The sequence below is a fragment of the Rhizobium sp. Root1203 genome (genome assembly GCF_001424945.1).
Lineage (GTDB): Bacteria > Pseudomonadota > Alphaproteobacteria > Rhizobiales > Rhizobiaceae > Rhizobium.
In genome coordinates this window covers 122,844-341,967 of record NZ_LMCW01000023.1, presented here as the reverse complement: position 1 = coordinate 341,967, position 219,124 = coordinate 122,844, and the positions used below count along the sequence as shown (strand labels likewise).

Genomic DNA, 219,124 nt, shown 5'->3' with positions numbered 1-219,124 from the left:
CTAGAGCGTTTCACCTTTTAACGGAACCATATCCAGCATTTTCCAGATAGTTTTGGCATTCGGCGGGCTGGATGGTTTCGACCAGCCTGCCGATATGACGCCATGTGTCGTCGATGGTGCGKTTTTGTGCGTTTCGCATCCAATGTTTGATCTTGGAGAAGGCCTGCTCGATCGGATTGAGATCCGGCGAATAGGGTGGCAGGAACCATAGCCGCGCACCGGCGGCTTTGATCAATTGACGGATGGTCGCCGACTTGTGGCTGCCGAGATTGTCCATGACGACGATGTCGCCTGGCTTGAGCGCCGGCACCAACTGCTGCTCGACATAGGCGCGGAAGCACTGGCCGTTGATCGGTCCGTCGAAGACACAGGGTGCTGTAAGCCGATCGTTCCTCAAGGCGCCCAGGAAGGTCAGCGTGCGCCAGTGGCCATGCGGTGCAAATGCCCGCAGTCGCTTGCCTTTTGCGCCCCAGCCCCTGATCGGCGACATGTTGGTCTTGATCCAGGTCTCATCAATGAAGACCAGCCGTTCGGGATCGAGATGATTTTGCAGGCTCTTCCACCGCTGTCTTTTGCGAGCGACATCGGCACGAGCCTGTTCAAGGGCGAACAGCGTTTTTTTTGAAGCGCAGCCCTTCGCTGCGAATGAATTCCCAGATCGTATTGTGCGAGACGGAAATACCCCGCTCGGACAACTCTGCCTTCAGGCCATGGAGTGTCAGGTGTGGGTTCTCGGCGAGCCGTTGCACAATGATATCACGATGCGGTTCGAGTATCCGCTTGCGGTGGCCGCCCATCTTGCCGGGATGAACCGATCCGGTCGCACGATGGCGCTGGGACCACTTCACGACTGAAGACGCGGCAATTTCAAACCTGACTGCCACTGAACGAACGCTTTCGCCACTCAGCACGGCGGCGACAACGCGCTCGCGAAGATCATTCGATATCGGTGCGGTCATCAGATGCTGGCCTCCATCCAGCCAACACCAAGGAATCAGAATAAAACTGATTTGGGAATCACATTCGATTCAGAAAAACACGGAAACGCTCTANTCATCAGATGCTGGCCTCCATCCAGCCAACACCAAGGAATCAGAATAAAACTGATTTGGGAATCACATTCGATTCAGAAAAACACGGAAACGCTCTAGGCTGTTCGTGATCGCTTACATATGGATCGGCTTGAAGAATGCGGCGAGCGCTGCTTCCTTGACCGCTTCCGACATGGTCGGGTGCGCGTGGCAGGTGCGGCCGAGGTCTTCGGCAGAGCCGCCGAATTCCATCAGCACGGCGATTTCGTGGATCATCTCGCCGGCCCCGAAGCCGACGATATGGCCGCCGAGGACGCGGTCAGTCGTCTTGTCGGACAGGATCTTCACGAAGCCGTCCGTGGCCAGCATCGCGCGCGCGCGGCCGTTTGCCGTGAACGGGAACTTGCCTACCTTGTAGGCGACGCCTGCGGCCTTCAGCTCTTCCTCGGTCTTGCCGACGGAAGCCACTTCCGGCTGCGTGTAGACGACGCTCGGGATGACGTCGTAGTTCACATGGCCGGCCTGGCCGGCGAGGATTTCGGCGAGCGCCACACCTTCGTCCTCGGCCTTGTGGGCCAGCATCGGACCCTTGACCACATCGCCGATTGCATAGATGCCGGCGACATTGGTCTTGAAGTAACCGTCGATCTCGACGCGGCCGCGATTGTCCAGCGTGACGCCGGCTTCTTCCAGGCCGAGGCCCGCCGTATAGGGCTTGCGGCCGGTGGCGATGAGCACGACCTCGGCTTCGAGCGTAACCTTGTCGCCGCCCTTGACCGGTTCGAACGTCACCCTGGCGCCCTTGCCTCCCTTTTCAACGCCGACGACCTTGGCGCCGAGGTTGAAGTCGATGCCCTGCTTGGCAAGCATGCGCTGGAACTGCTTGGCGACGTCGCCGTCCATGCCGCCGAGGATGGTGTCGAGGTATTCGACGACGGTCACCTTGGCGCCGAGACGCGACCAGACCGAGCCGAGCTCAAGTCCGATAACGCCGCCGCCGACGACGATCATCGTCTCTGGCACCTTCTCCAGCGCGATGCCGCCTGTCGACGAGATGATGATCTTCTCGTCGATGTCGACCTGCACGCCCGGAATGCCGGCGACATCCGAACCCGTGGCGATGACGATGTTCTTGCCCTCGATTTCCTGCACCTTTCCGTCGTCGCCGGTCACAGCAACCTTGCCCGCCGAAACGATCTTTCCGGTTCCCTGGAAGCTGTCGATCTTGTTCTTCTTGAAGAGGAAGGCAACGCCGTCGACGTTGGACTTCACCGTCGCATCCTTGTGTGCCAGCATCTTTTCAAGGTTGAGCTTAGGTGCCGCCACCTCGATGCCGAGCGCATCCATGCCGTGACCGGCCTGATGGAACATTTCGGAAGCATGCAGCAGTGCCTTGGACGGGATGCAGCCGACGTTGAGGCAGGTGCCTCCGAAGGTGGCACGCTTTTCGACGACGGCAACCTTGAGGCCGAGCTGGGCCGCCTTGATGGCAGCAACATAGCCGCCGGGGCCAGTTCCGATAACGATCACATCATAGGACATGGATTCTTTTCCTTTTCGTTATTGTTCAGTCAGCCGCACGCGCCAGCGCGAGGCGGAAGCCGAAGCCGACCAAGGCGGCGCCGGTAATGCGGTTGAACCATTTGCCGCTGGCAATGAAGCGGTCGCGGATGGGCTTGACGGTGAAGAAGACGGAGACGCCGGCAAACCAGGCGACGAGCGCCGTCGCCATGCCGATGCCATAGCTGAACTGGATGAGCGCCGGAGTATCGTGATGCACCAGCGTCGAAAACAGCGACAGGAAGAACAGCACCGGCTTCGGGTTCAGTGCATTGGTGATGAAGCCCATCCCCAGGCACTTGATCGCCGAAAGCGGCTTGCGGTCGTCTTCCGTGACTTCGATTTCCTGGACGTTGAAACCCGGATCCCGGAACGACTTGATGCCGAGATAAACGAGATAGGCAACACCGGCCCACTTGATCATCGCAAACAGCATCAGCGACTGCGACACGATGAGGCCGAGGCCGAGGATCGTGTAGCTGATGTGGAAGAGCAACGAGAAGCCCATGCCTAGCCCGGTCATCATGGCCGCGCGGCGTCCATGCACGATGCTCTGTCGCAGGATGACGGCGAAGTCGGCGCCCGGCACGACGATGAAGATCGAGAAGACGGCCATCAGGCCAAGAAATTCGAGAACGTACTGCATGCTCATACTGCCCCTGGGGTCACCGACCGCCGCTAACATTGAGGATCGCGCCCGTTATATACGAAGCGGACGGCGAAAGAAGATAGAGCACCGCGTCGGCGACTTCCTCGGCGGTTCCGGCGCGCTGCATCGGAATGCTCGACGCCATGTCTCGGGCGCGATCCGGCAGGCCGCCGGAAGCATGGATCTCGGTGTCGATGACGCCCGGCCGCACCGCGTTCACCCGCACGCCTTCGGTCGCGACCTCGCGTGCGAGCCCCACGGTGAATGTGTCGATTGCAGCCTTGGAGGCAGCGTAGTCGATATACTGCGAAGGCGAACCGATGATCGCCGCCATCGATGATATATTGACGATCGCACCGCCGTTGCCGCCATGCCTGCTCGACATCCGGCGGACCGCCTCGGCCGCGCAGAGAATGGAGCCGGTGACGTTGATGCGCATCATCCGCTCGATACGGGCGACGGACATCTCGTCCACGCGTGCCGGGGCATCGACGATGCCGGCATTGTTCGCGAGCCCATCCAGCCGCCCGAAATGCCGATCGACCGCCTCGAAGATCGAGGCGATATCTGCGGCATCGCCGACATCGCCCCTGATGGCGAGCGCCTCGCCGCCGCCAGCGACTATCTTGGAAACAACGGTATCGGCGGCTGCCTTGTTGGAGGCATAGTTGACCGCAACGCGCCAGCCCTTGCGGGCGGCAAGCAGGCTGATGGCCGCACCGATGCCGCGGCTACCGCCGGTCACGAGCAGAACGGGACCTTTAGTCATTTTGCGCACTCCTTGAAATCAAGCAGGTCCCAGGGCGCAACGGTTGCCTTCCCGGCACCCCAGACGGAAGAAGCACGAATTGCCGGCCCGAGACCCGGCAGGAGGACCTTGTCCGCAGCCGCCGCCGCTTCCGCCTGCAGATTGTCGATGTCGCCGTTGGCGTTCACGCCGTAGACTGCGCCTTGCCAGATGGTGCAGGCATTGAGATCCGCTGTCGTGACATCGCCGCCTGGGCAATTGAACATGACAAGCCCGTGGGCACGCTCGGGATCGTCGGAAGGCATGACGTATCCGTCGAACACAATGTCAGTCTTGAGCACGCTCAGCTTGAACTGATTGCTCGCCACCGCAGCTTCCGAGTTGATCGGCGTAAAGCGAAGCTCATAGGCGCCGTCGCGATCGGCATAGACCGCACTCGCCTGCTTGCAATCGGCGGCCGCGACAGGCTGACTGACGGCAGATGCCAGAACCGCGGCGGCCATAGCGGCAATCAACTTTTTCATCTTTCCCTCACCAAGCAATACCGGCAAAGATCATGATCAGCCCGATCGCCGAGACCGCCCAGATCCAGGACCGGTAAGGGCTGAGGCCGAGGAGATAAGCGGGCAGATAGGCGGCGCGCGACCAGAACCAGGCGATTGCGCCCCACTGCGTGAAGCTGTCCGACCGGCCGGAGGCGATCGTCACGACAGCCAGCGCGATGAAGATCGGGTAGGTTTCCTGAAAGTTCCTGAGGGCCCGCGTTGCCCGCCCGGTGAGGATATTCGGCTCCGGTTCCCGGTCCCTGGTCGAACTCGCATCCGCCACGCCCGCCTGCATACGGTAGGCTGCCGCCTGCGCCATCATATAGGCGAAAGCGAGCGCCGCACTCCAGAGCAGATAGGCAAGTTCCAGCGACATCAGGCGTTCCGAGGCTGAGGCGAAAAAGGGCCGCTCGCGCGGCCCTGCTGTTCCTTAGAGATCGAGAACCAGGCGTTCCGGATCTTCCAGGCTTTCCTTGACACGGACGAGGAAGGTAACGGCTTCCTTGCCGTCGACGATACGGTGATCGTAGGAGAGTGCCAGGTACATCATCGGACGGATGACGATCTGACCGCCGACGACGACCGGGCGTTCCTGGATCTTGTGCATGCCGAGGATACCCGACTGCGGTGCATTGAGGATCGGCGAGGACATCAGCGAACCATAGACGCCGCCGTTGGTGATCGTGAAAGTACCACCCTGCATGTCGGCCATGGAAAGCGTGCCGTCGCGGGCAGCTTTCGCAAGACGGCCGAGGTCCTTCTCGATTTCGGCGATGGACATCTGGTCGGCGTCGCGGATGATCGGAACGACGAGCCCCTTGTCCGTGCCGACGGCCATGCCGACGTGGCAGTAGTTCTTATAGATGATATCGGTGCCGTCGATCTCGGCGTTGACTGCCGGCAGTTCCTTCAGGGCATGCGTCACGGCCTTGGTGAAGAAGCCCATGAAGCCGAGCTTCACGCCATGCTTCTTTTCGAAGACGTCCTTGTACTTGGCGCGCAGGTCCATGACGGCTTTCATATCCACCTCGTTGTAGGTGGTCAGCATGGCAGCCGTGTTCTGCGCATCCTTGAGGCGCTTGGCAATCGTCTGGCGCAGGCGCGTCATCTTCACGCGCTCTTCGCGGCCCGCATCCTCGACGGTCGACGGACCCCGCGGTGCTGCGGGAGCAGCAGGTGTGGCAGCCGGAGCCGAAAGGCCCTTGGCAACGGCTGCAATGACATCGCCCTTCAGGACCTGGCCGCGCTTGCCGCTGCCGTCAACCTGATCGGCCGAGATGTTGTTTTCAGCCAGCATCTTCGATGCAGCCGGTGCCGGCGGCATGGAGGAAACGGATGCAGACGAAGATGAAGCAGCCGCGGCGACCGGTGCCGGCGCGGCAGCAACCGGCTCGACAGCCTTGGCCGGGGCAGCGGCAGGAGCAGCAGCGGCGCCAGCGCCGGCCGAGATCTGGCCGAGCAGCGCGTCGAGGCCGACCGTCTCGCCTGCCTGAGCGACGATTTCCGAAAGAACGCCGGAAGCCGGTGCAGGGACTTCGATGGTCACCTTGTCGGTTTCAAGCTCGACGAGCGGCTCGTCGGCCTTGATGACATCGCCGACCTTCTTGAACCAGGTGCCGACGGTTGCCTCGCTGACGGATTCACCGAGAGTTGGAACGCGGATTTCTGTGGCCATTGTTCAAATCCTGATTTGCTTGTGTTCGTTTTATTTGTTTCCGGCGGCGGACGGCCGGAGAATGAATCGAGGGCATCGGCAAAATATCGAAGCGGAAAGGGTTAGAGCGAGCTGCCGGATCAGCGTCGGCGATCGCGGCCATTTTTTCCCCAGTCGAGTCATACGGAAGGCGGCGGCGCAGGTCTGTCAAAGACATGTGCCGCCGCCGAATTCCTCAGCCGCCCAGCGCATCCTCAAGGAATGCAGCGAGCTGCGCCAGATGCTTGGACATCAGGCCTGTTGCCGGCGATGCGGCCGCCGGACGCCCGGTGTAGCGGACACGCTGGTACTTTGCATCGATATGGGCAAGTACCCATTCAAGATAGGGGTCGATAAACGACCAAGCACCCATGTTCTTCGGCTCTTCCTGGCACCAGACCATTTCCGCATTGCGGAAGCGGGAGAGCTCGTTGATGAGTGCCTTGGCCGGAAACGGATAGAGCTGTTCGACGCGCAGCAGATAAACGTCGTCCACGCCGCGCTTTTCGCGTTCTTCCAGGAGATCGAAATAGACCTTGCCAGAGCACATGACGACGCGACGGATCTTGTTGTCCTTCTGCAGCTTGATCGGGCCGTCCTTGATGACCTCCGCATCGTCCCAAAGGAGACGGTGGAAGGAGGATTCGCCCGCCATCTCGGCTAGACCGGATACAGCGCGCTTGTGCCGCAGCAGCGACTTCGGCGTCATCAGGACCAACGGCTTGCGGAAGTCGCGCTTCAGCTGGCGACGCAGGATGTGGAAGTAGTTCGCCGGCGTCGTGACGTTGGCGACCTGCATGTTGTCTTCCGCGCAAAGCTGCAGGAAGCGTTCGAGGCGAGCCGAGGAGTGCTCCGGACCCTGGCCCTCGTAGCCGTGAGGCAGAAGGCAGACGAGACCCGACATGCGCAGCCACTTGCGTTCACCCGAGGAGATGAACTGGTCGAAGACAACCTGCGCACCGTTGGCGAAGTCGCCGAACTGGGCTTCCCAGAGCGTCAACGCGTTCGGACGGGCCAGCGAATAGCCGTACTCGAAGCCGAGAACCGCTTCTTCCGAAAGCATCGAGTTGATGACTTCGTAGCGCGCCTGGGTCGGCGACAGGTTGGCGAGCGGGATGTAGCGCTCTTCGGTTTCCTGATCGTAGAGAACCGAGTGGCGTTGTGAGAACGTGCCCCGTTCGCAATCCTGGCCGGAGAGGCGGATCTTGTGGCCTTCGACGCAGAGCGCGCCGAAAGCGAGCGCCTCGGCCGTCGCCCAGTCGATGCCTTCGCCGGTCGCGATCATGTTGGCACGGTTTTCCATGAAGCGCTGGATGGTTCTGTGCGCGTGGAAGCCTTCCGGAATTTCCGAAAGCTTGCGGCCGATTTCCTTCAATTGCTTCATCGGAACGGCTGTCTTGCCGCGACGCTGCTCGTCGGCGTTGTCAGCCGTGCGCAGGCCCGACCACTCGCCGTCCAGCCAGTCGGCCTTGTTCGGCTTGTAGTGTTGCCCGGCCTCGAACTCCTGCTCGAGATGGGCACGCCAGTCAGCCTTCATCTTCTCGACTTCGCCATCGGTCAGCAGGCCTTCGGCAACGAGACGATCTGCATAGAGCTGCAGCACCGTCTTGTGGCCGCGGATGACCTTGTACATCTTCGGCTGCGTGAAGGACGGTTCGTCGCCCTCGTTGTGGCCGTAGCGGCGGTAACAGAACATGTCGAGAACCACAGGCTTGTGGAACTTCATGCGGAATTCCATGGCGATCTTGGCGCCGTAGACAACCGCTTCCGGATCGTCACCGTTTACATGCAGGATCGGCGCCTCAATCATCTTGGCCACGTCGGACGGGTAGGGCGACGAGCGTGAGAACGCCGGATTGGTGGTGAAGCCGATCTGGTTGTTGATGATCACGTGCATTGTGCCGGCAACGCGATGACCGCGCAGTCCGGAGAGGCCGAGGATCTCTGCGATTACGCCCTGGCCGGCAAATGCTGCGTCGCCGTGGATCAGCAGCGGCAGGACCTTGGAGCGTTCCGTGAGCGGAATGGTATCGCCGTCCCAGACGGTGGCGCCCATGTCCTGCTTGGCGCGCGCCTTGCCCATGACGACGGGGTCGACGATTTCGAGATGCGACGGGTTGGCCGTCAACGAAACATGGATCTTGTTGCCGTCGAATTCGCGGTCGGAGGAGGCGCCCAGGTGGTACTTGACGTCGCCCGAACCTTCGACTTCGTCCGGAGCGTAGGAGCCGCCCTTGAACTCGTGGAAAATGGCGCGATGCGGCTTGCCCATGACCTGGGAAAGCACGTTCAGGCGACCGCGGTGAGCCATACCGAACACCGCTTCCTTGAGGCCGAGGTGGCCGCCGCGCTTGAGGATCTGCTCCAGCGCCGGAATGAGCGATTCACCGCCGTCGAGGCCGAAGCGCTTGGTGCCCTTGAACTTGACGTCGAGGAACTGCTCGTAGCCTTCGGCTTCGATGATCTTTGCGAGGATGGCCTTCTTGCCTTCCGGCGTAAATGCAACGCCCTTGTCGGGACCTTCAATGCGCTCCTGGATCCAGGCTTTTTCTTCCGGATTGGAGATGTGCATGAACTCGACGCCGAGCGTCGAGCAGTACGTGCGCTCGAGGATCTCGATCATCTGCGGGATGGTCGCGTATTCGAGGCCAAGCACGTTGTCGATGAAGATCTTGCGGTCGTTGTCGGCGGCCGTGAAGCCATAGGCTTCCGGCGACAATTCCTTGTAGTCGTCCACAGGAGCGGCAATGCCGAGCGGGTCGAGCTTGGCGTGCAGGTGGCCGCGCATGCGATAGGCGCGGATCATCATGATGGCGCGCACCGAGTCGCGCGTCGCCTGAAGCACGTCAGCGCCGTCGGCAGGCTTTCCAGCTGCTTCGGCCTTTGCCTTGACCTTGGTTTCGATGACTTTCTCGATCACGCCCCAATCGCCGTCGAGCGCGGAAACGAGATCGCCGCTGGCCTGCAGCGGCCAGTTCTTCTTGCGCCAGGACGCACCCTTGGCCGCCCGCTTCACGTCGTCCGGATTGTCTTCCAGCGCCTTGAAGAACGCCCGCCACTCCTCGTTGACCGATGCCGGATCGTCTTCGTAGCGCGCGTGAAGCTGCTCGATATAAGCAGCGTTGGCGCCATCCAGGAACGAGGTGATCTGAAACTGCTCGTTGGCTTCTTGCCGTGCCATGGTTGCATGCGGACGCTATCGTCCGCCTCCTGACTCTTGTGATTCTGCCGATTTGTCGATCGGCTGCCGCATCTGTCTTCAGCCGCCTGTCCGCGGCTCAGTCCGTGTCTTGGTCGAGACCGGGCAACAAGGCGAAAACGCTTGCTGCCCGGGTATATAGATTGGCTTAGCCCTTCAGGACTTCAACCAGCGTCTTGCCGAGACGGGCAGGAGACGGCGACACGCGAATGCCAGCCGATTCCATTGCCGCGATCTTGTCTTCCGCGCCGCCCTTGCCGCCGGAGATGACTGCACCGGCATGGCCCATCGTGCGGCCTTCCGGGGCGGTACGGCCTGCGATGAAGCCGACCATCGGCTTCTTGCGGCCCTTCTTGGCTTCGTCCTTGAGGAACTGCGCCGCGTCTTCTTCAGCCGAGCCACCGATTTCGCCGATCATGATGATCGACTTGGTTTCTTCGTCAGCCAGGAACATTTCCAGGATGTCGATGAATTCGGTGCCCTTGACCGGGTCGCCGCCGATGCCGACAGCCGACGTCTGGCCGAGGCCTTCGTTGGTCGTCTGGAACACGGCTTCGTAGGTGAGCGTGCCGGAACGCGAGAGGACGCCGACGGAACCCTTCTTGAAGATGGAACCCGGCATGATGCCGATCTTGCATTCGTCAGGTGTCATGACGCCCGGGCAGTTCGGCCCGATCAGGCGCGACTTGGACTTGTCGAGCCTGGCCTTGACCTTGATCATGTCGGCAACCGGAATGCCTTCCGTGATGCAGACGATCAGGGGGATTTCAGCATCGATCGCTTCGAGGATCGCTTCCGCGGCACCAGCCGGCGGAACGTAGATAACCGAAGCGTCAGCGCCCGTGACCTTCTTGCCTTCGGCAACCGAAGCGAAGATCGGCAGGCTTTCGCCCTTCGAACCGGTCCAGGTCTCGCCACCCTTTTTGGGGTGGATGCCACCCACCATCTTCGTGCCGTGGTAGGCGAGCGCCTGTTCCGTGTGGAACGTGCCCGTCTTGCCGGTCAGACCCTGAACGAGGATCTTGGTGTTCTTGTTGATAAGGATCGACATAGGTCTCAGGCTCCCTTTACGGCTGCGACGATCTTTTGCGCAGCGTCGTCCAGGTCGTCGGCCGAAATGACGTTGAGACCGGATTCATTGATGATCTTCTTGCCGAGCTCGACATTGGTGCCTTCGAGGCGAACGACGAGCGGAACCTGGAGGCCAACTTCCTTGACGGCAGCGATCACGCCTTCGGCAATGACATCGCACTTCATAATGCCGCCGAAGATGTTGACCAGGATGCCCTTCACGGCCGGATCGGCAGTGATGATCTTGAAGGCAGCCGTGACTTTTTCCTTCGAAGCGCCGCCGCCGACGTCGAGGAAGTTCGCGGGCTCGGCCCCGTAAAGCTTGATGATGTCCATCGTTGCCATGGCAAGACCGGCACCGTTGACCATGCAGCCGATGTTGCCGTCGAGGGCGACGTAGGCCAGGTCATACTTCGAAGCTTCGATTTCCTTTTCGTCTTCCTCGGACTTGTCGCGCAGGGCGACGACGTCTTCGTGACGGAACAGCGCGTTGCCGTCGAAGGACACCTTGGCGTCCAGAACGCGCACGCGGCCATTCTTCATGACGATCAGCGGGTTGATCTCGAGCAACGCCATGTCCTTCTCGACAAACGCCCTGTAGAGGATCGGGAAGAGCTTTTCGGCATCGGCCTTGGCTTCGCCTTCGAGCTTCAGAGCCGAAGTCAGTGCGGCAAGGTTTGCAGCCGTGACGCCGGCGATCGGATCGATCGCGACGTTTATGATCTTCTCGGGCGTATCGTGAGCAACGGTTTCGATATCCATGCCGCCTTCCGTGGAAACCACGAAGGAAACCTGGCCGACCGCACGGTCGACGAGCAGCGAAAGATAAAGCTCGCGGTCGATGTCGGCGCCATCTTCGATATAGAGACGGTTGACCTGCTTGCCCGCGTCGCCGGTCTGCTTGGTGACCAGCGTGTTGCCGAGCATTTCCTTGGCGTGGGCCTTGGCTTCCTCGATCGAGAAGGCCAGGCGAACGCCGCCCTTTGCGTCAGGGCCGAGTTCCTTGAACTTGCCCTTGCCGCGACCACCTGCATGGATCTGGCTCTTCACGACGTAAAGCGGACCCGGAAGCGACTTTGCGGCCGCTTCTGCTTCGTCTGCGGAGAAGATCGCCACACCTTCTGCGACCGGCGCGCCATAGCCCTTCAGCAGAGCCTTGGCCTGATATTCATGAATATTCATGGGTCTATTCCTGTTTGGATTGCGTCAGCGCGCGGCTTGATTACTTCAGCGACGGCGCGATGTTGATGCAGGCTTCACACAGGCCGGCGACAGCTGCGACAGACTTGTCGAAAGCGTCCTTCTCGGCCTTGTTGAGGTCGATCTCGATGATGCGCTCGACGCCGCCCGCACCGATGACGGTAGGAACGCCGACATACATGTCCTTGACGCCGTACTGGCCGGTGAGCTGTGCTGCGCAAGGCAGAACGCGCTTCTTGTCCTTGAGGTAGGATTCGGCCATCTCGATAGCAGACGCCGCAGGCGCGTAGTAAGCCGAGCCCGTCTTCAGCAGGCCGACGATTTCGGCGCCGCCGTCACGTGTGCGCTGGATGATCTCTTCGAGGCGTTCCTTGGTGACCCAGCCCATGGTGACGAGGTCGGTCAGCGGAATGCCGCCAACGGTCGAATAGCGGGCGAGCGGGACCATCGTGTCGCCATGGCCGCCGAGAACGAATGCCGTGACGTCCTGAACGGATACGTTGAATTCCTTGGAGAGGAACAGGCGGAAGCGCGAGCTGTCGAGAACGCCGGCCATGCCGACGACCTTGTTGGCCGGAAGGCCGGAGAACTTCTGCAGCGCCCATACCATCGCATCGAGCGGGTTGGTGATGCAGATGACAAAGGCATTGGGCGCATACTTCTTGATGCCGGCGCCGACCTGTTCCATGACCTTGAGGTTGATGCCGAGGAGGTCGTCGCGGCTCATGCCCGGCTTGCGGGCGACGCCGGCGGTGACGATGCAGACGTCTGCACCTTCGATCGCGGAATAGTCGCTGGCGCCCGAGAGGTTCACGTCGAAACCTTCGACCGGCGAGGACTGTGCTATGTCGAGGCCCTTGCCCTGGGGAATACCGTCGGCGATATCGAAGAGAACGATGTCACCCAGTTCCTTCAGGCCGGCGAGGTGTGCCAGCGTGCCACCAATCATGCCAGAACCAATGAGTGCGATCTTGTTACGCGCCATTTCGCTGTTTCCTTTGCGATCAAAATTCGTCAGGCGACGCGCGGGGGGCATCGCCCAATGCCGAAACCGCATAGACCCAAAGCAAAAAAATGGCAAACGATTCTTTCTGGAGCAGCAATTTCAATCGTTTAGATCATAAAATTCTTACGTAAACGTAATATATCTATAAGTGGAACGCTACTCGGCAGCCCGTCTATCGTGGTGCAGGGCCAGATATTCCGCACTCCGCATTTCAAACAACCGCGAGACCGTCCGATCGAATTCGAAACCTTCGGTACCACGCACTTGTGTCAATAAGTTCTCCGGCATGGCCGCCGCCGACACATAAAGTCGAACCGCGTGATCGTAGAGAGTATCGACGAGAATGATGAACCGCTTGGTCTGGTTCCGCTTCTCCGGCCCCAGCAGAGGCACGTGATCGAGAAAGATGGCATCGAAACGCTCGCAGATCGCAAGAAAGTCCGCAGCTCCGAGCGGTTTGTCGCAGAGGTCCGCAAAGGAGAAGCGTGCGATGCGGTCGGCGGCGAGCGGAACATGGATGTGCCGTCCCTTCATCGGGATATCCAGCGGAAGCGGCTTGCGCCCGTGCAGCGCCTGCATCCACGAAGCATCCATCGCCATGTCGGCATGGTCGTTGAGGGGCGTCAGATAGACCGGCTGACTATCCAGCTTCTCCAGCCGGTAGTCCGTCGGCGAGTCCAGAGTCACCACATCGATATTCCGCTGCAAGAGATCGACGAAGGGCAGGAACAGGCTGCGGTTTAGCCCATCCCTGTAGAGGTTTTCAGGCTCGACATTCGACGTGGCGATAAGAATGCAGCCGCGCCGGAAAAGATCCGAAAACAGTCGCGACAGGATCATCGCGTCGGCAATATCTGTAACCGTGAATTCATCGAAGCAAAGCAGCTCGGCTTCGTCGTAGAGCGCTGCAGCCACCACGGGGATCGGGTCGGCCTGCTTCGTCTCTCCCTGCTTCAGCTTAAGGCGATGGGCAGCGATGCGGTTGTGCACATCGGCCATGAACTCGTGGAAATGCGCGCGCCGCTTCCTCGCGCAAGGCGCCATGCCGAAAAACATGTCCATCAACATGGTTTTGCCGCGGCCGACGCTGCCGTGGATGTAGAGGCCCTTGATCTTCTCGGACGGCTTCTTCTTGGCGGCGAACAGCCAGCCGAGTGCGCTCGCCTTGGCCGCCGGCCGCTTCCGCTTCAGCTCTGAAAGCACCCGGTCCAGGCACTTCGCGACATGCATCTGGGCTGAATCGATTTGCAGCGCGCCCGCAGCCGTCAGCGACTTCAATTGTTCGCTGACGCTCAAGCTGTAGTCCGGCATCGGTTGCATGAATGTCCGCCTGTGCATGATCGGCGGACATGCCGCCGTATCGCTTATCGGCTGAGGGTAATCGGCTGCCCGGTGTTCGTCTGGCCGCTGAACGCTTTGTCGGCGGTCTTGTAGACGCTGCCGATCTGATTGCCGCTGCGGTCTTTCAGCAGAACCTGCTTGCCGGAGACCTCCCAGGAGCCCATCGCCGTCAGCTCGCCGACACAGCCGCGCGTACCGCCGCGCGATCCGCTGCCGAGATTCGTAAGGGTCAGGAACATGTCGCAGGAACCGTTGACGCGCCAGCTGCCGACCATCGATTCCTTGGTAACGTCCATGGCGTTCGAAGCCATCGCGCCAGCTTGGCCACCGGCCACCGGTGCGGTCGTCGTTGGAGCGGCGGGAAATTGCGAGGAGCCGGACGGCGGCGGAAGCTGGCCGCCCTGAACAGAGGGAACCGGCTGAGCCGTCAGCGGCGCCGGGGCGGCACTGTAACTGGCATCATTATACGCGGTGCGCTGGCAGCCAGCTAACGACAGAATAACTACGAGACCTGTCGCCACATGTCTGAACTGCATCATGATACTCCTGATCTTTCCAGTATTGCCCTGAAGTTGCGGTGCCATCACGGCGGAATTATCTTGAAAGGCTGTGTTGAATCAAGCCGGAACAAGGAGAATTTGTGTCATCCTGGAAGGAAGCCTGCACCCGCGAAGCGAATTTGGCACAATTCGGCACAAATGAAGGCTTCAAGGCCGAATAAAACTGGGGCCGCAAATGCGACCCCGTCTTTTCCATATCCGTCAAACCCGACGCTCGACCATCATCTTCTTGATCTCGGCAATCGCCTTTGCCGGATTCAGTCCCTTGGGGCAGGTCTGCGCGCAGTTCATGATCGTATGGCAGCGGTAGAGGCGGAACGGATCCTCGAGATTGTCGAGGCGCTCGCCGGTTGCTTCGTCTCTGGAATCGATCAGCCAGCGATAGGCCTGGAGCAGAACAGCCGGGCCGAGATAGCGGTCGCCGTTCCACCAGTAGCTCGGACAGGAAGTCGAGCAGCAGGCGCACAGAATGCACTCGTAGAGACCGTCGAGCTTCTGGCGATCCTCGTGGCTCTGCTTCCACTCCTTGGCGGGCGCCGGCGATACGGTCTTCAGCCACGGCTCGATCGAACGGTGCTGGGCATAGAAGTTCGTGAGGTCCGGCACCAGGTCCTTGACGACAGGCAGATGCGGCAACGGATAGATCTTCACCGTGCCCTTGATGTCGTCGAGACCCTTCGTGCAGGCGAGCGTGTTCGTGCCGTCGATATTCATCGCGCACGAGCCGCAGATGCCCTCGCGACAGGAACGGCGCAGCGTCAGCGTCGGGTCGATGTTGTTCTTGATGTAGAGCAGGCCGTCGAGCACCATCGGACCGCAGCTATCGACATCGATGTAAAACGTGTCGATCGACGGGTTCTGGCCGTCATCCGGGCTCCATCGGTAGACGCGAAACTCGCGGGTGTTCGTCGCACCCGCCGGCTTCGGCCACACTTTGCCTTCGCGCATCTGAGAGTTCTTGGGGAGAGCGAGTTCAACCATGTCCAGTTCCTCTTAGTACACGCGAGCCTTGGGCGCGATCTTCTGGGGATCGATGCCCTCTGCAATGAGCTCGGTGTGAACCGGGCGGTAGTCGAGCTTGACGTCGCCGGCGTCGTTGACCCAGGCAAGCGTGTGCTTGCGCCAGTTGACGTCGTCGCGGCCGGCGAATGCGCCTTCCGTATAGTCCTCGCGGGCATGCGAGCCGCGGCTCTCCTTGCGGGCTTCGGCGCCATAGATCGTCGTGATGGCATTGGCCATCAGGTTCTGCAGCTCCAGCGTTTCCACGAGGTCGGAATTCCAGATCATCGAACGGTCGGTGACCTTGATGTCGCGCATTTCCTGCCAGATGGCAGAAATACGCTGGCAGCCGGATTCGAGCGATTCCTGCGTACGGAACACGGCCGCGTCTTCCTGCATGGCGCGCTGCATCTTCTCGCGCAGCACCGCCGTTGGCGTACCGCCGCTGGCGTGGCGCAGGCTGTCGAAGCGATCCATGATCTTGTCGCAGGCCGCAACGTTCAGGTGCGGAACCGGCGATGCCCGGTCGATGACCTCGCCGGCGCGGATGGCAGCGGCCCGACCGAAGACCACGAGGTCGATCAGCGAGTTGGAGCCGAGGCGGTTGGCGCCGTGCACCGAGGCGCAACCGGCTTCGCCCACAGCCATCAGGCCCGGAATGATCCGCTCCGGATTGCTGCTGTCGGCGTTCAGCACTTCACCCCAGTAGTTGGTCGGAATACCACCCATGTTGTAGTGGACGGTTGGCAGAACCGGGATCGGCTCGCGCGTCACATCGACGCCCGCAAAGATCTTGGCGCTCTCGGAAATACCAGGCAGGCGCTCGTGCAGAACGGCCGGATCGAGGTGGTCGAGATGCAGGAAGATGTGGTCCTTGGCCTTGCCGACGCCGCGGCCTTCACGGATCTCCAGCGTCATGCAGCGCGAAACGACATCGCGCGAGGCAAGATCCTTGGCCGAAGGAGCATAGCGTTCCATGAAGCGTTCGCCCTCGGAATTCACGAGGTAACCGCCTTCGCCGCGCGCGCCTTCGGTGATGAGACAGCCCGAACCGTAGATGCCGGTCGGATGGAACTGTACGAATTCCATATCCTGCAGCGGCAGGCCGGCACGTGCCACCATGCCGCCACCGTCGCCGGTGCAGGTATGGGCGGACGTTGCCGAGAAATAGGCGCGGCCATAGCCTCCGGTCGCCAGCACCACCATCTTCGCTGCGAAGCGATGGATCGTACCGTCGTCGAGGCACCAGGCGACGACGCCGGTGCAGCGGCTGCCGTCGTCCGACATGATCAGGTCTAGCGCGAAGTATTCGATGAAGAATTCTGCGTTGTTTCGCAGTGACTGGCCGTAGAGCGTGTGCAGGATGGCATGGCCGGTACGGTCGGCGACGGCGCAGGTGCGCTGTACCGGCGGGCCCTCGCCGAAGTTCTGCATATGACCGCCGAATGGCCGCTGGTAGATCTTGCCTTCCTCGTTGCGCGAGAACGGCACGCCGTAGTGCTCAAGCTCATAGACCGCCTTCGGCGCTTCCATGGTCAGATACTGCATGGCGTCGACGTCGCCGAGCCAGTCGGAACCCTTGACGGTATCGTAGAGGTGCCACTGCCAGCTGTCCGGCGTCATGTTCTGCAGCGAGGCGGCGATGCCGCCCTGTGCGGCGACCGTGTGCGAGCGGGTCGGGAATACCTTGGTGATGCAGGCCGTGCGGAAACCCTGTTCGGCCATGCCGAGCGTGGCGCGAAGCCCGGCGCCACCTGCGCCGACGACGATCACATCATACGAGTGATCGACGTATTTGTAGGCCTTCCCATTCTGAGCGGGTGAAGTCGGTGCCATGATACGGTTATCCTACGAATGCAATTTTCAGAATGGCGAAGAGACAGAACCCCGCCATCAGGATCGAAAAGAAGGTGTTCAGCATCAGCAGGCCAAGCTTGGCAAGCTCGCCGTGGACATAATCCTCGATGATGACCTGCATGCCGAGCTTCATGTGAATGATGCCGGAAACGATCATGAGGCCCATGACGACGGCGACGAACGGGTTCGACAGAGAGTGAACCACGTCCGCATAGGGCTGGCCGGCATGAACGATCATGAAGATGACGAAGAAAATGAAGAGCGGCACGTTGGCGACTGCCGTTACGCGCTGGCGCCAGAAATGATCGGTTCCTTCCTTGGCCGAGCCAAGGCCGCGAACCTTACCCAAAGGGGTACGCATATCCATGAGATCAACCTTCAGAAGCGAATGATAAAGCCGATCACCCAGACCAGCACGGTCAGACAGAGCGATCCGATGATGTTGGCCATGGCCAGTTTGGTCGAGAATTCCTTGTCGAAACCGTAGCCGAGATCCCACATGAAGTGGCGCAGACCGCCCAGCATGTGGTGCAGCAGCGCCCAGGTGTAACCAAGCAGCACGAGCTTGCCGACAATGCTGCCGAGGATCCAGTTGACCCAATCGTAATAGGCCTGGCCCGTCGCGGCCGCGATCAGCCACCAGGCGATCAGCAGCGTTCCGACATAGAGCGCGCCACCGGTGATACGGTGGACGATAGACATGACCATGGTGGGGATTGGTTTGTAAATTTGCAAATGCGGCGACAGGGGCCGATTGTTTGTCACGTTCGCCATCAGAACCTCGCGGCGTCTTTTCTGCGCTCCTGGATCCAGGAAGCATCCAAAGGCAACCACACGATTGACAAAAAGCTATGTGTGCGTTGCATCAATGGCGACGTTTAATCACGGAAACCCCTAACGACAAGTATAATTGCTGTGCCGTCGGAATTTAATCGATTTGCGCCTTGACGAGACCGCCACAGCAATCAAGTTCTCCTTACTCGACGGCATTCGTGCATGATTTTGCAACGTTTGGTGGACATCCCGCGGCTTTTGGCGCATTTTTGCGTTAACGTTTTGTTAAGCATCGGAATTCCGGGAGATCGACGCGATGTTGAAGACCTCTTCGAAACTTGTTTCGCTCGCCGTTGCGGCTCTCATCGCCTTGCCTGCTGCCGCCGGCGATTTCGGCGGCCGCTCGTTCCAGCGCCACCACGGCTTCGGCCACAACGGCCCCTCCGTCTTCGGACACAGTGGCGGGTGGGGCAACCGGACAGCTCACTTCACAGGCGGGTATTTCGCGGGAAGCTACGACCGCTTCGGCCGCGGCCACGACCGCAATCGCTTGCTCAAGCGCTTCTACTCGCCATCCACCAACTATGCCCGCAACAATGTCGTGATCGTTGTCCAGCCCGCGCAGGGGGATTTGTACGGAGGCACATATTCAGGGTCATCCTTCGCTTACGGGGCGAACGGCGGCACCTATGTCGGCGGCAGCGGCTACAGCTCCTACGGATCTGAACCGACGGTGAAGCTTGCACCGATGGCCAAGGTCATCGACGTCGCGGCCAAGAAAAACAGCTGCTCCTACGAGGCCGGCGTCTGCGTCATCAGGCCCTGAACATCCGCTATCGGAAGCGCCAGACGGTGGTCTTCTTGACCTCGCTGTCCTCAAGCGCGCGCGTCACGGGAACCTCATACACCGCGCAGGCATCAAGGCAATCCTTCGGGAGGTAGGCACGCCCGGGGTCGCCGACGAGAACAGTCACGCCATCGGCCGCAACCCGTTCGAGCCAGGGCACCAGAACTGCCGCGAAGTCGCGGTCGTAAAATACGTCGCCTGCCAGCAGCACATCCTGATCCACCGCACTGCCGATGAGGTTTGCGCCGGTGAAGCCGAGATCCACGCCATTGAGGCCGGCATTGAGCAGTACCGCGGTTTCGGTCCACGGATCGATATCGGCGGCCAGCACCTCGCTGGCCCCCGCCATCCTCGCTGCAATCGCCACCAGACCGGAACCGCTGGCGAAATCCACGACGCGCTTGCCGCTGACGATATCGGGGTGGTCGAGAATGTAGCGCGCCAGCCCCTGCCCGCCGGCCCACGCAAAGGCCCAGAATGGCGGCGGCAGGCCGATTTCGGCCAACTCGTCCTCGGTCTTCAGCCACAGCTCGTGTGCTTCGCTCGCCAGATGCAGCCGGATTTCCGGAACATGCGGCGGCGTCATCGGGCTCGTATTGCTGCGAATGAAGGTTTCCGGATCGGTCTTCAAAGGCTGGTCAGCGCGGCGGGTTGTCGAGCCCGCCCATCCGGCAGACTTCGAGCCATTCCTCGTCGGTCACCGGCTGAACCGAAAGCCGCATCGACGTCACCAGCGCCATCTTCGACAGTGCCTCGCTCGCCTTCACATCCTTCAGCGTGACGGGCTTCGGCATGTCGCGGACGGCGCGGATGTCCACACAGTCCCAGCGGGCATCGTCCTTGGCCGTCGAGTCGGGATGCGACAGCGCGCAGACCTCGACGATGCCGACGATTTCGAGCCCGTCGTTTGAGTGGTAGAAGAAGCCCTTGTCGCCGATCTGCATCGCTCGCATGTTGTTGCGCGCCAGATAGTTGCGAACGCCGGTCCACTCCGTGCCTTTTTCGCCGGCTGCCTTCTGCTGCTCCCAGGACCAGGCAGCGGGTTCGGATTTGTAAAGCCAGTGCGCCACGCTCATGCTCCCGGATTGTTGAAGACCCAGTTGAACGGCTTGATCTCGACGCTCTCGAAGAGGCCGGCCTTGGTGTAGGGATCGGCATCTGCAAGCGCCGTCGCCGCTTCGATCGTGTCTGCCTCGACGATTACCAGGCTGCCGCAGGGCTTGCCCTCCGGATCGAGAAACGGACCAGCCATCTTCAGAGCGCCTTCCGCATTGAGCTTGTTGAGATGCTCGACATGGGCGGGCCGCGCCTCCATGCGAACGTTCAGGTAACCCGGCTTGTCTTTGCAAACGAAGGCGAAAAGCATGTCAGTTCTCCTATTCGGTCGTGATCGGGCGCGTCATCAGCTGGTCGATCGCTGCGGCGATGCCGAGCTTACCCTCGATGATAGCGGAAACGGCATCGGTAACGGGCATGTCTATATCAAGCGATTTCGCCAGCCGCGAGACGACGGCTGCGGCAAATGCACCTTCGACAAGTTCACCATGCGAAGGATCACGCGTCTCGCCGCGGCCAAGCGCAATCCCGAAGCGCAGGTTGCGCGATTGATGGCTGGTGGCGGTCAGCACCAGATCGCCAAGCCCGGAGAGGCCGCTCACGGTATCCGCCTGTCCGCCCTTGGCGGCAACAAAGCGCGACATTTCTGCGAGCCCCCGCGCAATCAGGGCGGCACGTGCCGAGTCGCCGATGCCGGCACCTTCGACGATGCCGCAAGCAATGGCGAGCACGTTCTTCAACGCACCGCCAAGCTGCACGCCGATTCGATCCGACGAAGGATAAAGACGGAACGTCCTGCCGGAAATCGCTTGTGCCAGTCGCTCGGCGATCTCGGCGTTTTCGGCGGCAACCACCATGGCGGTTGGCAACCCCTTGGCGATGTCTGCCGCGAAGCCGGGGCCGGAAAGCACCGCAATCGCATGCCCCGGCAGAGCGTCCGCCAGCATGTCGGTCAAAAGGTTGCCCGACGTTTTCTCGATACCCTTGGCGCAGGTGACGACGACCGCATCCTTCGCGAGATAAGGCGAATAGTGTCGCGCCGCATCCGCCTGCGCCTGCGACGGCATGGCGAAGAGCACGATGCCCGCATCGCTGATGGCATCCGCCTCAGCGGAAAATTCCAATGCCTCGGGCAGCTCGATGCCAGGTAGAACCGCATCGTGCAGGTGCTCGGCCTTCAGGTCCGCCATCAGCACGGGATCGCGCCCGACCAAGGTCACAGCATGCCGGCCAGCCAGCGCAATGACAGCTGCCAGTGCCGTGCCGAAGGCGCCCGCGCCGACAACCGCAATCTTCTCACTCATGCCTTCGCTCCTCGTTTGCCGAAGCCAAGCAGAGTCTCCGCGCTGGAATCGAGCGGCCACCGCGAACGGGGCTGTACGTCGAGATCGTCGGGTTCGACGCCTGACGCCATGCGCTCCAGTCCAGCCCAGGCGATCATCACCGCATTGTCGGTGCAAAGCCTCAGGGGTGGCGCAACGAAACGGAAACCGTTCTTGTCGCAAAGCGTCTGCAAGGTTCCCCGCACCTCAAGATTGGCAGCAACGCCACCCGCGACGACCAGCGCCGCTCCGCCTTCGACATCAGGAAATTGAGCCTTGAAGCGCTCCAGCCCGCGGCCGATCCGATCCTTCAGCGTCCGCGAAACAGCCTTCTGGAACGAGGCGCAAATATCGGCCACATCCTGGTCGGTCAGCGGCGCAATATCGGTCGCCGCCTGCCGCACGGCCGTCTTCAGGCCGGAAAAGGAAAAATTGAGCTTTGCCTCGCCGACCAGCGGTCGCGGAAAGAGGAAGCGATCCGGGTTGCCGTCCTTCGCCGCGCGCTCCACCGCCGGACCGCCTGGATACGGCAGACTGAGCAGCTTGGCAGTCTTGTCGAACGCCTCGCCAAGTGCATCGTCGATCGTCGTGCCCCAGCGCTCGTAGTTGCCGACACCCCGGACCAGGATAAGCTGCGTGTGGCCGCCGGAAACCAGCAACATCAGATAGGGGAACGAGAGACGGTCCGTCAGCCGCGCCGTCAGCGCGTGACCCTCAAGGTGGTTGATCGCATAGAGCGGCTTGCCGGAGGCTTTGGCAATCGCCTTCCCCGTCATCAGGCCGACCAGCAACCCGCCGATCAGGCCGGGCCCGGAGGTGGCGGCGATCGCATCGATATCGGAGAGCGACACATTGGCGCGTTTCAATGCCTCGTCGATCAGCGTATCGAGCGCTTCGACGTGGGCGCGCGCTGCGATTTCGGGCACGACGCCGCCAAAGGCGCTGTGTTCTTCCAGCTGGCTCAATACCACGTCTGAGCGTACGGTTGGTGCCCCGTCTGCATCCCGCTCGACAACGGCCGCGGCGGTTTCGTCACAGCTTGTCTCGATGCCGAGGATGCGTAGAAAGGGAACCATGAAGCCTGATCGTTGATTGCGATGGGTCTTAAACCTGTTTACGAGGAACTCCGGTAACAACGGATCAATGCGGATGCAAACAAAACCTTTCCGGATCGGCACCAGAGGCAGCCCGCTAGCTCTTGCTCAGGCTCACGAAGCCCGCGACAGGCTGATGGCGGCCCATGGTTTGCCGGAGGAGATGTTCGAGGTCGTCGTGCTGACGACCAAGGGCGACCAGATCACCGATCGATCGCTGGCCGAGATCGGCGGCAAGGGCCTGTTCACCGAGGAGTTGGAGCAAAAGCTCGCGGCGGGCGACCTGGACATCGCCGTGCACTCCGCCAAGGACATGCCGACAAGACTGCCCGAGGGCCTGCACCTCTCGGCCTACCTCCCGCGCGAAGACATCCGCGATGCCGTCATAGGCCGCACGGCGCCGAAGTTGATCGACCTGCCGCACGGGGCAACCGTGGGCTCCTCGTCGCTGCGGCGCCAGGCGCTGATCCGCCGCATGCGCCCCGATATCAAGGTGATCACATTTCGCGGATTGGTCGATACCCGGCTGAGGAAACTGAAGGAGGGCCAGGTCGACGCGACACTGTTGGCGCTCGCTGGCCTGAAGCGCCTCGGCAAGGTCGATGTCATCACAGACATCCTCGACGCCGATACGTTCCCGCCCGCGCCGGCGCAGGGTGCGATCTGCATCGAAAGCCGCGTCGGCGACGCCCGCATCGACCCGCTGCTTGCGCCGATCAACGACACCAGGACCTCCGACGCTGCCTCGTGCGAGCGTGCGTTTCTGGCGGCTCTCGACGGCTCCTGTCGCACCCCGATCGGCGGCTACGCAGTCTGTGAAGGCGACCAGATCCGCTTTTCCGGCCTCATCATCACGCCGGACGGCCGCAACCAGCATGCAGTGACGATCGACGGCAATCGCCGCGACGCGATCGCCCTTGGAACGCGCGCCGGACACGAGATCCGCGCACGTGCCGGCAGTGCCTTCTTCGAAGACTGGAGCTGACGGCGCCATGCGCGTGCTCGTCACCCGTCCCCTGCATTCGGGCGAGCGCACCGCCGAACGCCTTCGCGAGATGGGACACGAACCGCTGTTGCTGCCTCTGTCACAAGCGGTTCATGACGCGGATACGGCCCTCCTCGGGCTGGCACGGACAGACGGCGCGATCGCCGTCACCAGCGCCGAGGCAATTCGCGCAATCGCTCCATTCAAGGACGAACTCGCACGGCATTTGCAGCGCCCGCTCTTTGCTGTCGGCGAAGCGACGGCCGAGGAAGCCAAGTCGGCGGGATTCCGGTCCGTCGTGGCGTCGTCGGGAAGCGGCACCGATCTTGCCGACGCGATCGCACACCTCGGTCACGATCCGGTCCTCTATCTGGCCGGTTTCCCCCGGGCCGAGACCTTCGAAGCTCGCGGCGGCGAACTCAGCCTGAACATCATGATCGCCGAGTGCTATCGTATGGTGCAGTTGCCGGTTGATCCGGCCCGGCTAAAAACAATTCTTGCCGAGCAAAGACCCGCCTCCATACTCTTCTACTCGCAGCGAACGGCGGAGAGCTTCTTTGACCTCGCCGGAATGCAGGCACATCCGGAAAAAATCGCCGGCATTCGCCTGCTCTGCCTGAGCGCAGCCGTCGCCGCGGTCATTCCCGCATCCTTGCGCGAAAATATCGCCATCGCAGAGATGCCGGAAGAACGCAGCCTACTGTCGCTCCTTTGAGGGCTTTTGTGCCCAAATTTTATCTAGGCTCTTTCCTTAAGCGGCATCACTGACTAGTTTCAAACCAATGCATGAATAAGAGGGTCTCATGGCACCAGGAAATCCGCCACGCCATTCGAAGAGCACCGAAGAACCGGTCACGATCGACCTGGATGCGCAGCAAATTGCCTCAGTCAACGACACCGAAAACGACGCTCAGCCCCCCGTTGCACCGGAGGCACCGCTCGCAGCCGAGGCTGACGCCCGAGAGACTTCAGACCAGCAGACCGCGGATCAGGACCCGCTCCCTCAGCATAGCAGCTCTACCGCCGACGAGCCGCCGGCGGACCAGCCTCGCCCCCACGACAGCACGGCGTCCGGCAACACATCCGGGTTGATTGCAGCCGGTATCGTGGGCGGGCTGATCGCGCTTGTCGGCGCCGGTGCCATCCAGTATGCGGGCTATCTGCCGGGTGCCTCGCGCACCCAGTCGCCATCGGCCGACGTGGCCAATCTCTCCGGCGAAATCGAGGGACTGAAGCGCTCGGTCTCAAACCTCGCAGCCACCCCTCCGGCCGGACCCGACGAAGCACTGGAGGTGCGCCTGGCAGCACTGGAATCGGCGGTCAAGACGCCCCCTCCAGCCGCGGCGACGGACACCGCCGCCATTGATGCGCTCAACCGGAAGATTGCCGATTTGACCGGCCAGATCGACCAGCTGCGCGGCGCCGTGTCGCAAGCCACCGAGCAAAGGGCATCAACCGGCGTCGACATCGAGACGCGCCTTGCCGAAGCTGAGAAGAAACTGAACGAACCGCGCCAGGATGTTGCTGTCGCACAGGCGATTGCCGCTGCGGCACTCAAGGCCGCGATCGATCGCGGCGGTCCATTTGTTTCCGAACTCGACACCTACGCCGGCGTTTCTCCCGACGATCCAGTCGTCGCCGACCTTCGTAATTTTGCCGAGACCGGCATTCCATCGCGCGCCGAACTCATCCGCCAGGTGCCTGATGTTGCCAGCGCGATCGTCGATTCCGTCAATCGGACCGATCCGAACCAGAGCTGGTCGGATCGCCTGATGACGAGCGCAAAATCGCTCGTGAAGGTTCGGCCGGTAGGCAACATCGAAGGAGACAGCGTCGAAGCCATTGCCGCACGTATGGAAGATAAGGTGAAGAACGGCGATCTTCCGGGTGCGGCTGCGCAATGGAACGACTTGCCCGCGTCTGCCAAGCAGGCATCGGCTGCGTTCAAGCAGGCACTCGAAGCGCGCATTCGCGTCGAGGATCTTGTCGGCAGTGCCCTGTCGAAAGCGATCTCCGGCACTGGCAAGGAGGGCTGAGGCGTGATCAGGCTCATCATATTCGCCCTGCTGATCCTTGTTCTCGGCTATGGCTTCTCCTGGCTGGCTGACCGCCCCGGCGATCTCTCGCTGATCTGGGAAGGCCAGCTTTATCAAACCAGGCTGATCGTTGCCGCCAGCGCGCTGATCGCGCTGATCGCGGCCGTCATGGTGCTTTGGTGGCTGGCGCGCGTCATCTGGACGTCGCCACATTCCGTCACGCGCTACTTCCGCGCCCGGAAGCGAGACCGCGGCTACCAGGCGCTGTCGACCGGCCTGATCGCGGCAGGCGCCGGCAACGCCCTGATGGCCCGCAAGATGGCGGCCCGTTCGCGCGGCCTGATTCGCGCCGACCAGGAACCGCTGATCGCCCTTCTTGAAGCGCAGGCCGCCTTGATCGAAGGCCGTCACGACGAGGCGCGTGCCAAGTTCGAGGCAATGGCCAACGATCCGGAAACGCGCGAGCTTGGGCTGCGCGGGCTTTACCTCGAAGCCAAGCGTCTCGGTGCCAACGAAGCGGCCCGGCAGTATGCCGAAAAGGCCGCCGACAACGCCCCCTATCTCCCTTGGGCCGCCCAGGCGACGCTCGAGTACCGCAGCCAGGCCGGTCGCTGGGATGATGCGATCCGCCTGCTGGAACAGCAAAAGGCAGCACGCGTCATCGAAAAGGCGGAGGCCGACCGCTTGCGCGCCGTGCTTTTGACCGCGCGGGCGACGGAGAAGCTGGAAAACGATCCGGCCGGCGCCCGTGACGACGCGATTCATGCACTCAAGCTCTCGGCAGATTTCGAGCCCGCAGCAATCGTGGCGGCCAAGGCGTTGTTTCGGGAAGACAAACTGCGCAAGGCCGCATCCATTCTCGAGCAGTCATGGAAAGCCGACCCGCATCCGGAGATCGGCCAGACATATGTTCGCGCCCGCAGCGGGGATTCGGCGGCCGACCGCCTGAAGCGTAGCGAACGCCTGGAAAACCTGAGACCCAACAACATCGAATCCCTTCTCCTCGTCGCCAAGGCCGCTCTCGACACGCAGGATTTTGCCAAGGCCCGCTCCAAGGCCGAAGCCGCGGCGCGAATAGAGCCACGTGAAGCGGCGTTTTTATTGTTGGCCGACATCGAAGAGGCCGAGACCGGCGATCAGGGCCGTGTCCGTCACTGGCTCGCACAGGCACTGAAGGCGCCGCGCGATCCGGCCTGGGTGGCCGACGGCTTTGTATCCGACAAGTGGCTGCCGCTATCGCCCATCACAGGGCAGCTTGACGCCTTTGTCTGGAAAGCTCCCTTTGGACAGGTCGAGGGTCCTGTCGAGGACGGTTCGGCCATATCGATCGACCGTGCGCTGAAGACGTTGCCTCCGGTGCGCGACACGCGCCCCGAAAGCCCCGCGAACGACCACCGCATCATCGAGCTTGAGCGAGCGGCAACTATCGCCGAGGCGGCGCGCCCGACCGCCGTGGCGCCCGCGACACCGACCAGACAGACTCAAGACGCCACCCCGGAAACACGCCCGTTTTTTGGCGGACGACCGGATGATCCAGGCGTCCGCAACCCGACGGCTGAGCCTGAACCCAAGACACGGCTTCGCCTCTTCTAATCAAAACAGGACCCGTATGTTCGAACGCTTCCAGGCATTCTTTCAAAATCTCACCGCCGACAATTCAAAAAAGGGCTTCGCGCCGGACGATCCGCGCATCGCCGTGGCCGCGCTCTGCATGCAAGTCATGGAGGCCGATGGACAGGTGAAGGACAGCGAGACGAAGCGCCTCCGCAAGCTGTTGAAAGACCAATACGGTCTCGATCGCAAGCAGCTCGACGCGCTGATCGCAGCCGGGCAGGTGGCGGAAAGTGATGCCGTCGACTACTACCGCTTCACATCGGACCTGAAGCGTCACCTCAACACCGAGCAGCGCCTCGAGCTGATCGGTGTGCTCTGGGACATCGTCTACGCCGATGGCGAACGCAGCGAGATGGAAGACGACGCGATCTGGCGCATCGCCGAGCTTCTTGGAGTGTCGGCGCGCGAAAGGATCCAGAAGCGTCAGGAGGCCGCAAGGCGCGTAACCGACGTCGAGGTGGTGCAGGACGATGCCGACTGATTGCTTTTCGACAAAGCGTAACCGCCCGATCCTGATCGTTCTGCATCAGGAGCGCTCCAGCCCCGGCCGGGTGGGTCAACTGCTGGTCGAAAAAGGCTATGGCCTGGATATCCGCCGCCCGGTGCTCGGCGACAGACTCCCGTCCACGCTCGCGGGCCATGCAGGTGCCGTCGTCTTCGGCGGCCCGATGAGCGCCAACGATCCCGATGATTTCGTCAAAGCGGAGATCGACTGGCTGGATGTGCCGCTGAAGGAGAAGCGGCCTTTCCTCGGCATCTGTCTCGGCGCGCAGATGCTGGTGCGCAATCTGGGCGGACGGGTAAAGCCGAACGACGACGGCTCGACCGAAATCGGATGGTATCCGCTGCACACCACCGAAAGAGGCCGCATGCTGATGCATTGGCCGAAGATGGTCTATCATTTCCATCGCGAGGGCTTCGACCTGCCGCGCGGCGCGGAGCTGCTGGCGGAAGGCGACACCTATCGGAACCAGGCGTTTCGCTACAACGACCATGCTTGGGGCTTGCAGTTTCACGCGGAGCTGACCCGGGCGATGATGCACCGCTGGGTCGTCCACGGTGCCCACCGTTTCATTCTCCCGAACGCCCAGCAAGGTCGCGAGCACCTCGAAGGCCGGATGCTCTTCGATGCACCGCTCAAGGCATGGCTCAATGAATTCCTCGATATAGTCTTCGAGGGCAAGTCGGCGAAGACCGCCCCGGCTGCAAGAGCAGTCCTTTCGGCATAGGTGCGCACGGCATCGCGCCGTGCTAAAATCAGATCTCGACGGCCTTTATATATCAATAGCAAGCGTTCCGATCCACGATCCGGCCGAACGGTTGCGCCCCTTGGCGCAGCAGTGACCGCAGCCATCACAGGGGAACATCATGCCGAACTACGAACAGAAGCTCGCCTCGATGGGCCTGGTCCTGCCCCAGCCGCTGAAACTTCCGTCCAATATGGTCCTCCCATTTCCCTGGGTGAACGTGCGGGGCAACCGGGCATTCATCTCAGGCCACGGCCCGCAAAATAGCGACGGCTCGCCGGCCGGGCCATTCGGCGCCGTCGGAGATACCGTTTCCGTAGAGGAGGCAAAGGCATCCGCGAGAAAGGTGGGTCTCGCCATGCTCGGCAGTCTGAAGCGGGAACTCGGCAGTCTCGATCGCATCACCGGCTGGTGCCGGGTTTTAGGCATGGTCAATTGTGCACCGCGCTTCGCCAATCCGCCAGCTGTGATCAACGGGTTTACCGAATTGATCCTTGAGGTGTTCGGCCCGGAGGTCGGGCATCACTCCCGCTCGGCGATCGGCGTCGCCGGCCTGCCGCTCAATTTTCCTGTCGAGATCGAAGCTGAAGTCCTGATCTCATCCTGACGGCAACGCAGTTGTCAGGCCTGCTCTTCGCGTTGTGGCGCGTCGAGCGTATCGATCTTGCGGAGTTGCGGAAAGCTTGTCGCCCAGATCGCGGCGACGGCCAGCGTTCCAATGCCCCCGATGATGACGGCCGGCACCGCGCCGAAGATCGAGGCCATGGTTCCAGCGCGGAACTCTCCAAGCTCGTTGGAGGCGCCGACGAAGACCATGTTGACGGCGTTCACGCGGCCGCGAAGCTGGTCCGGCGTCCAGAGAGCGATCAGGCTTTCGCGGACATAGACTGAAATCATGTCTGCCGCGCCCATCAGCGCGAGCGCTGCGATCGAAAGCTCCGTGCTCTTCGAAAACCCGAACACGATGGTGCCGAGACCGAACAACGCGACGCCGATGAACATGTAGATCCCGGCGCGATGCTTGAGCGGATACCAGGCGAGCAGAACGGCCATGACAATCGCGCCAAGTCCTGGCGCTGACCGCAGCAGGCCAAGCCCCCACGGGCCGAGCGTCAGGATGTCCCGCGCAAAAATTGGCATCAACGCCGTGGCACCGCCGAGAAGCACTGCAAAGAGATCGAGCGAGATGGCGCCGAGCACCACCTTTTCGGCGCGGATGAAGCGGAAGCCGCCGAGGATTATGTCCCAGCTCTTGGCCTCTCCGGTGGTCTTCTGCATCGGCTTCGGGATCGTGTAGAGCAGCGCCGCACCCAGACCGGCGAAGACGACCGCGACGACATAGGCGGTGTGGGCATTGACCCCGTACAGCAGGCCGCCGAGCACCGGGCCTGTTATCGCCGCGAGTTGCCACGAGGAAGAGTTCCAGGCAATCGCGTTCGACAGATGCTCTGGAGGCACCAGGTTCGGCGCCAGTGACTGCACCGCAGGCGACATGAAGGCGCGTTCGATGCCGAACACCAGAAGCACGGCAAAGACCGGGATCGGCGAGAACGTGCCGGTCATCGTCATGACCAGCAGCGCCAGCGTGCAGAGCGCGCTCACCAGAGAGCAGACGGCAGCGATGGCCCGGCGGTTGTGCCGGTCCGCCACCGAGCCCGTGACCAGGATCAAAAGCAGCGACGGCAGGAATTGCACAAGGCCGATCAGGCCGAGATAGATCGCGCTGCCTGTCTGGTCATACATCTGCCAGCCGACCGCGACGCTGACGATCTGCTGCGAGAAGGAGAGCAGAAACCGCGCGAAGAAGAAGCGCGTGTAGGACGAATGCCTGAACGCCGCAAAACGGTCTCCGCTGGCTGCAAATGACATGGAAGCTTTCCAAGGAACCGGCAGCGCATCACGACCGGGCGCGCCTGTTAAACATGATTTACGACGTGTTTACACACGGCACTTGCCCGTTTAGTCGCCAATGTCTACATGTCTGTCAACAACGAACTGGAGACTGCGATGATTGCCGTTTTTCAAACCATTGATTTGGCTTTGAATCTTTATACCTGGGTGCTGATTGCCAGTGCAATTTTCTCCTGGCTCTATGCGTTCAACGTTATCAATTCCAGCAATCAGTTCGTCAATTCGGTCGGCATGTTCCTCTACAACGTGACCGAACCGGCGCTGCGGCCGATCCGCCGCGTGCTGCCGAACCTTGGCGGCATCGACATTTCGCCGATCATCCTGCTGCTGATCATCTTCTTCCTTCGCTCGCTGATGTGGAACACGATCGTCCCGATGGTGGTTTGAGCCAACCCCGGACAGCGTTCGCCGATCACGACTTGACCGAGCCCCGTCAGGCTGACACCGAACGGCGGCCGTGACGCGATCTGGTGCGTGTGGCCCTTCCGAGAAGGCTCTCAGCCTGGAATCGGCGACATTTCGCGCAAAAAAATGCTCCGGATCGAGGGCGATCCGGAGCATTGATCAGAAAAGCAGAGTGCACTTTCGGGCCTAGATCAGGCCTTTTCGTTCTTGGCGCGTTCGATCGCCTCGAGGATCAGCGCGCCGGCTTCCTTGGAATCCCCCCAGCCGAAAATCTTGACCCACTTGCCGGGTTCCAGATCCTTGTAGTGCTCGAAGAAGTGCTCGATCTGCTTGACCGTGATCTCCGGAAGGTCGGTGTAGTCCTTGACCTTGTCGTAGCGCATCGTCAGCTTCGGCGACGGAACGGCGATGATCTTCTCGTCCTTGCCGGAATTGTCTTCCATCTTCAGAACGCCGATCGGGCGCACATTGATGACGCAGCCCGGAACCAGCGGACGGGTGCTGGCGATAAGAACGTCGATCGGATCGCCGTCTTCAGACAGCGTATGCGGAACGAAGCCGTAGTTGCCCGGATAGGTCATCGGCGTATAGAGGAAGCGGTCGACGACCAGCGTGCCGGCTTCCTTGTCCATCTCGTACTTGATCGGGTGACCACCAACCGGCACTTCAACGATGACGTTGACGTCTTCAGGTGGGTTCTTGCCAATGGAAACGGCGTCGATGCGCATGCGATACTCCCGCGACGTGATTGTTCGCAGCCAGATAATCCGTTTCATGCCGCGACGCAACACGGCAGGCCAGCAAAGGTGAATGATAGTTTTGCGCGACAGGCCGCAAAAGGCAGCGCGAATGCCTGTTTGCCAGCTTCAATTCCAGATGAAGCCGATCTTCTTCAACTGCTTGTGGTCGAAGGTTTCGATGCCCTCGCAATAGTCGGCGCCGCCATGGCTGCGATAGAATTCTGCACCGTTCTCATTTTCTTCGAGGCACCAGACCACCAGGCCGTTGCAGCCCAGCGACTTAAGAAGGCGTTGCGCTTCGCCGAAGAGCATGTGACCCAGGCCGATCCCTTGATACTCCGGACGAAGGTAGAGCTCGTAGATCTCGCCCTCCTGCGGAAGGGCACGCGCGCGGTTGAGGCCGAGGGTCGCGTAGCCGGCAACACTGCCGGCGACATCAAGAACGAGCAATGTCGCCGGCCCGCGAGTGGCCTTGCGCCACCAACTTTCGCCCCGGCGCTCGATCATCTGCGTCAGTGCCTTGTGCGGAATGATGCCCGCATAGGTGTGTTGCCACGCAAGCCGATGCACCTCCGAGATAGCTCGGGAATCCTGCGGCTCGGCCCGCCGAACATCGATCGACAACGTCTTCATAACGCTTACTCTGGTCCTCTTGCTGACAATTAACCATATGCGCCAGCGCATTCCGGCCAATTGCCCACAGACTTAACATGTGGACTACAGCCGAAAGTTAACGCTTTTTTAACTATTGCGACAAGCAGGATTCGGCGAAGCGCACAAATAAAAAACCCCGGCACGATGGCCGGGGTTGAAGGCTTTAGAACGAGGTAGCTTAGGCCATCTTCGCCTTGCTGAAGCGCTTGCGGTCGTTCGCATCGAGATACATCTTGCGCAGACGGATGGACTTCGGCGTCACTTCCATCAGTTCGTCGTCCTGGATCCACGAGAGAGCGCGGTCGAGCGTCATGCGGATAGGCGGCGTCAGCTTGACGGCTTCGTCCTTGCCGGCGGCACGGATGTTGGTGAGCTGCTTGCCCTTGAGAACGTTGACTTCAAGATCGTTGTCGCGGGTATGAATACCGATGATCATGCCGGCGTAGACCTTTTCGCCCGGATCAATCATCATCGGACCACGATCTTCCAGGTTGAACATGGCATAGGCGACGGCTTCGCCGGGCGCGTTCGCCAGCAGAACGCCATTGGTACGACCGCCGATTTCACCCTTGAAAGGCTGGTATTCCTTGAACAGACGGTTCATCACGGCCGTGCCGCGCGTATCGGTCAGAAGCTCCGACTGGTAGCCGATCAGGCCGCGCGTCGGTGCATTGAACACCAGACGAAGACGATTGCCGCCCGAAGGACGCAGCTCGGCCATTTCAGCCTTGCGTTCGGACATCTTCTGCACGACGACACCGGAATGCTCTTCATCGACGTCGATGACGACTTCTTCGATCGGCTCCATCAGCTGGTCGTTCTCGTCCTTGTGCATCACCACGCGCGGACGCGATACGGCAAGTTCGAAGCCTTCGCGGCGCATGGTTTCGATCAGAACGGCGAGCTGCAATTCGCCGCGACCGGAAACGTAGAAGGAGTCCTTGCCTTCTGCTTCTTCGATCTTCAGAGCGACGTTGCCTTCGGCTTCCTTGTAGAGACGGTCGCGAATAACGCGCGAGGTCACCTTGTCACCTTCGGTGCCAGCCAGCGGGCTGTCGTTGACGATGAAAGACATGGTGACGGTGGGCGGATCGATCGGCTGCGCGGTCAGAGGCTCGGTAATGGACGGATCGCAGAACGTGTCGGCAACCGTGCCCTTGGAAAGGCCGGCGATTGCAACGATGTCGCCTGCATGCGCTTCATCGATCGACGTGCGCTCGATACCGCGGAAAGCGAGGATTTTCGAGATACGGCCGTTTTCGATCAGCTTGCCGTCCTGGCCGATAACCTTGACGGCCTGGTTCGGCTTGATCGAGCCGGAATTGATGCGGCCGGTGATGATACGGCCGAGGAAGGGGTTGGCTTCCAGGATCGTGCCGATCATCGTGAACGGGCCCTCTGCAACCGTCGGCTCCGGAACATGCTCGAGCACGAGGTCGAGAAGCGGTGCGAGGCCCTTGTCCTTCGGGCCCTCGGGCGCAACGTTCATCCAGCCATCGCGGCCCGAACCGTAAAGGATCGGGAAATCGAGCTGTTCGTCAGTCGCATCGAGGCTTGCGAAAAGGTCGAAGACTTCGTTGATGACTTCTTCGTGGCGGCCGTCCGGGCGGTCGATCTTGTTGATCGCGACGATCGGGCGAAGACCGACCTTCAGCGCTTTGGAGACGACGAACTTCGTCTGCGGCATCGGGCCTTCGGAGGAGTCGACCAGAACGATCGCGCCGTCCACCATCGACAGGATACGCTCGACTTCACCACCGAAGTCGGCGTGGCCGGGGGTGTCGACGATGTTGATGCGTACGCCCTTCCACTCGACCGAGGTCGCCTTGGCAAGGATCGTGATGCCGCGCTCTTTTTCCAGGTCGTTGCTATCCATGACGCGTTCTGCAACGCGCTGGTTTTCGCGGAACGAGCCGGACTGTTTCAGAAGCTCGTCAACCAGGGTCGTTTTGCCATGGTCAACGTGCGCGATAATCGCGATGTTGCGAAGTGCCATATGTTTAGATCTCTGAGGCTGGGGCGCCGCGCTGGGAGAAGGCGCCAATTTCGTTTGGCGGGCTCATACAGTGTTTTTCACCTTTGCGAAAGGGGGGAGCCTGGAATGAGAGATATGCATGGCGTTAACTCGACAGATCTGGGTCGAGAACAGTGCGCCAAAGCTCGTTGTCGTTCCTGTCCATCAGCCGAACCGTCAGCTGCTCGGTCTGTCCGTCAATATCGACCAGCCCGAAAAACTGCATCCCGGCCGTTGGCGGAAGATTCTGTTCCGCCCCGCCGGGTGCCGCCTTGATGAACTTCACGTCCGGCCCGAAGGTCATGTCGAGTTGCTGTGGCCCGTAAGTCCCTGAGTGCAGCGGTCCAGCGACAAACTCCCAGAAAGGCAGGAAGTCGCGGAACTTCGCCTTGCCTGGATCGTAGTAGTGCGCTGCCGTATAATGCACGTCGGCGGTGAGCCAGATCATGTTGGTTATGCCGGCATCCCTGATGAAGCGCAGCAGATCGGCAAATTCCAGCTCGCGTCCGAGCGGCGCACCGCCGTCGCCGTTCGAAAAGGACTCCGCCCCCTGCCGCTTCCCGTAATCGTCCCAGATGACCAGCCCGATTGGCAGGTCGCAGGCGATCGCCTTCCAGGTCGCCACTGAGCGGGCCAGTTCACGCTTGAGCCAGGCAATCTGCCGCGCGCCAAGGAGGCGCGAACCGGTCGTCAGCTCCGCGTCGAGCCCGTGGCTGTTCGGTCCGCGATACGAGCGCAGATCGACGACGAACACATCGAGCAGCGGCCCGTAGGAAATCTTGCGGTAGAAGCGCCCGGGCTCTTCCGCCACATATCGGATCGGCGTCATTTCGTGAAATGCCCGGCTGGAGCGCCCCGCGAGAACCGGGACCGACTTTTCCGAATAGCGACCGTCGTCGCGGAGATCCGTCGAGGGCGACCAGTTGTTCAGCACCTCGTGGTCGTCCCACTAGTAAAAGACGGGGCAGACCGCGTTCAGTTCCTTCACATGCTCATCGAGCAGATTGTAGGCCCACTGCCCGCGGAATTGATCGAGCGTCTGGGCGATCTCGCGCTTCGCATCCGTGACAATCCTGTTCTTCCACACGCCGCCGTCCCGCAGCCCGATCTCGTCCGGCATCGGATTGTCGGCGTAGACGGTGTCGCCGGAATGGATCATGAAGTCCGGCCGGTGATAGGCGATCGTTGAATAGGTCCGCATGCCCTCGTCGTCGATCCCCCAGCCCTGTCCCGCCGTATCGCCGGACCATGCGAAGCGGACACTGCGCTTTTGCAGGGGTGCGGTGCGGAACTGACCGAAGATGGGCTCCGAAAGGCTGTTCACATCCTGCAGGTCCGCCGCCCGGAAGCGATAGAAAATGTCCTGGTCGGCCGGCAGCCCTTGCAACAAGAGCTTGCCGGCAAGATCGGTTTCGGGGGTGACGTCGATCGGCGCGATGTGCACCGCATTGGAAAATTTGTCCGTCGTCGAATACTCGACGTGCAGCCGCGAGGGCCTGTCCACCCGCGCCCAGATCACGCCCGAGCTGGAATCCACATCGCCGGACTGGACGCCGGAGGTGAAGAACGGGCGGCTGGAGGAGCCGCGGGCATAGTAGGGCGTCGCGAGCCCTGCCACCGCAAATCCGCCGACGGCTCCCATGGCGGAGAGAAAGCGTCGGCGGGTCGTTTCTGTCAGTTTCATGCCAAGGCGTATCCGACTTGCGAGAGCGGGAGCGAATCTCCTGCGGCAAGCCTATGGCGCCCCTCATGTCATCGTCTTGAAGCTGGCATGACGGTTTTCCAAAACTTCAAAGACAGTTTTGTTACGCCAGCCCTCGGAGAAACCTCAGGCGTCGCTGCCGGAGAGCTCCTCGAAAGTCGCAAGTCCCTTCTTGACGAGCATCGCATCCGGGCTCGGCAGCTTGCCGCGGAAAGCCTTGTAGGCATCTTCCGGATCGATCGAGCCGCCGACGGAATAGATGTTGTCCTTCAGCCTTTGCGCCATGTCGCCATTGAAGGCATCGCCGGTTTCCTCGAAGGCTGCAAATGCATCCGCATCGAGCACCTCGGACCACATGTACGAGTAGTACCCGGCCGAATAGCCGCCGGAGAAGATATGCTGGAAGTGGGGCGAAGCGTGGCGCATGGCGATGGACTTTGGCATGCCGAGATCGGACAGCACTTTTGCCTGAACCGCCATCGGATCGTCGACCGCCTTGCTTGTGTGGAAGGCCATATCGACGAGTGCCGAAGAGGTGAACTCGACCGTATTGAAACCGGAATTGAAGGTCCGCGCGGCCAGAACCTTGTCGAGCAACGCCTGCGGCATCGGCTCGCCGCTTTCAAAATGCACGGCATATTGCTTGAGGATCGCTGGAACGGTCAGCCAGTGTTCGTAGAGCTGCGAGGGCAATTCGACGAAATCGCGCGAGACGCCTGTGCCGGAGACGGAGGGATAGGTCACATCGGACAGCATGCCGTGCAGGGCGTGGCCAAATTCGTGGAACAGCGTGCGGGCGTCATCGAGTGACAGCAGCGCGGGCTTGCCCTCCGCGGGCTTTGCAAAGTTGCAGACGTTGTAGATGATCGGCAGCTCGCCGGTGCGGCCGTTCTTCAGAGGCAGTTTGTGCTGCGATTGCAACGAACTCATCCACGCTCCCGAGCGCTTCGAGCCGCGGGCAAAATAATCACCCAGGAACAGAGCGACGAGCTTGCCGCTGCGGTCGCGGATCTCGAATACCCGCACGTCCGGATGATAAGCCGCAACGCCCTTCTTCTCGACCGCGCGAATACCGAAAAGCCGGCCGGCGACGTCGAAGCAGGCGTCGATGATCTTTTCGAGCTGCAGATAGGGTTTGAGCTCGGCTTCGGAGAAATTGAACTTCTGAGCCCGGATCTTTTCCGCATAGTGCCGCCAGTCCCAGGGCATGACGTCGTGGTTCTTGCCCTCCTCCGCGATCAGCTTTGCGATGTCGGCTTCTTCTTCCTTGGCGCGCTCGACAGCCTTTGCCCAGACCTGCCTCAGCAAGTGGTTCACAGCCTCAGGCGTTTTCGCCATCGTGTTGTCGAGCTTAAGTTCGGCGAAGTTGCCATACCCCAGAAGCGTTGCGATCTCGCTACGCAACGCAAGCGTTTCCCGGATAACGCCGCGATTGTCCGTTGCGCCGTCGTTTGCGCCACGCGCGACCCAGGCCTTGAAAGACTGCTCACGCAGATCGCGGCGATCGGAGAACGTGAGGAAAGGCTCGATGATCGAGCGCGACAGCGTCACCGCGAACTTGCCGTCCTCGCCCCGCTCGTGCGCAGCCGCCGCCATCGCATCCTTGAGAAAGTCGGGCACGCCGGCCAGATCGGACTGCGCAAGCACGAGCGCCCAGCCCTTTTCGTCGGCAAGCACGTTCTGGCCGAATTGTGTGCCAAGTCCGGCAAGCTTTTCGTTGACGGCGGCAAGCTTTTCCTGCTCGTCTTTCGGAAGTTTCGCGCCCGACTTGACGAAGCCTTTCCAGTGGCGCTCGAGCACCCGGGTCTGCTCCAGCGTCAAGCCAAGACTGTCCCGCTGTTCCCAAAGTGCGTCGATGCGCGCAAACAGCGCCGCGTTCATGCCGATCTTGGAATAATGCCGCGACAGTTTCGGCGAGATGTCGCGCTCGAGCGCCTGTATCGCGTCGTTGGTATGCGCCCCCGCCCTGTTCCAGAACAGCGCCGATACCCGCGAAAGCGCGTCACCCGCGGTTTCGAGGGCAACGACAGTGTTCTCGAACGTCGGGCCGGCAGCATTTCCTGCAATCTCGTCTATCTCCCGTTCGTGCGTGGAAAGGGCGGCATCGAAGGCGGCGGCAAAATCGCCATCATGAAGCGCCTCGAAGCGCGGCAGGCCATGCAGGCCATTCCAGTTGACGAGTTCCGGGTTGAAATCTTGTGTGGAAGGCATGCTGACATCCTTTGTGGCAGGCGACTGTATTGGCAATATAGGGATGCTTTGGCGCGATTGGTATTCCGGGCCTCCGTCACTTTGACGGAAACTGCGAGTGACGCGGACTACAGAAAATGCACCCCAACAAATGATGCATATGAATTAACTATTCGTTAACGATTGACGGAACTTCGCAACGCAGGGTATTTTTACGCATCATTTTCACAAGTGGACATGCGCTATGGAAATCATTTCTATGCGGTCTTCGCCAAATTTTCTTTTCAGAAATAATTCCAATAATCAGAAGTCCTGTAATAAATTAGAAGATCATTTCGAGCCCGCCAAGCGCGTGTTGACGGCGTTTCAGGTCAATGCCATCAGCACCGAGGAGCCGGATTTCTCGGCTATCAGCCCAAGCGAACTGCGCAACTATGCGCGGCAGAGCTATGACACCGGTGCGATCGACCAGGACACCTTCGCGGCGATCTCGGAGCCGTTGCCGATGCGCACGATCGATCCAGCCGGCGATATCCTCGACCTCTCCGGCGTCACCGATGGCACAAGCTTCAACTTCCGCGATTACTACAAGGATCAGCTGCAGGTCGCCATGTCGATCGGAGATCCCGAGACGGTTGAGACGCTGAAATCGGTGGTCAGTTTCCTCGACGTCTGATCTCAGGCTTTGCGCCAACCAAGCAGGCCGGGAGTTGCGTGAAAAAGCGCCTGCGCCGCAAATCCCATGAACAGTACGCCGGAGCAGCGCACGATCAGCCGCTCGTGCGCACGATAGAATCGTCGGACGGCGCCTGTGCCTACGACGGTGATCAGGATCATGTCGGCGACGATGAAGCCAAGGAAAGAGACCGCAAGCAGGACTGGCAACGCCTGGAACTGCAGCGCGCTCGCTGAGCCCGCCACCAACGCAGTGAACGTCGCGAGCGCCACGGGATAGCCTTTCGGATTGGTAACCCCGAAAATCAGGCCGCGGCGAAACGGCCGCTCGACCGTCATCAGCGCCTGCCCGTCGCCCTTCGGCTTTGCACGAAAGGCATTCCAGCCGATCCAGGCCAGATAGAAGCCGCAGAGGAGCCCGAGCGCATCGAACACGAAGGTGCCGATCGTCTTTGCTCCGATGATGGCAACCAGCGCCAGCGAAGCCCAGAGCACGTCCCCGACCAGGTGCCCGCAGACAAACTGCGCGCCCGCGCGCCGGCCCTGTCCGGCACCGATGCCAAGCAGCGCAAGAAAAGCGGGGCCGGGAATGAGCACGTAGAGAAGAGCGGCCAGGAAGGCACCCGCCAGCAAAGATTGCGTCATCGATAAAACTCCGGAGGCGACGGTTGCAGACTATGCGTTCCCGCATTCCCGTCAAGGCGCAAGCACGACTCATCAGATTTTTGAATTGCCCTATTCGACAGCCGTCGACGAAAAGGCCCGCACGACGGCGGGCCTTGATAGCTTGAAGCGTCCCAGCACTTACGAAGTGAGCATGCGGCTCACTTCGTCAGATTGCGCTTGGCCAGCGTACGCAGGCGTAGCGCATTGAGCTTGATGAAGCCCGCAGCGTCCTTCTGGTCGTAGGCGCCCTGGTCGTCCTCGAACGTGACCAGCTTGTCGGAGTAGAGCGACTTTTCGCTTTCCCGGCCGGTGACCATGACATTGCCCTTGTAGAGCTTCAGCGTCACTTCGCCCTCGACATGCTCCTGGCTCTTGTCGATCAGCGCCTGCAGCATCTCGCGCTCCGGCGAGAACCAGAAGCCGTAATAGATCAGCTCGGCGTAGCGCGGCATGATCTCATCCTTCAGGTGCGCGGCACCGCGGTCGAGCGTGATCGACTCGATCGCGCGGTGCGCCGTCAGAAGGATCGTGCCGCCTGGCGTTTCGTAGACGCCGCGCGACTTCATGCCGACATAGCGGTTTTCGACGAGGTCAAGGCGGCCGATGCCGTTGTCGCGGCCGTAGTTGTTGAGCGTGGCCAGCAGCGTCGCCGGGCTCATCCGAACGCCATTGACCGAAACCGCGTCGCCTTTCTCGAAGCCGACCTTGATCACGGTCGCCTTGTCGGGAGCAGCTTCCGGGGAGATCGTGCGCATATGCACGTACTCGGGTGCTTCCTGCGCTGGATCTTCCAGAACCTTGCCCTCGGACGAGGAGTGCAGCAGGTTGGCGTCGACGGAGAACGGCGCTTCGCCCTTTTTGTCCTTGGCGACAGGGATCTGGTGCTGCTCGGCAAACGCGAGCAGATCGGTGCGGCTCTTGAAAGCCCAGTCGCGCCACGGCGCGATGATCTTGATGTCGGGGTTGAGCGCGTAAGCTGACAGCTCGAAGCGAACCTGGTCGTTGCCCTTGCCGGTCGCGCCGTGAGCGATCGCGTCGGCGCCGGTCTTCCTGGCGATATCGATGAGGTGCTTGGAGATCAGCGGTCGGGCGATCGAAGTGCCAAGGAGGTAGACGCCCTCATAGACGGCATTGGCGCGGAACATCGGGAAGACGAAGTCCTTCACGAACTCTTCGCGCACGTCCTCGACGTAGATTTCCTTGATGCCGAGCATCTCGGCCTTCTTGCGCGCCGGCTCCAGCTCTTCGCCCTGCCCCAGATCGGCCGTGAACGTCACGACTTCGGCGCCGAGTTCGGTCTGCAGCCACTTCAGGATGATCGAGGTATCGAGGCCGCCGGAATAGGCGAGCACGACTTTCTTCACGTCTTTTTTAGATGCCATGATGATGAGGTCCGTTGCATGAGGGCGAGCGGCAGACCCGCAAAGCCCGGTGTCGCGGGCACTTTTAGCGAGATTGGCGCGCGACGCAAGGGGAACGGATCCGTTGCCGCCATCGGATTGGGTTTGACAGCGCAAGATGGCAACCCATATCTGGCACCGTCCGAACAATGCTCGAGGAGGCTGGTCCCGTGACGAATATTCAAGACATCATCAAGGCATCCAACGTTGCGGTGATCACCGGCGGCGCCTCCGGTATCGGCTTTGCCGCGGCCAAGCATTTCGCGCAGGCCGGCATGAGTGTCGTCATTGCCGATCTCGGCGGCGACAGGCTGGCGAGCGCGGCCGACGCGTTGAAGGCGATATCGGGCGAAGAGCATGTGATGGCCATCGAAACCGACGTCGCCGACAAGGGTTCGCTGGAGGCGCTCGAACGCGCCGTCATCCAGCGCTTTGGCCGCGTCCACGTGCTGATGAACAATGCCGGCATTGGCCCTGAGACGTCGATCTTCGCCGCCCAGGCCGACTGGGACGCGATCCTCGGCGTCAATCTGCTTGGCGTGATCAACGGCACGCGCACCTTCGGCCCGCATATGCTGGCGCACGGGGAGCCCGGCCTCATCATCAACACCGGCTCCAAGCAGGGGATCACCACCCCGCCGGGCAACCCGGCCTACAATATCTCGAAGGCAGGCGTGAAGGTTTTCACCGAAGCGCTGCAGCACGAACTGCGCAACACCGACGGCGCAAACATCTCCGCGCACCTGTTGATCCCCGGCTTCGTCTTCACAGGCCTGACGAAAGGCGACAGGGCCGAGAAGCCGGCAGCCGCCTGGACCCCGGAACAGACGGTCGATTTCATGATCGATAGCCTTACCCGCGGCGATTTCTATATCCTGTGCCCCGACAACGACGTCGCGCGACCAACCGACGAGCGCCGCATGGCCTGGGCCGCCGGCGACATTATCGAGAACCGTCCTCCCCTGTCGCGTTGGCATCCCGACTATGCCGACAAGTTCAGGGCATTCCTCGACGCCAAGGATTGATTGGACATTTTGCCAAAGCCGGATATGAGACCATGCATTCATATCCGACCTTCAGAGTGTGACATGGATTTCCTGCCGACCTTTCCGACCCTTCTCGCTTTTGCAGCAGCAACGCTTCTGCTGGCTGCAACGCCCGGCCCCGACATGACGCTCTCGATCAGCCGCGCGCTCGCACAGGGCAAGAAGGCGGCACTCTTCGTCGTGCTCGGCACAAGCCTCGGCATCGTCGTCCATACGATGCTGGTTGCATTCGGTATCTCTGCGCTGATCACCGCCTCGCCGACCGCATTCCTCATCCTGAAGACAGGCGGGGCCGCCTATCTTCTCTGGCTCGCCGTTCAGGCGATCCGCTTCGGCTCGAAGCTGTCGATCAAGAAGGTCGAAGAGGTGAAGGGTACGCCGCTGTCAAACATTTCGTCCGGCTTTTGGGTCAATCTCTTGAACCCGAAGGTCATCATCTTCTTCATGACCTTCCTGCCGCAATTCGTCAGCGCCGGCGATCCCGCCGTCACCCACAAGCTGCTCTTCCTTGGTCTTTGCTTTATCCTGATCGGTATGCCCGTCAACGCCGCCGTCGTCTTCGCCGCCGATTGGCTGGCCGGCTGGCTGCAGAGCAACAAGAAGGTGCTGCGCGGTATGGACTATACCTTTGCCGGCGTCTTTTCCGTGTTCGCTGCGAAGATCCTGCTCACGCAGGCGCGCTGATCCGGGTTTCGGATCAGCCGATCAGCAACGCATCGTCGTCCAGGGTCTGCCCGCGCATCTTGCGGAACATTGCAATCAGATCCTCGACCTGAAGTGTCTTGCGGCTGTCACCGCTGACGTCGAGGACAATTTCGCCGCCGTGCAGCATCACGGTGCGGTGGCCGTAATCCAGCGCCTGCCGCATCGAATGCGTCACCATCAGTGTCGTCAGCTTGCGTTCCGACACGATCTTCTGCGTGAGCCCCATGACGAACTCTGCCATGCCGGGGTCGAGTGCGGCGGTGTGTTCGTCGAGCAGCAGCACCTCGGAGCCGGCGAGCGTCGCCATGACAAGCGAAACTGCCTGCCGCTGCCCGCCGGACAAAAGGTCCATCCGGTCCTTCATGCGCGTCTCTAGCCCTAGATTGAGCTCGGCGATCCGCTCGCGAAAATGCTCGCGACGTTTCGGGCCGAGCGCCGAAACAAGACCACGCCGTTCGCCACGCCGAGCGGCCAGCGCAAGATTCTCCTCGATCGACAGCGCCCCGCAGCTGCCGGTCAGCGGATCCTGAAAGACGCGGGCGACAAGCCCGGCGCGTGCAGCGGTCGGCTTGCGCGTTACGTCCGTATGGCCGATCAGCACCTGGCCTTCGCTCGCCAGCACGTCGCCGGCAAGCACGCCGAGCAAGGTGGATTTTCCGGCCCCGTTCGAGCCGATGACGGTGACGAAGGAGCCCTCCTCAATCGTCAGGTTGACGCCGTTCAGCGCCTGCTTCTGCAGCGGCGTTCCCTTGCCGAAAACGACTTTCACGTCCTTGAGGTTGATCACGATGCAACCCCTCCACGGCGAAGACGGGGAAGGACGAGCGCCACCGTGACCAGGACCGCGGTCACGAAATTGAGATCCGACGCCTGCAGCCCGATGACATCGGTCGAGAGTGCCAGCTGAATGGCGATGCGGTAGAAGATCGATCCGAGCACACAGCCGATCAGCGCGACCAGCAGACCGCGCCGCCCGAGCAGCGTCTCGCCAATAATGACCGCTGCCAGACCGACGACGATCGTGCCTACGCCCGATGTCACGTCGGCAAAGCCGTTCGTCTGCGCAAACAACGCGCCGCCGAGCGCCACAAGCGCATTGGAAATCGCCATGCCCAGATAGATCTGCCGGCTCGTATCGACGCCCTGGGCCCGCGCCATGCGGGCATTGGCGCCGGTCGCCCGCATCGCCAGACCGGTGTCGCTTTCAAGAAAGCGCCAGACCACGATAACGGCGATCAGAACGAGGATGCCAACGAACAGCGGCCGCACGTAGAAATCTCTGAGCCCATGCCCAAAAAACGGGCTGATCATCGTATCGGCATTGATCAGCGCGACATTCGGCTTGCCCATGACCCGCAGGTTCACCGAGAACAACGCGATCATCGTTAGGATCGACGCAAGCAGGTTGAGGATCTTGAAGCGAACGTTGAGAAGCGCTGTCACCATGCCTGCAGCGGCACCTGCCGCCATCGCGATCGCCGCCGCGGCCCAGGCATTGACGCCGGCGATGATGAGAACCGCCGTAACCGCGGCCCCCAGGGGAAACGAGCCGTCGACTGTCAGATCCGGAAAATCCAGGACACGGAAAGCGAGGTACACCCCAAGAGCGACAAAGGCATAAACCAGCCCCAGCTCCACGGCCCCCCAGAATGCGATCTGACTCAAGGCTCCTGCCCCTTCTTCTCTCATGTTTCGCACCTTGCGAAACCAGACTTTTAATACGATCAGCCGCCCCCGCGCAAACGGGAGGCGGCTGATTACTCTGCTCTGACGATAGGGCTTAGTCGATCGTCTTAGTAGCCCGGCTGAGAACGCTCTGCGGCAGGGTTACGCCCATTTTGGCAGCCGCCCCCTTATTGACCACGAGATCGCTACCGGCGGCGACCTTGACCGCGATATCGCCCGGGTTCTCGCCCTTGAGGATACGAACGACAATATCGCCCGTCTGCTTGCCGACATCGTAGTAATTGAAGCCGAGGGCCGCGATCGAGCCGCGCGAAACGGAATCCGTGTCGGCGGTGAAGAGCGGCAGCTTGCTTTCCTCGGCAACGGCGACAGCGCCTTCGAGTGCGGAGATGATCGTGTTGTCGGTCGGGACGTAGATCGCATCGGCACGTCCGACCAGCGCCCGCGTAGCGCCTTGAACTTCGGCAGACTTGGTCGCCGCAGACTCGACGACTTTCAATCCGGCTTTTTCGGCTTCGGCCTTCAGGACGGCCAGCAGCGATACGGAGTTGGCTTCGCCCGAGTTGTAGAGATAGCCGATCGTCTTCACATCGGGCAGGATTTCCTTGATCAGCGCGATATGCTCGGCAACCGGCGACATGTCGGAAAGACCGGTTACGTTGCCGCCCGGCTTGTCCATGCTTTTCACCAGCTGCGCGCCGACCGGATCGGAAACCGCGGTGAAGACGACAGGAATATCACGCGTCGAGGAAACGACGGCCTGCGCCGACGGCGTGGAGATCGGCACGATCACGTTGGGACCTTCGCCCGCGAACTGGCGAGCGATCTGAGCGGCCGTCGCCGGATTGCCCTGCGCCGACTCGAACATGAACTTCAGGTTCTCGCCTTCCTTGTAGCCGGCCGCAGTCAGCGTATCGAGAACACCCTTGCGCACGGCATCAAGTGCCGGATGCTCGACGATTGCCGTGACGGCAACGGTCACGTTATCGGCTTTTGCGGGCAGAGAAAGGGCCAAAGTGGCCGCAACGGCGAGCAGAATCGAACGCATAGGTATCCTCCAGATATGATTTTGGGCTGCTTTTAGGAAAAACAGCCCCCAAAATCAATCGTCAGAAGGTACTGTAAGGATCAAACTTGCTGATCAGTCGTCCGCGCCGTGATTGGCGATCATCATCGCCTCGAAGGCCAGGCGCTCGGTTTTGCGCATGCGTTCGGATTCCGATTTCAACTGGCCGCAGGCAGCCAGAATGTCACGCCCGCGCGGTGTGCGGATCGGCGAGGCGTAGCCGGCCGAGTTGATGAAATCAGCAAACTTCTCGATCTGCGCCCAATCGGAACACTGGTAGTTGGTACCCGGCCAGGGATTGAAGGGAATGAGGTTGATTTTTGCCGGCACGCCCTTCAGGAGCTGGATAAGCCCCTTCGCATCCTCAAGGCTGTCGTTGACGTCCTTCAGCATCACATACTCAAAGGTGATGCGGCGTGCGTTGGAGAGACCCGGATAGGCGCGGCAGGCGTCGATGAGGTCCTTCAGCGGATACTTCTTGTTGATCGGTACGAGGATGTCGCGCAGGTCGTCGCGCACGGCATGCAGCGAAATTGCCAGCATGACGCCGATCTCGTCGCCGGTACGGAAGATCTCAGGCACGACGCCTGACGTCGACAAAGTCACGCGGCGCTTCGACAGCGACAGGCCATCGCCGTCCGTGGCAATCAGCAGCGCCTGCTTCACCGCATCGAAATTGTAGAGTGGCTCGCCCATTCCCATCATCACGATGTTGCTGACCTTGCGGCCCTCGGCCGGCATGACCGTGCCCTGCGGCGCTTCGCGATCCGGAAAATCGCCGAGCCGGTCGCGAGCAAGCAGAAGCTGCGAAAGGATTTCCTCGGCCGTCAGATTGCGCACCAGGCGCTGCGTCCCGGTGTGACAGAAGGAACAGGTGAGCGTGCAGCCAACCTGGCTGGAAATGCAAAGCGTGCCGCGGCCTTCCTCTGGAATATAGACCGTCTCGATATCGACCGGGCGACCCGCCCCGCGAGCCGGGAAGCGCAGCAGCCACTTGCGGGTACCGTCGTTGGAGACCTGCTCCTCGACGATTTCAGGTCGCGCGATGGTGAAATGCTGCTTCAGCATTTCGCGCATATCCTTAGCGATATTCACCATGAGATCGAAATCGGAGACGCCGCGCACGTAGATCCAGTTCCAGAGCTGGCTGACGCGCATCTTGATTTGCTTGTCGGCGACGCCCTTTTCGCGCAGCGCAGCGCCCATGTCTTCGCGGCTGAGGCCGATCAGGGAGGGCTTGGGCAGAGCGTCGCCCCGCATCTGCGAGGCAGCAGGCTTGATTACGGTCATCGCATCCATGACGGACATAGGTCTAATCCCGAATTCAACATGCGATCCTCCCGGTAAGCCGGACGACTTGCGGGCACGAAGGGCATGATGGCAGAAATTGAGTGCGGAGTATGCCGGCAAAGCCGCGATCTGTCCGCTGTTGTGCGCGCCTTTAGCATCATTTTTGCCGCGCGTCACTATAGATGGAAACGGCAAAAGCCGGCGCAAGGCCGGCCTTCGAATTTCGTCGCTATGAAACCCAAAGCTTATTTGCAGGCTTCGATCTGCTTGAGCGAGGCGGAAATACCCGACAGCGAGTAGCTATAGGAGGTTGCCGTGCCCTTGCGCGACGTCGCGTTGACGGTCATCGAATGTCCGCCCTTCATGGCGGCGACAAGGGCCGGTTCCTGTGCTGCATTCTCGACCCAGCCGGCCTTGTCCTTGGTGAACATGACGAAGCTCTTGTTGTCGATCACGACCTCGATCTTCGATCCATCCTTGACGGTATAGCCCATCATCGCCTGAGGCTCGTAGGATATATTCTGGCCCGGCCGCTGCGAGACGATGAAGAAATTCTCGCCGTGGTCGATGCCCGCCGGCTTCTTTTCGGTCGGAACCGACAGCACGTAGCAGACAGTGCTCGCACCGGACTTGTACGAATAGGCGCCCCAGGCCTGGAACTGCTGGATACGCGTCGGCGCGGAGGAAGCCGGTGCGGCCTGCTGCGTTGCTGCCTGTGCCGCGGGCTTCTTGGACTGGGCGGATGCAATGCCGGCGCCGACGACGACGAGAGAAAGGGCGATTGCGAGACTTCTTACAAACATGGATATCCTGCCGGTTCTTGCGATTCGAGCCCGAAGCGAGCGGGCGGCGCATAATCACGATCTGCTTTATTTTGACTTAATTCAGGTTACCAAAGCGTCAACGCAGACCGCAAGAAGTGCCTGCCTGTGTCATTTCCGCCCGGGTGTCAATGTTGAGCGCTGGAACCTCGCCCGAGATGATGTGGTGTCGCTATGGTGCCGAACCATTGCTTGAGATGAATTTAAGACAGAAAGATTCAGGCAAGAGTTTGACCTTTCGAAAATCCGTTGTAGGTCATTGAGGCATGGAATTCCGTTAAGGATTTCGGAAAGCTAGGGGGTCTTTGAAAGGAAATGGATGCGGCGGAAAAACAGCGCTTCGCTGCCCTCGCGAGGGCTGTCGCGGAACGCCGCGACCAGCAGGCCTTTTCCGTCCTGTTCGACTACTTCGCTCCCCGCCTCAAATCTTGGTTACTACGCCAGAAAATGACCGCAAGCGAGGCCGAAGAGCTGGCCCAGGAAGTCATGATTGTGCTCTGGCACAAGGCTGGCCTCTACGATCCATCGCGCTCGTCGCTATCGACCTGGCTCTTCCGGATCGCCCGCAATCGCCGCATCGACCTTCAGCGACGTGCCCGCACTCGCATCTTGGACGAGGCGGACCCATCGCTGCAGCCTGTCGCGGAAATCGGCGCTGACGAGATGGTGGCAAACGACGACCGCGACGCGCATGTGCGCGCTGCGGTCAGCCGATTGCCGGAGGAACAACGCGAGATGCTGCGCGCGGCCTTCTTTCTGGGTCAGTCGCACTCTGAGATTGCCGAGGCGACCGGATTGCCGCTCGGAACGGTCAAGTCACGTATCAGGCTTGCCTTCGGCAAGCTCAAGAAGGTTCTGGACGCGGAAAACGCCTAGCGAACACCTCAGATCGTCTTCATGCCCTCGGGCTTGTCGGCGAGAGCGCTGTCGGCCGATTGGTAGTGCTTCGGCTTGATGTGGCGACTGACCATCGCGAAGGCAGCAGAGAGCACTGCGATGTCGTCGGAAAATCCGATGCCGACAAATACATCAGGGATCATGTCGATCGGCAGAACGAAATAGGCTAGTGCCGCAAGCAGCGTCCCGCGGACCTTGATCGGCGTCTGCGGATCGAGCGAACAGTAAAAGGCTGCGACGACATCGCGCGAAAACGGAATCTGGCGCACGGCCTTTCGGAAGGTCGGCCAGAATTTCTTCCGCACCGTGCGCTCCCGCCGGGTCTGCGTATCCTCGTCGCCCGGCAACAGAATCTCACCGTATTTGACGTCGTCCATTCCACTTCGTCCTTTCGTTCACGCGGAAATATGGGTGATCCTCGCGCCAGATTCAATCGGTCCGCCGCCCAGCCGCCTTGTCCATCGCGCTGGCGAGCTTAAAGTCGAGCTCAGTCAGCCCACCGGCATCATGCGTATTGAGCTTCACCTCGACGCGCGAATAGACGTTGAACCATTCGGGATGATGGTCGAGTTTTTCGGCAGTCAACGCCGCTTCGGCCATGAAGCCGAAGGCCTCGACGAAGTTTGCGAACTTGAACCGCTTCGAAATGGACGCAGCATTGTCGTCGAGCGACCAGCCCGTGAGTTTTGCAAGCTCCTGATCGATCGCCTGCCGTTCCAGTTTCTGCCTTTTCATGCGACGTTTTCTCCTCTTTCCACCAGGGTTTCCAATGAAACGCATCAGCATCCTGTTTGTTTGCATGGGCAATATATGCCGTTCGCCACTTGCCGACGGCATTTTTTCGCAACTGGTCGCTGAGGTGGGCATCGCCGACCGCTTCACCATCGATTCCGCCGGCACCGGCGGATGGCATCAGGGCGACCAGCCGGACCGCCGCTCGATCGCGACAGCGAGACATCATGGCATCGATATATCGCGGCATCGCGCGCGCCGCATCAGGACCGAGGATTTCATTGATTTCGATCTGATCCTCGCCATGGATCGCGCCAATATCGCGGAACTGCGCAATATCGCTCCCCAAGCCGACAACATTAGTCTCTTCGGCGAACTGGCGCTTGGGACCGGCGAGGACATCCCCGATCCCTATTATGGCGGCATTGACGGCTTCGAGCTGGTCTACGCCAAGCTTTTCACCGGCTGCAGGAAGCTGCTGGACGGGTTCGGTGCCGACAGTGCCTCATGGAGCGGGAAGACCTCTTCCGTCAGATAGGGACCACCCCCAACCGATTCCCGCGATGACAGGAGAACGAAGCGGGGGACCGTAAACGCCGAGGTCTGAAAGTTTCCACGTCCGGCAAGATAGTGAACCACATCGTCGACACGGGAAGATTTCAGCCGCGCCAGCGTAACGTGCGGGGTGAATTTACGGGGATCAGGCGGCAGCCCGATGCGCTGGCAAATCCGCTCGATTTCGGCCTGAAGAGCGTACATTTCGGGCGAAGGAGTAACGCCGGCCCAGATCGAGTGCGGCTTCTTGGAGCCAAAGGACCCGATGCCATCGAGACGCATTTGGAATTCGGGCCTGTCGATGCGGTCGAGTCGGTCAACGATTTCGTCTGCCGTGCGTCCGTCGACATCGCCGATGAACCGCAGTGTGATGTGGTAGTTCTCCACATCGATCCATCGGGCACCAGGGAGACCACCGCGCAGCAATGAAAGGCTCATTGCGGCATTGCGCGGAATTTCGAGGGCGGTAAAAAGTCTCGGCATAACGAGCACTCCCCGAATCTTTTGCAGGTGCTCACACGGAATCACGCATTCCCAACCTGCGCAAGTCCCTAATTCTTCACAGTAGAAATCGTTCCAATGAATTGCGTGATGGCCGGCTCCATCTTGCCGACCATCACCTCGACCCCCTTGGTGTTCGGATGCATGCCGTCGTCGAGCTTCAGCGCAGCGTCCAGCGCGACCCCGTCGAGGAAGAAGGGATAAAGTGCAACACCATGCTTTTGCGCGAGTTTCTCGTATATCGGATTGAAACGTGCCGCATAGTCCCCGCCCATGTTGGGCGGCGCAAGCATGCCGGCGAGAAGCACGGCAATACCGCGTTCCTTTAGCCGGACAATCATTTGCTCGAGGTTTTTTTCGCTCTCCTCAGGCGGGATACCGCGTAACGCGTCATTGGCGCCGAGTTCGAGAATGACACCGTCCGTCCCGTCGGGAACCGACCAGTCGATTCGCGCAAGGCCACCGGTCGTCGTATCGCCGGAAACGCCCGCATTCGATATCGACACGTCGAGACCCTTGGCCTTCAATGCTGCCTGCAGCTTCTCCGGAAAGCCGTCTCCGGGCGGAAGCTGGTAGCCCGCCATGAGGCTGTCGCCGAAGCCGACCAGCGTGATCGTTCTGGCATTCGCGGTCACCGAGAGCATCAGCGAGGCAACAATGACGGCGATGTGAAGGCCGGCAACTTTAAAACTCATTCCGCTTTCCCTAGATTGGCAACAGGATCGGCATTTATATAGGGCAATTACTGTTGGCAAAAACCATCATCGACTTGAAGCGCGCCGATTTGACGCTCGGCAGCGCCGCTGCGTCCGTCCATGTGTTGAAGGGCATCGACCTTAGCATCGCCGCCGGCGAATCGGTCGGCATCGTCGGCCCGTCCGGATCAGGGAAGTCGACCCTCCTAATGGTTCTGGCCGGGCTCGAGAAGCTCGACAGCGGCGAGATAAACATCAGCGACACGCCGCTGCATGCCTTGACCGAAGATCAGGTCGCCGATTTTCGCGGCCGCAATATCGGCATCGTCTTCCAGTCGTTCCATCTGATCGCCAACATGACTGCGCTCGAGAACGTCGCCGTGCCTCTGGAGCTTGCCAATGTTCCCAACCCCTTCGAGATCGCCCGCCGGGAGCTGAAATCGGTCGGTCTCGGCGATCGCCTGAGCCATTACCCGGGGCAACTCTCCGGCGGCGAACAGCAGCGGGTCGCCATTGCGCGCGCACTCGCCCCGTCCCCTGCCCTTCTGATTGCCGACGAACCTACCGGCAATCTCGACGCCGATACCGGCCGGCAGATCGCCGACCTGCTGTTTTCGAAACAAGCCGAACGCGGCATGACGCTTCTGCTCGTTACCCACGACACGGCGCTCGCAAAGCGCTGCTCGAGACAGATCCGCGTCCGTTCCGGCCGGATCGAGGACGACAGTGCGGCGGTGGAACCCGAAGCGGCCATGGCATGAGCCTCGTGCCCCCCCGCGTCTCGCTTGCTTTCCGTCTGGCGCTCCGCGAACTGCGCGGCGGCCTCAGGGGCTTCTACATCTTCCTCGCCTGCATCGCGCTCGGGACTGCCGCGATTGCGGCAGTCAATTCGGTCTCGCAGTCGATCACCGATACCATCGCAACCCGCGGCCAACAGATTCTTGCAGGCGACGTCCGCTTCGAACTCAACAATCGCGAGGCGAGCGAACAGGAAATGGGCTTCCTGCGCGGGTTGGGCAAAGTTTCCGTTTCGACCGGGCTGCGTTCCATGGCCCGCACGCCGGACGGATCGGATCAGGCGCTGGTCGAGGTCAAGGCGGTCGATGGCGCATATCCGCTCTACGGAACGTTCGAAGCGGAGCCGAACTACCCGCTGCATGCCCTCCTGGCAGACCAGAGCGGCACGTACGGCGCTGTCGCCGCCCCACTGCTTTTGGAGCGAATGGGCCTGAAGATCGGCGACGAGATCCTTCTCGGCAATGTCATCCTCAACATAACGGGCACGGTGAAGACCGAACCCGACGCCGTCTCCGAAGGCTTCGGGTTCGCCCCGCGCCTTCTCATCAGCGGGAAGGCACTCCGCGCCTCCGGCCTGATTCAGACCGGCAGCCTCGTCGAGCATGCCTACAAGATACAGCTGGACGATCAGGGCGACATGCCGACGGTCCGGGATCGAGCAGCAAAGGAATTTCCATCCGCAGGCTGGTCGATCCGCACAAGCGACCGAGCCGCGCCCTCGCTGACCGATAACATCGAGCGGTTCTCTCAGTTTTTGACGCTGGTCGGCCTCACAGCCCTCATCGTCGGCGGCGTCGGTGTCGCCAACGCCGTGCGCGCATTCCTCGATTCGAAGCGCACGACGATTGCAACCTTCAAATGCTTGGGTGCACCGGCGGCAACCGTCGTTCTGATCTATCTCTTCCAGATCGGCATTATCGCGCTTGCCGGAATAGCGATCGGACTTGTGATCGGTGCGCTGGCACCGATGCTGGCGGCACAGTTCCTTGCACAATTCCTGCCTATGTCTACTGCGCCGACGCTCTATCCGGTAGCGCTGTCGCTTGCCGTCCTGTTTGGCGTTCTGACAACGCTCGCGTTCGCGATCATGCCGCTCGGCCATGCCCGCGAGGTCCCGGCTACCGCGCTCTTCCGCGAACAGGGCTTCGAAGCCCGCAGCCTGCCGTCATGGCCTTACATTTTGCTGGCGGCGGTGTTTCTGATTGCACTCGCCGGCCTTGCCATCGTGACAGCCCATGACCGTTTCATCGCTGTCGTGTTCATCGGCGCGATCGCGTTTGCGTTTGTGATCCTGCGGCTCGTTGCGGCCGGCATCGCGTGGCTCGCCCGGCGTAGCCCGCGGGTCAGTTCGCCGGCCTTGCGTCTGGCGATCGGCAACATCCATCGCCCCGGCGCGCTTACACCCTCTGTCGTCCTGTCGCTCGGTCTCGGGCTCGCGCTGCTGGTGACCCTCACCCTGATCGATGGTAACATGCGTCAGCAATTGACCGGGCGTATGGCCGCGGGCGCACCGAATTTCTTCTTTGTCGACATCCAGGGATCGGAGGTCGAGAATTTCCGCAATCTCGTCAAGGCACAGGCACCGGATGGCAAGCTCGTCGAAGTCCCGATGCTGCGCGGCCGTATCCTGTCGCTGAATGGTCAGGACGTGACCAAGATAAAGGTTTCGCCCGGTGGTCAATGGGTACTGCGCGGCGACCGCGGCATCACCTATTCGGAGACGCAGCCGGAAAATGCCTCGTTGGCAGATGGGTCATGGTGGCCGAAGGACTATAGCGGCGAACCGCTGGTTTCCTTTTCGGCAGATGAAGCCAAAGACCTCGGCCTGAAGGTAAGCGACACGGTCACCGTGAACGTCCTCGGTCGCAACATCACAGCCAGGATCGCCAATCTGCGCAAGGTCGAGTGGGAGACGCTCTCGATCAATTTCGTCATGGTCTTTTCGCCAAACACATTCCGGGGCGCCCCGCACGCGTGGCTGGCGACGCTGAGCGATCCATCGGCGACGTCGAGCCAGGAAGCGGCGATCCTCAAATCGGTGACCAACAGCTATCCGACGATCACTAGCGTTCGGGTCAAGGACGCGATCGATATCGTCAACGCGCTGGTTGCCCAGCTCGCGACTGCCATCCGCGCCGCGGCCTCGGTCGCGCTCATCGCGTCGGTTCTTGTGCTTGCCGGAGCGCTTGCAGCTGGAAATCGCGCACGCACGCACGACGCGGTGGTTCTGAAGACGCTCGGCGCTACCAGGCGCATGCTGATGCGCGCCTTCTGCTACGAGTACCTCATCCTCGGCGTCGCGACGGCAATCTTCGCGCTCCTCGCCGGCGGAATCTCCGCCTGGTTCATCGTCGCGCGTATCATGCGCATACCCTCGCACTTCCTGCCTGATGTCGCCGGCATGACGCTGATCACCGCGCTGGTGCTGACGGTCGGCATTGGCCTGATCGGCACATGGCGCATCCTCGGACAGAAGGCAGCACCCGTTCTGCGCGAACTCTGATTGAAGCCGCTGAGAAATTCCCTTCACCTTACGGCGATTTAACCCGATCTCGGGTTGCAGGGCTCTTGTTTGCAAACCGCGAAAGGCTCATATTGTGTGCAGGCATGCTGGAGCTCCGCAGCGGCGCCCGGGAAGAAAACCCGACACCGTGTTCACATCGGAGCTGTCAAGAGGAAACTATGGCTGACCTACGCAACTACCAAGGCCGCGTGCAAACGCAAACCGGCGAACTGATCGATCAGGGCCTCCGCTCTTATATGCTCAAGGTTTACAACCTGATGGCATTGGGCCTGGTGATCACCGGCTTGGCCGCCTACTTCGCCTTCACATTCGCCGTCTCCGACGGCCAACTGACCGCCTTTGGCGCCGCCATCTATACCAGCCCGCTCAAGTGGGTGGTAATTCTTGCTCCGCTCGCAATGGTTTTCTTCCTGAGCTTCCGGATCAATAGCATGAGCGTGTCGGCCGCGCAGATGACCTTCTGGGTCTACGCCGCGCTTGTCGGTCTATCGCTGTCGTCGCTATTTCTGATCTACACCGGTCAGAGCGTCGTGCAGACCTTCTTTGTAACGGCAGCAGCCTTCGGCGGTCTGTCACTGTATGGCTACACGACCAAGCGGGATCTCTCAGCGATGGGCTCCTTCCTGATCATGGGTCTGTTCGGCCTGATCATCGCTTCGATCGTCAATATCTTCCTGGCCTCGTCGGCCATGCAGTTTGCGATCTCGGCGATTGGCGTGCTGATCTTCGCGGGTCTCACCGCCTACGATACGCAGCGCATCAAGGAGATGTACTACGTCGCTGATGACGCTACCGTGGCCGGCCGCAAGGCGATCATGGGTGCGTTGACACTCTATCTCGACTTCATCAACCTCTTCATGTTCCTCCTGCAGTTCATGGGCGACCGCAAGTAAGATGGAACGGGTTACAGGAAAAGGCGGCTTCGGCCGCCTTTTTTGTTGCGCAGATTTTCAGGGGATGATTTCTGAAGTATCGAACGTTCCTCTTATTGCCGGCCTGTCCGAATGCTCGTTTCCCTCCGCGACGCTTCCTTCTCCGATCTCGATGCCATCACCGAAATCTACCGCGAATCCGTTCTGAACGGAGTAGCGAGCTACGAGATCGTTCCGCCCGACTCCACTGAAGTGGCGCGGCGGTATTCCGCGGTGATCGAGCAGGGCTATCCCTACATCACCGCCCTGGACCATGATGGCACCCTGCTCGGCTATGCCTATGCCTCGGCCTTCCGCACACGTCCTGCCTACCGCTGGATGGTCGAAGACTCGATCCACATGGCGCCGGAGGCGCGTGGAAAAGGCGTCGGCAAGCTGTTGCTGGCAGAACTCATAGCGCGCTGCACGGCGCTCGGTTTCCGCCAGATGGTGGCAGTCGTGGGTGGAGCCCATCCGGCGTCGATCGCGCTGCACGCCGTATTGGGTTTCGAGGAAACGGGACGGCTGAGAGGCACCGGTTACAAGCACGGCCGCTGGCTGGATACGATGATAATGCAGCGCGCGCTCGGGGAAGGGGCGACGACGGATCCGGACCTATCGGCCTATCCGGGCACCCTGTTCAGGGGTTGATCATTTCTCGACCAGCTTCAGCGACTTGTTGAAAATCTTGAGAACCTGCTGCAGGTCATGTCCGCGCTTTAGAATGACGCCGTGGGTGTTGATGACAGAATAGGCGCCTTGCTTGGCGGCAAGCTTGGGGTTTTTCTCGATCCGGAACAGCGGCATTTCGCCGGAACGCTTGAAAACTGAGAAGACGGCTCGGTCCTTCAGATGATCGATCGCATAGTCGCGCCACTCGCCTTCGCCGACCATGCGACCATATATCCAGAGGACGGCGTCGAGCTCCCGCCTGTGAAAGGTAACCGGAAGCGGATCTTTGTTTTGCTTGTATTCCGTAAGATCCACGACAATGGACGAACTGCTATCGGCGGTTCGGCTTTCGCCACGCCGCAAATCCGGCTGATCTGTCATCAGTCTCCCAGCGCCTCCATTCGTGATAGGAGAGTGACAGTTTGCCCTAGCGTTTACAAATTGCAAGCGGGGGATCACTCACATTAATCATAGTCTGTGCAATCTCCCGCGCGCCGCATTTCAGTCAAAACAGCGCCTCATTTGCAAGGGAAATTCCCCCTCGATCGCGCCGCGGACCGAATCGCGACCCGCCGATCGACTGATATTGCGTGTGATCCTCCCGGATTGGAGGTGTATGCGAAAGTTTGGCGCTAGCGCGCCAAAGGGCCCGGCTGGACGTATCGACCTTAACCCCAGCCCCGAATACGATCAGCCGGGCCGCCCCGTTTTCCACCTGCCGTAGCAGATGAAAATCATCAGATATTCTTCCCCGCCATGACGACCGTCGCACCGAGTATGGCCGACGGCGTACCATCCTCGGTGGAGGATTGGAGTAGAATCGCACAACCTTCGAGATCCGGCTTCTGCAGGACATTGGCAGGCAGCGTCAAGCTCGTTTCCTTGCCGTCCCACATGCCGACCGTCTCGATGTCGGCAACGCTGTTGAGATAAGCGATCTTTTTCCCGCTGTTTTCGCCCTTCTCGACGTCGATGGTCTTTTCCCTGTTGAAGTACACCATGACGACATTGGCTTTGCCTGGTCCCGCACCAATCTTGACCTCAAGTTCATCGCCGTTGACCTTTGCATCGACCGGCACCGTCAGCCCTTTTCCTTCCGTAAGATACCCATCGATCCTGCCGGTGATGCCGCCAAGGTCCGCACCCGCTACATGATCGCGCCCGTTGACGACCACCTGTGGCGTGTAGACGTTGCCGCGCCCCATCGTCCGCGCATAGCCATATTGGCGCTCGGTGTTTTCCTTGGAGCTCAGCGTGTCGGCCCAACCGAGATAGTTCCAGTAGTCGACATGATAGGCCAGAGCAATGACGTCCCCGCGCTCGACAAGCTTGCGAAAAGCCGCATCGGCCGGCGGACAGGAGGAACAGCCCTGCGACGTGAAGAGTWCGACGACACCCTTCGGCGCCTCCTGGGCAAGCAGCGGGCCTGCAAGGACCATACCTGCAACCAGTGAAATCAAAAACCGCGGGAACATGCACCTTCACCTTTTTCTTCAGTGCCGGCGGCCAACCGGACGGCCGCAGGTTCTGATCAATGAACGTAGAGATAGTCTTTCCCCGTTCAAACGAAAAATCACGAACGGGTGAGACGGGGCGTCTGAAAGCAACGCCGCAACACATCGTCGTGAGCCGCGCGATCGACCACTGCCGGCAAAGCAAAAACCGCCGGAGATTTCTCTCCGGCGGTCGCTATCGGTGCAGTCAGTTATCGATCAGGCTGCGAGGTCGCGCAGGACCGTCTGCAGGATGCCGCCGTTGTTGAGGTAAATCACCTCGTCGAGCGTATCGACACGCGACAGCAGCGGTACGTTCTTAACGGTGCCGTCGCCGTAGGTGATCTTGGCGATCTTCTTCTCGCGCGGCTTGATGTCTTCCAGGCCTTCGATGGTGACGAGTTCGTCGCCCTTGAGGCCAAGCGTTGCCCAGGTCGTCCCCTCTTCGAAGACGAAGGGAATGATACCCATGCCGACCAGGTTCGAACGGTGAATACGCTCGAAGGACTGCGCGATCACCGCTTTGACGCCGAGAAGGTTGGTGCCCTTCGCAGCCCAGTCGCGGGAAGAACCGTTTCCGTACTCGACACCCGCGAAGATGACGAGCGGAACGCCTTCGGCCTTGTACTGCATGGCCGCGTCGTAGATCGATTCCTCCTCCTTGGACGGGTAATGGATGGTGTAGCCACCTTCCTTACCGTTCGGACCGAGCATGTGGTTGCGGATGCGGATGTTGGCGAATGTGCCGCGCATCATGACCTCATGGTTGCCGCGGCGCGTGCCGTACTGGTTGAAGTCAGCAACGCCGACATTATGCTCCAATAGGTATGCACCTGCAGGCGACGCCGCTTTGATCGAACCGGCCGGGGAAATGTGGTCGGTAGTGATCTTGTCGCCGAACAGGCCGAGCACGCGGGCACCCTTGATGTCTGAGATGCCCGATCCCGTCTTGCCCATGCCGACGAAGTACGGCGGATTCTGGACGTAGGTCGAATTGTCGTCCCAGGCATAGGTCTGGCCCGGAGGGATCTGAACTGCCTGCCAGTTCTCGTCGCCCTTGAACACGTCGGCGTACTTCGATTCGTAAAGTTCTCGGGTGACATACTTCAGGATGAATTCCTGAACTTCCTTCGAGGTCGGCCAGATATCCTTCAGGAACACCGGGTTGCCGTTCTGATCTTCGCCGATCGGCTCCTTGGTCAGGTCCTTCTGGACCGAACCGGCAAGCGCGTAGGCGACGACGAGCGGCGGGGAAGCCAGGTAGTTCGCCTGAACGTCCGGAGAGATACGGCCTTCGAAGTTGCGGTTACCGGAGAGAACGCCGGCAGCGATCAGGCCCTTGTCGTTGATCGTCTTCGAGATCGGCGCAGGCAACGGGCCGGAATTGCCGATGCAGGTGGTGCAGCCGAAGCCGACGAGATTGAAACCGAGCTTGTCGAGATCGGTCTGCAAGCCGGACTTGGCAAGATATTCGCCGACGACCTGCGATCCCGGTGCGAGCGAGGTCTTGACCCACGGCTTGGTCTTCAGGCCCTTGGCGACTGCGTTGCGGGCGAGCAGGCCGGCAGCGATCAGCACCGACGGGTTGGACGTGTTGGTGCAGGACGTGATGGCGGCAATCGCGACGTCGCCATGGCCGATGTCGTAGTCGGTGCCTTCGACCGCATAGCGGTTGGAAAGCTGACCCGGCTTCTTGTATTCGGTGTCCAGCGAGGTTGCGAAGCCGGAGGCGATGTTTTCCAGCGAGATGCGGCCTTCCGGACGCTTCGGGCCGGCCATCGACGGGACGACGTCGCCAAGGTCGAGTTCCAGCGTATCGGTGAACACCAGTTCCGAGCCGTCGCCTTCGCGCCACATGCCTTGGGCCTTGGAATAGGCTTCGACGAGGGCGATCCGGTCGTGGGTACGGCCGGACATGGTCAGGTAGTTGATGGTTTCGCCATCGACCGGGAAAAAGCCACAGGTTGCGCCATACTCCGGACCCATGTTGCCGATCGTCGCGCGGTCGGCGAGCGGCATGTTGTCCATGCCGGGGCCGAAGAATTCGACGAACTTCGAGACCACGCCCTTCTTGCGCAGCATCTGGACGACGGTGAGGACGAGGTCGGTCGCCGTGACGCCTTCCTTGAGCTTGCCTGTGAGCTTGAATCCGATGACCTCAGGCAGCAGCATGGAGACCGGCTGGCCGAGCATCGCGGCTTCCGCTTCGATACCGCCGACGCCCCAGCCGAGAACGCCAAGGCCGTTGATCATCGTCGTATGCGAATCGGTGCCGACGCAGGTGTCGGGATAGGCGATCGTCTCGCCGTCTTCTTCCTTCGTCCAGACAGTCTGGCCGAGGTATTCGAGATTGACCTGATGACAGATGCCGGTGCCGGGAGGAACGACGCGGAAATTCTTGAATGCCTGCTGGCCCCACTTCAGGAATCGGTAGCGCTCTCCATTGCGCTGGTATTCCAGCTCGACGTTCTTGGCGAATGCCTGCGGCGTGCCGAACTCGTCGACGATGACGGAGTGGTCGATGACGAGGTCGACGGGAACGAGCGGGTTGATCTTTTCCGGATCGCCGCCAAGCGACACCATCGCGTCACGCATTGCGGCCAGATCGACGACGGCGGGAACGCCGGTGAAATCCTGCATCAGCACGCGCGCCGGGCGATAGGCGATTTCGTTTTCGACAGCGCCCTTGTTTTCAAGCCATTCCGCAACAGCCAGGATATGATCCTTGGTGACCGACTGACCGTCTTCGAAGCGCAGCAGGTTCTCGAGCAGAACCTTCATCGAATAGGGAAGCTTCGAAACACCCGCAAGGCCATTCGCCTCAGCCTTTGGAAGGCTGTAATAGACGTAGTCCTTACCGTTCACAGTAAGCGTGGAACGACAATTGAAGCTGTCAAGAGATTTAGACACGAGAGACCCCGTTTCTGATAGCGAACACAGTCGTGCGGACGCCTATGCACTAATGCACATCAGGATGCGGGTACGGCCATTTCCGCTGTCCGCCCGTGGAGTAAATGCTCCATGTTCGGCGCAAGGATGAAATTCACGCCGACCGCTGGCGTGGTTGCGGGTCTTATAGATAATTTCTATGAAAGGTGCCAGAGAGGCTGTAGCCCATTTCTGACATTTTTTGCATTGCGATGACTGAAAACTTAAACGACGGATATGCCATGCATCTCGACGCCGCCAATCTCGCTGCACGCCGGGGCGAGGACCTTATTTTCGAGGACTTGTCGTTTCGTCTGGAATCCGGCGAAGCACTGGTTCTGACAGGGAAAAATGGATCGGGAAAGTCAACTTTGCTACGCGTCGTGGCCGGTCTTCTGCGCCCGGAAAGAGGCTTGGTGACGTTCACTGATTCGCAAGGCCGCACGGATGGCACCGTGAGCGAAGTCAGCCATTATTTCGGCCACCGCAACGCGATGAAGAGCGAGCTGACGGTCGACGAGAATTTGACCTTCTGGCGCGACTTCCTTGGCAACGGCAACGGCGGCTCTCGCGTCTCTGTCGAGGACGCAGCCGACGCGGTGGGCCTCGCCGGCATCGCCCATCTGCCATTCGGCTACCTCTCGGCCGGCCAGCAACGCCGCTTCGCCTTCGCCAAGCTGCTCGTCGCCTACCGTCCGGTCTGGATCCTGGACGAGCCGACGGCAGCGCTGGATGCAAGCGCCGACCGCCTGTTTGCCGATCTCATCGAGACACATCGCAAGCATGGCGGCATTGTGCTTGCAGCGACCCATCAGTCCTTGGGCCTGGAGGAGGCAAAGGAATTGCGGATGACGGGGTTTGCCGGGGTGGACGGCGGGGTGTGGGGATGATGAGGCGAATGCATCCCAGGTCGAAGAAGACCCCTCCCCAACCTCTTCCCCCAGGGGGGCGGGGCTTCCGCGCCGTAGCCGCACTGCGCAATCAAAACCTCTCAACACCCTCAGCGATCACTTTTCTGCAGCAATCAGTAGCCCGACTTAGCCCCTCCCCCCTGGGGGAAGGGGTTGGGGAGGGGTCTTCAAGCGCAGGCTTTGGGGAGGGTTCCTCCAGCATAGCCGGCAACCTGTCCGTCGAACACCCCGCTACCCAGGAGCCAGCAACCCGCCCATGACCGCACTCCTCCTGCGTGACCTCAAGCTTTCCATCCGCGCCGGCGGAGGCGCCCTCGTCGGCGTCCTGTTCTTCCTCACCGTCGTCGCCGTCATTCCCTTCGGCGTCGGGCCCGATCTCAAGCTGCTCTCGCGCATCGGCCCCGCCATCGTCTGGATCGGCGCGCTGCTGGCCGCCCTCCTCGGTCTTGATCGTCTCTTCCAGGCCGAGCGCGACGACGGATCGCTCGATTTGATGCTGATGCAGGAAACGCCGCTGGTCGTCACCGTGCTCGTGAAATGCCTGGCACACTGGGCCGCCACCAGCCTGCCTCTCGTCATCGCCTCTCCGCTCCTCGGGCTCTTCATGAACATGAGCGAAACGGCGATCGGCGCGACCATGCTGACGCTGCTGGTCGGCTCGCCCGCCATCACCTTTATCGGCGCCGTCGGCGCGGCCGTCGCAGTTGCACTTCCGCGCGGCGGCCTGCTGGTCTCGATCCTAGTCCTGCCGCTGACCATTCCAGTGCTGATTTTCGGTGTCAGCGCCACCTATGCCGCGGTAGAAGGATCGACGCCTTTTCTCCCGCCATTCCTGATCCTGATCGCGCTGAGCCTGTTCTTCGCCGTCATCGGACCCGCGGCGGCAGCGTTGGCACTGCGCAACACAGCGGATTGATGGAGCGCTCGATTGCGGCGGATCACAGATCGCGGTAAGGAAACGACATGAGCGAAACCAGCCTAGCCATCAGCAAGTTCAGCGACCTCGCCAACCCGACGCGGTTCCTGGCGCTGGCCGCACGCGCAATCCCCTGGATGGCCGGCGTTACGGTCCTCTGTTTCGCCGTGGGGCTGTATCTCAGCTTCACGACAGAGGGCGACTACCAGCAGGGCGAAACGGTCCGCATCATGTACATCCACGTGCCCGCCGCTTGGCTGGCGATGATGGGTTACACGATCATGAGCATTTCTGCGATCGGGACGCTGGTCTGGCGCCATCCGCTGGCCGACGTGTCGGCCAAGGCAGCTGCACCGCTCGGCGCCGCTTTTACCCTGATCGCCCTGGTCACCGGCTCGCTCTGGGGTAAGCCGATGTGGGGCACGTGGTGGGTCTGGGATGCACGGCTGACTTCCGTCTTCATTCTATTTCTGATGTATCTCGGCCTGATTGCGCTGAACCGCGCCATGGACGACCCGTCGAAAGCAGCCCGCGTCAGCGCCGTCCTCATCCTCGTCGGTTTCGTCAACATTCCGATCATCAAGTTCTCGGTCGAATGGTGGAATACGCTGCACCAATCCGCCAGCGTCCTGCGCCTCGATGGGCCTGCGATCGACCCGGAATTCCTGCGCCCGCTGCTGGTGATGGCGATTGCCTACACGGCCCTTTTCTTCACGCTGCACGTCATGGCCATGCGCAACGAAATCTGGCGTCGCCGCATCGCCGCCCAGCGCCGGATGGCTGCGCGTCTCGCGAGCCGCGAGGGATAACCGTGACACACGCTTTCTACGTCTATAGTTCCTACGTCTTCGCCGCCCTCGTCACCATCGGGGTGACGCTCTGGACATGGGCCGACGGCCGGGCCCGACGGAAGGAAATGGCAATGCTTGAGGCATCCGGCATCCGCCGCCGCTCGGCAAGCGCGAAGGACGGTCGATGAGCAGCACGGCACCTGAATCCGGCAGGCCGAAACGCGGCCTTGGGCGCTATGTCTTCGCCCTGATACCTCTCGTCGTCTTTGGCGGTATCGCCGCCACGGCTGCGAAGATGCTGTACGACCAGCAGGTCCACGGCAAGGATATCTCCGAAATCCCCTCCGCGCTGATCGGCACCAGGGCGCCGGCGCTGAACCTCCCCCCACTCGAGGGCGCCAATCTGCCAGCGCTGACGGACAGTGTCGTGAACGGCAAGCTGACACTCGTCAACGTCTTCGCCTCGTGGTGCATTCCCTGCCGCGACGAGCATCCGATCCTGAAGGAACTGGCCAAGGACAGTCGCCTCAACATCGTTGGGATCAACTACAAGGACAAGAACGACAACGCACTGCGCTTCCTTGGCGAACTCGGCAACCCCTACGCTGCGATCGGCATCGATCCCAAGGGCCAGGCGGCGATCGACTGGGGTGTCTATGGAATTCCCGAAAGCTATCTGGTCGGCCCGGATGGTACCATTCTCTACAAGCGCGTCGGGCCGTTCGATGACATCAGCCTGAAAGAGGGCCTGTTTCCGGCCATGGAAAAGGCGTTGGGCAAGCCTGTTTCGTAGGCGGCTGATTGGTCTCGAGCACCGTGCAGAGTGGCCCCCTCATCGCCGCGATAAGCTCGCACCCCAATACCCTAACCGCCACCCTGCCAGGTTTTCACGGCGTCCAACGGCCAGACCAGCATCAGCACATTCAGCGTCAGATTGTCGCGGATCATGTACCCGGTGAAGATTTCGAAGAAGATCGCGATCGCGACCGTCAGCGCAACAGGGGCCCTCGAGGCGAAGAAGAAGCCGAGGACCATGAACACCGTATCCATCGCCGAATTGAGGATGCTGTCGCCATAGTAGTCGAGCGATATCGTCGCGGTGCGGTAACGGTCGATGATCAGGGGCGAATTCTCCAGCAGTTCCCAGCCGGACTCAATGACCAGCGCCAACAGCAACCGCATGGCGATCGGTTTGCCGCGTAGGAGAAGGTGCGCAAGGCCATAGAAAATGAACCCATGGATGATGTGCGACGGCGTGTACCAATCGGACAGGTGCTGCGAATTCCCGCTGGAATTGACCGTGCCTTCCCACAGCTTGACATAGCCACAGGTGCAGATCGGGGTACGCCCCATCATGTATTCGGCAACGATCTGGATCAGCAGAACCGCCACACATGCGGCGAACCAGAAGGTTTGGTGCTTGGTTCTCTCTGCCGTCTCCAGTGTGGTCAATTCTCGGTCTCTCCCGCGGGCGTCACCGTATGCTTCATGATCAGCGGCATCTGCGCAAGCGTGAAGATGATGGTCACCGGCATTGTCCCCCAGACCTTGAATGCCACCCAGAAATCGTCGGAGAAATTGCGCCAAACGACCTCGTTGAGCACGGCGAGGAAGAGGAAGAAGATGCCCCAGCGGAGAGTAAGCTTGCGCCAGCCCTCCGCATCGAGCTGGAACGCCGCGTTGAAGACATATCCGAGCAGCGATTTGCCGAAGGCGAGGCCACCGAGCAGGGCGACGCCGAACAGCGCATTGACGATCGTCGGCTTCATCTTGATGAAGGTTTCGTTCTGCAGGTAGATCGACAGCGATCCGAAGATCAGCACGACGATGCCGGACACGAACGGCATGATCGGCAAATGGCCGAGCACGATCTTCGACACCAGCAGGGAAATGACCGTCGCCGCCATGAACAGCGCGGTTGCTACGAACAGCGGACCGCCGAGAGCCGTCAGCGCCGGAAACTTTTCGACCAGCCAGGGACCGCGCAGATTGGCAAAGAAGAAGATCATCAACGGGCCGAGCTCCAGCGCCAGCTTCAGCATCGGATGGTGCCGGTCGGCCGCCGTTGGGGTGGTATCGCTCTCGGTGGTCATTCTATCTCTCGTCCGTTCTTTGTCGCATCACGCTTGCCCGCGCTTGGCGGCATATCTGTGTCATCATTGGTTGAGACCGGCAATGGCATGGGCGAAATCCTCGGCCTCGAACGGCTCCAGGTCATCGACGCCCTCACCGACGCCGATGAAATAGACGGGCAGCTTGTGCTTGGCCGAGATGGCGACAAGGATGCCGCCGCGCGCCGTGCCGTCGAGCTTGGTCATGATCAATCCGTTGACGCCGGCGACGTTGCGGAAAATCTCGACCTGGTTCAGCGCATTCTGCCCGGTCGTGGCGTCGAGCGTCTGCAGCACCGTATGGGGCGCATCCGGATCGAGCTTGCCGAGCACGCGAACGATCTTTTCGAGCTCCGCCATCAGCTCCGCCTTGTTCTGCAGGCGCCCGGCGGTATCGATGATCAGCACGTCGCATTTCTTCGCCTTCGCCTGCTCGAAGGCGTCGTAGGCAAGGCCGGCCGCATCGGCGCCGAGCTTGGTACCGATGAATTCCGACTTTGTGCGATCGGCCCAGATCTTCAGCTGCTCGATGGCAGCGGCACGGAAGGTATCGCCGGCCGCAACCATCACCTTGAGACCGGCGCCCGAGAGCTTCGCCGCCAGCTTGCCGATGGTCGTGGTTTTGCCCGTTCCATTGACGCCGACGACCAGGATCACGTGCGGCTTGTGGCTGAGATCGAGCTGCAGCGGCTTTGCAACCGGCTTCAGGACCTTCGCGATTTCGCTCGCCATGATGCGGCTGACGTCTTCGCCCGTCACATCCTTGCCATAGCGTTCGGAAGCAAGCGTATCGGTGACGCGCATGGCCGTTTCGACGCCGAGATCGGCTTGGATCAGCAGATCCTCCAGATCCTGCAACGTCTCGTCATCCAGCTTGCGCTTGGTGAAGAGCGCCGAAATCTGACCGGTGAGCTGCGACGACGTGCGGGCAAGGCCGGCACGAAGACGCTGGAACCAGGAAAGCCTGGCTGCCGGCACGATGACGGCCGGTTCTGAAACGGCCGGTCCGGTTGCAAAACCCTTGGGCAGAGTGGGTTCGGACGAGGGCTCCGTGGTCTCGCCGCTGCGCTGACCTGACATTTCATCGGTCAGGTCCGAGGGTACAACTGCTTCTCCTGCACTATCGAGTGCGGCGCTGTCATCACCGGCATGGAAAGGGCTATCCCCTTCCGTTGCATCCTCGGCGACCTCAACTGATTGGCCGAGGTCGGGCTGCGGGTCCGTTCCTCCAACCGCGGGGACCGGCATGCCTGCAAGGGCATCCGCAGTGTCGATCGTCTCCGCCGCAGCCTCAGCCTCGAGCAGCGACAGCGGCACAAACCCCATATCGCCCGTGACGACGTCGGCAGGCAGGACTTCGGACACATCCTCTGCCTCTACATCCGCCTCCGGCACAAGCTCTACGGCTTCGGCAGCGTCCGCCGTCAGCGTCGATCCGTCGTCATCGACATCCCCGGCGGGTCCACCGGCCGTATCCATCTCTTCCGGCAACACCGGATCTGCCGAAGCCGGCAGGTCCTCGACCCGGGAATGCGGCTCCAGTTCAGGCGCGAGCGCTTGCGTGTCGACAGTGTCAGGTGCCTTCTCTTCGGCCGGTTTGTCGGGGCCGAAGGTGAAGACCTTTTTGATAAAACTGAACGCCATGGGGATTCCGTATACTCAGGCCGCGTCGGCGGCCGTCAATTGCATGTCGAGATGCTTGCCGTTGTGGCCGGTGATATCGACCGGCACCAGCGCGCGGGGGCTAAGGCCCGGCGCTGCAACAAGCGTGAAGTCTTCCGTATGCGCCAGTCCATTGTTTTCCACCAGCAGCCATTGCCGCGTTCCGACCATGCCGTCGAGATGGGACTGATGCAGCCGATGTCCAGTGGCACGCAATCTTGCGGCCCGCTCCTTGACGAGTGCCCGGTCGAGCTGCGGCATGCGGGCTGCCGGCGTACCGGGCCGCGGGCTGTAGGGAAAGACGTGCAGGCGCGCGATCCCGGCCTCTTCGGCCAGCCGCACAGCATTGCCGAACATCTCTTCCGTCTCGGTCGGAAAGCCAGCGATCATGTCCGCGCCGATACTGATATTTGGGCGCAACCGCCTGACCTCGTTGACAAAGGCAAGCGCATCGGCACTCGAATGCCGGCGCTTCATCCGCTTCAGTATCATGTCGTCACCATGCTGCAGCGACAGATGCAGGTGCGGCATGAACCGCGCCTCGTCGGCAATGAGGTCGAAAAGATGCCTGTCAGCCTCGATGCTGTCGATCGACGAAAGCCTCAGCCGCCTGATATCGGGGATCTGCTTCAGCAGCGTCTTGGCAAGCAAGCCGAGCGTCGGTTCACCCGGCAGGTCTGCGCCATAGCTGGTGGCGTCGACGCCCGTCAGGACGATTTCGCGGTAGCCGCTCTCGACCAGCCGGCGCGCCTGATCGACGACGGCGCCCATCGGCACCGAGCGCGAATTGCCGCGGCCATAGGGAATGACGCAGAAGGTGCAGCGATGATCGCAGCCGTTCTGTACCTGTATGAAGGCGCGCACGTGTCCGTCGATGTGCTTGACCATCTGCGGCGCCGTCTGGCGCACGCTCATGATATCGTTGACGCGCAGCTTCTCTTCGGCGGAAACGCCGAAATCCGGCAGCGCCCGGTAGGAAGCGCTTTTCAGCTTCTCCTCGTTGCCGAGCACGGCATCGACCTCGGCCATCTCGGCAAAGATCTCCTTCTCGGTCTGCGCGGCACAGCCGGTGACGATGATGCGGGCGTGCGGATTATCGCGCCGCGCCCGACGGATCGCCTGGCGTGCCTGCCGCACGGCCTCGCCCGTGACGGCGCAGGTATTCACCAGAATGGCATTGTTGAGCCCGGCCTTTTCGGCCTCCGCCCGCATCACCTCGGACTCGTAGGTGTTGAGACGACAGCCGAAGGTGATGACCTCGACGCCGCTCACCGCGCTTCCGCCCCCTGTGCTTCGTTGCGGGACCAGAGCCCGGTCGATGGATCGACGGTGCCGGACCACTCCCACTCTGCGGGGCCGGTCATGACGACGTGATCGTCGCTTTCGCGCCAGTCGATGATGAGCGACCCGCCCTGCGGGCTGCTGGCAACCTTGATCGCCACCTTGCGCCCGGTGCGCCCGGTGCGCGCTGCCGAAACCGCCGTTGCGCAGGCAGCCGACCCGCAGGCAAGCGTCAGCCCCGCGCCGCGCTCCCACGTGCGCGTGGTGACGGATGTCGGAGAAGTCACCTCGGCGAGCGTGATATTGGCGCGCTCGGGAAACATTGGATGGTTTTCAAGCAACGGCCCGAAGCGGGCGAGATCGAACGACATAACATCGCGGTTGACCCAGAAGATCGCATGCGGATTGCCCATCGACGCGACTGAGGGCGAATGCAGCACGGGATTGTCGATCGGCCCGATCTGCAGCTCGATTCGGCTTGTATCGAAAAATTCTTCGGCAAGCGGAATCTTGTCCCACTCGAACACCGGCTTGCCCATGTCGACCGAAATCGTCCCGTCCTCGAGTTCGACGGCATTGAGGATGCCGGCGACGGTCTGGAACGTGAAGGCCTTTTTGCCGGTTTCGGCAGCCAGCGCCTGCACCACGCAGCGTGTACCGTTGCCGCAGGCCTGCGCCTTGGTACCGTCGCAATTCAAGATATCGATCCAGGCATCGGTGCCCACAGCCTTCGGATCATGGATCGCCATGATCTGATCGAACTGCGTATCGGCGCTCGCATTCAGAGCAATTGCCGCCTGCGGCGTCACCTTGTCGGTACGACCGCGCATGTCGACGACCAGGATCTTGTTTCCAAGCCCATTCATCTTCGCGAATTCGACCGGTGCGCTCATCATCTCATGTCCATGTCTGTTTGCGCTGTATATGGCGGAAATGCGCGAGAATTACCAGTGGGTGCGGCAATGGCCAGACGGATGAGCGGCGGGCCTGGCGCGCTCTGCAGGGCATTCCGATCCCGGAGGCAACCGCTCGTCGCGGCCTGCCGCAGCACTGCAACAAGGATCTCGCAAGCTCGACCATCGCCCCCTGTATTCAAGAAACGTCGCAACTATCTAGCGCTTTGTCTCAGTTGCAGGCATTCTTTGCTTTCGGATGCGTGCTCTTGGCTATGGGAGGATTGCCGATGCGCTGCTTCACGGTACTTGGACCTTCGCAGACGGGGAAATCGACGCTCGTGGCAAAGCTGGCCGCGCTGGAAGGCACCCCGAGAAAATCTGTCTCTCCGTACGGATCGAGCCTCACGGAATTCGACTTCGGAGGCGAAACATGGTGCGCGCTGGATACGCCAGGCACGAACGAATCCCTGGCGCTTGCCCAGGATGCGCTCCTGGCAAGCGACGCCTGTATTCTCTGCGTCTCGCCCGCCCCTGACGAGGCCGTTTTGGCCGCACCTTACCTGCGGGCTGTCGAAGCCTCGGGAACACCCTGCATTCTGTTCGTCAATCGTATCGACGAGCCACAGGGACGCCTTCGCGATGTCATCGCCTCGCTACAGGCCTATTCAAGCCACCCGCTCATCCTCAGGCAGGTGCCGATCCGCGAGGGCGATACGATCGTCGGCAGCTGCGACCTGATTTCGGAGCGCGCCTGGCGTTACCGCGAGGGCCAGCCATCCGCACTCGTTGAACTTCCCGACAGCTCGGCGGAACGAGAGCACGAAGCGCGCGCCGAGTTGTTGGAACAGCTTTCCGAATTCGACGATTGGCTTCTGGAAGAACTCATCGAAGATCGTGAGCCCGCGAGCGACGCGCTCTTCGCCATCGCCTCGCGCACGCTGAAGGAAAACAGGATCATTCCCGTCCTCTTCGGCGCCGCCTCGCACAGCAACGGCATCAAGCGGCTGATGAAGGCACTGCGTCACGAGGCACCGCCGGTTGTGGCACTTCGTGGCCGCCTTGCCGTGGCCGGCAGCCTCGATGAAAGCGCATTGCTCGCCGTCAGCTTTCACGCACACCACCGCGCCAACATCGGCAAGACAGTGCTGGTGCGCGCGCTGGGCGATGGATTGAAGCAAGGCGCGACGCTCGGCGGCGCTGGGCTGGGAGCCATACAGGAAGCGGGCACCGGGCGCCCGCTGGCGGGAAGCATTCCGGCCGGCCAGGTCTTCGGCGCCATCAAATCGGACCATCTGCCGGTACCCGCCCTACTGACCACCGCAGCGGCAGCAGCACCGCCGGAATGGACCGAGCCGCCGACACCGATGCTGGAGCGCATCCTCGTGCCCGGCAGCGAACGCGACGAGACCAAGCTTTCGGCAACGCTCGCAAAGCTTGCCGAGACGGATCGCGGGCTGAAGGTGATGCAGGAGGAGGGAACGGGCGCACAGCTGATCTGCGCGCAAGGCCCCGTCCATCTTCGCGATCTTCGCAAGACGTTGTCGGATGTCTTCCGGGTGGAGGTAACAGACCGGTCGCCGAACCCGGTCTATCGTGAAACCATATCGAAACCCTCGAACATCCACTACCGCCATCGCAAGCAGACAGGCGGCGCCGGACAATTCGCGGACGTGCAGCTGAGCGTCCGCCCGAACGAGCGTGGCCAGGGGTTCACGTTTGGAGAGACGGTGAAGGGCGGCACAGTTCCCCGAAATTACATACCGGCGGTGGAGGCGGGAGCCCGCGAGGCGATGGAGAAAGGCCCGCTCGGCTTTCAGGTGATCGACGTCGAGGTGACACTCACCGACGGTCAATACCATTCCGTCGACAGTTCCGAGTTTGCTTTTCGCGCTGCCGCGAAGATGGGCGTCAAGCAGGCCTTGTCACAGGCGGCAGCCGTGCTGATGCAGCCGGTGGCACGGGTCGAGATCCATATCCCATCGGTCTTCTCCGGGGGCGTCGTAGCGATCGTATCCTCGTTGCGAGGACAAGTGCTGGGATTCGATCGCGATGAAAACGCCAAGGGATGGGATGTCTTTCGCGCGCTCGTACCCGGCGGGACACTCGAGGAACTGGCGCGAACCCTGCGCTCTGCCACGCAGGGGATCGGATATTTCTCCAAGACCTTCGACCATTTCGAGGAACTATACGGCAAGGAGGCCGAGGCCATCATCCACGCGCACGGTGCGGGAACACACCCGGGCTGACGAAGGGCGACATGTTACGCCACGGGCACATCGAATACCTCGCCGGCCCTCAGCGGACGGAATCGCCCCGGCGCGATGCCCTGCTCGCGGAGCGCTGCCTCAAGCGCAGCGACCGGTGCGTCGATCGCTTCGTCGGTCAGCTGGAATGTTGCAAAGTGATGCCCCGCCACGTGGGCTGCATTGCTCAAAAGCATCCCGGCAACCGCTTCCTCCGGGTTCTGGTGTTGGCCCTTCATGAACCAGCGAGGCTCGTAAGCTCCGAAAGGCAGGATCGCGAGGCGGAAACCGCCATGTTTCTCACGGGCAACCTTGTAGTTGGCGCCCTTGTGAAAGCCGGTGTCGCCAACGTGGTAGATCTTGCCCACCGGCGTCGAAAGGACAAAGGCTGCCCAAAGGGCCATGCGGCGGTCTCCCGCACCGCGCGCCGACCAGTGATGCACGGGCTCTGCATCAATCGTGATGCCCGCCGAAATAGTGGTACGTTCGCCCCAGTCCATGGCACTCATGCGTGCGTCCGGCAAAGCACGGCGAATAATCGTGTCGTTGCCGAGCGGCGTGATGATATGCGGACGATGCGTCGCGTGAAGCCGCTTGAGCGTTGCGACGTCGAGATGGTCGTAGTGATTGTGTGAAACCAGGACGAGATCGATCGGCGGCAGATCCTCGAAACGGATGCCCGGCGAGACGACGCGTTTCGGACCGGCCCGGCGGAAGGGACTGGCGCGCTCCGACCATAGAGGATCGGTCAATATATTAAGGCCGTCCACCTGGATCAGCATCGAGGCATGCCCAACCATGGTGACGCGCAACCCCTCGCCGAAAATGCGGGCTTCCGGCCTTGCCGTTGGAAACGGGCTGACGACCTGCTTCGGCCAGCGATTGCGACCACCTCCGAACTGCCATTTCAGGAGATCGCGAAATCCCAGCGGCTCGATGCCGCCGGGATTGAAGAAATAGGTACCGTCGAAGTGGTCCGAGACCGGACCTTGGTAGTAGGGATTTTTCGGTTTGGCACTTAGCATAAGGCAGTGGCCTCAAAATGGGCGGGAGCTGAATTTGGGTTGCATCGATCGGTTTTGAAAGGCCGCAAGGCGGTAATTCGACCGCTTCGCCTTGACTCTCAGGCAGATTTCCTGTTTACCGCCGATCAAATCTGCGACGAGCTTCAAGACTCGAGCCACCGACCGGGACCCTGACAGGTATAAAGAGTTCCCGGAGGTCCACACCCGACAGCGCGATGCGCCCTCGGGTGCTTTTTGGCTATGCGTCTTGTTTTCGTCACGGAAAAGCACGAGGTTTCCGCCATACCGGAAACTGTAAGGAAGAGCCGATGTTTGAAAACCTCCAGGACCGTCTTGGATCCATTCTGAATGGACTGACAGGCCGTGGCGCGCTTTCGGAAGCCGACGTTTCGGCAGCGCTGCGTGAGGTTCGCCGTGCCTTGCTGGAAGCCGACGTCGCGCTCGACGTCGTACGTGGCTTCACCGAGCGTGTGCGCGAAAAGGCCGTCGGCGCCGAAATCCTGAAGTCGATTAAGCCCGGCCAGATGGTCGTCAAGATTGTTCATGACGAGTTGATCGAGATGCTCGGCGGCGAAGGCGTCGGTGTCGATCTGCACGCCGCAGCGCCCGTCGTGATCATGATGGTCGGTCTGCAGGGCTCCGGCAAGACGACGACGACGGCAAAGATCGCGCACCGCCTGACGACGCGCGAGAAGAAAAAGGTGCTGATGGCATCGCTCGACACGCGCCGTCCGGCAGCGCAGGAGCAGCTTCGCCAGCTCGGCGCCCAGGCCAGCATCGACACCCTGCCGGTGATATCGGGCCAATCCCCCACGGATATCGCAGCCCGCGCGGTCCAGGCCGCCAAGCTCGGCGGCCATGACGTCGTTATCCTCGATACCGCCGGCCGCACACATATCGACGAGCCCTTGATGGCCGAGATGGCCGACATCAAGAAGAAGTCGAACCCGCATGAAATCCTGCTGGTCGCGGATTCGCTGACCGGGCAGGACGCCGTCAATCTCGCCCGCAGTTTCGACGAACGCGTCGGCATCACTGGCCTGGTCCTGACCCGCATGGACGGCGACGGCCGAGGCGGCGCAGCGCTTTCGATGCGCGCCGTCACCGGCAAGCCGATCAAGCTGATCGGTGTCGGCGAACGGATGGGCGAGCTGGAAGAATTCCATCCCCGCCGTATCGCCGACCGCATCCTCGGCATGGGCGACATCGTTTCGCTGGTCGAACGTGCCGCCGAAAATATCGACGCCGAAAAGGCGGCTGCCATGGCCGCCAAGATGGCCAAGGGCAAGTTCGACCTCAACGACCTCGCCGACCAGCTGCGTCAGATGCAGAAAATGGGCGGCATGGGCGGTATCATGAGCATGATGCCCGGCATGTCGGGCATGAAGGACAAGATGGCCTCTGCCGGCCTCAACGACAGCCTGTTCGGCCGCCAGATCGCTATCATCGGCTCTATGACAAAGGCTGAGCGTGCCAATCCCGACATGCTCAAGCATTCCCGCAAGAAGCGCATCGCCGCCGGCTCCGGCACCGACGCCTCCGACATCAACAAGCTTCTCAAAATGCACCGCCAGATGGCGGACATGATGAAGATGATGGGCGGCAAGGGCAAAGGCGGCATGATGAAGCAGATGATGGGCGGCCTTGCCGGCAAGATGGGCCTGGGTGGCCTTGGGGGCGGCATGCCCGACCTGTCGAACATCGACCCGAAGCAGCTCGAGGCGCTCCAGAAGCAGGCCGAAGCCGCCGGTCTCGGAAAGCCTGGCGGTATGCCGGGTCTCGGTGGCATGCCGGGTGGTATGCCCGGTCTCGGCGGCGCGAAGCTGCCGGGCCTCGGCGGTGGTTTCCCGGGCCTTCCCGGATTGCCCAAGAAGAAGTGAAGGGGTCGCGTAAACGATGAATGATCCTGAAATCAAAGCCCAGCTTGCGAGCTACCGCCAGTCGATCGACAACATCGACGCGGCACTCGTCCATATCCTGGCCGAACGATTCCGCTGCACCAAAGAGGTCGGCGTTCTCAAGGCCAAATACAAATTGCCGCCGGCCGATCCGGCGCGCGAGGAATACCAGATTGAACGCCTACGCCACCTGGCGAAGGATGCCAATCTGGACCCGGATTTCGCCGAGAAGTTCCTGAACTTCGTCATCAAGGAAGTCATCCGGCACCATGAGCAGATCGCAGCGGATCACGCCGGAAACGGCACCGCCGCAAAATGAACCATACCGCCAAACAAGGCGGTCCAGAAAAGTCCAAGGAGTATAGAAAATGGCACTGAAAATTCGTCTCGCCCGCGGTGGTTCCAAGAAGCGCCCGTACTACCACATCGTTCTCGCCGACGCCCGTTCGCCGCGCGACGGCCGCTTCCTCGAAAACCTCGGCTCGTGGAACCCGATGCTCGCCAAGGACAACGACGCCCGCGTCAAGCTGGACGGCGACCGCATCAAGCATTGGCTCGAACAGGGCGCACAGCCGACCGACCGCGTTCTGCGCTTCCTCAATGAGGCTGGCCTTGCAAAGCGCGAAGTCAAGAACAACCCGGAGAAGGCAAAGCCAGGCAAGCGCGCCCAGGAGCGTGCTGCTGAAAAGGCTCAGAAGGTTGCTGACGCTGCCGAAGCTGCTGCTTCCGCAGAATAATTCGGGTCGTTTCTGATCGAACGGGCGGCATGGCGACATGCCGCCCGTTTTCGTTTCCATTCCGTCCGACTTCGTTTATGAGAAAATCAGATTTCCGGCTTCACATGAAGGACGCCATGACAAAGCTTGAAAACCCTGTGCTGATGGCAACCATCGGCGGCGCGCAAGGCCTTCGTGGCGAAGTGCGCGCCAAGGCCTACACCGCCGACCCGACGGCCCTTGGCGACTACGGCCATTTGCACAGCCTCGACGGCCGCAGCTTCGAGATCCTCGAAATCCGCGAGGCGAAGACCGTCGTCGTCGTTCGCTTCCGCGGCATCAACGACCGCAATGCAGCCGAAGCCCTGAACGGGCTGGAGCTGTACGTCGAGCGCGACAACCTGCCGGACGAGGAACTGGAGGAGGACGAATTTTTCTATGCCGACCTCGAGGGGCTGGAAGCGCTGGACGATCAAGGCATCAGCTACGGCACGGTAACCGGCGTCTTCGACTTCGGCGCAGGCGACCTTCTCGAGCTCAAGGGTCCCGGCAAGCGCCCGGTGCTCATCCCCTTCTCCGAGGCGTCTGTTTTGGAGATCGATCTCGACGGCGGCAAGATCACCATCGATCCGCTGGCGGCCGGCCTCGTAGAGGATCCGGACGAAGAGCCGGGCATTGTGCCGGACAAGCCGAAAAAGAAGAAGTGAGACAGCCATGGGTTTCCGGGCGACCGTGCTGACACTCTACCCGGAAATGTTTCCGGGCCATCTCGGCGTCTCGCTCGCAGGCAAGGCGATGGAGCGTGGTCAATGGTCGCTGGACGCCGTTCAGATCCGCGATTTCGCCACCGACAAACACCGCACCGTCGATGATACGCCAGCCGGCGGGGGCGCCGGCATGGTTTTGAAGCCGGACGTCCTGGCCCGCGCCATCGACACCGTGTCCGGCAACGATACCCGTCCTCGCCTGTTGATGAGCCCTCGCGGAAGGCCGCTGACGCAGGAGCGCGTGCGCGAACTCGCCTCCGGCGAGGGAGTGATTGTTGTCTGCGGCCGGTTCGAAGGCGTCGACCAGCGCCTCATCGACGCCCGCGAACTGGAAGAGATTTCGATCGGAGACTATGTGCTGTCCGGTGGCGAGCCGGCGGCCCTGACCATGCTCGACGCCATCGTCCGCATCCTGCCCGGCGTCATGGGCAACGATCTCTCGGGTCTCCACGAAAGCTTCGAAGGTGGCCTGCTGGAGCATCCGCACTATACCCGGCCGCAGGAGTGGGAAGGCCGCGAAATCCCGGCGATCCTGACCTCCGGCAACCACGGCGCGATCGACAAATGGCGGCACGAGCAGGCGGTGCAACTGACCAGGCAGCGGCGGCCGGACCTGCTGAACAAGTAGCAGGAAGAAACCGCCAGGCCGATGCCGCCTCCCTGAAACGGGGACCTAGCATGCAAACTGCTATTTTGCGACCTTGTTTTCTATCACCAGGCTGGCCAGTATTTTCTCCAGTGTCGAACGCGTTGTCTTGAGATCATCCGGTCCGACAAGCTGAAGCCATTCCTCCTCAATGCGCTTGCCTGATGTCATGGCTAGCGGGCGGATTTTCGTTCCCCGGTCTGTGAGAACCACCAGGCGCGCGCGTTTGTCGGTCGGATGGGGGAGCCGCGCAACATAACCAAGCGTTTCAAGTTCCTCCACAGTCTGCGCCATCGACTGTTTGCGCACCCGAGCCTTTTCAGCCAGTTCAGATACCGGCACGCCCTCATCGGACACGTACGTGAACACACTCGCGTGATGCGGACGTATGTCGTCGAAGCCCGCCTCGGCCAGAGCTTCGTCGACCCCTGACGAAAACTGTTGGTGCGCCAGGCGCAAAAGGACACCGAGGGACGGGGTGTTTTTGAAAGGTGCCTCAGCCATATTGACAGGTGCCTGTCTAGATTGATAGATAGACAGGCACCTTACCACATAATCACACAGGGAATAAAGCCATGCCGGTCATATCTATTCTCGATTCCGAAATTCATTACCGCGACGCGGGTGTCGGCGTCCCCTTTGTATTCATTCACGGCAACCCTACCTCCTCCCATGTTTGGCGCAACATCATGCCGAATATCGGCGATCCCGCCCGCACCCTGGCTCCCGACCTCATCGGCATGGGAGAGTCCGGCAAACCGGCCATTCCGTATCGGTTTGCCGATCATGCTCGTTACCTCGACGCATGGTTTGACGCTCTCGAACTGGACGGCGTTGTGCTTGTCGGTCACGATTGGGGCGGCGCGCTGGCAATGGACTGGGCCGCCCGTCATCCCGACCGTATTCGCGGGATCGTACTGATGGAGACAATCCTGCGGCCGCTGGGATGGGATGATTTCCCGCCATCTCACCGTATCCGTTACGAAACTCTGCGCGCACCGGGCACCGGCGAGGCAAAGGTGCTGGACGAGAACTTCTTCATCAAGCAGGCATTGAAACTCACCGTGCGTTCGGGATTGAGCCCGGAGGATCACGATGTTTACCGCCAGCCTTATCCGACTCCGGAAAGCCGCAAACCGTTGCTGGCCTGGCCGAGAGAAATGCCGATTGAAGGCGCTCCGGAAGACACGATCAAGCGCATCGAAACCTATGACGAATGGATGGCGGCCACCCCAGCCATTCCCAAATTGCTTCTTACCTTCGATGGTGACGACGGTACGCTCATGATCGGCCCGAGACTGATCGATTGGGCGCTCCAGAACATGACAGCGCTCGAGATCGAGGGATGCGGGCCCGCCGCCCATGTCTGTCCCGAGGACCAGCCGCAGGCGATTGCCGGAGCGATACGATCATGGGCCGATCGCCACCTGCTCCGCTAGATGCAATTTCGGTCGCAAATGTCGACGCTACGCGACAGACGCTTGCGACCGAGCAGTCCACTCTCGCCTGGGCCGAAGCCGGACGTTTCCGATGTCAGGTGGCAGCACCGACGACGGATCGCCGCGCGCCAATGCGCAACAGATAGTAGACCCCGCCGCCAATACCCACGCCGAAGAACCAACCGTAGGTGCCCCACCAGTCAGGCAGGAACGACGTGAACGTCGGAAGGATGGAGGAGAAAAGCGAGCCGATAGCGAATGCAATGAAGGCATTCACATGCCAGCCACCCTGGAAACGGAACTCGCCGTTTTCCTGATAAAGCGCCGCGACGTTCAACTCGCCCTTCCGGATCAGATAGTAGTCGACCATCATCACCCCAAATATCGGCCCCATGGTCGAGCCGATGAAGTTGACGAAGTGCGCAGCCCCGGTCTCCCATGGCGCGAACGGATAGAGCACCAGCGCGATCAGAGCCGCAATATAGCCGCCGCGCTTGAAACTGATCTGCCGCGGGAATACGTTCGAGAAGTCGAAGGCCGGCGAGACGAAATTCGCCACCACGTTGATACCGAGCGTTGCGACGGCAAAGGTAAGTGCGGCCAGCAGCGCCAGGAACCAGCTGTCGAACTTCGCAGAGATCGCTTCGGGATGCAGCAACACCTCGCCATAGACCGTGAACGCCGCTGTCGTCGTGACGCCAGCCACGAGGCAGAAAGCGATCAGATTGATCGGCAGGCCCCACAGATTTCCCTTGCGCAGCGTCTTGACGTCCTTGGCGTAGCGCGAGAAGTCGCAGAAGTTCAGGTAGAGCGCTGCAAAGTAAGTGATCCAGGTCGCGGCAACAGCGGCAAGCGCCGGAAACGAACCCGGCTCGCCCGGAATGCCCGCGTCCTTCGTCTTCTCGAGCAGCACCTCGCGCGGGATCTCGCTGCCGAAGAAGGAGAAGGTCCCCGCCTTGATCACGAGATAAACGGCGAGCACAAGCATCATGATCCAGACGGCAGGACCGGCCAGATCCTGAAACTTGCGCACGGTCTCCATGCCGCGCTGGATGATCAGCAGCTGCAGCGACCAGACGACCACGTAGCAGATGACCTCGAGCGTTGAATGCCCGAGGAGATGATTGTTCTGATGGAAGGCGAGAAGGCTCTCGTTGCGGATCAGAAGCGCGACGATCGCACCGGATGCCGCGGCCGTTTGTGCACCATACCAGAAGCAGGCGACGACGGCACGCACGAGCGCGGGCGCATTGGCGCCGAACGTCCCGAACGAAGCCCGCGCAAGCACCGGGAACGGAACGCCGGTCTTGACGCCGGCATTGCCGACGAGGCTCATCAGGAAAAAGATCACCAGCGACCCGATGCCGATGGCAAGCACGAAATTGATGAAACTGCCGCAGAGCAGGAAGAGGCTCGCGGCGAGATAGTAACCCCACAGGCTGTGGACGTCGGACGTCCAAACATTGAAGATGCTGAACGCACCCCACTTCCTCTCCTTGGCGGGCGCCAAGTCCTCGTTATGCAACGAGGGCGATGGATTGCTGATTGTCATGATTCCCCTCTCGATCTCCCGGGACCACAAAATGGCCACAATCCAGTCTGCTGCTATGTTGTGCATTTGACAAATATTTAATCAAATAATGCACAGCCTTGATGGCGCGTCGGCGTTGTGGCGACATCAGTTCGTCGACTTCGAGCGATGAAATTTCAGCGGTAAGGGGTGACAAAGCCCGCGCAATAGGGTATGCGCACGCCCGGAATGGGAAATTTCCCATCAACCAAGCAAAGAAAGACAGACGAATTCGCTCCTGCCCTTACCGGCAAGTATCTGCGGCTTGACCAACGATGTTTCGATATGAGCGCTCTGGCTGTTGAACCAACAAAGAGGTTGAGTCATGAACATCATTCAGCAGCTTGAGGCCGAACAGGTCGCCAAGATCGAAGCCAAGCGCACGCTTCCGGAATTTTCCCCGGGCGACACCGTCCGTGTCAACGTGAAGGTCACGGAAGGCACCCGTACCCGCGTTCAGGCCTATGAAGGCGTCTGCATCGCTCGCTCCGGCGGCGGCCTGCAGGAAAACTTCACGGTCCGCAAGATTTCCTATGGCGAAGGCGTTGAGCGCGTATTCCCGGTTTACTCGCCGATGATCGAGAGCGTCGACGTCGTTCGCCGCGGTAAGGTCCGTCGCGCGAAGCTTTACTACCTGCGCGACCGTCGCGGTAAGTCAGCTCGTATCGTCGAAGACACCGGCGTTCGCGCCCGCAAGCTCAACGACGCCGAGCGCGCCGCTATCGCCGAGGAAAAGGCACGCCTGGAAGCCGAAAAGGTTGCAGCAGCTCAGGCGCTCGCAGCCGAAAAGGCAGCACAGGAAGCCGCAGAAGCCAAGGCAGCTGCAGAAGCAGCAGCCGCTGCCGCTGCGGAACCGGCAGCAGAATAAGTTCTGCGCTGACGCAAAATTCTTGCACGAAAAGGCGGTCTTCGGGCCGCCTTTTCTGTTCTTGGATCTTTCGGCCTAGGCAATTGCCCTTGCCATCCGCTTTGCAACTATGACAGTTTTCCGCCAGCCACAATTCGGGGAGACTTTTTCAAAATGCCGTTCCGTCGCACCGTCCTCGCAGGACTGACCGCTCTTGTACTTTCGCCGCTGGCGACGTTTGCCGCCGACCTACCTGATCTCAAGGGCAAGGCCGTTGTCGTCGTCACCGAGAACGCCTACCCGCCACTGCAGTTCGTCGACCCGAAGTCCGGCAAGGCAATCGGCTGGGAATATGACGCGATGAACGAAATCGCCAAGCGACTGAACTTCAAGGTCGAGTATCAGAACACCAGCTGGGACGCGATGATCCAGGCTGTCTCCGACAACCAGTACAACATCGGCATGACTGGCATCACCATCAAGGACGACCGCAAGGCCAAGGTGGATTTCTCCGACCCCTACTTGCGCTCGCAGCAATTCATGCTGGTGCGTGGCGATGAAAACCGCTTTGCCGATGCAAAGACCTTCGGCGTTTTCAACGACGGCCTCGTCGGCGCGCAGCCGGGCACCTCGCCCTTCTACACCGCCGTCTACGAGATCCTCGACGGCAACGAGCAGAACCCGCGCATCAAGCTCTTCGAGACCTTCGGCGCCACGGTACAGGCTTTGAAGGCCGGCGACGTCGACGTCGTACTGACCGACAGCGTTGCCGCCAAAGGCTATGTCGATGCCTCGAACGGCGGCTTGAAGGTCATCGGCGGCCCGCTCGGCACCGAAGACTTCGGCTTCATCTTCCCGAAGGGTTCCGATCTGGTCGCCCCGGTCAACGCGGCGATAGCGAGCCTGAAAGCAGACGGCACCTTCGACGCGCTGAACAAGAAGTGGTTCCTCGACTACAAGATGGGCGAGTGATCCTGAATTCGATTCCCATATGCTAGCGCCTCAGCCTCCCCCCGGCGGCCGTAGCAAGGGCGACTATCCCTGGTGGTTGGTCGCCCTCGTCGTGATCGGCATCATCCTTGCCGCCGTCATCGTCACCAACGACATCTACGCGCAGGTCTTCCGCACCGTCTTCAACGGCGTCGGCGTCACGGTCTTTGTGACATTGGTTGGCTTTGCGCTGGCCATCGCGCTCGGCCTCGGCGTTGCCCTTCTCGGCCTTTCCGACAGCATTGTGTTGCGCCAGATCTCGCGCTTCTACATCGAGGTGATCCGCGGCGTGCCGATGCTGGTGCTTTTGTTTTACGTCGCGTTCGTCGGCGCGCCGGCCATCGTCGCTGCCTACAATTTCCTGACCGAACCGCTGGTTCGCGCCGGCCTCGTCGAACCTGTCTTGGTACGCGAGTTTTCGCTGATGTGGCGGGCGATCATCGCACTGACGATCGGCTACTCCTCCTTCATCGCGGAGGTCTTTCGCGCCGGCATTCAATCCGTCGATCACGGGCAGATCGAGGCAGCCAAGGCCCTCGGTCTATCGCGCTACCAACGCTTCCGCCTGGTCGTCTTTCCGCAGGCGATCAAGGTCATATTCCCGCCGCTCTCGAACGACTTCGTGGCAATGGTCAAGGACTCATCGCTCGTTTCCGTGCTCGGCGTTTCCGATATCACCCAGATGGGCAAGATCTACGCCTCCGGCTCCTTCCGCTTCTTTGAAACCTATTCGATCGTCACCTATATCTACCTCATCCTGACGATCGGATTGTCGCTTGCGCTAAGGCAGGTGGAGAAGCGGATGCGTGGGAAAGACCGACGGTAGCGGCATCATGATTCGAATTGCCGCCGTCGCCAAAAATTGATATGTGACGGCTCATGGAATCCAAGTTCAAGTGCATTGGGGCGCATATTTTCGTGCTGCAGGATCATTACCGCCTGCCGGCACGCTTCTTTGCGACCGTTTCCGGTGCTCTCCACAGCCGACTTCGTTGATCGAATGACGGCCGGCGGACCTATCCGCCAAACTCCATTTTCAATACGCATCCAAAAACGGACCTACTGCCATGAGCGCACCGCGTACTCTCTACGACAAGATCTGGGACGACCACCTGGTCGACGAACAGCCGGACGGCACCTGTCTTCTCTACATCGATCGCCATCTGGTCCACGAGGTCACCTCGCCTCAGGCCTTCGAAGGTCTGCGCATGACCGGCCGCAAGGTTCGCGCGCCTGAGAAGACCCTCGCCGTCGTCGATCACAACGTCCCGACCTCGCCCGATCGCCACCTCGGCATCAAGAACGAGGAAAGCCGCATCCAGGTCGAGCAGCTTGCCATCAACGCCGCCGAGTTCAACGTCGAGTACTACTCGGAGAACGACAAGCGCCAGGGCATCGTGCATATCATCGGGCCGGAACAGGGCTTCACCCTGCCCGGCATGACGATCGTCTGCGGCGACAGCCATACCTCGACCCACGGCGCGTTCGGCTCCCTCGCCCACGGCATCGGCACCTCCGAGGTCGAGCACGTTCTCGCCACGCAGACGCTGATCCAGAAGAAGGCGAAGAACATGCTGGTTCAGGTCGACGGCAAGCTGCCGGACGGCGTCACAGCCAAGGACATCGTTCTCGCGATCATCGGCGAAATCGGCACGGCCGGAGGCACCGGCTACGTCATCGAATATGCGGGCGAAGCCATCCGCGCGCTGTCGATGGAAGGTCGCATGACCATCTGCAACATGTCGATCGAAGGCGGCGCCCGCGCCGGCCTCATCGCGCCTGACGACATCACCTTCGAATACATCAAGGGCAAGCCTCGCGCGCCGAAGGGCGAAACGCTGGAACAGGCGATTGCCTACTGGCGGACGCTGACATCGGACGAAGGCGCGCATTATGACCGCGTCGTCACGCTGAATGCCGCCGAACTGCCGCCGATCGTCTCGTGGGGATCCTCGCCGGAAGACGTCATCTCCGTTCAGGGCATCGTTCCGAACCCGGACGAGATTAACGACGAGACCAAGCGCACCTCGAAGTGGCGCGCTCTGGACTATATGGGCCTGAAGCCGGGCACGAAGATCACCGACATCGCCGTGGATCGCGTCTTCATCGGCTCGTGCACCAACGGCCGCATCGAGGATCTTCGCGCAGCCGCCAAGGTCGTCGAAGGCAAGACTGTTGCGTCGACTGTCAGCGCCATGGTCGTTCCGGGCTCCGGCCTCGTGAAGGAACAGGCGGAAGCAGAAGGTCTCGACAAGATCTTCAAGGCCGCGGGCTTCGACTGGCGCGAACCGGGCTGCTCAATGTGCCTGGCCATGAACGATGACCGCCTGAAGCCGGGCGAGCGTTGCGCGTCGACCTCCAACCGCAACTTCGAAGGCCGCCAGGGCTTCAAGGGCCGCACGCACCTTGTCTCCCCCGCGATGGCCGCCGCAGCCGCCATCGCCGGCCACTTCGTCGATATCCGCGAGTGGAACTAAGGCAATATGCTTCCCTCGCCTATCGGCGAGGGAAGCAATCCATTTCGCAAGACATGATCCGCATTCGGTGCCACACTGCGTGATGCGACTGGTTGCCTGTTGTTGTCCGGGTGAGCGACATGGATGCGTCAAGCGATAGCGGCGCGCCGCAACGGCGACGCCTCATTCTTCTGCGGCACGCAAAATCCGCCTGGCCGCCGGATGTCGACGATCACGACCGTCCTCTGGCGGAGCGCGGTCGGAAAGCGGCGCCGCTGATCGGGGCCTATATCGCCCACGAAATGCTGCTCCCCGACCTCGTCCTCGTCTCGACCGCGCGGCGCGCACAGGAAACATGGCGGCTGGTGGCGAAATCGCTGTCTGCTCCGCCTCCGCGGCGCGACGTGCCCGAGCTATATGCAGCCTCGGCTGCCCGCATGGCCGACATCATCGCCAACGCCGATCCCGCGATCCGCACAATCCTGCTCGTCGGGCACAACCCCGGTTTGGAAGACTTTGCGCAGGGGCTCGTCGGCATGGGCAATTCCGATGCGCGCAGACGCATGTCGGAAAAGTTCTCGACCGGTGGCCTGGCGGTGATCGCCTTCGAGGCCGACAGCTGGAAAGACATCTCGCGGGGGCACGGGATGCTGGAGCGTTTCGTCACGCCCCGCATGCTCGCCTGAACAAAAGGGCGGCTTGTCGCCGCCCATTCTGTATTCAGCCGTTTCCTTTCAGAAAGTCGCTGTCTTCGGGTCTGGCCCGATACGGGCGCCGTGATTGTCGAGTTTCGCAATCGACGCCCTGTCGTCATCGTCGAGCTTGAAGTCGAAGACCTTGAAATTCTCCTCGATGCGCGACGGCGTTATCGACTTCGGAATGACGACGAGACCGCTGTCCATGTGCCAGCGGATGATCACCTGCGCGGGCGTCTTTCCATGCTTCCTTGCGATTTCGCCGAACACAGGAAGATCGATGAGCTTGCCCTGGCCAAGTGGGCTCCAGGATTGCGTCGCGATGCTCAGCTTCCTGTGGGCCTCCTGCGCGACCTTCTGCTGAAAGTCCGGATGCAGCTCGATCTGGTTGATGACGGGAACGACGCCGGTTTCGGAAACCAGGCGATCGATGTGCTCGGGATAAAAGTTAGATACGCCGATCGACCGGGCGCGGCCTTCTTCCTTGAGCTTGATGAAGGCCTTCCAGGTGTCGACGAAGCGATTGCGCGTCGGTGCCGGCCAGTGAATGAGGTAGAGATCGATATAGTCGGTACCAAGCCGCCTCAGGCTCTTCTCGAAGGCCCTCAGGGTGGAATCGTAGCCTTGGCTGTCGTTCCAGAGCTTGGTCGTCAGGAAGATGTCCTTGCGGTCGATGCCGGACGTGCGGATGCCCTCGCCTACCCCGTCCTCGTTTTCATAAACGGCCGCCGTATCGACATGGCGATATCCGGCCTCGATTGCAGTGCGCACCGTGGGCGCAGCGATGTCGTCGGGCGTCCGCCATACGCCGAGGCCGACCTGAGGAATGGAATGGCCGTCATGGAAGGTGATAATGGATTGCTGTGCCACAATATGTCTCCGAAAGTTCAATGACCTGAACTGGGCGCGCTTGACCGGCAGGCGCCCGCTGATGTCCCCGCGCGCATCTCAGCCCGAGCGCCGGTCGAAACGCATATAGGTCATGGCATCCCGTTTATCATCCCTGCCGTCACAGAATGCGGACCACAGTCCCCTTGCGCAGGAAAGGCAGCAGACGGTCCATGTCGCGCGGATGAATTGCGACGCAACCCGCGGTCGGCTCGTAGCCGGGCTTGATCAGGTGAAAGAAAATTGCGGAGCCACGGTTGCGCGCACGCGACGTTACGTTCCAGTCCATCACGAGACAAACGTCATAAAGTCCGTCGCTGCGGTTCATCTCTTCATGGCTCGGTCGAAACGGTGCTTTGACGAGGCGGTTATAGTTGGGATCGTCAGGCTGGTCGCACCAGAGCATGTCCTTGCGGATACGGCGAATCGGAAGCTGCGTTTGGACGTGCGACGACCGCCCGCCGCGTCGGAACCCGTAGAGCAGCTTCATCGACCCGATCGGCGTTGCGCCATCGCCCTCGCGTTTCAACACGGTTCGGCCCGAGCGACCGATGGCGGCAGGCACCACGATTGCACCGAATTGGACCAGCGCTCGACTTTTCTGACCCGGCACGCGTCGAACAGTAATGATCGTTGACTGTATACATCGCGGCTGCCTTGTTTTTTCCATGTTTGTCACGTGTTTTCGCAATTGCTTGGGCGATGATTGAAATCATATAGCACCATATACGACAACAGCTTGGTCTCCTGATCTTTGCCAACGATCGAAAGTGGCGTAGGACTATGGAACCAGATGGCGAGGACAGAGCCGCATGACCGCACGCACCATTCTGTTGGTGGACGATGACGACGACCTTCGCGAAACCCTCACGGAGCAGCTTTCACTGTATGACGAGTTTGCCGTTTTGCAGGAAACAACTGCCGCCAAGGGCGTGGAACGCGCACGCGCGACGCCGATCGACCTGCTGATCATGGACGTCGGCCTTCCCGATATGGATGGCCGCGAAGCCGTGAAGCTTCTGCGCAAGGGCGGCCTGAAGGCACCCATTATCATGCTGACGGGGCACGACACGGATTCGGATACGATCCTTGGCCTCGAAGCCGGCGCCAACGATTACGTCACGAAGCCCTTCCGGTTTGCCGTTCTTCTTGCCCGCATTCGCGTGCAGCTTCGCCAGCACGAGCAGAGCGAAGACGCCACCTTCAACGTTGGGCCCTATGTCTTCAAGCCGAGCCAGAAACTGCTGACGACGGACAACGGTCAGAAGATCCGCCTGACGGAAAAAGAGGCTGCGATTATCCGCTATCTCTATCGGGCCGAGCAGAAAGTCGTCACCCGCGATGTCCTTCTCGAAGAAGTCTGGGGTTACAATTCCGGCGTCACGACGCATACGCTCGAAACGCACGTGTACCGCTTGCGGCAGAAGATCGAGCGTGATCCATCCAACGCCGAAATTCTGGTAACGGAAAACGGCGGCTACAAGATCGTACCGTAAGATGGCACTCAACGACGATATCCGCCTGCTTTCGCAGCTGCCGCTTTTCAACGAAATGTCGGAGGATCAGCTGCGGCTGATCGCCTTCGGTGCGGATCGACGGGTAGTATCGGGCGGGCAGCTGCTGTTTCGCGAAGGTTCCCCTGCCGAAGGCGCCTATGTCATCTTGACCGGCAGCGTCGAGCTCAGCCGCACCGGTCGCAACGGACAGCAGGTGGTAGAGGCCGTCGTCGGCGCCGGGACGATGCTTTCGGAACTTGCACTCATCACCCTGGTCGAGCGAAAGTTCACCGCTGTCGCCCGGGAGGATACGAGCATCATCCGCATCACCCGGGCGCTGTTCCACCGGCTGATGGAGGAATTTCCGGACGCCGCGCTGCTGATCGAGAACCGCATCCGGGATAATATCGCCGCGCTGGCGGAAAAAGCCGCCGCGGAGCTTCATCGCTTCGCCTGACGGCCCCATAAGACCGAAGCCGGACCCTAGAGATTGAAGTGAGCGGTCACCGGTACGTGATCGGACGGCCGCTCCCAACCACGGGCTTCCTTGAGAATTTCTATGCGCTGAAGGTGCGGCCCGAGATCCTGTGACGACCAGATGTGGTCCAGGCGCCGGCCCCGATCGGCGGCTTGCCAATCCTTTGCCCTGTAGCTCCACCACGTATAGAGCTTTTCGTTCGCCGGAACGTACTGGCGCATGAGATCCAGCCAGGCGCCACGCTTCATGACATCGAGCAGGCCCTCGGTTTCGACAGGCGTGTGGCTGACGATCTTGAGAAGCTGCTTGTGCGACCAGACGTCGTGTTCGAGGGGGGCGATGTTCAGGTCGCCCACAAGGATGGAGGAGGTATTCGCCTCTCCATTTGCCTTGAGCTGCTTCATCTCCTCGACGAAATCGAGTTTATGTCCGAATTTCGGATTGATCGAACGGTCTGGTTCATCGCCCCCCGCCGGCACATAGAAGTTGTGAATGCGGATGCGGCGGCCTCCACGCTCAAAGAGCGCGGAGATGTGGCGGGCATCGCCCACGCGGCAATAATCCTGCCTGTGGTCTTCCGTCAGCGGGAAGCGTGAAGCGATGGCGACGCCATGGTACCCTTTCTGGCCGTGGATGATGATGTGATCGTAGCCCATGGCGCGCAACGGCGCGGCGGGAAACAATTCGTTCGGTACCTTGGTTTCCTGCAGGCAAAGGATATCGGGTCGATGCTTGAGAACGAGTTGCTCGACGATCGGCATGCGCAGCCGCACCGAATTGATGTTCCAGGTGGTAATCGAGAAGCTCATTCCGCTGCCTTTCAAATCCGTATAGCGACGATGGCTTTAGAGCAAAGCCATGCGGGATGGAACGGAACGGCGCAAAGAAAAACGCCCCGCTATAGCAGGGCGTCGTTCGACATTCGTGAGTGCAGTCAATCGCGGTAAGCGGCAGTCCCCGGAATAACCTCGTAAGGCACCCTGAAAACCTTGTTGTCGAACTGCATGCCGGTCTTCACGTTGAACACCATGACCGACGTGTCCTTGCCTTGGTTGTCCGTGATCGTCCATTGCCGGAGATCGTAGGTCTTCGGATCGAACATCATCGTGATCGTCGAATTGCCGAAGACCGTGTTGTTGCCGAGAGCGATAGTGGTGAGGTCCGACTCTTCCTTCACGCTCTTTACCGAGCCTGCCGAAAGATCGATGCGTTGTGCCAGAAGCAGGCTGAGCGGCGTTTTAGACAAGGGATAGAGGTCCCAGGTCTTGAGCTTCATGTTGCCGATCGCAACATTCTTGCCGTCGGCGATGACGCGGATAGGCGACGGGTCGTCATAGTTGAAGCGCAGCCTGCCCGGCCGCTGGATGAAGAATTTGCCGCCGGTCTGTTCGCCACGCGGGCCGAACTGTACGAACTCGCCCTGCATGGTGCCAACGCTCGAAAAATGGTCGGCGATGGCTTGGGCAGTCCTGTTGTTGGACGCTGCGGCCGCCGCTTGCGCGAAGACGCTGAGCGGGATCGCGGTCGACGCCGCAGCGACAGCCATGGCGCCCAACATGTGGCGCCGGGTCAGCGAAATGCGGTCCAGGAAGGTATCGGAGTTGGTCATCTAAGTCTCCTTTATGCAATCTGAATGCTGCTGAAACACGGCGTCTTGATGGCGCATTTGTACGCCTGCGGAAAGGTAACGGTTTCAGAGCGATCAGGTTTCCGTGAAATCCGGTTTCATAAAGTATTCCAGACTTCAGCGGTCGAGAACGTCACCCTCGGTCGGAACGAGAATCTCACGCTTGCCGGCATGGTTGGCCGGCCCGATGATGCCTTCCTGCTCCATGCGCTCGATCAGTGACGCGGCCCTGTTGTAGCCGATACCCAGCCTGCGCTGAATATACGACGTTGAGGCCTTGCCGTCACGCAGAACAATTGCGACCGCCTGATCGTAGGGATCCTCGGAATCCGCAAGGTTGGACGTCCCCGACGGTCCCCCGCCATAGTCGCCGTCGTCATCGTCGTCGGCGGTGATGGCATCGAGATACTGCGGCGATCCCTGCGTCTTGAGATAGGAAACGATTTCCTCGACTTCCATATCGGCAACGAACGGGCCATGCACGCGCTGGATACGCCCGCCGCCTGCCATATAGAGCATGTCGCCCATGCCGAGCAGCTGTTCGGCACCCTGTTCGCCAAGGATCGTGCGGCTGTCGATCTTCGAGGTGACCTGGAAGGAGATGCGGGTCGGGAAGTTCGCCTTGATCGTGCCGGTGATGACGTCGACGGAGGGACGCTGCGTCGCCATGATAACGTGGATGCCGGCCGCACGCGCCATCTGCGCAAGACGCTGCACTGCGCCTTCGATGTCCTTGCCCGCGACCATCATCAGGTCGGCCATCTCGTCGATGATCACGACGATGTAGGGCATCGGCTGCAGGTCGAACTCTTCTGTCTCGTACATCGCCTCGCCGGTATGGCGATCGAAGCCGGTCTGGACGGTGCGCGAGATCACCTCGCCCTTGGAGAGCGCCTGCTCGACGCGGCTGTTGAAACCGTCGATATTGCGCACGCCGATCTTCGACATCTTCTTGTAGCGCTCTTCCATCTCGCGGACGGTCCACTTGAGCGCCACCACTGCCTTCTTCGGATCGGTGACGACAGGCGAGAGCAGGTGCGGGATGCCGTCGTAGACAGAGAGTTCCAGCATCTTGGGGTCGATCATGATCAGGCGGCACTGCTCGGGCGTCAGCCGATAGAGCAGCGAGAGGATCATGGTGTTGATAGCGACGGATTTGCCCGAACCTGTTGTGCCGGCCACCAGCAGATGCGGCATCTTGGCGAGATCCGCAATGACGGCTTCGCCGCCGATCGTCTTGCCCAGCGCCATGGCGAGCTTCGCTTTTGAGCCTTCGAAATCGCGGGAGGCGATCAGTTCGCGCAGATAGACGGTCTCGCGCGTCGAGTTCGGCAGTTCGATGCCGATCGCATTGCGGCCGGGAACCACGGCGACGCGAGCGGCAATCGCGCTCATCGAGCGGGCGATATCGTCGGCGAGGCCGATGACGCGGGATGACTTGATGCCGGGGGCAGGCTCCAGCTCGTAGAGCGTGACGACAGGGCCGGGGCGGACATGGATGATCTCGCCCTTGACGCCGAAATCCTCGAGCACCCCCTCGAGCATGCGGGCGTTCTGCTCCAGCGCTTCGGCAGACAGGGTTGAGTCGCGGACGACGTTCTTCGGTTCCGCAAGGAGATGCATCGACGGAAGCTGGAAGCCCTCGGGGCGAATGAAGGAACCCTGCTGCTCGCGTTCGACGCGGGCGCCGGGCCTGGGACGCGAGGACGATTGCACGACGCGGGGTTCGGCTCTCCCGCCGGCCGATTTCGCCGGCGCGCGCATCATCCAGTCTTCATCGTCATCTGGCAGGATATCGGCCGGCCGCGGCGGCATGTCGTTGTCGAACGGCTGACCGTCATCGTCATCGTCATTCAGCGAGATCGACGGTGCGGAAACGATGCGGCGCTGCGAGGCAGCGCGCGGTTCCAACGAAGGCTCCATCCGTTCGCCGCGCGCCACCGGCGCCTTGGCGCGAACGGGCTCGTTCAGCTTGCCGAACTCGTCATCGTTGAAATCGTAGGGTGACTCGAAATCTTCCTGGCGGCGCTTGCGCGGGCCCATGCCGAGCAGGCGGCGCAAGCGGGCCTGGCTCATGTACCACGCATGCGTCAGAGCGCCGAAGGCGAGCCATCCACCGTCCTCGTCATCTTCGTCCTCGTCGCCCACCGAACGCAGTTTGGAGCGGCTGGCGGCATAGTTTTCCGCTTCCTCTTCCGCTTCTTCCTCGTCGGTGCGGCCGACGATACCCGCGGCAAACAGCATCATCCAGACGGTCGGAACCGCAAGGACGCAACCGATTACGGTCGCGAAGACACCTGTCGGATAGGCACCGACGAACAGGGCCGGGAAACGCAGGATCATATCGCCGACGACGCCGCCGATTCCGTTGGGGATCGGCCAGGTGAGCGGCGGCGGAAAGCAACCGAGTACGGCGGACGACAGTATCGAGCCCAGGCCCCAGGCAGCGGCGCGCGCCGGAATACGGCTGAGGCGGCGGCCGGAAATCAGCGCCAGCGCCCAAGCGACCACCGGCAGCAGCGCCACGACGCTGCCCAGGCCGAAGAACTGCATGAGAATATCGGCGAAAGCTGCGCCGCCGTAGCCAAGGATGTTGGTCGGTTCGTTGCCGGTCGCATAGGAATAGCTCGGATCGGCGACGTTCCATGTTGCAAGCGCCGCAACCGCCAGTGCGAGCAGGAGAAAGATGGCAAAGCCTAAAAGGGTCTGCGCCTGCCGGAACATGAACCCCGATAGGGAGAAACGGTCCGGCCGGCCATCCATTGCTGGCGATGTGCTTCTTGCCATGTACATACCCGTCCAATGCCTGAAAGCGTGCGAATCGCTAATGCGCCTCGCGCCCAATGCGTCCGCTCCACCTAATCAAACGACGGTTAAAGCCGTATTAACCATGCACGCCCCACATCTTGATTGGCAAACAAAAATGCCCGGACCTTGCTGAGGACCGGGCGAAAGCGGCGTTGACGCTTCGAATAGGCCGCAACGGGCCGTTTGGCGGCGCCCGTGAACGGACGCCGCAAGCCTTCATTACGAATGATAGGCGGCTTCGCCGTGCGTGGCGAGGTCGAGGCCTTCGCGTTCCGCTTCGACAGTGACACGCAGGCCGACGACCACGTCGACGAGCTTGTAGAGGATCGCAGACCCGACGCCGCACCATACGATTGTTGTGGCGACGGCAGTCAGCTGGGTGACGAGCTGGCCGCTCATGGTGACACCTTCGACGTAGCCGACTCCGCCCAGCGACGCGGAAGCGAAGATGCCGGTGGCAATTGCGCCGAACATCCCGCCGATGCCATGGACGCCGAAGACGTCAGCGGTGTCGTCGTATCCGAACTTGTTCTTGACGACGGAGACGAAGAAGTAGCACAGCGGCGAAACGAGAAGGCCCATGATGATGGCGCCCATCGGACCGACGATGCCCGCTGCCGGCGTGATCGCAACGAGACCCGCGACCATACCCGAAGCACCACCGAGCATGGAAGCCTTGCCACGGGTAAGCGTTTCGACAACCGCCCATGAAACGATGGCTGCAGCAGTGGCGATGAAGGTGTTGACCGTTGCGAGCATGGCGCCGCCCGAAGCTTCCAGGTTGGAGCCGGCGTTGAAGCCGAACCAGCCGAACCAGAGCATCGATGCACCGACCATGGTCAGCGTCATCGAGTGCGGAGCCATCATGTCCTTGCCGAAGCCGGTACGCTTGCCGACCATGATCGCACCGATCAGACCGGCGACGCCGGCGTTGATGTGAACAACCGTGCCGCCAGCGAAGTCGAGCGCGCCCATCTTGAAGAGCAAGCCGTTGGCATCCCAGACCATGTGAGCGATCGGGAAGTAGACGAAGGTCGCCCACAAGGCGCAGAACAGAACCACAGCCGAGAACTTGATGCGTTCCGCGAATGCTCCAACGATCAGGGCAGGCGTGATCGCGGCAAATGTCATCTGGAACATTGCGAAGATGAACTCAGGAATGACGACACCCTGCGAGAAGGTCGCAGCCGTCGAATCCTTCGTGACACCAGCGAGGAACATCTTCGCCGTGCCGCCCCAATATGGGCTGTCGGAGCCGCCGAAGGCGAAGGAGTAGCCGTAGATGACCCAGATCAGTATCAGAACCGCAGCGACCATCGTGCACTGCATCAGCACGGAAAGCATGTTCTTTGCGCGAACGAGGCCGCCGTAGAACAGCGCAAGACCCGGCAAGATCATGAAGAGAACGAGCAGGGTAGAGATGAACATGAATGCGGTATCGCCCTTGTCAGGGACAGGAGCGGCGGCGGCAGCAGGGGCGGCCGTTGCGGCAGCGTCCTGCGCGAAGGCAGCGACCGGCGCCAGAAGCGCGGCGGACGCGGCGGCAAGGCGCGTATAGGTGGAAGTAAACTTCGAAATGGACATTGAAAAAAGCTCCTTGCTCGGCCTTACAGCGCTTCTGAGTCGGTTTCGCCGGTACGGATGCGCACGGCATGGTCGATCGAATAGACAAAGATCTTGCCGTCGCCGATCTGGCCGGTCTTGGCCGACGACGCGATGGCTTCGACTGCCTTTTCTACGATTTCGCTGGCGACTGCGATTTCGATCTTGAGCTTCGGCAGGAAGCTGACCGCATATTCGGTGCCGCGATAGATTTCGGTATGTCCCTTCTGGCGCCCGTAGCCCTTTACTTCGGTCACGGTCAGGCCCTGAATGCCGATCGCCGTGAGAGCTTCACGCACCTCATCGAGCTTGAACGGCTTGATAATGGCCATCACAATTTTCATCTGGTTTCCCATCCTTCGTTACCCTCGGCACGGAGCCGACTCTCCTTGCCGCTGCCGAACAGCGACTGGCGGTATACATTCAAGGGGCGTGCCAGATTCGAAATGAGAATTAAGTTATTGAAAAATAAAGATTATAATCACCGCTGCCAATAATGAGGCAGTTGACTGCCCAATTATCGCTCAAAAAACACCCAAACAAATAAATGTGATTATTTTTTACGCATTTGCTCTTTTGCGAATCAGCCCCTCTTGAGCGACCGACGCAATCAGGACACCATTTCGCGTAAAGAGGCTACCGCGTGTCAGGCCTCGCGCACCGGATGCAGAGGGACTGTCCTGCGTGTAGAGGAGCCAGTCGTCGAAGAGCGCGGGACGGTGGAACCACATCGAATGATCGAGACTGGCGACTTGCAGCGTATGATCGAAGATCGACGTTCCGTGCGGATAAAGCGACGTGTCAAGCAAGGTCATGTCGGAAAGATAGGCAAGGATGGACGCCTGGCATAACCTGTCGTCCGGAACCGGACCCGTCGCCCGCACCCATATGTGCTGGAACGGCTCGAGCTTTTTGCCGGAGACGTAATGCGTAAGCGACACCGGCCGGATCTCGATGGGCCGCTCGCGCTCCCAGTACTTGCGGATCGGCGCTGGGGCATTGACCAGATACTGTGCGGCAATCTGCTGCTCATCCAAAAGTGTCTCAGGCATCGGAACGTCCGGCATCCCGATCTGATGATCGAAGCCCGGCTCTTCGATCTGGAACGAGGCCGATAGCGCAAAGATCGCATGTCCATGCTGGATAGCGACGACGCGGCGCGTGTTGAAGCTTGAGCCGTCGCGAATCCGCTCGACCTGATAGACGATCGGAACCGACGGATCGCCCGGCCGCATGAAATAGGCGTGCAGCGAATGCACGAGGCGTTCGCGCTCGACCGTACGCTGCGCCGCCATCAGCGCCTGCGCGATCACCTGGCCACCAAAAACGCGCTGCCAGCCGACCTGAGGGCTGACTCCCCGGAAAATATCGACTTCGATCGGCTCAAGATCGAGCGTCGACAAAAGCGTTTCCATCGCAGTCGGCTTTTCGGTGTCGCGCGTCATTTTGTATGGCTCCGGGCGGTAGGAAGTACAGTGGCGATGATCTATATAGATCAATACGATATTCACAGGAAACGGGACTTGACGCTATGCGGGACATGCTGGTTGTTGGAGCGGGTTATATCGGTCTTTCCGCTGCCGTGGCGGTCAAGCAGGCCGCTCCTCATCTCGACGTCGCCGTTGTCGAGGCGGCGCCTGAAGGCATCTGGCAAAGGGACACGCGCGCCTCCGCCGTCATCGCTGCTGCAACGAAGATGCTCGAGGTCTTCGGTATCTGGCACGAGATTGAACCCGACGCGCAGCCGATCAACAAGATGATCGTCACCGATTCGAAAACCGCCGACCCCGTGCGCCCGGTCTTCCTGACCTTCGATGGCGAGGTGACCGAGGGCAGGCCTTTCGCGCATATGGTTCCCAATGTCGCCCTGGTCAGGGCGCTGCGTGGCGCATGCGAGCGCCTTGGCATCGAGATCCACCACGGCCTCAGCGCCACGGGCCTGAAAACCGGCGATACAAACGCCGACGTGACCCTTTCCGACGGCACGACGATGCAAACCCGCCTCGTGGTCGCCTGCGACGGCGTCCGCTCGCATGTCCGAGATCTGGCCGGAATCAAGACCGTGTCCTGGGATTACGGCCAATCGGGGATCGTTGCCACGGTCGAGCACGAGCGCCCGCACAACGGCTGCGCCGAGGAACATTTCCTGCCCGCCGGACCCTTCGCCATCCTGCCGTTGAAGGACAGCCGCTCGTCGCTGGTCTGGACGGAGCCTACGGCTGAGGCAACCCGCCTGGTCAAATCCGATGATCTGATCTTCGAGGAGGAACTGGAACGCCGCTTCGGCCACAAGCTCGGGGCACTGAGGGTCGTAGGAGACAAGCGCGCCTTTCCCCTCGGCCTCACGCTCGCGCGCGCCTTCGTGGCTCCACGTCTTGCCCTCGCCGGCGATGCGGCACACGGCATCCATCCGATTTCCGGCCAGGGACTGAACCTTGGCTTCAAGGACGTCGCAGCCCTTGCCGAGACGATCGTCGAGGCCGATCGGCTCGGTCTCGACATAGGCTCGATCAATATCCTGGAGCGCTATCAGGCTTGGCGCCGCTTTGACACGTTCCGCATGGGGGTAACGACCGACATCCTCAACAGGCTGTTTTCCAACGATCTTGCGCCGATCCGCATTGCCCGCGACTTCGGTCTCGGCATCGTCGACCGGTTGCCAGGCCTGAAATCCTTCTTCATCGGACAGGCCGCGGGCACGACGGCAAAAGACAATCCACGTCTGCTTGCCGGCCAGACGATCTAGTCCTCGAGTTCCCGTGCCTCTGACACCAGCATGATCGGGATGCCATCGCGGATCGGATAGGCCAGACGCGCCTTTTCCGACACCAGTTCGCCATGGTCGCGATCATACGTGAGTCGGCCCTTGGTCAGGGGACAGACCAGAAGCTCCAGGAGCTTGGGATCGACGCGGCTGAGATTCTCGTCCATGCGTCCGCCTTACTGCAGAACAGTGTCGGAGTCACCAAAGACCCGCGCCAGCACGATCTCGGTGATTGCGATCAGCGTTTCGGCTCGCGTCTTGAGATCTGGCGCTTCCAGCAGAGCCTGCTTCTCGGCAGGCCCGAAGGGCGACATCATGGCAAGCGAGTTGACCAGCGTCAGATTGCTGGCACGCTCCACGCTCTCCCAGTCGGCCTCGAGCTTGTTGGCATCGAGATAGGCTTTGAACGCGGCAAGAAGCGCGACCCGGTCGACGGCGTCTTCCTCGTCACGTGCCGACAAATCGGCGATGAAAGGCGCGATGCGGAACGTGCGGAACGGCTGATGCGTTTCCTTCGGCTCCAGCAGGCGAAAACGGCAGATGCCGGTGAGCGATACGATGTACCGGCCGTCTCCAGTTTCAGAAAACGACGTTATGCGGCCAAGACAACCGACGGAGGCCAGATTGGGATCGCCGTGCTTGTCCTCCGTATCTCCGAGCGCAGGCTGCACCATGCCGATCAGCCGGTTGCCCGTCAGCGCGGCGTCGAACATCGCCAGGTAGCGCGGCTCGAATATATTGAGCGGCAACTGTCCCGTGGGCAGGAGAAGGGCGCCCGCCAAAGGGAAAACGGCGATCGAATCAGGCAGATCGCCGGGTTTCAGATATCGTGCATTCCCCACTTGCATAGAGGCTGGTCCCGCATCGTCGGCAAGGCGCGACGTCATGCGCCCGCACACTAACGGAATGTGGGGTACGCCCTCGAAAACGCAAGGGCCATTCTCGCAAACTTAGGAGAAGAGCATGGCTGAAAGCTTGCGCCGCGCCGTAACGGTCGCAGGGTCCTTGAACCCCCATACGTCGAAGAACTGCAGGAGCTGGCGACGTGCGCCGTCGTCATCGAATGTGCGGTCCTTGCGCATGATGTACAGGAGATGCTCGGCCGCTTCATCGCGCTTGCCTTCGACATTGCGGATCTTCGCCAGCTTGACGCGCGCTTCGTGGTCGTCGGGGTTGCGCGCCAGCTCATGCTCGAGTGCCACGGGATCCCCGAGCTTGCGGGCCTCCTCGATCTGCGCGAGCTTCTTCAGGACAGCCTGGATGGCAGCATCCTTCGCCATCTCTTCCGGAAGATCGTTGAGTGCCTCGCGCGCCCTTTCGTGCTGATTGGCCGCGATCATGCATTCGGCCATGCCGGCGAGAGCTTTGGCGTTTTCCGGATCGGCCTGCATGACCGCGCCGTAGAGCTGCGCTGCGCCGTTGACGTCGCCACCGGCAAGAAGGCCGTCGGCCTCCGTCAGGGCAGCTTCGATTTCGGCGGCCTGGTCGGCACCCGCGGGGCCGGCGACGCGATCGATGAACTCGCGGATCTGACTTTCCGGAACCGCGCCCATGAAGCCATCGGCCGGCCGGCCGCCGACGAAGGCGATGACCGCAGGGATCGATTGGATACCGAGCTGGCCGGCAATCGACGGATGATCGTCGATGTTCATCTTGACGAGTTTGACGCGGCCCTGGCTCTCGTTGACCACCTTCTCGATGACAGGCGTCAGTTGCTTGCAGGGACCGCACCAGGGCGCCCAGAAATCGACAAGGACCGGCTGGTTGCGGGATTCCTCGATGACATCCTTCGTAAAGGTGGCGGTCGTTGTGTCCTTGATGTAGCCGCCCGCGGATGCCGCCGTTGCATCGCCGTAGCTTGCCGTTGCAGACATCTGGCCAAAGGAATTGCTGTAAGGATTGTCGTTACCGCTCATAGGTCTCTCCCGCCGCGCCGGCTAACGCCGGCCTCTCTAGCGCTAAAATCGTATGTCAGGACGTCACTTTCAAGACAAGCGGCTTGTGCCCCGTTGCTTCCATGAAACGAACAAGATCACCGCTTGCGATCGACGTCGTTGCGTCGTTGGAAAGCGGGTGGCAATTGATGAACTCTTCCTTCATCAGGTCCGCATCGAGCACGAAGGTGACGTTGCCGCTCGGGTCGTTGATCGCGCCGAAGGCCGTCACCGAACCCGGTACCACGCCGAGATACTCCATAAGCTTTTCCGGCTTGCCGAACGATACCTTGCTTGCTGCACCGATCAGCGTATGCACCGTCTTCAGATCGACGGTGGCGTTCTCTTCGACCGTCAGAAGGAAGAACTGATCTTTCTTGTCCTTGACGAAAAGATTCTTCGTATGTCCGCCCGGAATTTCGTCCCGCAGCGAAACCGATTCAGCGACCGTGAAAACCGGCGCATGCGTCTTGGTGCTATGCTTGACGCCCAACCCATCGAGAAAGGCGAATAAGTCGTCAGCTGTTTTCGGCATCTTTTCAGTCATGTCAGAATCCGTCGGCATCATGGAAAGCGGCAGCTCTCCTGATTACGTCCGCCATCCCTCTTTTGCAACGCCCACATTTTGACGCTTCCGCCCTGCGTTTGCGGCGTTCCTGGCGCGGCGACCGAAGCCATACGAATTTTTCTTCGGGTTTCCGTCATTTCCCTGTTGCATTTGAAAATCGTTTGGGCGATATAGCGCCCGTCGCCGCAAGGTGGCGCCCACGGTCCTCACAACTACCCCGGACCGATGTGGATTGAGCGGGTGTAGCTCAGGGGTAGAGCACAACCTTGCCAAGGTTGGGGTCGAGGGTTCGAATCCCTTCGCCCGCTCCAGTTTTCTTCTTGTCCGACCCGGATACATAGGTAACAGTTCGTTCCTAAGACACGGGTGACAACCTCGTGCCGAACGGGTTGTCGATCGTTTGCAAGGTCCTCTGTTCCAGCTCGATGTATCCCAGATCATAGTGCGTGAAGCTGATAAGCCAGATGCCGTGGCCGACGTCCCGACGAGCGGCCGTTTGCAATGGCCTTCATTTCAGCAAACCCAATCAGCATTTTGATGCTCGGACTCATGAATCCGATTCAACCATATGAAGAGAAATGGCGGACTGCGAGCACTTCGTCGGTTGCGAAAACCTATCTATTTCAGCAATATGGGTTGTTCGAGTGACTTGAACGCGAGCAAGTGATTGGTGTTTTGCAATCTTTCATTGCGGTACTCCCAGGGAGGATAGTTGGCTCCCCAACTTGGTCGCACTGCACCGTTGCCTCCGCGGGCAGTGCGACCTTATTTTTCTGATCGACCGCAGTTTATGCAGCATCGGACAGCGCTGTCACATGGGCAATTTTGTGTTTGACGCTCGGCAATCCAGCATCATCGAGGGGTCAAGTTTCATTCTGGCGACAACCATGAAACGCATTCCACGACGCTGCGATATCTCGCATTTTCATCGATACTCAGTTGATTTTACTATGCTTGGCGTAATCGAGTTTCTCTCGGTACATCCACTTGGAAAGACTCTCGATATTCTTGCTGTGACGCTTGGAGGATTTGACGCAGAAATTATAAGTTCGCCCCGAGGGAACCGCCAAGTCTCGCCATTTGACAATCGTGCCGGCTTCAAGATCGGCCTCGGCCATAAATGTCGGAATGAGCGCTATTCCCAAACCACGCTTTACGGCCTCCAAGGCAAAGACCTCATGACTGCACTGGATGGTTTGCGCGAGTTCGATTTTCAGGTCCATATCGGCGCGTGAAAGATAAGATCGCCAGTCGGGGGCAAAATCATCACGATCAAAGCTTGTCGTGATGAACGTGGCGTCATCGAGGCGTTGCGAACGGTCGAAATTCGCCGCCGTTACGGCAACCACGTGCTCATCGAAAAGGTTCAGGCACCAGAACCCGTCGCGGGGCGGCATGATTGTAATAAAGGCGTCGGCGGCGGCTTCGACCCGAATTGGGTCATCGCCATACATCATCAACTGCACCGATACGGTTGGATTCTTTTCTCGAAATCTGCCTAGTCTGTTGATCAGCCAGCCCGTTCCGAATGTGCTGCACATCGCCAGCCGAAGCGTCACACCCTCTCTGCCTATGCAGTTAGCAACAGACTCATCGATCTGATTGAATGCAAGGGTGAGAGATTCCGCCAGCTTTTTTCCATGTGACGTCAGGGTTGCATTTCTGCCGCTCCTCTCAACCAGCCTCTCGCCAACTTGATCGCCCAGTTTGCGCAACTGGTGGCTGATCGCACTTGGGCTAATGCTTAGTTCAAGTGCTGCGGCTGAGATTGAGCCATTTCTCGAAACAGATTCAAAGACCTGAAGCGCCCTCAAATTGTAGATCATCCCCAGTTGACTTCCACGGCTCCAACTTTCTGGTTCTGCAATACAACCAATCCGATTGTTGCAGCGATCTAAACTCTGCTACGAAAATTCATGTTTATAAATTGAATTATCCTCATGTTATTTAGATAATCTCACCTATGGGATGAGCTGTATTGGTACCGCGATGCTCTGATCCCTACGAACTGCATTGTTTTTGATTGGCTTTTCCCCGCAGGGCTGCCCGGCTGAGATTTGCCGCAAGGCAGGTCAGCCGGGCTGTCGCCCTTCGACAGCCGTCGGACCAATCGACGGGACTTCCAATTTCCGGCGGTCTTGGATTCGGTCCGCGCGGTCGAAACCCCGGGAGCGCTCACCATCTTCAATCGGGCCGCGTCCGCGATGAGTGTCGTGACCCGCCCGGCGCTGCAAGCCGGTGGCTTGACAGCCTCTCCCCACACGCTCTAACGTTTCCTCATTCACCAGGGGGGTCCCGGCAAGGGGCTGAGATACTGCTATCGCGCGCAGTGACCCGTTGAACCTGATCCAGTTCATACTGGCGTAGGGACGGTGCAAGCGCTCGAAAGGCTTCGGATTCACGCGTGGAATCCGTACCGGCGTCTTTTCATCTTTCCGGCTGAGGACTGGGTCTCCAATCGCAAACTTGGAGCCTCAACCATGAATATTGCCGCAAAAAACCTCACTCCCACCGTGACCACCGGGCCGCTTCCGGCCTCCCGGAAGATATACATTCCAGGAGACATCCACCCCGATATCCGCGTCCCGATGCGCGAGATCAGCGTCCACCCGACATCCGGCGAGCCGCCCGTCATCGTCTACGATTCCTCCGGCGCCTACACGATCGATGGCACCGACATCCGCATCGAACAGGGTTTGCCGGCGCTCCGGCGCGACTGGGTGCTCGCCCGTGGCGACGTCGAGGCCTACCAGGGCCGCCATGTCCGCCCTGAGGATAACGGGTTTGCCAGCGGCGAGCGTCTGACGCCCGAATTTCCGGCCAAACGCCAGCCCCTGCGGGCGAAGGACGGCAAGGCTGTCACCCAGCTCGCCTATGCGCGGGCCGGCATTGTCACGCCGGAGATGGAGTTCATCGCCATCCGCGAGAACCTCGGCCGCAAGGCGAAGACAGAGGCCATGATGCGCGACGGCGAAAGCTTCGGCGCCCATATTCCCGATCACGTCACACCCGAATTCGTCCGGCAGGAGGTGGCGGCAGGCCGGGCGATCATCCCCGCCAACATCAACCATCCCGAAGCCGAACCGATGATCATCGGCCGGAACTTCCTGGTGAAGATCAACGCCAATATCGGCAACTCGGCCGTCACCTCGTCGATGGCCGAAGAGGTCGAGAAGATGGTCTGGGCCGCCCGCTGGGGCGCCGATACCGTCATGGACCTCTCGACCGGCCGCAACATCCACAACATCCGCGAGTGGATCATCCGCAATTCGCCGCTGCCGATTGGAACCGTGCCGCTCTACCAGGCGCTGGAGAAGGTCGAGGGCATTGCCGAAAACCTGACCTGGGAAGTCTACCGCGACACGCTGATCGAGCAGGCCGAACAGGGGGTCGACTACTTCACCATTCACGCCGGCGTCCGGCTTCACTACATCCCGCTCACCGTCAACCGCGTCACCGGCATCGTCTCGCGCGGCGGCTCGATCATGGCCAAGTGGTGTCTCCATCATCATCGCGAGAGCTTTCTCTACGAGCACTTTGACGAAATCTGCGACATCTGCCGTGCCTTTGATGTCTCGTTCTCGCTCGGCGACGGCCTGCGCCCCGGCTCGATCGCGGACGCCAATGACGCGGCTCAGTTTGCCGAGTTGGAAACGCTGGGCGAACTGACGAAGATCGCCTGGGCGAAAGACTGCCAGGTGATGATCGAGGGCCCGGGCCATGTGCCGATGCACAAGATCAAGGAAAACATGGACAAGCAGCTCGCCGTCTGCGGCGAAGCGCCCTTCTACACGCTCGGGCCGCTGACGACGGATATCGCACCTGGCTACGACCACATCACCTCGGGCATCGGTGCTGCCATGATCGGTTGGTTCGGTACTGCCATGCTCTGCTACGTGACGCCGAAGGAACATCTCGGCCTTCCGGATCGCAACGACGTCAAGACCGGTGTCATCACCTACAAGATCGCCGCCCACGCGGCCGATCTCGCAAAAGGCCATCCGGCTGCCCAGCTGCGCGATGACGCCCTTTCTCGCGCCCGCTTCGAATTCCGCTGGGAGGACCAGTTCAACCTCTCGCTGGATCCGGAGACGGCCCGCAGCTTCCATGACGAGACGCTGCCGAAGGAAGCCCACAAGGTCGCTCATTTCTGCTCCATGTGCGGCCCGAAATTCTGCTCCATGCGGATCTCCCATGACATCCGCGCCGAGGCGCAGAAGGAGGGGCTGGATGCGATGGCGGCAAAATACCGGGAAGGCGGCGATCTCTATATGGCGGTCGATGCAGCCAAGCCTGCGGCCGACTGACATGCGTGTCCTTGTCAAGGGGGCCGGCGTTGCCGGCCTCGCGGTCGCCCATGAACTCCGCGCGCGCGGTGCCGACGTAGCCGTGGCTGACCCTCGGCCGGGATTCCGCCACGCCGCGTCCTGGCTCGCGGGCGGTATGCTGGCACCTTGGTGCGAGCGCGAAAGTGCCGGCGAGGCCGTGCTTGCGCGTGGTATCGACGCCGCCGAGCGATGGGATGCGATCCTGCCGGGAGAGGTCCGTCGCAATGGGACGCTGGTGGTCGCGCCTGCACGCGAATACGGCGAGCTGAAACGCTTTGCCGGGCGAACCAGCGGGTATGAATGGCTTGACGAAGAGCGCATCGCCTTGCTCGAACCGGCGCTTGCCGGGCGCTTCAGGCATGCCCTGTTCTTTCCACGGGAAGCCCATCTCGACCCGCGGCGAGTGCTGGCGTCGTTGCGGACAAAGCTTGCGGCGGAGGGCGTCGCTTTCACCGGCGAACCTGCCGACGAACGCAGTTTCGATGAGGTCGTTGACTGCACGGGCATCGCGCGGATGAGACAGACGGGCGGCTTGCGCGGCGTACGCGGAGAGATGCTCTACCTCGAGACCGCGGAGATCGAACTTGCCCGACCCGTTCGGCTGCTGCATCCGCGTATTCCGGTTTACGTCGTTCCTCGCCGGGACGGCCGGTTCATGGTGGGCGCCACGATGATCGAAACGGAATTCGAAGGACCGATCGCGGTTCGCTCGTTGATGGAACTGCTGAACGCCGCCTATGCGCTGCATCCAGCCTTTGCCGATGCCGTCGTCATCGAAACCGGTGCAGGCATCCGCCCCGCCTTCCCCGACAACTTTCCCCGCGCGACCCGCGATGGAAATGTGGTCTCGCTCAACGGCTTCTACCGCCACGGCTTCCTGCTGGCACCGGCACTGGCTGCCGAAGCGGCGGATCTTGTCTTTTCGTCAAATTCGACAGCCCTAAACTCCATAGGAAGGGATGCCAGATGAAACTGATCGTCAACGGCGAGCCCCGGAACGTCGCGGCAACGACGCTGTCCGAATTGCTCGTGCTGATGGAATACGAAGGCGGATGGCTGGCGACAGCCGTCAATGGCGAGATCGTTCACCGCGACGACCGCCTCGACCACGTCCTCAACGACGATGACAGGATCGAAATCCTGTCGCCGATGCAGGGAGGCTGACCGATGCTGAAGCTCTATGAAACCGAAGTTGCCTCCCGCCTCCTGCTCGGCACTGCGCGCTACCCTTCGCCATCCGTTCTCGCCGAGGCCGTCAGTCACTCGGCAACGGAAATCGTCACCGTCTCGCTGCGCCGCGAGGCCGCCGGCGGCCGCAGCGGCGGCGCGTTCTTCGAGATGATCCGGGCGCTCGGCGTTCGCGTCCTGCCGAACACCGCCGGCTGCCACGGTGTCTCCGAGGCGGTGCTGACGGCGAAGATGGCGCGCGAGGTGTTTGCCACCAACTGGATAAAGCTCGAGGTCATCGGCAACCACGATACGCTGCAGCCCGACGTCTTCGGCCTGGTCGAGGCCGCGCGCATTCTTGCAGGCGAAGGCTTCGAGGTCTTTCCCTATACGACCGACGACCTCGTGGTGGCCGAGCGGCTGCAGGAAGCGGGCTGCAAGGTCCTGATGCCCTGGTGTGCGACGATCGGCAGTGCCGCCGGACCGCTTAATCTTCCTGCCCTTCGCGCCATGCGCGCGCATTTCCCCGAAATGCCGCTGATCGTCGACGCCGGTATCGGCCGGCCGTCGCATGCGACCGTCGTCATGGAACTCGGATTCGACGCAGTGCTCCTCAACACCGCCGTCGCCGGCGCTGGCGATCCCGTGGCGATGGCAGGCGCGTTCGCGGGCGCCATCCAGGCAGGCAGGCAGGCATTCGGCGCCGGCATGCTCGAGCCGCGTGATATGGCGGTGCCCTCGACTCCAGTCATCGGAAGGGCGGTCTTTTCATGAAGCTCGACCCCTTCTACGTTATCGTCGACAGCGCCGGCTGGATTGACCGGCTGGTGCCGCTCGGCGTCAAGCTGGTTCAACTCCGCATCAAGGACAGCACGCCGGCAGAACTGCGCGCCGAAATTCGTACGGCGAAGGCGATCTGTGCGGCGCATCAATGCCAGCTGATCATCAACGACTACTGGCAGCTCGCCATCGAGGAGGGGTGCGACTTCCTCCATCTTGGCCAGGAAGATCTGGCCGTAGCCGATCTCCCGGCCATTCGTTCCGCCGGACTGAAGCTTGGGCTCTCGACCCATGACGATGCCGAACTGGCAACTGCGCTGGCCGCGAAACCGGATTATATCGCTCTCGGTCCGGTCTATCCAACCAAGCTCAAGCAAATGAAATGGGCTCCGCAAGGACTGGAACGCCTTCGTGAATGGAAGGCTCGCATTGGCGATTTGCCACTCGTTGCTATCGGCGGCCTGAACACTGGCCGAATCGAGGGCGTCTTTGCGCATGGCGCAGATGCCGCCGCGGTGGTGACCGACATTACCTTGAACGCCGATCCCGAGACGAGAACGAGGCAATGGCTTTCGGCTACCGCGGCTCGGAGAAGCGCGCAGGCGGGATGCTAGAACGGAAGACCGAATGGGCAGCCTCACTGCCGGGATCCTTCAAAAAGGATTGATTTGTGCTTGGCGCTTCCGCATGGTGAACCGGGCGGGACAACAAATTGGACTTGGAGCACATGCTGCAACGGACCGAGGAAACAGACGCTGCGCTGATCGACAGGCTGCAGCGGGGCGCGTTCAATTATTTCCCAAAGCACTACAACCCCGACAACGGCCTCGTTGCCGATACCTCCGTGGCGGGCGTTCCTTGCAGTATCGCGGCGGTAGGCTTTGCTCTGGCGTCGTATACAGTTGCAGTCGAACGCGGCTGGGTGGAGCGGGTGGACGCTGTGCAGCGCACGATCAAAACGCTGTGCTTCTTTGCCAACGGCCATCAGGGCCGTGAACGCCACTCGATCGGATTCCGGGGCTTCTTTTATCACTTCCTGCATATGGACACCGGCCACCGCGCCTGGAACAGCGAGCTTTCGACCATCGATACCACGCTGCTCGTCGCCGGTATCCTGACCTCGGCCGCTTACTTTGACCGTGACGACGAGTCAGAAACCGAAATCCGCCGGCTGGCGACCCTTATCTACGAACGGATCGACTGGCACTGGGCGTTGAACAAAGGCCACACCGTTTGCATGGGATGGAAGCCGGGAAGCGGGTTTCTGCGTTGGCGCTGGCAGGGTTATGACGAAGCCGTCCTGCTCTATACGCTGGCGCTTGCCTCGCCGACGCATCCGATCCCGCGATCGTGCTACGACGCGTTCACGTCCAGCTATTCATGGATGCTTTTCGGCGACCAGACCTATCTTTATGCCGGGCCGCTGTTCATCCACCTGTTTTCTCATGCCTGGATCGATTTCCGCGGCATCCAGGACAAACCCATGGCCCAGCGAAACTGGGACTATTTCCGCAATACGCAAACCTGTATCGCCGTTCAACGGGATTACGCCGAGCGAAACCCCGGCCATTTTGTCGGCTATAACAAGGATGTCTGGGGGCTTTCCGCCTCCGACGGCCCACCGCCGACGCGCAACATGCGTGGCGGTCGTCGCCCACGCGTCCTGGGCTATGCCGCCCGAGGAGCCCCTCTCGGGCCTGACGACGGGACGCTTGCGCCCTGGGCAGCGCTCGCCTGCCTTCCGTATGATCGGGGGGCTTCGCTCGACGGCGTTCGCGCGCTGCTCTCAACCTATCCCGGTTTGCTCTATGAAGACCGTTTTCCCGGCGGCTTCAATCCGACCGTCAAGACCGCGCGGCCGGAAGGCTGGGTCGACGACCGCTGTGTCGGCATAGACCAGGGCCTGTTGGTGATGTCGATCGAAAACGCGCGCTCGGACTTCATCTGGAGCCTGATGCGGCAATCCCCGGTGATTCGCGCGGGCCTTCAGCGCGCGGGCTTTGCCGGTGGCTGGCTCGACGAGAGCATCGATGACGCGGAGCGCAGGACGGCGTGATCAGCGGCCGAACACATGCGCCTTGCCGGCGATGTCGAGGCGAACGCGATCGCCCCGCTCGGGAAGCGCCACGCTCGAGGTCTTGATCAGGATCGGCGGCAGTGCGACGCCTTCGAGCGACACCGCGACGGTGCATGTCGCGCCGCCAAACTCCACCTCGACGACGCGCCCGCCATACTTCGGTTCGCTATCGTCGGTAACGACACGGATCTGCTCGGGGCGCAGCATGATCTCGACCTTGCCCTGATGGCCGCTATCGACGGCGACACGGCCGAGCGCACAATCGGCAAAGCCGTTCTTGATGATCGCCGGCAGCATCACGGCATCTCCGAGGAAGAGCGCCGTTTCCCGGTCCTGCGGGTGTAGATAGAGCGACTGCGGGGACCCGGCTTGAATGAGGCGACCCTCACGAAGCACGGCAACCTGGTCGGCGAAGGACAGTGCTTCGGCCTGATCGTGGGTAACGAGGATCGTGGTGATGCCAGCCGCCTGCAGGACGCGGGCAACGGCCTTGCGCATGTTTTCCCTCAGTCCGGTGTCGAGCGCGGAGAACGGCTCGTCAAGCAGCATCAGTCGAGGCTTGCGGCCAAGTGCGCGCGCCAGCGCGACGCGCTGCTGCTGGCCGCCGGAGAGCTGGTGGGGCCGACGGGTCAGCATGTTACGATCCAGCTCGACCATGTCGAGCAGCTCGGCGATGCGTTTGTTGCGATCGGGCGTTCCACGCTGAAAACCGAAGCCGATATTGTCGGCGACATCGAGGTGCGGAAAGAGCGCGCCCTCCTGCGAGACTATGCCGATACCCCGCTTATGCGCCGGTACGGCTGCGGGTCCGTCGGCCAGGAGTTCGTCGTCCAGGGTCACCCGTCCGACGTCCGGCTGCTCGAATCCGGCGATGATGCGAAGGAGCGTCGTCTTGCCCGAACCCGAAGGCCCGACGACGGCCGTGCGGCTGCCGGCGGCAACATCGAGCGAGATGCTTTCCAGCGCCTGGACATGGCCGTAGCGCTTGCCGATACCGGCGATCGTGAGCAGCGTCATTGTCCGGCAGTCCGTTTCGATTGAGCATGGAGAAGAAGGGTCAGCGGCAGTGACAGGACCACCATCATGAAGGCATACGGTGCGGCCGCCACGTAATCGATCTCGCTGGTCAGCGACCAGAATTTAGTCGCCAGCGTTTCGACGCCGTTGGGCGCGAGCATCAAGGTGGCCGTCAGCTCGTTGGTAATGCCAAGCGCCACAAGCGCAATACTGGCAGCCGCTCCGGGTGCAGCAAGCCGCATGGTGACTTGCCGCACAGCCTGCGCCGGCGTTCGCCCAAGACCCATGGCAGCGCGCTCCAGCTCGACCGGAGCTTGCGCGATGCTGGCGCGAAGACCGACCATCGCGCGCGGCAGGAAGAGGAGAATGTAGGCAACAACCAGAGTGGCGAACGTCTGATACAGTGGCAGAACCAGGCGGACGGTGATCGTGACCAGTGCCAGCGCCACCACGACGCCCGGCAGAGAGCCGACATAGTAGTGGCAAGCTTCGAGAATGCGCTGGAACCGTCCCGGAGCACGCACCGAAAGCCAAGCCATCGGGGCGGCTGCCATTGTCGCCAGTATCCCGCCGGCGACGGCAAGGATGACGGTCTGCGCGAACGCGTTGCCCACGGTATCCAGTCGCCAGACATCGAGGCCGCCGAGATAGAGCCAGCGCACGAGCGTCACGAATGGAACGCCCAGCGTAAGACAACCCAGCACGACCGGCAGGAGCACGGCAGGCACGACGAACCAGCCGAGACGCCGGCGGTCTGCGGGACGGGCAGACCCCGATCCGATTCGCGCATACCGCTCGTTGCCCCGCAGCAGAACCTCAAGGGTGAGAAGCAGAAGACAGCAGCCGACCAGAACGCCACCCAGCATGTTCGCTGCCGGACTGTTGTAGGCGGACTGGAACTGATCGACGATCGCCGTAGCAAACGTATCGAAACGGATCATCACGTAAAGGCCGTACTCCGACAGAAGATGCAGCGCGATCAGCAGGGAGCCGCCGCAGACTGCAAGCCGAAGCTGCGGCAGGACCGCGCGGAAGAATACCGCCCAGGGGCCGAGGCCAAGCGAAGCTGCAGCATCCTCGATCGCCGGATCCAGCCGCCGGAGCGCGGCCGCGACAGGCAGGTAGAGGAACGGATAGTAGGCAAGCACGGAAACGAAGACGCCGCTCTGCAGTCCGCGCATGCCAGGGACCAGACTGACCCAGGCATAGCTGTGCACGAAAGCGGGAACAGCAAGCGGGGCGACGGCGAGCCATGCCCAAAGCCGGCCAAAGGGAATATCCGTACGCTCGGTCAGCCATGCAAGTGTCACCGCCAGCACGATAGAGACAGGAACGGTGATCGCTTCCAGAAGCACGGTGTTGACGAGCAATTCGCCGACACGCGGCCGAAACACCAACTCCTTGACCGTCTGCCAACCCACGTCGACCGTGATCCAGCCGATGAAACCCAGGGGCACCAGGCTGAACAGGGCGACCACGGACGCAATGAGAACGACGGAGACATGCGGCATGCGGGCACGCAGCCGGTTCAGTCCGACCAGCGGCTGGACCGTCGGCATCTGTTGGCCAGGAGCGAGCAATCTGTTGTCCTGCAGCAAGGCCGCCGCCTTCACACCCTGAAAAAGGAAGGCAACCGCTCTTGACCAAGCGGTTGCCGGATTTCGTCATGCCCTAAGGTTTTCTTGAGCCAAAAGCAATAGTTTTAACCCGCAGGCATCTGCGACACGAGGCCCTAGATGAGACCTGCAGCGGTCATCAACTCGGTGACCTTTTTGCTGTTCAGCTTCGCAGCATCGACCTTCGGTGCCTGCAGATCGGACAGCGGAACCAGCTTGTCGTTGGACGCGGCGTCCTTGCCGACAGCATATTCGTACGAGGTGCCGTTCTTCAGGATGTCCTGCCCGGCCTTGCTTGTGATGAACTTCAGGAGCGCCTGAGCTTCCTTCTGGTGCTGGCTGGACTTCAGGATACCACCGCCGGAAATGCTGACGAACGCGCCAGGATCTTCGTTCTTGAAGTAGTGGGTCGCGACGTTCTTGCTGTTCTCGCCGGTCTTTGCCTGATCGCCGAACCAATAGTAGTGGTAGATAACAGCGCCTTCGACTTCACCGGCGTTGACCGCCTTCATGGCAACGCTATTGCCCTTGTAGGGCGTTGCGTTCTCCTTGAGCGCCTTCAGCCACGCGGCTGTCGCTTCCTCGCCCTTGAGTTCAAGCAGGGCGCTGACGATCGCCTGGAAGTCGGCTCCAGCCGGCGCTGCACCCCAACGGCCCTTCCAGGCCGGATCGGCGAGATCGAGCAGCGACTTCGGCAGCTTGTCCTCGGTCAGTTTCGTCTTGTCGTAGACAAACACGGTCGAACGCGCCGCAATACCGGTCCACATGCCATCGGACGGGCGATACTGATCCGGCACCTGCGCCAGCGTATCCTTGTCGACCGGAGCAAAGAGGCCGGCGGAATCGACGAGGGTCATGGCGGGCGAGTTTTCGGTCAGGAACACGTCGGCCGGCGAAGCATCGCCCTCCTGAACGATCTGGTTGGCGAACTGCATGTCGCTGCCCTGACGCATCGTCACCTTGATGCCGGTTTCCTTGGTAAAGGCATCGATCCACTCACGGCCCAGGCTTTCGTGCTGGGCGTTGTAGACCACGATGCCCTCGGATTGATCGGCGCGCGCGACGCCTGATGCCAGCGATGTCGCAGCAAGAAGCGACGCAGCCAGTGCGAACGCTCCCGAGAAACTGCTAAGGGAAATTTTCATGATGCCCTCCATGGCGTTTCACCCGAGTTCCCCAGGGTGATAAATGCCCGTATATTTTTCTTGAACTGGGATTTCAAGTTTTCAGCAATCCCGACAGATCACAAATACTTGAATTAATTAGTCAACTCTAAAAACTCTCAGAGGGCGTTGATCGTCGCGATGCGAGCCGCCAGCGAGACCCTGATCTCTGGCAATTTGAACAAGTATGCAGACGGCGAGATTGAACGCAGGGTAGGCATAACCGTGGCATGCATGGAACAAGGCACTCACAGAAAAGAGACGATGACGCTGTTACGCCATCGTCCCGCGTGTCGCGATGCAGCGACTACTCGACGTCGAACTTGACACCCTGTGCCAGCGGCAGGGTCTTGCCGTAGTTGATGGTGTTCGTCGTGCGGCGCATGTAGGCCCTCCAGGCATCGGAGCCCGACTCGCGACCGCCGCCGGTTTCCTTTTCGCCGCCGAATGCGCCGCCGATCTCTGCACCCGAAGGGCCGAGGTTGACGTTGGCGATGCCGCAATCGGAGCCGCGGGCAGAGACGAATGTTTCGGCTTCACGCATGTCGTTGGTGAAGATCGACGACGACAACCCTTGCGGCACGGCATTATGCAGCGCGAGCGCCTCGTCGAAATCGCGGTACTTCATCACGTAGAGGATGGGCGCGAAGGTCTCGTTTTCGACGGGACCGGACTGCGAGGGCATTTCGACCAGAGCCGGACGGACGTAGAAGGCTTCCGCGGAGCCGCTTTCGACGCGCTCGCCGCCTGTAACCTTCCCGCCGGCGGCTTTCGCCTGCTCAAGAGCGGATTGCATGTTGCTGAATGCCTGCTTGTCGATCAGCGGTCCGACCAGCGTACCGGCTTCGAGCGGGTTGCCGATGGTAACCGAGCCGTAGGCCTTCTGTAGGCGCGGAACGAGCGTGTCGTAGACGCTCTCGTGGACGAACAGGCGACGAAGCGTCGTGCAACGCTGGCCGGCGGTACCCATCGCCGAGAAGGCGACTCCGCGCAATGTCAGGTCGAGATCGGCACTCGGGCAGATGATTGCGGCATTGTTGCCGCCGAGTTCGAGAATGGCACGGGCAAAGCGTTGCGACAGGCGCGGACCGACCGCACGGCCCATGGCTGTCGAACCGGTAGCCGAAACCAGCGGCACCTTCGGATGATCGACCAGCACTTCTCCCACCTCGCGGCCGCCGATCAGCAGCGTCGAGAGATTGGCCGGCGCAGCACCGCCTTCGGCAACGAAGCGCTTCAATGCCTTTTCGAACAGGGCCTGCGTCGCCAACGCCGTCAGCGGTGTCTTTTCCGACGGCTTCCACACTGTCGAATTGCCGCAGACGAGTGCCAGCGCCGCATTCCACGACCAGACCGCCACTGGGAAGTTGAAGGCCGAGATGATGCCGACGACGCCCAGCGGATGCCAGCTCTCCATCATGCGGTGCTCCGAACGCTCGGTCGCGATCGTGAGACCGTAGAGCTGACGCGACAGGCCGACCGCAAAGTCGCAAATGTCGATCATCTCCTGAACCTCGCCGAGACCCTCGGAGGTGATCTTGCCGACTTCGATCGAAACCAGACGGCCGAGAGCGCCCTTGGCGGCGCGCAGCTCCTCTCCAAGCAGACGGACGAGCTCGCCGCGCTTCGGGGCAGGAACGGCGCGCCATTCCAGAAATGCCTTGTGTGCCTCTGCGATCGCAGTCTTCGCCTCTGCGACGGAGTGTTCCGTCAACACACCGATTTCCTTGCCGGATACCGGCGAAGCGACGCGCAGTGTGCCGCCGGTGAAGCGGTCCGCGGAAACGCCCAGTTCGGCGAGCAGCATCTTCGTTTCCGATGCGAGGTCGAGTGTTGCAATGGTCATTGTCGTGGTTCCAACCTTGTTGTTCTCAAAAGCGGGCGTCGGCGAAGTGAGCGACCTGGGCGCCGGCTTCGTACCATATTTCCTTGACTGCACGGAAGCGCGGCTCGGCCGGCGCCGTCAGCGGCAGCGGCAGATCTGCTTCGCTCAGCTGGCCCAGGATATGGCGGGCCAGCGTGCGGCCGAATACCGTGCCGGGGGCAATTCCGCGGCCATTATAGCCTGAGAACCCGACGACGTTAGGCGCAAATTTGTGAAAGCGTGGCAGCGCGTTGTCGGTCATGCCGATATTGCCGTACCATTCGCATTCGAATTCCACGTCGCCGATGTGGGGAAACAGCTTCCTCAGGGATCGCTTTGCCCACGCTTTGTGGACAGAAAGCCCGGTATTGCGCAGGGCGCCCACACTGCCGAAGACCAGCCGGCCGGCCCTGTCCATCCGGTAGGACGAGAGAATTTCCTTGGTATCCCAGACGCCCTCGCGGCCGGTAAGGATTGATTTGCGCAGGTTGTCGCTGAGTGGCGTAGTCGCCAGATTAAAATAGGGCAAATGCACCTGTTCGGCACGCACCTTCTCCCATGGGCCCGTGCTATAGGCATCGGTGGCGACAACGATCCAGTCGGCAGTCACTTGACCCGTTGCCGTTTTGACCGTCCAGCGATTGCCGCTTCGCTCGGTCGCCACGACAGGACTCGACGTGTGAACGGCAACGCCAGCTTTGACAGCTGCATCGGCAAGTCCCCGGGCATAAGCAAGCGGTTGCAGAGTCCCGGCGCGCATGTCGAGCAGCGACCCGGTATAGGCGCTGCTGCCGACGCGCCTTTCGGTTTCCGCAGCATCGAGCAGGATCACCGGTGCTCCAAGCGCCGCCCATTGCTTAGTCCGGTCTTCGATTTCCTTGAGACCATCGGCGCCTACGGCGACATGGAGCGTCCCGTTGCGCTCAAGCTCACAGGCGATGCCGTGCTTGTCGATCAGTTCCATCACCAGCTTCGGCGCATTGCCCAACATGTCGAGAAGGCGTTCGCCGTGGACCGGGCCTAGGACACCCGGCAAATCGTTTGGCATGACCCACATGCCGGCATTGATCAGCCCGACATTGCGCCCTGCTCCCCCGAACCCGATCTCCTTTGCCTCGAGCAATACGACCCGCGATCCGGCCTCCGCCAGATGAAGGCTTGACGAAAGCCCCGTATAACCGCCGCCCACCACCACCACATCGGCACTGACGTCCCCTTCCAGAGAAGAGGTCGCCGGCGGCGGCGGAGCGGTTTTTTCCCAAAGCCCGTGCGAGCGCGGATCGTTCAGCATCGATCAAATCCATCCGTTTAAGGTTGCAGCATTCTACCGCTGCCCGATCATTCGCGAAACCAGTCAGGCAACCGGCCTCAGCTGCAGGCATGCTCGACCGTGGCACCAAGGGCAAACGAAGCCTACTGGCATGGGAGAACTCCCCATTCATTCCGATTTCGATTAATGAAGTTCTTTACAAGGCCATAAAAGCCATAAATATCGACTTTTCGGAAATAGCTCATTCTCCCATGGAATGATCATGCTGCGATCACGGCGATTTTTACCTTCGACTTCATTGCTGGCAGCGTTCGAGGCCGTCGCTCGCACGGGGACCGTCACCGCGGCTGCGCGCGAACTCGATCTGACTCAAAGTGCCGTCAGCCGGCAAATCAAGGCGCTGGAAGAGCAGGTCGGCGTGGAGCTTTTCATCCGTGAACGCCAGACGGTGCGCCTGACCGTTGCAGGTGACAGCTATGCGCGCGAGATCCGCGAGGCGCTGCGGCGAATTTCGAACGCATCGCTCAATCTCCGTGCCAACCCGCATGGCGGCACCCTCAATCTTGCGATCCTGCCGACATTCGGTACACGCTGGCTCGCGCCGCGTCTCGGACGGTTTCTTGCCGCAAACCCCGGCGTCACCATCAATCTGGCCACGCGTTTGTCGTCGTTCGACTTTCGCCTCGATTCGATCGATGCCGCGATCCACTTCGGTCACCCCCACTGGCCGGGTGCGGAGCTGGCATTCCTGATGTCCGAAAAAACGGTGCCGGCTTGCAGTCCGGAGTTTCGCGATTGCTATGCGATCAAGGAGGCGCCCGATCTGCTCGGCGTTCCCCTCCTGCACCTCAACACACGGGCGGACGCCTGGGAGCAGTGGTTTGCCGGCAACGACGTGGCGTTTCAGAACGTGCACGGCATGCTCTTCGACCAGTTTGCAACGGCGGCACAAGCGGCGACGGCTGGCCTGGGCGTCGCATTGCTCCCGACGTTCCTCATCCAGGACGAACTGAAGCGAGGCGACCTCGTCGCAGCTGTCGGTCGCGAAATGGAGAGCAGCGGACGCTACTACCTCGCCTATCCGCCCGAGCGCGCGGATTACGCACCCCTGATGGCGTTTCGCGATTGGATCGTTCGAGAAGCCTCTCGGGATGGCGGAACGGCTTGCGCCGGCACAGTGCTTTCGAGCATTATGCAAACCAAGTAGAATTCAATGCAGGAAACTTCCATGAAGCCGATTTTCGTCCAGCTCCAATGCGCCCCCGGCAAGACTTACGAGGTCGCCGACGCGATCTACCAGACGGAACGCGTCTCGGAACTCTATTCGACGAGCGGCGACTACGACCTCCTCCTCAAGGTGTATATAGAAGAAGGTCAGGACATAGGAAAATTCGTCAACGATAACATTGCCAATATTCCGGGCATTGTCCGTTCGCTGACTACCTTGACGTTCAAGGCGTTCTGACCGTCGGTCACCGTCGGTTAACTCTCCCGATAGACAAAAGTCCAGCCGCTACGGCATTTAAACGCGGCCTTAACGCTGGCGGCGGTCTTGTTGCTGCAATCGTAGCTCCGGCCGCCGAGGCGCGGCTCACAGGTGAATCATGTCCGCTGCCGAAACCTACGCCCACGACGCAGAACCGTCGGCAGGTACTCCGCCGCTGATCGTTCATGTCATACGCCAGTTTCTACCTAACCGCGGCGGCCTCGAAGATGTCGCAGCCAATCTTGCGCGCCAGACGATCGACCGAGGGTATCGCGTTCGCGTGGTCACGCTTGATTCGCTGTTCACATCGCGCGGCAAAAAGCTGCCCCATCGCGAATACGTCGGTGGCATCGAAGTCGTCCGTATTCCCTGGTCGGGCAGCACGCGCTATCCGATCGCCCCGCAGGTTTTCCGGCATCTGGGCGATGCCGACCTCATCCACGTTCATGCCATCGATTTCTTTTACGATGCACTCGCCTGGGGCCGCTTTCTGCACCGAAAGCCGATGGTGGTGACGACGCACGGCGGCTTCTTCCACACGGAGAAGCACGCGGCGTTGAAGAGGGTTTGGTTTCAGACCATGACCCGCTTCTCGGCAATGGCTTACGACAAGGTGATCGGATGCAGCGTGTCCGACCTTCGGCAATTTTCGCAGATCGCTCCGAGCCGCAGCATGGTCATCGAGAACGGCGCAGATATCGGCAAATTTGCCGACAGCGCATCGCGGATAGCCAAACGCCGGATCGTCACCATTGGCCGGTTTTCGGTCAACAAGCGTCTCGACAATCTGATCGAGACACTTGCTGCGCTAAATGCACGCGACCCCGACTGGCATCTCGACCTCGTTGGTGTCGAGTCCGATCTCAGTCGCCAGGACCTTGCCGATCACGTCGCCAGGCTGAACATCGCTGACGCCGTCACGATCCATGTCTCGCCGGACAACGACAAAATCCGCAGTATCATCGAGCAGGCATCGATATTCGCCTCCGCTTCGGCCTACGAGGGCTTCGGGCTCGTTGCATTGGAAGCGATGAGCGCAGGGCTGCTCCCTGTTTTGAACGGCAACGAGGCTTTCGGGACGCTGGGCGCGCGCCATGAGGCGCTTCTTCTTGCCGATTTCTCGGATAAGGCTGCAGCCGCCCAGGCGATCGAGACCGCCTTCGACCGCCTCCAGTCGCGAGGTCCCGACATCAGGGCGCAGCTTCTCGCCGACGCCCGCGCCTATTCCTGGGATGTCGTCGCCGAGCGCTATATTACGGTCTACAAGCAGCTGATCGGCGCCTGATCAGGCCTTGGCGAGGCGGACAATCTCCGCAAATACCGTCTTTCGCGATTCAGGCGGCGTCAGATTGTGATCGGCATTCGGCAACATCACCAGCCGCACGTTCGGATAGCGCGAAAACTTGCGCCCGCCGGGGCCAAAGTGGAAATACATGTGTTCCAGCCCGACGTCGCCCTCGCTATAAATGAGTGTCACCGGCACATTCCGCTTGCCGACGGTGAGAAAGGATTTCTTGACCTCGAGAGCGGTATGGCGCCGGCTCGGCAGGTATTCCAGCAATGGCGCGATCCGGACCGACATACGTCGGGCAAAGGCGATCGAGACGTTCCTCACGGCGGCCTTGACGTCCACTTCGCCGCGTAGCAGTCGCTTGAACGTATCGGCGCTTGCGATGCGCTGACCGTAATCTTCAAAGCTGCGCGGAACGGATACGACGTGCTTCTTTTCGACCGCTTGGTTCGGATCCCAGTAGTAGACGAAAGGATTGATCGACACCGCGGCTTTCAGGCGCTCATCGGCAACAGCCGCGCGAATTGCGAGGTAGCCACCACTGCAGCGCCCCGCGACCATGAGTGGCCCGGCCGCCAGGCCATCCAGAAGATCGGTGGCGGAGCGTACATCCTCGCTCTGCGTCGGCGAATAGAGGATCTGTGCCGGCGCATCCGGGCGCGGCGGGCTGTCCCCCACGTTGGCAGAATCGAAACGAAGCGAGACGACCCCGTGACGCGCCAGATCGCGCGCCATATCGACGACCGTCCGTCCCCAGCCGGAATGACGGTCATAAGCCGTCGACAGAAAGAGAACGGCGTTACCGGTAGGCGTGCCCAGTGGCCGGCTGACCACGCCGACCAGATGGTTGAACTCGCCGAAACGCACAGGGACATCTTCAAACCCGTCGCCGGCGATGGATTGCGGCTCGAGATCCTTGACCGAGGGCGCGGCGAGATGATCCACGGACGTATTCGCTTCCAGCCAGTCGGCCAGATAATTCACAGTCGCCATGGGCGTCCTGGCGAACAACGGATCGATCACAAGCTCGTCGTAGCCCTCGAAGGCGCGCTGCTCCACATCGGCACCAAGCGTCCGCAGGCCGTCAGCAAATGTCGTATCGTCTACGCGGACCGGCCGTTCAAGAATGAGGTAGCGCGGTGCGGCGATGCTTTCCGGCGCGGTGATGTTCAGCTTCGAGAGCTCCGTCGCGATACCGTCCGGCATGACGAGACCCGCAATCACATGCTGGCCCTTTGGAAGCTCGTCCGCGCCCAATCCGAGATGAAGGTTGATGAACTTGGACCACGCGCTCAGTTCGCGCAGATAGGCGCGACCACTGAGGACAGGCCCAAGCATGACAATGGTGTCCACGCCTTCGATCGTTGCGCCTGCACGCTGAACCAGCGTCGCACCGAGCCCCTGGGCGACAAGCACCACCCGGCTGCATCCGCTCAGCTTCTTGAGCTTCTCCGCCGCGTTGCGGATTGAATTCTCCCAGATCGCAAGGGTCGCAGGCACGCCACCGAGATCCAACGCGTCGCCTGTGCCGGGATAGTCGAACCGAAGGCTCGGCACGCCGACGTCGGCGAAATGCTCAGCCGCGACGCGGAAGAACTTCCGGCCGCACATTTCCTCAAAGCCCCACGGATTGACGAAAAGGACGGCCGTAGACCGCTTGGGTACATCTTCGCTCTCAGGCTTGAAGAGGCCGATTGTTCCATCGAACGCAAGAGGCAATGCCGCATCCCGTCCGGCGCCATCCGCCGGATCCGCCGACGGTGCATTCTCATCCGCCTTTTCAGGACGCGACGGTGCTACAAATTCAACTGCCTTTTTGGCAGGTCCCCGCAAAGCTGCTGGCATTTTCCCAACGATAGACAACATAACCTCGGCATCCTCACGCGGAATCGCGTTGAGGATTTTAAGTGCAATGACATAGCCGGCCCCCCCGGCCGCAATAGCGAGCAAAAGTCCAATAGAACCATTTATAAAATGTAAAGTTGCAATCGCGATACACGCACAAAACGCAGCCGCGGCTGACGTTTTCGAAATATTGACGTACAATCCCGACAACTGCTTGCCGAAACCGGTCTGCCTCACCATGATCACGCACATCAGGACAAACACGCCGATGCGAACAAGAGCGGCTCCCTCGGCCGCAAAGAACGGGACGACCGCCAGGCAGCCGACCGTCATCGCAAGTCCCGCCACCACGCTGACACGCAGGCGATCGCGTGCCCGGTCCATGGACAAGAGGTACAGGCTCAGCGTCTGCATGAAGGTGTAGGCCGGTGCCGCAAGCGCCAGCAGTGCCACGACTGTGCCGCTTCGGCTGAACGCTTCGCCGAAAACCGCGCGCACCAGTTCGCCGGAAATCGCCGCAAGCCCAAGGCTCATCGGCAGGATGATATAGGCCATGCTGCGCGTCACGGCCGAGAACACTTCGACAGGCAGCGTTCGGTCGTCGCTGTTGTGGCGCCGCTCGGAGTAATAGGGCAGCAGGCTGCCTGTCATCTGGATCGGCAGTTGCAGGGCGATGTTGGCGATGGAAAGGCCAACCGCATAGTAGCCGACCATTTCCACGGACCAGAACTGCTGGAGAAAGAGGATTTCTAGCCTGTTCAGAAATATCGAATCGATAACGAACTGCGCCGAAAGGACCGCCGACGACGCTGCAAGATGCTTCAAAGGTATCCCGCATCGATCCCGACGCGTGAAAAGAATGGGCAGGGTCGCGACGAAGAACACCAACTGTCCGAGTAGATATCCGACGAGAACGCCTTCGACGCCGTATAAGACCGCGCCGCCGGCAACGCCGACAAGCTGCAGGACACAGACCGCTGTCGCCAGTTTGAAAAAGTCGCCGAGGCGGCGCTCGCCGATCAGATAGAATTTGACGAACGAGCCGATCGCCTGAATGAAGAACAATGCGGCGGTCACATACGCAACGGTCGGCGCGGTCTCCGCCCAATGCAACTCCTCCGACGTCAGAAAGAAGAGCGCATAGAGGCCGAGCAGCACAAGCGTGGAGCAAAGCATGACCGTCACGAGCAGCGACGCAAAGCCCCGCCGCCGCTTCGCATCGAAGCCCTCCGCCTGCAACTGCGGCAACGTCTTGGAGAGCGTGATGCTGGATCCGAGTTCCGCAATGGATGCACCGGTGACAACAAGCCAGAGCGAAAAAGCGACGATGCCGTTTGCTTCGGGCCCGAGGAGGCGAGCCGTGATGATGGACGAAATGAATCCAGTCAGAAGCAGCAGCATTCCGGCCGCTCCGTTCATAACTGAATTCGCAATAATTCCCTTCGACATGTCGTATCCGCTCAAGGCCGTTCGGAGCCGGCCACGCTACAGTGGCGCCCATGCTACGGTGAAAGTCTTTCGAAATTGATCGCGTCGGCGCTTCGGATCGCGAGACCGTCGTCGTCAGAAAGCAAACGATCGTAACCCGCCGAGACTGGTGATTTCACCAGATGGGACATCGTCGTCGTCTCTGTCCGTCAGCCGATGTAGCCGCACGCGTTTGGGAGCACCCGGGGCGAGATGAAACCAGTCGTCGTCCGGCCGGAAGCCGTCGAGGCTGAAGTGCACGGATTGCGCTAGCCGGTCGGTTGCAAGCTCGGCAAACCATACCGATTCTTCGCGCTGCAGAGAAATCCGGATCTCGGCATCGTGGAAGGCCTTCGACCGACCGAGCGGGAAATGGAATGCGTCGGCAACCACCGCGCCTCCGTCCGGCAAGCGCAGGCGAGCCACGACGATGTCATGCGAAGGCGGGCCGAACCGGAATGCATAGGTCGTGTCGAAGAACGCGCCGAACAGGTCGGTACTCGCAAATCTTTCCTTGGCCCTGGGCGCCAGCGTCAGGATACGCCCTCCGCTGACCACGTGTTGCTTGCCGTTTTTGAAGCAGACGATTTCGAGATCGAGATGCAGACTGTGCGCGGTCTCGTTGATGACATGGACGTCGAGGCCGTTCGTTCCCTCGTCCGTCACAAGCACCTGAACCGGGCGAAAGGCACGCCGCATGGCGTACCAGACCGGCTTGGGCTCGCCTGTCGAATCGATCACGCCCCAGCCCGGACCGGGAAGGAGATCCTGAAGCGTCCACACCAGCGCACCGTTGCAGCTCGATCCGGTTCGGCGCCATTCTGCAAAAGTCTCTTCCAGAACCTCGCCGGTAACCGCACGAGAAATGTCGAGGTAGAGCTCGCGATTCTCGAACCGCAACCGACCGGGATCGAGATCATAAAGCTCCCTGAGATAAAAATCTCGAACGTCCTCGAAATCCCAGGAAGCGCCGCGGTCACGGGGCACACGCGCCTTCCATAGCGGGCTATGCACTGGCGACACATCGAGATGGCGGTGCAGGGTTTTCTGCTGCGGAACCTGTGCGAACGCCAGGCTCTCGGCAGCGAAACGCACATTGGCCCGACGCGCGTCCGCGAGCGGTCGCATGTAGGCGCCTACGCCGTAGTAGTGCGTCACACCGGCATTCGGAGAAAAGGGCATGGCCCCGCCCGAGGGTGAATTCGGCACGTAGGGCACGTCCGGCCTCATGCGACCCGCAATGGCCGGAATAATCTCCTCGGTGATCGGCCCGGTCCAGAATTCACCGGGCAAGCCGAGCATGGCGGCCTGCTGATAGATCTCGCTGCCGCCACACAGTACTGCAAGCGAAGGAGAGCCCTGGACGCCGTGCAGAAACTCTTCGACCTCCGCATGGACGTGCGCCGTAAACGTCTTGTCGTTCTTCGGGTAGTCGAAATTGGCGAACATGAAGTCCTGCCAGACAAGCAGTCCCAGCTCGTCGCAGAGCTCGAAGAATTCAGGCGTCTCGTAAGCCATGGTTCCGCCGATACGGACCATGTTGAATCCGGCCTCGGCAGCAAGTCGCAGGAACGGTTCATAGTCTGCGCGCCGCCCCGGCAGGCGCACGATATCCGCCGTCGTCCAGACCGCGCCGCGGCAGAATATGGGCTCGCCGTTGACCTGCAGCGCAAAGTCGTTTCCGTCCGCGCCGCGTACAAGCTCGATCCGGCGGAATCCGGTCTGCCCGACGCGATGCTCGACACCGTCCACAAGGATCGAATAATCGTATAGGCGCGGCGTTCCGTGCGTGTGCGGCCACCAGACTTCGACGTCTTTCAACCTGAGAATGGCGGAATAAAGCTTGTCGCCTACCTTCTCGAAAGGTTGCACGATCTCGCCGCAGCGAAGCGACAGCTCCGGACTATCGACATCAGTATGGAGCGACACGCTGAGCCTGCCCGTACCGTCCGGCTCGAGCACAGTCCTTACCGACACGTTGTCGATCGAGACGACATCGCGACGGACGACTGTTATGGGACGCCAGGGACCGACCGCGTGGATCTCCGGGCACCAGCCGGGCATACGCCCGAGCAGCGTCGTGCGGACATTCTTCAACCCTTGCGGCGTTATCATTTGGGGTCGCCACCGAGCCCGCGGGCCGCCTTCGGCAAGACGCGGCGCAAGAGCGCGAAAGCACATGGCGAGTTCGTCGCCCCCGGAAAGCGTGACGGGGACCTCGTGCATGGTGAACATGCTTTCCGAGAACAGAATTTCCTGGCCATTCAGGAAGACGTGGCAAAGCGTCGCGAGACCTTCGAACCGCAGGATCACCTCACCTGGCTGGGCGTCGAAAAGCCGGCAGACATACCAAGCATCCTTGGTGTCCAGCGGCTGCGGATTTTCACGATCGAACAATCCGATTTTTTCCAGCGCAGCCGCCACAGTACCAGGAACCTCGGCGGCGATGACCTGCGCCGACATCGGCAGGTCGTGCGGGTTGGCGCAGGCATCGGGTTCGGTCAGCACCAGATTCCAGCCTTCGCAAAGCAGAGTTTCCTCCGCTCCAATGCTCGCCATTCTCCCCCGCATGATCAGGCTCCCGGCTTCACAAACGCCCCGCGAGCGAAGCCATCATGGAATCCCACGCATCGGCAGCTGGATCAAGCGCCGTCTGCAGGGGATCGAACTTCTTGCGCGTTACGGCCCGGGCAAGTTGGAACTGGACGGACTTCGCCACTTCCGAAATGCGACCTGCCTGTTCTGCCGCAGATGAAAATTCGCCTTCAGACAGCCACCGCAAATGATCGGCGGCAAGCTCGAAATTCGCGCCGAACTGGCGCAACGTGTTGAAGGCATACTTATGGAAGAATCCGAAAGGCCGCTCGGCAACGGCTTCCACCTGCAACGGGAAGACATTGGCGAATGCGCGGATCGGGTTAGCGGCGGGGCGACGGCGAAAATGCACATCGAGAAGGCGACGGGATGTTTCGCGGACCTGCCCGGCATCCCTCGGCGTCGCAGGGAACTTTGCAAATTCAGTGTAGGGAAGGAATGGCGGAAGTTCTTCCGTCACGTGAAGCTGAAACAACCCGTCGAAGTCTTCGCCCTGAAGTTCGAAATACCCGCCGTTGTGAAAGTACTCGATTCGCCTGCCGGCAAAATCCAGGCGATTGATTGCAACGGTAGTCTTGCCGTGCTCCGTCCGATAAGCGGTGCCCTGCGTGTCGGGCATGTAGAATGAGTCCATCTCGATCAGGCACAGGCGCCCCCGGCCTATTTGTGTTTCGATATGCCGCTCGACACGATCGAAAATGGCCAGTTCAGTGACGCGGATATCGTAGAGCGTCTCGAGATCTTCGAGCGGCACCTTGAAAAAGGTGAACTGGTCGCCTTCGAAATCCTGTGTAAGCGTAAAGCCGAGCATCGCCTCAGGCGCAACGCCCAAGGCACTCAGAACCTCAATCCACAGATCGACATAGCAATTGGTTTCCGGCCACATGCGCTCGCTCGAATGCAACGCATGCGGCGCGTAGGCCTCCGGCCGGATCCCGGGGAACACCGACGACATGGATACGCTCAGCCCCATAGCGCCTGACGTACTCTTGCCGGCCACGCCTTCACGTCGAGACCGTGGTGATGGAAGAGTGCGAGCGCGATGCGTTCAAGCCCAAAGCCGACACATGCCGTGTGCGCGACGCTGCCGTCCTCGAGATGCAGGCCCCACTTGGAGCCGAAAGCATCCTGATGATAGTTGAAGCTCATGCATGCCGTCGGATTGGCAACGGAGGTGATCGGGATCAGCAGCTCGAATTTCAGATTCTGGTCGCGCTGGTTGTTGGCGAGCATCTTGCCGGCTCGGCCGAAGAATGGATCGTTGGCAACATCGATGGTGACGTCGAGGCCAACGGCCTTCATCATGTCGACGCCGCGATCCATCCAGCGCTGGCGGAAATCCGTCACATGCTGTTCCGTGCCCATGCAGATATACTCGCGCATGCGGAAAAGCTGCTGCCGGGCAGGATCCTGCGAGGGCTCGTGACGGAAGCAATAGGACTGCAGATCGAACAGACCGCCCTCTGCCGGAAGCCTGCCGCGCTTGGCGATCGTCGGGTAAAGGGGGTAGCAGGCTGCGGGCGTCAGCACGATGTCGGTCGCCTTCTGCTCCTGCGTCCAGTCGTCGCCGACTTCCATGCACTGAAGCAGGTTGACGTGGTCAAGCTCGCTGCCGCAGAAACTGTGCACAGTGCCGGCGAGTTGCGGAAAGCTCTTCATGTAGCCGCTTTTTTCGAAGAAGGCGCGGTTCATGCCCGGCGGGAAGCGCATGGCTTCAGCGCCATCGGCACCGCCGAACCTGTCGATCAGGCGCTCGAAAGCGGCGATGACATCTTCGAACTGGCCGCTGCGTCCGTAAAGGCCGTCGACACCGGTATCAATCAGAAGGCCCGATTCGAAAAGTCGGTCCAGAAACGTCACCTGTATATCCATGTCGTCACCCCAATAGGCTGGTGTCCTGCTTGTGGACAAGAAGCATGCTCGACGTATTGCCGAGAATGCGGTCATTCGAGATCATGAGCTGTGCGGAATGTGCGTCGCGCAGATGGCGACCGACACTGAAGGGCGTACCGTTCTTGTAGCCCATGATGCCGCAGATCAGCATGACGTGATTGATGATTTCGAGGATCGTCTCTGACGAAGCAATCTTCACATTGTTCATCGCAACGGCAAAACCCATCGACATCAGCCGGTCGGGATCGGACTTGGCGTCGTCATAGGCCTTCAGTCCGGCAACCACATTGGAGCGCACCATCTGCAGAAGATTCGAAACCTCGGCCAGACGCAGCGCGCCTGGTGGTGGCGCACCGGGTGATTTGCGCGCAGCTGCTCGCACGAAAGCCTGGGCGCGGGCGACGGCATCGACGGCAATGCCGTACCAGACGCCGCTCCACAACAGGTGCGACGACGCCAGCATCGACTGGGCGGCTATCTCGGCGAACGGTTTCGGTAGAATTTGCGCGGCCGGCGCCTCGCCCTTGAAGAGGAAGCCATCGGAGCAGGTGCCACGCATGCCGAGCGTGTTCCACACATGCGTCTTTTCCAGAGTGTACTGACCGCTCAGGAAAACCGTAAGCACCTGATCGGAGGAGGCGGCATCGGCATGAGCCCGCGAGGTGATCATGATCGCGTCGGCATGCGAGCCGTATGAGATTACCGTGGCATCTTTCTCCAGCCGGCAGACCGGGCCATCGACCTCAATCGCGCAAATGCTGTTTCTGAGGTTGCCGCCAATGCCGCCTTCGGTGGTTGCCGATGCGATAAGCAGCTGCTCGGCCGCCACACGATGCATGAAAGTGCGGTGCCACTCGCTGGCGTCGCCATGTTCAACCAGGCTGCAAAGCTTGATATGGTGCATGGCGAAGACCATCGCCGCGGCAGAGCAGGCCTGCCCGAGCACCGAACATAGTTCGGCAATCCGACCGATCGTCGCCCCTTCGCCACCGAAATGAGCCGCAATCTGAATACCGAACAAACGCTCGGTTTTCATCGCCTCTACCGCTTCGTATGGAAATCTACCTTCAAAATCAACGGCATCCGCATGCTTTGCCGCGATAGCGGCGACACGGGCGACCCTGATGCTCAGATCTTCTTCCGTGATTTTGACCGAGAAATTCATTTAAGCGACCTTTCGGCTATCCCTGATGAGGTCGACCGTCTTGGCAATCGCCGAAATGCTCGCAAAGGACTTGCGATTGAGGAGATTGTCCGGAAACTCGATATCGAACGCTTCCTCGATGCCAAGCATCAGCTGCACCGAAGCGAAGGAGGTGAGGCCGGCAGCGTAGAGATCGGCATCGTCAGCCACTTGATCGACTGAAACGGGCAGTTTTCCGAATTTCGCCAAGAGTTCGCGGATTGTCGTATTCATTCGTTTGTCTCCAAGATGATCATATCCCGAGGGGGCCAACGCCTCTTAATAGGACCAGCTCTAATCAGGAAAACCCAAAATTCCCCTAAATGACGTAGTTAAAACGAACTTATACTGGTAATTAAATTACAACCGAAAGGGGTGCTGATTACTCCGAAAACTTAATTGATACAGCGCTTTACGCTGCATGGTCATTCGTGACCCCTGTGTCGTCGGCTTCCAGAGAAGCGTCCTTAAACAATACGTTTTCGTGCGCACCTTGCCTTACGCGCCCGGAGGATAGCGGTGCTCCTGTCCCCGATAATCGGAAACGGAATAGCATCCGTTGTCCAATTCGCGGATCGTCTGCTCGGCGATAGCCGCCTTGCCGTGGCCACCCGGTATGTCGAGGATGTAAGCTGGCTGGCAGAGCCCTGAAATTCGACCTCTCAATGCTGCGACGATCTTTTGTCCCTCTTCGATCGTCAGCCTGAAATGGCTGGTACCCGGAGCAAGATCCGGATGATGCAGATAGTAAGGCTTCACGCGCGTCTCGACGAATGCCTTCATCAAGTCCGCAAGCACACCGGGATCATCGTTGACGCCCTTGAGAAGGACTGATTGGCTGACCATCACGATCCCTGCATCCACCAGACGGGCACAGGCGGCGCGCGCCTCGGCTGTCAGTTCGCGTGGATGGTTGGCATGCAGGGCCACGTATACCGTCTTGCCCGTCGCCTTCAGCGCATCAATTAACGGTTCATCGACCGCCTGCGGATCGACGACCGGTACGCGGGTGTGGAACCGGACGATCTTGACATGGTCGATGATCGCGAGTTCAGCGAGTATCTCGGTCAGACGACGTGGCGACAAAACCAGCGGATCGCCCCCCGTCAGAATGACCTCCCATATTTCGTCATGCTCCCTGATATAGTCGAACGCCGCTTTCATGGCGTCCGCATCCAGCGTCCCAAGCCCCTTTGGGCCGACCATCTCGCGCCGGAAACAGAAACGGCAATAGACGGGACAGACGTGGACCGCCTTCAGCAGCACGCGATCGGGGTAGCGATGGACGATCCCTTCGACCGGACTATGGGCCTGGTCGCCGATCGGATCGGCACGTTCTTCCGGCGTAGCTACCAGCTCGGCCACGTCGGGCACGAACTGACGCGCTATCGGATCCGCGGGGTCGGCGCGATCGATAAGCTTCGAAACAGAAGGCGTAAGAGCAATGGCATAGCGCGCAGCAACCTCTTCCAGGCTCGCGCGATCGCCATCGGTAAGCAGTCCGGCATCCTTCAAGCCAGCCAGCGTCTTGATGGGCTTGACGATGTTCATCGTCCGTACTCCGCAACCGGCGCCCAAAGCACCTGGTCGATCCGCGACGCCCCGGTCGCGAGCATCGCCAGCCGGTCGAAACCCAACGCGATGCCGCTCGCCTCGGGCATGATCGCGAGAGCATCGAGGAAATCCTCGTCAATCGGATAGGTCTCACCATAGACCCGCTGCTTTTCCGCCATCTCGATCTCGAAACGACGTCGCTGCTCGTCAGGATTGGTCAATTCGCCGAAGCCGTTCGCCAGTTCCACGCCGCATGCGTAAACCTCGAAACGTTCCGCGACTCGTGGATCATGCGCTGAAGGCCTTGCCAGGGCGGCTTCCGAGACCGGATATTCGTCCAGGATCGTGACGCGGCCGAAGCCGAGATGCGGCTCCACCTTCTCGACGAGAACGCGACTGAAAAGATCGGCCCAGCCATCGTCCTCCGATACGCGCATTCCCTCGCGCCTCACTTCCGCTGCCAGGTGGCCGCGATCCGTGGAACCGTCGGGTGACACGGACGCCAAGAGGTCGATCCCCGCATGACGCGCGAAGGCCTCTGCCACACCGATACGTTCAGGGCCCGCGAACGGGTCGCATTCCCTGCCTCGGTAACTGAACACGGCGCTCTTTGTCGTCTCAGCGGCGAGCGCCAGGATGCGGACGCAATCCATCATCAGGCTCTCATAGACTTCCGCTGCACGATACCATTCCAGCATGGTGAATTCCGGATGATGCAGCGGCCCGCGTTCGCGGTTGCGATAGACATGCGAGAAACAGGCGATACGCTGCTCGCCGGCGGCAAGCAGCTTCTTGCAGGCGAACTCCGGCGACGTATGCAGGTAGAACGCCGTCTTCTGGCCATCGGTCGTCAACGCCTCGGTCGCAAACGCATGAAGATGCGCCTCGTTGCCTGGCGAGACCTGCAGCGTTGCCGTATCGACCTCGATGAAATCCTCGCGCGCGAAGTAGCCGCGCAAAGCCGCCTGGACAGCGTTCCGGCCGATCAGGAAAGGACGGCGATCTGCATGAACGTTCGGCGTCCACCATGGAGATGCTTTGGTGATCGAGGGTTTCATTCGACGTTGTCCTCGCCGCATCGGCCAACGCGAGGGCTGGCTATTTGCCGGATTTTAGGTTAGTTGCGCCCCCAAAGAACAATTAATTGCGTCTCAGGGGCTATTTCGACTGTCCTCTACGACGCCAAAAGCCGAGTTACAAGGAAGTCTTATGGTCAAGGTCATCGCCTCTTCCATCCGCAAGGGCAACGTTATCGACGTGGATGGTAAGCTCTACGTCGTTCTTACCGCACAGAACTTTCACCCGGGCAAGGGCACCCCGGTCACCCAGGTCGACATGCGTCGCATCGTCGATGGCGTCAAGGTCTCCGAGCGTTGGCGTACGACCGAGCAGGTCGAGCGCGCGTTCGTTGAGGACGTCAACCACCAGTTCCTCTATGAAGACGGCGAAGGCTTCCACTTCATGAACCCGGTCAGCTACGATCAGGTCGTGGTCGATGTGGAGACGATGGGCGATCAGAAGGCCTATCTTCAGGAAGGCATGACCTGCGTTCTCTCGATGCACGAAGGGATCGCGCTGGCACTCGAACTGCCGCGCCACGTGACGCTCGAGATTTCTGAGACCGAGCCGGTCGTGAAGGGTCAGACAGCCTCCTCCTCCTACAAGCCTGCAATGCTCTCCAACGGCGTACGCACCCTGGTGCCGCCGCACATCAACGCCGGCACGCGCGTCGTCATCGCCACGGAAGACAATTCCTATGTCGAACGTGCAAAAGACTGATTTTTAGAAAACGACCACCATCTGGAAGGCCGCGTTTTCGACGCGGCCTTTTTTGTTTGCGACCGGGTACGCAAGCTCGCCATAGGAAAAGGCGCCGGATAACCGACGCCTTTGATTCTGACATATGAAGACAGTAGCCGGCGAAAACTGCGGGCTGCCTATGAAATCTTAGTTCGGGCAACGTGCTTCATAGCGGCGACCGTACCGGTCACGATACACGCAATAACCGCGGCGTTCGACCGACTGCCCGATAAGAGCACCAGCGAGACCACCGGCTACGGCGCCAATCGCCGCACCACCCCAGCTGTGGCTGACTGCCCCGCCAATGATCGCGCCGCTGCCTGCGCCGATCGCGGTGCCCTGTTCTGTCGCCGTGCAGGATGCCAGTGCACCGACCAGCGCACCAATGAGAACAATCTTCTTCATCATGACATTTCTCCCAGGTTTTTCGGGCGCTTAGATCCGCCCCATCAGTACAAGAATAATAATAATGACGAGAACTAGCCCCAAACCGCCGGAAGGTCCATAGCCCCACCCACGACTATAACCCCAATTCGGTAGGGCCCCGAGCAAAAGCAGAATAAGGATAATAAGCAGTATCGTTCCAAGCATATCCGGTGACCTCAGCGCATTTCGAGTTGCAATGAGCAAGAAACACGCACGTCAGATATTTGTTCCGCCAATATTTTCCATTGGACGTCCAACCACAGACCAGTGCGCGGCTGCGGTCGGGGCTCGGCACAAATTGGACAACCACACGCTGAGCGAGAATCTTCGGATTCAGCATCTAGTGCGAAAAAGTGATTCAAAATCAATAGTTAGCCGTGAACAAACACTGAATCATCCGGAGTCAGCGATTCGTCTCTGATTCGTTCTCGCACTGTTCTGAATCGCAAAACGGGTAGTCTGCAAGCTATTCGCGCAGCAGAAATCCGCACATCAGCCCTTGCGTTTGGCCGCGCGGCTGTCCATGTGTTGTCTGCTTCAGTGAGGAGCTGAGTTTATCCCGAGGTCTCCGCCTCATCTGCAGGACAATGACACTGACATCGCAGCCCATGATACTGAGCGGGCGCGGCGTGACCGCGGTGCTCGGTCCAACCAATACCGGTAAGACGCATTATGCCATTGAACGCATGGTCGCCCATGGCACCGGCGTGATCGGTCTGCCGTTGCGGCTGCTCGCGCGCGAGGTCTACACGCGTGTCATCGAAAGAGTAGGCGTACACAACGTGGCTCTCGTGACCGGTGAGGAGAAGATATCGCCGCCAAATGCGCGGTTTTCGGTTTGTACCGTCGAAGCGATGCCCCGCGAGACGAAGGCCGCCTTCGTCGCCATCGACGAGGTGCAGCTGGCTGGCGATCTGGAGCGCGGCCACATTTTCACTGACCGCATCCTCCACCTGCGAGGTCGCGACGAAACGCTTCTGCTGGGCGCCGGCACCATGCGCCCCATCCTCCAGCACCTCCTGCCGGGCGTGACCGTCGTCGAACGGCCCCGGCTTTCCCATCTGTTTTATGCCGGCCAGAAAAAGATTACCCGCCTGCCTCAGCGCACTGCCATCGTGGCGTTTTCCGCCGACGAGGTCTATGCGGTCGCCGAGCTGATCCGCCGGCAGCGCGGCGGCGCAGCCGTCGTGCTGGGCGCGCTGAGCCCTCGCACCCGCAACGCTCAGGTCGCTCTCTATCAGGCCGGCGACGTCGAATACCTGGTGGCGACCGATGCCATAGGCATGGGCCTCAATCTCGATGTCGACCACGTCGCCTTTGCACAGGATCGAAAGTTCGACGGCTATCAATTCCGCAATCTCAATCCCGCCGAGCTGGGACAGATCGCCGGCCGCGCCGGGCGTCACCTCCGCGATGGCACTTTCGGCGTGACCGGCCAGGTCGAACCTTTTGACGAAGAGCTCGTCCAGCGCATCGAGGGTCACCAGTTCGACAACGTCAAAGTACTGCAGTGGCGGACCAAGGACCTCGACTTCAAGTCCATCCAGACTTTGCGGGCGAGCCTTGAGACCAGCCCGCGCGTTTCCGGACTAACGCGCGCTTTGCCGGCTGTCGATCAACAGGCGCTGGAGCAGCTGTCGCGCTATGCGGAAATCATCGATCTTGCCGACACCCCGGCGCGGGTCGAAAAACTGTGGGAAGCCTGCGCGCTGCCGGACTACCGACGCATTACACCGGCACAACATGCGGATCTTATCTCAACCCTCTTTTCCGATCTCGTTCGCTATGGCACGGTAAATGAGGACTTCCTTGCTGAGCAGGTACGCCGCGCGGATCGGACGGACGGTGAAATTGACACGCTTTCGGCGCGAATCGCGCAGATAAGGACGTGGACCTATGTTTCGAATCGGCCCAATTGGCTTGCCGATCCGACACACTGGCAGGAAAAGACGCGGGAAATCGAGGATCGATTGTCCGATGCGTTACATGAAAGGTTGACGAAACGCTTTGTTGATCGCAGGACATCTGTGCTCATGAAGCGCCTGAGAGAGAATGCGATGCTGGAAGCTGAAATCAGTGTAAATGGCGATGTCTTCGTTGAAGGACATCATGTAGGGCAGTTATCCGGATTCCGGTTCACGCCTGTATCGGGAGCGGACGGGCCGGACGCCAAGGCGGTTCAAACTGCTTCGCAGAAGGCGCTTGCGCTTGAATTCGAGGCGCGCGCAGCGCGTCTTCACGCCGCCGGCAATGCCGATCTGGCGATCAGCGCGGACGGTTTGATCCGTTGGCTGGGCGATCCTGTTGCACGCCTGACGGGTAGCGATCACATTATGCGTCCGCGCGTTATCCTGCTCGCAGACGAACAGTTGACGGGCAATGCGCGCGACCATGTGTCGGCGCGCGTCGAGCGCTTTGTGAATCACCACATCAGTACGGTCCTGAAGCCGCTGGACGATCTGTCTCGCGCCGAAGACCTGCAGGGCCTTGCAAAGGGCCTCGCGTTCCAACTGGTGGAGAATTTGGGCGTTCTCTTCCGTCGCGACGTGACGGAAGAGGTCAAGTCGCTCGATCAGGATGCCCGTGCATCGATGCGCCGCTACGGCGTTCGTTTCGGCGCCTATCACATCTTCGTACCGGCCCTTCTGAAGCCGGCTCCGGCTGAACTCATAACCCTGCTCTGGGCTCTGAAAAACGACGGCCTCGAAAAGACCGGCTACGGGGACCTCATTCCGGTGTTGGCCGCCGGGCGGACCTCAGTCGTCACAGATCCCGGCTTCGAACGAATGTTCTACAAGCTTGCAGGGTTCCGGTTCCTCGGGAAACGGGCCGTTCGCATCGACATTCTGGAGCGTCTCGCCGACATCATCCGGCCGCTCCTGCAGTGGAAGCCCGGTCAGCCCAATCGTCCGGAAGGCGCCTATGACGGCCGCCGTTTCACGACGACGACTGCCATGCTTTCGATTCTCGGCGCTACGCTCGAGGACATGGAAGAAATCCTTAAGGGCCTCGGCTATCGCGCCGACGCCGTGAAGGCCGAGGAGGCAGCGGCGTATCTCTCCACGCAGGACGCGTCCGCTACGCCGGCAGTCGCCGAGCCAACCGCCACGGATGAAAGTGCCGAGAAGGCCGACCACGACGACGCCGACAGCGCATCGGAAGAGACAACTGCAGAAGCGCCTGCACCGGTCGCCGAAGCCGTTGCCGCTGAAGAAGTCGCTGTCGAAGGTGTCGAGACCGAAGAGCCGAAGCCGGTTCTGCTTTGGCGCCTCGGGGGCCGTAGCGACAACCAGCGCCAACCTCGCGGTCAAGGTGATCGCCGTGGCGGGCAGGCCCAGGGACAGGAACGTCAGGGCCAGGAGCGTCATGACCGTGGCCAGGGACATCGTCGCCAGGGCGGCGGCGAAGGCGGAGAAAACCGCGACGCCAATCGCCAGCACCGCGGCAAGGATGGCGGAAAGCCCAATCAGGGACGCGGTGATCGCAATGAACAGCGTGGTGACCGTCAGGACCGCGGCGATCGCAAGGACCGTAACGACCGCAACAACAATCGCGGCGGTTCACAGCCGCTGCGCTTCGAGGCAAAGCCCCCGCGCAAGGAAAAGCCGATCGATCCGGATTCTCCGTTCGCCAAGCTCGCTGCCTTGAAGGAGCAGATGAAGAAGTAACCAATGAGCGGGGAGACACAGCCATCGACCGGTTCGCGCCAGCGCATCGACAAATGGCTGTTCTTCACGCGCATGGTCAAATCGCGCTCGCTGGCACAAAGCCGCATTCAATCCGGCCATGTGCGCATCAACGGCGAGCGGGTGGCTCAGCCCAGCCACATGGTCAAGACCGGCGACAAGGTCGAGCTTTCGCTCGACCGGCGCGATGTCGTCCTGATCGTCAAATCGGGTGGAGAGCGACGCGGACCTTTCGAGGAGGCGCGGCTTCTCTATGACGATCTGACACCCCCGCCGGATGAGACGAAACGCCTTTCGGCATTCGAACAGGCAACCCGCGCAGCAGGCACTGGCCGACCGACCAAAAAGCAACGGCGCGCAATCGACAAACTGATGTCGGAAGAAGATTAGAAAATCTCTCTCCAATCCGAGTGTTTTTGCAATCGGATTATTCTTGAAATCCGCCACCAAAGCCGATACTTCACACACAACTTGCCGGATTGTGCGACGGTCTCCCAAGCCTCTCAACGCGACCCTCCGGCTAGGGAAAGGCGCGACGTTCCAGGTTGCCCGGCCCCGCCTGCGTGAAATACCTGGAGTTCTTCATGACCTATGTCGTGACCGACAACTGCATTCGCTGCAAATATACCGACTGCGTGGAAGTGTGCCCTGTGGACTGCTTCTATGAAGGCGAGAATTTCCTCGTCATTCATCCCGATGAATGCATCGATTGCGGCGTTTGCGAGCCGGAATGTCCGGCCGAGGCAATCAAGCCGGATACCGAGCCGGGCCTGGACAAATGGCTGAAGATAAACGCTGAATATGCGAGTGTCTGGCCAAACATCACCGTCAAGAAGGACGCGATGACCGAGGCCAAGGAAATGGACGGCGAGACCGGAAAGTTCGAAAAATACTTTTCCGAAAAGCCTGGCGCTGGCGATTGATCGTAACCGCGAACCTTTGGGCCTGGGGCCGGGTTTGAGTTTCGATTGCCGGACGTAGAACCGCCTGAGTCAAATGGGTGACATGTGTTGCCCGCATGACTCATGCGCAGTAAATTATTGATTTCCTCATATTTTTGTGGTAGATTTTCTAACACTGATCCATTGGCGGCATGTTGCATGCCCCAAAACCACCACGAAAGCAAACAAATCCACACGCGGTTTCCGTGACATATCAACGCCTTGAGCTGTCAGGTCCCAAGATCGCGTGCCTGAGTCTGTTTGCTTCTGCCCGGTGGGACCAGAAGTAAAGTCACCCGACGGATCCGACCGTCTCATCCGGGCCTGACTGACCCGGCTCCGGCTTCTGCCGGAAGCGTAACAGGGAGTTTTTGACAAGAATGACGACCCAGCAGAAAAAGCCTTCCGCAGCACGCCATGGTTTCAAAACCGGTGAATCGATCGTGTACCCCGCTCATGGCGTCGGTACCATCAGCGCCATTGAAGAGCAAGAAGTCGCCGGCATGAAGCTCGAACTTTTCGTTATCGATTTCGAAAAGGACAAGATGCGGCTGAAGGTGCCGGTTGCGAAGGCCATGAGCATTGGCATGCGCAAGCTTTCTGAAACCGATTTCGTAGAGCGTGCATTGAAGGTCGTGCAAGGCAAGGCGCGCGTCAAGCGCACCATGTGGTCCCGCCGTGCGCAGGAATACGATGCCAAAATTAACTCCGGTGATCTGATTTCAATCGCGGAAGTGGTTCGCGATCTTTATCGGGCCGAGAACCAGCCGGAACAGTCCTATTCCGAACGCCAGCTTTATGAAGCTGCGCTCGATCGCATGGCACGCGAAATCGCCGCTGTGAACAAGATGTCGGAAACCGAAGCCGTGCGCCTCGTCGAGACGAACCTGAACAAGGGCCCGAAGCGCGGCAAAGCCATCGAAGAAGACGAAACACAGGATGAAGCTGCCTGATTGCAGCATCCTTCTCAACGAAAAAACCCGGCTTCGAGCCGGGTTTTTTATTGGAACTTTTTCCGGGCTCGTACGTTTATGCCTTGTCAGTGCGGACTTCTTTGGGAAAGCGATCCCGCAGACGTTTGCTTTCAAGTCAATATTCGATGAGGAGCGGATCATGCCCTGTACGTCTTGCCTGGTTGGCAAAGTGACGAAACCGATCCGGCCTGCCTGTATGACGAACTCTTAGCTTTAACTAGGGCCTCGTCCGGAAACGTCCAGAGTTCGAGGCCTTCATATCACCAAGCCATGCATTTGATCCGGACAGCGATGCCCGGAAGCAAACATTGTTTGCCCTTTTCGGGGCTTAAAGCCTGAATTCAGGAGACCGATATGAAAAACATGTCTGCAGACCGGCGCATGATCAAAATTGCCATGGCGGCTCCCTATCTTGCTCGCGAAGAAGAGCACGACCTGGCGGTGCGTTGGAAACACAACGAAGACCGCGGCGCCCGCAACCAAATTGCCATGGCGCACATGCGCCTTGTTATCTCGATGGCAGCAAAGTTCCGCAATTTCGGCCTGCCGATGAGCGATCTGGTGCAGGAAGGCTATGTCGGACTGCTGGAAGCAGCCGCCCGCTTCGAGCCTGAGAGGGACGTGCGATTCTCGACCTATGCAAGCTGGTGGATCCGCGCGTCCATACAGGACTACATACTACGGAACTGGTCAATCGTCCGCGGCGGTACCAGTTCGGCGCAGAAGGCGCTTTTCTTCAATCTCCGCCGGCTCCGTGCCAAGCTTGCCAAGGGAGATACGCAACTGACGCTGCAGTCAATACACCAGGAAATCGCCGCCGCCCTTGGCGTCAGCTTGTCGGACGTGCAGACGATGGACGCAAGACTGTCGAGCAATGACGCGTCGCTCCAGGCGCCCTCGGTCTCAGGCGATGCCGACAGCGCCGAGAAGATGGATTTCCTCGTCAGTGACGAGCCCCTGCCGGATGAACAGGTAACAAACATGATCGACGGAGAGCGTCGCCGTGTCTGGCTTGCGTCGGCGCTCAAGCACCTGAACGAACGCGAGATGAAAATCATCAGCGCACGCCGCTTGGCTGAGGATGGCGCAACGCTCGAGGAACTCGGCGCCGACCTCGGCATCTCCAAGGAACGCGTCCGGCAGATCGAAAGCCGGGCCATGGAGAAGCTTCGCAGTGCGCTGGTCAGCGCCGACCCCTACATGGCCGCCTCGGCCTAGGACAGATTACTCCCCCAGTGATGCGACTGGCTCGGCGCAAGCCGGGCCTCTTTTCATTCAGCGATGATCTTGACGCGCTCGCCCGGTGAAACGGATGCGCCGGTCGGCAGGGCATTGATCAGCTTGAAGAGATCGAGCTTGCGATCAGTGCCCATCATCCGGGCTGCAAGCGTGGTGATGTTCTCACCCGCACGCACCGTGACGACCCTTACCCGCAGCGGCTTCAGCGATGCAGCCTCTTCCGGCGTCATGCGCCGGAAGCTCGCCCGCAGGACGTCGGCCGTTTGCTGCAAGGTCTGGCTTCCCTTCGGGACCGCTGTCAGGAAACGGAAGATTTGAGCATTGTTGCGCACGACGGTCACATCGAAGTCCCAACGGTCGGCACTCGCGCGCGCCGTGACGGCCTCCATGCCGTTCACTGTGATTTGTCGAATGGTCGAAGGATCTAGGCCGGTGACCCAGCCGCTGGAGATGTAGTTTGTCAGCGACTGATTTTGATTGTCGGCAACACCGTCGAAACGGATCGCGACGTCGTCCGGCCCGGTCGCCATCACGGCTTCGACCTTGTTGTCGATCTTGAAGTCGGGCGGCACGTCAAAACGAATGCCGAGACCGCCATGCAGGAAGGTCTGGCCACGAACATAGCCTTCCTCCGGGCTGTCGCCATAGAGAAGGCCATCGATGCCGTCGAGGTAGTAGTCCCGACCCGTGTCGCCGACTTTGCCCTCCTGCCCGAATGCCCGTGCGTGATCACGCGCGAGCTCGATACGCTGCGCGGAGTTCGGGTGGCTCGATAGGAAGTCGAGGCTCTGGTCGGCATCCGGATCGACCGACATGAAGCGGCTGTAGCCGGCCATGGAATCCAGGAAGCGGCCGGCTGCGTATGGATCGTAGCCAGCCTCGCCGAGCATCCGAACGCCGATCACATCCGCCTGGAGTTCCTGCTGCCGGGAGAAGGCCGCCAGACGCAGCTTGCCCCGCGCCAGCGCCTGCTTGCCGGCAATATCGCTCGACAGCACTTCGGCAACGACGCGGCTGGCGATAACTTCCGCCTCTTCACGTTTCTGCCGCTCGATGCCGTGATTGGCGGTGACGTGTCCCATTTCATGGGACAGCACCGCCGCCACTTCCGACGCGTCGTTGGCAAGCGCGAGCAACCCCCTGGTGACATAGAGATAGCCGCCCGGCAGGGCGAAGGCGTTGATCGCCGGAGAATTCAGGATGGTAATGCGGTAGGATTGGCTCGGGTTTTCCGACACCGCCGTCAGCGCACCCGCAATACGTGCAACCAGCCGCTCCGTCTTTGCGTCCTTGTACTCGCCACCGTAGCTCGCGACGATGCGCGGATGCTCGCGCGCACCCATTGCGGCACGCGGATCGTTCTTTTGAACCTCGTCGACGATCTGCGGGTTGGACGAAGGACCGACGCTAGGCTGGTAGGATTGTTCCAGGGCCGACTGACAGCCGTAAAGCGCAACACTCGCAATGGAGACGAGCGACGTCCTGCGGACCCAACGGCACGCTGCGAAGAACACATCACTGGAAGGCGCGGTCACTTTCCACGTCGTCATGCTGTCCAGTCTGGCTCTCCAAGTCATCGTGCGTTTAAACCGGCTCGCTACTTTCCCGATCCGATTGTCTTTTTTAGGGTTCAACAGGCGTCCGCTCACGTTCTTGCAGTGCACAATACGGGGCGCAAGTCTTTGCTGTAACTGATTTCCGCATCGGTTGCATAGCGAGACTCTGCTTAAATGTGGCGCCGTTGTATTTTAGCAAGCGGAACGTGGTTATGGAGTCCTTGGGTCGACTCAAATTATGGCGAAAGTGCCGTTAGTCCGCCTATATTCGTCAACTGCGGAGAAATTGACGCAAACCCGGATGTTCGGTCTCAGCCAGAAAGCCTGCAATCGGAGCGCTAACGGCGACCCGGCCATGCTCGATGAAAATAGCATGGTCCGCAATTCGACGAACCTCCTCCGGATCGTGCGAAACCATGACGACGGTGTTTACGCTCTCTCGGTGCATTTCCAGAAGCAACGCCGCCATGTCGTTCCGCAGGCTGGGATCCAGCGCGGCAAAAGGCTCATCGAGCAACAGTACCGGCCGACGGCGAACAAGCGCGCGGGCAAAGGCGACACGCTGGCGCTCCCCGCCGGAAAGCGTCGCTGGCATCCGCTTATCGAAACCGCCGAGGCCGACTTTATCCAATGCCGAAAAGATCGAGGACCGATCGGTCGGCAAGAGCTTCATGGCCGGATCGATGCCGAGCCCGACATTGGTGAAAACATCGAGATGCGCGAACAGGTTGTTGTCCTGAAAGACAAGCGAAACCGGGCGTGCGGCTGGATGCACGGCGCCGACATCCTGCCCCGCGATCAGGATTCGTCCTTGTGCCGGCACGTCGAAACCGGCCAGAAGATTGAGAAATGTCGACTTTCCGGCACCGGATGCGCCCGTCACCGCAATAACGGCTGCCGCCGGCAGCTCGCAGTCGAAGAAGAACGCCCGCCCGCCCAGACGTAGACCCACAGCTCGCATTTCGATGCCGTTAGTCATGTGACGCGGCCTTCGTCGATTGCCGCATGGTGCCCGCGATGGTCAGTAGGAGGCAGATGACACCGAGGATAAGCGCCAACCCGTCCGCATCGTTCGTTCGGTAGCTGCCCATGCGGCTATAGACCAACCAGGGTAGTGTAACGAAACTGTCGGAACCGAACAGTGCGACAGCCCCGAGATCGCCCAGCGACAACGCCATGGCGAATGAGAGCGCCGTCAGCACCGGCTTCCGCAAAGCCGGCCAATCGATCAGACGAAGGCGGGCAAGGCCGACGATACCAAGGCTGGCACGCAACCGTTGCGTTCGCCGTTGATGAATTGCATAGGCCGGTTCGAGCACGCGCATCACAAATGGCAAGGACATCAGCGCGTTGATGATCGCGATAAGCACCGGGGCATGGCTGCTGGCGTCGCCGATGCTCCTCAACGCCATGAACCAACCCGTCGCAAGAACGATCGGAGGAACGAGCAACACCAGTGAGGACGCGCCCCCCATTGCCGCGAAGAACGCGCGGGCGCAGTGGCCCCTTTTCCCCTCCTGGGAGAGTGCATGGCGCGCCTGCACGAGGGCAGCCGAAATAACCAGAGACAGAACGGCAGCAGACAGTGAAATCGCCGCACTGGTGGCAGTCGCCTGCCAGAAGATGGGTTCCGCGACCAGCTTCACGAGGTCGGCCCGAAGACCTGCTGCCACAACGGACATCAAAGGCAATCCTAGAAAGAGCGCGGTGAGGACCAGCATACCGCAATCGACGAGGCGCGCGCCGGGCAGCGCTCCATCCGGCCTTCGGATGGCTTTGCCCGATGTCGGTCCCTCATCGCCCGCAACTGGAAAAAGAGCGAGTACGCCGAGCACGGCGGCGGTGAGTGCGATCTGGAGCAACGACAGCGCGACCGCCCGGCCAGGGTCGAAGTCGAAACGCAGCGACTGGTAGATCGCGACCTCGATGGTCGTCGCTGCAGGCCCGCCGCCCAGGGTAAGCACCAGCGTGAAGCTCGTAGCACAGAGTATGAAGATCAGGCCGGCGACACCCGGAATGATCGAACGCAGCACGGGCCATTCGATGAAGCGGAAGACAGAGCCGTGCCGCATGCCAAGACCGCTCGCCATCAGCCAGTATTCACCCGGGACACGCTCCAGGGCCGCGAGCATCAGCCGGCAGGCCAAGGGCAAATTGAAGAAGACATGCGCAAGCAGGATACCGGTAAGTCCATAGATGCTGATCGGTTCGGTCATGCCGGTGGTGGTCAGCAGCGAATTCACGATTCCCTGCCTGCCCCAGATGCCGATCAGGCCCAACGCGCCGACCAGCACCGGCAACCCCATCGGCACGGCCATGAGGCGGATAAGCCAGATCCGACCGGGAAAGTGCGGTTGGCGCGCCAGCGCCTGCGCGATCGGAATGGCAAAAACGACAGACAGAACGGTCGATAGAAGCGCCTGCAACAAGGTAAAGCGTACGATTCTCAGGATGTAGGCGTCGAAAACGGCCTCCGAGATCGACACCTCACCGCTCGAGACCAGCAGCGCAAATGTCGCCATGCTGACGAATAAGACAATGCCGGCGAGGCTGATCGCCCCGCCGGTTATCGCGTATCGCTTTTCAGCCGCCGTCAGCAGCATCAGTTCATGCTCATGGCGGCCAGCCATTCGTCGATCCACGCCTTGCGGTTCTTGGCAACCTCATCCGAGTTCATGAGAAAGGTCTTCGAAGGATTGACGAGCTTTCCGAAGGCGTCGGGAAGCGGCTTCGATGTTGCGGCGACCGGCATCATCCAGTTGTTGGTCGGGATAGTGTCCTGGAAATCGGGCGTTACCATGAACTTCAGGAAGTCACGCGCAAGCTCCTTGTCCGGCGCGTTCTTCAGCAGCCCGGCCACTTCGATCTGGATATAGTGTCCCTCGGAGAAGGCAGCCGCCTGATAGCGATCCGTATTCTCCGCAACCATATGATAGGCCGGCGAGGTCGTGTAGGAGAGCACCATCGGTGCCTCCCCCTTGGTGAACAGGCCGTAGGCTTCCGACCAGCCGGGCGTCACCGTCAGGACCCGGCCCTTGAGCTTGGCCCACGCTTCCGGAGCCTTGTCGCCGTACACGGATTTCACCCAAAGCAGTAGGCCAAGACCGGGCGTGGAGGTGCGCGGGTCTTCGATGACGATCTTCTGCGACGGGTCGCCCTCGACCAGGTCCTTCATGCTCTTGGGCGGGTTCTTGATCGTCTGCGTGTCGTAGATAACGGCGAAATGGCCGTAGTCGTAGGGCACGAAGACGTCGTCCTTGTAGTCGCCCGGAACCTTCAAGGCATCGATGTCGATCCCGTTGGCATCGAACAGGCCAGTCGCCTTGGCTTCGGTGATGAGATTGGTATCGAGGCCGAGCACGACGTCGGCCTTGGTGCCTGCACCTTCCAGCTTGAGGCGCGAAAGCAGGGCCACGCCGTCAGCGACGCTGACGAAATTGACGGTGCAGTTGCATGTCTTCTCGAACGCCGTCTTCACCTTGGGGCCTGGCCCCCATTCCGACGTGAAGCTTTCGTAGGTATAGACAGTCAGTGTCTTGTCCGCAGCGACAGCCGGCGTCATCGACAGGCCAGCAAACGCAGCAATGGCGGACGCGACCAACGCGCTGTTTTTCGAAATTGGCATGGCACCTCTCCTCTAGGTTTTCTTGAAGGGGAAAAGGGCGGGCCTGATGTCACGCGTCTAATCCCTCCGCCGGTGTTAGCCGGATCAGGTTCCGCGGGTTGGCTTTTGGAAAGCCTCTCAGCCCCATGTCCGATGAACACAAGGCACCCCGTTAGAGCGGGGAAAGGTGTATCGTCGCGATCGGCGTCTGGCAAGAGGCGAAGCCGCCCGCCTCCTGCCGTTTATTCAGCTGCTTCTGCAGCCGTTGCAGGCTGCTTGATTTCGACTGTTCGCGGCAGCTGCACCGACTTCAACATCAGGGCCGCCACGAGACCGAGGAGGGCGATGGCGCAGGAGGTCATGAACAGTGGCGTGAACGCACTGGAATAGGCATCCGCCACGGCCTGGCGTGTCGCTTCCGGTAAAGCCGCCATCATCTTCGGCGTCAGCTGTTCGATGTCGGTCACACCGGGAATGGAGAGACCCGTCCTGCCCGAGCTGCGAACCGACGATCGCGCCGTACATGGAAATCGCAATCGATGCCCCGCCCATGCGCGACAGCGTCACCGATCCGGTCGCCGCGCCGACATCGCGGGCGGGTGCGGCATTCTGCACGCCGATGATTGGAACCTGTTGCGCCAGGCCGACACCGACACCGTGAAATGCCATTACGGCCCCGATCAGAAAGATCGGCGTTCCCGCGTGAACCTGAGAGAGCAGCGCAAACGCTGCCGCGCTGCAGGACAGGCTTGCGATTGCCAAGGGCTTGTATCGTCCCGTGGCCGAGATGATGCGCCCCGCCGACAGCGAACCGCACACGATTCCGCCGGTGAGAAGCACGAAGAGGCCGCCGGCCGCCGACGGCGAAAGGCCGGTGGTCGTCTGCAGGAAAAGCGCGAAATAGTTCACCATGCCGATACCGATTGCGCCGCTCATGATCGACATGCCGAGCAACAGGCCGAAGGTGGAGTTGCGAAACAGCGACAGGGGAATGATCGGTTCGGCCGCGCGGCGCTCGATGAGGACCCATGCGATGGCACAGATCAAGCCGAAGGCGACGATCCCCAGGTTTTGCGGGGAGATCAACGAGCCGAAGAGCTGGCTGCCATCGGCCGCAAGCACCACGCAGGTCGTCGTCAGGGCAAGCAGGAGCGCGCCCGCATAGTCGATCTTCGGGCGGCGGTTCGGCTTGCGGTAGGGCAGCATGAACGCAAGCCCTGCCAGCACGACAAGGCCGATCGGCACGTTGACCAGGAAGATCGAGCGCCAGCCGAAGAGGTCGCTCATTGTACCGCCGAGAACCGGCCCGATGGCGCCGGAAGCCATCAGCACGAGGCTCGAATAACTCTGGTAGCGCGCGCGTTCGCGCGGCTCGAACAGGTCCGCATTGACGGCGAAGATCGACACCATGATGCCACCGCCGCCAAGGCCCTGCAGCACGCGGGCGGCAATCAGTGTGTTCATCGAGACCGCCAGACCGCACACCGCCGAACCGACGGTGAAGATCGTGATCGCGGCCATCATTACATACTTGCGGCCGAAGAGATCCCCGAGCTTGCCATAGAGTGGCATGACAGCGCTCACCGCGAGAAGATAGGCCGAACCGATCCAGCTGAACCGCTCGAGATGACCGAACTCGCCGACGATTGTCGGCAGAGCGGTCGCGACGATCTGGTTGTCGAGAGTGGCCATGAACATGGCGGTCATCAGAAAAAGGAAGAGAATGAGCCGGCGGCGGTGATCCGTCACGAGGGGCGCCGGTGCAGTTTGCATATCCATGGGCTTCATTTCTGAACTATATCGATCGGCCGATTTTATGTGCCATTGGCATATATTTGTCAATGTCACATTCATGACATTTGCATATTCTCATTGCCGATGCTTTCTGCTATATTTTTTCGATGAACGAGACCGCGTCCAGATCCGCCGATACCGAGCCCGCCGAGACCAGGGAAGAGGGCGTAGCCTATATCGGCCAAAGTATGACCCGGATGCGGCTGATGACCGGCCGCAGGCTGATCGGTCGGCTTGCCATACAGAGCATCGCGCCCGGCCTCGAACTTTCGCATCTCGACGTCCTTGATGCGGTTCGGCGCGCCCAGGATGCCGGCGAAGTCACGGTCGGCACCATTGCCGAAATGATCCGCATCGATCCATCGCGCGCAAGCCGCGTCGTCTCCGACATGGTCGGCCGCAACGTTCTGCGGCGAAAAGCATCCCAGAGCGATGCCCGCCGGATCGTCGTCGTCATGACGCCGCTCGGCCAGAAACTGCTGTCGGAATTAAAGGCGCAGAAACTCGAGATTGTCTCCGAAATCGTCGAGGATTGGCCGAAAGAGGATATTGATACCTTTGCGAGGCTTTTCGACCGGTACATATCCGGCTTCGAGGCCGTTTTTCAGACACGCATAAAGGATGTGACCGACGAAGGCTGAGCTGCGCCCCTTTCCCTTCACCCCCGCTTTGCGCTATGGGCAATGCCCATGAGCCAATCGACCTTCACCATTCTGCTCGGCGGCGAGTTGCGCCTGACCGATCGGCTGCGCCACGCAGTCTCGGGAACGCGCTTCATTGCAGCCGACGGAGGCATGCGGCATGCCGCTGCCCTGGACGTGGTGCCCGAGCTTTGGGTCGGCGACTTCGATTCCACGCCTGCGGATCTCGAGAGCGCGTTTGCGCATGTGCCGAAGCAGCCCTACCCGGCCGCCAAGGCCTCGACCGATGGCGAGATCGCCGTGTCGGAAGCCATCAAGCGCGGCGCAAGCCGGCTTATCCTTGCCGGCGCACTTGCCGGCGAACGTTCCGATCATGCTCTCCAGCATCTGCTCTATGCGGTCAGCCTCGCCGAACAGGGTCTGGACGTACTGCTGACGTCCGGCAGCGAAGAGGCTGTGCCGCTCATTGCAGGAACGATCAGCCTGGATCTTCCGCAAGGAAGTCTCTTCTCGGTCCCCGGCTTCAGCGAGCTGCGCGGGCTGTTCATCGAAAATGCACGCTACCCGCTGACGGATTTCCATTTGCCCTTCGGTTCGTCGCGCACCATTTCCAATGTCGCGGAAGGCACTGTGCGCTTCTCGCTTCAAACCGGCCGCGCCATCGTGCTCGCCCGCCCCTACGACCTTTCCGGAGTCTGATTTTTGGCGCCTCCCATTCTTAAACTCGACGATATTTTCCTGAGCTTTGGCGGTGCGCCGCTTCTGGCGGGTGCTGCGCTGCAAGTGGAGCCCGGAGACAAGATCTGCCTCGTCGGCCGCAATGGCTCGGGAAAGTCGACGCTTCTGAAGATCGCAGCCGGCATGGTCGAAGCCCAGTCCGGCGAGGTCTTTCGCCACCCTTCCTCGACGGTCCGCTATCTCGAGCAAGCTCCCGACTTCGCAACCTACAAGACCGTGCAGGCCTACGCTGAGGCGGGGCTTGGGCCGGGCGACGATCCCTATCGCGTCACCTATCTGCTCTCCCATCTCGGTCTGACCGGCGAGGAAGATCCGCAAAACCTCTCCGGCGGCGAGGCCCGCCGCGCTGCACTTGCGCGCGTTCTCGCCCCCGAGCCCGATATTCTCCTGCTCGACGAGCCGACCAATCATCTTGACCTGCCGACCATCGAATGGCTGGAAGGCGAACTGCAGAAAACCCGCAGCGCGCTCGTTTTGATCTCGCATGACCGTCGCTTCCTCGAAAAGGTCTCGACCGCGACGGTCTGGCTCGATCGCGGCACCTCACGCCGTCTCGACAGGGGCTTCGCCCATTTCGAAGCCTGGCGCGACCAGGTGCTGGAGGCCGAGGAGTTGGAACAGCACAAGCTCGGCAAGGCGATCGAACGCGAGGAGCACTGGCTGCGCTACGGCGTCACGGCACGACGCAAGCGCAATATGCGCCGCCTTGGCGAGCTGCAGACCATGCGCTCGAACTATCGTGGACACAAAGGTCCGCAGGGCACGGTGCAGGCAACGGTTTCAGATGCACAGGAATCCGGCAAGCTCGTCATCGAAGCCGACAAGATCACGAAGGCATTCGGCGACCGGCCGATCGTCACGCCGTTTTCGATCCGCGTGCATCGCGGCGACTGCATCGGCCTCGTCGGGCCGAATGGCGCGGGAAAGACGACGCTTCTGAAAATGCTGACGGGGCAGCTTTCGCCCGACAGCGGAACGATCAAGCTCGGCACCAACCTGGAGATCGCGACCCTTGACCAGAAGCGCGAGGACCTCAACCCCGACGAGACGCTGGCACACTATCTGACCGACGGCCGCGGCGACAACCTGCTCGTCAATGGCGAGCAACGCCATGTTACCGGCTATATGAAGGAATTCCTGTTTCAGCCCGAACAGGCGCGCACGCCGATCAAAAATCTGTCCGGCGGCGAGCGCGCACGCCTCATGCTGGCGCGCATCATGTCCCGACCGGCAAACCTGCTGATCCTCGACGAGCCGACAAACGACCTCGACATCGAAACGCTGGACCTGCTGCAGGAGATTGTCGCCGGCTTTCCCGGCACCGTCATTCTCGTCAGCCACGACCGCGATTTCCTCGACCGGACGGTGACGTCGACAATCGCCCCCGCCGCTCCGGATGCGCCCGATGGGCGCTGGATCGAATATGCGGGCGGCTATTCCGATATGCTGCTACAGCGCAAGGGCGCTGCCGACGAGCGCAAAAGAGCGGAGAAGGCGGAAAGGTCCAAGACGCAGGACGCAGGACCCGTCGCCGAGGCGCCAAAGGCAAAAGGCAAGCTGTCGTTCAAGCAGAAGTTCGCGCTGGAGAACCTGCCGAAAGAGATGGCGAAGGCGGAAGCCGAAATCGCCAGGCGCGAAGAAAAGATGGCCGACCCTGCCCTTTTCAGCAAGGATCCCGCCATGTTCAGCCGTCTGGCCGCGGAGATGGAGAAATTCCGGAGCAGCCTGACGAAAATGGAAGAGGAATGGCTGGAACTCGAAATGCTGCGGGAAGAATTGGAGGGCTGAATCAGCCTTTCTCAGAGACACGCTCGACCCAATGCAGTGTGAACTGCTCCTCACTTTTCATTGATTCGTCAGCATTCCAACGTCGGGACTAAGCTGCACCGAACAGTCAAAGCCGCCGGCTGAGCGACTGCAAGGAGAAAGACCATGTCCCGTGATTTCAACACGTCAACGGCCGCCATTCTGGCCGTGGGCTTCTTCATGATAGCATCGCAAACCGGATTCGCCGCGGACGCCCAACGGGTGCGGGTGCGCGGCGCGATCGAAAGCCTCAGCGGCAATACGCTTGTCGTCAAGACCAGGGAAGGCACCGAGCAGATGGTGTCGTTGAAACCTGACTGGAAAGTAGGGGGCATCAAGAAGGCATCGGTTGAAGATATCAAGCCGGGAGATTTCGTCGGGGTTGCGTCTGTGCCGAAGGCCGACGGCGGCGACGGAGCCCTCGAAGTTCTGATCTTTCCTGCGGCGATGAAAGGAACCGGCGAAGGCAGCCGTCCCTGGGATTTGAAGCCGAACAGCACCATGACCAATGCGACCGTTGCGAAGGCCGTCAAGGCGGTCGACGGGCACTCCATTACGCTGACCTACCAAGGAACGGAAAAAACCATATCGATCGCCGACGATACCCCGATCGTCACCTTCACGCCCGCCGGCAAGGCCGATCTGACGCCGGGTGCGAGGGTGATAGTGATGGGCGAAAAAGCGACCGACGGCACGATCTCGGCTGCGCAGGTGACCGTCGGCACGAACGGCGTTGTCCCGCCGATGTGAACGGTCAGAGCGCCGGCGCCCGTACGTTCGGTACCTTTGCCACGACCTTTGCTTCCGGCTTTGCAGCCAGCGCCTCGAGATGCAGCACCCGCGGCTGAAACGCGTCCACGTAAGCTTCGGAGCGGCCGATATAGATCATCGTGCTCTCGGGCATCGAGGTAAGCACTTTCATCATCGTGGCTTGCCATTCCGGTTCCATGCCTTCCAACACCTCGTCGAAGACCATCCAGCGCGGCCGAACAAGAAGCAGCCGGGCAAAGCCGATAGCGCGCTGCTCATCAGAATCCAGCAGCTTGTCCCAACGCGCCCGTGTGTCGAGCCGGGCAATCAGGTTGTGCAGCCCGGCCTTCTCAAGGGCTGCCTCGACATCCTCGTTGCTGTAGGTCTCTGCAGGCTCGGGGAATGCCAGGGCTTCGCGAAGCGTCCCGCCGGGGATATAGGCGGACTGCGGAACGAAAAGCATGTCGTCGGCGGGCGGCAGGCCGATCTTGCCGCCACCGCACGGCCAAAGTTCGGAGAGCGCGAGAAAGAGGAGCTTGCGATTGACGTTGTGGTCGCCATTGATCATGACCTTCTCACCGGCCTTGATCGTCACGCTGGTCTCACGCACCCGGAAGCCACCGCACTGGTCGATCTGTTCATCAATCTTGGCCGCGATCCTGACGTTATCGAGCGTGAGCGTGCCGGGAGCGCTCCTCTCATAGGCAATCATCTCCTTGAGATCGACGTCATCGCCCATGGTTGTCAGCGCCTGACGAAAATCGGTCACTCGCATCAGCGTAGCCCGCCATTCGGCGATCGGGCCGAAGTTCGAGACATACCAGCGCAAAGCCGTATTCACCTGATTGAACGCACCAACGGACATCATCAGCTGGCCGAAGGTCAGACCGCCGGAAAAATATGCGGGCGCGGCGACGATGATCGGGATGACGACGACGAGCCAGCCATAGCCGGCCGAAACCCAGGTGAGATTGACGTTCGCCATCGCCACCCGTTTGATAACGGTGAGAACTGCGCTGATATCCGAGTTGATCCGACCCCGCTCGTTTTCCTCGCCGCGCGCGGCGGTGATGGCGGGTATATTTTCATTGGCGTGCATGAGCGCAAAGCGCAGCTCCGCCTCTTTGGAGAAGCGATCGGCATTCAACTTCACGAGTTTGCGACCGACGAGCTGGCTGAGCACGGAGGCGGACGCGGCATAAAAGATCGCCGCCCAGACCATATAGCCAGGAATGGAAAAACTATGCGTGCCGAAGTGAAAGACGAAGCCGCTGGAGAGCTCCCACAGCACGCCGATGAAGCTGACCAACAGGATGGTCGATTGCACAAGGCCGATGACCAGGCCTGTCGTGCTTTCCGCAAGATTGCGCGCGTCCTCATGCAGGCGCTGGTCCGGGTTGACGCCGATCAGGCCGCTTGACGCCAGGCGAAGTGCGCGCTTGCGCTGCAGCCACTGATCGACCAAGTCGCGCGTCAGACCCTCACGCATATAAAGCGCCGTCATCTGGTTGAGCCAGGCCTGTATGACGTTCAGCAGCAACAGCATGCCGGCAATCGCTGCAAAGATTTTGAGCTGGTGAAAGAAACCCGGCAGGTCACGTCGCGAAATGCTGTCGTAGAAAGGCGCATTCCACTGATTGAGAATGACCGTGGCATATGCGGTGGCCAGGATGATGGCGATCAGCGCAGTCGACAGGACAAGGACCCGTCCCCGCACCCTGGAATTCCAAAACGCCGAGAACATGACCTTAAGCCGGTAGATCAGGCTGAGGTCGTAGCCTACCCTGTCCTGTCCTTGAATGCTCGGCCTGCCTTTGACGTCATCTGCCATTATGCTTCCCTAGTGGTCTATCCCACCTGAATAACATGGTGAGTCAGCCTGTCCAGCAACAGATTCTAGCACGCATTAATGCGTGAGTTACCGTTAGCCCGGAGGACTGTCTTTTTCAGTGATTGATTCGCGAGCCGACTGGCGCTATTTAAGGCACTCCGTGGTGATTTGGCCGGCCGGCTTGCAGCCACGTTAAAGAAGTTGCTAAAGGGCCGCGTGCGGACCGATAGCGATATTTTCGTTTTTTCATCGAGTGACCGCAATGCCCATCAAGATTCCCGATACTCTGCCCGCCTTTGAAACCCTGGTTCAGGAAGGTGTGCGCGTGATGACCGAGACGGAAGCGATCCGTCAGGACATCCGTCCCCTGCAGATCGGGCTTCTCAATCTCATGCCCAACAAGATCAAGACCGAGCTGCAGATGGCACGCCTTGTCGGCGCCTCGCCGCTGCAGGTCGAGCTGTCGCTCGTGCGGGTCGGAAACCACAAGGCCAAGAACACTGCGGAGGAACATCTTCTTTCCTTCTACCAAACATGGGAGGAAGTGAAGCATCGGAAGTTCGACGGCTTCATTATCACAGGCGCGCCGATTGAAACGCTGCCCTATGAAGACGTTACTTATTGGGGCGAAATGCAGCAGATTTTCGACTGGACGCGAACCAACGTCCATTCGACGATGAACGTATGCTGGGGCGCAATGGCCGCCATCTATCACTTCCATGGCGTCCCAAAGCACGAACTCAAGGAGAAGGCGTTCGGCGTCTACCGTCACAAGAACCTTTCGCCGTCATCGGTTTATCTCAACGGTTTTTCTGACAATTTCGAAGTCCCGGTATCGCGCTGGACCGAAGTGCGTCGCCCGGACATCGAGAAATCGCCAGACCTCGAGATCCTCATGGAATCGAGCGAGATGGGCGTTTGCCTCGTGCACGAGGAAAGGGGCAAGCGGCTCTACATATTCAACCACGTCGAATATGACTCTACCTCGCTTGCCGACGAGTATTTCCGCGATGTGAACGCCGGTGTGCCGATCAAGATGCCGCAGAACTATTTTCCCCACAACGATCCATCGCTCGCTCCGCAGAACCGCTGGCGAAGCCATGCACATCTGCTGTTCGGCAACTGGATCAACGAGATCTACCAGACGACATCCTACGACCTTGCCGACATCGGCGAGGACGGCTGAGCATCTCGCTGACGGCGCTTGTTTTTTGTCTCGTGGCGGTTGCGGTTTGAGGCAAATGGAGGCAGGTTCCGGGCCTCATAAAAGATACATTAGGACGGTCGTGATGGCGGACACATTGAAGCGGGAAGTTTTCGGGCAAACCACGACGGGCGAAGCCGTCTATCGCGTCGAGATCAAGGGCGGCGGCCTGACGGCCAAGGTGATGACGTGGGGCGCCGTGATCCAGGATCTGCGTCTCGAAGGGCATGACGCGCCGCTTACCCTCGGGTTTGACAGCTTCGACAGCTACCCCGTTCACTCCTCCTATTTCGGCGCGACTCCGGGTCGCTGTGCCAATCGTATCGGCAGCGGCAAGTTCACGCTGGACGGCAAGGATCATCAGCTGGACCTGAACGAGAATGGCATTACGCATCTTCATGGCGGTACCGACAATATCGCCAAGCGCAACTGGACGATCGTCGAGCACGACGTCGATCGCGTCGTTTTGAAGATTGTCGACGCTGACGGCCGCGGCGGATATCCCGGCAACAGCACGATCCTGGCTACCTACCGGGTGCACGGCGAGGGTGAGTTATCGGTCACCTACGAGACGACGACTGACCAGCCGACGCTCGCGAACGTCTGCCAGCATGCCTATTTCAATCTCGACGGCCGCGAAGACACTCTCGGTCACGACATCATGATCGCCGCAGACGGCTATCTGGTGACCGATGAAAGACAGATTCCGACCGGAGAAGTGCGTCCGGTGGAAGGCACGGTCTTCGACTTCCGTGAGATGTCCTCGATGAAACGCTTCGATGGCGACCAGCAGGCGCTTTACGATCACAATTTCTGCCTCTCGAACGAACGCACCGCCAAGCGTTCCGTGGCGCTTGCCCGCAGCCTGCACTCCGGCGTTTCGATGGAAGTGCGAACGACGGAGCCGGGTGTGCAGTTCTACGCTGCCTTCAAACTCAGCGTACCGGTGCCGGGGATCGGCGGCCGCACGTACGGTCCCTTCGCCGGCTTCTGCCTCGAAACGCAGATCTGGCCAGACGCGATCAACCACGAAGGCTTCCCGAGCGCGGTTGTTCGCCCAGGAGAAGTGCTGCGACAGGAAACCGATTACATTTTCTCGAAGAACTGACCGCAGCCTCCGGCGACGTATGCGGTCGCCGCGCTCGACGACATCCATAACCGCTCATCGGACCCTCGCAGGCAGCTGCGGGGGTTTTTGTCTTAATCTATTTTTGGCTTGCAATTGGTTCCAAATAGGTTCTATTTACACGCCATGGATAGAACCAGTCTGATAGCAGAGATCGATAGCCGCGGCCTGCGCGATGGAACCCGCACCGGGCCGCTCTACAGGCGTCTTGCGCAGGCTCTCACCGGATTGGTGCAGGAGGGGCTCCTGAAACCGGGCGCGGCTCTGCCCAGCGAACGCGATCTGGCCGAAGCCTTGCAGGTCGGGCGCGTTACCGTGCGTACCGCTTATCGCGACCTCCTGAACACCGGCACCCTCGAATCGCGCCACGGCAGCGGCACTTTCGTGTCCAGCAAGGTGGAGCGCATGGAGCAGTCGCTGTGGCGACTTTCCTCCTTCTCCGCCGACATGCGTTCTCGCGGCCGCGTACCCGCTGCAAAAATCATGGCCCGCACCATCAACACGCCCTCGCCCGAAGAGGCTTTCCTGCTCGGTCTCGGCATCGACGAGCGGGTCCTTCGCCTTGACCGCCTGCGCCTCGCCGACGGCCTGCCGCTTGCAATCGACCGCTCGGTGGTCCCAATCAAATTCCTCGGTGAAAACGGTGGCGGTGAGGACTCGCTCTATGAAGCGCTCGCTGCAAGCGGTCACCGGCCCGTGCGCGCCCTGCAGAGGCTGACGGCCGTTACCCTCGATCCGTCATCGGCCGCCGCCCTCGATGTCAAACCGGGAGCGCCTGCGCTTCTGATCGAGCGCATTTCGCGGCTGGATGACCAGCGCGTCGTTGAATACACCCGCTCGCACTATCGCGGCGATGCATATGATTTCGTAGCAGAATTGAGAATTGGAGACGACCTATGAGTGAAACACAGTCGCTGATGTTGCAAGAGGCCGGCCAGTCGCCGGATGTCGTGGCAACGCTCCTGCAGAAAGAAAAGCCGGTTTTCGATGAGATCGCCAAGCTCTTTTCCTCAAACGCCCCGAGCGTGGTCACGACAGCTGCGCGCGGCTCTTCCGATCATGCTGCAACCTTCTTCAAATATCTGTTCGAGATCACCTGCGGTGTGCCGGTTGCCTCGGTCGGCCCCTCGATCGCCTCCGTCTATGGTGCGCCACTGCATCTGAAGAACGGCGTCCACTTCACCGTGTCCCAGTCAGGCGCGAGTCCCGACATCGTCGCGCTGCAGGAAGCGGCAAAACGCGGTGGCGCAACGACCATCGCCGTCGTCAACGTTACAGACAGTCCGCTGGCCAAGCAGGCAGACATCGTGCTCGGCCTCAATGCGGGTGCCGAAAAGAGCGTCGCCGCGACAAAGTCCTTCATCGCCTCCGTTGCGGCCCTCTCCGGCGTGACGGCGGCAATCGGCGGCAAGCGTGATCTGCATTCGGCGCTGGACAAGCTTCCCGAGGCGCTGCTGGCAACGGCAGGAATAGACACGGCAGCAGCCGAGGATGTCCTCTTCAACGCCACGTCGCTCTACACAGGCGGTCGCGGTCCCGCTTTCGCAATTGCTCTCGAGGCTGCGCTCAAGGCCAAGGAAACCGCTGGCCTGCACGCGGAAGCCTTCTCGCTGGCAGAATTGATGCATGGCCCGATGCGGCTCGTGCAGCCCGGTTTCCCGATCGTTGCCTTTACACCGGACGACGCGGCCTATGGCAATAACGCACAGGCACTCGAACGCCTGCAGAAGCTCGGCGCGACCACCGTTCCCTTCTCGTCGCAGCCGCTGGCCGGGATCAATCTGCGTGTGCCGACCACCGGCAACGGCCTTCTGGATCCGCTCGTTTCGCTGCTTGTGTACTACCGCCTGATCGAATCGGTGACGCGTCGCAAGGGTTTCGATCCCGACAAGCCGGCAAACCTCCTCAAGGTCACGGAGACGGTCTGATGCTCCGCAAGATCATCGCCGGTGCACGCATCTTTGATGGCGAGCGCTTCCACGACGACAGGGCGCTCGTCATCTCCGATGGGCGCATCGACACAATTGCCGCCGCCAATGACCTTCCGGATGGTGAGATAATCCGGCTGGACGGCGGCGTGCTTTCGGCCGGCTTCATCGACGCCCAGGTAAACGGCGGCGGCGGTCGGATGCTCAACGATGAGCCGTCCGCAAGCTCGATGTACATGATCGCGGATGGTCACCGGCCATACGGCACCACCGCGCTGTTGCCGACGCTGATCACAGACACGGCAGATTCAACCCTGATGGCCCTCGAAGCCGCCAAGGAGGCTGTGGAAGCAAACCGCGGTGTGGCCGGTCTGCATCTCGAGGGTCCTCATCTTGCTCCGGCACGCAAAGGCGCGCATCTCGCCGAGCTGATGCGCCCGGTCGAGGATAAGGACGTCCGAACCCTTATCGCGGCCAAACAAGCGATCGGCACGCTCATGGTAACGATGGCCGCAGAACAGGTCACATCGAAGCAGGTACACGAGCTGAGTGAAGCAGGCATCGTCGTCAGCATCGGCCATTCCGATTGCTCCAGCGAAGCAGCAGAGAACCGCTTCGACGCAGGCGCGCGCGGTGTGACCCATCTGTTCAACGCCATGAGCCAAATGGGACATCGCGCTCCAGGATTGGTCGGCGCCGCAATCGATCACCCTGCGGTCTGGTGCGGCATCATTGCCGACGGTCATCATGTGAATCCGAAAGCCCTCCGAACTGCACTGCGTGCAAAACGCGGCGAAGGAAAGCTCTTTTTCGTCACCGATGCCATGTCGCTCGTCGGCTCGGAGCGCGACGAGTTTGTGTTGAACGGCCGTACCGTTCGGCGCGAGAAGGGTGGTTTCTGCTCAAAGCTGGTGCTTTCGGACGGTACGCTCGCCGGCTCGGATGTCGATATGGCGTCGACCATCCGCTATGGGGTCACCTATCTGGACCTGACGCTTGCCGAGGCCCTGCGCATGGCCACGCTCTACCCCGCGCGTTTCCTTCGTCTGGAAGACCGTGGCCGCCTGACGCCTGGTGCGCGCGCCGATCTCGTCCATATAACGGACGACATCCAAGTCACGCGAACCTGGATCAGCGGCAAGGCAGCTTAGTCGCATTGTCAATGCTGCGCTGACAGTCGGTCGCCAAAGGACAATCTATCGAACCATGGGTCTCAGGCGCATATTTCTCTCGTGAACAGCGTCGGCGCAATCAGTCGCCGGCGTGCTCGAAAGGAATAGGCTCATGACTCACATCCTCTTGAACTCGGCGCTGGCCATCCTCGTCTCGACCGCTTTTATTCTGACGGCGGCTGCCGCATGGCGCAGCGAAGCCCGGGCGATGCAGAAGATTCCGGTAAAGGCCAGGGACCGTCAACGACCAAACGGTTGAGCGACCGAACAATTCCTCAAATCGGCCCCAATATCGACACTACCCTGCAGCACGAATGCTCTCACCGGAATCGGGAGTTATCAGCATGACCAGAATCATCGGCGCGGCGGCATTCCTGACGATCGCGCTCGCAGCCTATGCCGCCTCGCTCAATCCATATGAAGCCCGCAACACAGCATACGGCTATTCGCAGCAAAGCGACAACCGCGACAGTGATCACACGGCCTCGATCCGCTAAACGAAAAGCTGTCCGCCGTTGGCGCTCAACGTTGACCCGGTGATGAAGCCGGCATCGTCCGAGACGAGAAAAACGACGCAGCGTGCGACTTCCTCAGGCTCTCCGAGCCGCCCCACCGGAATCTGCGGAATAATCCGCTCGTTCAGTACCTTCTCCGGAACAGCAAGCACCATCTCCGTACCGATGTAGCCAGGGCAGATCGCGTTGACGGTAATGTTCTTGGCCGCCCCTTCCTGGGCCAGCGCCTTGGTAAATCCAAGGTCGCCCGCCTTTGCAGCGGAATAATTCGCCTGCCCCATTTGGCCCTTCTGACCGTTGATCGAAGAGATGTTGACGATACGCCCGAAGCTGCGTTCACGCATGCCGCCCCATACTTGGTGCGTCATGTTGAAGAGGCCCGTCAGATTGGTGTTGACGACCTCGTGCCACTGCTGCGGCGTCATCTTGTGGAACATCGCGTCCCGGGTGATGCCAGCATTGTTGACGAGCACTTCCACGGGACCGAGTTCCGCCTCCACCTTGGCAATGCCTTCGCCGCAACCCATGTAGTCGGACACGTCCCACTTGAACACCGGAATGCCTGTCACGTCGTGGAAGGCCTTCGCCTTCTCATCGTTGCCGGCATAATTGGCGGCAACCCTATAGCCGGCATTCTTCAGCGCCATCGAAATTGCGGCGCCGATCCCTCGCGTACCGCCGGTGACAACAGCTATTCTGCTCATGTTCCGCTCCCCCTGTTTAAGGCTCCACTATGCTGTGGAGCTCGATCAAGACATGAAATGCAGGCTATTCAAAGCGTTTCAAAGCACATCGCGACGCCCATGCCGCCGCCGATGCAGAGCGTTGCCAGTCCCTTCTTGGCGCCGCGGCGCTTCATCTCGAACAGCAGCGTATTGAGAACCCGGGCACCGGATGCGCCGATCGGATGCCCGATCGCAATGGCACCGCCATTGACGTTGACGATCGCGGTATCCCATCCGAGATCCTTGTTGACGGCGCAGGCCTGGGCTGCAAACGCCTCGTTCGCCTCGATCAGATCGAGATCGCCGACCGACCAGCCAGCCTTCTCCAGCGCCTTGCGCGAGGCCGGGATGGGCCCGGTTCCCATGACCTGCGGATCGACGCCGGCGGTGGCCCACGAGACGATGCGGGCAAGCGGTTGAATGCCGCGCCTGGACGCTTCCGCCTCCGTCATCAGAACGGCCGCAGCAGCACCGTCGTTCAGGCCCGACGCATTGGCTGCCGTAACGGTACCGTCCTTGTCGAACGCCGGTCGGAGCTTCCCCATCGCCTCCATCGTCGCGCCATGACGGATGTATTCGTCGGCGTCCACCGTCACATCGCCCTTCCGGGTCTGGATGAGGTACGGAATGATCTCGTCCTTGAACCGCCCGGCCTTCTGCGCGGCTTCGGCCTTGTTCTGCGAGGACACGGCAAACTGGTCCTGATCGTCTCGCGAGAGCTGCCACTGACGGGCGATGTTCTCGGCGGTCACGCCCATGTGATAGCCATAAAAGGCGTCGGTAAGACCGTCCTTGATCATGGTATCGATCATCTTCATGTCGCCCATCTTGACGCCGCCGCGCAGATGCGCCGCATGCGGCGCCATCGACATGGATTCCTGGCCGCCTGCCACGATGATCTTTGCGTCCCCAAGGGCGATCTGCTGCATGCCGAGCGCCACCGCGCGAAGACCGGAACCGCAGAGCTGGTTGACGCCCCAGGCCGTCGCCTCCTTCGGAACGCCGGCCTTTATTGCGGCCTGACGCGCGGGATTCTGTCCTTCGCCCGCTGGCAGAACCTGGCCGAGAATAACCTCATCCACCTCCCCGGCGTCGACGCCCGCTCTTTCGAGTACTCCCTTGACGACAGCCGCTCCCAACTCATGGGCCGGAACAGTTGCAAAAGCACCGTTGAACGAACCAACGGCGGTACGGCCGGCACTGGCAATGACGATGGACGGACTGGTCATGACGGTCTCCTCGTTAACTCCACCACATATAGGTTGAAACTGACAAAGCTTCATCTCCAAGTCAAACGGCAAGAGTCTATCTGCATATTTTCGCAGCAACTTACATTCGGGCAAAATATGCCTGCCGCAAAAGGGGTTGCCGCATCGCACAAAGAGATTGTCACCGGGCTTCTTTTGCGTCTACATTCTCAAGTGGAGGAAATTTCATGACAATCAGACGGGTTTTGGGAGACTGATATGGCGAAGAACGAGGGTCAGATCGTAATCAAGAAATACGCCAATCGCCGCCTCTACAACACAGGCACCAGCACGTATGTGACGTTGGAAGACCTGGCGGAGATGGTCAAGAAGGGGGAGGATTTTACGGTCCAGGACGCCAAGAGCGGCGATGACATCACTCACTCTGTACTAACACAGATTATTTTCGAGCAGGAATCGAAGACGGGCAACACGCTCCTGCCGATTTCATTCCTTCGCCAGCTGATTACCTACTACGGCGACCAGATGCAGATGGTCGTTCCGAGCTTCCTTGAGCATTCGATGCGCGCCTTCACGGAGCAGCAATCGCAGATGCGGGAGCAGGTAACGCGCGCCTTCGGCGAAACGCCGCTGACGAAGAACCTGCAGTTGCCGTTGCAGATGGTGGAAGAGCAGGTGCGTCGCAACACCGAAATGTTCCAGCAGGCCATGCAAATGTTTTCGCCGTTCATGACGCCGCCCGCTAAGGAAAGCCGCAAAGCGGAAGCGAAGGACATCGACGAGCTGAAGGAACAGCTCCGCGCACTTCAGAGCAAGCTCGACAGCCTCTGACCGCTGGTGCTTCGTACGCGTCTCTTCAAGTTCACTGGCTTGAAGAGACGGCCCTCACAGCCCGATCGAAACATCCCGCCCCGCGCTGCTGATCGACACGGCAAAGCCGCCGACGACGTCGATCAACGCGATTGTCAGCAGAATGAAGAAGACCTGCGTCGCAGCATCCTGGACGAGAAGAAACTCGACCAGAAATGCGATGAAGACCAACATCGACAGCATGTGGTTGGCAAGGCTGCCGCGAGAGTTGAGGGTCGCCCTCAGGATCTCGAAGAATAGCACGACCAGCGCAACGACGATAAAAAGATCGCCGAGCGACATGCTCCAAATCGCACCCGAGATCATCGAGAGAACAAACAGATCGTTGTGCAGTGACGGCAAACCACCGCCACCCATCAAGCCTAACATTGCCAGATTGTAGAGAATAAAAGGAACGATCATCAGCGGAACAGCATTGAGCATATGGCAGATTCTCCCTCGACAGAAGAATAGTGCCGCAAACCGCCATGTCACTTCAAGACATCAATGAGTATGTTTTACTTAAAAAGCAAAAGGCCGGCGCATGGCCGACCCCGCATATCCTGCTGAAACAGAACGCATAGAAGTATTATGCGCTTTCCTTCGGCGTCAGAACCTGACGGCCACGGTACATACCGGTCTTCAGATCGATATGGTGCGGACGACGCAGTTCGCCGGAGTTCTTGTCTTCAACGTAGGTCGGAGCCTTCAGTGCGTCTGCAGAGCGGCGCATACCGCGCTTGGACGGGCTCGTTTTTCTCTTCGGTACAGCCATTTCTCTTACTCCACTTCACAGGCGAACACATCCAACGGCCAGACTGGCGGCCGAAACGACGTATCGCGATTTCGGAAATTTTGCGCGCTTATACATGCCTTGGAGGGGCTTGACCAGTCCCCAGCTTTATTTTTTGAGAATCTGACGATTCCGCGATCACACCTCGTCTTCCTCGACGACCCAGGGTTCGGCGCGCGCCGCCGCTTCCCAGGCCTTCCAGGCAGGATGCGCCTTTACCGCAGTCATATAGCTCAATGTGTCCCCCGCTGTCACCAGATCATAGACGTCGAGCCGGCTGACGACAGGCGCAAACATTGCGTCGGCCCCGGAGAAGGCACCGAAGAGGAATGGCCCTCCCGAATGTGCCCGCAGATCCCGCCATATCGTTTCGATGCGAGCAACATCGGCCATCACACCGTCCGCCAGCGTGATCTTTCCCTTCGCCCGCCGGACGTTCATCGGGCAGGCGCTGCGCAGAGCCCTGAAGCTGGACAGCATCTCCATCGAAACCGCCCGCGCCACGGCACGTTTCTCGCGCTCCTTGGGCCAAATCCCCGCTTCCGGGAAGAGCTCGGCAACATACTCGATGATCGCCAACGACTGCCAGACGCGAAGATCGCCGTGCTGAAGCACCGGAACCTGCCCGGTCGGCGAAAACGCCTTGAGCCGCGGGTTGCCGGCAGCAAAGTCAAAGGGCACGACGACTTCCTCGAACGGAATACCTGCCGCCATCATGGCGATCCATGGCCGGAAGGACCAGGAGGAATAGTTCTTGTTGCCGATATAGAGCGTCAGGCGATCCAACGGGCTCTCTCCTATTACATGGCTCCATCGATACGAAGCCGCTCTTCGAAATGGTTCATATACTGTGAGTGCAGGTGCGGTCCTGCGCAACCTGTCCAGCGCGGGCATCGAGCGTCGCCTGCTTCATATCAATCGTAAATGCACCTGATGTATTCGCCGGAGCCGCGGGCCCGTCGTTCGATGACGGCGGCCAGCCTACGCAGCCCCCTGCCCGGCTTGCCGGCGTTGCGATCGATGGGATTGGGCAGCGACACCGCCAGGAGAGCCGCCTGACGGCTGGTAAGCTTCGACGCCGGCACCTTGAAGTGATAGCGCGCTGCGGCCTCGATTCCGTAGATCCCGGGGCCCCACTCAGCAATATTGAGATAGATCTCCATCAGGCGACGCTTCGACCAGACGAAGTCAGCCGTGACGGCCAGCGGCAGCTCCATGGCCTTGCGCACGAAGGAGCGGCTGTTCCACAAAAACAGGTTCTTCGCAGTCTGCATGGGAATCGTACTGCCGCCGCGCGTCGACTTGCCTCCGAGCGTGTCGGTGACCAGCATCCGCATCTCGCCCCAATCGACGCCGCCGTGAAAGCAATACTGCCCATCCTCGGACATCATCACCGACTGCACCAGGACCGGCGAAATCTTGTCGATCGACACCCACTGGCGATCATAGCCACGCAGCAGCACCAGATCACGCAGCATCAGTGTGGAGACCGGGTGAATGAAGGGCAACAGGTAGAGGAAGATCAAGACGTAGGGAAGAACGAGAAGAGCGGCGATCGCAAGAACAATGCGCGTCATAATCGAGCGACCCTTCAGCCAAAGCAGCACCTGCCTATAAGGCGGCACGGCCATGCTGTCCTCTCTATCCGGCGCTATGTCCAATTCCCCGACCCAGTCACGTTCCCTCATTCTCCATACCGTTTGCAAACTGCCATTGCCAGAGACAAAGGAAATCTTGCCCGCTCCATCGACAATTCCGTTGCAAGCCGAAGGCCGCCCATGCCAAACAACGCGCCATGAACGCAAATTTCAAAGCATTCGAAACGAGATTGGCTGCCAACGCGCGCGACATCGAGACCCTGTTGGATGCGCTGCTGTCGTCAGACGTTCTCGATGACGAAATCGCCCGTCCTGAGCGCCTGCGTTCCGCCATGCACTATGCGGTCCTGAACGGCGGCAAGCGCCTGCGGCCGTTTCTGGTCGTCGAGGCGGCAGCATTGCTCGGCGGCAACCGTCAATGTGCGCTGAGAGTAGGCGCTGCTCTCGAATGCGTGCACTGCTATTCGCTGGTCCACGACGACTTGCCGTCCATGGACGACGACGATCTGCGCCGCGGCAAGCCGACGGCGCATATCGCCTTCGATGAAGCCACGGCCATCCTGGCAGGCGATAGCCTCCTCACCTACGCCTTCGACATCATTGCCTCGGCGCAGACAGCTTTGCCTGACGCAAGCAAGCTTGCGCTCATCCTGGCGCTGGCGCGCGCGGCCGGCATTGGCGGCATGGCGGGTGGTCAGGCCCTCGATCTGGCGGCAGAGAAGCAATCCCCGGACGAGCACGGCATCGTCACGCTGCAGGCGATGAAGACAGGTGCACTTATCCGCTTCGCTTGCGAGGCGGGCGCGATTGTCGCCGGCTCGACGGCAGAGGACCGCGCGAGACTGCGCAGCTTTGGAGAAAGGATTGGCCTCGCCTTCCAGCTGGCCGACGACATTCTGGATCTGACCGCCGATACATCCACGATGGGCAAGGCAACCGGCAAGGACGCCGGCCGCGGCAAGGGAACACTGGTCAGCCTGCATGGCCTGGCATGGGCGGAGGCTATGCTTGAGGAACACGTAGGCGAGGCCGAAGCGATGCTGTCGCCTTATGCCGAGCGGGGCGCAATTCTGGCCGAAACGGCCCGCTTCATAGCCAAACGAAAGAACTGAAAAGCGTCACGGAGACAATATTCCAGGCTAGGCGAGGGGCGATGTCTATTGTCGGCGGCCGGGAAACGGGCCTAGAAACGGACAAGAACGCGGGCATTCAACCAACCTGCCCTCCGCCCACCACGAGACCCGAGATGCACGAGACCCTGAGCTACCTGCCGCAGATCCTGCCCGCCTACGTCGCCTACCTGATTGCGGTCATCAGCCCCGGACCGGCAATCATGGCGATTGTATCCACCTCTATGACACATGGCCGGAAGGCCGGCATGACGATCTCGCTGGGCATATTCGCAGGCTCTTTCACCTGGGCATGCGCCGCCGCTTTCGGCCTGGCCACCATCCTTCAGACCTACGCGATCGCGCTGGAGATCCTGAAGATCTTCGGTGGCCTCTATCTGCTCTACCTCGCCTACAAGGCATTCAGGGCCGTCCGTTCAAACGACGATCTGCCGCGAACGGTCATGCAGAAGCGCTTATCGACGCGGGCATTGCTGATGCGGGGCTACGGCATTCACGTCACCAATCCGAAAGCCATCTTCGCGTGGCTCGCGATCATTGCGCTCGGCATGCCGCAGGGTGCACCGGCTTCCGTCGCGGGCCTGATTATCGGCGTGTGCATGGCGACGGGCTTTACCGTCTTCATGGGCTATGCGCTGCTCTTTTCGACACCGCATGCCTTGAAGATCTACCGCGGCCTGCGGCGTTGGATAGAGGGCACAATGGCCGCTTTCTACTGCTTCGCGGGACTGAAGCTGCTGACCAGCCGCATCTGAACGGCAGGCTGCGACTACTCCGCGGCCGTTTTCTGCCCGAAACGCTTTTCGATGTAATCGGCCACCAGCGCCTCGAAATCCGAGGCAATGTTTGGGCCGCGCAATGTCAAGGCCTTGCTGCCGTCAATGAACACCGGGGCGGCCGGCGTTTCGCCGGTGCCCGGCAGCGAGATACCGATGTCGGCATGCTTGCTCTCGCCCGGTCCGTTGACGATGCAGCCCATGACCGCAACATTCAGCGCCTCGACGCCCGGATATTTCTCACGCCAGACCGGCATGTTCTTGCGCAGATCGTTCTGAATGTTCTGCGCCAGCTCCTGGAAGACCGTCGAGGTGGTGCGGCCGCAGCCGGGACAAGCGGCGACCACGGGCACGAACTGACGAAAGCCCATGACCTGCAGCAATTCCTGCGCGACCTGCACTTCGCGTGTCCGGTCGCCATTCGGCTCAGGCGTCAGCGAAACGCGGATTGTGTCTCCGATACCGTGCTGCAACACGTACCCCATGGCGGCGGACGAAGCGACAATGCCCTTCGTTCCCATCCCGGCCTCGGTCAGGCCGAGATGTAGCGCATGGTCCGAGCGCTCGGACAGCATCGAATAGACGGCAATCAGGTCCTGCACCTGGCTGACCTTGGCAGAGAGAATGATGCGGTTGCGCGGCAAGCCGATCTCTTCGGCCAGATTTGCCGAAATCAGCGCCGACTGCACGATTGCCTCACGCGTCACCTGGCGCGCCGACAGCGGGGAGCCCGCGTCCGCGTTCTTGTCCATCAGGGCTGTCAGAAGATCTTGATCGAGCGACCCCCAGTTGACACCGATGCGGACCGGCTTGTCGTAGCGGATCGCCATCTCGATGATTTCGGCGAACTGCTTGTCCTTCTTGTCCTTGAACCCGACGTTGCCGGGATTGATCCGGTACTTCGCCAACGCTTCGGCGCAAGCCGGATGATCGGCAAGCAGCTTGTGACCGATATAGTGGAAATCGCCGACCAGCGGCACGTCCATGCCCAAGCGCAACAGCCGCTCGCGTATCTTCGGCACGGCCGCGGCGCTTTCGTCGCGATCGACAGTGATACGAACCAGCTCCGACCCCGCCTTGAACAGCGCGGCAACCTGGGCGACGGTCGAATCGATGTCGGCGGTATCGGTATTGGTCATCGATTGCACGACGACAGGCGCACCGCCGCCCACGATAACACCGCCGACATCGACGGCGACCGATGCCCGGCGCACTTTCGGATCAAAATCTGCAGCAGAAGACATATAGAGTTCTTAAACCCCTAAAATTCGTCTCTTTCAGGTGGCTCATGCCCGCTTTGTTGTCAACCGCCCGGCGCATCACTTTTGCTTCGGGGCGGTCTCAGTGACCGCCGCCGGAAATGCCGTCGGCGTAGCGTGCCAGGTTCGAAAACAAGAGGACGACGACGAGCAGGACGGGAAGTGCCATGAAGATGACACTGAAGCCCACATGCTCCGCGGCGAAACCGATGGCGGAAGGCGCAACCAGCATGCCGGAGTACCCCATCGTCGTTACCACCGACAGACCGATGCCGTTCCTCAGGCCGGGAATATTGCCGGCAGCCGAGAAGGCAATCGGAACCATGTTCGAAATCCCGACGCCGCATAGCGCAAAGCCGATGATCGCGATTTCCGCACTCGGCGCAAGCGCCGCGAACAGCATCCCGGCAATAGCGAAGAGGGTGCAGATTCTCAGCGTTTTGACACCGCCGAACCGGTCGCGGACAAGATCGCCGGCAAATCGCATGATAGCCATGGTCAGCGAGAAGGCAGCAAAACCGAAGCCGGAAAGAGCGACCGACGCGCCGAGTTCCTGGCGCAGATAGAGCGCACCCCAATCCAGCACCGCGCCTTCTGGGACCATGGAAAACAGCGCCATGAGACCGAGGAGCCAGGGCAAAGGCACCATCGGCAACCGTGTCTTTTCCTTTTTCTCATCCGGATGTGGCGGATCGGCATGGATCATGGTCCAGGCGATGCCAAGGACGATCGTGGCAAGGAGCGTTGCAAGTCCCGCATGCCAGAGTACGCCGAGCTTGGCGATCAGGAGACCGCCCAGGGCCGCGCCGATCAGGCCGCCAAGGCTCCAGAAGGCATGGCAGGACGACATGATCGCCCGCCGCATGGATTTCTCCACCGCCACCGCGTTCGCGTTCATGGCAACGTCCATCGCGCCCATGAACCCGCCGAACAGGAAGATCGAGATTGCTCCCGTGACGACATTTGGCGAAACCGTCAGTGCGAGGAGAAACGGCAAGAGACAGACGGCAGTGACTTGAACGACAAGCCGTGAACCGTGGCGGGCAATCTGCCCGCCGGCAATCGGCATAAGCGTGAGCGAGCCGACGCCGAAGACGAGGATCATCAGTCCGAGCTGGAACTTGCTGAGCTCCAGCCTTTCGGCGAACTCCGGGATTTTCGGGGCCCAGCTGCCGACGACGAACCCGTTTATGAGAAACAGCAGCGATACTGCCGCCCTGCTTTTCGTCACGACGCCGCTTCTGGCGACCGGAGCTGTATTCACTTGATGGTCCATGTTTCTTCTCGATATGCCTGCGCGGCGGGTATCCTGCCCGACAGCTGATTGAACTAGAATTATAGCGCCTCGCCGGCCACAACCGTCCTGCATCCATGATCCCGGTAGCGCGCCAGCATGTCCGGATCGGCGTCGTGCTCGACCACCAGGCAGTCGCAATGCGCCACAGACAGGACGCAGTGCGGTGCCGCGGTAGCAAACTTCTCCGAGGTGACGGCAACGAGGACCGTCTTGCTCCTCGACGCCGCGAAGCGTTTGAACTCCGCGTCCTCGAAGCCGATCGCCGTGACCCCGGCCGCAAGGTCGATACCGCATGCGCCGAGGAGACAAAGATCGGGCGACAGCGATTCCATGTCGCGCATGGCCTTTGCACCGAGCGCACCGCCAACCTGTCGGTCGACGAGACCGCCGATCAGAATGACGTTGACCAGAGGCTTGTCGATCAGCGCCGCAGCGATCGCCGGCGCATTCGTGACCGCCGTCAACGCCATGTCGTCAGGCAGTGCCGCGGCGATGGCGAGATTTGTACTTCCGGCGTCGAAAAAGACTGTCGTTCCGGGCGAAATCTGCGATACGGCGGCGACCGCCAATGCCTGTTTGCGATCCCGCGCCACGCCCATGCGCTGGTTCAGGCTCGTGCCAGCCAGCGAAACCGGCAGCGCGCCTCCGTAGACGCGCTCGCAAAGCCCTGCTGCAGCCATCTCGCGCAGGTCCCGGCGAACGGTGTCTTCGGACACGCCGAATTCCAGAGCAAGCTCTCCAGCCAGAACCCGGCCATGCGTATTCAACTTGCCCAAGATGGCGCTTTGCCGCTCCTGTAGAAGAAGTTCGCTCATGTTCATGTCGGCTTCACCTGCGCCCGAGCTAAAATCGATATGAACATGCATAAATCGATACAAACGTGCACGCAAGTCAAAGCCGCACACGTTTTTTCACCGCATGAAACAAGCAGCGCCGAATTCGTGAAAAATGAGAAAAATATTCGCACCTGCCGTTTCTATTTGCAGTTTTCTACGCATCTTCGCATATGTTTTTCTGCGATTTTTCCTGCATCGACCACATCTGGTGAATTGGATAGAAAAATGAACCTCCTGAAGACCATCGCCACAGCTGCACTGATCCAGGCTGCCGCGTTCATGCCCGCCCTTGCCGGCGAAAATCTTGCCGCGATCAAATCGGCCGGCGTCTTCAAGGTCGGTACCGAGGGAACCTATGCGCCCTTCACCTATCACGACGAAAGCGGCAAGCTCGTTGGTTTCGACGTCGAGATCGGTGAAGCCGTGGCAGCTAAGCTCGGCGTCAAGGCCGAGTTCGTCGAAGGCAAGTGGGACGGGCTTATCGCCGGCCTCGACGCCAAGCGCTACGACACCGTCATCAACCAGGTGGGCATAACCGAGGCACGCAAGCAGAAGTACGATTTCTCCGAGCCCTACATCGCGTCGAAGGCCGTTCTGATCGTTCGCGAAGGCGACGACAGCATCAAATCCTTCGCCGACCTCAACGGTAAGAAGTCCGCACAATCGTTGACCAGCAACTTCGGCAAGCTCGCCGAGCAGGCCGGCGCCGAGCTGGTGGGCACCGACGGATTCGATCAGTCGATCCAGCTCGTGCTGACCAAGCGCGCCGACGCGACGATCAACGACAGCCTCTCCTTCCTCGACTTCAAGAAGCACAAGCCGGAAGCCCCGGTGAAGATCGTCGCTCAGCAGGAAAATGCCGACTACTCAGGCATCATCATCCGCAAGAGCGAGCCTGAACTGCTGGAAGCGATCAACAAGGCGCTCGCCGACATCAAGGCGGACGGCACCTACAAGAAGATCGCCGACAAGTATTTCGGCCAGGACGTCTCCAAGTAATCAGCCTTCGACGGCAGTTCCCCGCCGCCGCAACATCCTTTATATGTGCCATTGAAAGCGTTCAGCGAGATCTCGCTGAACGCCTCTTTCTTTGAGGGATATGCCCGTGCCGCCATGGCTTCAATTGATGGCCGATTCGCTCGCGCCGCTTCTCTGGGCCGGGCTGGTCTTCACCATTCCGCTCACACTTCTGTCCTTCGTGCTCGGCCTTGCCCTCGGCCTGGTCACCGCAATCGGGCGCCTCTTCGGGGCGGCGCCTGTTGTCGCGGTTACCCGCTTCTATGTATGGGTCATTCGCGGCACGCCGTTGCTGGTCCAGCTCTTCGTCATCTTCTACGGTCTGCCGAGCATCGGCATCCTGCTCGATGCCTTCCCGGCAGCGCTCATCGGCTTCACGCTGAACATCGGCGCATACAGCTCCGAAATCATCCGCGCCGTCATTTCGTCCGTGCCGAAAGGTCAGTGGGAAGCCGCTTACTCGATCGGCATGAGCTGGCGCCAGGCCATGACACGAACCATTTTGCCCCAGGCAGCCCGCGTCGCGGTACCGCCGCTTTCCAATACCTTCATCTCGCTCGTAAAGGACACCTCCCTCGCCGCGGCGATTACAGTGCCCGAGCTTTTTCAGGCAGCGCAGCGTATCGTGGCAACCACCTACGAGCCGTTGATCCTCTATATCGAGGCGGCCCTGATCTATCTTGCGCTAAGCTCCGTTCTGTCCGCGCTACAGGTCAGGCTCGAGCGTCGTTTCGCACGCTATGGCGGCATGCTGGAGGCCAACGCATGATCGAACTGTCCAACATCGAGAAACGTTTCGGCGATGCCGTTATCCTGAAGGACATCAGCATCCGCATTCCGGAAGGCAGCGTCACGGCTCTCGTCGGCCCGTCAGGCGGCGGCAAGAGCACGTTGCTTCGCTGCATCAACCTGCTGGAGATCCCGACAGCAGGCGAAATCCGTATCGGCGAGGAGAAGCTGACTTTCGCGCCGGGTCAGAAAACCAAGTGGCAGGCCATTCAGAAGATCCGACGGCAGACCGGAATGGTGTTTCAGAATTTCCAGCTCTTCCCGCATCAGTCGGCCATCGACAACGTGATGGAGGGCTTGGTTACTGTCCTGAGGTGGCCGAAGGAGAAAGCCCGCAGCCGCGCCATGGAACTCCTGACCAAAGTCGGCATGGCTCACAAGGCCGATGCGTGGCCGGCAACGCTTTCGGGCGGACAACAGCAGCGCGTCGCGATTGCACGCGCCCTTGCCCCGTCTCCGCGCGTCCTCCTGTGCGACGAGCCGACATCGGCACTCGACCCGGAACTCTCTGCCGAGGTCGTTGATGTCCTGGGCCGTCTCGCCAATGAGGGCACAACCATGGTGATGGCCACCCACGATCTGCGGCTGGCCTCCAAGATCGCCAACGACGTGGTTTTTCTGGAGGCTGGAAGTGTGGTCGAAACCGGCAGCGCGAAAAACATCTTCACCGCGCCGGAGCGCGAACGCACCAAGCGCTTCATCTCGACCATCAACGCTGCCCACACCTACGACATATAGGAGGACGAAGGCGGCCGGCTCAAGCCGAGCGCGCAGCCTTCAGCGCATTGCCCCACCAGACAAGCTGGTCGATCTGGTTCTTGGCGGCCTCGCCGAGATGCGGATAGTCGCCGAGGCTTTTCCCGTGCTTCGCTACGCCAATGTATTCCGGAAGCGAGATGTGTACGCCCGTCTTGACCGAGGCAGCGCTCATCTCGACGAAAATCAGGCGAAGATGCTCCACCGCACGTGCACCGCCGACCCCTCCGTAACCCACGAAGGCGACCGGCTTCTGGATGAATTCGCCAAGGTCGATCGCATTCTTCAAAACGGCGGTCGGTGCATGGTTATATTCGGCAACGGTAAAGATATAGCCGTCGAACTCACGCAGCTTCTTCTTCCAGCGCTCTGCCGTCTCGCTTTCGGCTTCCGTAGCCCGTGCCTCACCAAACAAGGCCATCGGATAGTCCAGTAGATCGAGGGTCTCGACCTCCAATTCAGATCGCTTCCCGGCGATATCCGCGATCCACTTTGCAGGATGATCGGCAAACCGACCAATACGCGTGCTTCCGACAACAACGGCAATCCTAAGCTTGGTCATAACGATCTCCTCAATGAAAAACAGCAAAAGGCGGCCCGAAAGCCGCCCCACCATCTTCGAACCGGTGGCTCAGCCCGCGTAGGTGACCAGAAGATCCTTGGCGTCGATCTGGTCGCCCGCCTTGACCAGCACCTCTGCGATTGTGCCATCTTTCTCCGCATGGATCGCCGTCTCCATCTTCATGGCTTCGATCGAGACCAGCACGTCGCCGGCATTGATTGCCTGACCCGGAGAGACGAAGACGCGGGAGATGACGCCCGGCATCGGCGCGCCGACGTGGACGGCATTGCCGGGTTCGGCCTTGCGGCGAGCGGCAGCGCCGGTAGCGCCATGGGCGCGATCCGGAACCTTGATGCGGCGCGGCTGACCGTTGAGTTCGAAGAACACCGTCACCATGCCCTGGCTGTCGGTGCCGCTCATCGCCTGGTTGACGATAACCAGCGTCTTGCCTTTTTCGATATCGGCAAACAGCTCTTCGCCGTCGGCAAGACCGTAGAAGTAGGAAGGCGTCGGCAGGACCGAAACCGGGCCGTAGGTATCGGAGGCCAACGCAAAGTCGGTGAAGACCTTCGGATACATCAGGTAGGAGGCGAATTCGAAATCGCTGACCTCGCGCTCGAGCTTGGTCTCGATCGTCTTGCGTTCGACTTCGAGGTCGGCATCCTCAAGCAAGGAGCCGGGGCGCACGGTGTAGGGTTGCTCGCCCTTTAGCGCCTTCTTCTGCAGCGTCTCCGGCCATCCGGAAGGCGGCTGGCCGAGATCGCCCTTCAGCATCGAGACCACCGATTCCGGGAAGGACACTTCCTTGTCAGGGTTGACGACGTCAGCAACGCTCAGATCCTGAGACACCATCATCAAGGCCATATCGCCGACGACCTTGGAAGATGGCGTCACCTTGACGATATCGCCGAACATCTGGTTGGCATCGGCATAGGCCTGCGCCACCTGATGCCAGCGGGTTTCGAGTCCAAGCGAGCGGGCCTGCTCCTTGAGGTTGGTGAACTGGCCGCCGGGCATTTCGTGCAGGTAAACCTCGGAGGCCGGTCCTTTGAGGTCGCTTTCGAAGGCGGCGTACTGGTTGCGCACTGCTTCCCAATAGAAGGAAATGCGGCGGATCCACTCTGGATCGAGGCCCGGATCGCGCTCAGAACCGCGTAGCGCCTCGACGATCGAGCCGAGGCAAGGCTGTGACGTGTTCCCGGAAAGTGCATCCATCGCCGCATCGACTGCATCGACGCCGGCGTCGACAGCAGCGAGCACGGTCGCAGCGGCGATGCCCGAGGTGTCGTGGGTGTGAAAATGGATCGGCAGGCTCGTTTCTTCCCGAAGTGCTTTGAAAAGCACCTTTGCGGCTGCCGGCTTCAACAGGCCTGCCATATCCTTCAGTGCGATGATATGGGCTCCAGCCTTTTCAAGCTGGACGGCGAGATCGGTATAATACTTGAGATCGTACTTCGGGCGCGCCGAATTCAGGATATCGCCGGTATAGCAGATCGCCGCTTCGCAGAGCTTGTTCTCTTCGGCCACGGCATCCATCGAGACGCGCATATTCTCGACCCAGTTCAGGCAGTCGAACACACGGAACAGATCGATGCCGCCCTGCGCCGCCTGGCGGACGAAATATTTGACGACATTGTCCGGATAGTTCTTGTAGCCGACGCCGTTGGCGCCGCGCAGCAGCATCTGCAACAGAAGGTTCGGGGCTGCTTCACGTACCAGCGCCAGGCGCTCCCACGGATCTTCCGTCAGAAAGCGCATCGACACGTCAAAGGTCGCTCCCCCCCAACATTCGAGCGACAGCAGGTTCGGCAGGGCATGCGCATAGGTGCCGGCGATGCGGGCGATGTCGTGCGTGCGCACGCGCGTGGCGAGCAACGACTGATGGCCGTCGCGCATGGTCGTGTCCGTCATCAGGACGCGCTTCTCGTTGCGCATCCATTCCCCGAATTTCTTCGGGCCGAGGGTATCGAGCAATTGCTTGGTGCCGTCGGCAATGCCGTTTCCGTTGGTGTACGGCACGACCGGTACCGCAGCGTCGGCGGGCGGACGCGGCCGGTCCTTGGCTTCCGGATGGCCGTTGACCGTCACATCGGCGAGATAGGTGAGAAGCTTGGTCGCACGGTCCTGACGCTTCACCTGCTGGAACAGCTCCGGTGTCGTGTCGATGAAACGCGTGGTGTAGCTGTTGTCCTTGAACTTCGGATGCGTGATGATCGCTTCGAGGAAGGTCAGGTTCGTCGCAACGCCCCGGATACGGAATTCGCGCAATGCACGGTCCATGCGGGCAATCGCTTCCGACGGGTTTGGCGCCCAGGCGGTGACCTTGACCAGCAGCGGGTCGTAGTAGCGGGTAATGATCGCACCCGAATAGGACGTGCCGCCATCGAGACGGATCCCGAATCCCGAGGCCGAGCGGTAGGCTGTGATCCGGCCGTAATCCGGAATGAAGTTATGTTCCGGATCCTCCGTCGTGATGCGGCATTGCAGTGCATGACCGTTGAGCCGGATGTCTTGCTGCTTGGGAACACCGGATTCCGGCGTACCGATTGCAAAGCCGTCGAGGATATGGATCTGCGCCTTGACGATATCGATGCCGGTCACGACTTCGGTGACGGTATGCTCGACCTGAATGCGCGGATTGACCTCGATGAAGTAGAATTTGCCGGTATCGGCATCCATCAGATATTCGACGGTGCCGGCGCCGATATAGTTCGTTGCCTTGGCGATTTTCAGTGAGTAGGCCGCCAGTTCCTGGCGCTGCGCCTCGCTCAGATAGGGGGCCGGAGCGCGTTCGACGACTTTCTGGTTGCGGCGCTGGATCGAGCAGTCGCGCTCGAAAAGATGCACGACATTGCCGTGCGTATCGCCAAGGATCTGGCTTTCGACGTGGCGCGCGCGCTCGACCAGTTTTTCGAGATATACCTCATCCTTGCCGAAAGCGGCCATCGCCTCGCGCTTGGCTTCGGTCACTTCGCGGGCGAGATCCTTCGGGTCGCGGATGGCGCGCATACCGCGTCCGCCGCCGCCCCAGGATGCCTTCAACATCACAGGATAGCCGATTTCCTCGGCCATGCGGGCGACTTCCTTCATGTCGTCAGGCAATGGCTCGGTGGCGGGCACGACGGGAACGCCGACCGAAATCGCCAGATTGCGCGCTGCAACCTTGTTGCCGAGCTGACGCATCGTATCGCCCTTCGGGCCGATGAAGATGATGCCGGCGTTCTTGCAGGCGTCGACGAATTCCGGGCTCTCCGACAACAGCCCGTAGCCCGGATGGATTGCGTCAGCACCGGACAGTTTGGCGATACGGATGACTTCGTCGATCGACAGGTAGCTTTCGATCGGGCCCAGATCGCGCGCAAGATGCGGGCCGCGGCCGACCTGATAGCTCTCATCCGCCTTGAAACGGTGCAGTGCGAGTTTGTCTTCCTCTGCCCATATCGCGACCGTTTTTATTCCAAGCTCGTTGGCCGCGCGAAAGACGCGGATTGCAATTTCAGAACGGTTGGCAACTAGGATCTTCGATATAGGCAATGCAGTCTCCTCACGGCATCGAAACGGGCAATGCTGCACCCGCGAAGAAGAGTCTTAACCTGCTGTCACGGAAAGTTCAATTTCCCCGATGACTCCCAAATCGAATTTCTCGGAACTACGCAATCAGCCCATGGCGGAAGGCAACTGCCACAGCATGTTGCCTGTTCTTGGACTTCAACTTGTCCTGCAGTCCGTTCATATACCAGTCGACGGTATGGTTTGAAATCTTGAGATGCCTGCCGATCTCGATCGAGGTCATGCCTGCCGCCAGATACTGCAATATTTCCAGTTCGCGGCGGGTCAGGCGTGTGTCTGCGCCGGACACTCCCAGAAGCGCCGGCGCCTCTCCCTTGAATTCCAGAAGGCGCCAGAACGCCTTTCGCGCGATTGCATCGAATAGCGAAATTTCGACGGGGGAAAGATCCACGGGCCTACCACCGACTGTCATATAACCGAGAATGCCGCTTCGTCCGTATATAGGAAAGGTATACCCGTCCTTGAGGCCGTGACTGCCGGCGTCGGCCATCATCTGCTCCATCCGGCGGTAATGCGCATCCTTGCGGAACGCGGCGAGGCTATCCTTCCAGCGAAATGGCTTTTGTGCATGTGCGAGATATCGCACGGTGGGATCACTCAGCAGGTACTTCTTGGAAAGGTAAATCTGTGGCCACATGTCCGGCCACTGGCCGGCCAGCATGAGGCCTGCCGGATCCTCGGTCTGCCTCGGATACCGAAGAACGCCGTAATAGGAGAACCCATAGGAAGCGAGGACATGCCCAAGCTCATCGATTACCGCCTCGGGTTTCCGGCATTCTTCCACCAATACAAGCAATTGAATTAAATAATGAATATTCACCAAAATGCCCCTGTTCCGGTTTAGGAGCTGTGAGTGCAGCCCCCGCCCGGGACCTGCCTCGGCTATCGAAGCAGTGATCGATACAATCGAAAACAACGTTTATAATATAGTTTATGGTGTGCCAATCAGGTGTCAAAACGCAAGTGAAAATTGCAATTTTTCAGTATTTCATTGAAGATTTCAACATTATACATCGCGTATTTACTATACGATACCGCCGCGAAAATGCGCTTGGAACGTCGGAATGAATGCGCCGTTAATCGCCGGTTCAGATAGCTTTTTGTAGCTTCGCAACATCTAATATTTCGCAGATGCACAAGAGGTATCGCCGTGTCGCTATTCAAGGTCTATGCAAGAGCTTTGCGCTATCTAGGCGCCTACAAGCTCCGCGTATCCCTGGTCGTTATCGCGAACATCGTGCTCGCAGCGATCACAATCGCCGAGCCTATCCTGTTCGGCCGCATTATCGATGCAATTTCTGGCAAGGGTGAGGTCAAGCCCATCCTTTTCATGTGGGCCGGTTTTGCCGTTTTCAACACCATAGCCTTTGTCCTGGTCGCCCGCGAGGCGGACAGGTTGGCACACGGCCGCCGCGCCACGCTTTTGACGGAGGCCTTCGGTCGTATCATTTCGATGCCGCTGTCCTGGCACCACCAGCGCGGAACGTCGAATGCCCTGCATACGCTGCTGCGCGCATGCGAAACGTTGTTCGGCCTTTGGCTTGAGTTCATGCGCAACCATCTGGCAACGGCCGTCGCGATCGTCATCCTGATCCCGACTGCAATGTCGATGGACATGCGCCTGTCCGGCGTGCTGGTCGTGCTCGGTATCGCCTACTGGCTGATCGGTCGCCTCGTCATGAGCCGGACCAAGGACGGCCAGGCTTCGGTCGAAAACCACTATCATACCGTTTTCTCGCATGTCAGCGATTCGATCAGCAACGTTTCGGTTCTACATAGCTACAACCGCATCGAAGCGGAAACCAAGGCGCTGAGATCTTTTGCCGACCGCCTGCTGCAGGCCCAGTATCCGGTTCTCGACTGGTGGGCGATTGCAGGTGCGATGAACCGAATGGCATCGACCATCGCAATGATGATCATTCTCGTCATTGGCACGCTGATGGTGCAGTCCGGCCAACTCCGGATCGGCGACGTCATCGCCTTCATAGGCTTTGCAAACCTGCTGATCTCGCGCCTTGACCAGATGCGCCAGTTTGCGACGCAGATTTTCGAAGCTCGTTCGAAGCTCGAGGACTTCTACAACCTCGAAGACTCCGTGCGTGATCGCGAAGAGCCCGCTGGCAATGCCGACATTTCCGACGTGAAGGGTGAAGTCGAATTCCGTGATGTCTCCTTCGGCTTCGGCAACTCGTCGCAGGGCCTGCACAATGTCTCCTTCACGGTCAAAGCCGGCCAGACGGTTGCGATCGTCGGCCCGACGGGTGCCGGCAAGACGACGCTCGTCAACCTGCTGCAGCGTGTCTACGATCCCGACAGCGGCAAGATCCTTGTGGATGGCCACGACATCACGAAGGTCACCCGCAAGTCGCTGCGCCGCTATATCGCCACGGTGTTCCAGGACGCCGGCCTGCTCAACCGATCGATCAGCGACAACATCCGCCTGGGCCGCGAGGGCGCCAGCGAAGAAGAAATGCGCCGTGCAGCCGAAGCTGCGGCCGCCGCAGACTTCATCGAGACCCGCGAAGATCAGTACGACACCCATGTCGGCGAACGGGGCAACAGGCTTTCCGGCGGTGAACGCCAGCGCGTAGCCATCGCCCGGGCCATCCTGAAGGATGCGCCGATCCTGGTACTCGATGAGGCCACGAGTGCGCTCGATGTCGAAACGGAAAACCGCGTGAAGGCTGCGATCGATAATCTGCGTCAGAACCGCACCACCTTCATCATCGCCCACCGCCTGTCGACGGTTCGCGAAGCTGACAAGGTTCTGTTCCTTGATAACGGCCGTGTTGTCGAAGAAGGCAGTTTCGATGAACTCAGCCAGAGCAACGGCCGCTTCGCTGCATTGTTGCGCGCCAGCGGCATCCTGACGGACGAGGAGGTCCGCAAGGCACACACGACCGAAGCCGCCTGAGAAATCTGCGCAGCCCGATATGAAGCCGGATGGTTCTGCATCCGGCTTTTTTCTTGCCCGGAACGACGTTCCGCCTAAATTGACGTCGGCGAAGGTCGGGAGGCTGCATGAAAGTCAGGCGAATTGTGGCAAATGTCGAAACGACCGACCCATCGCGGGCAAAAGTCTTCTATCAGGACATCCTCGGGCTCGAGGTCCTGATGGATCACGGGTGGATCTCGACATACGGTTCGGACCAGCCCATGGCAGTCCAGATCAGTTTTGCGACCGAGGGCGGGGCTGGAACAGCCGTGCCTGGACTGTCCATCGAGGTAGACGACGTCGATGAGGCATTCGTCGCGATGAGCGGCGCCGGTTTCACGATCGTCTACGGTCCGACCGACGAACTCTGGGGCGTACGACGGTTCTACGTCCGCGATCCGTTTGGAACACTCGTCAACATCGTGTCGCACAAGACCCAATAGCTCGCCGGCACGATCGGGATTCTCTGGCCCCGTTGCCGCTGCGGCAATTTGCGCCAAGGCCTTAGACTAAAGTCATAATCCCAAAGCCGCTCTCTTTTTGAGGGATCTTTTCTGCCACAATCTCGTCAGGTGAGCCGCGACCTGGGGTATGCTTTGAGGAGGGCATGGTCGCGACCGCTATGAACACCGCATTGTGGAGGACAAACAATGGCAAATGTCGCAAGCGCCGACGGCGCAAAAGCCGGCCCGATGACATCCGAGGAGAAGAAGGTCATCTTCGCCTCCTCGCTGGGCACCGTTTTCGAATGGTACGACTTCTATCTTTACGGCTCGCTCGCCACCTATATCGGCGCGACCTTTTTCACCCAGTATCCTGAAGCCACGCGTAACATTTTCACGCTTCTCGCGTTTGCGGCAGGCTTTCTGGTGCGCCCCTTTGGCGCGTTGGTCTTCGGTCGCCTCGGCGACCTCGTCGGGCGCAAATACACCTTCCTGGTGACGATTCTCATTATGGGTCTTTCGACCTTTCTGGTCGGCATCCTTCCCGGTGCGGCATCAATCGGCATCGCGGCCCCAATCATCCTGATTGGCCTTCGTCTTCTGCAGGGCCTCGCGCTCGGCGGCGAATACGGCGGTGCGGCGACTTATGTGGCCGAACACGCGCCGAATGGGCGCCGCGGCTACTTCACCTCATGGATTCAGACGACCGCCACGCTGGGCCTGTTCCTGTCGCTGGTGGTTATCGTCGGCGTCCAGTTCCTCATGGGCAAGGAAGCTTTCGCAGCCTGGGGCTGGCGTATCCCATTCCTGGTATCGGTAGTGCTTCTCGGCGTTTCGGTCTGGATTCGTCTCAAGATGAACGAATCGCCGGCCTTCCAGAAGATGAAGGCGGAAGGCAAGGGTTCGAAGGCTCCGCTGACCGAAGCCTTCGGTCAATGGAAGAATGCCAAGATCGCCCTGATCGCGCTTTTCGGCGCAACGATGGGCCAGGCGGTCGTGTGGTACGGCGGTCAGTTCTACGCACTGTTCTTCCTGCAGAACGTGCTGAAGGTCGACCTCCAATCGGCAAACATCATGGTTGCGGTGGCACTTATCCTCGGCACGCCCTTCTTCGTCATCTTCGGCGGCCTGTCCGACAAGATCGGCCGCAAGCCGATCATCATGGCGGGCCTGCTGATCGCTGCCGTCACCTACAATCCTCTGTTCAAGGCCATGACCTGGACTGCAAACCCCGCCCTTGCTGAAGCCCAGGCTTCGGTTCGTGCGACGGTGACAGCCGATCCGGCTGACTGCAAATTCCAGTTCAACCCGACTGGGACGTCGAAGTTCACCAGCTCGTGTGATGTCGCAACGGCGTTCCTGACCAAGAACTCGGTGCCTTATGATGTCGTGCCCGGCCCGGCCGGCCAACCGGCAACGGTCAAGATCGGCAACGAAACCATCGCCAGCTTCGACACCATCGCTGCCGGCGACAAGGCAAAGGGCATGGCGTCTGCTTTCGAAAAGAGCATCAACATTGCTCTTCATGACGGCGGTTATCCGCTGAACCGCGGCGCTGCCAAGGTTGCCGATGCCAAACTGGACGCCTTCATTGCCGCCAATCCGGAGCTTGCGCTGAACGCCGATGCAATTCGCGCCGGCCAGAAGGAAGCCATGCCTGCGGACAAGCTCGTTGCCGGCAAGCTGTTGACGGCCGATGAGGCAAAGGGCGTCACCGACATGGCGGTCTACTCCGTCGCCGGCGGTGGCAGCTTCGCAATGTCCGCAGACCCGGCGCGCGTCAATTGGATCGGCACGATTGCTATTCTCTTCGTCCTCGTTCTCTACGTGACGATGGTCTACGGCCCGATCGCAGCGCTGCTGGTCGAACTCTTCCCGACCCGCATCCGCTACACCGGCATGTCGCTGCCTTACCATATCGGCAACGGCTGGTTCGGCGGCCTGTTGCCTGCCACGGCCTTCGCAATGAGCGCCGCTACGGGCGATATATACTATGGGCTCTGGTACCCGATTATCTTCGCATCAATCACACTGGTCATCGGTCTTATCTTCCTGCCGGAAACGAAGGACCGCGATATCAACGCCATGGATTGAGACGACTGACACCTGGCAACATTGGCCCGGCGCTCGAAAGGCGCCGGGTTTTTCGTTTCAAGGAAGCTCAGATGAGACGATCCAACTTAGGTGTCGGCCAGCCGCCGTCGCGACCGATCGAGAAAACCAGGCCGAAGCGCGCAAATAGAATGGACGCGGCAAAGGCAAACCAGGCGCCGAGCGCAAGACCAGCGGCGACGTCACTTGGATAGTGCACGCCGAGAATGATGCGGGTGGCACCGAGCCACAGACCGATGCCGATGAAAGCCAGACGGAATCGCGGAAAGAGCAGAGCCAGTGCCATGAAGAGGGCTCCGATATTGGCCGAATGGCCGGACGGGAAGCTCTGATGAAGGAAGTCCATATTGAAGGGCGCGAAACTGAAAATGCCTTCTTGTTCGTAAAGCAGCGGCCGCGCCCGGCCGATCGCAAACTTCAGGATATTGGCAACGAGGGCAGCGAGAAGGACGGATGTTCCGACATAAGCAGCCATCTGCGCAAAATAGACCATGCGGAAACGTCTGCGGACCTTCCACAAGCGCCGACGAACGAGATAGCCGGTCACGAGGACGGTAGACAGTGCGGCCAGAATCCAGGCGAGTTTGCCGATATCGGTCACATCGCCGGCGATCGAGACCAGCAGCGGCGCCAAACTTTTGGTCCCCTGTGCGAGTGGTCGATCGAAGACGAAAAAAGCAATGGCAACGATATTGACGGCCGACAGCGTGAAACCCTTCCAGGGAACGCGTCGATGGATCGTGCGCCTCGCCTCATAGCGATTGCGCATGTGGATCCAGAAATTGGTCCTGCGATCGACGGTCTCGGTCATGGCACTCCGCTGGTTTCAATCCGGTGCAGAAATGCACATAGGCGTGACAGCCGATCGCTTCAATGCAAAGGCCCTCCGCATCTGGCGACGGGGAGGGCCTGAAACCTGTTTCACGTGAAATATCAGGCAGAAAGCAACTTGAACTCGGAAAGGATCGCTTCGCCCATTTCGACGGTGCCAACCTTTTTGGCTCCTTCGGCCATGATATCGGCAGTGCGGATGCCCTTGTCGAGCACGTTTGCGATCGCCTTTTCCAGGTTGTCGGCTTCCGTCACCAGATTGAAGGAGTAGCGCAGGCACATGGCGAAGGAGGCGATCATCGCGATCGGATTGGCAACGCCCTTGCCGGCAATGTCAGGCGCCGAACCGTGTACGGGCTCGTACAGCGCCTTGCGCTTGCCGGTCTTTGCATCAGGTGCACCGAGCGAAGCGGACGGCAGCATGCCAAGCGAGCCCGTCAGCATCGCAGCGACGTCGGAAAGCATGTCGCCGAAGAGATTGTCGGTCACGATGACGTCGAACTGCTTGGGCTGGCGAACGAGCTGCATGCCGCCGGCATCCGCCAGCATATGCTCGAGCTGCACGTCCGAATACTTCGCCTTGTGCGTTTCGGTAACGACCTGGTTCCAGAGCACGCCGGACTTCATGACGTTGCGCTTTTCCATCGAGCAGACGCGATTGCCGCGGGTGCGCGCCATTTCAAAGGCGACGCCGGCGATACGCTCGATTTCGTAGGTGTCATACACCTGCGTATCGATGCCACGCTTCTGGCCGTTGCCGAGATCGATGATCTCCTTGGGCTCACCAAAGTAGACGCCGCCCGTAAGCTCGCGGATGATGAGGATGTCGAGACCCTCGACCAGCTCCGGCTTCAGAGACGAAGCCGCGGCGAGCGCGGGGTAGCAGATGGCCGGACGCAGGTTTGCAAACAGTTGCAGGTCCTTGCGCAGGCGCAGAAGGCCGGCTTCCGGGCGAACCTCATAGGGAACGCTATCCCACTTCGGACCGCCGACGGCGCCGAACAGGACCGCATCGGCGGCCAGCGCCTTCAGCATGTCGGCTTCGGAGATCGCGGCACCGTGCGCATCATAGGCGCTGCCCCCGACAAGGCCCTCGTCGGTGACGAATCCGGCATTCATCGCCTCATTCATATAGGTGATGATCTTGCGGACCTCGCCCATGGCCTCGGGACCGATGCCGTCGCCCGGCAGCAGGAAAAGATTGCGCGCTGTCATGAAACCCTCCGCAGAAAAACAAGTTGCGGCTTATTAGCCCTGGGGAAACGGCATTTCAAGCGAGCAACAGGCCGATTCGGTACGGTTGGCGACCGCATTGCGTTCAATATACGTGAGTTGACCGCAGGGCGCGGGCGGGTAACAAGAAATTATCATGCCCGCTATCTGGATATCGTCAATGCCCGCTGCACCTCTCCATATCGACACCCCGCTCTATCGCACCGCCGCAGGCTACAGCGCCAGCGACAGGCCGCTCTGGCTGAAGCTCGATGCCCTTCAGCCGGCAGGCAGTTTCAAACTGCGCGGCGTCGGTAGACTGTGCCAGCACGAGGTCGAGAACGGCGCACGGGAGATCTTCTGCGCATCCGGCGGCAATGCCGGCATCGCTGCTGCCCACGCCGGGCGCGTCTTGGGCGTACCGGTCACGATCGTTGTGCCGGAAACGACGTCCGAGGAGGTTCAGCGATCGATCGAAGCGACCGGCGCGGCGGTTGTTGTGTATGGATCCGTCTTCGACGAGGCCAATGCCCATGCAATCAAGCTCGCCGATGCGCGAAAAGCCGCATATGTGCACCCCTTCGATCATCCGCTTCTCTGGGAAGGCCACGGCACGCTGATCGATGAAGTTGTGGCCAAGGGCGCCGACTTTGACTGCGTCGTCGCCAGCGTCGGCGGCGGTGGCCTGCTTGCAGGGATTGTCGCCGGGCTTGGGAGAAACGGGCTCTCGCATGTGCCAGTTATCGCCGTCGAGACCGAGGGCGCCGCATCGTTCCATGCCAGCATCGCTGCAGGCGAGCGCATCACCCTACCCGCAATCACCTCGATCGCCAGTTCTCTCGGCGCGCGCCAGGTTGCGCAGCATGTATTCGATCTGCCGAAGCATCACCCGATCGAAAGCGTGACAGTCACAGATGCGGAAGCCGTCGCCGCCTGCCTGAAATTTGCCGATACCTATCGCATCCTGGTAGAGCCCGCCTGCGGCGCGGCACTGGCGGTTGCGGATGCTCATCCCGGCATTCTCGAACGATTCAGCAATCCGCTGATCGAAGTCTGCGGCGGTATCGGCGTTTCGGTGGAAAAGCTGACGATGTGGAAGGAACGGCTGCTTTAGGGGCCGCTCCAAAGAAAAGCCGGGCGAAAACCCGGCTTTGACAATGCAATGCTATGTAGACGACTTATGCCGCCCACGGATGCGATGCGGAGTTCGACTTTTCGAAACTGTCGATCGACTTGCCCTTTTCAAGCGTCAGGCCGATGTCATCGAGACCATTCAGCAGGCAGTGGCGCTTGAACTCGTCGAGGTCGAACTTGATCGAGCCGCCGTCCGGGCCGGTGATTTCCAGGTTTTCGAGATCGACCGTCAGGATCGCGTTGGAGCCACGTGACGCGTCGTCCATCAGCTTGTCGAGGTTTTCCTGACTGACCCTGATCGGCAGGATGCCGTTCTTGAAACAGTTGTTGTAGAAAATATCGGCAAAGCTCGTCGAGATGACGCAGCGGATGCCGAAATCGAGAAGCGCCCACGGCGCATGCTCGCGCGAGGAGCCGCAGCCGAAATTATCGCCGGCAACGAGGATCTTGGCGTTCTGATACGCCGGCTTATTGAGCACGAAGTCCTGGTTCAGCGACCCGTCCTCATTGTAACGGGCTTCCGCGAAGAGACCGGTGCCGAGGCCGGTGCGCTTGATCGTCTTCAGGTAGTCCTTCGGAATGATCATGTCGGTGTCGATGTTGACGACCGGCAGAGGGGCGGCAACGCCCGTCAGCTTTACGAATTTGTCCATGGCCTGGCCTCCAATATCAGCAGACATAGTTTTGTTGATCAGCGTTTAGTCCAGTTTTCCGCCGAAATGAAGGAAAATTTGCATGAGGCGTCCGGCCACGCACGAATTCGACGCGGCCGGCCGCATTACGCTATACTGCCTTAACTGGTGCGTTGATCGCCCAGCTGACGCCGAACGGATCGCGAAGCTGGCCATAACGATCGCCCCAGAACATCAGTTCAACAGGCATGACGACCTCCGCCCCCGCTGCCACCGCACGATCCCACCAGAAATCGATGTCATCGACGACGAGCTGCAGCGTGAAGCCCTGATGCTTCTGGAAGGGATGTCCATGCTCGGGATAGGCATCGCTCAGCATGAGCGAGCTGCCGTTCACATAAAGGTGGACATGCATCGTCCTGCCGTTTTCATCGACAGGAACGACGAATGCTTCTTCTGCGCCGAAAGCACGCTTGTAAAATTCAGCGGCCTTCAGGGCGCCTTCGACCGTGACGTAAGGCAACAGGCCGTTCTTGACCGGTGGCAACGTCATTTGGCTGGGCTGTGGTTGGGTATCCATGCTCGTCCTCCATTCGCTTGATTTTTGAAGCAGGCAAAAGCCTTGCCCCTTCAAAGACGCATGGGAAACGATCGAGCCGACAGCATCGGAAAATTTAAATGCGTACGAACAACGGTCAGAGATCGATGATCGTGCCGCGCCCATCATTCCAGATGCGCATGTCGGCGCCGGAATGGGGCTTGCGCCGCGCCTGGGCGCGAACCGGTGCCGGTTTCATCTTCAGCGAAAGCGCGCGGCCCACCATGAGCACCGTAAGAATACCGCCGACAGCGAGCGTCACCGAAAAAGTGAGGAACGCCAAAGCGACAAAGAGGGTGACGCCTGAGAGCATAAGGAAGATGGAACGGATATTCTGCATGTGTGTAGACCTTTCTTCGGAAAGGAATGTGGTCCTTCGCTTCCTTCTCTGCAAGGTAAGCATGGCTTTTTGTTGTCTTGCCACCTGCTGCAAAGCTTGGCACACATTCGTGATGAGCCAAAATCCACTGACCCGTTCCATGAATCTGCGCCGCTCGGTGTTGAGTGTTCCCGCCATCAACGTCCGCGCTCTGGAAAAAACCCGTCTGCTAGACTGCGACGCCGTGATCTTCGATCTCGAAGATTCGGTTGCGCCCGAAAAGAAGGTGGAAGCAAGAGAAAACCTGAGGGCCTTCTTCTCCGGCAAGCCGCTTGAGGGCAAAGAGCGCATCATACGCATCAACGAGGTCTCCTCCGCGTTCGGCCGGGCCGACATGGAGCTGATATTGGCGCTGGAACCCGATGCCGTGCTACTGCCGAAGGTGGACGAACCGCAGAATGTCATGTCGGTCAGCGACCTTCTCGCCGATGCCGATGCGCCTGAAAACCTGCGCATCTGGGCTATGATCGAGACACCGCGTGGCATCCTGAACGCCCCGGCCATCGCCGAAGCCGGACGAACCGCGGGCTCCAGGCTTGACTGCTTCGTCGTCGGCCTCAACGACCTGCGCAAGGAAACTGGCGTATTGCCACTGCCGGGCCGCACCTATCTCGTACCGTGGCTGATGCAGGTCATCATTGCCGTGCGCGCTTATGGTCTTGACGCAATCGACAGCGTCTTCAACGATTTCAACGAAGCTGATGCCTTCGACGCCGAATGCGCCGAGGCCCGCGCCATGGGCTTCGACGGCAAGATGCTGATCCACCCGGCGCAGATCGAAGCCGCCAACAGGAATTTCGGGCCGGACGAGGCCGCGATTGCCGAGGCAAATGCTGTTATCGCCGCCTTTGCGGATCCGGCAGCCGAAGGTCTCAACGTCATCAATGCCAATGGCCGGATGATCGAGCGGCTGCATCTTGTCCAGGCTGAAAGTCTGGTTCATAAAGCCCGCCTGATTGCAGAACGCCAAACGGCGAAGTGAAAGACGATTTTATGAAGCTTTACCGCCTTCTGACCGGCCAGGACGACGCCGCTTTCTGCCACCGCGTCACAGATGCCCTCAACAAGGGCTGGGCACTGCACGGCTCGCCGTCCATGACCTTCAACGCGCAGACGGGTCAGGTGATTGCCGCTCAGGCGATCGTCAAGGACGTGGAAGGCAAGAACTATCATCCGGACATGAAGTTGTCCGAGCAGTAGGCTGGCGCTTAACGCTCGGCCGCCTCTTCGGCACTTTCCTCGATCCGCTCCATGTCGTCGTCACTCAGCCCAAAATGGTGGCCGATCTCATGGATCAGGACGTGCGTGATGATATCGCCGAGCGTCTCGTCATTTTCAGCCCAGTAGTCCAGGATCGGCCGTCGATAGAGGCGGATTCGGTTCGGCAGTTCGCCGGTTTCCATGGTAAAACGCTCGGAAATGCCGCGGCCTTCGAAGAGGCCGAGCAGGTCGAACGGTGTTTCCAGCGCCATGTCCTCGAACACGTCGTCGTCGGGGAAATCCTCGATCTCAATCGTAAGGTTGGTGGTCAGCGCGCGGAACTCTTCCGGCAGATGGCTATAGGCCTCCATCGCCAAGGACTCGAAAGTACTGATTGTCGGCGCGTGGCGGTCCTGCCAATCATCGCTCTGGTCTACGCGGGCCATAAAAATTCCCTTCCTTTGCGGCCCATATAGAACCTTTGCATTCGATTTTCGAGAGCGGAATCAAGGACAGGAATAAATTCACAGGAAATGGTTGTTGACTCTTCAGCCAGGCTCTGGAATCCATAGGAACATAACAGGAACATCAGAATGTGGAGTGAACGTCATGGCACAGTCGGCCGTGACGCGCGAGCGGCTTTTTGCGCTCCGCGAAACCATTGCAAAGCTTGAAGGAAAACCGGCGCCAACTTTGGCGGCAGCGGAAAGCCAGGCATTGGCTGAGCGCAACCTTGTTGGCGAAGAACGTGAAAATGCGCTGCGTCTTCCGCTCGGAATATGCGCACTCGATGACGCCATGGAGGGGGGCGTGCCGCTGGATGCCCTCACCGAGGTTCGCACGCATTTGCTGCGCAATGCAGGCGCAAGCAGCGGCTTCGTACTGGCACTGGCCTCCATGCTGCAGCGGCAGGATGAAGAAAGCCAGCGCGCTTCTCTGCCGATACTTTGGATCTCCGACACCGTTTCTTCAATGGAAGCGGGGCGACCTTATGCCGTCGGCATCAGGGATTTCGGCCTGAAGCCGGAACTATTCCTGCATGCAAGCCCCCGCAAGCTGGAGGACGCGCTGTGGCTTGCAGAAACCGCAGTCGAAAGCGGCGTATTTCCAGCAACAATTCTGGAGGTTCGCGGCAATCCGAAGCATTTCGGCCTGACGGAAAGCCGGCGTCTGAACCTGAGGGCAAAGGCCTCCAAGCGCCCGCTTTTCCTATTGCGCCAAGCTGGAGAGGAAGAGGCAAGCAGTGCCTTCTTCCGCTTCCTTGCCGAACCCGCGCCGGCCCAGGCGCGGCCCTTGCCGGATGGCTCGATGCTGGGCGGCAGCATCGGCAACCCGGTGTTTTGCCTTACCCTGGAGAAGAGCCGCAATCCGGCTCCCCTCTCCCTTCTTTTGGAATGGAACCCCCATGACCGCCGGTTTTTCCCTGTCCGCCAATCAGCCGACACTCGCTTTCCAGAGGAACGCGCAGCGCATTCTGGCGCTCAATTTCCCGCATCTTCAAACCGACAGGATCGCCAGAAAGAGATGGGGACTTTCCTGGCGTTCGCGCGGTCGTCCTGATGCACCACCGATCGTCTGCTCCGCTCGTCTCAACAATGCCATGCGGTTAGCCGCGCTCGACGAGGCGGCAGAAACGATCGGCCTGAAAAAGAACCTCGGCGTCGCCGAAGCTCGCGCCATCTATCCGACCATCGATGTGATCGAGGAGGATCCTGCTGCCGACCGGCGCTTCCTTGAGGGGATCGCCGACTGGTGCGACCGCTATACGCCACTGGTTGCGCTCGACGGGAAGGACGGCCTGTTTCTGGACATTACCGGCTGCGCCCATCTGTTCGGCGGCGAAGAGGCGCTTCTCAAGGATATCCTCTCCAGGCTCCTGCAGATGGGACTGGATGTACGCGGCGCCATTTCTTCATCTCCCGGATTATCATGGGCCGCCAGCCGGTTTGGCCAGGGCGGCGCTATCGCCGCGGATGAAGCCGAACAGGTTCTTGCACCGCTTCCGGTCGCGTCGCTCCGCCTTCCTGAAGAAACAGTCGATTCCCTGACGAAGATGGGATTGAAATATGTCGGCGATCTGATGGGCGCACCACGCGCGCCCCTTGCCCGCCGCTTCGGAACCAGCCTGCTCCTGCGACTGGATCAGGCGCTCGGCACGGACGAGGAACCGATATCGCCGCGCCTGCCGGTCGCAAGCCTCTCGGCTGAACGACGCCTCATCGAACCGGTCGGAGCGGAAGACGACATCCTCATGCTCACCGGCCAGATTGCCACCTCTTTGAAGCCCTCGCTCGAAGCGCGAGGCGCCGGAGGCCGTGTTTTCGAACTCGTTCTCTTCCGCGTCGATGGCAGGGTCTTCCGCATTTCGGCAGGCACTGCCCAGCCATTGCGCGAACCGAAACGCATCGCCGCCCTCTTTTCCGAACGCCTGCAGGCTGTGCACGACGACCTCGATGCCGGCTATGGGTTCGAAATACTTCGCATCAATGTGCTCCGTTACGAGAGCTTCGATACGGCGCAAGGCGATTTCGAAGGGCACCGGGAGAAGGATGTATCGCTCGCCGCCTTCGTCGAGCGCGTCTCTGCAAGACTTGGCGCAGATTGCCTGCAGTCCTTTCAGTTGCGTGAAAGCCATGTACCGGAAAGAGCGGCGATTGCCGTCCCGGCAATCGATGCCTTGTCGGTCCAAACCGCGCAGCAAGGCAACCCTCCCCCCTCAAGGAGCGAGAGGCCGTTGCGCCTTCTTCAGACGCCCGAGTTGATGGAGGCATTCGCCATCGAAGTTCCCGATGGAGCCCCTGCCAATTTTCACTGGCGACGAATGCGGCACCGTGTCCTCAAAAGCGAGGGCCCGGAGCGGCTTGCCATGGAATGGTGGATCGATGGATCGGATGCAGACGATCGGGATTATTTCCGCGTCGAGGACGACCAGGGGCACCGCTTCTGGATTTACCGCGAAGGCCACTACGCCGGTGACACCACACCGCGTTGGTTCATGCACGGGGTTCTGCCATGACCCCTGCCTTCTTCGAAATCGGCGCCAGGACAAATTTCTCTTTTCTGGAAGGCGCATCCAAGCCCGAAGAGATGGTGATACAGGCCGCAATCCTAAAGCTCGGGGGACTCGGCATTGCCGACCGCAATTCGGTTGCCGGGGTCGTCAGGGCTCATGCCCAATCCAAAGAAATCGACAAGAAATTCAAGAGGAAGGCGCTGGATGTCCTCGACAAGGATGGGAAGGCGGAGGACGTTCTTGACGCGATCCGAATCCAGCCGGGCGCCCGCCTCGTCTTCTCCGACGGGACGCCCGATATCCTTGCCTATCCGCAGGATCGGGAAGGTTGGGCGCATCTCTGTCGCCTGTTGAGCGCCGGCAACCTCAAGGCGGAAAAGGGAGAGTGCATCCTCACCGAGGAGGATTTGATGGAATGGGGCGATCGGATGCTGCTTGCATTGGTCCCGCATCCGTCGACTGCGGACGATACACTTCGTCACGCGGATTTTGAGGCCCGTATGAAGCGTTTCCAGAAACGCTTCGGGAAGTCATTCCATCTGGCGCTCGCTCCAGCCTATGATGGCCGCGACAAGCGCACGTTTGCGGCTCTTTCCATGCTTGCCAACAGCAACCGGGTGCCGCTTATCGCTACCAACCAACCGCTTTACCACGATACGGCCCGCCGTCCTTTGGCCGATATCGTGACATCGATCCGGGAACACGTGCCGATCCCCGAAGCGGGTTTTCTTCTGGCCCCGAATGCCGAGCGCTATCTCAAGGGTGCGCGTGAAATGGCCCGCCTCTTCAGGGATTATCCGGATGCGATCGCGAATACGGAAAAATTCTTCGGCAAGCTTTCGTTTTCACTCGACGAATTGGAGCACAACTATCCATCTGAGAACGATGAGGGGGAGACGCCCTATGAGACCCTTGAACGCCTTACGAGGACGGGAGCCGCAAAACGCTTTCCAACGGGTGTTCCTCCAAAGATCCAGCATCAGATCGAGTATGAGTTGGGTCTTATCAGAGAAAAACAATACGAGCCCTACTTCCTGACGGTCCGTAGGATTATCCACCACGCACGGTATGAACTGAATATCCTGTGCCAGGGCCGGGGCTCGGCGGCGAATTCGGTCATTTGCTACTGCCTGGAAATAACGGAAGTGAATCCGGAGAACAGCACCCTTCTCTTTGACCGGTTCATGTCCATGGACCGCGACGAGCCCCCTGATATCGACGTCGATTTCGAACATGACAGGCGCGAAGAGGTCATCCAGTATATCTACAAGAGATACGGCAGGGAGTACGCCGGGCTGACAGCAGGGGTCACGACCTATCGCACCCGATCCGCGGGCCGGGAAGTCTCCAAGGCTTTCGGTCTTTCGGAGGATATCCAGTCGGCGATCGGCAGTCTGGTCTGGGGTTGGTCGGAAGACAATTTGAGCGAGCGGGAGGCTCAATCTGCCGGCCTCGATATTCGCGACCCGATGACGAAAAACGTCCTGAAGTATGCCTCGGAGCTTCTCGGCTTTCCCCGCCACCTCACCCAGCACGTCGGAGGCTTCGTCATCACCAGGGATCGGCTCGACGAGGTCGTGCCGATCATGAACACGGCGATGCCGGGTCGCTATATGATAGAATGGGACAAGGACGATCTCGACAATCTGAAAATCCTCAAGGTCGATATCCTTGCGCTCGGAATGCTGACCTGCCTCAGAAAAGCATTCGATATGCTTCGGCTTCATTACGACGTGAAGAAGACGCTGGCCGATCTGGGCAATCGGGACCATGAGGATGGCGCGCCGGTTTACGACATGATGTGCCGTGCAGATACGCTTGGCGTTTTCCAGATCGAAAGCCGGGCGCAAATGAGCATGCTGCCGCGCCTGCGTCCGAGAAGGTTTTATGATCTCGTCATCGAGGTCGCAATCGTCAGACCTGGCCCCATCCAGGGCAATATGGTTCACCCCTATCTGAAGCAAAGGGAACAATGGGCTAAAGGCATCCCCATCCAGTATCCGAGCGAAGAATTGGAAGGGGTCCTGGAGAGGACTTTGGGCGTTCCGCTTTTCCAGGAGCAGGCCATGCAGATCGCGATCACGGCCGCGGGATTTGAACCGGCCGAGGCCGATCGGTTGCGGCGGGCGATGGCAACCTTCAAGCGAACAGGGACCATCGGCACATTTGAACAAAGATTCATCGAGGGAATGGTCAGCAGGAAATACTCCCGCGAATTCGCCCAGCAGTGTTTCAACCAGATAAAGGGCTTCGGCGAATACGGCTTCCCGGAAAGTCATGCCGCCTCTTTTGCACTTCTCGTCTATGCCTCCTCCTGGGTGAAAGCCTACTATCCGGATGTCTTTTGCGCGGCCATGCTCAATTCTCAGCCCATGGGATTCTATGCGCCGGCGCAGTTGGTCCGCGACGCTCGGGAACATGGAGTGGAAATACGGGAGGTCGATGTCAACAGTTCGGACTGGGATTGCCTGCTGGAAGACGCCGTCTTCGCCGAGGACAAGATCGATTTCCGCCATCGCGATATGAAGGATGTCATCAGGACCAGAAGAGCTGTCCGTCTTGGCTTCCGGCAGGTGAAAGGTCTTTCCGAAACGGTGATGAAAGAGAAGCTGATCGCAAATCGTGGAGATCGCTATACGTCCATCCGCGATCTCTGGCTGCGCTCCGGCCTTACCAAATCGGATATCGAGCGGCTGGCGGATGCCGATGCCTTCGGTACGATCGGCTTGTCCCGGCGCGAGGCTTTATGGGCGGTGCGGGCGCTGGATGTGAAAAGTGCCGCTGAAGGGCTGCCCTTGTTCGACCAGGTCAGCCATGTCGATTTGCAGGTCGAGCCTCAGACCAAACTCCCCCGGATGCTGCCGGGAGAACAGGTGATCGAGGATTATCGGTACCTGTCCCTATCGCTCAAGGCGCATCCTGTTTCATTCCTGCGCGAGGAGTTTCATAGAATAGGCATAACCCGCAGTGTCGATCTTCTCGAAGTCGAGAACGACAGAAGGGTGACGATCGCCGGCCTCGTGCTGGTGCGTCAGCGACCGGGTTCGGCAAAAGGCGTTATCTTCATGACGCTGGAGGATGAAACGGGCGTAGCCAATGCAATTGTCTGGCCGAAAACATTCGAGAAGTACCGTTCAATCGTCATGGGAGCGCGGCTGGTCAAGATACGGGGCAAACTCCAGAAACAGAGCGGCGTCATTCATACTGTCGTCGACCACATCGAGGACATAACACCCTGCCTGGGGCTCTTGCAGAAGGAAGCGCGCCGCTTCGGCGCATGCACCCGTGCCGACGAAGTACTGAGGCCTACGGCGGATTTCCGGCAGAAAAAAATCGCTGGCATTCTGGAGAAGGCTGCGATGGAAAAACGGATCCGGTCGGAAGGGGACCCCATGAATGCTTCGGAAACGGCACGTGTCATGCCGAAGGGACGCAACTTTCACTAAAGCGGACGGCGTCCTTCTCGCCGAATTGACAGGGAATGTAGAACGGCAACGGCAGCAAGATGACAATTTTTTCTTGACAGTCAGCGTCTTCTTTAGCAGAAAAGACGATAGTGACTGTCATGTTTGGAATGAGAACGTGCTTGTTTGCAGCTGCAACTATATAACCGACACGGAGATCCGAGAAGTCATCAACGAGCTTCTCGAGCAGGACTGTTGGCAGCTTATCGTACCGGCCAAGGTGTACCACGCCATGGAGAAACGCGGCCGTTGCTGCGGCTGTTTCCCCAATGTCGTCGACATCATCATTCAGACCACCGAGGAATATCACGCCCGTCACCACTCGACGGAAGCCGAATTATTTGATTTCATGTCCCGCCTCAGAAACTTCCACGAAGAAAACAGGAGAGCGGACATTGAAAGGCGACAAAAAAGTCATCGAGCGGCTTAACGAGGCCCTCTTCTTGGAGCTCGGCGCTGTCAATCAGTACTGGGTTCATTACCGACTCCTCGAAGATTGGGGCTACACGAAGCTAGCCAAGAAGGAGCGGGCCGAGTCCATCGAAGAGATGCATCACGCCGACCGTCTGGTGGCACGCATCATTTTCCTCGAAGGTCACCCCAATCTGCAGACCCTCGCACCCCTTCGAATCGGCCAGAACGTCAAGGAAGTTCTGGAAGCCGACCTTGCCGGCGAATACGACGCTCGCACGGCTTACAAGAAGTCGCGCGACATCTGTCATGAGGCCGGCGATTACGTTTCCATGAAGCTGTTCGAGGAACTGCTGGCGGACGAAGAAGGCCATATCGACTTCCTCGAGACCCAGCTGGAGCTCCTGGGCAAAATCGGCGAATCCAAGTACGGCCAACTCAACGCCGACTCCGCCAACGAAGCCGAGTAGAACACCAAAAATCGGAACCGGCCGCACAAAACTCGCGGCCGGGCTTATTTCGCGGCGCTCAGGTCCGCCAAATGGCGAAATTCGCCAACGACCTCAACGTAGACGGTTCGTTTGAACGAGACGATCAGGGCAGGGAGACTGTCCATGGGCTTCCATTCCCAGGCGTCGAATTCCGCCATATGTCCACCGGGTGGCGGGTTGATCGAAATCTCGCTCTCGTCGCCGTCGAAGCGGAATGCAAACCAGCGCTGAGTCTGACCGCGGAATTTTCCCTTGAGTCCGATCCCTAGCATTTGCGGCGGCAGGTCGTAGTTGATCCACCTGCCGGCTTCCGCAAGCAGCGTCACGCTCCGCATGCCGGTCTCTTCGTATAGCTCACGATAAGCCGCATCCAGCGGATCCTCGCCCTTGTCGATGCCGCCCTGCGGCATCTGCCAAAGCTGAGGCGATCCGTCATACTCGGAGTTCTCCTCGGGAATGCGGCGCCCGGCCCATACAAGCCCTTGGCGATTGAGAACCATCACCCCGACACAGGGGCGGTAGGGCAGATCTTCGGCCTTCACGATCGGCTTGCTCATCGGTGTATCGTTGCTCACGGTTTCTTCGGATCATTCGTCAACGCGGCAACGCCGACGATCTCAATGCCGCGCATAGCGGCTTCTTCCGTCCATTTGGAAATTGCGTCGATGCTTTCATCGAAGGCGGAAGCGACACCAATGGCCTGTCCGTTGCGTTTTGCAACGCGCTCAAGTTCGTCAAGCTTCTGCAGGATGGCATTCTCATCGACCTGCCGGTCGAGCTGAACGTCGGCGAAGGCATGGGGCAGTTCCGTCCCCTTGGCGATAACGGCCGTCTTCGACTGCGCCGCGCTTCCATCGTCGAGAAACAGCAGGCCACGCTTGCTGATGTCGCGCATGACCGGTTCCAGGGCAACGGGGTCGGACAGGAACCGTCCGCCCTGATAATTCATGATGCCGGTATAGTTCGTGATCTCGCCCATCGCACGATGCAGGCTCTCGACGTTCTTGGCGGCAGATTTCGAAGTGAGCAGCGTATCGGGACCTGGATCGTTTGCCGGATAATCGAACGGCTCGAAAGGTACCTGCAGGAGAATCTCATGCCCGGCCCGGCGGGCATCCTGCATCCATCGCTGCAGGCTATTGCCGCTGGCGGCAAAGGCGAATGTGACCTCTTCCGGCAACTGCTGAATGGCGCGCTGCGTCCCCGTTTGGCTGAGACCGAGCCCACTGACGACGATCGCAATCCGGGTACCGTGAGCACCCGACCATGGGCGCGCATATTGGTCCATCGGCCGGCGGCCATCCGGTCCGACGATCGGCAGTCGCCCGGCAGGCGTATCTTCCAATAAGGCATCGTTCGGGATCGCTGCCATGCGCGGATCCTGGCCCATCTGCATGGCATCGACAAGAACCGGGCCGTTGCCGTCGCGCGTCCTCGGGCTGTACTTGGTCACCACGGATCCATCGCCTGCAACCATCTGCTCGACGTTCGCACCAGACTGGGGGTCGGATCTCGGCATGCCGCCAGCAGGGGAAGCCTGCGGCTTGGCGGGGGCCTGCACTGTTTCGGTTGGCGGCGCGGCGGCATCCTTTTGCGCATGGGGCTTTTCGAGTTTCACGCCGTCGCCACGAAATGCGGTGTAAAGCGAAAATCCGCCAATCAGGATGAGACAGATGCCGGCAAGCACGCGGCCCGTCCGCAAGATGCCCGGCCCCTTTCGGCCGGGTTTGCGATTCTGCCCTAGGGGCGCGTGTAGGTCCGTGCTCATTCTTGCCTGTTTCCGGGATCAGGACAGCAAAAAGGCGTCAGGCCGGATGCGATATCCGGCCTGACGCCTCATTCGATTGTCACTTGGCGCTGACGGCCTTGTCTGGGTTCGGCGGGAAAGACGGGTCCGTCTTCTTGCCGCGCAGAAGGTCAAGCGCGTAGTTGAGTTGGACATCATCCTTCGGATCCGGCGGCACGTAGGCAACCGAGCCAGAACCTTCATCGGTCTCGCTCTGGCCCTTGATATGGCCGCGAAGGCTGGACTCGCCCTCGGTTACCATTTTGCCCTTGAGAGCATCCGGCAGCGGCTCTTCGACCTTGATGTCAGGGGTGATACCCGTACCCTGGATCGAACGGCCCGACGGCGTGTAGTAGAGAGCCGTCGTCAGACGCAGCGCACCGTTCTCGCCAAGCGGGATAATCGTCTGGACGGATCCCTTGCCGAACGAACGGGTGCCGAGAACCGTGGCACGGCGCAGATCCTGCAGCGCGCCGGCGACGATTTCAGACGCCGAGGCCGAACCGCCGTTGATCAGCACGACCACCGGCTTTCCATCTGTCAGATCGCCAGGACCGGCGTTGAAGCGACGGGTTTCGTCGGGGTTGCGGCCTCGCGTGGAAACCACTTCGCCACGCTGCAACAGCGCATCCGACACCTGGATAGCCTGATCGAGCAATCCGCCGGGGTTCAGGCGCAGGTCAAGGACATAGCCCTTCAGCTTGTCCGCCGGCACGGTCTTCTTGATCTTCTCGATCGCCCGTTCGAGGTCCGGATAGGTCTTTTCCGTGAAGGAGATGACGCGGAGATAGCCGACATCGTCCTCGACACGCGACTTGACAGCCTGGACTGCAACGACGTCGCGCACGATCGTCAGTTCGATCGGCTTGTCGGCGCCCTTGCGGATCAGCGTCAACTTGATCGGCGTATTGACCGGGCCGCGCATCTTCTCAACCGCGTCCTCAAGCTTCAGTCCGCGCACCGACTGACCATCGATCTCGGAGATATAGTCTCCCGCGAGAACCCCGGCCTTGGCCGCGGGCGTATCGTCGATCGGAGTGATGACCTTGACGAGTTCGTCTTCCATGGTGACCTCGATACCGAGACCGCCGAACTCGCCCTTCGTCTGGGTCTGCATGTCTGCAGCGTCCTTCGCATTCATGTAGCTCGAATGCGGGTCCAGTGAGGAGAGCATACCGTTGATGGCATTCTCGATGAGCTTGTCCTCGGCCGGCGGCGTTACGTATTGCGCGCGTACGCGCTCGAATACGTCACCGAACACGGACAGCTCCTTGTAGGTGGACGCCCCCGCCGCTTCCGCAGGCACGCCCGCGGAGTAAATGACGCTCATGGCAGTCGCACCCATCAATGCGCCAACCAGAACAAGAGAAGCCCTACGAATCATTGCGTGCCTTTCCAGTGTCTTTGGCGGTCCACCACGGTCGGGAATCGACCGGTTTCCCGTCTTTTCGAAATTCAATGTAAAGCGTTGGCCGGTTGGTTTCCAGCGCCAATGCAGTTGCGCTCGCCACTCTTTTTGCGCCCATCACGGCGAGCGGTTCACCGGCGAAAACGAACTTGCCCTGCCGCGTGCTGATCGTCTCCATTCCGGAGAGAACAAGGTGATAACCGTCGCCGGCATCGAGGATGATCATCTGGCCATAACTACGAAATGAGCCGGCGTATACCACGAGCCCGTCTGCGGGCGCCGTGACCACCGTTTCCGGATTGGTGGCTAGCGTCATTCCCATGGCCTCGTGCCCGGTTCCATCGGCATCGCCAAACTGGCGAAGCGTGTCACCTGCCACCGGCAATTCCAGCTTCGCCTTCAAATCTGAAAATGGATATGCGGGCGCAATGCGGTTTTTATCAGGCACGCCGCTATCGGCGAGCGCCTTGGCCTGAGCCCGCTGCTCATCAGTCAAAAGCTTGCGGTTTTCCTCTGCCTGCCGGGCCGCCGCGGCTGCCTGCCGAACCGACGAAATTTCGGTTTCCATGGACGCGACGAGGCCTTCCAAGCTGGTCGCCTTGCCCGCAAGCTCCTCGGAGCGTTTACGCTCGGCTTCCAGTTCCGCAGCGTTGCTGCGGCTCAGCTTGTCGTTTTCGGCGAGAAGCATATCCATACGCCGCTCTTCCTCGAGGCTGTTCGTCATTGTCGCGGTCAGGCTGGTCTTTTCCGCAGCGCTGGCAGCCTGCAGAGAGGAAAGATTACCAAGGTCGGCGGCAAGCTTGTCGGTTTCCTTGCGGATTCCAGGCACCACGGCACCGAGCAGAATGGCGCTGCGGACTGAGCCGAGCGCATCGTCCGGCGTCACGAGAAGTGCCGGCGGGGGATTGCGGCCCATGCGCTGCAGCGCCGCAAGCACCTCGGCAAGCAGCCCGCGACGCTCATGCAGCGAGCGGCGAACGGCATCTTCTTTCACGCCGAGATCCGAGAGCTTCTTCTCGCTGTCCAGGATCTGCTTCTCCAGCGATTTGCGTCGTGCGGCTGAATCGATCAATGCCTGCCGAACGCTGCTGGTACTCTTGTCCAGTTCTGAAATGCTCTTCTCGAGTTCGCCGACCCTGTCGGAGGAAAGGCTGATGGTCTTGGACAGGGCCTCGAGCTCGACGCGGGTCTCATCCCGTTTCCTTTCCAGTTCAGCAGCTGGATCGGCCGGCGCGATCTGAGCCCCCGTCGTCGCAGTCATTGTCGAGGCGTCGCGCGAAGGGCGCTGCATTTGCGCGCCGGCGCCCGGCACGGGCGAGGGTGCCTGGGCGAACGCTTCAACCCAGCCGGCAGCGGCAATCAGGGACGCGCTCAGCCCCGCAGCCAGCGCAGGCAGGATCACATACTTTCGCTTGAAGGCGGGGATTGGCATGCGCGTCGGGAGATCCTCTAAAATCGCGCGGAGATTAAGCTGATTTGGCATGTTTTGCCAGAAGGATCGAGGGAAAGGAGCTCGTTACAAGCCTCACGCCCGCGTGGCCTCTGCCATCAGCTCAGACACGATGATAGGGATGTCCGGAAAGGATGGTCACGGCGCGGTACAATTGCTCTGCAATCAGCGTTCGCACCAACTGGTGCGGCCACGTCATCTTGCCCAGGCAGAGTGTCGCATCGGCTCGATCGTAGAGCGAAGGATGGAGGCCATCGGCGCCGCCGATTGCAATCGTAAGGTCGCGCTTGCCCTGATCCCGATAGTGTTCGAGGAGACTGGCGAAGCCTTCGCTATCCAGCGCCTTGCCGCGCTCATCCAGCAGAATGAGGATGCTTCCGTCCGCAAGCGACTTCTGCAGCATGGCCGCTTCCTCGCGCTTGCGGGTTTCTGCGTTCGAGGCGCGGCTTTCAGCAACTTCGGCAACGCGAGAGAATTCGAGGCCGACCGCAGGACCGGCCTTGGCAAAACGATCGAAATAGCGGCCCGCAAGATCTTTCTCCGGGCCGGATTTCAGCCGCCCCACGGCAAAAAGACCAATACGCATCCGCTCGCTCCCGCCCTTCAGCACCCGGCGACACGAGAACGGTCGCGAGCCGGGTGCCATCACTCCGGCTCAATCAGTTGCCGTCTATCAGGCGCCGGACATGACGTCCAGACGGACTGGTTAGTGCACGGTCTCGTCCATATCAGGAGCCGCCCACATCTTTTCGATGTTGTAGAACTCGCGGATTTCGGGACGGAATACGTGCACGATGATATCGCCAGTGTCGATCAGGACCCAATCGCCACCTTCCTGACCTTCGACACGGGCTGAACCGAAGCCCTCGTCTTTCAAGTCAGTCAGCAAGTGGTCCGAAATCGCCATGACATGCCTGCTCGAACGGCCGGAGACGACGACCATGAAGTCTCCGAGCGCCGACTTTCCGGCAATGTCGATCGTGACGATATCTTCAGCTTTGGAGTCCTCGAGGCTTACGAGGACGGCGTGCAGGGCGCGGGCAGCGGCATCGACGCCACGTTCCGGGCTCTTCGGGATAACGGCAAGCGTTCTTCCCTTGGCGTGTACTGTTGTCAGTGCTTTCCCTTTCTCGGAACGACAGACTATGCACATCACTGATTTGGCGAACCAAATCATGGTTAAGATAGGCACCAAACCACCAAGGTTTCAAGACACCGTCGATCACAATGCGTGAATGCCGGATTTGGCGCAGGAGAGGAGCCTTTGTCTCAAGACTGCTTCGAGCCGGCTGTGTACAGTCGATACGACCCTGCGTAAAGTCAGGGCTCGTCTCCGAATGCAAAGACCGCCGATGAAAAGCGCCGCCGACAATATGATTGTTCCAATTCTCCGCATCAGCTTCCCGCGGGAAGATCGTCTGGGGCGCGGCAAGATGGAGTTGCTCGAGCACATCAGGGAGACCGGATCCATCTCGGCCGCGGGTCGAGCCATGGACATGTCCTACCGCCGCGCCTGGCTGCTCGTCAGCGACATGAACCGGATGTTCAAAGTACCCGTTGTCGAATCGCAGCGCGGCGGCCAAAAGGGCGGCGGCGCCGCTTTGACGCCCTTCGGAGAAACGCTGCTCGCCCGCTTCAGGCAAATGGAGCAAACCCTGCAGGAAACGCTTGCCGACGATCTGGCCTGGCTGGAGGCCAATCGATCCCAACGGAGCTGATCAGGATTCCAGGGCCACGGTCTTGATGATGGCGAAGACGGGCATGCCTGCCCGCAATTGCAGTCGCTCAGCCGAAAAGCCTGTGATGCGGGAAATGATCACGTCGCCGCCGCAATCGACGACTACGTCAACCGTCGCTTCGCCAGCGGGGGTCAATTCCCGGACAATGGCCTCGAGAACGTTCAGCGCACTTAGCCCCTCTGGTCTGTTCGTCGCCAGCATGACGTCACGGGACGGAATGCGCACCCGTACCGCCATGCCCGGCATCAACTTGGCTTCCGGGATATGGAGCCGCGCGGATTTCAAGGCGATCGTGGCAATGCGATGCCGCTCGTCGACGGTCTCCACCTTGCCTTCCAGCAGCACGCCCGCCTCGCGCCGGTCAAACGATTCCAAGGGGTGGCTGAGTACATCGATGGCAGATCCGACCGCCTCGACCTTGCCATCCTGCATGACCACGACCTGGTCGGCCAGGCGCGCCACCTCGGCGATCGAATGACTGACGTAGACGATCGGGATATCCATTTCGTCGCGCAGGCGTTCCAGGTAAGGCATGACTTCGGCTTTGCGGGCCTCGTCAAGCGCGGCGAGCGGCTCGTCCATCAAAAGGAGGCGCGGAGACGAAAGCAGGGCTCGGCCGATGGCCACGCGTTGCTTCTCCCCGCCGGAGAGCTTTTCCGGCTTGCGTTCGAGCAACGCCTCGATACCGAGCAACGCAACAATCCGATCGAGGCTCTCGGTCGAACCGCCGCCCGCGGCAAACCATCGGCCATAGGAAAGATTGTGACGGACACTGAGATGCGGAAACAGCCGCGCCTCCTGGAAAACATATCCAAAGCGCCGGCGATGCCTGGCAACGAAAATCCCCCGATCCGTGTCCGTCAATACGTCGTCATCCAGCGCAACCAGCCCCTCCAACGGCCGCGTCAGACCCGCAATGATTCGGATCATCGAGGTCTTGCCCGAACCGGAACGACCGAAAAGCGCGGTGATGCCCCGCTCGGACGTGAAGCCCGCATCGAGTGAAAACGCGCCGAACCGGTGTTTTGCATTCACCACGAGCGTCATTCCGGATCGATCCTCCGGCCAGCCATCCGCGAAAGGTACTCCGAAGCGAGCAAAGCAACCATCGAGATGGCGACGGCCACCAGCGTTAGCCGCAACGCGCCCGCGTCGCCGCCCGGCACCTGGGTGAAGGAGTAGATTGCCGCCGAAAGCGTCTGCGTCTCTCCGGGGATATTGGAAACGAACGTAATCGTCGCCCCGAATTCCCCCATGGCCTTTGCGAAGGAGAGGATCATGCCCGCAACGATCCCCGGCAATGTCAGCGGCAGGGTAATGGTCAGAAATACCCACAGCGGACCGGCACCGAGTGTCCCTGCCGCCTCCTCAAGCTTTCGGTCGACCGCCTCGATGGAGAGCCGAATGCTTCGTACCAGCAACGGGAAAGCCATGACCGCGCAGGCCAGTGCGGCACCCGTCCACCGAAAGGAAAAGACGATGCCGAAATGCTGATCGAGAAAGCTTCCGATCGGCCCGCGGCGGCCAAAAAGGATCAGAAGGACGAAACCGGTGACGACGGGAGGCAGGATGAGCGGCAGATGAACGATGCCGTTGAGGACGGATTTGCCCCAAAAATTGCCTCGCGCCAAAAGATGAGCGACACCGATCCCGAAAGGCAGGCTCGCGAGCATCGCCACCACAGACACACGCAGGCTGAGCAGGATTGCGGTCCATTCCTCGCTGCTCAGGCCGAGTGCTTCCAACCGTTGTGTCTCCGAAAACCAGAAGGCCCGTCGACGCGGGCCTTCCTGCCATGCCACGATAATAAATCCGCAATCATTTCAAGATCGTAAAACCTTGGTCCGTGAAAAAGTGGGCCGCCTTCTCCGACTTCAAAAACGCCAGGTAGGCAGCCGCGGCGGGGTTCTTGCTCTCAGCAAGAATAGCAATTGGATAGATGATGGGTGGGTGCGAATCGGATGGGAACGTACCGACGACCGCAACGCCGGGGTCAGCCGTTACATCGGTCTGGTAGACGATGCCGTAGGGTGCCTCGCCGCGCGACACCAAGGCAAGTGCGGCACGAACGCTTTCGGCGCCAGCGACCTTGGCTTCGACGGAAGTCCAGACGCCAAGCGATTCGAGCGCCGCCTTGCCGTACTTGCCGGCAGGCACCGACTTGACCTCGCCCATGGCGAGTTTGCCGTCGCCGAGCAATGCTGCAAGGTTGAAGCCCTTGGCGATCTCGACGGGCTTGGCCTGATCCTTGGCTGCGACGAGCACGATCCGGTTGCCGAGCAGTTTGGAGCGGGTGTCCGCCTTGATCAGGTTCTTCTTGGCGACATAGTCCATCCAGTCAAGATCCGCCGAAATGAAGATATCGGCCGGCGCTCCGCTCTCGATCTGCTTTGCCAGCGCGGAACTTGCTGCATAGGACGCGACAGCTTGTCCGCCCCCTTCGCTTTCCCAGGCGGCATTGGCCGCGTCGAGCGCGTTCTTGAGGCTGGCAGCCGCAAAGACCGTGACCTTGTCCGCCGACATCGCAGGCGTTGCAGCGATGCACAACCAGACCACCGAAACGGCCGCGGCCGCAAATTTAATCCATTGACGACGGCTATGCATGAATTCACTCCCGCGCTTCGAAATATCCCAACAGATATAACGTCATCGCGAGCTTGGCCAGCGATATGTTTGTCGCAATATATCCCGCTCTGAAAGGCGGCCATCACGCATTCGTGAAGCGCATAGGTGCTTCTGACCGGACCGAACAAGGTCGATATGGACAGTCGATTTTTTAGGAAAACCCCACCAGAAATGGGAGGGAAAACTCGTAAATCTGACAATGTGCCGATGAAACAAGCACATAAGGGCGAGGCTCCGGGTCAAGCTATGTGGCTGTTGCATTGCTGCAATGCAGCGAGCCTGCTTCCGGTCCGCGCGATTTGTGGTAAAACACTTTCATCGAACGGCGATCTCCTCCTCCCAAAGCCGTTTGGTATGGATCGGCAACACTCCTCCTCCCAGTTGTCGATCAAGTTTAAAAGCCCGACGGATCCTCCCCCGTCGGGCTTTTCGCTGTTTGGCTCCCTCAAAATTAGCTGTCGACTAGGTTCCGTTCTTGGCCCGGATCGCCGTCGAACTGAGGCGCGATCTCGGTCCGTGGATGAAGGTCCAGGCAGGCGCCGGCTTTTTCCATAGCGCCCGTGAATCGTCTTCGTCGATACGAGCGAAATCGAAGGTCTTCGCCATCTTCGATGATAGGAATGACAATGTGGCGCCCGGGCGGTCGATGACTGCGATCGGAAACGTGCGGGCAATGTCCTGCCACTTCTGCCAGCGATGGAACGTCTTCAAACTGTCGGCACCCATGATCCAGATGAAATGTACATGCGGATTGCAGGCTTTGACACGCGCCAATGTATTGGCGGTATAGCTGGTCCCGAAGTCTTTCTCGAATGCCGTAACCTTGATCGCGGGGTGCTTCGCCAGGCGCTCGCTGAGCTCGACACGCTCCGACAGGGGTAATAGCAGACTCCGGTCCTTCAATGGATTGCCCGGCGTCACCATCCACCAGAGCTGGTCGAGACCCAGTCGCTTGATGGCGATCTCGGCAACAAGGCCATGCCCTTGATGTGGAGGATTGAACGACCCGCCGAAAAGTCCAACTACCATGCCCCGCTCTGCGTGCGGCATGCGTAGATAGCGCCGGTCGATATCGTCTGTTGTCACGTCAGGCCCGGGTTTGTCCGGTGCCGTGCACACGGTATTTGAAGGAAGTCAATTGCTCGACGCCCACCGGCCCCCGCGCATGCATTTTTCCAGTTGCGATACCGATCTCCGCACCCATTCCGAATTCACCACCGTCGGCAAACTGCGTCGATGCGTTGTGGAGCAGGATTGCCGAATCGACCTCGGTGAAGAAGCGCTCGACGACGTCAGGATCGTCCGCAATCACCGCTTCCGTATGGTTCGACGAATATTTCTGGATATGCGCGATCGCACCCGAAATCCCATCCACGATGGCGACGGACACGATGGCATCGAGATATTCGGTCGACCAGTCTTCTTCGGTTGCGGCCTTCGTCCCGGGCACTGCGCCTACCACGTCGGATGATCCGCGAATTTCGCAACCGGCGCCAGAAAGCGCTTCCAGCAGCGGAACGAGGTGCGTATCTGCGGCAGCCTTATCGACCAGAATGGTCTCCACGGCGCCGCAAATGCCGGTACGACGCATCTTCGCGTTGACGACGATCTGATTGGCCATGTCGAGATCGGCCGAGCGATCGACGTAAATGTGGCAAAGGCCCTCGAGATGGGCGAACACCGGTACTCGCGCTTCGCTCTGCACACGAGCCACCAGGCTCTTGCCGCCGCGCGGGACGATCACGTCGATGGCGCCGTCCAATCCTCGCAGCATGGCCCCGACCGCGGCACGGTCCGTCACCGGCACCAACTGGATAGCATGCTCGGGAAGCCCGGCAGACTTCAGGCCGCGGACGAGGCAGTCGTGAATAGCCTGCGATGAACGGCGCGAGTCGGAACCGCAACGCAGAATGACGGCGTTGCCGGCCTTGAGGCACAGTGCGCCGGCATCCGCCGTCACGTTCGGGCGGCTTTCGAAGATGACGCCAATCACGCCGAGCGGCGTACGAACGCGCTCGATCTTGAGGCCGTTCGGCCGGTCCCAGGCCGCGATCACTTCGCCGACGGGATCGCTTAGAGAAGCAATCGCCCGAATTCCCTCCGCCATGTCGATGATCCGGCTGTCGTTCAACGTCAGGCGATCGACGAACGAGGCGAGCATATCTGTGCCGGCGATGTCCTTCAGATCCTTGGCGTTTTCGGAAAGAATCCGGTCCGTGTCTGCAAGGATTGCATCCGCCATGGCGTTCAGCGCGGCGTTCTTCACCTCGGTGGACGCGAAGCCCAACGGTCGCGCAGCGGCCTTTGCCTTGGCGCCGATGTCGTTCATCAGCGCCTCAATGCCAGGGCCTTGCGCAACGGTATCAAGCATGGGCTGCGTCCTTCTTCTGCCTCTCGGACTTTGAATTGATCTGCGACGTCATCACCATGTCGTCGCGATGGACCATGGCTGCGCGCCCGGCATAGCCGAGGATAGCTTCGATCTCTGCAGACTTGCGGCCGGTAATTTGCCTGGCCTCGTCGGCGTCGTAACCCGCAAGCCCACGCGCGATTTCGCGCCCATTCGGACCAACGATCGCAACCGTGTCTCCGCGGCTGAAAAGACCCACAACCTTGCGAACGCCTGCCGGCAGCAGGCTCTTGCCGGCGCCGAGCGCAACAACCGCGCCATCGTCGACGTGAAGCTCGCCCGCCGGCTGCAGCTGCCCCGCAATCCATGTCTTGCGCGCAGTCACTGGGGTAGCGGACGGTGCAAACCACGAGAAACGCGCACCATTCTCCATCGCTGAAAGCGGGCTGTCGCTCTTGCCCGATGCAATGATCATCGCGCATCCGGCCGTCGTAGCGATCTTGCCGGCGTCGATCTTGGTGCGCATGCCGCCACGCGAGAGCTCCGACGCCGCGCCACCCGCCATCGCTTCGATCTCGGGCGTTATCTCGGCAATGGTCTCAAGGAATTGCGCATTCGGATCCAAATGGGGAGGCGCCGTGTAGAGACCGTCTATATCAGACAACAGGATCAGCAGGTCTGCTCCGGTCATCGTCGCGACACGCGCTGCCAGCCGATCGTTGTCACCGTAGCGGATCTCGCTCGTCGCGACCGTATCGTTCTCGTTGATGATCGGCACTGCGCCGATCTTCAGAAGCTGGTTAATTGTCGCACGTGCGTTGAGATAACGGCGGCGCTCCTCAGTGTCGCCGAGCGTCAGCAGGATCTGTCCTGCAACGATATCGTCCCGCGAAAGGCTCTCGGACCAGGCGCGGGCAAGGGCGATCTGCCCAACAGCCGCCGCCGCCTGGCTTTCCTCAAGCTTCAGCGCACCGGAGGGAAGGTCGAGAACCGAGCGCCCGAGTGCGATCGCACCCGAGGACACTACCAGCACATCCACGCCCTTGGCCTTGAGGCCGGCGATATCGGCGCACATCGCGTCCAGCCAGCTCTTCTTCAACCCGCTTTTTCGATCGACGAGAAGCGCAGATCCGATCTTGATCACGATACGGCGGCATCTGCCGATCGGCTTTCGGCTAGTCATTGGCCTCGCCCTTGTCCACCACGATATCGCGATGACGCAGCTTCGGCGTTTTGGCTGGCTTCTCGACGGTGTTGGCATCGACGATGATGTCGCGAAGCGCACGCAGCACCTCAGTCATGCCCTTGCCGGTCGCCGCCGAAATCTGGAACGGCGTGCTGCCGCAGGCCTTCGCCAGTTCCTTCGTCTTTTTCTTCAGCGTTGCCTCGTCGAGAACGTCGATTTGCGACAGCGCCACGATCTCGGGCTTGTCGCCGATCTCGTCGCTATACGCTTTCAATTCGTGCTTGACCGTCTTGTAGGCCTTGCCGACGTTTTCTTCCTGTGAGGAGACGAGATGCAACAGCACGCGGGTGCGCTCGACATGGCCAAGAAACCGGTCGCCGATGCCAATGCCCTCGTGGGCGCCTTCGATCAGTCCCGGAATGTCGGCCAGCACGAATTCCCGTTCGTCGATGGTGGCAACGCCGAGGTTCGGATGCAGCGTCGTGAACGGATAGTTGGCAATCTTCGGCCGAGCGCGCGTGACCGCCGCTAGGAAGGTAGACTTCCCGGCATTCGGCAGCCCGACAAGACCAGCGTCCGCGATCAGCTTCAGATGCAGCCAGATCGTCTTTTCTTCGCCTTCAAGACCGGGGTTGGCCCAGTCGGGCGCCTGGTTGACCGATGTTTTGAAGTGGGCGTTCCCGAACCCGCCATTGCCGCCGCGAGCGAGGCAGAAGCGTTGCCCTTCCTCAATCAGGTCGCAGATCAGCGTTTCCTGGTCTTCTTCGAAGATCTGCGTTCCAACCGGCACCTTGAGGGTCACATGGTCGCCATTGGCGCCCGTGCGGTTTTTGCCCATTCCGTGCATGCCGATCGTGGCCTTGAAATGCTGCTGGAAACGGAAATCGATGAGCGTGTTGAGACCGTTGACAGCCTCTACCCAGACGTCGCCACCGCGCCCGCCGTCACCGCCATCCGGACCGCCGAACTCGATGAACTTCTCGCGCCGGAACGAGACGCTGCCGGCACCTCCGTCTCCAGACTTGATATAGACCTTTGCTTCGTCGAGAAATTTCATTTTACTTCCATCATTCGGTGTCAGTTGGACGCCCGTCTTGGCCTGATCGATATAGGCCGTTCAGCCGGAGGTCAAAGATTATCGTTAGGTTTGCGAGCTATAACATACAGTACGGCTTCGGTCTCGACGGGTTCTACAATCTCGAACGAATAGCCGAATCCCTTCAAGGCGCAGATGTTATCGCGCTCCAGGAAGTCACCAGAGGCTTCGTCAGGAACCGATATGCCGACATGGTGGCGGACCTCGCCGCCCTTTTCCCCGACCACTTCTGGGTCTATGGCCCGGCCTGCGATCTGCATGTCGAACCGCCCGGAGGCACGCCGGGGCCGCGTGCATGCCGATTCCAGTTCGGCAATATGGTGCTCTCCCGCTGGCCGATACTGTCCACGCGAACGTTGCTTCTGCCGCGCAGCCGGACCGTTTCCAAGCTCAACCTGCAGCGTGGTGCGACCGAAGCCGTCATCGACACGCCGGACGGCGCCTTGCGCGCCTATTCCGTGCATCTCGATCACGTTTCCGCCGACGAGCGCATCCGCCAGCTCGTATTTCTCAACGAGCGCATCAACGCTTTCACCCATGAAGGTGGGTCGGTGACCGGCGCCCTCGAGTTCGATGCGAGCGATCCTCCGCTGCCGGAGAATTACGTCGTCATGGGTGACTTTAACATGGTGCCGGAATCGCCGGAATATTGCGCTTTCGCCGGAACCAAGGACGGCTACTACGGCCGCATGGCGCGCATAGGCACGCCAATCGACGCGCTGGCCGCGCTGAACGGATACACTCCTGGAAGCTATAGCTGGATGGATCCCGAGGATCACGACAAACGCATGCATCTCGATTACTGCTTCGTGAGCGGCGGCCTCGAACACCGCCTGATATCCGCGAGTGTCGACACGACACCCACGGGTTCCGACCACTTCCCTGTGTGGGTTGAGATCGGGCGCTGAATGAAGCGCCCCGAAAACGTTTCGAGGCGCTTCCTGTTCGGTCAGGCGGTCTTCGCCGCCTGCAGCGCGCCGGGCTTCAGTACCGTCTCGACATGCGTGACCATCGTGTTGCGTGCGAAACTGTAGATTTCGCTGCAACCGGTCATGCGGAAGCCCAGCTTTTCCTGCAGCCTCAGCGAAGCCGGGTTGTCAGCAAAGACGCCGGAATGAACCGGCATCTCCGGCATACGCCGCGAGAAGCGTTCGAGCACTGCCACCACCGCCTCGCTCATGTAGCCGCGCCGCCAGTAATAGCGGTTCAGCCAATAGCCGAGGTGCCAACGACCGTGCCGAAGCTCGATCGCAACCGTGCCGATATGCGCATCGTCGCCTGCCGTGATTGCCAGCTGCCAATCCGGCAAGTCACCTGAGGTGGCAGGCACGAGCCAGTCGAGCGCATCCTGCCGATCGTAAGGTGCCGGAACGCGCGCCAGCATGCGGGTCACCGCGAAATCGGAGAGAGATTGCGCGATGGCATCGGCATCGCTGAGCCTGTGAGGGCGCAGCGTCAGTCGGCGCGTGGTGATCACCGGCTGCGGGCCGGGTGTCATCGGCTGGCTCAGAGGTCGCTGGACACTGATCGCGTTCATAGGACGCTCCCCCAGCTTCTGAGCGACATCCAGGTCTTGCGGTCGAGCCGGTACCATTCAACCGGCACGTTGCTGCCGAGCGCCAGAGACGCGGCCAGCCCGGAACCCTGGAACTGGAAGCCGCACTTCTGGATGACCCGCCGCGAAGCGACGTTCATCACCCGGCAACGGGCGTCGATCTGATCGACATCCTGCCTTGTGCGAAAGACCATATCGACAAGGGCGTGGCACGCCTCCGTCATAAAGCCTTGATTCCAGAAGGGTTCTCCAAGCCAATAACCAATCTCGACGGTTCTTCCGTCGAGATGCGGCTCCACCCCGCAGCAGCCGATGAAAGCACCGTTTTCGGCTTTGGTAATGGCATAGACGCACTTGCCAATTTCGCCGTCTTTCGTGCGGCGCACGAAGTCGGCGGCATCATTGGCCGTATATGGGTGCGGCATGCGCGATACCATTGTGGCGACTTTGGCGTTGTTGGCGAGATGGGCAAGGGCGTCAATGTCTTCTTCGTGCGGCGCGCGCATGACGAGCCGTTCCGATAACAAGACAGGGCAATCGGTCCTTAACCGTTCCGGCCTCAGCCGTTCCTTGGGAGACCTTTGGTCTTCCCTGGGAGACCGCGATTGGCCTTCCCGTAACATTTCGCCTTGCATGGTTCAGTCCTCCTTGAGGGCAAAGAAAAAGGGGAGATGGGTGGTGCCCCATCTCCCCTTTTTTCTTGACTGAACCTTGTACGCTCAGCCGGGTCGATGAGACACCGGCTGCTATAAAGCGCTACCGGCTTATTCCGCTGCTTCCGCTTTCGGCATGACAGACACGTATACGCGACCGTTGGCCTTCGTTCGGTAGTTCACATTGCCGGCGGTAAGAGCAAAGATCGTGTGATCCTTGCCGAGGCCGACGTTGGAACCCGGATGCCACTGCGTACCGCGCTGACGCAGAATGATGTTGCCCGAAATGACGGCTTCGCCGCCGAACTTCTTCACGCCAAGGCGCTTGGATTCGGAATCACGACCGTTGCGCGACGAACCGCCAGCTTTTTTGTGTGCCATTGGAGTTCTCCTTTAAACCTTAAGTCCCGTGATCTTACTTGGCAGCCACGATGTCCGTGATCCGGACAACCGTGTGATGCTGGCGATGGCCGCGCGTGCGCTTCGAGTTCTGACGACGGCGCTTCTTGAAGGCGATGACCTTCTTGCCGCGGTTGTGCTCGACCACTTCGGCCTTGACGGAAGCGCCCTTGACGAAGGGAGCACCGATCGCAGCGTCGGCGCCTTCGCCGATAACGAGGACTTCGGTGAATTCGATCGAATCGCCAGCGGTGACTTCAAGCTTCTCGATGGTCAGCACGTCGTTTGCTGCCACACGGTACTGCTTACCGCCGGTCTTGATGACTGCGAACATTTTTTATCCTTTCATGTTCGTTCCGGCTCATACCCGCATCAAACAGGTGGCCGTCTTTTTATCAGTCGAAGTTAAGCAGGATTTTCAGAGGCTTTCGCCCAGAACTCTCTCTGCCGGTGATGCCCCACGCGAGCGCGAGACTGGTAAAGGCACGGACTTTTCCACACCTATTGCGCAGCGCAGATACGCGAGCCCAAAAAAACTGTCAAGGCAAAAGGATGAAAAGCTTTGAGATTTCGTCTTGCCAGCATGCAAAACTCTCGCTATGAGACAGCCCGCGCCCCGATGGGCCGACCAGAACTGCGGAGAGGTGGCAGAGTGGTCGAACGCACCGCACTCGAAATGCGGCATACCTGCAAGGGTATCGTGGGTTCAAATCCCACCCTCTCCGCCATAATCACAATTTGTCGTGACGCTCATGCAAGCGCTGTCCCGTCGATAGCCCTCACCGCTTTGGCCCCGCGAATGAGAACGCCTTCGGTGTGCCGGCGTGCACTACCCCAGCTGCAGCGCCGTCGATATCTCTCCAAGCGTCGCCTTCTCCGCCTCACTGACCGCTACGCCGCCTATACCCATGAAGCCACCCTCCTTTGAGGCTTCAGCCACCTTCTGGCTGATCTGATACAGCCAAGTCTTGAAACCACCAGCATCGGCCGGTGCCTTGGTGTCAACGACCGCTCGGGCTTGCTGGAGCGTTTCGATGCAGGTGGCTTTGATCTCCTGCGGCTTGGCTCCCTTGAGCTTCACCTGCAATCCATCACGTGCCGCGGCTCGCCCTTCGGACGTTTCGAAATCGCCGACGATCGCTTTGATCAGCGGGTTTGCTGCAGTGTCGGCCTTCGCCTGCAGGAGCGCGCTGCTGCTGGCAATGCTTTCCTTGAGCATGCCCCACAGGCCGCTCGGCTCCGCGGCAGTGACGGCTATGCCCGCCATCATGACGCTCTCCAGCAAGAGCTTCCATTCGTCTACCGTGAACGTCGACTTATCGGCCATGACTGGCGCTCCTTTGTTTGTGTCGGTTCCAAGGCGCGATTGACGCCAAAAGTCAGATGGGCAGGGCTGTCGGCTTGTCGTCGAATCAGGATCTCCGAGGCTCCCGGGGAGCGCCGACGTTCCCCATCGAGCGGCCGACGCGACGGCTGAGGACTGCAGCAAGCGACAGGGGTTTCTCAGGCCGCCAGATTTGGTTTTCAGAATTCCCAAGCTACGCGTATTAGCATTTACACATATGTTGTGCCACTTCTGATGGCTGAGGAATCCGCCGAAGCTCGCGAACTCTCGTAGTTGCCGGCCTCGCGGCACACACCTGGGCTTGCACTACACGGAATTCCGCTTGCGCTTCTCAAAGAAGCTCAGGATACCCCGTTGCGCCTCAGGTGTCTCCCAGCTATCGGCGAGCCGGTGCACGACATCCTCGATGATGTCGTCTGTTATTGGCGCGGCAAGGGAGCGGACGAGCGCTTTGGCGCTTGCGGCGGCTTGCGGTGACGCAGCGAGAAATTCGTTCGTTGCGGCTTCCACCGAACTGTCGAGGTCCTCAGCGGCCACTATGGAGCCGACAAGCCCGATTGCCCTGGCTTGTTCCGCGTCGAATACCTTGCCGGACATGAAAAGCGGCCGCGCAGCAGAGGCACCGATCCGCGCGACGACATAAGGGCTGATCGTTGCGGGGATGAGGCCGAGACGAACTTCCGTTAGCCCGAAACGCGCCGTCTCTGCAGCCACAGCTGCATCACAGACGCTGATCAGACCGATGCCGCCGCCGAAGACGTTTCCGTGAACGGAAGCGATCAACGGCTTCGGAAGATCGTTCAGCGCGCGGAACATCGCTGCCAGGCGTCGCGCCTCGGCAATTCTCTCACTCCGGCTGGCATCGAACTGGGTGCGCATCCACTCCAGATCGCCGCCGGCGCAGAAGCTTTTCCCGGCCCCCGCCATGACGACGGCGCGAACGCTCGGGTCCGCACCGAGGAGGTGAGCCGCCTCGGTGAGTTCATCGATCATCCTTGCCGACATCGCATTGTGCTTGTCTTCGCGCGCCAGGGTCAGCCGCGTCACGCCGCGGCCATCGGTCTCGATCCTCAGCGTTTCCGGCATCAGGCAGCACTCCTCAGGCCGTGGGCAATGGCCGCCGCCCGTTCGAGCTTTTCGGGCGAAAGCCCCGTTCGATAGCCTCTGCCGGAGAGATACTGCGCAACCTCGAGCGTATCGACATTGCCCCTGGCACCCGGCGCATAGGGACAACCGCCGAGCCCTCCGACGGATGCATCGAAGACGCGAAGACCATGCTCCAGCGAGACGCCGATGTTGTCGAGAGCCCAGCCGTCGGTGTCATGGAAATGACCGGCCAGCATGGTGGCAGGCGCATAGGAAAGGACCGTCACCAGCATGCGATCGACCTCCTCCGGCCGGCCGCGACCAATGGTGTCGCCAAGGCTGATTTCATAGCATCCGAGCGCATGCAGTTTTTCGACGACCGCCGCCGCGGCGTCCGGTGCCACTGCGCCTTCGTAGGGGCATTCGACGACGCAGCTGACGTAGCCACGCATCGGAATGCCACGCTCGCGGCTTGCCTGGGCGACCGGTCCGAAACGCTCTATGCTCTCTGCGATGCTGCAGTTGATGTTGTGACGCGAAAAGCTTTCGGACGCGGAGGCGAAGATCGCAACCTCGTCCGCGGCGGCTGCCATCGCGGCGTTGAAGCCCACCATGTTTGGCGTCAGCACGGCGTAGCGCACGCCCGGTCGGCGGTGGATGCCGGCCATCACATCGGCAGCGTCAGCGAGCTGGGGCACCCACTTAGGGCTGACGAAGCTCGTAACCTCGATCCGCTCGAAGCCACACTCGGAGATCGCGTCGACCAGTTCGATCTTTTTATCGGTCGGAATCAGGACCTTTTCGTTCTGCAGCCCATCCCGGGGTGCCATCTCGACGATCGACGCATCTCTCGGAAGCAAAGAGGGCAGGGGGGCATATCCGGTCGCCATGTTCTTACGCCTCCTCGGCTTTGAGGGTGACGAGCAAAGCGCCTTCTTCCACCTGCTGCCCCTCATTCACCTCAACAGCCTCGATCGTCCCGTCTCGGGGGGCAACGAGTGTCAGTTCCATTTTCATGGCTTCCATCACGACGAGTGGTGCACCCTTCGAGACGACGGCATTCGGTTGCGTCCGGACGATCTTGACGAAACCCGGCATCGGCGCGGTCAGCCTGCTGCCGTCGACAACGTCCTCAACATCGGCACTCAGAGGATCGGGAAGACGGAAGACGTGCGTCCTGCTGTCCATTCGCAGGACGAGGTGATGTGCAGCCAGGGTGGCTTTGACCTCGATCTGCCTGCCGTCCACTTCCGCGCGGCATCCGTCATCCAGGCGGCTGACAATCTTCACCGGAATGACGCGGTTGCCGTCGTGAACCGCGAAGAAATCAAAACCCCGGGCGGCAATCCTTAAGCTGGAATGACCGCCTTCGTACTGCAACGTGACAATCCGTTGCATATCGCTCCAGAGCTGCCAATACCCCAGCGTCTGCCAGGGATTGCCGGCCTGTCGCTTGGGCGTGCCCAACGACAGGACCGCGGCCAGTGCGATCGCAACGTCTTCCGGAGGCCGAACCGCCGTGAGATACTGAACGTTGCGATCGATCAAGCCGGTATCGGGATGGCCGGAAACGAATTCGTCCTGGGTGCTCAACTGGGCGAGAAATTCGAGATTGGTGGTAACCCCGGTGATGTGGGACGCTCTCAGCGCCCGGGTGAGACGGGAAAGCGCGCTGGCGCGGTTGGGCCCATGCACGATCATCTTGGCAATCAGCGGATCGTAGTAGGCCGATATCGCGTCGCCAGCGCGAGCGCCGGTATCGACTCGAGCGCTGACATCGGGAAAGCTCAGCTGCCCGATCGTGCCGGTAGCCGGCAGGAAGCCTTTGGAAGCGTCCTCGGCATAGATGCGCGCCTCGAAAGCCCAGCCGTAGATCTCGAGCTCGGGCTGCGTCTTTGGCAACGGCTCCCCGGCGGCAACGCGCAACTGCCACTCGACGAGATCAATGCCGGTGATGGCTTCAGTGACCGGATGCTCCACCTGCAGCCGCGTATTCATTTCCATGAAGTAGAAACGGTCCGGCAGCAATCCGTTCGAGACGTCTGCAATGAATTCGACGGTGCCGGCCCCGCGGTAACCTATGACGCGCGCGGCGCGGACTGCCGCTTCCCCCATCGTCCATCGCATGTCCGCCGTCATGCCCGGCGCCGGCGCCTCCTCGATGACCTTCTGATGACGGCGCTGCAGAGAACAATCGCGTTCGAAGAGGTGGATGACGCTCCCGTGCCGATCTCCGAAGATTTGAACCTCGATGTGCCTGGGCTGAAGCAGATAGCGCTCGAGCAAGATGCCGTCGTCGCCGAAGGCGGCCTTCGCCTCGCGCCGCGCGGCCACCAGGGCTTCGAGGAAATCCTCTTCGCGATCGACGCGCCGCATACCCTTGCCGCCGCCGCCGGCACGCGCCTTGATGAGGATGGGATACCCGATCAAAGCGGCTTGGTCGGCAAGAAAGCCGTCACGCTGGTCATGGCCATGATAGCCCGGCACGACAGGCACGCCAGCCTGTTCCATGAGCGCTTTCGCGGCGTCCTTCAATCCCATTGCGCGGATCGACGACGGTTGAGGTCCGATGAAAATGATACCCGCCGCTTCAACCGCTTCCGCAAAATCGGCGTTCTCTGAAAGAAATCCGTAGCCGGGGTGAATGGCTTCCGCACCGGTCCGTTGAGCGGCGGCAACAATGCGCTCTGTCGACAGATAGCTCTCCTGCGCGGCGGGCGGCCCCAGGCGGACGGCCTCGTCCGCCATCTCGACATGCAGCGCTCCGACATCCGCGTCGGAATAGACGCCAACCGTAGCAATGCCCATGCGCCTTGCCGTGCGGATCACCCTGCAGGCAATCTCGCCTCGATTTGCAACGAGGATCTTCTGGAACATGGCCGCCTCACATCCGGAAAAGACCGAAGCGGGTGTCTTCGATCGGTGTGTTCAACGAGACCGATAGCGACAGGCCAAGCACGTCCCGGCTCTTGGCGGGGTCGACGATTCCGTCGTCCCAAAGACGTGCTGACGCATAGAGCGGGTGGCTCTGCCGTTCAAAGAGATCGAGTACTGGCTGCTTGAAACTGGCTTCGTCCTCAGCCGACCATGGCGTGCCGGCGCGAGAAAGCGCTTCGCCGCGCACAGTTGCCAGAACACCAGCTGCCTGCTCGCCGCCCATCACGGATATACGGCTGTTCGGCCAGGTCCACAGGAACCGCGGCGAGAAAGCCCGCCCGGCCATACCATAATTGCCGGCGCCGAACGAACCGCCCAGTAGCATCGTTACCTTCGGGACAGCGGTGGTTGCCACCGCGGTTACGAGCTTGGCGCCGTGCTTGGCAATTCCCTCCGTCTCATACTTCCGTCCGACCATGAAACCCGTGATGTTCTGCAGGAAAACGAGCGGAATCTTCCGCTGGGAGCAGAGTTCAACGAAGTGTGCACCCTTCAGCGCCGACTCCGAAAACAGCACGCCGTTGTTGGCAAGAATGCCGGCCGGAATGCCATGAATGGACGCGAAGCCGCAGACCAGCGTTGCTCCATAGCGGGGTTTGAATTCATCGAAGCGAGAGCCGTCGACAATGCGCGCGATCACCTCACGCACGTCATAAGGTGTCCGCAACTCGGCTGGCACAATACCGGCGATCTCCGCAGGATCGTAAAGTGGAGCGTCCGCGTGCTTGGGCTCATAAGACGGCGCCTTCGCGCGGTTTAGATTGGAAACAATCTGCCTGGCAAGCACCAGGGCATGGGCGTCGTCGCGCGCCAGATGGTCCGCAACGCCGGATAGTCGCGTATGCACGTCCCCGCCGCCAAGGTCTTCGGCCGAAACGACCTCTCCTGTCGCCGCCCTCACGAGCGGTGGTCCGGCAAGAAAAATCGTCCCCTGCCTTTCAACAATGATCGCCTCGTCCGACATCGCCGGCACATAGGCGCCCCCCGCGGTACAAGAACCCATGACCACAGCGATCTGAGGAATTCCCGCAGCAGACATAGTCGCCTGGTTGAAGAAAATCCGGCCGAAGTGATCGCGATCCGGAAACACTTCGTCCTGGTTCGGCAAATTCGCACCGCCGGAATCAACCAGATAGATGCAGGGGAGGTTATTCTGCGCAGCAATCTCCTGCGCACGCAGATGCTTCTTCACCGTCGTGGGGTAGTAGGTTCCGCCTTTGACCGTCGCGTCGTTGCAGACAATCATGCAATCGCAACCGGCCACCCGGCCGACACCGGTAATCAGTCCGGCCGCGGGTGCCTCGTTGCCATACATGCCGTGCGCCGCCGTCAGCCCCACCTCGAGAAACGGGGTCGCCGGATCGATCAGGGCGGCGACCCGATCCCGTGGCAGCATCTTGCCACGACCGACATGACGCTCACGCGCAGTGGGACCACCGCCTTGAACCGCAGCCATTGCAGCCTCTTCGACAACGCGCACCGCGTCCGCCATCGCGGCACGGTTCATCCTGAAGCTTTCCGAGTTTGTCGAGATCTGCGACTTCAGGACCGTCATTTGTCACCAAAACCGGGTTCGCGGATGAATTCTCTCGATCATGCCGTCTCCTCGAAAAGTTCGCGGCCGATCAGCATGCGCCGGATTTCCGAGGTACCGGCACCAATTTCATAGAGCTTGGCATCGCGCAGCAGCCGCGCAGCCGGGTAATCGTTCGTATAGCCGTTGCCCCCGAGCGCCTGGATCGTCTCGAGCGCCATGATCGTTGCCTTTTCGGCAGCATAGAGAATGCAGCCGGCGGCGTCCTTTCGGCTCGCCTCTCCCCGATCGCAAGCGGCTGCTACAGCATAGACATAGGCGCGGGCCGTGTTCATCGTCACGTACATGTCGGCAAGCTTTCCCTGCATCAGCTGGAATTCACCGATCGGGCGGCCGAACTGTTTTCTCTCGTGAAGGTAGGGGACAACGACGTCCATGCAAGCGGCCATGATCCCGAGAGGTCCAGCAGAAAGCACCACGCGCTCATAATCCAGCCCCGACATGAGAACGCGGACACCGCCGCCGAGCACTCCGAGAATGTTGCTCTCTGGCACTTCGCAGTCTGAAAAGATCAGCTCACACGTGTTGGAACCGCGCATGCCGAGTTTGTCGAGCTTCGGCCCGGTCGAAAAACCATTGAAGGTCCTTTCGATCAGAAAAGCCGTGATCCCACGCGGACCCGCCTGCGGATCCGTCTTGGCATAGACCACCAGCACATCGGCATCGGGGCCGTTCGTGATCCACATCTTGCTCCCGTTGAGGAGGTATCTGTCGCCGCGCTTTTCCGCGCGGAGCTGCATCGAAACGACGTCCGACCCTGCCGACGGTTCCGACATCGCGAGCGCACCGACATGCTCTCCGGAAATGAGCCCCGGAAGGTAGCGGGTTTTCTGGTCGGCAGTTCCGTTGCGGCTGATCTGGTTGACGCAGAGATTGGAATGCGCACCATAGCTGAGGCCCACCGAAGCCGATCCGCGGCTGATCTCTTCCATGGCAACACAATGAGCGAGATAGCCCATACCGGCGCCGCCATATGTTTCTTCGGCCGTGATTCCGAGAAGCCCCATCTCGCCCATCTCGCGCCAAAGCGGCGTCGGAAAGCTGTTGGTGGCGTCTGTTTCAGCAGCCAGCGGAGCAATACGATCGGAGACAAAGCGGCGAACCGCATCGCGCAACGCCTCGATCTCGTCAGTCAACGCAAACTTCAGGCCCCCGGAGTACATAGGCTTCCTCCCTTTTGTCCGGCGCCACAACGCGGTGTTCGGCCCACGTGCGAAATCTCCGGTCGCTTCGCAAATCGCGACTCGACTCCTCCGTAGCAACCCAGACGACTAAAATGTCATCCACGACCCGTGAAATGACAAGCGCGATGAAGGTGCCCTTCGAGACAGACCGATCCGCCCCGAACGAAGCAAACTGCTTTCTGGTGCAGCCATCGACCGCATGTCGTCACATCTACCGCATCTGCTCTCCTCCCGAGATAGCAGCTGCGATTGTACTCTCGCCACACTGAACCCCTTGGGATTTCCGGGTGACGTTATCACACTACCACTTGGCGAGCGGAATTTCCGAACCAAGACAGCCAGTTTGCAATAGTAAATGAAAAGATCCGAGCGCAGCGGCAATATATTCGGTCGGAGCGAGCGGTGAAGCCATCCTCCGAGGAAAAGCTGTGCGGCCCCGTTTAGCGCTTGAGGGCGCGGCCGCTCCGGCTTTGGGAAATAGCGCGGGCCTGAGAGCGCTCGACGAGTGCCTGCTGAACTTCCGCCTGGAAGATCATCACCTGCTCACGGACATCGTCTTGGGAGAAGCCGAACGATGCCAGCTCATCGGCAAGCCGGCGGCATTCCGTTTTCCAGAAGCGGACGGCATCTTCGCCGTGGCAACGCTCCAGTTCCGCAGCACATCGATCAATATTGCCGGCACGCGAGGCAACCGGAAAAAGGATGATTTCGCTCGTGGTCATTGCCTGAAGGTTCTTGCGTGTTTGTACCGACATCGATTCGTTCCGTTGTGTTCGATGCCATTCCTACCGAAGCATAGTTAATGCTTTCCACCACTGTCGGGTTGAAGTGACGCTGCGTTCGAACGGGCATCGTGGGCTCGCCTGAAAAGCGGGCTTTTGATCGGTTGCAAACAAGGCTACATCTTTGCAATCTGCTTCAGGCGGGACAGGGGGGGGCCGACATTGGTACGGAAGGTATTCGCGAAGCCTGCGGCGGCGGCTATCGTTCTGTTCGCTCGCGCCATCACCGCTGTGCGCGCGATCTGGCCAACCGAGGGCGCCCCATTGGGGCAATGCATTTATTTCGCAAACCACTCCAGTCACGGCGATTTCATTTTGGTGTGGGCGGTTCTGCCACCCCGGACGAGACGAACCACCCGCCCGGTCGCCGGCGCCGAATACTGGCTCAAGTCATCGATAAGCCGCTTCATCGGGCGCGATGTCTTCGATGCCGTCCTGATAGAACGCGATCGCGACAAGCGCACACATGACCCAATCGAGGTGATGGCAACAGCAATCGACGCCGGCTCTTCGTTGATTCTCTTTCCCGAGGGCACCCGCAACCAGACGGATGCATCGCTGCTGCCATTCAAGGGTGGCCTTTTTCACCTCGCGTCGAGCCGGCCGGATGTCCGCCTGGTGCCGGTCTGGATCAACAACCTCAATCGCGTAATGCCGAAGGGCGAGATCGTGCCGATCCCCTTGATATGCACCGTCAGTTTCGGCAGCGCGATACGCATCGAAGCCGACGAAGGCAAGGAGGCGTTCCTGGAAAGGGCGCGAACCGCACTTCTGGATCTGTCTCCCAAACATGCAGGCGGTAGCGCATGAACACGGCCAATTCCGATCTCTGGACACTCGTGCTTGGCATTCTGGCCGTGCTGACCGTGGCATCTGCCATCGGCTATGTCCTACAGCGCCGCCTGTCTCCAGATGGTTCAAACGCGTCCATCGAAAATCTCAACGCGCGAATCAAGGCGTGGTGGGTGATGGCCATCCTGATCGGTCTCGCCTTCCTGGCCGGCCGAATTGGTGTCCTGGTTCTATTCGGCTTCTGCTCGTTTGCGGCCTTGCGCGAATTCATCACCCTTACCCACACGAAACGCGCCGATCATTGGGCGCTCGCGGCGGCCTTCTTCGTCGTCCTCCCGATCCAGTATTTCCTGCTCTGGGCTCAGCAGTATGGCATCTTCTCGATCTTCATCCCGGTATACGCTTTCCTTCTGATGCCGATCATTTCGGTTCTGCGCGGCGATACGGAGCGCTTTCTCGACAGAATTGCCGAGGTGCAGTGGGCCTTGATGATATGCGTGTTCTGCGCCTCGCACGTTCCCGCGCTGCTGACATTGAATATCGCAGGCTATGAAGGCCGAAATGTCCTGCTGATTGCCTTCCTGGTAATCATCGTCCAGCTCAGTGACGTATTGCAATATGTCTGGGGCAAGCTGTTCGGGCGAACCAAGATCGCACCGAAGCTTTCGCCGTCAAAAACGGTAGAGGGTTTCGGCGGCGGCGTTGCCAGCGCAACGTTGATTGGCGCAGGCTTGTGGTGGATTACGCCGTTCACACCGCTCCAAGCCGGCCTGCTCGCTTTCGTCATCACCTTGATGGGCTTCTTCGGTGGCCTTGTCATGTCGGCGATCAAGCGCGACCGCGGTGTCAAGGATTGGGGCAATCTCATCGAAGGGCACGGCGGACTGATTGACAGACTGGATTCTGTGGTTTTTTCCGCACCGATCTTCTTCCACATCGTGCGCTATTGGTGGTCGATCACATGAGGCGCGGGCTTCGGCACGCCGCAGGGAGTAGTGTAGCCCACGTCGCATTCGCATTCTTTGCCATGGGCGGATGGGCCATCCTGGCCAACCGGGAGTATCCGATGTTTCGGGCTTTACTTGCGGGCGCCGTGCAGGGAACTCTGTCGGCGTGCCTGACGCTCTTCCTCAAGACCGCCGTCGAGCGCCTTTCCAGCGAGTTCGTGGGCATCAAAGCACTTTGGGCGCCGCCGCTGATCGCCTGCATAGCCTCGAGCGCGATCCTCACGACAATTCATGCGTTGAGTGGGACACCTGAAATACTCAAGACGATCGCCTTGCCGCTGACTGTATCGACGAGCTACGCGGCGATCTACAACTACTCTTTGTACCGAAAGGGAGGTCGGGCATGACCGAATCGGGCGACCGCAGACCGCTTGCAAGCCGCGACACGCATTGGGCCCGGTCGATTGCCCAATGGCTCGCATCGAAATCCGTAACGCCCAATCAGATCTCCCAGGCCAGCATGGTTGCAGCAGCACTGGCCGGCGGCGCATTCTATTTGTCCGGAGCGGGCACAGGCTGGCACCGGATCATCCTCCTTCTGTTGGCCGCCGCGTTCTGCCAACTGCGCCTCCTTTGCAATCTCTTTGACGGCATGGTGGCCGTTGAAGGCGGCAAGGGCGCCGCTGATGGGCCGTTCTGGAACGAGTTTCCCGATCGCGTTGCCGACATCCTGATCCTCGTGGGAGCAGGGGCCGGCATCGGCTTGCCCGGTCTCGGCTGGGCAGCGGCTTCGTTTGCGGTTTTGACGGCCTATGTTCGCGAACTGAGCCGCGCAACGGGACAGCCAAGCGATTTTTCGGGCCCTATGGCCAAGCAGCACCGCATGGCGACGATCACCGCCGCCGCCCTGATCTCGATCGTCGAGCCGTTGTGGAACTGGCAACATCAGGTTTTGACCGCCGCGCTGTGGCTCATCGCCGCCGGCGCAGCCGTTACTGCCCTTCGCCGTAGCCAAAACCTCCTTCAGCGCCTGAAGGGCAATCAATCATCTCGTTAGCATCTTCGGCAAGAGTACCGAAATGGCTGAAAGTGCGCTTGTAGAAACATCCGGTACCAATAAAACACCCACGCCGCTTCTTCTTTTCCCCGAAGTGGCCTTGGACTAGCCTCGCTTCGGCGAGGCATTTTTCCATCTCTCGCCTTTTTGCACTGATGGCGACCTGTCGACGCGCTATCTGTAGGCTCTCTCCGAAAAGGCGCTCATGCCCGCGCGAACGAGGAGTTCGTGCACGATTCGCCGCCTCATCGGATTCTCCAGTCGCGTCGCCTTCGAGCCGAGAAACTCGGTTTCGACATGACTGAAGGCGCGAAGATCCAGCGACGTTGCAACGGCCTCAGAATAGAACGCATGAAAGGATTGCCGGCAAACGTAGGTCTTGTACTTCGTTATGCAGAAAACAGAGAAAGCGCCCTTCTCGGCGCGAAGGAAGTCCGCGACCCCAACCGTGACTTCCGGCCAGGCGGGGTTGAAGGTGTCGTCAAACGCGATGATGCCGTGATCGGCAAGCGAGTTCGCAGCCAGTTGGCTGTCGGACGCAACGTGGTAAAGCATGTGGCCACCGTCCACGCTGAAGAAACGGACAGGGCCTGCCTTGCCCTCTATATCGGAGGGCTTCAACAGCGTGCTGTCGCTCCTGATCACCAGATCCTCCTGCACTGGCAGACCA

General features: G+C 60.4%; 211 protein-coding genes, 2 tRNA genes, 3 pseudogenes and 3 riboswitches (1 of these 219 running past the window's edge). Of the genes and pseudogenes, 89 read left to right on the top strand and 127 right to left on the bottom strand.

Annotated features, from left to right (window positions below; genetic code table 11):
* Positions 1-10: 10 nt before the first annotated feature.
* From ASC97_RS33215 to sdhC, 17 genes are all read right to left on the bottom strand, one after another.
* A protein-coding gene (locus tag ASC97_RS33215) for an IS630 family transposase (protein WP_156390416.1) occupies positions 11-959 on the bottom strand; the annotation gives its coding sequence in 2 pieces (ribosomal slippage) (positions 11-622 and positions 624-959; 948 coding nt in all).
* Between the two features lie 207 nt (positions 960-1,166).
* On the bottom strand, positions 1,167-2,573 hold the full coding sequence (lpdA, locus tag ASC97_RS22085) for a dihydrolipoyl dehydrogenase (protein ID WP_057470465.1): 1,407 nt from the start codon (positions 2,571-2,573) through the stop codon (positions 1,167-1,169).
* Positions 2,574-2,598: 25 nt separating this feature from the next.
* Complete coding sequence (locus tag ASC97_RS22080) at positions 2,599-3,237, bottom strand: LysE family translocator (protein ID WP_057470464.1); 639 nt, start codon at positions 3,235-3,237, stop codon at positions 2,599-2,601.
* Positions 3,238-3,256: 19 nt separating this feature from the next.
* Entirely contained in the window at positions 3,257-4,009 is a 753-nt protein-coding gene (locus tag ASC97_RS22075) for an SDR family oxidoreductase (protein ID WP_057470463.1), read from the bottom strand.
* Positions 4,006-4,512, bottom strand: coding sequence for a hypothetical protein (locus ASC97_RS22070; RefSeq protein ID WP_057470462.1), 507 nt, complete (start codon positions 4,510-4,512; stop codon positions 4,006-4,008). The genes ASC97_RS22075 and ASC97_RS22070 overlap by 4 nt, the downstream gene beginning before the upstream one ends.
* A gap of 7 nt (positions 4,513-4,519) precedes the next feature.
* Positions 4,520-4,909, bottom strand: a complete 390-nt coding sequence (locus tag ASC97_RS22065; protein WP_057470461.1) for an MAPEG family protein — start codon at positions 4,907-4,909, stop codon at positions 4,520-4,522.
* A 54-nt stretch (positions 4,910-4,963) separates the two neighbouring features.
* Complete coding sequence (gene odhB / locus ASC97_RS22060; RefSeq protein ID WP_057470460.1) at positions 4,964-6,208, bottom strand: 2-oxoglutarate dehydrogenase complex dihydrolipoyllysine-residue succinyltransferase; 1,245 nt, start codon at positions 6,206-6,208, stop codon at positions 4,964-4,966.
* Positions 6,209-6,422: 214 nt separating this feature from the next.
* Positions 6,423-9,407 carry a 2-oxoglutarate dehydrogenase E1 component gene (locus ASC97_RS22055; RefSeq protein WP_057470459.1) on the bottom strand — a complete coding sequence of 995 codons (2,985 nt, stop codon included), beginning with the start codon at positions 9,405-9,407 and terminating at the stop codon, positions 6,423-6,425.
* A gap of 166 nt (positions 9,408-9,573) precedes the next feature.
* On the bottom strand, positions 9,574-10,476 hold the full coding sequence (sucD, locus tag ASC97_RS22050) for a succinate--CoA ligase subunit alpha (RefSeq protein ID WP_057470458.1): 903 nt from the start codon (positions 10,474-10,476) through the stop codon (positions 9,574-9,576).
* 5 nt (positions 10,477-10,481) lie between these two features.
* Positions 10,482-11,678, bottom strand: coding sequence for an ADP-forming succinate--CoA ligase subunit beta (gene sucC / locus ASC97_RS22045; RefSeq protein WP_057470457.1), 1,197 nt, complete (start codon positions 11,676-11,678; stop codon positions 10,482-10,484).
* A gap of 40 nt (positions 11,679-11,718) precedes the next feature.
* Positions 11,719-12,681 (bottom strand): malate dehydrogenase, encoded by a 963-nt coding sequence (gene mdh / locus ASC97_RS22040; protein ID WP_057470456.1) that lies wholly within the window; start codon positions 12,679-12,681, stop codon positions 11,719-11,721.
* 177 nt (positions 12,682-12,858) lie between these two features.
* Positions 12,859-14,022, bottom strand: a complete 1,164-nt coding sequence (zapE, locus tag ASC97_RS22035) for a cell division protein ZapE (RefSeq protein WP_057470455.1) — start codon at positions 14,020-14,022, stop codon at positions 12,859-12,861.
* A gap of 44 nt (positions 14,023-14,066) precedes the next feature.
* On the bottom strand, positions 14,067-14,579 hold the full coding sequence (locus ASC97_RS22030) for a protease inhibitor Inh/omp19 family protein (protein ID WP_057470503.1): 513 nt from the start codon (positions 14,577-14,579) through the stop codon (positions 14,067-14,069).
* Positions 14,580-14,804: 225 nt separating this feature from the next.
* On the bottom strand, positions 14,805-15,584 hold the full coding sequence (locus ASC97_RS22025) for a succinate dehydrogenase iron-sulfur subunit (protein ID WP_057470454.1): 780 nt from the start codon (positions 15,582-15,584) through the stop codon (positions 14,805-14,807).
* Between the two features lie 12 nt (positions 15,585-15,596).
* Positions 15,597-17,438, bottom strand: a complete 1,842-nt coding sequence (gene sdhA / locus ASC97_RS22020; RefSeq protein ID WP_057470453.1) for a succinate dehydrogenase flavoprotein subunit — start codon at positions 17,436-17,438, stop codon at positions 15,597-15,599.
* Between the two features lie 7 nt (positions 17,439-17,445).
* Positions 17,446-17,826: a succinate dehydrogenase, hydrophobic membrane anchor protein gene (sdhD, locus tag ASC97_RS22015; RefSeq protein WP_057470452.1), complete on the bottom strand. Its 381-nt coding sequence runs from the start codon at positions 17,824-17,826 to the stop codon at positions 17,446-17,448.
* Between the two features lie 11 nt (positions 17,827-17,837).
* Positions 17,838-18,233 (bottom strand): succinate dehydrogenase, cytochrome b556 subunit, encoded by a 396-nt coding sequence (gene sdhC / locus ASC97_RS22010; protein ID WP_057470451.1) that lies wholly within the window; start codon positions 18,231-18,233, stop codon positions 17,838-17,840.
* A 316-nt stretch (positions 18,234-18,549) separates the two neighbouring features.
* On the opposite strand from sdhC, the gene ASC97_RS22005 reads away from it, so the two are divergent.
* Positions 18,550-19,059: a hypothetical protein gene (locus ASC97_RS22005; protein ID WP_057470450.1), complete on the top strand. Its 510-nt coding sequence runs from the start codon at positions 18,550-18,552 to the stop codon at positions 19,057-19,059.
* A gap of 7 nt (positions 19,060-19,066) precedes the next feature.
* Here the strand turns inward: ASC97_RS22005 and ASC97_RS22000 are convergent, their stop codons facing one another.
* The 5 genes from ASC97_RS22000 to tsaD are packed head-to-tail and all read right to left on the bottom strand — an operon-like array spanning position 19,067 to position 22,534.
* On the bottom strand, positions 19,067-19,711 hold the full coding sequence (locus ASC97_RS22000; protein WP_057470449.1) for a class I SAM-dependent methyltransferase: 645 nt from the start codon (positions 19,709-19,711) through the stop codon (positions 19,067-19,069).
* Between the two features lie 7 nt (positions 19,712-19,718).
* Complete coding sequence (locus ASC97_RS21995) at positions 19,719-20,150, bottom strand: EVE domain-containing protein (RefSeq protein WP_057470448.1); 432 nt, start codon at positions 20,148-20,150, stop codon at positions 19,719-19,721.
* A gap of 2 nt (positions 20,151-20,152) precedes the next feature.
* A complete protein-coding gene (locus ASC97_RS21990; protein ID WP_057470447.1) occupies positions 20,153-20,446 on the bottom strand; it encodes a YciI-like protein in 294 nt (97 codons plus the stop codon).
* Positions 20,447-20,456: 10 nt separating this feature from the next.
* The gene (locus ASC97_RS21985; protein WP_057470446.1) at positions 20,457-21,440 is read right to left on the bottom strand and encodes an NAD(P)H-dependent glycerol-3-phosphate dehydrogenase; all 984 of its coding nucleotides are present in this window, start codon (positions 21,438-21,440) and stop codon (positions 20,457-20,459) included.
* On the bottom strand, positions 21,437-22,534 hold the full coding sequence (gene tsaD, locus ASC97_RS21980) for a tRNA (adenosine(37)-N6)-threonylcarbamoyltransferase complex transferase subunit TsaD (RefSeq protein ID WP_057470445.1): 1,098 nt from the start codon (positions 22,532-22,534) through the stop codon (positions 21,437-21,439). The genes ASC97_RS21985 and tsaD overlap by 4 nt, the downstream gene beginning before the upstream one ends.
* Before the next feature lie 73 nt (positions 22,535-22,607).
* Between tsaD and hemC the strand changes: the two genes are divergently transcribed.
* The 7 genes from hemC (at position 22,608) to ASC97_RS21945 (ending at position 29,041) form a co-directional block, all read left to right on the top strand.
* The gene (gene hemC, locus ASC97_RS21975; protein ID WP_057470444.1) at positions 22,608-23,537 is read left to right on the top strand and encodes a hydroxymethylbilane synthase; all 930 of its coding nucleotides are present in this window, start codon (positions 22,608-22,610) and stop codon (positions 23,535-23,537) included.
* Between the two features lie 7 nt (positions 23,538-23,544).
* Positions 23,545-24,252: a uroporphyrinogen-III synthase gene (locus tag ASC97_RS21970; protein ID WP_057470443.1), complete on the top strand. Its 708-nt coding sequence runs from the start codon at positions 23,545-23,547 to the stop codon at positions 24,250-24,252.
* Between the two features lie 88 nt (positions 24,253-24,340).
* Complete coding sequence (locus tag ASC97_RS21965; RefSeq protein ID WP_057470442.1) at positions 24,341-25,573, top strand: COG4223 family protein; 1,233 nt, start codon at positions 24,341-24,343, stop codon at positions 25,571-25,573.
* A 3-nt stretch (positions 25,574-25,576) separates the two neighbouring features.
* Positions 25,577-27,166: a heme biosynthesis protein HemY gene (locus ASC97_RS21960; protein ID WP_057470441.1), complete on the top strand. Its 1,590-nt coding sequence runs from the start codon at positions 25,577-25,579 to the stop codon at positions 27,164-27,166.
* Positions 27,167-27,182: 16 nt separating this feature from the next.
* On the top strand, positions 27,183-27,668 hold the full coding sequence (locus ASC97_RS21955) for a tellurite resistance TerB family protein (RefSeq protein WP_057470440.1): 486 nt from the start codon (positions 27,183-27,185) through the stop codon (positions 27,666-27,668).
* Complete coding sequence (locus ASC97_RS21950) at positions 27,658-28,416, top strand: glutamine amidotransferase (protein ID WP_057470439.1); 759 nt, start codon at positions 27,658-27,660, stop codon at positions 28,414-28,416. The genes ASC97_RS21955 and ASC97_RS21950 overlap by 11 nt, the downstream gene beginning before the upstream one ends.
* A 139-nt stretch (positions 28,417-28,555) precedes the next feature.
* Positions 28,556-29,041 carry a RidA family protein gene (locus ASC97_RS21945; protein WP_057470438.1) on the top strand — a complete coding sequence of 162 codons (486 nt, stop codon included), beginning with the start codon at positions 28,556-28,558 and terminating at the stop codon, positions 29,039-29,041.
* Between the two features lie 14 nt (positions 29,042-29,055).
* Here ASC97_RS21945 and ASC97_RS21940 read toward each other — a convergent pair whose 3' ends face one another.
* Complete coding sequence (locus ASC97_RS21940; RefSeq protein ID WP_057470437.1) at positions 29,056-30,303, bottom strand: MFS transporter; 1,248 nt, start codon at positions 30,301-30,303, stop codon at positions 29,056-29,058.
* A 108-nt stretch (positions 30,304-30,411) separates the two neighbouring features.
* Here ASC97_RS21940 and ASC97_RS21935 point away from each other — a divergent pair, with 108 nt between their 5' ends.
* Positions 30,412-30,732 carry a YggT family protein gene (locus tag ASC97_RS21935; RefSeq protein ID WP_082530095.1) on the top strand — a complete coding sequence of 107 codons (321 nt, stop codon included), beginning with the start codon at positions 30,412-30,414 and terminating at the stop codon, positions 30,730-30,732.
* Positions 30,733-30,941: 209 nt separating this feature from the next.
* Here the strand turns inward: ASC97_RS21935 and ppa are convergent, their stop codons facing one another.
* The 5 genes and pseudogenes from ppa to ASC97_RS21910 all read right to left on the bottom strand — a co-directional run bounded on the left by ppa (position 30,942) and on the right by ASC97_RS21910 (position 38,071).
* Positions 30,942-31,478, bottom strand: coding sequence for an inorganic diphosphatase (gene ppa / locus ASC97_RS21930; RefSeq protein WP_057470435.1), 537 nt, complete (start codon positions 31,476-31,478; stop codon positions 30,942-30,944).
* Positions 31,479-31,616: 138 nt separating this feature from the next.
* Entirely contained in the window at positions 31,617-32,123 is a 507-nt protein-coding gene (locus ASC97_RS21925) for a GNAT family N-acetyltransferase (RefSeq protein WP_057470434.1), read from the bottom strand.
* A gap of 199 nt (positions 32,124-32,322) precedes the next feature.
* Entirely contained in the window at positions 32,323-34,140 is a 1,818-nt protein-coding gene (gene typA, locus ASC97_RS21920) for a translational GTPase TypA (RefSeq protein WP_057470433.1), read from the bottom strand.
* Positions 34,141-34,264: 124 nt separating this feature from the next.
* Positions 34,265-35,842, bottom strand: a pseudogene (locus tag ASC97_RS21915) (alkaline phosphatase D family protein).
* A 144-nt stretch (positions 35,843-35,986) separates the two neighbouring features.
* Entirely contained in the window at positions 35,987-38,071 is a 2,085-nt protein-coding gene (locus tag ASC97_RS21910; RefSeq protein WP_057470432.1) for a M3 family metallopeptidase, read from the bottom strand.
* A 223-nt stretch (positions 38,072-38,294) separates the two neighbouring features.
* On the opposite strand from ASC97_RS21910, the gene ASC97_RS21905 reads away from it, so the two are divergent.
* Positions 38,295-38,726, top strand: coding sequence for a hypothetical protein (locus ASC97_RS21905; RefSeq protein ID WP_057470431.1), 432 nt, complete (start codon positions 38,295-38,297; stop codon positions 38,724-38,726).
* A gap of 2 nt (positions 38,727-38,728) precedes the next feature.
* Here ASC97_RS21905 and ASC97_RS21900 read toward each other — a convergent pair whose 3' ends face one another.
* Together ASC97_RS21900 and ASC97_RS21895 are read right to left on the bottom strand one after the other, a co-directional pair.
* Positions 38,729-39,370, bottom strand: coding sequence for a LysE family translocator (locus ASC97_RS21900; RefSeq protein ID WP_057470430.1), 642 nt, complete (start codon positions 39,368-39,370; stop codon positions 38,729-38,731).
* A 179-nt stretch (positions 39,371-39,549) separates the two neighbouring features.
* Positions 39,550-40,773 (bottom strand): argininosuccinate synthase, encoded by a 1,224-nt coding sequence (locus ASC97_RS21895; RefSeq protein WP_057470502.1) that lies wholly within the window; start codon positions 40,771-40,773, stop codon positions 39,550-39,552.
* Positions 40,774-40,961: 188 nt separating this feature from the next.
* On the opposite strand from ASC97_RS21895, the gene ASC97_RS21890 reads away from it, so the two are divergent.
* Both ASC97_RS21890 and ASC97_RS21885 read left to right on the top strand, forming a co-directional pair.
* Positions 40,962-41,816, top strand: a complete 855-nt coding sequence (locus tag ASC97_RS21890; RefSeq protein ID WP_057470501.1) for an SDR family NAD(P)-dependent oxidoreductase — start codon at positions 40,962-40,964, stop codon at positions 41,814-41,816.
* Between the two features lie 63 nt (positions 41,817-41,879).
* Complete coding sequence (locus ASC97_RS21885) at positions 41,880-42,521, top strand: LysE family translocator (RefSeq protein ID WP_057470429.1); 642 nt, start codon at positions 41,880-41,882, stop codon at positions 42,519-42,521.
* A gap of 13 nt (positions 42,522-42,534) precedes the next feature.
* Here the strand turns inward: ASC97_RS21885 and ASC97_RS21880 are convergent, their stop codons facing one another.
* The 5 genes from ASC97_RS21880 to ASC97_RS21860 all read right to left on the bottom strand — a co-directional run bounded on the left by ASC97_RS21880 (position 42,535) and on the right by ASC97_RS21860 (position 47,387).
* Complete coding sequence (locus ASC97_RS21880; protein ID WP_057470428.1) at positions 42,535-43,329, bottom strand: ABC transporter ATP-binding protein; 795 nt, start codon at positions 43,327-43,329, stop codon at positions 42,535-42,537.
* A complete protein-coding gene (locus ASC97_RS21875; RefSeq protein WP_057470427.1) occupies positions 43,326-44,207 on the bottom strand; it encodes an ABC transporter permease in 882 nt (293 codons plus the stop codon). The genes ASC97_RS21880 and ASC97_RS21875 overlap by 4 nt, the downstream gene beginning before the upstream one ends.
* A 115-nt stretch (positions 44,208-44,322) precedes the next feature.
* Positions 44,323-45,276, bottom strand: coding sequence for an ABC transporter substrate-binding protein (locus tag ASC97_RS21870; protein WP_057470426.1), 954 nt, complete (start codon positions 45,274-45,276; stop codon positions 44,323-44,325).
* Between the two features lie 93 nt (positions 45,277-45,369).
* A complete protein-coding gene (gene rlmN / locus ASC97_RS21865) occupies positions 45,370-46,602 on the bottom strand; it encodes a 23S rRNA (adenine(2503)-C(2))-methyltransferase RlmN (RefSeq protein WP_057470425.1) in 1,233 nt (410 codons plus the stop codon).
* Positions 46,603-46,829: 227 nt separating this feature from the next.
* On the bottom strand, positions 46,830-47,387 hold the full coding sequence (locus tag ASC97_RS21860; protein WP_057470424.1) for an invasion associated locus B family protein: 558 nt from the start codon (positions 47,385-47,387) through the stop codon (positions 46,830-46,832).
* Positions 47,388-47,720: 333 nt separating this feature from the next.
* Between ASC97_RS21860 and ASC97_RS21855 the strand changes: the two genes are divergently transcribed.
* A complete protein-coding gene (locus tag ASC97_RS21855; protein ID WP_057470423.1) occupies positions 47,721-48,281 on the top strand; it encodes a sigma-70 family RNA polymerase sigma factor in 561 nt (186 codons plus the stop codon).
* A gap of 8 nt (positions 48,282-48,289) precedes the next feature.
* Here the strand turns inward: ASC97_RS21855 and ASC97_RS21850 are convergent, their stop codons facing one another.
* Positions 48,290-48,679, bottom strand: coding sequence for a YkvA family protein (locus ASC97_RS21850; protein WP_057470422.1), 390 nt, complete (start codon positions 48,677-48,679; stop codon positions 48,290-48,292).
* Positions 48,680-48,731: 52 nt separating this feature from the next.
* Positions 48,732-49,037, bottom strand: a complete 306-nt coding sequence (locus ASC97_RS21845; protein WP_057470421.1) for a 4a-hydroxytetrahydrobiopterin dehydratase — start codon at positions 49,035-49,037, stop codon at positions 48,732-48,734.
* Positions 49,038-49,071: 34 nt separating this feature from the next.
* Between ASC97_RS21845 and ASC97_RS21840 the strand changes: the two genes are divergently transcribed.
* Complete coding sequence (locus ASC97_RS21840; RefSeq protein WP_057470420.1) at positions 49,072-49,572, top strand: low molecular weight protein-tyrosine-phosphatase; 501 nt, start codon at positions 49,072-49,074, stop codon at positions 49,570-49,572.
* Here ASC97_RS21840 and thpR read toward each other — a convergent pair.
* Both thpR and ASC97_RS21830 read right to left on the bottom strand, forming a co-directional pair.
* Positions 49,479-50,072, bottom strand: coding sequence for an RNA 2',3'-cyclic phosphodiesterase (gene thpR, locus ASC97_RS21835; RefSeq protein WP_057470419.1), 594 nt, complete (start codon positions 50,070-50,072; stop codon positions 49,479-49,481). The genes ASC97_RS21840 and thpR overlap by 94 nt on opposite strands.
* A 68-nt stretch (positions 50,073-50,140) precedes the next feature.
* On the bottom strand, positions 50,141-50,785 hold the full coding sequence (locus ASC97_RS21830) for an arylesterase (RefSeq protein ID WP_057470418.1): 645 nt from the start codon (positions 50,783-50,785) through the stop codon (positions 50,141-50,143).
* Between the two features lie 53 nt (positions 50,786-50,838).
* On the opposite strand from ASC97_RS21830, the gene ASC97_RS21825 reads away from it, so the two are divergent.
* From ASC97_RS21825 to ASC97_RS21810, 4 genes are all read left to right on the top strand, one after another.
* A complete protein-coding gene (locus ASC97_RS21825) occupies positions 50,839-51,546 on the top strand; it encodes an ABC transporter ATP-binding protein (RefSeq protein ID WP_057470417.1) in 708 nt (235 codons plus the stop codon).
* Positions 51,543-54,086, top strand: a complete 2,544-nt coding sequence (locus ASC97_RS21820) for an ABC transporter permease (protein WP_057470416.1) — start codon at positions 51,543-51,545, stop codon at positions 54,084-54,086. The genes ASC97_RS21825 and ASC97_RS21820 overlap by 4 nt, the downstream gene beginning before the upstream one ends.
* A 179-nt stretch (positions 54,087-54,265) precedes the next feature.
* Positions 54,266-55,000 carry a Bax inhibitor-1/YccA family protein gene (locus ASC97_RS21815; RefSeq protein WP_057470415.1) on the top strand — a complete coding sequence of 245 codons (735 nt, stop codon included), beginning with the start codon at positions 54,266-54,268 and terminating at the stop codon, positions 54,998-55,000.
* Between the two features lie 111 nt (positions 55,001-55,111).
* The gene (locus tag ASC97_RS21810; RefSeq protein WP_057470414.1) at positions 55,112-55,669 is read left to right on the top strand and encodes a GNAT family N-acetyltransferase; all 558 of its coding nucleotides are present in this window, start codon (positions 55,112-55,114) and stop codon (positions 55,667-55,669) included.
* Here the strand turns inward: ASC97_RS21810 and ASC97_RS21805 are convergent, their stop codons facing one another.
* The 3 genes from ASC97_RS21805 to acnA form a co-directional block, all read right to left on the bottom strand.
* Positions 55,670-56,071 (bottom strand): DUF2794 domain-containing protein, encoded by a 402-nt coding sequence (locus ASC97_RS21805; RefSeq protein ID WP_057470413.1) that lies wholly within the window; start codon positions 56,069-56,071, stop codon positions 55,670-55,672.
* 356 nt (positions 56,072-56,427) lie between these two features.
* Positions 56,428-57,165 (bottom strand): DUF1223 domain-containing protein, encoded by a 738-nt coding sequence (locus ASC97_RS21800; protein ID WP_057470412.1) that lies wholly within the window; start codon positions 57,163-57,165, stop codon positions 56,428-56,430.
* A gap of 237 nt (positions 57,166-57,402) precedes the next feature.
* Positions 57,403-60,093: an aconitate hydratase AcnA gene (gene acnA / locus ASC97_RS21795; protein ID WP_057470411.1), complete on the bottom strand. Its 2,691-nt coding sequence runs from the start codon at positions 60,091-60,093 to the stop codon at positions 57,403-57,405.
* Positions 60,094-60,353: 260 nt separating this feature from the next.
* Here acnA and ccmA point away from each other — a divergent pair, with 260 nt between their 5' ends.
* The 5 genes from ccmA (at position 60,354) to ASC97_RS21770 (ending at position 63,522) form a co-directional block, all read left to right on the top strand.
* Positions 60,354-61,001, top strand: coding sequence for a heme ABC exporter ATP-binding protein CcmA (gene ccmA, locus ASC97_RS21790; protein ID WP_057470410.1), 648 nt, complete (start codon positions 60,354-60,356; stop codon positions 60,999-61,001).
* Positions 61,002-61,278: 277 nt separating this feature from the next.
* Positions 61,279-61,938, top strand: coding sequence for a heme exporter protein CcmB (gene ccmB / locus ASC97_RS21785; RefSeq protein WP_057470409.1), 660 nt, complete (start codon positions 61,279-61,281; stop codon positions 61,936-61,938).
* Positions 61,939-61,985: 47 nt separating this feature from the next.
* A complete protein-coding gene (locus tag ASC97_RS21780) occupies positions 61,986-62,747 on the top strand; it encodes a heme ABC transporter permease (RefSeq protein WP_057470408.1) in 762 nt (253 codons plus the stop codon).
* 2 nt (positions 62,748-62,749) lie between these two features.
* Complete coding sequence (gene ccmD, locus ASC97_RS21775) at positions 62,750-62,917, top strand: heme exporter protein CcmD (protein ID WP_057470407.1); 168 nt, start codon at positions 62,750-62,752, stop codon at positions 62,915-62,917.
* On the top strand, positions 62,914-63,522 hold the full coding sequence (locus ASC97_RS21770; protein ID WP_057470406.1) for a DsbE family thiol:disulfide interchange protein: 609 nt from the start codon (positions 62,914-62,916) through the stop codon (positions 63,520-63,522). The genes ccmD and ASC97_RS21770 overlap by 4 nt, the downstream gene beginning before the upstream one ends.
* A 71-nt stretch (positions 63,523-63,593) precedes the next feature.
* On the opposite strand, the gene ASC97_RS21765 is transcribed toward ASC97_RS21770, so the two are convergent.
* The 5 genes from ASC97_RS21765 to dapF form a co-directional block, all read right to left on the bottom strand.
* A complete protein-coding gene (locus tag ASC97_RS21765; protein WP_057470405.1) occupies positions 63,594-64,181 on the bottom strand; it encodes a DUF2585 domain-containing protein in 588 nt (195 codons plus the stop codon).
* Complete coding sequence (locus ASC97_RS21760; RefSeq protein WP_057470404.1) at positions 64,178-64,822, bottom strand: septation protein A; 645 nt, start codon at positions 64,820-64,822, stop codon at positions 64,178-64,180. The genes ASC97_RS21765 and ASC97_RS21760 overlap by 4 nt, the downstream gene beginning before the upstream one ends.
* Before the next feature lie 63 nt (positions 64,823-64,885).
* Entirely contained in the window at positions 64,886-66,484 is a 1,599-nt protein-coding gene (ftsY, locus tag ASC97_RS21755; protein ID WP_057470403.1) for a signal recognition particle-docking protein FtsY, read from the bottom strand.
* A gap of 15 nt (positions 66,485-66,499) precedes the next feature.
* On the bottom strand, positions 66,500-67,774 hold the full coding sequence (gene mtaB / locus ASC97_RS21750; RefSeq protein ID WP_057470402.1) for a tRNA (N(6)-L-threonylcarbamoyladenosine(37)-C(2))-methylthiotransferase MtaB: 1,275 nt from the start codon (positions 67,772-67,774) through the stop codon (positions 66,500-66,502).
* Positions 67,771-68,676, bottom strand: a complete 906-nt coding sequence (dapF, locus tag ASC97_RS21745) for a diaminopimelate epimerase (RefSeq protein ID WP_057470500.1) — start codon at positions 68,674-68,676, stop codon at positions 67,771-67,773. The genes mtaB and dapF overlap by 4 nt, the downstream gene beginning before the upstream one ends.
* Positions 68,677-68,966: 290 nt before the next feature.
* Here dapF and ASC97_RS21740 point away from each other — a divergent pair, with 290 nt between their 5' ends.
* The gene (locus ASC97_RS21740) at positions 68,967-70,925 is read left to right on the top strand and encodes an elongation factor G (RefSeq protein WP_057470401.1); all 1,959 of its coding nucleotides are present in this window, start codon (positions 68,967-68,969) and stop codon (positions 70,923-70,925) included.
* Between the two features lie 14 nt (positions 70,926-70,939).
* Here the strand turns inward: ASC97_RS21740 and ASC97_RS21735 are convergent, their stop codons facing one another.
* Positions 70,940-71,947, bottom strand: a complete 1,008-nt coding sequence (locus ASC97_RS21735) for an MBL fold metallo-hydrolase (RefSeq protein WP_057470400.1) — start codon at positions 71,945-71,947, stop codon at positions 70,940-70,942.
* 308 nt (positions 71,948-72,255) lie between these two features.
* Here ASC97_RS21735 and ffh point away from each other — a divergent pair, with 308 nt between their 5' ends.
* The 5 genes from ffh (at position 72,256) to trmD (ending at position 75,956) form a co-directional block, all read left to right on the top strand.
* On the top strand, positions 72,256-73,827 hold the full coding sequence (gene ffh / locus ASC97_RS21730) for a signal recognition particle protein (RefSeq protein WP_057470399.1): 1,572 nt from the start codon (positions 72,256-72,258) through the stop codon (positions 73,825-73,827).
* 16 nt (positions 73,828-73,843) lie between these two features.
* Positions 73,844-74,164: a chorismate mutase gene (locus tag ASC97_RS21725; RefSeq protein ID WP_057470398.1), complete on the top strand. Its 321-nt coding sequence runs from the start codon at positions 73,844-73,846 to the stop codon at positions 74,162-74,164.
* A gap of 49 nt (positions 74,165-74,213) precedes the next feature.
* Positions 74,214-74,582: a 30S ribosomal protein S16 gene (gene rpsP / locus ASC97_RS21720; RefSeq protein WP_057470397.1), complete on the top strand. Its 369-nt coding sequence runs from the start codon at positions 74,214-74,216 to the stop codon at positions 74,580-74,582.
* A gap of 116 nt (positions 74,583-74,698) precedes the next feature.
* Entirely contained in the window at positions 74,699-75,268 is a 570-nt protein-coding gene (gene rimM / locus ASC97_RS21715; RefSeq protein ID WP_057470499.1) for a ribosome maturation factor RimM, read from the top strand.
* A gap of 7 nt (positions 75,269-75,275) precedes the next feature.
* The gene (gene trmD, locus ASC97_RS21710; RefSeq protein WP_057470396.1) at positions 75,276-75,956 is read left to right on the top strand and encodes a tRNA (guanosine(37)-N1)-methyltransferase TrmD; all 681 of its coding nucleotides are present in this window, start codon (positions 75,276-75,278) and stop codon (positions 75,954-75,956) included.
* A 60-nt stretch (positions 75,957-76,016) separates the two neighbouring features.
* On the opposite strand, the gene ASC97_RS21705 is transcribed toward trmD, so the two are convergent.
* Entirely contained in the window at positions 76,017-76,478 is a 462-nt protein-coding gene (locus tag ASC97_RS21705) for a MarR family winged helix-turn-helix transcriptional regulator (protein ID WP_082530094.1), read from the bottom strand.
* 71 nt (positions 76,479-76,549) lie between these two features.
* Between ASC97_RS21705 and ASC97_RS21700 the strand changes: the two genes are divergently transcribed.
* Positions 76,550-77,413 (top strand): haloalkane dehalogenase, encoded by an 864-nt coding sequence (locus ASC97_RS21700; RefSeq protein ID WP_057470394.1) that lies wholly within the window; start codon positions 76,550-76,552, stop codon positions 77,411-77,413.
* A 94-nt stretch (positions 77,414-77,507) separates the two neighbouring features.
* Here the strand turns inward: ASC97_RS21700 and ASC97_RS21695 are convergent, their stop codons facing one another.
* Positions 77,508-78,965, bottom strand: coding sequence for an NCS1 family nucleobase:cation symporter-1 (locus tag ASC97_RS21695; protein ID WP_057470393.1), 1,458 nt, complete (start codon positions 78,963-78,965; stop codon positions 77,508-77,510).
* A gap of 343 nt (positions 78,966-79,308) precedes the next feature.
* Here ASC97_RS21695 and rplS point away from each other — a divergent pair, with 343 nt between their 5' ends.
* The 5 genes from rplS (at position 79,309) to ASC97_RS21670 (ending at position 83,962) form a co-directional block, all read left to right on the top strand.
* The gene (gene rplS / locus ASC97_RS21690; protein ID WP_037059104.1) at positions 79,309-79,851 is read left to right on the top strand and encodes a 50S ribosomal protein L19; all 543 of its coding nucleotides are present in this window, start codon (positions 79,309-79,311) and stop codon (positions 79,849-79,851) included.
* 153 nt (positions 79,852-80,004) lie between these two features.
* Positions 80,005-80,802, top strand: a complete 798-nt coding sequence (locus tag ASC97_RS21685; RefSeq protein ID WP_057470392.1) for a transporter substrate-binding domain-containing protein — start codon at positions 80,005-80,007, stop codon at positions 80,800-80,802.
* Between the two features lie 19 nt (positions 80,803-80,821).
* On the top strand, positions 80,822-81,646 hold the full coding sequence (locus ASC97_RS21680) for an amino acid ABC transporter permease (RefSeq protein ID WP_057470391.1): 825 nt from the start codon (positions 80,822-80,824) through the stop codon (positions 81,644-81,646).
* Between the two features lie 241 nt (positions 81,647-81,887).
* Complete coding sequence (leuC, locus tag ASC97_RS21675) at positions 81,888-83,297, top strand: 3-isopropylmalate dehydratase large subunit (RefSeq protein WP_057470390.1); 1,410 nt, start codon at positions 81,888-81,890, stop codon at positions 83,295-83,297.
* 119 nt (positions 83,298-83,416) lie between these two features.
* Positions 83,417-83,962 carry a SixA phosphatase family protein gene (locus tag ASC97_RS21670; RefSeq protein ID WP_057470389.1) on the top strand — a complete coding sequence of 182 codons (546 nt, stop codon included), beginning with the start codon at positions 83,417-83,419 and terminating at the stop codon, positions 83,960-83,962.
* A gap of 48 nt (positions 83,963-84,010) precedes the next feature.
* Here ASC97_RS21670 and ASC97_RS21665 read toward each other — a convergent pair whose 3' ends face one another.
* On the bottom strand, positions 84,011-84,841 hold the full coding sequence (locus ASC97_RS21665; RefSeq protein WP_057470388.1) for an aldo/keto reductase: 831 nt from the start codon (positions 84,839-84,841) through the stop codon (positions 84,011-84,013).
* 139 nt (positions 84,842-84,980) lie between these two features.
* Entirely contained in the window at positions 84,981-85,529 is a 549-nt protein-coding gene (locus ASC97_RS21660; protein ID WP_057470387.1) for a L,D-transpeptidase family protein, read from the bottom strand.
* 142 nt (positions 85,530-85,671) lie between these two features.
* Between ASC97_RS21660 and ASC97_RS21655 the strand changes: the two genes are divergently transcribed.
* Both ASC97_RS21655 and ASC97_RS21650 read left to right on the top strand, forming a co-directional pair.
* The gene (locus ASC97_RS21655; RefSeq protein WP_057470386.1) at positions 85,672-86,355 is read left to right on the top strand and encodes a response regulator transcription factor; all 684 of its coding nucleotides are present in this window, start codon (positions 85,672-85,674) and stop codon (positions 86,353-86,355) included.
* Between the two features lies 1 nt (position 86,356).
* Positions 86,357-86,812, top strand: coding sequence for a cyclic nucleotide-binding domain-containing protein (locus tag ASC97_RS21650; RefSeq protein WP_057470385.1), 456 nt, complete (start codon positions 86,357-86,359; stop codon positions 86,810-86,812).
* Between the two features lie 26 nt (positions 86,813-86,838).
* Here ASC97_RS21650 and ASC97_RS21645 read toward each other — a convergent pair whose 3' ends face one another.
* From ASC97_RS21645 to tesB, 6 genes are all read right to left on the bottom strand, one after another.
* Positions 86,839-87,642: an exodeoxyribonuclease III gene (locus ASC97_RS21645; RefSeq protein WP_057470384.1), complete on the bottom strand. Its 804-nt coding sequence runs from the start codon at positions 87,640-87,642 to the stop codon at positions 86,839-86,841.
* A gap of 125 nt (positions 87,643-87,767) precedes the next feature.
* A complete protein-coding gene (locus ASC97_RS21640) occupies positions 87,768-88,442 on the bottom strand; it encodes an outer membrane lipoprotein carrier protein LolA (RefSeq protein WP_057470383.1) in 675 nt (224 codons plus the stop codon).
* Positions 88,443-88,577: 135 nt separating this feature from the next.
* Positions 88,578-91,247, bottom strand: coding sequence for an FtsK/SpoIIIE family DNA translocase (locus ASC97_RS21635; protein WP_057470498.1), 2,670 nt, complete (start codon positions 91,245-91,247; stop codon positions 88,578-88,580).
* Positions 91,248-91,487: 240 nt separating this feature from the next.
* Positions 91,488-92,852 (bottom strand): ammonium transporter, encoded by a 1,365-nt coding sequence (locus ASC97_RS21630; protein WP_057470382.1) that lies wholly within the window; start codon positions 92,850-92,852, stop codon positions 91,488-91,490.
* Positions 92,853-92,875: 23 nt separating this feature from the next.
* Complete coding sequence (locus tag ASC97_RS21625) at positions 92,876-93,226, bottom strand: P-II family nitrogen regulator (protein ID WP_037059084.1); 351 nt, start codon at positions 93,224-93,226, stop codon at positions 92,876-92,878.
* Positions 93,227-93,430: 204 nt separating this feature from the next.
* On the bottom strand, positions 93,431-94,315 hold the full coding sequence (gene tesB, locus ASC97_RS21620) for an acyl-CoA thioesterase II (protein ID WP_057470381.1): 885 nt from the start codon (positions 94,313-94,315) through the stop codon (positions 93,431-93,433).
* Between the two features lie 86 nt (positions 94,316-94,401).
* Between tesB and ASC97_RS21615 the strand changes: the two genes are divergently transcribed.
* On the top strand, positions 94,402-95,616 hold the full coding sequence (locus ASC97_RS21615; protein ID WP_057470380.1) for a ubiquinone biosynthesis hydroxylase: 1,215 nt from the start codon (positions 94,402-94,404) through the stop codon (positions 95,614-95,616).
* On the opposite strand, the gene ASC97_RS21610 is transcribed toward ASC97_RS21615, so the two are convergent.
* The 4 genes from ASC97_RS21610 to ASC97_RS21595 all read right to left on the bottom strand — a co-directional run bounded on the left by ASC97_RS21610 (position 95,613) and on the right by ASC97_RS21595 (position 98,115).
* Complete coding sequence (locus ASC97_RS21610; protein WP_057470379.1) at positions 95,613-95,801, bottom strand: Trm112 family protein; 189 nt, start codon at positions 95,799-95,801, stop codon at positions 95,613-95,615. The genes ASC97_RS21615 and ASC97_RS21610 overlap by 4 nt on opposite strands.
* Positions 95,802-95,810: 9 nt before the next feature.
* Positions 95,811-96,482, bottom strand: coding sequence for an LON peptidase substrate-binding domain-containing protein (locus ASC97_RS21605; RefSeq protein WP_057470497.1), 672 nt, complete (start codon positions 96,480-96,482; stop codon positions 95,811-95,813).
* 102 nt (positions 96,483-96,584) lie between these two features.
* Positions 96,585-97,550, bottom strand: coding sequence for a thioredoxin (gene trxA, locus ASC97_RS21600; protein WP_057470378.1), 966 nt, complete (start codon positions 97,548-97,550; stop codon positions 96,585-96,587).
* Positions 97,551-97,605: 55 nt separating this feature from the next.
* On the bottom strand, positions 97,606-98,115 hold the full coding sequence (locus ASC97_RS21595) for a prolyl-tRNA synthetase associated domain-containing protein (RefSeq protein WP_082530099.1): 510 nt from the start codon (positions 98,113-98,115) through the stop codon (positions 97,606-97,608).
* Between the two features lie 257 nt (positions 98,116-98,372).
* On the opposite strand from ASC97_RS21595, the gene ASC97_RS21590 reads away from it, so the two are divergent.
* Positions 98,373-98,447 (top strand) — tRNA-Gly (locus ASC97_RS21590).
* 624 nt (positions 98,448-99,071) lie between these two features.
* On the opposite strand, the gene ASC97_RS21580 is transcribed toward ASC97_RS21590, so the two are convergent.
* A complete protein-coding gene (locus ASC97_RS21580) occupies positions 99,072-99,962 on the bottom strand; it encodes a LysR family transcriptional regulator (RefSeq protein WP_057470376.1) in 891 nt (296 codons plus the stop codon).
* A 450-nt stretch (positions 99,963-100,412) separates the two neighbouring features.
* Positions 100,413-100,524: riboswitch (TPP riboswitch) on the top strand.
* 92 nt (positions 100,525-100,616) lie between these two features.
* Here ASC97_RS21580 and thiC point away from each other — a divergent pair.
* From thiC to ASC97_RS21550, 6 genes are all read left to right on the top strand, one after another.
* Positions 100,617-102,443, top strand: a complete 1,827-nt coding sequence (gene thiC, locus ASC97_RS21575; RefSeq protein ID WP_057470375.1) for a phosphomethylpyrimidine synthase ThiC — start codon at positions 100,617-100,619, stop codon at positions 102,441-102,443.
* A 1-nt stretch (position 102,444) separates the two neighbouring features.
* Entirely contained in the window at positions 102,445-103,434 is a 990-nt protein-coding gene (thiO, locus tag ASC97_RS21570; protein WP_057470495.1) for a glycine oxidase ThiO, read from the top strand.
* On the top strand, positions 103,431-103,628 hold the full coding sequence (thiS, locus tag ASC97_RS21565) for a sulfur carrier protein ThiS (protein ID WP_057470374.1): 198 nt from the start codon (positions 103,431-103,433) through the stop codon (positions 103,626-103,628). The genes thiO and thiS overlap by 4 nt, the downstream gene beginning before the upstream one ends.
* A gap of 3 nt (positions 103,629-103,631) precedes the next feature.
* Positions 103,632-104,405, top strand: a complete 774-nt coding sequence (locus ASC97_RS21560) for a thiazole synthase (protein ID WP_057470373.1) — start codon at positions 103,632-103,634, stop codon at positions 104,403-104,405.
* Positions 104,402-105,025 (top strand): thiamine phosphate synthase, encoded by a 624-nt coding sequence (locus tag ASC97_RS21555; protein ID WP_057470372.1) that lies wholly within the window; start codon positions 104,402-104,404, stop codon positions 105,023-105,025. Before ASC97_RS21560 ends, ASC97_RS21555 begins: the two co-directional genes overlap by 4 nt.
* Positions 105,026-105,138: 113 nt before the next feature.
* Complete coding sequence (locus ASC97_RS21550) at positions 105,139-106,467, top strand: glucoamylase family protein (protein ID WP_057470371.1); 1,329 nt, start codon at positions 105,139-105,141, stop codon at positions 106,465-106,467.
* On the opposite strand, the gene ASC97_RS21545 is transcribed toward ASC97_RS21550, so the two are convergent.
* The 5 genes and pseudogenes from ASC97_RS21545 to ASC97_RS21525 form a co-directional block, all read right to left on the bottom strand.
* Positions 106,468-107,505 (bottom strand): ABC transporter ATP-binding protein, encoded by a 1,038-nt coding sequence (locus tag ASC97_RS21545; RefSeq protein ID WP_057470370.1) that lies wholly within the window; start codon positions 107,503-107,505, stop codon positions 106,468-106,470. It abuts the gene before it with no gap.
* Positions 107,502-109,173 (bottom strand): annotated as a pseudogene (locus tag ASC97_RS21540) (ABC transporter permease). The gene ASC97_RS21545 and the pseudogene ASC97_RS21540 overlap by 4 nt, the downstream one beginning before the upstream one ends.
* Before the next feature lie 64 nt (positions 109,174-109,237).
* The gene (locus ASC97_RS21535; RefSeq protein WP_057470493.1) at positions 109,238-110,266 is read right to left on the bottom strand and encodes an iron ABC transporter substrate-binding protein; all 1,029 of its coding nucleotides are present in this window, start codon (positions 110,264-110,266) and stop codon (positions 109,238-109,240) included.
* Between the two features lie 325 nt (positions 110,267-110,591).
* On the bottom strand, positions 110,592-112,130 hold the full coding sequence (amaB, locus tag ASC97_RS21530; protein WP_057470369.1) for an L-piperidine-6-carboxylate dehydrogenase: 1,539 nt from the start codon (positions 112,128-112,130) through the stop codon (positions 110,592-110,594).
* A gap of 25 nt (positions 112,131-112,155) precedes the next feature.
* Positions 112,156-113,439: an NAD(P)/FAD-dependent oxidoreductase gene (locus tag ASC97_RS21525; protein ID WP_057470368.1), complete on the bottom strand. Its 1,284-nt coding sequence runs from the start codon at positions 113,437-113,439 to the stop codon at positions 112,156-112,158.
* 235 nt (positions 113,440-113,674) lie between these two features.
* On the opposite strand from ASC97_RS21525, the gene ASC97_RS21520 reads away from it, so the two are divergent.
* The 3 genes from ASC97_RS21520 (at position 113,675) to ASC97_RS21510 (ending at position 116,189) form a co-directional block, all read left to right on the top strand.
* Positions 113,675-114,625 (top strand): LysR family transcriptional regulator, encoded by a 951-nt coding sequence (locus tag ASC97_RS21520; RefSeq protein WP_200959518.1) that lies wholly within the window; start codon positions 113,675-113,677, stop codon positions 114,623-114,625.
* A gap of 21 nt (positions 114,626-114,646) precedes the next feature.
* A complete protein-coding gene (locus tag ASC97_RS21515; RefSeq protein ID WP_057470367.1) occupies positions 114,647-114,883 on the top strand; it encodes an Lrp/AsnC ligand binding domain-containing protein in 237 nt (78 codons plus the stop codon).
* A 139-nt stretch (positions 114,884-115,022) separates the two neighbouring features.
* Positions 115,023-116,189 carry a glycosyltransferase family 4 protein gene (locus tag ASC97_RS21510; RefSeq protein ID WP_057470366.1) on the top strand — a complete coding sequence of 389 codons (1,167 nt, stop codon included), beginning with the start codon at positions 115,023-115,025 and terminating at the stop codon, positions 116,187-116,189.
* On the opposite strand, the gene ASC97_RS21505 is transcribed toward ASC97_RS21510, so the two are convergent.
* The 8 genes from ASC97_RS21505 to epmA form a co-directional block, all read right to left on the bottom strand.
* A complete protein-coding gene (locus tag ASC97_RS21505; RefSeq protein WP_057470365.1) occupies positions 116,190-119,489 on the bottom strand; it encodes an oligosaccharide flippase family protein in 3,300 nt (1,099 codons plus the stop codon). It lies immediately after the preceding gene.
* A gap of 114 nt (positions 119,490-119,603) precedes the next feature.
* Positions 119,604-122,078: a glycoside hydrolase family 2 protein gene (locus tag ASC97_RS21500; protein WP_057470364.1), complete on the bottom strand. Its 2,475-nt coding sequence runs from the start codon at positions 122,076-122,078 to the stop codon at positions 119,604-119,606.
* Positions 122,079-122,094: 16 nt separating this feature from the next.
* Positions 122,095-123,075 (bottom strand): DUF1839 family protein, encoded by a 981-nt coding sequence (locus ASC97_RS21495; RefSeq protein WP_057470363.1) that lies wholly within the window; start codon positions 123,073-123,075, stop codon positions 122,095-122,097.
* Complete coding sequence (locus ASC97_RS21490) at positions 123,066-123,974, bottom strand: amino acid--[acyl-carrier-protein] ligase (RefSeq protein WP_057470362.1); 909 nt, start codon at positions 123,972-123,974, stop codon at positions 123,066-123,068. The genes ASC97_RS21495 and ASC97_RS21490 overlap by 10 nt, the downstream gene beginning before the upstream one ends.
* Before the next feature lie 4 nt (positions 123,975-123,978).
* Complete coding sequence (locus ASC97_RS21485) at positions 123,979-125,160, bottom strand: acyl-CoA dehydrogenase family protein (RefSeq protein WP_057470361.1); 1,182 nt, start codon at positions 125,158-125,160, stop codon at positions 123,979-123,981.
* Positions 125,161-125,412 carry an acyl carrier protein gene (locus ASC97_RS21480; RefSeq protein WP_057470360.1) on the bottom strand — a complete coding sequence of 84 codons (252 nt, stop codon included), beginning with the start codon at positions 125,410-125,412 and terminating at the stop codon, positions 125,161-125,163.
* A gap of 264 nt (positions 125,413-125,676) precedes the next feature.
* Positions 125,677-126,729, bottom strand: coding sequence for a lysine-2,3-aminomutase-like protein (locus tag ASC97_RS21475; protein ID WP_057470359.1), 1,053 nt, complete (start codon positions 126,727-126,729; stop codon positions 125,677-125,679).
* Positions 126,726-127,790 carry an EF-P lysine aminoacylase EpmA gene (gene epmA, locus ASC97_RS21470; protein ID WP_057470358.1) on the bottom strand — a complete coding sequence of 355 codons (1,065 nt, stop codon included), beginning with the start codon at positions 127,788-127,790 and terminating at the stop codon, positions 126,726-126,728. The genes ASC97_RS21475 and epmA overlap by 4 nt, the downstream gene beginning before the upstream one ends.
* Positions 127,791-127,941: 151 nt before the next feature.
* Between epmA and efp the strand changes: the two genes are divergently transcribed.
* Complete coding sequence (gene efp, locus ASC97_RS21465; RefSeq protein ID WP_057470357.1) at positions 127,942-128,511, top strand: elongation factor P; 570 nt, start codon at positions 127,942-127,944, stop codon at positions 128,509-128,511.
* Positions 128,512-128,679: 168 nt separating this feature from the next.
* On the opposite strand, the gene ASC97_RS21460 is transcribed toward efp, so the two are convergent.
* Both ASC97_RS21460 and ASC97_RS33210 read right to left on the bottom strand, forming a co-directional pair.
* On the bottom strand, positions 128,680-128,940 hold the full coding sequence (locus tag ASC97_RS21460; protein ID WP_057470356.1) for a YMGG-like glycine zipper-containing protein: 261 nt from the start codon (positions 128,938-128,940) through the stop codon (positions 128,680-128,682).
* 27 nt (positions 128,941-128,967) lie between these two features.
* The gene (locus ASC97_RS33210) at positions 128,968-129,123 is read right to left on the bottom strand and encodes a DUF3309 family protein (protein ID WP_080725438.1); all 156 of its coding nucleotides are present in this window, start codon (positions 129,121-129,123) and stop codon (positions 128,968-128,970) included.
* 422 nt (positions 129,124-129,545) lie between these two features.
* On the opposite strand from ASC97_RS33210, the gene ASC97_RS21455 reads away from it, so the two are divergent.
* The 5 genes from ASC97_RS21455 to ASC97_RS21430 all read left to right on the top strand — a co-directional run bounded on the left by ASC97_RS21455 (position 129,546) and on the right by ASC97_RS21430 (position 135,777).
* The gene (locus ASC97_RS21455) at positions 129,546-132,626 is read left to right on the top strand and encodes a helicase-related protein (protein ID WP_057470355.1); all 3,081 of its coding nucleotides are present in this window, start codon (positions 129,546-129,548) and stop codon (positions 132,624-132,626) included.
* 3 nt (positions 132,627-132,629) lie between these two features.
* Complete coding sequence (locus tag ASC97_RS21450; RefSeq protein WP_057470354.1) at positions 132,630-133,034, top strand: RNA-binding S4 domain-containing protein; 405 nt, start codon at positions 132,630-132,632, stop codon at positions 133,032-133,034.
* 194 nt (positions 133,035-133,228) lie between these two features.
* Entirely contained in the window at positions 133,229-133,567 is a 339-nt protein-coding gene (gene fdxA, locus ASC97_RS21445) for a ferredoxin FdxA (RefSeq protein ID WP_057470491.1), read from the top strand.
* A gap of 398 nt (positions 133,568-133,965) precedes the next feature.
* Complete coding sequence (locus ASC97_RS21440) at positions 133,966-134,538, top strand: CarD family transcriptional regulator (protein WP_037059021.1); 573 nt, start codon at positions 133,966-133,968, stop codon at positions 134,536-134,538.
* Between the two features lie 375 nt (positions 134,539-134,913).
* The gene (locus ASC97_RS21430; RefSeq protein WP_037059020.1) at positions 134,914-135,777 is read left to right on the top strand and encodes an RNA polymerase factor sigma-32; all 864 of its coding nucleotides are present in this window, start codon (positions 134,914-134,916) and stop codon (positions 135,775-135,777) included.
* A 53-nt stretch (positions 135,778-135,830) separates the two neighbouring features.
* Here the strand turns inward: ASC97_RS21430 and ASC97_RS21425 are convergent, their stop codons facing one another.
* The 5 genes and pseudogenes from ASC97_RS21425 to ASC97_RS21405 form a co-directional block, all read right to left on the bottom strand.
* Entirely contained in the window at positions 135,831-137,375 is a 1,545-nt protein-coding gene (locus ASC97_RS21425; RefSeq protein WP_057470352.1) for a M48 family metalloprotease, read from the bottom strand.
* Between the two features lie 250 nt (positions 137,376-137,625).
* The gene (locus tag ASC97_RS21420) at positions 137,626-138,333 is read right to left on the bottom strand and encodes a thiamine ABC transporter ATP-binding protein (protein WP_057470351.1); all 708 of its coding nucleotides are present in this window, start codon (positions 138,331-138,333) and stop codon (positions 137,626-137,628) included.
* Entirely contained in the window at positions 138,326-139,957 is a 1,632-nt protein-coding gene (gene thiP / locus ASC97_RS21415) for a thiamine/thiamine pyrophosphate ABC transporter permease ThiP (RefSeq protein ID WP_057470490.1), read from the bottom strand. The genes ASC97_RS21420 and thiP overlap by 8 nt, the downstream gene beginning before the upstream one ends.
* Positions 139,957-140,916 carry a thiamine ABC transporter substrate binding subunit gene (thiB, locus tag ASC97_RS21410; protein ID WP_200959522.1) on the bottom strand — a complete coding sequence of 320 codons (960 nt, stop codon included), beginning with the start codon at positions 140,914-140,916 and terminating at the stop codon, positions 139,957-139,959. Before thiB ends, thiP begins: the two co-directional genes overlap by 1 nt.
* Before the next feature lie 107 nt (positions 140,917-141,023).
* Positions 141,024-141,140, bottom strand: a riboswitch (TPP riboswitch).
* A gap of 60 nt (positions 141,141-141,200) precedes the next feature.
* Positions 141,201-142,737: pseudogene (locus ASC97_RS21405) on the bottom strand (MDR family MFS transporter).
* A gap of 122 nt (positions 142,738-142,859) precedes the next feature.
* On the opposite strand from ASC97_RS21405, the gene ASC97_RS21400 reads away from it, so the two are divergent.
* The 4 genes from ASC97_RS21400 (at position 142,860) to ASC97_RS21385 (ending at position 146,687) form a co-directional block, all read left to right on the top strand.
* Positions 142,860-143,393, top strand: coding sequence for a MarR family winged helix-turn-helix transcriptional regulator (locus ASC97_RS21400; RefSeq protein WP_057470489.1), 534 nt, complete (start codon positions 142,860-142,862; stop codon positions 143,391-143,393).
* Between the two features lie 42 nt (positions 143,394-143,435).
* Positions 143,436-144,092: a thiamine diphosphokinase gene (locus ASC97_RS21395; protein ID WP_244481539.1), complete on the top strand. Its 657-nt coding sequence runs from the start codon at positions 143,436-143,438 to the stop codon at positions 144,090-144,092.
* A 3-nt stretch (positions 144,093-144,095) separates the two neighbouring features.
* Positions 144,096-145,919: an ABC-F family ATP-binding cassette domain-containing protein gene (locus ASC97_RS21390; RefSeq protein ID WP_057470348.1), complete on the top strand. Its 1,824-nt coding sequence runs from the start codon at positions 144,096-144,098 to the stop codon at positions 145,917-145,919.
* Between the two features lie 144 nt (positions 145,920-146,063).
* Positions 146,064-146,687 (top strand): DUF5666 domain-containing protein, encoded by a 624-nt coding sequence (locus tag ASC97_RS21385; RefSeq protein WP_113001179.1) that lies wholly within the window; start codon positions 146,064-146,066, stop codon positions 146,685-146,687.
* 4 nt (positions 146,688-146,691) lie between these two features.
* On the opposite strand, the gene ASC97_RS21380 is transcribed toward ASC97_RS21385, so the two are convergent.
* Positions 146,692-148,518, bottom strand: coding sequence for an ABC transporter ATP-binding protein/permease (locus ASC97_RS21380; protein ID WP_057470347.1), 1,827 nt, complete (start codon positions 148,516-148,518; stop codon positions 146,692-146,694).
* Between the two features lie 150 nt (positions 148,519-148,668).
* Positions 148,669-148,746: riboswitch (SAM riboswitch) on the top strand.
* 34 nt (positions 148,747-148,780) lie between these two features.
* Here ASC97_RS21380 and metA point away from each other — a divergent pair.
* The 7 genes from metA (at position 148,781) to ASC97_RS34735 (ending at position 154,445) form a co-directional block, all read left to right on the top strand.
* A complete protein-coding gene (metA, locus tag ASC97_RS21375) occupies positions 148,781-149,704 on the top strand; it encodes a homoserine O-acetyltransferase MetA (RefSeq protein WP_057470346.1) in 924 nt (307 codons plus the stop codon).
* A gap of 103 nt (positions 149,705-149,807) precedes the next feature.
* Positions 149,808-150,830, top strand: coding sequence for an aldose epimerase family protein (locus ASC97_RS21370; RefSeq protein ID WP_057470345.1), 1,023 nt, complete (start codon positions 149,808-149,810; stop codon positions 150,828-150,830).
* A gap of 144 nt (positions 150,831-150,974) precedes the next feature.
* Positions 150,975-151,748: a GntR family transcriptional regulator gene (locus ASC97_RS21365; RefSeq protein ID WP_057470344.1), complete on the top strand. Its 774-nt coding sequence runs from the start codon at positions 150,975-150,977 to the stop codon at positions 151,746-151,748.
* Positions 151,745-152,776 carry an SIS domain-containing protein gene (locus ASC97_RS21360; RefSeq protein WP_057470343.1) on the top strand — a complete coding sequence of 344 codons (1,032 nt, stop codon included), beginning with the start codon at positions 151,745-151,747 and terminating at the stop codon, positions 152,774-152,776. Before ASC97_RS21365 ends, ASC97_RS21360 begins: the two co-directional genes overlap by 4 nt.
* Complete coding sequence (gene nagA / locus ASC97_RS21355; protein WP_057470342.1) at positions 152,776-153,927, top strand: N-acetylglucosamine-6-phosphate deacetylase; 1,152 nt, start codon at positions 152,776-152,778, stop codon at positions 153,925-153,927. The genes ASC97_RS21360 and nagA overlap by 1 nt, the downstream gene beginning before the upstream one ends.
* A gap of 133 nt (positions 153,928-154,060) precedes the next feature.
* Positions 154,061-154,207, top strand: a complete 147-nt coding sequence (locus ASC97_RS34740) for a hypothetical protein (RefSeq protein WP_200959517.1) — start codon at positions 154,061-154,063, stop codon at positions 154,205-154,207.
* A gap of 85 nt (positions 154,208-154,292) precedes the next feature.
* Positions 154,293-154,445, top strand: a complete 153-nt coding sequence (locus ASC97_RS34735) for a hypothetical protein (protein ID WP_200959516.1) — start codon at positions 154,293-154,295, stop codon at positions 154,443-154,445.
* Here ASC97_RS34735 and ASC97_RS21350 read toward each other — a convergent pair.
* Both ASC97_RS21350 and ASC97_RS21345 read right to left on the bottom strand, forming a co-directional pair.
* A complete protein-coding gene (locus ASC97_RS21350; RefSeq protein WP_057470341.1) occupies positions 154,442-155,167 on the bottom strand; it encodes a beta-ketoacyl-ACP reductase in 726 nt (241 codons plus the stop codon). The genes ASC97_RS34735 and ASC97_RS21350 overlap by 4 nt on opposite strands.
* A 68-nt stretch (positions 155,168-155,235) precedes the next feature.
* The gene (locus tag ASC97_RS21345; RefSeq protein ID WP_057470340.1) at positions 155,236-156,417 is read right to left on the bottom strand and encodes an acetyl-CoA C-acetyltransferase; all 1,182 of its coding nucleotides are present in this window, start codon (positions 156,415-156,417) and stop codon (positions 155,236-155,238) included.
* Positions 156,418-156,654: 237 nt separating this feature from the next.
* On the opposite strand from ASC97_RS21345, the gene phaR reads away from it, so the two are divergent.
* Positions 156,655-157,227 (top strand): polyhydroxyalkanoate synthesis repressor PhaR, encoded by a 573-nt coding sequence (gene phaR / locus ASC97_RS21340; protein WP_057470339.1) that lies wholly within the window; start codon positions 156,655-156,657, stop codon positions 157,225-157,227.
* Positions 157,228-157,281: 54 nt separating this feature from the next.
* Here the strand turns inward: phaR and ASC97_RS21335 are convergent, their stop codons facing one another.
* The 4 genes from ASC97_RS21335 to mtgA all read right to left on the bottom strand — a co-directional run bounded on the left by ASC97_RS21335 (position 157,282) and on the right by mtgA (position 159,699).
* Positions 157,282-157,689 (bottom strand): hypothetical protein, encoded by a 408-nt coding sequence (locus ASC97_RS21335; RefSeq protein WP_057470338.1) that lies wholly within the window; start codon positions 157,687-157,689, stop codon positions 157,282-157,284.
* Between the two features lie 145 nt (positions 157,690-157,834).
* The gene (gene rpmF, locus ASC97_RS21330; protein WP_003543812.1) at positions 157,835-158,020 is read right to left on the bottom strand and encodes a 50S ribosomal protein L32; all 186 of its coding nucleotides are present in this window, start codon (positions 158,018-158,020) and stop codon (positions 157,835-157,837) included.
* A 156-nt stretch (positions 158,021-158,176) separates the two neighbouring features.
* Positions 158,177-158,824, bottom strand: coding sequence for a glutathione S-transferase family protein (locus ASC97_RS21325; RefSeq protein WP_057470337.1), 648 nt, complete (start codon positions 158,822-158,824; stop codon positions 158,177-158,179).
* 128 nt (positions 158,825-158,952) lie between these two features.
* Entirely contained in the window at positions 158,953-159,699 is a 747-nt protein-coding gene (gene mtgA / locus ASC97_RS21320; RefSeq protein ID WP_200959521.1) for a monofunctional biosynthetic peptidoglycan transglycosylase, read from the bottom strand.
* Positions 159,700-159,833: 134 nt separating this feature from the next.
* On the opposite strand from mtgA, the gene ASC97_RS21315 reads away from it, so the two are divergent.
* Positions 159,834-160,748, top strand: coding sequence for a polyprenyl synthetase family protein (locus ASC97_RS21315; RefSeq protein ID WP_057470335.1), 915 nt, complete (start codon positions 159,834-159,836; stop codon positions 160,746-160,748).
* Positions 160,749-160,882: 134 nt separating this feature from the next.
* Positions 160,883-161,521: a LysE family translocator gene (locus ASC97_RS21310; protein WP_057470334.1), complete on the top strand. Its 639-nt coding sequence runs from the start codon at positions 160,883-160,885 to the stop codon at positions 161,519-161,521.
* A 14-nt stretch (positions 161,522-161,535) separates the two neighbouring features.
* Here the strand turns inward: ASC97_RS21310 and ispG are convergent, their stop codons facing one another.
* The 3 genes from ispG to ASC97_RS21295 form a co-directional block, all read right to left on the bottom strand.
* Positions 161,536-162,786 (bottom strand): flavodoxin-dependent (E)-4-hydroxy-3-methylbut-2-enyl-diphosphate synthase, encoded by a 1,251-nt coding sequence (ispG, locus tag ASC97_RS21305; protein WP_057470333.1) that lies wholly within the window; start codon positions 162,784-162,786, stop codon positions 161,536-161,538.
* Between the two features lie 97 nt (positions 162,787-162,883).
* Positions 162,884-164,077 carry an MFS transporter gene (locus ASC97_RS21300; protein ID WP_057470332.1) on the bottom strand — a complete coding sequence of 398 codons (1,194 nt, stop codon included), beginning with the start codon at positions 164,075-164,077 and terminating at the stop codon, positions 162,884-162,886.
* Positions 164,078-164,136: 59 nt separating this feature from the next.
* On the bottom strand, positions 164,137-164,913 hold the full coding sequence (locus ASC97_RS21295; protein ID WP_057470487.1) for a DeoR/GlpR family DNA-binding transcription regulator: 777 nt from the start codon (positions 164,911-164,913) through the stop codon (positions 164,137-164,139).
* A 246-nt stretch (positions 164,914-165,159) separates the two neighbouring features.
* On the opposite strand from ASC97_RS21295, the gene ASC97_RS21290 reads away from it, so the two are divergent.
* The 3 genes from ASC97_RS21290 (at position 165,160) to ASC97_RS21280 (ending at position 167,478) form a co-directional block, all read left to right on the top strand.
* Positions 165,160-165,933, top strand: a complete 774-nt coding sequence (locus tag ASC97_RS21290; protein WP_057470331.1) for an amino acid ABC transporter substrate-binding protein — start codon at positions 165,160-165,162, stop codon at positions 165,931-165,933.
* A gap of 106 nt (positions 165,934-166,039) precedes the next feature.
* Positions 166,040-166,720, top strand: coding sequence for an amino acid ABC transporter permease (locus ASC97_RS21285; protein ID WP_162246706.1), 681 nt, complete (start codon positions 166,040-166,042; stop codon positions 166,718-166,720).
* Positions 166,717-167,478 carry an amino acid ABC transporter ATP-binding protein gene (locus ASC97_RS21280; protein WP_057470329.1) on the top strand — a complete coding sequence of 254 codons (762 nt, stop codon included), beginning with the start codon at positions 166,717-166,719 and terminating at the stop codon, positions 167,476-167,478. Before ASC97_RS21285 ends, ASC97_RS21280 begins: the two co-directional genes overlap by 4 nt.
* 19 nt (positions 167,479-167,497) lie before the next feature.
* Here the strand turns inward: ASC97_RS21280 and ASC97_RS21275 are convergent, their stop codons facing one another.
* The 3 genes from ASC97_RS21275 to ASC97_RS21265 form a co-directional block, all read right to left on the bottom strand.
* Positions 167,498-168,058 (bottom strand): NADPH-dependent FMN reductase, encoded by a 561-nt coding sequence (locus ASC97_RS21275; RefSeq protein WP_057470486.1) that lies wholly within the window; start codon positions 168,056-168,058, stop codon positions 167,498-167,500.
* Between the two features lie 69 nt (positions 168,059-168,127).
* Positions 168,128-171,592 carry a pyruvate carboxylase gene (pyc, locus tag ASC97_RS21270; protein WP_057470328.1) on the bottom strand — a complete coding sequence of 1,155 codons (3,465 nt, stop codon included), beginning with the start codon at positions 171,590-171,592 and terminating at the stop codon, positions 168,128-168,130.
* A 115-nt stretch (positions 171,593-171,707) separates the two neighbouring features.
* Positions 171,708-172,448: a helix-turn-helix transcriptional regulator gene (locus ASC97_RS21265; RefSeq protein ID WP_057470485.1), complete on the bottom strand. Its 741-nt coding sequence runs from the start codon at positions 172,446-172,448 to the stop codon at positions 171,708-171,710.
* Between the two features lie 330 nt (positions 172,449-172,778).
* Between ASC97_RS21265 and ASC97_RS21260 the strand changes: the two genes are divergently transcribed.
* The 3 genes from ASC97_RS21260 to ASC97_RS21250 all read left to right on the top strand — a co-directional run bounded on the left by ASC97_RS21260 (position 172,779) and on the right by ASC97_RS21250 (position 177,100).
* The gene (locus tag ASC97_RS21260; protein ID WP_057470327.1) at positions 172,779-174,542 is read left to right on the top strand and encodes a glucan ABC transporter ATP-binding protein/ permease; all 1,764 of its coding nucleotides are present in this window, start codon (positions 172,779-172,781) and stop codon (positions 174,540-174,542) included.
* Between the two features lie 107 nt (positions 174,543-174,649).
* Entirely contained in the window at positions 174,650-175,006 is a 357-nt protein-coding gene (locus tag ASC97_RS21255) for a glyoxalase superfamily protein (RefSeq protein WP_057470326.1), read from the top strand.
* A 207-nt stretch (positions 175,007-175,213) separates the two neighbouring features.
* Entirely contained in the window at positions 175,214-177,100 is a 1,887-nt protein-coding gene (locus ASC97_RS21250; RefSeq protein WP_057470325.1) for an MFS transporter, read from the top strand.
* A 67-nt stretch (positions 177,101-177,167) separates the two neighbouring features.
* On the opposite strand, the gene ASC97_RS21245 is transcribed toward ASC97_RS21250, so the two are convergent.
* Both ASC97_RS21245 and leuB read right to left on the bottom strand, forming a co-directional pair.
* Positions 177,168-177,929, bottom strand: a complete 762-nt coding sequence (locus tag ASC97_RS21245; RefSeq protein ID WP_057470324.1) for a phosphatase PAP2 family protein — start codon at positions 177,927-177,929, stop codon at positions 177,168-177,170.
* A 122-nt stretch (positions 177,930-178,051) separates the two neighbouring features.
* Positions 178,052-179,164: a 3-isopropylmalate dehydrogenase gene (leuB, locus tag ASC97_RS21240; RefSeq protein ID WP_057470323.1), complete on the bottom strand. Its 1,113-nt coding sequence runs from the start codon at positions 179,162-179,164 to the stop codon at positions 178,052-178,054.
* Positions 179,165-179,342: 178 nt separating this feature from the next.
* On the opposite strand from leuB, the gene ASC97_RS21235 reads away from it, so the two are divergent.
* A complete protein-coding gene (locus ASC97_RS21235; protein WP_057470322.1) occupies positions 179,343-180,275 on the top strand; it encodes a pyridoxal-phosphate dependent enzyme in 933 nt (310 codons plus the stop codon).
* A gap of 64 nt (positions 180,276-180,339) precedes the next feature.
* Here ASC97_RS21235 and leuD read toward each other — a convergent pair whose 3' ends face one another.
* The 3 genes from leuD to ASC97_RS21220 form a co-directional block, all read right to left on the bottom strand.
* A complete protein-coding gene (gene leuD / locus ASC97_RS21230) occupies positions 180,340-180,948 on the bottom strand; it encodes a 3-isopropylmalate dehydratase small subunit (RefSeq protein ID WP_057470484.1) in 609 nt (202 codons plus the stop codon).
* Between the two features lie 130 nt (positions 180,949-181,078).
* A complete protein-coding gene (locus ASC97_RS21225; RefSeq protein WP_057470321.1) occupies positions 181,079-181,507 on the bottom strand; it encodes a VOC family protein in 429 nt (142 codons plus the stop codon).
* Positions 181,508-181,622: 115 nt separating this feature from the next.
* Positions 181,623-181,865, bottom strand: a complete 243-nt coding sequence (locus ASC97_RS21220) for a hypothetical protein (RefSeq protein ID WP_057470320.1) — start codon at positions 181,863-181,865, stop codon at positions 181,623-181,625.
* Positions 181,866-181,977: 112 nt separating this feature from the next.
* Between ASC97_RS21220 and ASC97_RS21215 the strand changes: the two genes are divergently transcribed.
* Entirely contained in the window at positions 181,978-182,886 is a 909-nt protein-coding gene (locus ASC97_RS21215; protein ID WP_057470483.1) for an HpcH/HpaI aldolase/citrate lyase family protein, read from the top strand.
* Positions 182,887-182,897: 11 nt separating this feature from the next.
* Positions 182,898-183,104 (top strand): DUF1737 domain-containing protein, encoded by a 207-nt coding sequence (locus ASC97_RS21210; protein WP_057470319.1) that lies wholly within the window; start codon positions 182,898-182,900, stop codon positions 183,102-183,104.
* Positions 183,105-183,112: 8 nt separating this feature from the next.
* Here ASC97_RS21210 and ASC97_RS21205 read toward each other — a convergent pair whose 3' ends face one another.
* Entirely contained in the window at positions 183,113-183,550 is a 438-nt protein-coding gene (locus ASC97_RS21205) for a metallopeptidase family protein (RefSeq protein ID WP_037068024.1), read from the bottom strand.
* Between the two features lie 163 nt (positions 183,551-183,713).
* On the opposite strand from ASC97_RS21205, the gene ASC97_RS35480 reads away from it, so the two are divergent.
* Genes ASC97_RS35480 through bfr form a run of 5 tightly spaced genes read left to right on the top strand, consistent with a single transcriptional unit; the run spans position 183,714 to position 190,462 of the window.
* Positions 183,714-184,664 (top strand): ImuA family protein, encoded by a 951-nt coding sequence (locus ASC97_RS35480; RefSeq protein WP_057470318.1) that lies wholly within the window; start codon positions 183,714-183,716, stop codon positions 184,662-184,664.
* The gene (locus tag ASC97_RS21195) at positions 184,576-186,120 is read left to right on the top strand and encodes a Y-family DNA polymerase (RefSeq protein WP_274534163.1); all 1,545 of its coding nucleotides are present in this window, start codon (positions 184,576-184,578) and stop codon (positions 186,118-186,120) included. Before ASC97_RS35480 ends, ASC97_RS21195 begins: the two co-directional genes overlap by 89 nt.
* Complete coding sequence (locus ASC97_RS21190; protein WP_057470316.1) at positions 186,117-189,563, top strand: error-prone DNA polymerase; 3,447 nt, start codon at positions 186,117-186,119, stop codon at positions 189,561-189,563. Before ASC97_RS21195 ends, ASC97_RS21190 begins: the two co-directional genes overlap by 4 nt.
* Before the next feature lie 25 nt (positions 189,564-189,588).
* On the top strand, positions 189,589-190,011 hold the full coding sequence (locus ASC97_RS35475) for a (2Fe-2S)-binding protein (protein WP_082530098.1): 423 nt from the start codon (positions 189,589-189,591) through the stop codon (positions 190,009-190,011).
* Entirely contained in the window at positions 189,977-190,462 is a 486-nt protein-coding gene (gene bfr, locus ASC97_RS21180; protein WP_007528518.1) for a bacterioferritin, read from the top strand. Before ASC97_RS35475 ends, bfr begins: the two co-directional genes overlap by 35 nt.
* Before the next feature lie 44 nt (positions 190,463-190,506).
* Here bfr and ASC97_RS21175 read toward each other — a convergent pair whose 3' ends face one another.
* From ASC97_RS21175 to rsfS, 6 genes are all read right to left on the bottom strand, one after another.
* The gene (locus tag ASC97_RS21175; protein ID WP_057470481.1) at positions 190,507-191,040 is read right to left on the bottom strand and encodes an RNA pyrophosphohydrolase; all 534 of its coding nucleotides are present in this window, start codon (positions 191,038-191,040) and stop codon (positions 190,507-190,509) included.
* A 14-nt stretch (positions 191,041-191,054) separates the two neighbouring features.
* Positions 191,055-192,251: a divergent polysaccharide deacetylase family protein gene (locus tag ASC97_RS21170; RefSeq protein ID WP_057470315.1), complete on the bottom strand. Its 1,197-nt coding sequence runs from the start codon at positions 192,249-192,251 to the stop codon at positions 191,055-191,057.
* Positions 192,252-192,330: 79 nt separating this feature from the next.
* Positions 192,331-193,653, bottom strand: a complete 1,323-nt coding sequence (locus ASC97_RS21165) for a S41 family peptidase (RefSeq protein ID WP_057470314.1) — start codon at positions 193,651-193,653, stop codon at positions 192,331-192,333.
* Positions 193,643-195,109: a murein hydrolase activator EnvC family protein gene (locus ASC97_RS21160; RefSeq protein ID WP_057470480.1), complete on the bottom strand. Its 1,467-nt coding sequence runs from the start codon at positions 195,107-195,109 to the stop codon at positions 193,643-193,645. Before ASC97_RS21160 ends, ASC97_RS21165 begins: the two co-directional genes overlap by 11 nt.
* A 121-nt stretch (positions 195,110-195,230) precedes the next feature.
* A complete protein-coding gene (rlmH, locus tag ASC97_RS21155; RefSeq protein WP_057470313.1) occupies positions 195,231-195,713 on the bottom strand; it encodes a 23S rRNA (pseudouridine(1915)-N(3))-methyltransferase RlmH in 483 nt (160 codons plus the stop codon).
* Between the two features lie 120 nt (positions 195,714-195,833).
* Positions 195,834-196,280: a ribosome silencing factor gene (gene rsfS, locus ASC97_RS21150; protein WP_200959515.1), complete on the bottom strand. Its 447-nt coding sequence runs from the start codon at positions 196,278-196,280 to the stop codon at positions 195,834-195,836.
* Positions 196,281-196,479: 199 nt separating this feature from the next.
* On the opposite strand from rsfS, the gene ASC97_RS21145 reads away from it, so the two are divergent.
* Positions 196,480-196,845 (top strand): winged helix-turn-helix domain-containing protein, encoded by a 366-nt coding sequence (locus ASC97_RS21145; RefSeq protein ID WP_057470312.1) that lies wholly within the window; start codon positions 196,480-196,482, stop codon positions 196,843-196,845.
* Here the strand turns inward: ASC97_RS21145 and modC are convergent, their stop codons facing one another.
* The 7 genes from modC to obgE all read right to left on the bottom strand — a co-directional run bounded on the left by modC (position 196,846) and on the right by obgE (position 204,084).
* Complete coding sequence (gene modC, locus ASC97_RS21140) at positions 196,846-197,913, bottom strand: molybdenum ABC transporter ATP-binding protein (RefSeq protein ID WP_057470311.1); 1,068 nt, start codon at positions 197,911-197,913, stop codon at positions 196,846-196,848.
* Complete coding sequence (modB, locus tag ASC97_RS21135) at positions 197,910-198,611, bottom strand: molybdate ABC transporter permease subunit (protein ID WP_057470310.1); 702 nt, start codon at positions 198,609-198,611, stop codon at positions 197,910-197,912. Before modB ends, modC begins: the two co-directional genes overlap by 4 nt.
* 73 nt (positions 198,612-198,684) lie before the next feature.
* Positions 198,685-199,470 (bottom strand): molybdate ABC transporter substrate-binding protein, encoded by a 786-nt coding sequence (gene modA, locus ASC97_RS21130; protein ID WP_057470309.1) that lies wholly within the window; start codon positions 199,468-199,470, stop codon positions 198,685-198,687.
* A 483-nt stretch (positions 199,471-199,953) separates the two neighbouring features.
* A complete protein-coding gene (locus ASC97_RS21125; RefSeq protein ID WP_082530097.1) occupies positions 199,954-200,541 on the bottom strand; it encodes a nicotinate-nucleotide adenylyltransferase in 588 nt (195 codons plus the stop codon).
* Positions 200,542-200,578: 37 nt separating this feature from the next.
* Entirely contained in the window at positions 200,579-201,862 is a 1,284-nt protein-coding gene (locus ASC97_RS21120) for a glutamate-5-semialdehyde dehydrogenase (RefSeq protein WP_057470307.1), read from the bottom strand.
* Complete coding sequence (proB, locus tag ASC97_RS21115; RefSeq protein ID WP_057470306.1) at positions 201,855-203,024, bottom strand: glutamate 5-kinase; 1,170 nt, start codon at positions 203,022-203,024, stop codon at positions 201,855-201,857. The genes ASC97_RS21120 and proB overlap by 8 nt, the downstream gene beginning before the upstream one ends.
* Complete coding sequence (gene obgE / locus ASC97_RS21110; RefSeq protein ID WP_057470305.1) at positions 203,017-204,084, bottom strand: GTPase ObgE; 1,068 nt, start codon at positions 204,082-204,084, stop codon at positions 203,017-203,019. The genes proB and obgE overlap by 8 nt, the downstream gene beginning before the upstream one ends.
* Positions 204,085-204,164: 80 nt before the next feature.
* On the opposite strand from obgE, the gene ASC97_RS21105 reads away from it, so the two are divergent.
* Positions 204,165-205,031: an endonuclease/exonuclease/phosphatase family protein gene (locus ASC97_RS21105; RefSeq protein WP_057470478.1), complete on the top strand. Its 867-nt coding sequence runs from the start codon at positions 204,165-204,167 to the stop codon at positions 205,029-205,031.
* 41 nt (positions 205,032-205,072) lie between these two features.
* On the opposite strand, the gene ASC97_RS21100 is transcribed toward ASC97_RS21105, so the two are convergent.
* The 4 genes from ASC97_RS21100 to rplU form a co-directional block, all read right to left on the bottom strand.
* Positions 205,073-205,621 (bottom strand): GNAT family N-acetyltransferase, encoded by a 549-nt coding sequence (locus tag ASC97_RS21100; protein WP_082530096.1) that lies wholly within the window; start codon positions 205,619-205,621, stop codon positions 205,073-205,075.
* A gap of 35 nt (positions 205,622-205,656) precedes the next feature.
* Positions 205,657-206,313: a GNAT family N-acetyltransferase gene (locus ASC97_RS21095; protein WP_057470303.1), complete on the bottom strand. Its 657-nt coding sequence runs from the start codon at positions 206,311-206,313 to the stop codon at positions 205,657-205,659.
* A 129-nt stretch (positions 206,314-206,442) separates the two neighbouring features.
* Positions 206,443-206,712 carry a 50S ribosomal protein L27 gene (gene rpmA, locus ASC97_RS21090; RefSeq protein WP_037067980.1) on the bottom strand — a complete coding sequence of 90 codons (270 nt, stop codon included), beginning with the start codon at positions 206,710-206,712 and terminating at the stop codon, positions 206,443-206,445.
* 34 nt (positions 206,713-206,746) lie between these two features.
* On the bottom strand, positions 206,747-207,064 hold the full coding sequence (gene rplU, locus ASC97_RS21085) for a 50S ribosomal protein L21 (RefSeq protein ID WP_037067978.1): 318 nt from the start codon (positions 207,062-207,064) through the stop codon (positions 206,747-206,749).
* A gap of 304 nt (positions 207,065-207,368) precedes the next feature.
* On the opposite strand from rplU, the gene ASC97_RS21080 reads away from it, so the two are divergent.
* Positions 207,369-207,458 (top strand) — tRNA-Ser (locus ASC97_RS21080).
* A gap of 101 nt (positions 207,459-207,559) precedes the next feature.
* Here the strand turns inward: ASC97_RS21080 and ASC97_RS21075 are convergent.
* From ASC97_RS21075 to ASC97_RS21045, 7 genes are all read right to left on the bottom strand, one after another.
* Positions 207,560-208,057, bottom strand: coding sequence for a hypothetical protein (locus ASC97_RS21075; RefSeq protein ID WP_057470302.1), 498 nt, complete (start codon positions 208,055-208,057; stop codon positions 207,560-207,562).
* 324 nt (positions 208,058-208,381) lie between these two features.
* Positions 208,382-209,161, bottom strand: a complete 780-nt coding sequence (locus ASC97_RS21070; RefSeq protein WP_057470301.1) for a crotonase/enoyl-CoA hydratase family protein — start codon at positions 209,159-209,161, stop codon at positions 208,382-208,384.
* Positions 209,161-210,051, bottom strand: coding sequence for a hydroxymethylglutaryl-CoA lyase (locus ASC97_RS21065; protein ID WP_057470300.1), 891 nt, complete (start codon positions 210,049-210,051; stop codon positions 209,161-209,163). The genes ASC97_RS21070 and ASC97_RS21065 overlap by 1 nt, the downstream gene beginning before the upstream one ends.
* Positions 210,052-210,055: 4 nt before the next feature.
* Positions 210,056-212,038, bottom strand: coding sequence for an acetyl/propionyl/methylcrotonyl-CoA carboxylase subunit alpha (locus ASC97_RS21060; RefSeq protein ID WP_057470299.1), 1,983 nt, complete (start codon positions 212,036-212,038; stop codon positions 210,056-210,058).
* Positions 212,039-212,045: 7 nt separating this feature from the next.
* The gene (locus ASC97_RS21055; RefSeq protein ID WP_057470298.1) at positions 212,046-213,653 is read right to left on the bottom strand and encodes a carboxyl transferase domain-containing protein; all 1,608 of its coding nucleotides are present in this window, start codon (positions 213,651-213,653) and stop codon (positions 212,046-212,048) included.
* A 38-nt stretch (positions 213,654-213,691) separates the two neighbouring features.
* Positions 213,692-214,855, bottom strand: a complete 1,164-nt coding sequence (locus tag ASC97_RS21050) for an isovaleryl-CoA dehydrogenase (RefSeq protein ID WP_057470297.1) — start codon at positions 214,853-214,855, stop codon at positions 213,692-213,694.
* Between the two features lie 461 nt (positions 214,856-215,316).
* Positions 215,317-215,631, bottom strand: coding sequence for a DUF6074 family protein (locus ASC97_RS21045; RefSeq protein WP_057470296.1), 315 nt, complete (start codon positions 215,629-215,631; stop codon positions 215,317-215,319).
* 189 nt (positions 215,632-215,820) lie between these two features.
* Here ASC97_RS21045 and ASC97_RS21040 point away from each other — a divergent pair, with 189 nt between their 5' ends.
* The 4 genes from ASC97_RS21040 to ASC97_RS21025 are packed head-to-tail and all read left to right on the top strand — an operon-like array spanning position 215,821 to position 218,454.
* Positions 215,821-216,468: a lysophospholipid acyltransferase family protein gene (locus ASC97_RS21040; RefSeq protein ID WP_057470477.1), complete on the top strand. Its 648-nt coding sequence runs from the start codon at positions 215,821-215,823 to the stop codon at positions 216,466-216,468.
* Positions 216,465-217,415 carry a phosphatidate cytidylyltransferase gene (locus ASC97_RS21035; RefSeq protein WP_057470295.1) on the top strand — a complete coding sequence of 317 codons (951 nt, stop codon included), beginning with the start codon at positions 216,465-216,467 and terminating at the stop codon, positions 217,413-217,415. The genes ASC97_RS21040 and ASC97_RS21035 overlap by 4 nt, the downstream gene beginning before the upstream one ends.
* Entirely contained in the window at positions 217,412-217,804 is a 393-nt protein-coding gene (locus tag ASC97_RS21030; RefSeq protein WP_057470294.1) for a hypothetical protein, read from the top strand. The genes ASC97_RS21035 and ASC97_RS21030 overlap by 4 nt, the downstream gene beginning before the upstream one ends.
* Positions 217,801-218,454 carry a CDP-alcohol phosphatidyltransferase family protein gene (locus ASC97_RS21025; RefSeq protein ID WP_057470293.1) on the top strand — a complete coding sequence of 218 codons (654 nt, stop codon included), beginning with the start codon at positions 217,801-217,803 and terminating at the stop codon, positions 218,452-218,454. Before ASC97_RS21030 ends, ASC97_RS21025 begins: the two co-directional genes overlap by 4 nt.
* Positions 218,455-218,628: 174 nt before the next feature.
* Here ASC97_RS21025 and ASC97_RS21020 read toward each other — a convergent pair whose 3' ends face one another.
* On the bottom strand, positions 218,629-219,124 hold the 3' portion of the coding sequence (locus tag ASC97_RS21020) for a class I SAM-dependent methyltransferase (RefSeq protein ID WP_057470292.1). It continues 284 nt past the right edge of the window; 496 of the gene's 780 nt are visible here — the last part of the coding sequence; its start codon lies beyond the right edge, outside the window; the stop codon is at positions 218,629-218,631.

Bases quoted from the DNA above. Each gene is read 5' to 3' on its own strand.
- lpdA (WP_057470465.1), bottom strand. From the start codon at position 2,573: ATGTCCTATGATGTGATCGTTATCGGAACTGGCCCCGGCGGCTATGTT.
- ASC97_RS22080 (WP_057470464.1), bottom strand. From the start codon at position 3,237: ATGCAGTACGTTCTCGAATTTCTTGGCCTGATGGCCGTCTTCTCGATC.
- ASC97_RS22075 (WP_057470463.1), bottom strand. From the start codon at position 4,009: ATGACTAAAGGTCCCGTTCTGCTCGTGACCGGCGGTAGCCGCGGCATC.
- ASC97_RS22070 (WP_057470462.1), bottom strand. From the start codon at position 4,512: ATGAAAAAGTTGATTGCCGCTATGGCCGCCGCGGTTCTGGCATCTGCC.
- ASC97_RS22065 (WP_057470461.1), bottom strand. From the start codon at position 4,909: ATGTCGCTGGAACTTGCCTATCTGCTCTGGAGTGCGGCGCTCGCTTTC.
- odhB (WP_057470460.1), bottom strand. From the start codon at position 6,208: ATGGCCACAGAAATCCGCGTTCCAACTCTCGGTGAATCCGTCAGCGAG.
- ASC97_RS22055 (WP_057470459.1), bottom strand. From the start codon at position 9,407: ATGGCACGGCAAGAAGCCAACGAGCAGTTTCAGATCACCTCGTTCCTG.
- sucD (WP_057470458.1), bottom strand. From the start codon at position 10,476: ATGTCGATCCTTATCAACAAGAACACCAAGATCCTCGTTCAGGGTCTG.
- sucC (WP_057470457.1), bottom strand. From the start codon at position 11,678: ATGAATATTCATGAATATCAGGCCAAGGCTCTGCTGAAGGGCTATGGC.
- mdh (WP_057470456.1), bottom strand. From the start codon at position 12,681: ATGGCGCGTAACAAGATCGCACTCATTGGTTCTGGCATGATTGGTGGC.
- zapE (WP_057470455.1), bottom strand. From the start codon at position 14,022: ATGCAACCGATGCCGGACTACAGCTTGAGCGTCAGCGAACAATTGAAG.
- ASC97_RS22030 (WP_057470503.1), bottom strand. From the start codon at position 14,579: ATGCAGTTCAGACATGTGGCGACAGGTCTCGTAGTTATTCTGTCGTTA.
- ASC97_RS22025 (WP_057470454.1), bottom strand. From the start codon at position 15,584: ATGGTTGAACTCGCTCTCCCCAAGAACTCTCAGATGCGCGAAGGCAAA.
- sdhA (WP_057470453.1), bottom strand. From the start codon at position 17,438: ATGGCACCGACTTCACCCGCTCAGAATGGGAAGGCCTACAAATACGTC.
- sdhD (WP_057470452.1), bottom strand. From the start codon at position 17,826: ATGGATATGCGTACCCCTTTGGGTAAGGTTCGCGGCCTTGGCTCGGCC.
- sdhC (WP_057470451.1), bottom strand. From the start codon at position 18,233: ATGGCGAACGTGACAAACAATCGGCCCCTGTCGCCGCATTTGCAAATT.
- ASC97_RS22005 (WP_057470450.1), top strand. From the start codon at position 18,550: ATGTTGAAGACCTCTTCGAAACTTGTTTCGCTCGCCGTTGCGGCTCTC.
- ASC97_RS21990 (WP_057470447.1), bottom strand. From the start codon at position 20,446: ATGCTTTTCGCCTTCGTTTGCAAAGACAAGCCGGGTTACCTGAACGTT.
- ASC97_RS21985 (WP_057470446.1), bottom strand. From the start codon at position 21,440: ATGAGTGAGAAGATTGCGGTTGTCGGCGCGGGCGCCTTCGGCACGGCA.
- tsaD (WP_057470445.1), bottom strand. From the start codon at position 22,534: ATGGTTCCCTTTCTACGCATCCTCGGCATCGAGACAAGCTGTGACGAA.
- hemC (WP_057470444.1), top strand. From the start codon at position 22,608: ATGCAAACAAAACCTTTCCGGATCGGCACCAGAGGCAGCCCGCTAGCT.
- ASC97_RS21970 (WP_057470443.1), top strand. From the start codon at position 23,545: ATGCGCGTGCTCGTCACCCGTCCCCTGCATTCGGGCGAGCGCACCGCC.
- ASC97_RS21965 (WP_057470442.1), top strand. From the start codon at position 24,341: ATGGCACCAGGAAATCCGCCACGCCATTCGAAGAGCACCGAAGAACCG.
- ASC97_RS21955 (WP_057470440.1), top strand. From the start codon at position 27,183: ATGTTCGAACGCTTCCAGGCATTCTTTCAAAATCTCACCGCCGACAAT.
- ASC97_RS21950 (WP_057470439.1), top strand. From the start codon at position 27,658: ATGCCGACTGATTGCTTTTCGACAAAGCGTAACCGCCCGATCCTGATC.
- ASC97_RS21945 (WP_057470438.1), top strand. From the start codon at position 28,556: ATGCCGAACTACGAACAGAAGCTCGCCTCGATGGGCCTGGTCCTGCCC.
- ASC97_RS21940 (WP_057470437.1), bottom strand. From the start codon at position 30,303: ATGTCATTTGCAGCCAGCGGAGACCGTTTTGCGGCGTTCAGGCATTCG.
- ASC97_RS21935 (WP_082530095.1), top strand. From the start codon at position 30,412: ATGTCTGTCAACAACGAACTGGAGACTGCGATGATTGCCGTTTTTCAA.
- ppa (WP_057470435.1), bottom strand. From the start codon at position 31,478: ATGCGCATCGACGCCGTTTCCATTGGCAAGAACCCACCTGAAGACGTC.
- ASC97_RS21925 (WP_057470434.1), bottom strand. From the start codon at position 32,123: ATGAAGACGTTGTCGATCGATGTTCGGCGGGCCGAGCCGCAGGATTCC.
- typA (WP_057470433.1), bottom strand. From the start codon at position 34,140: ATGGCACTTCGCAACATCGCGATTATCGCGCACGTTGACCATGGCAAA.
- ASC97_RS21910 (WP_057470432.1), bottom strand. From the start codon at position 38,071: ATGCCTTCCACACAAGATTTCAACCCGGAACTCGTCAACTGGAATGGC.
- ASC97_RS21905 (WP_057470431.1), top strand. From the start codon at position 38,295: ATGGAAATCATTTCTATGCGGTCTTCGCCAAATTTTCTTTTCAGAAAT.
- ASC97_RS21900 (WP_057470430.1), bottom strand. From the start codon at position 39,370: ATGACGCAATCTTTGCTGGCGGGTGCCTTCCTGGCCGCTCTTCTCTAC.
- ASC97_RS21895 (WP_057470502.1), bottom strand. From the start codon at position 40,773: ATGGCATCTAAAAAAGACGTGAAGAAAGTCGTGCTCGCCTATTCCGGC.
- ASC97_RS21885 (WP_057470429.1), top strand. From the start codon at position 41,880: ATGGATTTCCTGCCGACCTTTCCGACCCTTCTCGCTTTTGCAGCAGCA.
- ASC97_RS21870 (WP_057470426.1), bottom strand. From the start codon at position 45,276: ATGCGTTCGATTCTGCTCGCCGTTGCGGCCACTTTGGCCCTTTCTCTG.
- rlmN (WP_057470425.1), bottom strand. From the start codon at position 46,602: ATGTCCGTCATGGATGCGATGACCGTAATCAAGCCTGCTGCCTCGCAG.
- ASC97_RS21860 (WP_057470424.1), bottom strand. From the start codon at position 47,387: ATGTTTGTAAGAAGTCTCGCAATCGCCCTTTCTCTCGTCGTCGTCGGC.
- ASC97_RS21855 (WP_057470423.1), top strand. From the start codon at position 47,721: ATGGATGCGGCGGAAAAACAGCGCTTCGCTGCCCTCGCGAGGGCTGTC.
- ASC97_RS21850 (WP_057470422.1), bottom strand. From the start codon at position 48,679: ATGGACGACGTCAAATACGGTGAGATTCTGTTGCCGGGCGACGAGGAT.
- ASC97_RS21845 (WP_057470421.1), bottom strand. From the start codon at position 49,037: ATGAAAAGGCAGAAACTGGAACGGCAGGCGATCGATCAGGAGCTTGCA.
- ASC97_RS21840 (WP_057470420.1), top strand. From the start codon at position 49,072: ATGAAACGCATCAGCATCCTGTTTGTTTGCATGGGCAATATATGCCGT.
- thpR (WP_057470419.1), bottom strand. From the start codon at position 50,072: ATGCCGAGACTTTTTACCGCCCTCGAAATTCCGCGCAATGCCGCAATG.
- ASC97_RS21830 (WP_057470418.1), bottom strand. From the start codon at position 50,785: ATGAGTTTTAAAGTTGCCGGCCTTCACATCGCCGTCATTGTTGCCTCG.
- ASC97_RS21820 (WP_057470416.1), top strand. From the start codon at position 51,543: ATGAGCCTCGTGCCCCCCCGCGTCTCGCTTGCTTTCCGTCTGGCGCTC.
- ASC97_RS21815 (WP_057470415.1), top strand. From the start codon at position 54,266: ATGGCTGACCTACGCAACTACCAAGGCCGCGTGCAAACGCAAACCGGC.
- ASC97_RS21810 (WP_057470414.1), top strand. From the start codon at position 55,112: ATGCTCGTTTCCCTCCGCGACGCTTCCTTCTCCGATCTCGATGCCATC.
- ASC97_RS21805 (WP_057470413.1), bottom strand. From the start codon at position 56,071: ATGACAGATCAGCCGGATTTGCGGCGTGGCGAAAGCCGAACCGCCGAT.
- ccmA (WP_057470410.1), top strand. From the start codon at position 60,354: ATGCATCTCGACGCCGCCAATCTCGCTGCACGCCGGGGCGAGGACCTT.
- ccmB (WP_057470409.1), top strand. From the start codon at position 61,279: ATGACCGCACTCCTCCTGCGTGACCTCAAGCTTTCCATCCGCGCCGGC.
- ASC97_RS21780 (WP_057470408.1), top strand. From the start codon at position 61,986: ATGAGCGAAACCAGCCTAGCCATCAGCAAGTTCAGCGACCTCGCCAAC.
- ASC97_RS21770 (WP_057470406.1), top strand. From the start codon at position 62,914: ATGAGCAGCACGGCACCTGAATCCGGCAGGCCGAAACGCGGCCTTGGG.
- ASC97_RS21760 (WP_057470404.1), bottom strand. From the start codon at position 64,822: ATGACCACCGAGAGCGATACCACCCCAACGGCGGCCGACCGGCACCAT.
- ftsY (WP_057470403.1), bottom strand. From the start codon at position 66,484: ATGGCGTTCAGTTTTATCAAAAAGGTCTTCACCTTCGGCCCCGACAAA.
- dapF (WP_057470500.1), bottom strand. From the start codon at position 68,676: ATGAGCGCACCGGTCGAATTCGCGAAGATGAATGGGCTTGGAAACAAG.
- ASC97_RS21740 (WP_057470401.1), top strand. From the start codon at position 68,967: ATGCGCTGCTTCACGGTACTTGGACCTTCGCAGACGGGGAAATCGACG.
- ASC97_RS21735 (WP_057470400.1), bottom strand. From the start codon at position 71,947: ATGCTAAGTGCCAAACCGAAAAATCCCTACTACCAAGGTCCGGTCTCG.
- ffh (WP_057470399.1), top strand. From the start codon at position 72,256: ATGTTTGAAAACCTCCAGGACCGTCTTGGATCCATTCTGAATGGACTG.
- ASC97_RS21725 (WP_057470398.1), top strand. From the start codon at position 73,844: ATGAATGATCCTGAAATCAAAGCCCAGCTTGCGAGCTACCGCCAGTCG.
- rpsP (WP_057470397.1), top strand. From the start codon at position 74,214: ATGGCACTGAAAATTCGTCTCGCCCGCGGTGGTTCCAAGAAGCGCCCG.
- rimM (WP_057470499.1), top strand. From the start codon at position 74,699: ATGACAAAGCTTGAAAACCCTGTGCTGATGGCAACCATCGGCGGCGCG.
- trmD (WP_057470396.1), top strand. From the start codon at position 75,276: ATGGGTTTCCGGGCGACCGTGCTGACACTCTACCCGGAAATGTTTCCG.
- ASC97_RS21705 (WP_082530094.1), bottom strand. From the start codon at position 76,478: ATGGCTGAGGCACCTTTCAAAAACACCCCGTCCCTCGGTGTCCTTTTG.
- ASC97_RS21700 (WP_057470394.1), top strand. From the start codon at position 76,550: ATGCCGGTCATATCTATTCTCGATTCCGAAATTCATTACCGCGACGCG.
- ASC97_RS21695 (WP_057470393.1), bottom strand. From the start codon at position 78,965: ATGACAATCAGCAATCCATCGCCCTCGTTGCATAACGAGGACTTGGCG.
- rplS (WP_037059104.1), top strand. From the start codon at position 79,309: ATGAACATCATTCAGCAGCTTGAGGCCGAACAGGTCGCCAAGATCGAA.
- ASC97_RS21685 (WP_057470392.1), top strand. From the start codon at position 80,005: ATGCCGTTCCGTCGCACCGTCCTCGCAGGACTGACCGCTCTTGTACTT.
- ASC97_RS21680 (WP_057470391.1), top strand. From the start codon at position 80,822: ATGCTAGCGCCTCAGCCTCCCCCCGGCGGCCGTAGCAAGGGCGACTAT.
- leuC (WP_057470390.1), top strand. From the start codon at position 81,888: ATGAGCGCACCGCGTACTCTCTACGACAAGATCTGGGACGACCACCTG.
- ASC97_RS21670 (WP_057470389.1), top strand. From the start codon at position 83,417: ATGGATGCGTCAAGCGATAGCGGCGCGCCGCAACGGCGACGCCTCATT.
- ASC97_RS21660 (WP_057470387.1), bottom strand. From the start codon at position 85,529: ATGGAAAAAACAAGGCAGCCGCGATGTATACAGTCAACGATCATTACT.
- ASC97_RS21655 (WP_057470386.1), top strand. From the start codon at position 85,672: ATGACCGCACGCACCATTCTGTTGGTGGACGATGACGACGACCTTCGC.
- ASC97_RS21650 (WP_057470385.1), top strand. From the start codon at position 86,357: ATGGCACTCAACGACGATATCCGCCTGCTTTCGCAGCTGCCGCTTTTC.
- ASC97_RS21645 (WP_057470384.1), bottom strand. From the start codon at position 87,642: ATGAGCTTCTCGATTACCACCTGGAACATCAATTCGGTGCGGCTGCGC.
- ASC97_RS21640 (WP_057470383.1), bottom strand. From the start codon at position 88,442: ATGACCAACTCCGATACCTTCCTGGACCGCATTTCGCTGACCCGGCGC.
- ASC97_RS21635 (WP_057470498.1), bottom strand. From the start codon at position 91,247: ATGGCAAGAAGCACATCGCCAGCAATGGATGGCCGGCCGGACCGTTTC.
- ASC97_RS21630 (WP_057470382.1), bottom strand. From the start codon at position 92,852: ATGTCCATTTCGAAGTTTACTTCCACCTATACGCGCCTTGCCGCCGCG.
- ASC97_RS21625 (WP_037059084.1), bottom strand. From the start codon at position 93,226: ATGGGAAACCAGATGAAAATTGTGATGGCCATTATCAAGCCGTTCAAG.
- tesB (WP_057470381.1), bottom strand. From the start codon at position 94,315: ATGACGCGCGACACCGAAAAGCCGACTGCGATGGAAACGCTTTTGTCG.
- ASC97_RS21615 (WP_057470380.1), top strand. From the start codon at position 94,402: ATGCGGGACATGCTGGTTGTTGGAGCGGGTTATATCGGTCTTTCCGCT.
- ASC97_RS21610 (WP_057470379.1), bottom strand. From the start codon at position 95,801: ATGGACGAGAATCTCAGCCGCGTCGATCCCAAGCTCCTGGAGCTTCTG.
- ASC97_RS21605 (WP_057470497.1), bottom strand. From the start codon at position 96,482: ATGCAAGTGGGGAATGCACGATATCTGAAACCCGGCGATCTGCCTGAT.
- trxA (WP_057470378.1), bottom strand. From the start codon at position 97,550: ATGAGCGGTAACGACAATCCTTACAGCAATTCCTTTGGCCAGATGTCT.
- ASC97_RS21595 (WP_082530099.1), bottom strand. From the start codon at position 98,115: ATGACTGAAAAGATGCCGAAAACAGCTGACGACTTATTCGCCTTTCTC.
- ASC97_RS21580 (WP_057470376.1), bottom strand. From the start codon at position 99,962: ATGATCTACAATTTGAGGGCGCTTCAGGTCTTTGAATCTGTTTCGAGA.
- thiC (WP_057470375.1), top strand. From the start codon at position 100,617: ATGAATATTGCCGCAAAAAACCTCACTCCCACCGTGACCACCGGGCCG.
- thiO (WP_057470495.1), top strand. From the start codon at position 102,445: ATGCGTGTCCTTGTCAAGGGGGCCGGCGTTGCCGGCCTCGCGGTCGCC.
- thiS (WP_057470374.1), top strand. From the start codon at position 103,431: ATGAAACTGATCGTCAACGGCGAGCCCCGGAACGTCGCGGCAACGACG.
- ASC97_RS21560 (WP_057470373.1), top strand. From the start codon at position 103,632: ATGCTGAAGCTCTATGAAACCGAAGTTGCCTCCCGCCTCCTGCTCGGC.
- ASC97_RS21555 (WP_057470372.1), top strand. From the start codon at position 104,402: ATGAAGCTCGACCCCTTCTACGTTATCGTCGACAGCGCCGGCTGGATT.
- ASC97_RS21550 (WP_057470371.1), top strand. From the start codon at position 105,139: ATGCTGCAACGGACCGAGGAAACAGACGCTGCGCTGATCGACAGGCTG.
- ASC97_RS21545 (WP_057470370.1), bottom strand. From the start codon at position 107,505: ATGACGCTGCTCACGATCGCCGGTATCGGCAAGCGCTACGGCCATGTC.
- ASC97_RS21535 (WP_057470493.1), bottom strand. From the start codon at position 110,266: ATGAAAATTTCCCTTAGCAGTTTCTCGGGAGCGTTCGCACTGGCTGCG.
- amaB (WP_057470369.1), bottom strand. From the start codon at position 112,130: ATGACCATTGCAACACTCGACCTCGCATCGGAAACGAAGATGCTGCTC.
- ASC97_RS21525 (WP_057470368.1), bottom strand. From the start codon at position 113,439: ATGCTGAACGATCCGCGCTCGCACGGGCTTTGGGAAAAAACCGCTCCG.
- ASC97_RS21520 (WP_200959518.1), top strand. From the start codon at position 113,675: ATGATCATGCTGCGATCACGGCGATTTTTACCTTCGACTTCATTGCTG.
- ASC97_RS21515 (WP_057470367.1), top strand. From the start codon at position 114,647: ATGAAGCCGATTTTCGTCCAGCTCCAATGCGCCCCCGGCAAGACTTAC.
- ASC97_RS21510 (WP_057470366.1), top strand. From the start codon at position 115,023: ATGTCCGCTGCCGAAACCTACGCCCACGACGCAGAACCGTCGGCAGGT.
- ASC97_RS21505 (WP_057470365.1), bottom strand. From the start codon at position 119,489: ATGTCGAAGGGAATTATTGCGAATTCAGTTATGAACGGAGCGGCCGGA.
- ASC97_RS21500 (WP_057470364.1), bottom strand. From the start codon at position 122,078: ATGCGGGGGAGAATGGCGAGCATTGGAGCGGAGGAAACTCTGCTTTGC.
- ASC97_RS21495 (WP_057470363.1), bottom strand. From the start codon at position 123,075: ATGGGGCTGAGCGTATCCATGTCGTCGGTGTTCCCCGGGATCCGGCCG.
- ASC97_RS21490 (WP_057470362.1), bottom strand. From the start codon at position 123,974: ATGGATATACAGGTGACGTTTCTGGACCGACTTTTCGAATCGGGCCTT.
- ASC97_RS21485 (WP_057470361.1), bottom strand. From the start codon at position 125,160: ATGAATTTCTCGGTCAAAATCACGGAAGAAGATCTGAGCATCAGGGTC.
- ASC97_RS21480 (WP_057470360.1), bottom strand. From the start codon at position 125,412: ATGAATACGACAATCCGCGAACTCTTGGCGAAATTCGGAAAACTGCCC.
- ASC97_RS21475 (WP_057470359.1), bottom strand. From the start codon at position 126,729: ATGAACATCGTCAAGCCCATCAAGACGCTGGCTGGCTTGAAGGATGCC.
- epmA (WP_057470358.1), bottom strand. From the start codon at position 127,790: ATGAAACCCTCGATCACCAAAGCATCTCCATGGTGGACGCCGAACGTT.
- efp (WP_057470357.1), top strand. From the start codon at position 127,942: ATGGTCAAGGTCATCGCCTCTTCCATCCGCAAGGGCAACGTTATCGAC.
- ASC97_RS21460 (WP_057470356.1), bottom strand. From the start codon at position 128,940: ATGATGAAGAAGATTGTTCTCATTGGTGCGCTGGTCGGTGCACTGGCA.
- ASC97_RS33210 (WP_080725438.1), bottom strand. From the start codon at position 129,123: ATGCTTGGAACGATACTGCTTATTATCCTTATTCTGCTTTTGCTCGGG.
- ASC97_RS21455 (WP_057470355.1), top strand. From the start codon at position 129,546: ATGACACTGACATCGCAGCCCATGATACTGAGCGGGCGCGGCGTGACC.
- ASC97_RS21450 (WP_057470354.1), top strand. From the start codon at position 132,630: ATGAGCGGGGAGACACAGCCATCGACCGGTTCGCGCCAGCGCATCGAC.
- fdxA (WP_057470491.1), top strand. From the start codon at position 133,229: ATGACCTATGTCGTGACCGACAACTGCATTCGCTGCAAATATACCGAC.
- ASC97_RS21440 (WP_037059021.1), top strand. From the start codon at position 133,966: ATGACGACCCAGCAGAAAAAGCCTTCCGCAGCACGCCATGGTTTCAAA.
- ASC97_RS21430 (WP_037059020.1), top strand. From the start codon at position 134,914: ATGAAAAACATGTCTGCAGACCGGCGCATGATCAAAATTGCCATGGCG.
- ASC97_RS21425 (WP_057470352.1), bottom strand. From the start codon at position 137,375: ATGACTTGGAGAGCCAGACTGGACAGCATGACGACGTGGAAAGTGACC.
- ASC97_RS21420 (WP_057470351.1), bottom strand. From the start codon at position 138,333: ATGACTAACGGCATCGAAATGCGAGCTGTGGGTCTACGTCTGGGCGGG.
- thiP (WP_057470490.1), bottom strand. From the start codon at position 139,957: ATGCTGCTGACGGCGGCTGAAAAGCGATACGCGATAACCGGCGGGGCG.
- thiB (WP_200959522.1), bottom strand. From the start codon at position 140,916: ATGACGCCGGCTGTCGCTGCGGACAAGACACTGACTGTCTATACCTAC.
- ASC97_RS21400 (WP_057470489.1), top strand. From the start codon at position 142,860: ATGAACGAGACCGCGTCCAGATCCGCCGATACCGAGCCCGCCGAGACC.
- ASC97_RS21395 (WP_244481539.1), top strand. From the start codon at position 143,436: ATGCCCATGAGCCAATCGACCTTCACCATTCTGCTCGGCGGCGAGTTG.
- ASC97_RS21385 (WP_113001179.1), top strand. From the start codon at position 146,064: ATGTCCCGTGATTTCAACACGTCAACGGCCGCCATTCTGGCCGTGGGC.
- ASC97_RS21380 (WP_057470347.1), bottom strand. From the start codon at position 148,518: ATGGCAGATGACGTCAAAGGCAGGCCGAGCATTCAAGGACAGGACAGG.
- metA (WP_057470346.1), top strand. From the start codon at position 148,781: ATGCCCATCAAGATTCCCGATACTCTGCCCGCCTTTGAAACCCTGGTT.
- ASC97_RS21370 (WP_057470345.1), top strand. From the start codon at position 149,808: ATGGCGGACACATTGAAGCGGGAAGTTTTCGGGCAAACCACGACGGGC.
- ASC97_RS21365 (WP_057470344.1), top strand. From the start codon at position 150,975: ATGGATAGAACCAGTCTGATAGCAGAGATCGATAGCCGCGGCCTGCGC.
- ASC97_RS21360 (WP_057470343.1), top strand. From the start codon at position 151,745: ATGAGTGAAACACAGTCGCTGATGTTGCAAGAGGCCGGCCAGTCGCCG.
- nagA (WP_057470342.1), top strand. From the start codon at position 152,776: ATGCTCCGCAAGATCATCGCCGGTGCACGCATCTTTGATGGCGAGCGC.
- ASC97_RS34740 (WP_200959517.1), top strand. From the start codon at position 154,061: ATGACTCACATCCTCTTGAACTCGGCGCTGGCCATCCTCGTCTCGACC.
- ASC97_RS34735 (WP_200959516.1), top strand. From the start codon at position 154,293: ATGACCAGAATCATCGGCGCGGCGGCATTCCTGACGATCGCGCTCGCA.
- ASC97_RS21350 (WP_057470341.1), bottom strand. From the start codon at position 155,167: ATGAGCAGAATAGCTGTTGTCACCGGCGGTACGCGAGGGATCGGCGCC.
- ASC97_RS21345 (WP_057470340.1), bottom strand. From the start codon at position 156,417: ATGACCAGTCCGTCCATCGTCATTGCCAGTGCCGGCCGTACCGCCGTT.
- phaR (WP_057470339.1), top strand. From the start codon at position 156,655: ATGGCGAAGAACGAGGGTCAGATCGTAATCAAGAAATACGCCAATCGC.
- ASC97_RS21335 (WP_057470338.1), bottom strand. From the start codon at position 157,689: ATGCTCAATGCTGTTCCGCTGATGATCGTTCCTTTTATTCTCTACAAT.
- rpmF (WP_003543812.1), bottom strand. From the start codon at position 158,020: ATGGCTGTACCGAAGAGAAAAACGAGCCCGTCCAAGCGCGGTATGCGC.
- ASC97_RS21315 (WP_057470335.1), top strand. From the start codon at position 159,834: ATGAACGCAAATTTCAAAGCATTCGAAACGAGATTGGCTGCCAACGCG.
- ASC97_RS21310 (WP_057470334.1), top strand. From the start codon at position 160,883: ATGCACGAGACCCTGAGCTACCTGCCGCAGATCCTGCCCGCCTACGTC.
- ispG (WP_057470333.1), bottom strand. From the start codon at position 162,786: ATGTCTTCTGCTGCAGATTTTGATCCGAAAGTGCGCCGGGCATCGGTC.
- ASC97_RS21300 (WP_057470332.1), bottom strand. From the start codon at position 164,077: ATGGACCATCAAGTGAATACAGCTCCGGTCGCCAGAAGCGGCGTCGTG.
- ASC97_RS21295 (WP_057470487.1), bottom strand. From the start codon at position 164,913: ATGAGCGAACTTCTTCTACAGGAGCGGCAAAGCGCCATCTTGGGCAAG.
- ASC97_RS21290 (WP_057470331.1), top strand. From the start codon at position 165,160: ATGAACCTCCTGAAGACCATCGCCACAGCTGCACTGATCCAGGCTGCC.
- ASC97_RS21280 (WP_057470329.1), top strand. From the start codon at position 166,717: ATGATCGAACTGTCCAACATCGAGAAACGTTTCGGCGATGCCGTTATC.
- ASC97_RS21275 (WP_057470486.1), bottom strand. From the start codon at position 168,058: ATGACCAAGCTTAGGATTGCCGTTGTTGTCGGAAGCACGCGTATTGGT.
- ASC97_RS21255 (WP_057470326.1), top strand. From the start codon at position 174,650: ATGAAAGTCAGGCGAATTGTGGCAAATGTCGAAACGACCGACCCATCG.
- ASC97_RS21250 (WP_057470325.1), top strand. From the start codon at position 175,214: ATGGCAAATGTCGCAAGCGCCGACGGCGCAAAAGCCGGCCCGATGACA.
- ASC97_RS21245 (WP_057470324.1), bottom strand. From the start codon at position 177,929: ATGACCGAGACCGTCGATCGCAGGACCAATTTCTGGATCCACATGCGC.
- leuB (WP_057470323.1), bottom strand. From the start codon at position 179,164: ATGACAGCGCGCAATCTTTTCCTGCTGCCGGGCGACGGCATCGGTCCC.
- ASC97_RS21235 (WP_057470322.1), top strand. From the start codon at position 179,343: ATGCCCGCTGCACCTCTCCATATCGACACCCCGCTCTATCGCACCGCC.
- leuD (WP_057470484.1), bottom strand. From the start codon at position 180,948: ATGGACAAATTCGTAAAGCTGACGGGCGTTGCCGCCCCTCTGCCGGTC.
- ASC97_RS21225 (WP_057470321.1), bottom strand. From the start codon at position 181,507: ATGGATACCCAACCACAGCCCAGCCAAATGACGTTGCCACCGGTCAAG.
- ASC97_RS21220 (WP_057470320.1), bottom strand. From the start codon at position 181,865: ATGCAGAATATCCGTTCCATCTTCCTTATGCTCTCAGGCGTCACCCTC.
- ASC97_RS21215 (WP_057470483.1), top strand. From the start codon at position 181,978: ATGAGCCAAAATCCACTGACCCGTTCCATGAATCTGCGCCGCTCGGTG.
- ASC97_RS21210 (WP_057470319.1), top strand. From the start codon at position 182,898: ATGAAGCTTTACCGCCTTCTGACCGGCCAGGACGACGCCGCTTTCTGC.
- ASC97_RS21205 (WP_037068024.1), bottom strand. From the start codon at position 183,550: ATGGCCCGCGTAGACCAGAGCGATGATTGGCAGGACCGCCACGCGCCG.
- ASC97_RS35480 (WP_057470318.1), top strand. From the start codon at position 183,714: ATGGCACAGTCGGCCGTGACGCGCGAGCGGCTTTTTGCGCTCCGCGAA.
- ASC97_RS21190 (WP_057470316.1), top strand. From the start codon at position 186,117: ATGACCCCTGCCTTCTTCGAAATCGGCGCCAGGACAAATTTCTCTTTT.
- ASC97_RS21175 (WP_057470481.1), bottom strand. From the start codon at position 191,040: ATGAGCAAGCCGATCGTGAAGGCCGAAGATCTGCCCTACCGCCCCTGT.
- ASC97_RS21170 (WP_057470315.1), bottom strand. From the start codon at position 192,251: ATGAGCACGGACCTACACGCGCCCCTAGGGCAGAATCGCAAACCCGGC.
- ASC97_RS21165 (WP_057470314.1), bottom strand. From the start codon at position 193,653: ATGATTCGTAGGGCTTCTCTTGTTCTGGTTGGCGCATTGATGGGTGCG.
- ASC97_RS21160 (WP_057470480.1), bottom strand. From the start codon at position 195,109: ATGCCAATCCCCGCCTTCAAGCGAAAGTATGTGATCCTGCCTGCGCTG.
- rlmH (WP_057470313.1), bottom strand. From the start codon at position 195,713: ATGCGTATTGGTCTTTTTGCCGTGGGGCGGCTGAAATCCGGCCCGGAG.
- rsfS (WP_200959515.1), bottom strand. From the start codon at position 196,280: ATGTGCATAGTCTGTCGTTCCGAGAAAGGGAAAGCACTGACAACAGTA.
- ASC97_RS21145 (WP_057470312.1), top strand. From the start codon at position 196,480: ATGAAAAGCGCCGCCGACAATATGATTGTTCCAATTCTCCGCATCAGC.
- modC (WP_057470311.1), bottom strand. From the start codon at position 197,913: ATGACGCTCGTGGTGAATGCAAAACACCGGTTCGGCGCGTTTTCACTC.
- modA (WP_057470309.1), bottom strand. From the start codon at position 199,470: ATGCATAGCCGTCGTCAATGGATTAAATTTGCGGCCGCGGCCGTTTCG.
- ASC97_RS21125 (WP_082530097.1), bottom strand. From the start codon at position 200,541: ATGCCGCACGCAGAGCGGGGCATGGTAGTTGGACTTTTCGGCGGGTCG.
- ASC97_RS21120 (WP_057470307.1), bottom strand. From the start codon at position 201,862: ATGCTTGATACCGTTGCGCAAGGCCCTGGCATTGAGGCGCTGATGAAC.
- proB (WP_057470306.1), bottom strand. From the start codon at position 203,024: ATGACTAGCCGAAAGCCGATCGGCAGATGCCGCCGTATCGTGATCAAG.
- obgE (WP_057470305.1), bottom strand. From the start codon at position 204,084: ATGAAATTTCTCGACGAAGCAAAGGTCTATATCAAGTCTGGAGACGGA.
- ASC97_RS21100 (WP_082530096.1), bottom strand. From the start codon at position 205,621: ATGACACCCGGCCCGCAGCCGGTGATCACCACGCGCCGACTGACGCTG.
- ASC97_RS21095 (WP_057470303.1), bottom strand. From the start codon at position 206,313: ATGCAAGGCGAAATGTTACGGGAAGGCCAATCGCGGTCTCCCAGGGAA.
- rpmA (WP_037067980.1), bottom strand. From the start codon at position 206,712: ATGGCACACAAAAAAGCTGGCGGTTCGTCGCGCAACGGTCGTGATTCC.
- rplU (WP_037067978.1), bottom strand. From the start codon at position 207,064: ATGTTCGCAGTCATCAAGACCGGCGGTAAGCAGTACCGTGTGGCAGCA.
- ASC97_RS21075 (WP_057470302.1), bottom strand. From the start codon at position 208,057: ATGGCCGATAAGTCGACGTTCACGGTAGACGAATGGAAGCTCTTGCTG.
- ASC97_RS21070 (WP_057470301.1), bottom strand. From the start codon at position 209,161: ATGCCGGAAACGCTGAGGATCGAGACCGATGGCCGCGGCGTGACGCGG.
- ASC97_RS21065 (WP_057470300.1), bottom strand. From the start codon at position 210,051: ATGGCGACCGGATATGCCCCCCTGCCCTCTTTGCTTCCGAGAGATGCG.
- ASC97_RS21060 (WP_057470299.1), bottom strand. From the start codon at position 212,038: ATGTTCCAGAAGATCCTCGTTGCAAATCGAGGCGAGATTGCCTGCAGG.
- ASC97_RS21055 (WP_057470298.1), bottom strand. From the start codon at position 213,653: ATGACGGTCCTGAAGTCGCAGATCTCGACAAACTCGGAAAGCTTCAGG.
- ASC97_RS21050 (WP_057470297.1), bottom strand. From the start codon at position 214,855: ATGTACTCCGGGGGCCTGAAGTTTGCGTTGACTGACGAGATCGAGGCG.
- ASC97_RS21045 (WP_057470296.1), bottom strand. From the start codon at position 215,631: ATGTCGGTACAAACACGCAAGAACCTTCAGGCAATGACCACGAGCGAA.
- ASC97_RS21035 (WP_057470295.1), top strand. From the start codon at position 216,465: ATGAACACGGCCAATTCCGATCTCTGGACACTCGTGCTTGGCATTCTG.
- ASC97_RS21030 (WP_057470294.1), top strand. From the start codon at position 217,412: ATGAGGCGCGGGCTTCGGCACGCCGCAGGGAGTAGTGTAGCCCACGTC.
- ASC97_RS21025 (WP_057470293.1), top strand. From the start codon at position 217,801: ATGACCGAATCGGGCGACCGCAGACCGCTTGCAAGCCGCGACACGCAT.